This window comes from Streptomyces sp. NPDC104226 (genome assembly GCF_055584085.1).
On the sequence record NZ_JBVJMS010000005.1, the window covers coordinates 275,773 to 501,048 of the forward strand.

Here is a 225,276-nt window from a genome sequence, read left to right on the forward strand (position 1 = left end):
GGCGGTTCGCGGCGGGCGGCGAGATCACCGGTTCCCCGGCGGTCGCGGACGGCCGTGTCCACTTCGGATCGGCCGACCACTGCCTGTACACCCTCGACGCGGCGGGCGGCCAGCTCCGCTGGAAGCTGGCCACCGGCGGGGAGATCACCGGCGCCCCGGTGGCCGAGGCGGGCGTGGTGTACGCGTGCAGCAAGGACCGCTGCGTCTACGCCCTGGACGCCGCCAAGGGCACGGGAACCCGTACGGGCGGGTAGCCCGGCGCGGCCGCCGTCTGAGCTGGGGCTTGAGCCCGGGCCGAGCCGTCCCGGGGCCGTCCGCGGGGCGTGTCGCGGCCCCGTCGCGGCCCCCTCGGGGTCGCGCACCGCACGAGGAGTGACAGGATGGACCCCATGAGCAACGTATTCTTCGACATCAAGATCGACGGCACGGACGCCGGTCGCATCGTCTTCAACCTCTTCGACGAGGTCGTCCCGAAGACCGCCCAGAACTTCCGCGAGCTGTGCACGGGCCAGAACGGCTACGGCTACGCCGGCTCCGGCTTCCACCGCGTCATCCCGCAGTTCATGCTGCAGGGCGGTGACTTCACCAACCACAACGGCACGGGCGGCAAGAGCATCTACGGCGAGAAGTTCGCCGACGAGAACTTCGACCTGAAGCACGACCGCAAGTACCTGCTGTCGATGGCGAACGCCGGCCGCAACACCAACGGCTCGCAGTTCTTCATCACCACCGTCCTCACCCCGTGGCTCGACGGCAAGCACGTCGTCTTCGGCGAGGTCGTCTCGGGCCAGGAGCTCGTCGACCAGATCGAGAAGCTCGGCACCCCCTCGGGCGCCACGCGCGGCAAGATCGAGATCGCGGCGTCCGGCACCGTCGAGGCCTGATCCCCACCCCGCCCGCAACGGCTGGCCGGCCCCGCCCCCCTCACGGGGACGGGGCCGCCGTCATGTCCGGGGTCCTCGGCCCCTCGGCACTCGGCCCAGCCGCTACGAGTGGTCCTGCGGCGGGGGCGGCCACGCCGTCGGGGCCGGGGGATGGGCGGGGTCCGGCTCCGGGTAAGGCTCCGGCTCCCGGTAAGGCTCCGGGACCGCCTCCCGGGCGACCCGGTCACGGCGGCGGGGCCGCCCGCTCATCACGGCCGCCGCGAGGATGAGCAGGGCCCCGGCACCGAAGGCACTCGCGAGCCCGTCACCGAGCCCGGTGCCCTCACCGCCGACCGAGAGGCTCCCCGCGGCCTGCCCCTGCCGCACCATCCAGAGCACGGCGAAACCGAGGACGACGACCCCGGCCAAGCCCATGAGCAGCCGTGAGCGCAGCACGATCGCGACCAGCACGAGCAGGGCGGCGAAGAGGGACGGCAGCAGCAGCGAGCCCATCAGGGCGGCCTTGTCGTCGGTGATCCCGGCGGAGGCGAACAGTTCCTCGATGCGGTAGTCGCGTCCGCGACGGCCGTCGTACCAAGCGCGGAAGGGGCTCCAGACGGCGGCCGTCGCTCCGATCAGACCCAGGAGCGAGCCGAGTACGTTGCGGATCATGCCCGGCCCTCCGGGGGAGTGGGTCTGGATCTCGATCCCGACGCTACGCCCGCCTCCGGAGTCCCGCACGCGGGGGCGCGGGGCCGGTCCGCCCGCCGGGAATCGAATCGCGATCAGCGGGGTTGGTGGGGGATGAGCCGTTGACGGAGGGGTAATGCGAGCGATACAGGTGTACGAGGTGGGCGGTCCCGAGGTGCTGCGGGAGGCCGAGGTGGACCAGCCGCGGCCGGGCCCGGGCGAGGCGGTCGTGGAGGTGGCCGCATCCGGGGTCAACTTCCTCGACGTCTACTACCGCGAGGGCCGGTACAGCCACCCGCTGCCCTTCACCCCGGGCTCCGAGGGCGCCGGTACGGTCGTCGAAGTGGGACCCGGCGTCGCCGACGTCGCCGTCGGGGACCGGGTCGGCTGGGTGGAGATCCCCGGCACGTATGCCGAGCGGGCCGTCGTGGACGCGTCCCGGCTGGTGCCGCTGCCCGACGACATCGACTTCGAGACGGCCGCCGCCGTGCTCCTCCAGGGCATGACCGCGCACTACCTCATCAAGGACGCCTACCCGGTCCAGGAGGGCGACACGGTGCTCGTGCACGCCGCTGCCGGCGGCATGGGGCTGCTTCTGACCCAGCTCGTCACCCACCTCGGCGGCCGGGTGATCGGCACGACGTCGACCCCCGCCAAGGCCGAGCTGGCGAAGCGCGCCGGAGCCGCCGAGGTGATCCTTTCCTCCGCGGTCGACGATCTCGCGGCCGAGGTGAGGCGGCTGGGCGGCGGTCAGGGACTGCCGGTCGTCTTCGACGGCGTCGGCGCGCACACCTTCGACGCGAGCCTCGCCAGCCTGCGGACCCGCGGCCATCTCGTGCTCTTCGGCGCGGCGAGTGGCGCCGTGCCGGCGTTCGATCCGATGCGGCTCGCCCAGGGCGGTTCGTTGACCTTGATCCGGCCCAGCCTCGGGGACTACATCGCCGAGCGGTCCGAACTGCTCCGACGGGCCGCCGACGTGTTCGAGTGGGTCCGCTCCAAGGCCCTCGACGTCACGGTGACGGGCCGCTACGCCTTGTCCGAGGCGGCTCAGGCCCACAGCGACCTGGAGGCCCGGCGCACCACCGGCAAGCTGCTCCTCGTACCCGGGATCAGGAACGCCGGCTAAGAGGGGAGCACCGGGGGGAACACCCGCAGCACCGGCGCCTCGGCCAGCAGGGCCGCCGTGCGGGACAGGGCCTGTGCCAGGTGCGGGGAGGCCAGGTGGGCTTCCCAGGACGCGCCGTCCGCCCACTCCTCCAGGATGACCCAGGCGCCCGGAGCGCTCGGGTCCTCGTACGCGCGGTAGGAGACGTTGCCCGCCTCGGCCCGGGTCGGCGCGACCAGGGACAGGGCCTGGGCGCGGACCTCCGCCTCCAGCCCCGGCCGGGCCTGGAGGCGGGCGATCGCGGTGATGACGCCGGTGTCCGTGGTCTCGTCGGTCATGGTGCGTCTCCCGGGAGCGGTCGTGACGGATGGTCGTGACGGATGCCCGTCACCGTACCCCTGTGCCCTTGGGGCCTCCTGGTAGCGTGCCGCCCGTTGTTCGACGGGGAGGGGACAGGGGCCATGGTGGTCACGGGGCGGCGGGTCAGGCTCACGGCGGTGCTGGTGGGCGTGGTGCTCGCGTTGACGGGGTTCTCGTCGGCGAGCAGCAGCAGCGGCAAGGGCAAGAGCAAGAGCAGCGGGGGCGGGTGCTCCAGCTCCAAGAGCAAGTCGAAGAAGAAGAGCTACAGCGGCAGCACGGGCGGGAGCGGCGGCGGCTCCGCGTCCACGGCCACCGCCACGCCCACCAGCACCCGGCCGCTCGCCCACGCCGTGGTCATCAACTGCGTCGGGCCAGCCGGGGTGAAGGCCGTCGTCGAGGTGACCTCCTCCTCGGCGTCCGGGCACACCTTCCGGGTCCCGCTGGTCTTCGAGGGTGCGTCGGGCCCGGTCGACTCCGGCTCCGGGGACCTCACGCTCAAGGCGGGCGAGACACGGAGGGTCGACGTGCCGATGACCAACCCCGCCAGGGCGGGCGACGTGCAGCGCTGCACCCTGGGGGAGGTCCGGACCCTCTCGACCGCGTTGCCCACCCCGACGTCCGGCTCCGGGAGCAGCGGCTCGGTGACCACCGGCGGCAGCACGGGCGGCAAGACCCCGGGGACCACGGGCAAGCCGAAGCCCAAGTCGACCCGGAAGACCCGCTGACCCTCCGGGCCGCACCCGCTACGGGGTGACGATGACCTCGTCCACGCGGCTGAGGGCGTTGAGGTGCCGGTTGTCCGAGGTCTCGTAGCGGGCCTGCCAGGAGCCGGTCCGGGTCGCGGTGAAGCTCTTCCTGAAGGTGCCGTCGGCTGCCGTCGTGGACGAGCCCATCCAGGTCCAGGCGGTGCTTCCGGCGGGCCGGAAGTAGTAGGCGACGCCCTGGCCGGCGAGGGGCTTCCAGGTGGGGTCGGCGTGGTTGAGCTTGCCGGTGACCGTGATCGGCGTGCCCTTCTTGGCGGGCTCGGGCGCGGCGTTGAACTCCGGGATCGCCGTGTTGGTGCGCTCGACGCGGACGGCGGGCGTCACGGATCCGGGGATGGTGGCCGTGCCGGCGTACCGGAGGCGTACGTAGCCGGGGCCGGTGTAGGGCACCTGCTGCTTGATCGCGAATCCGCCGGCGTTCCACCCGGGCTTGGTGGGTACGGCGATGCTCTTGCGGCTGGTCCAGCCGGTCTTGCCGTCCGCCGAGTACTCCACGTCGACCTTGAGCGAGGTGGTCCCCGCGGGGAACTCGCCGCGCCAGAACGTGCTCGACACGTGGACGTACCTGTCCGCCCCGGCCCCGGCCGTGAAGCCCTGGAAGAACGTCCCGGGCGTGGTGTCCACCTTCAGGGTCGCCTTGGAGTCGAACCAGACCGACTGGGGCTTGACGTTCAGGACGCCGTCCTCGGTGAGTCGCCTGACGAGGGTGAACCGGCCCGCCGCGTCCGTGCTGCCGGTCTTCCAGAAGCCGGCGGTGATCGGCATCGCGGTCGGCAGGGGCTTCCACATGCCGTCGGCGGACTTCCAGGTGGCGGTTCCGGTGACCTTCGCGCCCGTGCCGTAGGCGCCGGTCACGGTGGGGGAGTTCAGCTTGAGGACGGCCTCGACGGGCGCCACGGGGACCGTCACGGACGCGCTGTCCCGGCCGCCGTTCAGCTCGGTGGCGAGGTCGAACTCCATCTGGGCCCTGTCCGGGGCCTTGAGGAAGTCGGTGTGGGTGATCCCGAACTTCGCTTCGAAGTGCCCCTTGGCGTCGGCGGTCCGCACGGTGCTCTCGGAGCCCCTCTTCGCGGTGAACGTGCCCCCTGCGTACGGCTTGGACGAGCCGTCGACGGGGTTGTAGAGCGTGAGGTCGCCGGAGACCACCGTGTCGAGGCGCTCCACCGATACCGGGCTCGACTTCAGGTTCGCGAAGGCAGGCCGCACCAGGTACCTGAGCGTCCCGCTGTCGTTGCGGACGACCCTCTCGCCCTGGCTGCCCGTGTATTCGAGGTCGATGGCGTACTCACCGAGCTCGGGGAGCTTCACCGGCTCGCTCCGGAACGACGACAGCGGGGGCTCGCTCCCGCAGTCCCGCTGCGAGCAGTCGTCCGCCTGGCGGGTGAACAGCGTGAGGGTGGTGATGGGTGTGGTCGACCCCTTCTTGCGCAGGTGCGCCTTGAGACCCTTGGGCACCGCCAGTTCCCAGTCCATGGTGGATACGATGACGCGCTCCTGCGACGAGTACGCGTAGATCTCCGGATACGGGTCCGCGGCCCGGGCGACCGTGGGTACCGCCCAGACGGTACCCACGGCCATCGCCGTGCTGAGGACTGCACTGACACGCTTCTTCATCGTTCCCCCGGTGGTGCGGCTGCTCCGATCACCTCAGAGACCGCCCACCGGGCCCGATGGTTGTACGGAAGGCCGTACGGAAGCCGTCACCGCACCCGCGGCTCCGCCCCCGAGCCCCCGCGCCGCCCCGCGAACAGCTCCGCCTGCCGTTCCGGTGTCAGGTTGCCCAGCGTCAGCAGGGCCGGGGCCTGGGCCAGGGCCTGCTGGAGTGCGGTCTGCTTCGCCGCCCACAGGGACCGTACGGTGCCCTGCACGGCCTCCGTCGGGAAGCCGGCCAGGGTCTCGGCCGCCCGCAGGGCCGCCGGGAGCAGCTCGTCGGGCTCGGCAAGCTCCGAGACCAGGCCGATCTCGTACGCCCTGCGCGCGGAGAGCCGTTCGGCGGTGCCCATCAGGGACATCCGGGCGGCCTCGCCGAAGGGCATGCGCTGCGCCATGTAGATGGCCTCGTAGGCGCTGACCATGCCGTAGCTGGTGTGCGGGTCGAAGTACGTCGCCGCCGAGGAGGAGACGATGAACTCCGACTCGCCCAGCAGGTAGAACGCCCCGCCGCAGGCCATGCCGTTGACGGCGGCGACCACCGGTTTCCACAGGTCGTTCGCCTTCGGGCCGATGGAGACGAGCGGGTCGTCCACCGAGTACGGGGAGGAGGGCTGCGGCACCTGCGCGCCCCGGTCGATGCCGGTGCAGAAGGCGGCCTGCCCGGCGCCGGTCAGGACGATCGCCCGCACCTCGTCCTCGAAGCGGAACTCCCGCCACACCGCCGCCAGTTCGGCGGCGGTGTCGAGGTCGATCGCGTTGTGCTTGCGCTCCCGGTCCAGGGTGACGACCGCGACTCCGGTCGCCTTGTCCCGGTCCACCCGCAGGGTCATGACTTCTCCAGCATCCAGCGCGGCACGGCCACCCCGCCGGTCTCGGTGAAGACCACGTGGACCCGTGCCCCGATGCGCAGCCGCGCCGGGTCCATGGAGTCGAGGGGGGCGTCGGGTGAGGTGACGAGGTTCCCGGCGAGGCGGATGTGCGGGGCGTCGGCGAGTTCCACGAGGATCACGTTGTACGGGGCCTGCGCGGCGTACGCGGGCAGCAGCGGCGGGTGCGGCTGGACGTACGACCAGATCCGGCCCCGGCCGCTCATCCGGCGCCACTCGGAGTCGAAGGACCGGCAGTGCGGGCAGCAGGGCCGGGGCGGGAAGCGGAGCTTTCCGCAGTCGGGTGCGGCGCAGGCCTGGACGCGGAGTTCGCCCTGGGCCGCGTACTCCCAGAAGGGGGCGCCGTCCTCGTCGGGGACGGGGAGGAGCAGTTCTTCGCTGGACGTGGAGGTGGACGCTGTCATGGTCTGTGGCTCCTCGGCTCTCAGGCTCGCAGCAGGATGGCGGACGTCGGGACACCCTCGCCCGCGGTCACCAGGCAGGTCGCTGCGTCGGGGACCTGGGCGGTGGAGATGCCGCGGAGCTGCTTGACGCCCTCGTTGATCAGGTTGAAGCCGTGGACGTAGGCCTCGCTGAGGCCGCCGCCGCCGGTGTTGATGGGGAGCCGGCCGCCCATCTCCAGGGCGCCGCCCTCGGTGAAGGCGGCGCCTTCGCCGCGGCCGCAGAAGCCGTAGCCCTCCAGGGAGAGCGGGATCAGGGGGGTGAAGGCGTCGTAGATCTGGGCGACGTCCACGTCCTGGGGGCCGAAGTCGGCCTGCTTCCACAGGTGTCGGGCGGCGGTCCAGGCGGGGCCGGACAGCGGGTCGTCGTTCCAGTAGTTGACCATGCCGTGGTGCTGGGAGGGCAGGCCCTGGGCGACGGAGTGGACGTAGACGGGCTTCTGGCGGCAGTCGCGGGCGCGCTCGGCGCTCACGATGACGCAGGCGAGCGCGCCGTCGGTCTCCAGGCAGTTGTCGAAGAGGCAGAGCGGGTCGCTGATCATGCGGGAGGTCATGTACATCTCGCGGGTCAGCGGGCGTTCGTACATCATCGCGGCCGGGTTCTCGTTGGCGCGGTTGCGGCAGGCCATCGCGACGTTGAAGAGGTGCTCGCGGGTGGCGCCGTACTCGTGCATGTAGCGGCGGGCCAGCATGCCGATCTCGTCGGCGGGGCGCAGCAGCCCGAAGGGGCGGGTCCACTGGCCGGGGGTGGGGAGCTGGACGGCGGTGTTCTTCCACGGCCGCGGTCCCGAGCCGCGCTTGCGCGAGCGCCAGGCCACGCCGACGCTCGCCTGGCCGGTGGCGACGGCGGCGGCCAGGTGGCCGACGGTGGCGCAGGAGCCGCCGCCGCCGTAGCCGATCTTGGAGAAGAAGGTGACGTCGCCGGCGCCGATGGCCTTGGCGACCTCGACCTCGTCGGTCTCCTCCATCGTGTAGGAGGAGAAGGCGTCGACCTCGGACGGGTCTATGCCCGCGTCGTCGAGCGCCGCGAGAATGGCCCGGCAGGCCAACTCCTTCTCGGTCTGCGGCAGTCGTTTGGCAAAGGCGGTCTGCCCGATGCCGACTATCGCCGTAGCGTCCTTGAGCGTTGCCGCCATCGCCACCTCCGGGGTGTGCACCAGTACTGACAGCCGCGAAGGCTACAGCTAATCTGACGGATAGTCAGCTACTGGTGTTGCAGGGAAGGGCGGACGATGACCGAGGACGAGCGCGCACGGGTGGCCGTGGACCCGGCGGAAGACGGACGGGCCGATCTCTCCTGGACCAGCATCGGCGGACTCGTCCGGCACGCCGCCACCCGCTACGCCGACCGCGAGGCCGTCGTCGACGGCCGGGTCCGGATCGACTACGCGCAGCTCGGCGAGCGCGTCGAGCGCGCGGCCGCCGCCTGCATGGCCGCAGGAGTGGAACCGGGGGACCGGGTCGCCGTCTGGGCGCCCAACACCCTCGAATGGATCGTCTCCGCCCTCGGAGCCGTCTCCGCCGGAGCCGTACTCGTCCCCCTCAACACCCGTTTCAAGGGCTCCGAGGCCGCCTACGTCCTCCAGCGCAGCCGCGCCCGGCTCCTCTTCGTCACCGGCACCTTCCTCGGCACCTCCTACGTCGCCTCGCTGCGCCGCGCCGCCGCCGAGGGCGAGGGCTCCGGGCCGCTGCCCGGGCTGCCGCACCTGGAGCAGGTCGTCGTCCTGTCCGAGGACGCCCCGGACTCCTTCCGCACCTGGAAGGAGTTCCTGACCGGCGGGGACTCCGTGTCCGCCGAGGCCGTGCGGGCCCGTACGGACGCGATCCCCGCCTCCGCCCCCTCGGACATCATCTTCACCTCCGGCACCACCGGCAGCCCCAAGGGCGCCGTCATCTCGCACGCCCAGTCCCTGCGCTGCTACGAGGTCTGGAGCGAGCTCGCGGGCCTGCGCGAGGGCGACCGCTACCTGATCGTGAACCCCTTCTTCCACACCTTCGGCTACAAGGCCGGGGTCATCGCCTGCCTGATGCGCGGCGCCACGATGGTCCCCCAGCCCGTCTTCAACGTGGACACCGTCCTCGCCAACATCGCCGCCGAGCGGATCTCCGTACTCCCCGGCCCGCCCACCCTGCACCAGTCCCTCCTGGACCACCCCCAGCGCGACCACCACGACCTGTCCGCCCTGCGGCTGGTCGTCACCGGCGCCGCGGTCGTCCCCCTCCAGCTCGTCGAGCGGCTCCGGGGCGAGCTGCACATCGGCACCGTCCTCACCGCGTACGGGCTCTCCGAGGCGAGCGGCATCGTCACCATGTGCCGCCGCGGCGACCCGGCGGAGACCATCGCGTCGACCTCGGGCAGGGCCATCCCCGGCACGGAGGTCAGGATCGTGGACGCGGACGGCGGACCGCAGCCGGCCGGCCGGGCCGGGGAGGTGTGGGTGCGCGGCCACAACGTCATGCGCGGCTACTTCGAGGACCCGGCCGAAACCGCCGAGGCCATCACCCCCGAGGGCTGGCTCCGCACCGGCGACGTCGGCGTCCTCGACCCCGCCGGGAACCTGCGCATCACCGACCGGATCAAGGACATGTTCATCGTCGGCGGCTTCAACGCCTACCCCGCCGAGATCGAGCAACTCCTCGGCCTGCACCCGGACATCGCCGACGTGGCCGTGGTCGGCATCCCGGACCCGCGCCTCGGCGAGGTCGGCAAGGCGTACGCGGTCCGCCGCCCGGGCGCGGTCCTGACGGCCGACGACCTGATCGCCTGGTCCCGCCGGGAGATGGCCAACTACAAGGTCCCGCGCGAGGTGGAGTTCGTCTCCGAACTCCCGCGCAACGCGAGCGGCAAGGTCCTCAAACGCGAGCTCCGCACCCGCTGACGCCACCCCCGTACCCCCGGTCCGACCGGCCGGGGGTGCGGGCTGGTCCGATCGGTCGGATCTGACGGTGGGTCGCGCCGGGACACTCCGGGCACCGCCGGGGCCGGGGCTATGCATGGGTCGTCCATCCACCCCTGCCCCCACCCCCAGGAGCCTCCCCATGCGCCCGATGCGCCCCACGCCTCCCATGCGCCCGATGCGTTCCGTCCGCGCTGCCCGTCTCGGCACGGCCACCGCCCTGCTGGCCCTCCTGGCCTGCGCCGCCCCCCTCGCCTCCGCCTCCACGGTCACGGCGGACACCGACTCCGGCCGCGACAAGGGCAAGGGCGGTCAGGTCATCACCCTCACCGGCCGGCTGGCGGAGCAGTCCCGCTTCCCCGTCAACCCGGGCGGCGCCGCCGCCCAGGGCGACCGGACCGTCTTCCGGTCGGACCTCTTCGACAAGGACGGCAACCAGGTCGGCGAGACCGGCGGCACCTGCACCACCACCCGGGTCGCCAACGGCGGAGCGGAGGAGTGCGTGGTGACGTACAGCCTCCCGGGCGGCCAGATCACCGCGCAGGGGATGGTCGTCGGCCACCTCGTCCCGGGCCCGCCCCCGGCGTTCGACAACGCGATCACCGGCGGCACCGGCAAGTACGACCGGGCCCGCGGCTCGATCCACGCCGAGACCATCGCTCCGGGCGAGAGGCGCTTCACGCTCGACATCGAGCGCTGACGCCCGCACGCCCGCACGCACGCCGACGGCCCGGTTCGCCCGCGAGGACGGGGCGGACCGGGCCTACGTCCCGTCGGGGGACGCCGGGCTCGGCTCCGGCGGGCGCACCATGAAGACGTCGACCGGGTCCTGGGCTTCCACGAGGAACCCGTGGCGCTCGTAGAGCCGACGGGCGGCACTGCCCTGCAGGACGTTCAGTGCCACGGTCTGGCCCCGTGCGTCCGTCCGCTCCAGCACCGAGCGCAGCACGGCGGAGCCGAGCCCCCGGCCCTGGCAGTGCGGAGCCAGGTAGAAGTGCTCCAGCCACTGCCTGCCATCGGCGGGCCGGACCGTGATGCACCCTGCCGTGACGCCGTCGATCTCGATGACCGAGGTGTACTGCGGGGAGAAGGAATCCCGCAGCCGCTGACGCACCCGGTGCTCGTCGTAGCGCCCGAGGCGTTCCAGATCCTCCCGCATGACGACGGCCCGCAACTCGGCGATCACCTCGATGTCCGCGGTCACCGCCGCCCGCAGCACCCAGCCCGCCGTGTCCACCCGCGTACCGCTCGTCCCCCTGGCATCCATGGCCGGAGTATCTCAACCCACCCCCTCCGACCAGGCAATCGGCCCCCCGGCCCCCTGCCCTCAGCCGCTCTCGGGGCCGGAACTACACCCCTTGCACTTCCCGGGCGTAGGGCTGCGGAAGGCCAGCTCGCACACCGTGCAGTTCACGAAGGGATCCGGAGCCACGAAGGCGGGCGCGCGGGGCAGCGGCGCCAGTGCCGGCGGCAGCTGGGCCGTGAGCCGGTGGGCGATCAGCCCGGCCGGATTGCGCAGCCCGTCCGGGAGCCGGGCGGACAACGCGGTGACCAGCGCCTCCACCCCCGCCCCGCGCTCCAGCCAGGCCTCGACCCCGCCCGCGAGGTACCGGACGTCCCGCTCCCCGAGCAACAGCCGCGCATCGACCCGCCGCAACTCCGCAAGCACCTCACAGGCGACCCGCCGCCGCCCGGGATCACCGGGCCCCCGGGGCGCGGGCAGCCCACTGGCGGCCGCGGCGGGCGCGTCCCCCGGCTCCGGTTGCGGTTGCGGTTCCGGCTCAACGGTCGCCGACTCGACCGGATCACCGGCCGGAGGCACCTCGTGTGCGGGGGCCGCCGGTACCACGGGCGGAGCAGCAGGGGCGCCGAGCTCGGCCCGGCACCGCGCGATGGCTGCGGCCCGGGGGTGGTTGAAGGACACCGTACGGGTGGCGATCCGCCCATCTGGCAGGCTCTCCAGGGACCGTTCCAGGTACCCGAACCGCACCAGTTCCCGGAGCGCCTTTGCGGTCGACGTCTCGCCGATGGAGAGCCGTTTGGCCAGGTCCTTGATGCCGATGGGAGTCCCGGAGGGCATCGACTGGATGAAGATCCCCAACATCCGCGCCATCACGGACATTTCGGGGTGCTGGATGAGGTCGTTGCTCACGACGGTGAACCGCCCGGTGAGCCGGACGTTGGCGTGCCGAACCCCGTATGTCGCGCGCGAGGGCGCGGTAAAGTGCACCGAAGCCATCAGGAAGGGTCTACTTCCTCGTTGGTCAGGCCCTCGATCGGGATTCGCAGTCCCGGCGGGGGCCGTCTCATGTCAGGTGAGTTGTCGGGGCGAGCATATGCCAGACAACCAGCTTGAAATCCACCCCAGTTGGATGATTCACCCGTGCGAGTGAGAGCTCGCCGAGCGGGAGGCTGGAGGGGTCTGGACAGAGGTCTTTCCCTAGGTACTCAACCAAAAGAAGCATCGCGCCCCACCGGGACGCGCCCGTCCACGACGCGGTGGGTCCGCCCACCCGAACCGGAGTTCGCATCTTCGGGGTACTGCTGCTCCTTCGGCGTCGCGGTGCTTGCTACTGTCCGCGCGTGATGGCTTGCGCGGAATGCGGATTCGAGTACAAGCTCCACCTGGCTCCGACGATGCCGACCCTCATCAGGGGCTTCGCGGACTCGTATGCCGAGGTGCTCGGCGGCGATGCGGCGGCCCTTCGGCAGCGCCCGGCGGACGATGTGTGGGCGCCGATCGAGTACGCCTGCCACGTGCGCGACGTACTGCTCGTCCAGCGGGAACGCCTTCTGGCCGCCCGACGCTGCGACACCCCGGTTGCCGAGCCCATGGGGCGCGACGAACGAGTCGATCACGACGGCTACGCCGATCAGCACCCCGACGACGTCGCCCGCCAACTCAAGGACGCAGCACTGCTGTTCGCCCATGCGCTCGACAGGCTGTCGTCTTCCGACTGGGATCGCGTGCTGATCTACACGTATCCCGAACGCTCGGAGCGCTCCCTGCGCTGGCTCGCGGTGCACACCCAGCACGAGCTGTTCCACCATCTGGACGACATCCTCGGCCAGATGGAGAAGCCCACCGGGTCACGTGGGGTCAGCCCGTGAAGGATTCCGGGCCGAAGCGGCCCCAGGCCACGAAGGTGGCCAGGAGGACGTAGGCCAGGTCGACGGCCAGGTACTTCGGCTCGTGGCGGCGGTAGCGGGTGTAGGTGGCGCCCAGCATGAGGAGGACCAGGCCGGTTGCGGCAAGCGGGACCAGGACCGGGGCGGTGTCCAGGACGGCCGGGAGGACCAGGCCTGCCGCGGCCAGCATCTCCACGGCGCCTATCGCCTTCACCGCTCCGGGGGTGAAGTCCTCGACCCACCGCGCGCTGGCGCCGCTGGCGGCGATCTTCTCCCTCGGCGTGAACACCTTGAAGGCGCCGCCGAGGAGGTAGGCGACGGCGAGCAGTCCGGTGACGATCCACAGCGCGATGTTCATGGGGGCGTACTCCTCGGTCCTCGGGAGGGGGAAGGTGCCGGGCGCCGGCTCCGGCCCGTGGGCCGGAGCCGTGCTGCGCGGGGGGTCAGTGCTGGAGCTGGCCGGGCTGGTAGTCGCCCGCCGGGGTCTGGACCATGACGTTGCCGCGGTTGAAGGCGTTGATCAGCGCGATCTGGGTGACCAGGGCGGCGAGCTGCTCGTCGTCGAAGTGCTTGGCGGCGTTCGCCCAGACCTCGTCGCTGACCCCGCCGGCCGCGTCCGCGATGCGGGTGGCCTCCTCGGTCAGGAGCAGGGCCGCGCGCTCGGCGTCGGTGTACACGGTGGCCTCGCGCCAGGCCGCGACCAGGTTGAGGCGTACCGCGGTCTCCCCGGCCGCCGCCGCGTCCTTGGTGTGCATGTCGATGCATCCGGCGCAGCCGTTGATCTGGCTGGCGCGCAGCATCACCAGTTCGCGGGTCGAGGCCGGCAGGGTCGAGTCCCCGAGCGCCTTGCTCGCGGCGATGATGTGCTTCCACGCCTTGACGGCGACCGGGTCGGCGAAGAGGTTCAGGCGAGCGGTCATGGCGGATTCCTTTGCCGTTGTGGTGCGTTCGGTGTGTGTGGTGTTCGTGTTCTTCGGTGTGCTCCCTCTAAGACACGGCGCCCCCGGGTCCTGTGACAGGTGGAGGGTGTGACCTGGGTCACGGGCGCTTTTCATGATCGGGATGGTGGATGCACTTCGATAACCTGCCGGACGGCGCGCGGCGGATCGGGGGAGGGTTTCGTGCAGGGATCAGTGGATGTGGCGGACGCGGCGGGATACCGGCCGCTGCTGTTCTCGATCGCCTACGGGATGACCGGGTCGGTGGGTGACGCGGAGGACATCGTCCAGGACGCGTTCCTCGGGCTCACCAAGGCCCAGCGGGCCGGGACCGAGATAGCGGCGCCGAAGGCGTACCTGACCACGTCGGTGACGCGGCTCGGGATCAACCATCTGAGTTCGGCGCGCGTGCGACGGGAGACCTACGTGGGGGAGTGGCTGCCCGAGCCCGTGGTCGTCTCCGACGGGCATGCGGGGCCGGCCGAGCACGCCGAGCTGTCCGACTCGCTCTCGATGGCGTTCCTGGTCCTGCTGGAGGCCCTGTCCCCGGTGGAGCGCGCGGTGTTCATGCTCCGCGAGGTGTTCGGGTACGAGTACCCGGAGGTGGCCCGCGCCACCGGCAAGTCCGAGGCGAACTGCCGCCAGATCTTCGCCCGCGCCCGGAAGCACATCGCCGCCGGCCGGCAGGCGGGTCAGGGCCAGGGCCAGGGTCAGGGCCAGGGCCAGGTCAGGAAGGCGGAGGGTGAGGAGCTGGCCCGTACGTTCTTCGAGGCCGCGGCGGGCGGCGAGATGGACGCGCTGCTCGACATGCTCGCGCCCGACGTCGTCTACCACAGGGACGGCGGCGGCAAGGCGCGGGCGGTCGCGAAGTCGGTGACCGAGCCGCACCGCGTCGGACAGCTCCTCATCGGGGGACTGCGCCGGCTCCGCTCGCTCGGCGCCTCGCTGCGCCCGGCCCTGGTCAACGGCCGGCCGGGTGCCCTGATCGTCGACGCCGAGGGGCGGGTGGCCAGCGTGGTCGAGCTCGACATCGCCGACGGTGTGGTCCGTGCGGTCCACACCGTGTCCAACCCCGACAAGCTCGGCCACCTCGGCCCGGTCTCCGACATCGGCCGCCTGCCGGAGAAGTAGCGCCTGAGGAGTAGCGCCTGAGAAGTAGCCCCGGAGAAGTGGCTCAGTCCGCCCTGCGCGCCAGCACCAGCCGCCACCTCGGCGTCCCGTCCGGCCTGCGGCCGAAGTGGTCCAGGGGGAGGGTCTCCACCGTGAAGCCGGCCGCGCGCAGGTCCGTACGGACTCCGCCCAGCGGGAAGGTGCGGTAGTACATGACGAACGGCGGCCGCCAGACGGCGTTGCGGACCCGCATCGCCGCGTCGAAGCCGGTCGCCGCCCACCACGCCGGGTGGCTCGGCGGGATCGGGGCGCCGATCGGGAAGGCGAAGACCCCGCCGGGGCGCAGGGCCGCGTGGACACCGGAGAAGACCGCGGGCCGCTCCTCCGGGAGGAAGTGGCCGAAGGCTCCGAAGCTGACGGCCAGGTCGTACGAGTCCCCGAGCGCGGCGGGCAGCTGCCGGACGTCGGCGCGCAGCAGGTCCGCCTCGGGGTGGGCGAGCCCGGCCTCGGCGAGCATGCCGGAGCTCAGGTCGACCCCGGTCACCCGCCCCCGGCACAGCCGCCGCAGCATGCCGAGGCCCGCGCCCGTACCGCAGCAGACGTCGAGCCCGGCGTCGAAGGGGGCCTCGTGCCGGGCGAGCGTCTCCTCGACCGCGTCGAGCATCCGGTCGGGGGTGCGGAAGGGGGTCTGGTCGAACTTCGGGGCCAGCAGGTCGTAGCCCCGCTCGACGGAGGACATGGCCTGGACGGCCAGTTCGCGGAGGGTCGGGCCCTGGGAGGTGAACACTCGGTCAGCCTAGTCAGCGCGGGCGCGCCCGCCCGGCATTTCGGGCCCTTCGGCCCCGGGCAAAACGGGCATCGCGTGAGTAGGGTGAATCGATACGTTTTGCCAACCTTTGGGGATTCCGTGGTCAATGCCATACGAAGCGGGGTGCCGGGTCAGAGCGTGGGCCGGAGCTCCACGAGCGGCAGCGCCCTGGAGAAGACCCTGCGGATCACCGAGGCGCTGACCGCGTTCGGCGGCCCGCACCGGCTCGCGGAGCTGTCGGCCGCCGCCGGGGTCCCCAAGTCCAGTACGTACCGGATCCTGGTCTCCCTCGTCGAGCAGGGCTACGCCGTCACCGACGGGGAGGGCAGCTACGGCGTCGGCCTGCGGCTGCGCACCCTGGCCGCCGAGATCGCCGCCGACCGGCCCGAGGGCATCGTCGAGCTGCTCGAATTCCTCCAGAAGTGCACCGGCCAGGCCGTCCACCTGGCCCTGCGCACCGGCAACGCGCTCACCTGCATCCGCACGATCGAGAGCCCCGTCCGCTCCCACCCGACCTCCTCGCGCGTGGGCATGCGCATCCCCCTGCACGCCACCGCGATCGGCAAGGCCGTCCTCGCGCACCTGCCGCCCGAGGAGGCCGAGGGCATCCTGCGCGCCACCGGGATGCCGGCCCTGACCCGGTGGACCGTCACCGACCCGGAGGAGCTCGCGGACGAACTGCGCACCGTCCGGGAGCGCGGCTACGCCGTCGACGACGAGGAGCACGAGTCCTCGGTCCGCTGCCTGGGCGTGCCCGTCTTCGACCGGGCGGGCGCGGCGGTGGGCGGGCTCGGCCTGACCGCCTCCGCCTCCCTGAGCACGCGGGCGGAGCTGGAGCGGTTCGCGCCGGCGCTGCGGGAAGCCGCGCGGGGCGTACAGCAGCGGCTCCAGCTCGGCGGCTGAGCCACACCCCCCCGCCGTGCCCTGCCGCGGACGCACGCATGCGGCGGCCGCGGTGGTCCCCCTCCTGGCCACCGCGGCCGCCGTTCCCCCGTGCACCTCCGGTGGTCCCCCCGTGACCCCCGGTCCCCCGTGGTACGTACTGCGGTACGGGCCGGATCCCCCGTTTCCCCCGTGTCTCCGGCCCGTACAGGTTTGCGGGGCGGCCTAGGCCCGCGCCCCCACCCCCACCTACAGGCCGCCGCCGGCAGCGTGGTTGTCCATCGTCACGATGTCCTCGCCCGCTGCGTGGTTGTCGAGCGGTTTCAGCGGCTTGATCGGCTCGCCCGCCGCGTGGTTGTCCATCGGTGTGATGTCGACATCCGAAGGGTGGGTGTCGATCGGCGTGATCTCGCCGTCGGTCGGCAGGACGTTCTCGTTCGTCGTCATCGGATCTCCTGATGGTGGGTAGGACCCGTTCGGCAATTCCCCCGCGGATCGCCGAACGGGTGGTCTTGCAGTCGACCCTGGTGCCCCCCGACACGTCGAGTCGATGAACACCATCCTGGTGGATGGCGATAAACGAACGATGAACGCCTCGTTCAGCGCCACCGCCCCCCGCCGCTCCCCGCCCCTCAGGCGGCGATCTCCGCCGCCAACAGGGCCTGCACCTCGGCCAGTTCCGGTGAACCCAGCTGTGTGAACACCACCTCGGCGTCGCGCCAGCACACCCGCGCCCGGTCCCGCTGCCCCAGCTGCCGCAGCGCCCGGCCCAGTACGGTCAGCACCCTGGCGCGGCTCCACTCGCCGCCGATCCCCCGCAGGGCGATGGCCTGTTCGGCGTGCGAGGCGGCCAGCGTGGGCCGGCGTGCGGCCAGGTGCACCTTGGCGAGCCGGAAGTGCGTGACGCCCTCCCACAGCGGCTGGCGGTTCTCGTGGAACAGCGTGAGCGCCTTGTTGAGCTGGGCGTGCGCCTCGGTGAGCCGGTCGGCCTGGGTGAGGGCGATGCCCAGCGCGTACCGGCCGTTGGCCAGGCGCAGGGTGAGTCCCATGCGGTCGTAGATGGCGATGCCCTGCTGCGCGAGCTCTATGGCACTGCCCAGCCGGCCCTGCTCCACGTGGATGCGGGACAGGTTGCACAGGGCGCTCGCCTCGCCCACGTGGTTGGAGTCGGCCCGGAAGTTCGCGATGGCCTCCAGCAGGTACTGCTCGCCGTCTTCGTAGCGGCCCTCGTAGAGGGCGATGATGCCCCGGTCGTTGGGCGCCCAGCAGCTGGGCAGCGGATCCCCGGCCGCGCGGGCCAGGAGGGTGGCCCGGCGGGCCTCGTCATCGGCCTCGGCGAACCGGCCGGCGACCAGGTGGGTGTTGGTGAGCGTGGTACGGGCGCGCCCTTCGGCGTACGGGTCCTGCGCGGCCTCCGCGGCGTCGCGCAGCGCGGTCGCCGCCGACTCGTACTGCTTGGAGTTGGCCCCCGACTCGGCGAGGTCCTTGGCCGCCCACAGCAGGTCCACGGCCCGGCGCAGCAGGTCGGGCCGCCCGCTGGTGCGTACGGAGGCCTGCCGGACGCAGGCGAGCAGCGGGTCGGCCTCCGCGTAGAGCCAGTCCTGCGCGGTGCGCGACTCGGTGAAGACCAGCCCCGGGTGGCGGGTGGCCGACAGGTGGGCCACGAGCCGGTCGCCCGGCCGCTCCAGGCCGTACACCCCGGCGGCGGTGGCCAGGTAGAAGTCCAGCACCCGGTCGAGGGCGGCGTCGCGCGCGCTCGGCGGCTGCTCGTCGCGCTCGGCGCAGGCACGCGCGTAGAGCCGTACGAGATCGTGGAAGCGGTAGCGGCCGGGCGCGGCCGATTCGAGGAGCGAGCAGTCCACTAAGGCTTCGAGCAGGTCCTCGGTGTCGTGCTCCGCCCGGTCGAGTACGGCGGCTGCCGCCGCGAGCGAGATGTCCGGCCCGTCGGCGAGCCCCAGGAGCCGGAACGCCCGCTGCTGCACGGGCTCCAGCTGCCCGTACCCCAGCTCGAAGGTGGCCTTGACCGCGAGGTCGCCGGCCTGGAGCTCGTCCAGGCGGCGGCGCTCGTCGGCGAGCTTCGCGGCGAGCACGGAGACGGTCCAGGTGCGGCGGGCGGCGAGCCGGGAGGCGGCGATGCGGATGGCCAGCGGCAGGAACCCGCAGGCGCCGACCACGTCGAGGGCGGCCTGGCGCTCGGCGCCGACCCGCTCGGCCCCCACGATCCGGGTGAAGAGCTGGAGCGCCTCGTCGGGGCTCATCACGTCGAGGTCGACGAGGTGCGCGCCGGCCAGGCCGGCCATCCGGACCCGGCTGGTGACCAGGGCGGCGCAGCCCGCGGTGCCCGGCAGCAGCGGGCGGACCTGGGCCGCGTCGCGGGCGTTGTCGAGGAGGACCAGGACGCGGCGGCCGTCGAGCGTGGAGCGGTAGAGCGCGGCCCGTTCGGCGGGGGAGTCGGGGATCGAGGCGTCGGGGGTCCCGAGGGCGCGCAGGAAGGAGCCGAGGACGGCCTCGGGCTCGGCGGGGCGTGCCTCGGTCCCCTGGAGGTCCACGTAGAGCTGCCCGTCGGGGAAGTGCGGGCGGGCGGCGTGCGCGACGTGCACGGCGAGCGTGGTCTTGCCGACGCCGCCGATGCCGGCGAGGGCGGAGACCGCCATCACCTGGCCCTCGGCGCCGGAGAGGATGTCGCCGAGGTCCCGGACGAAGCTGGAGCGGCCGGTGAAGTCGGAGACGGTGGCGGGCAGTTGGGCGGGCCTCACGTGGACGGGCGCGGTGGCCGGTGCCGGGTCTTCGGCGCGGGCGAGCTCGGAGTCGGCCCGCAGGATGCGCTGTTGCAGCTCGGAGAGTTCGGGGCGCGGGTCGACGCCGAGCTCGTCGGCGAGGAGCCGGCGGGTGTCGGCGTACACGGCGAGGGCCTCGGCCTGGCGGCCGCTGCGGTAGAGGGCGAGCATCAGCAGCTCGCGCAGCCGCTCCCGCAGCGGGTGGGCGGCGGTGAGGGCGGTGAGCTCGGAGACGGCCTCGGCGTGGTGGCCCAGCTCCAGGTCCAGGTCCAGGCGGGTCTCCAGAAGCTGGAGGCGCCATTCGGCGAGCCGGGTGCGTTCGGTGTCGGCGTGCGGCCCGGGCACGCCGGCCAGTGGTTCGCCGTCCCAGACGTCCAGGGCGCGGGTGAGGAGGGTACGGGCGAGTTCGCGGTCGCCCTTGTCGGCGGGGGCGCCGGGGGCGCCCTGCCCGGTGGCGTCGGCGTGCGCGTGCGCGTGCGGCTGCGCGTGCGTCGGCGGCTTGGGCTTCGTGTTCGGCTTCCCGGCGCGCGCGGCCTCGGCGTCGGCGGCGAGGGCCCGGGCGATGCCGAGGTCGAGGGCCTCGGGGTGGGGCAGGCGGATCGCGTAGCCGCCGGACTCGCTGACGAGCAGCCCGGGTTCGAGGATCTTGCGCAGGCGGGAGGCGTACGTACGGATGGTCGCGAGGGCCTGCTGCGGCGGGTCCTCGCCCCAGATGGCGTCGATGAGCTCGGGCGCGGTGGCGGTGCGGCCCTCGCGGAGCAGGAGCACGGCGAGCAGCGCCCGCTGCTGCGGGGTCCCGGAGCTCAGGGCCTCGCCGCCGCGCCAGGCCCGGATGGGGCCGAGCACGGCGAACCGGTTGCCCCCGTCGGCGGAGGGGGTCGGGGTCCCGTTGACGGCTTCGTCGGCTCTGGCTTCCGCGGCGGGCGCTGCTTCGACTCCGACTCCGGGTCCGGCGGCTGCGGCACTGGCGGTGGCACCGGACTCGGGGTGGTTCCGCTGGTGCGGGATGGCCGGTGTGCCGTCCATCTGGTCTCCCCCCTGCCTTCCCTAGGTGTAAGGGCCAGTCTGCCCTGTGTTGCGCGTACACGTCAGTCCGTAACGGACCCAGTCCTTACGGATCCGACGCCCTGTGCGTACGGATCCGGCATCCGATCCCCGTGGATCCGCCATCCGGCAGCGCCCAACTAGCTGACGGTTCGTCAGATTGGCGCTACCGTGAGGGCATGGAGACCTTCCCGAAGATCATCTCGGTGGACGACCACACGGTTGAGCCCCCCAACGTCTGGCGGGACCGGCTCCCGTCCAAGTACCACGACATCGGCCCCCGCGTCGTCCGCGCCCCCTTGAAGGAAATGACCTTCCTCGGCGGCAAGTTCGCCCCCGTGATGGGGGCCAAGGGCGACGACGGGCCGATAGGCGACTGGTGGGTGTACGAGGACCTGCACCGACCCCTCACCCGCCTCGACACGGCCGTCGGCTACGACCGCGACGAGATCAAGCTCGAAGTCATCACGTACGAGCAGATGCGCCCGGGCTCCTTCTCGGTTCCCGACCGGCTCGCCGACATGGACGTCAACCACGTCCAGTCGGCCCTCTGCTTCCCGACCTTCCCCCGCTTCTGCGGCCAGACCTTCACCGAGGCCAAGGACCGCGAGCTCGGCCTGCTCGGCGTGCGCGCGTACAACGACTGGATGGTGGAGGAGTGGTGCGGCCCCGAGGCCGCCGGCCGCCTCATCCCGCTCACCCTCATCCCGCTCTGGGACGCCCGGCTGGCCGCCGCCGAGGTCCGCCGCAACGCCGCCCGCGGGGTCCGCGCGGTCGCCTTCTCGGAGATCCCGCCCCACCTCGGGCTCCCCTCCATCCACACGGACGAGTGGGACCCCTTCCTGGAGGCGTGCAACGAGACCGGCACGGTCATCGCCATGCACATCGGCTCCTCCTCGCGCATGCCCTCCACCTCGGCGGACGCCCCGCCGGCCGTCGGCTCCACCATCACCTTCGCCAACTGCTGCTTCTCGATGGTGGACTGGCTGATGAGCGGCAAGTTCGAGCGCTTCCCGAACCTCAAGATCATGTACGCGGAGGGTCAGATCGGCTGGATCCCGTACATCCTGGAGCGCGCGAACGTGGTCTGGGAGGAGAACCGCGGCTGGGGCGGCGTCGCCGACAAGGTGCTGCGGCCGCCGTCGGAGCTCTTCGCGGAGCACGTCTTCGGCTGCTTCTTCGACGACGCCTTCGGCCTGAAGAACCTGGACTCCATCGGCGTCGCCAACGTCCTCTACGAGACGGACTACCCCCACTCCGACTCCACGTGGCCCAAGTCGCGGGAGGTCGGAGAGGCCCAGATGGGCCACCTGGCCCCGGACGTCGTGGACCGCATCGTCCGCGGCAACGCGATCGACCTCCTCGGCCTGACCCCGGAAGGCCTCTGGCCGGGGGCGTAGCACGGGGTGGCCAGGGGCCACACGGTGACGGCACGGCGGCCCCGGGGGGATTTTCCCCCCGGGGCCGCCGCGCGGACGGGCCTGCGGTGCCTGCGTGCGGGGTTTCCCCCTTGCGGGGGTTGCCGTGATCGAGGCATGCTTCGCCGGAGCAAATGGGGGAGGGGTGCCGGAGATGGACAAGCGGGGCGTGGTGACCGCGGTGCTGTGCGTGATGGCGGCGCTGGGTGCGTCTGCCGCCATGACGAAGGTGGTTCCGGCCGACGACGGCAAGGCCCCCGGGCGGGTGAAGGCGGCACCCGGAGGGGCGTCGCCCACGGCAACCCCGTCGCGATCGCAATCCCCGGGGCAAGCCCAGTCGGAAGAGCCGGAGGAGCCGGCAGGGTCGCGGTCGTCCGCCGCGCGCACCCCCGGCGCATCGGCTCAGCCCTCCCCGCAGGGCGGGGCCGCCGCCTATGCCGGGGCCCTGTTCGAGGGTGAGGTGACGGGTGACCACTTCTGTACGGCGACCGTCGTGCACAGCCCCGGGCGGAACCTGATCGTCACCGCCGGCCACTGCCTGAGCGCCGGCCGGACCGGAGAGGGCGGAGCCTCCTTCGCACCCGCGTACGCGGACGGGCGCGCTCCGCACGGCACCTGGAAGCTCGCCGAGGTCTTCGAGGATCCGCGGTGGTCCGACGGGACGGACGACGACTACGACCTGGCCTTCGCCCGCCTCGCCCCCGACGCCTCGGGCCGCAACATCGAGGACGTCACCGGCGCCGCCGTCCTGGACACCACGGGCCGCACGGACGAGCAGGTCACGGTGACGGGCTACCCGTCGGACCGCAAGGTCCCGCGCACCTGCCTGTCCCGCGCGGTGCGGCTCAGCGCCACGGAACAGCGCTTCGACTGTGCGGACTTCCCCGGCGGCACGAGCGGCAGCTCGTGGATCGCCGCCGACGGGAAGATCATCGGCGTCCTGACCGGCGGGGACACCGACGACGTCTCGACCAGCACGATCCTGACCGGCTACGCGGCGGAGCTGTACGCGCGCGCGACGGCGGGGGGAACGGGCGGCGCCCGGTGAGCCAGTACTACGACCTCGGTGACGAGACCCTCTGGAACCCCTCGAACGGCGCCTCCCGGCTCTTCCAATGCCAAGTGGCACTCTTCGAGGCGGAACTCGGCCTCCCGTCGGGCATCGGCCCGATGGGGATGGACGAGTGCCAGATCGACCCGGCCGCGCTCGGCGTCTTCGCCGAAGCCCTCCTCACCCGCTACGGCCACACCGGCCACGCCGTCATCCGCGCCCTCTCCGAGGGCTTCGTGGCCACCGTGCTGGTGCTGGCGGAGCGGGCGGGTGCGCGGGTGCACTGGCCGGAGCCGACCGGTTCGCTGGAGGGAGCACGGGACGTCCAGGTCCCGCTCCAGGGCTCCTACGAGGCCTTGGCGGAAGCCTCGCTGCGCGCGGCCGCCCGGGAGCTGTCCGGGCGGATGCCGCGCTGAGGTCGGGCTGAGGTCGGGCCGAGTCGGGCCGAGGCCGGGCGATCAGGCCAGCAGCCCCAAGTGCACCGGCTCGGCCGGGGCCTCGCCGAGCAGCTCGGCGAGGCGCGGCGGCCACAGCGGCTCGCCGAGGGTGGCGAGGTTCTGCGGCGACAGCCACCGCCAGTGGGCCTCGGGGTACTCCGGGACCGGATCGCGGTGCGGGCCGGTGGTCACGTAGATGTGCTCGTGCTGGCGGACCGGGATGCCCTGGTGGGTGAAGTCGTGCTCCCAGGTGCAGAGCAGCCGCTCCGGCTCCAGGTCGGTCCACCCCGTCTCCTCCCGCAACTCCCGCCGTACGCACTCTTCGGGTGTCTCCCCGGGATCGATGCCACCGCCCGGCGGCAGCCAGTGGACGCCGACTTCGACGTTGTTCTCGCGGAAGAGGAACACGGATCCGGCGGGGTTGAGGACGACGATTCTGGCTGCCTGCCGAGGAGTTCGAGGTGAAGTGTGCATCAGACCAGCGTACGACGGGGGGTGCGGGGACGGGAGGGGTCGGAGGTGAACCCCGTACGGCTCAGCCCCAGTCCTGCAGCTGCTGGAGCAGGCCGGCGTCGCCCTCGATCCGCAGCGAGGCGGCCGGGATCCGCATGTACATGAGCAGGGCCATCTCGCTCGCCGTGCCGTGGACGGCGGCGGTGGGCTTGTTCTCGGCGGCCTCCGCCGGGGTGAGGCGGGTGAAGCGGGAACCGGCGGCGTCCACCGTCTGGCGCCAGGAGCCGGTCCCGGCCGCGTGGTAGTCCATGGTGGCGGGCTCGCCCGGCCACGGGAGCGTGCCGGTGCAGACGGTGGCGAGGAACTCCTCGATGGCATCGGCCGCTTCGGTCGCCGGCAGCTCCTGCGGGGTGCCGGAGGCCAGCTGGGCGTCGTAGGTGTGGATCAGCGATTCCGCGACGCGGCGGCGGGCCGCGGCGGCCACCGTGTGCGCCGAGGCCAGCGGCTCCCACCAGGCCCAGCAGCCCCGGTCCGGGCCGGCCGCGCGCAGGGCGGTGAGCAGCTGCTCCGTCGAGTCGGCCAGCCAGGCTATGAGCTCCTCGCGCTCCCCGGGCGCCGCCAGCCCGTCCTTGCTCGGCCGTTCGCCGCCCGGCGCGGTGTTCAGCACGATGGAGGCCCAGAAGCGGTCCCCCTCGCTGAGGTGGTTCGCCAGGTCGTACAGCGTCCAGCCCGGGCAGGACGGGACGTCGGCGTCGAGGCCGGGGGCCGCGGCGACGGCGGCGCGGAACGCGGCGGAACGCTCGTCGATCATCCGGAGCAGGGTGGGGAAGGGGAGTTGATCAGTCACGCGGACCTTGTACCACCGGGGCCGGGACGGTCGCACTCGATTAAGAGGGCGGCGACCGTCCCGGCACACGGAGCGTCCGCCCCTACCGCGGCGAAGGCCGGCCCACCCCTACCCCGCCTGCAGCGCCAGGGTCGGCGACAGCTTCGCCGCGCGGACCGCCGGGTAGAGGCCCGCCACCGTGCCGATGGCCAGGGTGGCGGCGAAGCCGCCGGTGACGGCCCAGAGGGGGACCACCCAGGGGAGGTCGCCGGCTTTGGCGTACACCGCGGTGGCCGCGCCGCCCAGGACGATGCCGGCCAGGCCGCCCAGGCCCGACAGGAGCAGGGACTCCGTGACGAACTGGATGCGGATCTGGCCCTTGGTGGCGCCCAGGGAGCGGCGCAGGCCGATCTCGTGGCGGCGTTCGAGGACTGAAATGATCATGGTGTTCGCGACTCCGACCCCGCCCACCAGCAGGGCGATGCCGCCCAGGCCGAGGAGGAGGGTGCTGAAGGCTCCTTCGGTGGCGGCCTTCGCCTGGAGGGCCGCCGACGGGTCGGTGACCGAGACCGTGCTCGGGCTCTCGGGGTTGGCCGTCTTGGCGATGAGGTTCCTGACCTCCTGGACCCGGTCGTCGGCGGAGCGCTCGTAGACGGACGTGGGGTGGCCGTCGAAGCCCAGCAGGCTCTGCGCGGCGTCCCAGCCGATGAGGGCCGAGCGTTCGATCTCCGGCGCGAGGGGGATCGGGTCGAGGATGCCGATGACGGTGAAGTACTGCCCGCCGATGAAGACCTGCCCGCCCGGCCCCGTGAGGCCCAGGCGCTCGGCGGTGACGTGTCCGAGGACCACGGACGGGTAGCGGCCCGTCGCGTCGTTGAGCCAGGTACCGCTCCGCATCCGGGCCCGCAGCGTCTTCAGGAGGTCGTCCTTCGCCGCCTTGAGGGCGATGCCGCTCGTCTCCCCCTCGGGGATGTTCTCGCTGCGGCGGACGGACTCCTTCACATCGCCCGTCGTACCGACCGACTCGACCCCGTCGATCCGGCCGATCATGCCGGGGGAGTCCTTGGGCAGTTTGGTGTCCTGCCCCGAGAACATCGACGGGCCGGGCGTCGCGACCAGCATGTTCGTGCCGAGCTTGTCGAGTTCCTGGAGCAGCTTGGCCTGGCTCGACGAGGAGATGCCGACGACCGCGATCATCGTCGCGATGCCGATCGCGATGCCGAGCGCGGACAGGAAGACGCGCATGGGCCGCGAGCGCAGCCCGGCCGATCCGACGTGGAACACGTCGCGTGGGCCGAGGCGCGGCGGAGACAGCTTGCGGGCCTTCTTCCCGCCTCCGCGGGCTTGCTTCTCGCTCCCGCGGGCCTTCCTCTCGCTTCCGCGGGACTTCGTACGGGCACCCATTACGCGCCCACCCCCAGCGCGTCCGCGTTCCACACGTCGGCCACGATCTCGCCGTCGCGGATGCGGACCTGCCGGGGCAGGCTCGCCGCGATCTCGTTGTCGTGGGTGATCACGGCGATGGTGGCCCCGTCCTGGTTGAGCTCGTGCAGCAGTTCCATCACCGACTCGCCGGACGCCGTGTCGAGGGCGCCCGTCGGCTCGTCGGCGAGCAGCAGGTCCGGTTCGCCCGCCACCGCGCGGGCGATCGCCACGCGCTGCTTCTGCCCGCCGGACAGCTCGTGCGGCCGGTGGTCCATGCGGTCGCCGAGGCCGACGCGCTCCAGGGCGCGCTCCGCCCGGCGTCCGCGCTCGGCGCGGGACAGGCCGGAGTACAGCAGTCCCTCGGCGACGTTGGCGCGGGCGCTGAGGCCCGGTACGAGGTGGAAGGACTGGAACACGAAGCCGACGTGGCGCGAGCGCAGGGCGGAGAGGGAGCGGTCGGAGAGGCTCGCGATGTCGTACCCGGCGATGGCGACGCGGCCGGCGGTCGGCCGGTCCAGTGTTCCCACGATGTGCAGGAGCGTGGACTTGCCCGAGCCCGACGGCCCCACGATGGCGAGGAGCTCGCCGCTGAGGACCGTGAGGTCGACCCCGCGCAGGGCCGCGACACCGCCGGGGTACTCCTTGGTGACACCGGTCAGTTCGACGACCGCGTGGGCGTGCTTGTTCATGACGAAGGAACTCCTACGAGCATGCCCTCTTTGAGGGCGTCCCCCTTCACTTCCACCCGGCCCTTGCCGAACATGCCGAGCTCGACCTTGACCTCGCGGACCTTGCCGTCCTCGACGACCTGCACCCCGAAGCCGCCTTCGGCGAGGGCGAGGAGCGAGTTGACCGGGACGGAGAGCACGCCCTTGCGGACCTCGCCGGTCAGGTTCACCGAGACCGGGGACTGGTCGGGGCCCTTGGCCTCGGCGGCGTTGTCGAGGCTGACCTCGACCTGGACCTTGGGCTTTGCGTCTCCGCCGCCCCCGCCGCCGCCTCCGGCGCCCTGCTCGTCGGGGTTGGCCGTACTGCCCACCGAGGAGATCTTGCCGTTCGCGGTGCCGGCGCCGCCCGGCAGGGTCACGGTCACCGGGTCGCCGGTCTTGAGCGCGCCTGCCTTCGCCACGTCGAGTTGGATGCGGACGACGCGCTCGGTGCCGGTCAGGGTCAGCACGGGCTTGCCCGCACTCGCCTCCTCGCCCACGGCCATGTCGTTCTTCTGGACCCGCTGCGGTCCGGAGGCGAAGGCGATGTCGTCCTTGCCGACCTGGCCGGTCTCCTTCATCTTGTGGGACTTCTGCCAGCGCTTGACGGCGGTGGCGGTCCCCTCCGTGAAGGTGCCGTCGGAGGTGTCCAGGCCGGTGCCGAAGCCGAGGGCCTGGAGGTTGGTCTTGAGCTGCTTGACGTCCTCGCCCTTGTCCCCGGCCTTCATGGTCCGGTACATGGGCGTGGTGCCGTACATCAGGCGGACCGGCTTGCCGTTGACCTCGTAGAGCTTGCCGTCGCGCTCGATCGCCGAACCGGCGGGGGCGGTCCAGGTCAGGGTGCCGGTGCCGGCAGCCCCGCCCGTACCCCCGCCGCCCGTACCCGCACCCGCGCCGCCCTTGGCGTCCGCTCCCGCGCCGCCCTTGCCGTCCGCGCCCGGGGCTCCCGTGCCGCCGCCGCTTCCGTCGGTGCCGCCCGCGCCGGCCGCGGAGATCTTGTGCTCCTTGGCGTACCCGAGGGTCCCGTTCACCTGCTGCCCCGAGCTCAGGTCACCGCGGGTGACCGGCGCCGTGGCGCCCGGCAGGCCGTCCGCCCGCTGCTGCTTCCCGGAGTCCTTGTCCGTGTCGGCCTGGGCGAGCACCGTGTACCCGCCGCCGGTCGCGGCGAGCACGACGGCCAGGGACCCGAGCAGCCACTTGCCGCGCTTCCTCATTCGCCGCTGCACTTGTTCATCTGCGCCATGAACTTGTCCTTGTCGACACCGTCGGGAATCGTGGTGCCGGTCATCGCGTTGCCGCTGAACTCGGGGTCCTTCACGTCGAAGCCCGCGTCGCGCATGCACTTGGCCGACTTCAGCGCCTTGTCCTTGATCTCCTGGGACACCTCTCCGCCGGAGCCGGGGCCCTGTACGCCGCACTTCTCGAAGGCCTGCTTCAGCTTCTCCGGGTCGACGTTGTCGCCGCCGCCCAGCGTCATGCCGCGCGCGTCCTCGCCGGGCTTGGGGTCGGGGGCGTCTATGCCGTTGTCGCGCAGGCACTTGCGGGTCTTCAGGGCCTTGTCGGCGTCCGCGCCGCCCCCGCCGCTGTTGCCTCCGCTCGCCGAGTTCGACGAACCGTCCTTCTTCTCGTCCTTCGCGTCGCCCGCCCCGCCGGTGCACGCGGTGACGAAGAGGGTCAGCCCGGTCAGTACCGCGGCCGTGGACATGGTCATGGATCGCTTCATGCGGCAGATCCTGGGCGAACGGCGGCTTTCGCTTCCCTAACCGCCCGCGCTTATGACGAGGAAATGTCCCTCTCCGGTAAAGAGGAAGGCATGCGAGTTCTGGTGGTGGAGGACGAGGAGTTCCTGCGGGAGATGATCGCCGACGGCCTGCGCCGCGACGCGCTGGCCGTGGACGAGGCGAGTGACGGCCTGGAGGCCCTGCAGCGCCTGCGCCTGGGCGCGTACGACGTCCTCGTCCTGGACCGCGACCTGCCGGGCCTGCACGGCGACGAGGTCTGCCGCCAGGTGGTGCGCGAGCGGCTGCTGACCCGCGTCCTGATGCTGACGGCCTCCGGGACCGTACGGGACCGGGTGGAGGGCCTCGGCCTCGGCGCCGACGACTACCTCACCAAGCCCTTCGCCTACGACGAGCTCCTCGCCCGGGTCCTGGCGCTCGGCCGGCGCGCCCAGCCCGCCCTGCCGCCCGTGCTGGAGGAGGCCGGGGTGGCCGTGGACAGCGCGCGGCGCACCGCGACGCGCGACGGGCGGCGGCTCGCGCTCTCGCGCAAGGAGTTCGCGGTGCTGGAAGCGCTGCTGCGGGCCGAGGGCGCGGTGCTGAGCAACGACGACCTGATCGAGCAGGTGTGGGAGGAGGACACCTCGTACAGCACCAACGCGGTACGGGTGACCCTGAGCAAGCTGCGCGCCAAGCTGGGCGAGCCGCCGCTGATCGAGACGGTGTCCGGCGCCGGGTACCGGATCGGTGATCCGCGATGAGAGCGGTGCTCCGCTCCGAGCGCGCCCGTCTCACCGCCCTCTACGGCTCGCTGCTCCTGCTCGCCGGGGGCGGCCTGATCGCACTGATCAACATCCTGGTCCGCAACAGCAGCCTCAACGGCCGGATCAGGGGAGCCGTGATGACCACGGTGGTCCTCCCGAACGACACCCCCTTCGTCCCGGGTCAGAAGGTCAAGGCGATCCCCGCCAGCCCCGCCCCCTCAGCCTTCCCTCCGGGCACCAATCCGACCGCCGAGCAGCTCCGGCAGTGGCAGGCCACCCGGAACCTCTCCGCCGCCGTCGAGCAGGCCACCTTCGACGAACTGCTCCTCGTCTCCCTCGTCGCCCTCGCCGTCTTCGCCGTCCTGTCCATCTGGCTGGCCTGGTGGATGGCCGGCCGCGTGCTGCGGCCCGTCGCGGTGATCACCGAGACGGCCCGGCGGCTGTCCGGCGCCAACCTCCACGAGCGGATCGGCCTCCAGGCCCCGCCCGGCGAACTCAAGCGCCTCGCGGACACCTTCGACGGAATGCTCGACCGGATGGAGGAGCTGGTCGGGGCGCAGCGCCGGTTCGCCGCGAACGCCGCCCACGAGCTGCGCACCCCCCTCGCCGTCCAGCGGGCGGCCGCCGAGATCGGGCTGGCGGGCGACCCGCCGCCGGAGAAGGTCGCCCGGATCCGCTCCAAGCTGATCGAGGTCGCCGATTCCAGTCAGCACCTCGTCGAGTCCCTGCTCCTGCTCGCCGTCTCGGAGGAGGGCCTGGAGGCGACGGAGCCGGTGGACCTGGCGGAGCTCGCGGAAGCGGAGCTGACGGCCGTCGAGGGGACGGCCCCCCGGGACCTGAAGGTCGTACGGGACCTCGCGCCGCTGACCGTCGTGGGCGACCGGACCCTCCTGGGGCACCTCGTACGGAACCTGCTGGCCAATGCCGTACGTCACAACCGCGCGGGCGGCCGGCTGGAGGTGGTGACCTCCCGGGAGGGGGTGCTGACGGTCTCCAACACCGGTCCGGTGATAGAGCCCGAGGACGTGCCGCGGCTGCTGGAGCCCTTCCGGCGGCGGGCGGAGCGGCAGCATACGGCGGGCGAGGGCGCCGGGTTGGGGCTTTCGATCGTCGCGTCGATCGCGCGGGCGCACGGCGCCGAACTGACCGCGCGGGCCAACCCGGCGCCGGGCGGCGGGCTGATGGTCCGGGTCTGGTTCCCGGCCGGGTCACCGGCCGCGCCACCCGCCGGGGAAACGCCCGGCGCTTGACCGGTCAACCAAAATGAAGATCGGCTGTGTACGGTCGGGTCAATGAGCAAGCACGCCCGAGCCGGCTCCCGCGCGCCCCGTCCGTCCCACACGCCCGGTACGCCGGGTACACCGGGTACACCGGGTACCCCTGGTACGACCCGCCCGTCCCGGCGCTCCCGCGCCGGCGGTACGCGGCGCGCCGGCAGGGGCTCCCGAGGATCCCGCGGCTCGCGCCCGGTCGCCTTCGCGGCCGCGCTGGGGCTGCTCGGTTTCGGCGCGGGCTGGATGTACCTGGCCCAGGACCCGCCGGCCAACGCCGCGGCCCGCGCGGCGGCCGACGCCCGGCCGCCCGCGCAGGAGCGGGCCGCGCGGGCGGCCGAGCGCGACCCCCTCCAGGGCCTGCCCGAGGTCAGCGAGCAGACCCGGGCGAAGATCCCCGCGGACGCCCGCCAGCTGATCCTGGTCACCGGCAAGGCGAAGGACTCCTCGGAGTCCACCGCGGCCCTGTACACCCGTCCGGCGGCCGGCGCCGACTGGGCGAAGAGCGACAGCTGGCCCGCGCGCAACGGAGCCAAGGGCTGGTCCACGGAGCGCACGTACGGGGACCTGACCTCCCCCGAGGGCGTGTTCGCGCTCACCGACGCGGGCGGGCTGCTGGCGAAGCCGCCGGGCACGAAGTTCCCGTACGACCAGGACCGCTCCTTCGTGGCGACGGGCCGCGGGGTCAACGGGGAGTCGCTGCGCGGCTCCTTCGACTATGTCGTCGCCATCGACTTCAACCGCAAGACGGGGGTCAGCCCGCTCGACCCGACGAAGCCCGAGGGCGAGGAGAAGGGCGGCAACATCTGGCTCCACGTGGACCACGACGGCCCCTCGCAGGGCTGCGTGGGCATCCCGAAGGCCGCGATGCAGAAGGTCCTGGAGACCCTCGACCCGGCGGCGAAGCCGGTCATCGTGATGGGCCCGAAGGGCTTCTGAGCGCGGCCGGGCCGCAGGGCCGCCCGGCCGCCCGGCCCGCGGCTCAGGCCGCGGCAGTCGCAGCGGCGCCGTTCCCGGCCCCCACGCCGACCCCGGACGCCGTCTTCCCGCCGGCTGCCGGGTTCCGGGCCAGCAGTGCGATGTACGCGAGGTCGAACACGGCGCACAGCACCCCCAGGCCGAGGATGAACGGGTTGTCCTCGATGGCCCCGAAGAGGATGGTCGGCGCGAGCGTGCCGAGCCACTTGGCGACGGCGATCACCAGGGACTGTCCGAGGCGCCCGCGCCGGCTGACGTAGAAGGCGATGAACAGCCCGGACATCAGCAGGTTCTGCAGGAAGGCCGAGTAGCGGCTGGAATCGTGGTGCCCGAAGTGCGCGAGGAAGAGCCACTGCACGGCGAAGGCGCTCGCGAAGAGCAGAGCGGTCCAGACGGCGAACATCGGCCGGGTCACGAAGCCGGGCAACTCGGCCCGCCCGTACCGCAGATACGTGTACACGATGACGACGTCGGCGAGGGCCCACACCACGTTGACGACGCCCTGGGCGGAGACCCCGACGCTGAACTCGCGTACGGCGTAGGTGGTTTCCCAGGCGAAGTTCAGTGCGAGGGCGGCGACGGGCATGGCGTAGGTCCGGTCCCGCAGCCCGACCCGGATCGCCTCGGCGTACACGAGGGTCCAGGACAGGCCGCTGACCAGCGTCAGGAAGAGATCCACGCGCGGCACCCTAGCGGGCAGGTGGTGTCAGCACACCCCCTGGGAGCACGTGGACGTCGGCCCCGTTGCCTCAGATCTTGACGATGCGGACGCGTTTCCCGCACAGGACCGTCAGATCCTCGGGGTCCGAGGTCAGGAGCGTGACGGGTCCGGGCTGGTCGAGGGCCGTCGCCGCCACGATGGCGTCCAGTGCGTACTTGTGGCCGTGCAGGCCGGCGGAGGCGAGCAGTCTGCTCGCGTGCCGCACGAGGGTCTCGCCGGGCGGGACGATGTTCACGCGTGAGACCGCGTGGTCGAATCGGGCCTGGTGCACGCGGGGGTCGCGCGCCTCGACGAGGGTGACCGAGCTGACGACGACCCGGATGTCCTCCGCTTCCGCTGCCGTGAGCCACTCCAGCATGGCGGACTCCCGGCGTACGAGCTGGGAGAGGCCTTCGCAGTCCAGGACCAGTGTCCCGTTCACGCGGCGTCCGACGAGGCTTCCACCGTGCCGCGCAAGATCGCTCGCTTCGCTTCGACCGCCTCCGGGTCAGCAGGCCCATTCACGGATTCGGAGTCCTCGATCAGCTCCCGGAGCCGCTCGCGCTCCAGCTGCCGCTGAACGAGGGCTTCGATGTACGCGGACATGCCGCGCTTGCCGGTGCGCGCCTTGAGCGCTGCGATCGTCCCTTCGTGGAGCGAGACGGACACGGGCCTGGTCGGGCCCTCGCCGGGCGCGGGCTGGTCACTCATGAGGCCATCGTAACAAAGCTCATGTTATTCGGCGCGGGTTCCCCGTCCGGATCCGTCGGCCGGGCCGGGGTCGACCCACCCCTTGCCTGACGACCCGTCAGCTACGACGATGGCCCCCGCACCGGTATTTCGAATCGGCAGTCGAGGACGAGGCGGGTACGGCCCATGGCGCGCGTGTTTCCTGAAGGTCGGCTGGTCTACGGGATGCAGCTCCCGATCCAGTCACAGAGCACCATCTACGCCGAGCCCTGGGAGGCGACGGCCGGCGCGGCCGATCTCGCCGCCGTGGCCCGCGCGGCCGACCGGGCCGGCTTCGGCTACGTCGCCACCTGCGACCACGTGGCCATCCCGCGGCACATGGCCGGTCCCATGAGCACCATCTGGTACGACCCGATCGCCACCCTCTCCTTCCTGGCCGGGATCACCGAGAACGTGCGGCTGCTCAGCCACGTCGCGATCCTCGGCCTGCGCCACCCGCTGCTCAGCGCCAAGCAGTACGCCACCGTCGACCACCTCTCCGGCGGCCGGCTGATCCTCGGCGTCGGCGCCGGGCACGTGAAGGAGGAGTTCGAGGTGCTCGGCGTGGACTTCGCGCGCCGCGGCGCCGTCCTCGACGAGACCCTCGACGCGCTGCGCGCCGCCCTCGGGCCCGAGGAGTACCCGGAGTTCGAGGGCGAGCTGTTCTCCTTCAAGGACCTCGGGCAGCTTCCGCGCCCCGTCCAGACCCGGATCCCCGTCTGGGTGGGCGGCTCCTCGCCCGCCGCCGTCCGCCGGGCCGCCGTGCGCGGCGACGGCTGGCTGCCGCAGGGCGACCCGCTCGACAAGCTTCCGGCGCAGATCGCCCGGATCAGGGAACTGCGCGCCGAGGCCGGGGTCACCGGGCCCGTGGAGTTCGGCGCGATCACCGCCCCGCTGTACGTCGGCGAGCCCGGCTGGGACACCGGCCGGCGGACCCTCACCGGCAAGGCGGAGGCGCTCGCCGAGTCGCTGCGCGCGTACAAGGCCATCGGCATCGACCAGATCCAGGTCCGCTTCCGCAACCGCGACCGGGCCGAACTCATCGACCAGATCACCGCTTTCGGGTCCGAAGTGGGCCCACTCCTCAACGACTAGGAGCCACGGGTATGGGCAAGCTGGACGGACGCGTCGTCATCATCACGGGTGCCGCGCGCGGCCAGGGCGAGCAGGAGGCGCGCCTCTTCGCCGCCGAGGGCGCCAAGGTGCTCCTGGGGGACGTGCTGGACGAGCAGGGCGCGGCGGTCGCCAAGGAGATCGGCGAGGACCGGGCCCGGTACGTACGGATGGACGTGAGCCGGGAGGAGGACTGGGCGGCCGCCGTCGCGGCGGCCAAGGAGGCCTTCGGCGAGGTCAACGGCCTGGTCAACAACGCGGGCATCCTGCGCTTCAACGAGCTGACCGCGACCCCGCTGGAGGAGTTCCAGCACGTGGTCCAGGTCAACCAGGTCGGCGCCTTCCTCGGCATCAAGTCGGTGGCCCCGGAGATCGAGGCGGCCGGCGGCGGCACGATCGTCAACACCTCCTCGTACACGGGCCTGACGGGCATGGCGTACGTGGGCACGTACGCGGCGACCAAGGCGGCGATCCTGGGCCTGACCCGGGTGGCCGCGCTGGAGCTCGCCGCGAAGAACATCCGGGTCAACGCGATGTGCCCGGGGGCCGTGGACACCGCGATGGCCACCCCCGGGAACACGAATCCGGCGGACCTGCCCCAGGAAGCCCGGGACGCCATGGCGGAGCTCTACCAGCGTGTGGTGCCGATGGGCCGGGTGGGCCAGCCGGAGGAGATAGCGAAGCTGGCGCTGTTCCTGACCAGCGAGGACTCCTCCTACATCACCGGTCAGCCGTTCGTGATCGACGGCGGCTGGATGGCGGGCGTCAGCGTCCTCTAGCCCCGCCCGACCGCATCTGATGGAGCGTCAGGTATTGCGCTCCCGCCCCCGCGATGGAACAGTCGTGACATCGAATCTGACGCAACGTCAGAAACAGAAGGACGGTGAATCCCCTTGGAATTCGGGCTCTTTGTGCAGGGATACGTGCCTGAGGCACGGTCCAAGGTCGACCCCGAGGCAGAGCACAAGGCGCTGATCGAGGAGACCGAGTACGTCATCCAGGCGGACAAGTCCGGGTTCAAGTACGCCTGGGCCTCCGAGCACCACTTCCTGGAGGAGTACTCGCACCTTTCGGCGAACGAGGTCTTCCTCGGGTACCTCGCTCACGCCACCGAGCGCATCCACCTCGGCTCCGGCATCTTCAACCCGCTCGCCCCGGTCAACCACCCGGCCAAGGTGGCCGAGAAGGTCACCATGCTCGACCACCTCTCCAAGGGGCGCTTCGAGTTCGGCACCGGCCGCGGCGCCGGCAGCCACGAGATCCTCGGCTTCCTTCCCGGCATCGAGGACATGAACGGCACCAAGGAGATCTGGGAAGAGACCATCGCCGAGTTCCCCAAGATGTTCCTCCAGGAGGAGTACGAGGGGTTCCAGGGCAAGCACTGGTCGCTCCCGCCGCGCAAGATCTTCCCCAAGCCGTACGGCAAGGCCCACCCGGCCATGTGGTACGCCGCCGGCTCCCCGGCCTCGTACGCCATGGCGGCCAAGAAGGGCCTCGGGGTCCTCGGCTTCAGCGTCCAGAAGGTCTCCGACATGGCCTGGGTCCTGGACCAGTACAAGACCGCGATCCAGGAGGCGAAGGCCATCGGCGCCTTCGTCAACGACAACGTCATGGTCACCTCGACCGCGATCTGCGCCGAGACCCACGACAAGGCCGTCGAGATCGCCGTCAACGCCAACATGAACCGCTTCCAGTCGCTGGTCTTCCGCTACCACGACACCTTCCCGCGCCCCGAGATCATCCCCGAGTGGCCCGAGATCCTCCCCGAGTACAACGCGGAGATCGTCGAGCTGCTGATCGAGGAGGAGCTGCTCATCTGCGGCGACCCCTCCGAGGTCCGCGCCCAGTGCAAGCGCTGGGAGGAGGCCGGCGCCGACCAGCTGTCCTTCGGCCTGCCGACCGGCGTCTCGCCCGAGGACACGATGACCACCATCAAGCTCATCGGCGAGCACGTCATCCCGCACATCGACACCGACCCGGTGCACCGCACCACGCGCTTCCGCGAAGGCGCGTAGCCCGCGGGTGAACGGGGGCGGCGTCTTCCCGGACCGCCGCCCCGCAACCGGCCCCGGCCGGAGGTCGTACGGAGGCCGCGGCCGGCCGAAGACCCCCGACCGGGGCCCCGGCCGGTCCGGGCGCAGCGAATCCAGCCGTCCGGCGTTTGAGGACCGGGGTCCGGGGCGGAGCCCCAGGGGGTCCGGGCGCAGCCCGGGACCCCTCCCAGCCCCGCCGGCGTTTGAGGCGCGGGTCCGGGCGGAGCCCGGGGAACGGTGGAAGGGCGGGTAGGGGACGGCCCCGCAGGGCCCCGTCCACGGCGCCGCCGGCCCCGGCCGCCGGCCCCGCCCCCACCGGCGGAGCCGAACCACACCGGCGAGGCAGCAGTTGTCACCCCGTCAGGGAAGAAGGGACGTCATGCTCGACCACCTGATCAAGGGCGCCACCGTCGTGGACGGCACCGGCACCCCCGCCCGCGTCGCAGACGTCGGCATACGCGACGGCCGCATAGCCGTCATCGCCCCGCCGGGAACCGTCACGGAAGACGCCCGGACCACCGAGGACGCCACCGGCCTCGTCCTCACCCCCGGGTTCATCGACCCCCACACGCACTACGACGCCCAGCTCTTCTGGGACCCGTACGCGACCCCCTCCATGAACCACGGAGTGACCACCGTCGCGGGCGGCAACTGCGGTTTCACCCTGGCCCCCCTCAACCCCGCCCGCCCCGAGGACGCCGACTACACCCGCCGCATGATGAGCAAGGTCGAGGGCATGGCCCTGGCCGCCCTCGAAGAGGGCGTCGACTGGACCTGGTCCACCTTCGGCGAGTACCTCGACGCGCTCGACGGCCGCATAGCGGTCAACGCCGGCTTCATGGTCGGCCACTGCGCCCTGCGCCGGCACGTCATGGGCGAGGACGCGGTCGGCGGCCAGCCCACCGAAGAGCAGATGCAGGCGATGCTCGACCTGTTCCACGACGCCATGAACGCCGGCGCCTGGGGCCTGTCGACCACCCAGTCCTCCACCCACTCCGACGGCTCCGGCGCCCCCGTCGCCTCCCGGCACGCCAAGCCCGAGGAGCTCCTCGCGCTGTCCCGGGCGGTCTCCGAGCACGAGGGCACCCAGCTGGAGGCGATCGTCGCGGGCTGCCTGGACCAGTTCGCCGACGAGGAGATCGACCTCTTCGTCGAGATGAGCGCCGCCGCCGGACGCCCCCTGAACTGGAACGTCCTCACCATCGACGCCTCCGTCCCCGAGCGCGTGCCGCGCCAGCTGATCCCCAGCGAGCGTGCCCGCAAGGCCGGCGGCCGCATCGTGGCGCTGACGATGCCGATCCTGACCCCCATGAACATGTCCCTCGGGACCTTCTGCGCCCTCAACCTCATCCCCGGCTGGGGCGAGGTCCTGGGCCTGCCCGTCCCCGAGCGCATCGTGAAGCTGCGCGACGCCGAGGTGCGCGCCGAGATGCTGACCCGCGCGAACAGCAAGGAGGCGGGCGTCTTCCGCCGCCTGGCCGACTTCGGCCGCTACGTCATCGGCGACACCTACAGCGAGGCCAACGAGGGCCTGTCCGGCCGCATCGTGCGCGACATCGCGGCCGAGCGCGGCCAGGACGCCTTCCAGTGCCTGGTGGAGATCTGCGCCAACGACGACCTGCGTACGGTGCTCTGGCCCATGCCCACCGACAACGACCCGGCGAGCTGGGCGCTGCGCGCCGAGACCTGGCAGCACGAGGACGTCATGCTCGGCGGCTCCGACGCCGGCGCGCACCTGGACCGCATGTGCGGAGCCCCGTACACGACCCGGTTCCTCGGGGACTGCCTGCGCGGCCGCAAGCTGGTGCCGCTGGAGCAGGCGGTGCGGATGCTCACCGACGACCCGGCCCAGCTGTTCGGGCTGCGCGAGCGCGGCCGGATCGAGGAGGGGTTCCACGCGGACCTGGTGCTCTTCGACCCGGAGCGGATCGAGGCGGGACCGGCCACGCTGGTGCACGACCTGCCGGGGGACAGCCCGCGGCTGGACGCGCGGGCGATCGGCATGGTGTCCGTACGCGTCAACGGCGTGGAGACCATCCGCGACGACGAGGTCACGGGGGCGATCCCCGGGATCGTGCTCCGTTCGGGCCGTGACACGAGGACGGTGAGCACCAGGTGAGCAGCGGGCAGAAGCTGTACATCGGCGGCGAGTGGGTCGAGCCGGCCGGTGGCCACTACGAGGTGGTCAACCCGGCCGACGAATCCGTCGTCGGCCTGGCCCCCGAGGCCTCGCGCGGGCAGGTCGAGGACGCGGCGCGCGCCGCGGCCGCGGCCTTCGAGGGCTGGTCCCGGACGAAGCCGGAGGAGCGGGCCGCGATCCTGGACCGGGCCGCGGACATCATCCAGCGCGAGTACGAGCCCTGGGCGGCGCTCGCCCAGGCCGAGACGGGCGCCCCCACCGGGATCGCGCGCGGCATGCAGCTCGGGGTGGGCGTGTCCCGCTTCCGCCGGTACGCGAAGGGCGCGCTGGAGCCGGTCGAGCGCGGGCTGCCGCCGCAGGTCACCGACGCGGGCCCGATGGGCGCGGCGAGCGTCCTCGGGGCGCTGGAGGTGCGCCAGCCGGTCGGGGTCGTCACCTGCATCACCTCGTACAACAACCCGTGGGCCAACCCGGCGGGCAAGGTGGCCCCGGCGCTGGCCATGGGCAACACGGTGGTCGTCAAGCCGGCCCCGCAGGACCCGCTGTCGGTGTTCCGGATGGCGGAGGCGCTGCACGAGGCCGGGGTCCCGGCGGGCGTGGTGAACGTGGTCTCCGGCACCTCGGTGGAGGTCGGCGAGGCGGCCGTGGACTCCCCGGACGTGGACATGGTGTCCTTCACCGGCTCCACGGGCGTCGGGCAGCGCATCGCCGAGGTCTGCGGCCGCACGATGAAGCGGCAGCTGATGGAGCTGGGCGGCAAGGGCGCGGCGATCGTCCTGGCGGACGCCGACCTGGACGCGGCGGTCATGGGCATCGGCACCACCTTCTCCTTCTACTCCGGGCAGATCTGCACGGCTCCGACCCGGGTGATCGTCCACCGGTCGGTGTACGAGCAGCTGGTGGAGAAGCTCCAGGGCTACCTGGCCTTCATGAAGGTCGGCGACCCGGCGGTGCGCGGCACGGTCGTGGGCCCCGTCATCTCGGCGGCGCACCGGGACCGCGTGGAGTCGTACGTCGAGCTGGGCAGGAAGGAGGGGGCCAGGGTCGCCTTCGGCGGCGAGCGCCCGGTGGTCGGCGAAGGCGCGGCTGCGGGCAAGGGCTTCTACGTGGCTCCGACCCTGCTGGTCGACTGCACCAACGACATGCGGGTGGTCCGCGAGGAGATCTTCGGTCCCGTCGTCGTGGTCGTCCCCTTCGACGGCGACGAGGACGAGGCGGTGGCGCTGGCCAACGACAGCGACTTCGGCCTGATCAGCTACGTGTGGTCCGCGGACGCGGCGCGCGCCTTCCGGGTGGCGCGGCGGCTGCGGGCGGGCGGGGTCGGCGTGAACACCATCGGGCGGAACATGGAGGCGCCCTTCGGCGGCTTCAAGCGCTCGGGGGTCGGCCGGGACGTGGGCTCGTACGCACTGCACGCATACAGCGAGATGCAGTCCATCGTCTGGTCTTGACCGAAAAAGCATGGGCTTGACCAAAAATTGACCCGGAAAGTTTGAAACCGGTCAAAATGGACAGTGCTGCGGTTTCCGCATGGTGAAACTAAAGGTCCAGGCCTGCCGAAACGATGATCGGCAGGCCTGTGAACCTTGTATTACGTCAGCGTGAAGAGTCTCGCCCTCGAGATTCCAAGGGCTTTGGGCGTGTGGGCGACCGGACTTAAGTCCTCCGCATGTGGAAAACGCAGCATCTAACGTCCTGACGTATGACACAGCTGGACGTTCGGCCCCAGGCCGGAGACACGGTAAGCGGAGCCACCTCCCCGGGTGGCTCCGATGGTGACGTGCGCGGCAAGGGCCTCGGCAAGGGCTCCGTCGGCCTCCTGGGAAGCGCCGTCATCGGCATCTCCACCGTCGCCCCCGTCTACTGCCTGACCTCCACCCTCGGCTCCACCGCCGGTGAAGTCGGCATGCAGATGCCGGCGATCTTCCTGGCGGGCTTCCTGCCGATGCTCCTGGTCGCCTTCGCGTACCGCGAGCTCAACAAGGCCATGCCGGACTGCGGCACCTCGTTCACCTGGACCGTGAAGGCCTTCGGCCCGCGGATCGGCTGGATGTGCGGCTGGGGCCTGGTGATCGCCACGATCATCGTGCTCTCCAACCTGGCCGGCGTCGCCACCTCCTACTTCTGGCTGCTGGCCGGAGAGGTCACGGGCAGCGACTCGATCGCCGCCCTGGACGACAACAAGCTCGTCCACATCGTCACCTGCCTCACCCTCATCGCCGCCGCGACCGCCATCAGCTACCGCGGCATGACGGCCACCAAGGGCGTCCAGTACGCGCTCGTCGGCCTCCAGCTCCTCGTCCTCGGCATCTTCGTGGCGATGGCCTTCCAGAAGGCCTCGGCGGGCACCTTCGACACCGGCCTGAGCTTCTCCTGGTCCTGGATGAACCCCTTCGCGGTCGAGTCCATGGCGGCCTTCACCGCCGGACTCTCGCTCTCGATCTTCATGTACTGGGGCTGGGACGCCTGCCTGGCCACCAACGAGGAGACCACCGGCTCCGCGAAGACCCCCGGCCGCGCCTCGCTCATCGCGATGGTCGTCCTGGTCGGTTCCTACCTGGCCACCGGCGTCGCCGCCCAGATGGCCGTCGGCTCCGGCACCGAAGGCCTCGGCCTCGCCAACGAGGAGACCTCCGGCAACGTCTTCGCCGCCCTCGCCGGCCCGGTCATGGGCCCGGTGCTCGGCGTCCTGCTCTTCGTCGCCGTCCTGGCCTCCGCGGCCGCCTCCCTGCAGACCACCTTCATCCCGGTGGCCCGTACGGTCCTGGCCATGTCCACGTACGAGGCGCTGCCGCCCTCCTACGCCAAGGTCCACCCGAGGTTCAAGACCCCCGGCCGGGCCACGATCATGGCGGGTGTCGCCACCGGCGCCTTCTACACGGTGATGACCCTGGTCAGCGAGAACGTCCTGACCGACACGATCTTCGCGCTCGGCCTGATGATCTGCTTCTACTACTCGCTGACGGCCTTCGCCTGCGTCTGGTACTTCCGCGGCGACCTGCGCAAGTCCGCCCGCGACCTGTTCTTCAAGGGCGTCTTCCCGATCCTCGGCGGCGTGCTGCTGGCCTCGGTCTTCTTCAAGACCCTGTACGACGCCTGGGACCCGTCCTACGGCTCCGGCTCCACGCTCCCCGGCCTCGACGTCGGCAACGTCTTCGTCATCGGCGTCGGCCTGCTGGCCCTCGGCCTGGTCGTCATGTTCGTCACCGAACGCCGCAGCCCCGCCTTCTTCCGCGGCGAGGTCCTCACGAAGTCCACCCCGTCCCTGGTGGTCCAGGACTGACCCCGGGGCCCTTGGGCCCCTCCCCCCGCTGTGTCATGCACGCCCGCGGCCCCGGATCGCTCCTCCGATCCGGGGCCGCGGGCGTTGTCAGCCGAGGGTGTACTGCTCGTCACCGAACTCGGCGACGATCTTGAGCTTGCCGCCGAGGGCGCGCACGTAGGCGGCGAGGGTCTCGACCTCGCTGCGCTCCAGCTCGCCGTTCTCGATCCGGGAAACGCGCGCCTGGGTCACCCCCATGGCTTCCGCGACCTGGACCTGAGTGGTGTGCTGCCGCTTGCGGACTTCCGCCAGGCGGTGGGCGCGCACGACGGAGATCATCTCCGCCGCCCCTCGGTCGATCTCCGCCTGCTCGGCGGGCGAGAAGGCGAACTCCTCGACGAGGTCGTCCCAGCGGGCGGCCTTGGCGCTGCGGTCGGGTGTCGGGCTCACGGAGTGTCCTCCTCCTGCTGTGTCACGTAATCCTGGTACGCCGCCTCGGCCCGCGGGATGGAGGAGCGGTACCAACCTTGCCAGTCGCCGGCCTTGTCCCCGCCGACGAGGAAGACTGCCCGCCGCAGCGGGTCGAAGATGAAGAGCAAGCGCACCTCGGTGGCTCCGGTGGACCCGGGCCTGAGCTCTTTGAGGTTGGGCAGCCGGGATCCTTTCACGGTGTCCACGAGGGGGCGCCCCGTGGCGGGACCCTCCAGTCGGAGAGCCGTGATGGCCTTGCTGATCTGGATGAGCGTAGGTCGATCGCTCTCGCGCAGCGCGTGCAGCCACGAGAGAGCGGGTTCTACGACGATCACTTCCCAGTCCACGGACCTTCCCTCCGATTATGACGCTTGCAGCATATGGTGCAAGGGTTATATCGCGGAACGGGAGGCGCAGACGGCTGCTCTTCGACTCGTGGGGGCAGGTGCGGCCGGGCGGTGACTCGGGGTCGGGCGAGTCGTTGGGTCGGGCATGAACGTCATCAAGCGCAGCCTTGCCGCTCTCGTCCTGTCCGGAGGGGCGGCCCTCGCCCTCACTCCCGCCGTCGCGCACGCCGCCGACGAGCCCGCCATCCAGGGGCCCCCGATCACCCAGCGCGTCGGCGAGATCGTCGACCACCCCGGGGGTGCCGTCAAGGACGCGAAGACGGCCGTGGAGATCACGGCCTCGGCCGCCGGTTCCGCGTCGAAGGCCACCGACGCCTCCCTCGGCGGAGCCGGGACGGCCCTGTCGTCCGGCCTGCCGAAGCCGCCGAAGGTGCGCGGCTGAGGATCGGCCCGGTGCGGGGCGGCCGCGTCGGCCGCCCCCGCCCGACATCGCCTAGGGCTGCAGGAGCCGGGCGAGCAGTGAGCCTGAAGCGAGGCAGGCGACGCCGATGATGCCGAGCGCCTTCATGAGGGAACGCGATTCGGCGAGTTCGGCGCCGCGGTTCCCGATCACCTGGTCCCGCGTCGAGCCGGTGAAGACGGTGACGTCGGAGAGCAGCGCATCGCCCCGGCTCACCCGGGTGGCCCGGACGCCGTGGCGGTCGCCGACCGGGCGGGCGATGAGGAAGGCCGGCTCCTGGGCGCTCAGCCTGATCTCCACGAGGTGCAGGCGTTCGTACGGCCTGGTGCCGGAACACAGGTCCGGCGGGACGAAGGCCGGCGGTGAGGTGACGGCGACCGTCATGGTGTGATGGGGCGGCGCGTCCTCCGGGGACATCGCTTCGTACAGCAGGGACGGGTCCAGGCTCAGTCCGCCGCTCGCGTCGCGCAGGACGGGCATGCCCGGTGCCGTGCAGTCCCACAGCACGTCGTGGTCCGGGTTGGCCTGGCCCTCCGACTGGTGGGGCCGTCGGCGGCCCGGAGAGCGGCGCAGTTCGACGTGGAACCACACGCAGGGTTCTTCGGACAGGGGCGCCACGACCATGCCGTACGGGCCCGGGGCGCTGACGCCGACGGCGGCGAGACGGCGCGGGCCGGGCCTCCATGCCGCGCACGGTACGACCCGTACCCGCTCGATCAGCCGCCGTTGCCGGATGTCGCCCAGTGCGAGCAGCGTGGCGGTACCGCTGCAGATCACGGACATGGCGCCGAGGAGGATCAGTGCGCTCGCGAACCACATGGGCCCTCCGGGACGCCGGCAGCGGCAGACGGTTTTCACGGTCCAGCGCCAGCGTACTGACGAGTCGTCACTTCCCCTATCCCTGCGGGTACTTCGCCTTACGGATCGGGCCGTTCCGGGCCTACGGGGCACCAGTACCGGCGGGATCTGCCGCCCGGCCGCGGTTTCGGCGGAGTCCCGGTGGGCCGCCTACGGGGACGAGCTGCTCGACGCCCAGGAGGCGGGGGGCTCGTTGGGCAGGACATGATCCTCTGGTTGCTCAATCACCTCAGCACATTCGTCCTCGGCGTCCTGCTCGTCGGCGGCTTCGTCGCCCTCGCCATCGGCGGCAGCCTGGCCGCCCGCCGCCGCTTCCCGCACCTCGCGGACGGCGACCACAACGAGATGGTGGGGGTGGCCCTCGGGATGTTCGGCGCGATCTACGGCATCATCCTCGCCTTCGTCGTCGTCACCCTGTGGACGCAACTGGAGAACACCCAGACCATCGTCGCGACCGAGGCCACCGACCTGGCCCTGGTCGTCCGCAGCGCCGAGGTCTTCCCGCAGGCCGAACGCGCGCGCCTGGAACGGGCGGTGGGGGAGTACGTCCACGCCGTGGTCGAGGTCCAGTGGCCCCTCATGCGCGAGGGCCGGCCCAGCTACGAGGCCACCGCCGAGCAGACGCACGGCCTGTACACCGCCCTCCAGGCCTACGAGCCCGCAGGCGCCCGGAACGAGACCTTCTACGGGGAGGCCGCCGGGCTCCTCAACGACGTGGCCGCGCAGCGCCGGGCACGCGTGACCATGGCCGAGACCTCGCTGCCGCCGCTGCTCCAAGTTCTCGTGTACGGGGGAGCTTTCGTGATCCTCCCGCTCACCTTCCTCTTCGGGCTGCGGAGCCTGAAGATGCAGCTGCTGTTCGTCTCGGCGGTGGCGGGGCTCATCGGCTTCAGCCTGCTGCTGGTGATGGCCCTGGACCGGCCCTTCGCCGGGGAACTGAGCATCAGCCCGGCCCCGTACAAGGAAGCGGCGCTGGCGCAGTTCTGGCAGTAGGGGCGGGGGACCCGTGCGGCCCCGCCGCCCGCCGTCCGCCGCCGCCGCTCAGCCCCAGGTGCGCGAGGACAGGACGAGCTGGTAGCCGTCGGGGTCGGTGACGGTGACCCCGTAGGTGTCCCAGTACGGGTTGTGGGCGGGCGTACGGGTCCCCCCGTGCTCCACGAGCCGGGCCACGAGCGCCTCGTCGGGGGCCTCGCCGAGATAGATGACGAAGAGGTCCTCGGGCGTGGGGGTGGGGGCCACCGGGTTCTCCGGGTCCCGGGTCAGCTCGAAGTGCCAGCCGCCCCCGAGGGGCCCCACCATCAGCAGGTCGTGGTGCCCGGAGACCCGCTCGGTGGTGCGCCACTGGACGTCGAGCCCGAGCCCTCCCACGTAGAACCGCTCGGCGGCGGCCAGGTCGAGCGAGGGGCGGGCGATCCGGACGTGTGCGCGTGAGTCGATCATGGAGGCGAGGGTACGGGCCCGTCAGAGGAGGGGGCCGAGGTCGACGAGGTCCAGCCGGTCGGGATCGGTCAGCACGTCGATGGCGGTGATCCGGCCCTCGCTGACCGTGAAGGCCATCACCGACATCAGCCGGTCCTCGACCACGCACAGCACACCGGCCGCACCGTTGACGAGCACGGGGCGGACGAACGGCGCGAGGGCGCTGTAGAGGGCCGCCTGCGACCCCACGATCCGGGCGCCGGTCAGCACCACCGACTGGCCGGCCCGCGCCGTGCCGCCGTCGGAACGCAGGACGACGTCCGGGTGGAGCAGGGAGAGCAGGGCGTCGAAGTCCCCGTCGCGGGTGGCCGCGAAGAACGCGCTGACCGCCTCGCGCTGCCGGGCCAGGTCCGGATCCGGCGCGGGAGCCTGCCCCTGGACGCGGCGCCGCGCCCGGCTGGCGAGCTGCCGGGTGGCCGCCGGCGTCTTGTCGATCATCAGGGCGATCTCGTCGAAGGGCACGGAGAACATGTCGTGCAGCACGAACGCCAGCCGCTCCGCCGGAGCGAGGGATTCGAGCACCACGAGCAGCGCCAGCCCGACGGAATCGGCGAGCAGCACCTCCTGCTCGGGGTCGACCACGCCGCCCTCCCGGGCGAGAACGGGATCGGGCATCCGCGGAGCGCCGCCGGCCCCGTCCAGCCGGACGTCGAGGGAGTCCTCCCGGCGGGTCGTGCGGGCCCGCAGCCCGTTCAAACAGAGCCGGGCCACGACCGTCGTCAGCCAGCCCCCCAGGTTCTCCACGTCACCGACGTCAGTGCGGCTCAACCGCAGCCAGGCCTCCTGGACCGCGTCCTCGGCCTCCCCGAGGGAACCGAGCATCCGGTAGGCGACGGCCCGGAGATGGGAACGGTGCTCCTCGAAGCGGAGGGCGAGGAGGCGCTGCGCGTCGGGGTCGGCGTGCGCATCGGCGTGCCCGTGGCTGCCCGTTTCCACGTCCGCGCTCACGTCCGCGTCTCCGTCCACGCCCACACCCATGGCCACATACCCCCGTACTGAGTTCCCCGACCGGCCGTCGGCTCAGTAGAACATCAGTCCTTGCGCCCGGTCACGGCTACGGTCACACCCAGGCCGATCATCGCCAGCCCGCCGGCCCCGCCGACGGCGGAGAGGCGCTGCGGCGAGCGCGAGAACCAGCTCCGGGCGGTGGCGGCGACCATGCCCCAGGCGCTGTCGCAGACCACGGCGATGAGGTTGAAGACCAGGCCGAGCGTGAGCATTTGGGCCGTCACGTGCCCTTGGTCGCGGTCCACGAACTGCGGGAGGACGGCCGCGAAGAACACGATCGTCTTCGGATTGGCCACCCCGACGGCGAACCCTTCCCACAGCGACCGCCAGTTCCCGTACGAGGCTGCGGTCGCCCCGAACTCCGCACGCAGCGCATGCCGCTGCCGGAAGGCCTTGATCCCCAGGTAGACGAGGTACGCGGCCCCCGCGAGCTTGAGCGTCGTGAACACGAGCACGGACCGCTCCACGACGGACCCCACCCCGAAGGCCACGGCGACGACGAGCACGTACGCCCCGAGGGTGTTCCCGGCCACCGTGATCAGCGCGGCCCGCCACCCCTGGGACAGCGCCCGGCCGATGACGAAGAGCACGCTCGGCCCGGGGATGAGGATCAGGAGCAAGGACATGGCGGCGAACGCCAGCAGCCGGTCAGTGGACACCATGGACGTCATCGTTCCGGACGGGTGGGGGGGAGGGGAAGGGAATTTCGGCGGGACGGACGGCCGGGCGGACGGGGTCGCTCCGGAAACAAACGGGTTGCCGCCGACCGGACGCTCGGATAGGAAGCTCGCATGCTCAAAGGCAACACGGTGGGGCTCAGGGCCCGGCACGAGGACGACATCCCCCTCCTCCACGCAGGTCTGCACGACGACGTGGTCACCGCTTCGCGGGCCACCGCGAACCCGTGGCGGCCGCTCATGGCCGGCTCGCAGGCCCTGTCGTTCCAGGTGGACGACAAGGAGCCGGGCCACGTGCCGTTCTCCGTGGTGGACCTGGAGACGGGAGCCCTGGTCGGCACCGCGACGCTGTGGGGCATCGACAACCACAACCGCACCGCGCACGTCGGCCTCGGGCTGCTGCCGTCCGCGCGCGGCAAGGGCTACGCCACCGACGTGGTCGCGGTCCTGTGCCACTACGGCTTCGTCGTCCGCGGCCTGCACCGGCTGCAGATCGAGACGCTGGCGGACAACATCCCGATGATCCGCGCCTCCGAGCGCAACGGCTTCGTCCGCGAGGGCGTGCTGCGCTCCTCGGCCTGGGTGATGGGCGAGTTCCTGGACGAGGTCCTGTACGGCCTCCTGGCCCGCGACTGGAAGCCTGCCGTCACCGCCTGAGGCGGTCCAGGCCGGGCAGGTCGGCCAAGGCCTCCCGGATACGGCTGCCGAGGTCGGCTTCGCCCAGCTCGTGATGGGCGACGGGGAACGACAGCGCGGGCGGCTTCTCGTTCCAGCCGAACCTGTCCCGGTCCCCGCGGCGGACGAAGACCAGCGCACCGACCTGGCTGTTGAGGAGGGTGGCCTCGATCTGGGCGAGCTCGTCGGCCTTCCGCCCGGAGTCCTCCAGGTAGTACGTCTGGAGGTAGGCGCGGCGCTGCGCGACGTACGGGACGGAGTCGGCGGTCAGCTCCGCCTCCACGCGGTGGTACCCCTCGGCGAAGAAGGCGTCCATCACGGCCTCGTGCAGCGGCGGCGCCGCCACGTGCAGGAAGTCGACGTCCCGCACCACGTCGGCCCCGCCGGATTCGACCGTGGTCACCACCGAGAGGTCGACGCCCGTGGACCGGCCGCCCAGTTCGGTGATCGGGCACTCCCAGGGCAGCCGTCCGCGGAAGCCGATCCGGTGCTCCGCGCCGGGGGAGACCTCGGCGGAGGTCTCGTAGGCGACGGGCGTGAGCCGGGCCACCTCGTCCTCGCGGGAGATGCCCTCCCAGGTCATGGACTTCGCCATGACCCGTACGTCGAACCGGTCGACCTTCAGCCCCGTACCGCCGCCGCGGAACGCCACCTCGCCCCTCAGCCACTGACCGGGCTGCGCGGCCACCGTGGTGATGACGGCGTCGATCTCGGGCGGTTCGCCGGCACCGGCAATCCCGCCACCGCCGCCCTCGCGCCCGAAGCCGAAGAGCCTGCGCAGACCCATCTGTTCCTCCCCCGAGACAGTCGGCCACAGCCTATCCCCGGGCGCCCGTCCCACCTCCGGCTAGGCTCGTGCCAGGTGGTGTGGGGAGGAGGCCGGCGGTGGCGTTCCGCAAACTGTTCGGGGCGGTTCAGGACGAGGGCGACGGGCACGCGGAGCACGTCGAGCCGCCCGAGATCGACACCCGGATCAGCACCCTCGCCCTGCGGCCCGGCGCGGAGGTCAGCGGCCGGCTGGTGATCCGCGCCGGCGGAGCGGACCTGCGGATCACGAACATCGTCCTCCAGCCGGTCGCCACGATGTACCGGTCCGACGGCGAGGTCATCACCGACCACCTGTCGTACTTCCACGCAGGGGTGTCCCGCTTCGACGTGCCGGCCGGCACCGAGCGCCAGGTGCCGGTCACCGGACGGCTGCCCTGGAGCGTCCCGTTCACCGACTTCGCCGGCCGGGCCCTCGGCATCGACCTCTCGCTGCGGACCAGGATCGTCCTGGGCGACGTCGCGAAGACCGTGCTCACCGACACCGACTTCCTGCACGTGGACCCGCTGCCCGCCGTTCACGGTGTGCTCGACGCCTTCGGCGAACTCGGCTACCTGGAGCGGTACTCCCACCTGGTCAAGGACCAGATCAAGGACTCGGAGCAGATCGCGGAGGAGTTCCAGCCCGTCTTCCTCACCGACCCCAGCGGCAGCCGGACGGACTTCCCGGAGCTCGAACTCGCCTTCGACACGAACCCGGTGGGCACCGTCTGCCACCTTCGCGCACCCGCGCCGTCCGTCTTCACCTGGGACGGCAAGCCCGGCACGGTCTGGTTCCCGGCCGCCCACCACGAGGTCCCCTACGCCGACCTCACCGCCCGAGCGGCCCGGGCCCTGGAAGACCTCGCGGAGTTCTACCGCCGCCGACCGAAGAAGGCCCGCGCCCGGAGGTAGGCCGGTCCGGCTCAGTGGCGGTAGGCGGCTGCCGCCATCTCGATGAAGGAGCGGATCAGCGGGTTGGCGTCGCCCTCGTTGCACGCCACCACCACGCGGCTCGGCGCCATGTCGGTCAGCGGCACCACGGCCAACTCCGCGGGCAGGTCGTGTCCGAGGGGGGCCAGGCCGACCGTGCCGTTCCACAGCACGGCGTGCAGGCATTCCTGGACGGCGCGCACCACGGGGCCCTCGCGCGGCGTGCCGCCGTTCCAGTACGAGGCCCAGGCGGGGTCGGTGCCCCGGGGGAACCGGAACCAGCGGCGGTCGCTCAGATCGGCCAGTCGCAGCCGGTCGCAGCCGGCCAGCGGATCGTCGGCGCGCAGGACCACGCCCACCGGATCGGTCCGGAGCGTACGGACCGTCAGGGCGGTCTCGTCGAAGGGAGCCCGGGTCAGGGCGACGTCGACCAGTCCGGTGCGCAGCCCGCACGTCGGGTCGGTCAGGTCGGTCTCGCGGATGCGGATGTCGATGCCGGGGTGGGTCCGGTGGTAGGCGGCGGCCAGCCTCGCAACTCCCGGGTCGGTGCCGTCGCCCAGGATGCCGACGGTGAGGGTCGCGCCGCCGGCTGCCGCGCGCACGCGCGTACGGACGCGGTCGGCGTGGTCGAGCAGGGCCCGTGCCTCGTCGAGCAGTACCGCGCCCACCGGGGTGAGGGTGACGCCGGCGGCCGAGCGGGCGAACAGCAGGGCCCCGACCTCGGCCTCCAGCCGCTTGATCGCACGGCTCAGCGGCGGCTGGCTCATGTGCAGCCGGGTGGCCGCCCGGCCGAAGTGGAGTTCCTCGGCGACGGCCACGAAGTAGCGCAGGGTCCGTAGCTCCACGCTGCAACGATACCCACCGGGTATCGGTGCCGCCCGATGGGTCTTGGACGCGGCCGCGCCCCCGGCAGTGCACTGGTGGCATGAACATCGCCTACTGGATCCTCGCGGGTCCGCTCGCCCTCTTCTACCTCTACGCGGGCACCCTCAAGGTGATCCGAAGCCCCGACCAGCTCCGGCCCATGATGTCCTGGGTCGACCGCATGCCCCTGCCCGCCCTGAGGGCCCTGGGGGCGGTCGAAGTGCTCGGCGCGGCCGGCCTGGTCCTGCCGCCGCTGACGGGCATCGCGCTCCCGCTGGCAGCGGCGGCGGCCGGCGGCTTCGTCCTCCTCCAGGCGGGGGCGATAGCCGTCCACCTGACGGGCGAAGACCGCCGGATCGCCCTCAACGTCGGGCTCCTCGCCGTAGCGGCCGTGACCCTCTGGCCGGCCACCGGGCTGTGAGGGTGCGGGGCCCGCGTCCGGCCGTCAGGACCGTCAGCCGGCCTTCTTGATCAGCTCGACCTGGAGCTTCGCCATGCCGTTCCTGTTCTCGGCGTCGTAGATGCTCGCCTGGACGTACGCCACGACATTGCCGACGCGCATGACGGTACGGGTGCTGGACTTGCCGGTGGTGAAGGACTGGGTCTCGTCCGCGCCGGTGGTGAACTGGGTCGGCTCGGGCGCGGGCTCACGGCTCGCCGTCTTGGCCGCGATGCCCTTCATCGCGGCACTCGCGGCCTGCTTCGAATCGAACGAGAGGAGGGTGAACTCGACCTCGTCGTCATCCGAGTTGCCCCTCACGGCAGCCTCCTTGTGGCCCGCGGCCACGAAGCCGTCGCACGCGGTGCCGGTTTCCTCGGCGCAGTGCCGGCGTGCCTGTTCTCCGTCGAACGCGGCCAGGTCGTCGCCGACCCAGACGGCGCCCAGCGCCTCGTTGGTCGGCAGCGCCGCCCGCACCTGGTCCACCGACAGGGTGCCGGTCTTCTTTCCCTTGCCGTCGCCGCTTCCTATCGGGGCAACGCCCACGGCCGAATTCGCGGCGTCCCCGTCACCCCCACAGCCGGCCAGCGCCGCCACCAGCACCACGGCACACACGGTCCCCCGCACAACGGACTTCACTCTGAACTGCCCCTCGTTTTTCGCACGTTGAAGATCCCTACTTAATCACCCGTTGACTAATCAGCCTGCGCCGGGTGGCGGGATCGTGCGGAGGGAGTCCTACGGAGTACCCGCAGCTCAGGGCCGGTGAACCCGGCCACGAACGCCGCCCAGGTCCGGGGCGCTGCGGATCGAGGTGTCGGACGCCCGCCGGGACCGCCGTCCGGCCGTCGCCCCGCACGCGTACGGGGCCGAGGCGGGCTACGGCCTGCGCATCGTCGAGGCCGTCGCCGCCGACTGGGGGTCAGGGACCGGCTGGTCGGGAAGACGGTCTGGGCGGAGCCGGCGGTGCGGGCGACCGCGTCAGCGGCCGCCGGGGAGCGGGCGCTGGTGCTCGGAGGCGAGTACCCAGATGAGGAGCCGGCTGTCCTCGATCGTGTAGACGGCCTGGTGGTCGCCGACGTGGAGGCGGAGCCGCCGGCGTGCGGGGTGGCCGCGCAGGGCCCTGGTGTCGAAGGCCCTCGTGTCCCCCGCCGTGAGGGCCTTCTGGAACTCGGTCAGCCGCTGCAGGATGCGCAGGGCGTCGGGGCGGGGGACACCGAGCAGGTCACGCTGGGCGTGCGGGGTGAGGCGGGTGGTGTAGGCGATCGGTCCCATCGGTCAGCAGTCCTCGTGGCGGAGGGCGGCGGCCATGTCGTCGAGCGTGACGGACCCGGCGGTCCCCGCGCGCTCGGCTTCGTCGGCCAGCCTGTTCAGCCACGCGTCCTCGGCCTCGTCCACGAGCCGGCGCAGCTGCCGGTACTCCTCGATGCCGACCACGACGGCCACCTGTGTGCCGTCGCGGGTGATGACCGTGGGGACGCCGTCGCGGTACGCGCGGTCCACGGCGCCCGCCAGATGGCTGCCCACTTCGATCATGGACTCGATCACAGGCTCACTCATGCAGCGAATGTACCGAATGTGCCGCAATGCGCCCGTGTGGCTCTCAGAGGTACGGGGCGAACTCGTCCAGGACGCGCAGGATCGCGGACTCGTCCTCCGAGGGGAGCTGGAGGACGACCTCCTCGAAGCCCAGGTCGGCGTAGTGGGACATCTTGCCGGGGGTCGGCTGGACGGCGTACGGGACCACCTGGAGGGACTTGGGGTCCCGGCCCGCGGCCTCCCAGACCTGGCGCAGCACGGGGAGGGACTCCGTCAGGCCGCCGCCGCCGATCGGCATCCAGCCGTCGCTGTGGTCGGCGATGGCGGCGAAGAGCTTCGGGCCGGCCTGGCCGCCGATCAGGGTGCGGGGGCCGTACAGGGGGACGCCCGGGGCGAGTTCGCGCGGGGGCTGGACCGGCTTGGGGTACGCCGAGCTGGCCTGGACGGAGGAGAACCGGCCGACGTACGCCGTGGGCTGCGGGGACCACAGGGCCCGCATCAGGGCCATGCGGTCGCGGACCAGTTCGCGGCGATTGCGCCACTCGACCCCGTGGTCGGAGGCTTCCTCCACGTTCCAGCCGTAGCCGATGCCGAGGGTGACGCGGCCGCCGGACAGGTGGTCCAGCGTGGCGACCTGCTTCGCGAGGCCGATCGGGTCGTGCTGGGCGACGAGGGTGATGCCGGTGCCGAGGTGGAGCCGCTCGGTCACGGCGGAGGCCTGCCCCAGGGCGACGAAGGGGTCCAGGGTGCGGCCGTAGCGGTCGGGGAGCTCGCCGCCCATGGGGGCGGGGGTGACGCGGCTGACCGGGATGTGGGTGTGCTCGGGGAGGTAGAGGCCGGAGAAGCCGCGTTCCTCCAGTGCGCGGGCGAGCGGGACGGGAGCGATGGTGCGGTCGGTCAGGAAGACGGTCGTGGCGATCCGCATGTGCGCTGACACCTCCGTGGCTGGGGAGGGCCAAAGTACGGCTTCGCGCCTGCGGAGGGCAGGGGCGTGCGTCGGCCACGGGGGTGGCGGTGGTCACCCCCGGGGGTAGCGGGCCAGCCAGCTGGTGGACGTTGCGGCCGGGCCGTGGAGGGCGGGGCCCTGGGTCATCTCCAGGGCGAAGTCGTCGGCGAGTTCCAGGACCGTGGCGCGGCCTTCGAGATCGGCGAGCCAGGCCGCCGGAAGGGCCGTCTCACCGTGCTGGGCGCCGAGCAGGGAGCCGCACAGGGCGCCGGTGGCCGCGGAGTCGCCGCCGTGGTTCACGGCGAGGCGCAGGCCGTGGGCCACGTTCTCGGCGACGAGGGCGCAGTACACGGCGATGGCGAGGACCTCCTCGGCCTGGCGGCCGGGGCCGGGGGACAGGGCCTCGACCGTCTGCGGCGACGGGACGCCCGTGGTGACGGCGCCGAGCGCGCGCTGCAGGGCGTCCGTGACGGGCTGGTGGCCGGGGCGGACGCCGAGCAGGCCCAGTGCGCGCTGGACGGCGGAGTCGAGGGACTCGCCACGGGTCAGGCCGTGGACGATGACGGAGTGGGCGCCCGCCGACAGGTACGCGGTGGGGTGTCCGTGGCTCTGCGCGGCGCATTCGACGGCGAGTTGGAGGACGAGGGCCGACTCCCAGCCGACCAGCAGCCCGAAGGGGGCGGAACGGGTGGCGGCGGCCGGGTCCAGGGCGGTCGGGTTCTTCGGCTGTGCGAGCGTACCGAGGACTCCGTCGGCGAAACCGGTCAGGCAGGAGCGGTCGGGGGAGCGGCGGGCGTAGAGCCATTCCTCCTGCGCGAGCCAGCCGTTGTCCTCGCGGCGCTCGTCCGGGCCCCAGTCGCTCTGGGTGAGGGCCCAGCGGAGGTACGCGCGGTGCACGTCGGTCGGCGGGTGCCAGGCGCCGGTGTCCCGGCGTACGTGGGCCCGTATCAGGCCGTCCACGGTGAAGAGCCCGAGCTGCGTGGCCGCGGTGACCGTGGCGCGGGGGGCCGGATCGGTCAGGCCCGCCGGGCCGTGGGCGTCGAGGAGCTCGGGGAGGGAGAGGGCGGCGACGGGTGCGCCGAGGGCGTCGCCGATGGCGGAGCCGAGGAGGGTCCCCCTGACCCGGCTGCGGAAGTCCTGCTGCTCGGTGCGGCCCCACAGGCCGGTGGTGACGGCGGCCCGGCCGCCGAGGGTGGCGCCGGCGGCGGGGCCGGTGGCGGGGCCGAGGCTGGTGGCTCCGGGGGTGGCTCCGCCGGCCGGGTCGGGGGCGGGGGGTGGTGGCGTCGGCTGGAGGGGCTGGGCCGCCCCGAGCCGGCCCTGCTGCTCCCCGGACGTTTCCGTCGCCGTGTCCATGTCGATCCCCCCGGACTGCCCGCGCGTGCTCTGGCGGGCACTGTAGTGGACAGTACCGATCGAGTCCGGAACCAGTCGGTCACGGGGGCGGTATGGAGACGGGGAACGGCTGGATTCCGCCGTTCCCCGCAGGGGTTCCCGGGACCAGGGAAATCCTGGAACCCCGGGAACGCCTCCCGTCCTAACGGATGGTCGCGAAGGCCTTCCAGTTCTCGTTGGATATCTTCGCCGCGGCGCCGAACGTGCCCTGGCCCGTACCCGCGTAGCGGAAGAGCTCGCCGGCGGCGTTGCGGGCGACGAGGTCGTTCTTGCCGTCCCCGGTCAGGTCGCCGATGCCGACGACGTTCACCAGGCCGCCCCAGCCGGAGGCGATCTTCACGGGCGCGCCGAGGGTGCCCTTGCCCGTGCCGTCGTAGCGGTACAGGGAGCCGGTGGTCGTACGGGTGAGGAGGTCGGCGTTGCCGTCGCCGTTGAGGTCACCCGCACCGACGATGAGCATCGACTTCCGGCCGGTGGCGATCTTGCCGGCGTTGGCCAGGGTGCCCGCGGCCGTGCCCTTGTACAGGTACAGGTCACCGGTCGAGGCCTGACGGGCGACCAGGTCCGGGAGGCCGTCCCGGTTGAAGTCGCCGGAGTACGTCAGCTCGTCGAACTGCCCCCAGCCGCTGCTGCCGATCTTGGTGGCGGGGGACTGCGGGGTGACGGTCGTCCCGCAGGCCGGGGTGTAGCGGATCAGCTCGCCCGCGGCCGTACGCACCAGGGTGTCGTTGCAGCCGTCCCGGTTCAGGTCGCCGAAGGGGAGCACGAACGAGGTGGTCGGCCAGCTGCCCGCGTAGGTCCGGTCCGACACCGTCTGGTTCGTGCCGTGGTAGACCCACAGGTCGCCCTTGGCGTTCTGGGCGAACAGGTCGGGGTTGCCGCTCCAGCCCGCGTGGTCCCGGAACTTGGGTGCCACGGCGGAGATCCCGGTGCCGGACGCCCACAGCTGGTTGCCCTGCGGCCAGACCGCCGTCGCCCGGCCGTCGGACCCGCCCACGGCGACGGCGCCCTTCACCTCCGTCGGGACGGTGCTGAGCCGCGTGGGCGTCGTTGCCCAGACGCCGCCGCGGCGGGTGGAGGTGACGAAGTGCGTCACGTTGCGGCTTTTGCTCGCCCAGCCGACCACGACCGTGCCGTCGGCGCCGATGGAGGCATCCACCTGGGTGTGGCGCACGTCCAGGTCGAGTTCCTTGATGGCGCTCCAGCTCCCGGCGGTCGTCCGGCTGGCGGTGCGCAGCCACGACCCCTCGGAGGAGTGGTTCGTCCAGAGGAGGGTGATCTCCCCCTTCGGCCCGATCAGCGACGCCTGCAGGACGGCCGAGGCGCCCCACCCCGTGAGTTCCTCCGGGGCGCCCCAGGTGCTGGAGCCGGCCTTGCGCACGGAGGTGAGGATGCGGTTGTTCCCCTCGTCCCCGGTCTCCTCGTTCCTGCCCGTCGCGTAGCTCCAGGAGACGGCCGCCGTGCCGTCGGGGCCGACGCTCAGCAGGGGCGGCGTGCTCACCTTCGCCTTGCCGGACACGGCCACGGGGCCGCTCCACTGGGTGGCACCGGCCGCCTTGGTCAGCGTGAAGACGCCGGAGGCGTTCTGGGCGGCGACGGTGAAGGTCCCGTCCGGTCCCACCGCCACCTGCGGCGCGACCTTGGTGGAGCCGAGGGAGGCGGGGGTGGACCAGCCCTGGCCGGGTGAACTCTGCGAGGCGTAGAGCTTGTCGTCCGATCCCGTCGCGCGCCACACGGCCGTCCGCGTGCCCGAGTCCGGGTCGTAGGCGTAGCTGAAGTCCTTGACCGTGGTGCCCGCCTTGAAGGGCAAGCTGGAGTGGTCGGTCCACTGACTCAAGCCCTCCGGGAGCCGCGCCGTCTTGATCTCGGCCGCGGACTCCGACAGGCCGCTGATCCACGCCAGGGAGGTCGATCCGTCCGGGTCCGCCGTCAGCTTCACGCTGTCCAGCGAGGCCCGGACCAGGTCCAGCTGGATCGGCTTGCCCCAGACGGTGCTGTTGGCGGGCCGGATCGCCGTCATGAGTGCGGCGTCCGTCCGGTTGGGGGCCTGGTAGTACCAGACGGCCACCGACCTCCCGTCCCACATCGTCACCACATCCTTGATGTGCATGCCGTCGGGCAGGCCCGGCATCGGAGTGGGCGTGCTCCAGGACGACGCCGCGGCCGTCTCGGCCGACGGAGCCACCTCGGCCGCCGCGGCCACCCCGGCCGTCGCGAGGACGGTCGTGGCGGCGGTTCCGAGGCCGATGCCCCCCAGGGCCAGCGTCGGCACGAGTGCCGCGGTCACGAGGTTCCTGTTTCTGCGCATGGTTGATTACCTCTGTCTAGTAAGCCGATTGGTGCCTCAGCGGCACGTTTTGCCAGTTGTCTTTCCGATGGCCGCGTCCAGCCATTCCGTGTTCACGCGGCGTTGGCCGCGGGCCCGGAGCCTCGGGGCATGAAGAAGGCACTGCTCGCCGCGACCGTCGTCGCCTCCACGTTCACCCTCGCCCTCGTCGCGGCCCCCGCCGCCTCGGCGTCCTCCTCCGGGTGGGACCTCCCCTGGGGCGGCCGGCACCACGGCCACTCCGCCATCCCCTTCACCGAGGCCACCGTCACCGCCGGTGCCGACGGGGCGTACACGCTGAAGTGGAACGCCAAGGGCACCAAGCGCGTGGAGATCAAGGCGAACGGCAAGGTCGTCGCCAAGGGCGGCGCCCGGGGCGAGGCCGTGGTCAGCGGGCTGCCCGCCGCCGACCGCCAGTGGTTCGACTTCGACCCCGACCGTGGTCAGGGGCTGCGCCTGGCCGACCGGCTGATCAAGCTCGAAGGCACCGTCAACTTCCGTGACGCGGGCGGCTACCGCACCACCGGCGGCCAGTGGGTCAAGATGGGCGAGATCTACCGCTCCGACGCCCTGAACAAGCTCACGGACAACGACCTCGCCAAGCTCCAGCGCCTGCGCGTCAAGACGGTCTTCGACCTCCGCATGGAGAGCGAGCGCACCACGGACGCCGACCGCGTCCCGGCCGGCGCGCGCCACGTCGTCGCCGACGTCTTCGCGGGCTCGGGCTCCTTCCAGGCCATGCCCAAGACCCCCGACGAGGCCGTCAAGGCCATGGTCGACGCCGAAAAGGCGATGGTCAGCGGGGAGGGCGGCAAGAAGGCCTACACCCAGGTCTTCGAAGGCGTCGAGCGCGACCGCGACCGCGGAGTCCTGTTCCACTGCACCGCGGGCAAGGACCGTACGGGCTGGGCGAACGCCTCCCTGCTGACCGCCCTCGGCGTGCCCAGCGAGACGGTGATGGCCGACTACCTGGCCAGCAACGACTACCGCAAGGCCGCCAACGACGCGATCCTCTCCCACCTGCCGGCCGCCCAGGCCGCCGTCTACAAGCCGATGCTCGACGTGCGCCCGGAGTACCTCAACGCCGGGTACGAAGAGGTCCGGGCGAAGTTCGGCAGCTTCGAGAACTACCTCCAGAGCGGCCTCGGCATCGACGGCCGTGAGCTGAAGCAGCTGAAGAAGGACCTCCTGGTCGACTAGGCAGGCCTTCGCGGACGGGCGTGGGCGGACGGGGGCGCGCCCGTCCTGAGTCGGTTCCTGCGTCACGGGTTCACGACGACCTCGTCGTAGCGGCTCAGCGAGAAGAAGTGGGGCGAGGTGACGTACAGGAAGCGGGCGTTCCACGTGCCGGTCATGTTGGCGGGGAACTTCCTGGAGAAGCTGCCGTCCGCCAGGGTCCTGGTGGATCCCATGCCCTGCCACGTCGTGCTTCCCGCGGGCCTGAAGTAGTAGTGGACGGTCGCGCCGACCAGCGGCGTGCGGGCGGCGTCGGTCTCGGTCAGCCTGCCCGTGACCGTGATCGGCTGCCCCTTCCTGACCGGCTCGGGCGCGGCGTTGAACTCCGAGATGGCCGTCGCCTTCCGCTCGTTCAGCCGGACGGCGGGTGACACCGAACCCCGGAAGTTCGGGGCGCCGGCGTACTGCAGTCGCACGAAGCCCGGGCCGGAGTGGGGGGCGTCCCCGCTGACGTACTCCGTACGGCTGTGGCCGGGATCGGTGTGGACCAACGTCCCGCCGATCGTGGTCCAGCCGGTCCTGCCGTCCGCCGAGTACTGGATGTCCACCTTCGACGAGTACGGGGTGCCCGCCGGGATCTGGACGAGGTCGAGCTTGGCCCGCACCGTCACGACCTTGTGCGAACCCAGCACGGCCGTGAAGTCGTGGAAGGCGGTGCCGCCCGTGGTGTCCACCGCCACGTTCCGGGAGGTCTCGGCCACCCAGGGCGAGGCCGTGCGGACCTGCCACGGGGCGTCATCGGTGAAGGGCAGGGCGAAGGACCCCTCGAACCGGCCCGCACCGTCCGTCGTCAGGTACTTCGGCGCCTCGGGGGCGGTGTTGACGGCGATCCTCAGGCCGGCGGGAGCCGGCTTCCACGTGCCGTCGGGGGCCTTCCAGGTGACGGTGCCGCCGACCTTGCCGCTGGTTCCGAAGGGGCCGGTCAGCGTCGGGGAGTCCAGGGTGATGCGCGCGGCGGCGCCCGGCGTCGCCACCGCCACCGGCAGGGACTCCTGCTCCTTGACGCCGTTCGCCTCGCCCGCGAGGTGGACGTACGTGGATCCGGCGTCGGCCGCCTTCGCACCGGACTCGGCGCCGTCGACCGTGATCTTCGAGGTGAAGTGTCCCTGGGCGTCGGGGGTCACCGGTGTGGTGACGGTGCCGGTCCGGGCCGTGAACGTGCCCGGGTAGGGCTTCAGCGCGCCGTTGCGCGGGTCGTAGAGCTTGACGTCACCCGAGACCACCGTCCGCGGGTCCGCGAGGGACACCGCCTTCGAGGACTTCAGGTTCGTGAAGGAGGGCCGCACCTGGTAGTTCAGGCTCGTCTTGTCCCAGTGGGTGACGGGTGCGCCCTGGGGATCGTCGTACTCCACGTCGACGGCGTACTCGCCGAGCGCGGCGAGCTTCAGCGGGGCGGTCCGGACCCCCTGGGGGGCGGGGGTGAAGCTCGTGACGGTGGCGACCCGGGCGGTCGTGCCCTTCTTGCGCAGGTGCACCTTGAGGTCCTTGGGCAGCGCCGCGGTGCCGAAGTCCAGGACGACCTGCTCGTGCAGCACGTGTGCGCTGAACTGCCTGACCGGGGACTCGGCGGCCTGCGCGGCCGTGGTCGGCACGGCCAGCGCGGCGCCCAGCCCCAGGACGGTCGCCGTGCAGAGCACGGCGTTGGTGCGCTTGTTCATGAATCCCCCGGAAAAGCGTTCGGCTGTCGCCGGTGAGACCGCCGAACGCCTCCGAGGGTTGTACGGGACTTAGTCCAGGACCGGCAGCAGCTCCGGCAGGTGCCCGTCCGAGGCGCGGGCCGCGGCCTGGCGTTCCTCCGGGACCTCCCCGTAGAGCGTCGTACGGGCCTTCGCGGGACGGCCGGCCGCCTCGGCGACGGCGATCAGGTCCTGGACGGACTTGTACGAGCCGTAGCTCGACCCGGCCATCCGGGAGATGGTCTCCTCCATCAGGGTTCCGCCCAGGTCGTTGGCGCCCGAGCGGAGCATCTCGGCCGCCCCGTCCGAGCCCAGCTTCACCCAGCTGGTCTGGATGTTGGTGATGTGCGGGTGGAGCAGGATGCGGGCCATCGCCGTCACCGCGCGGTTGTCGCGCACCGTCGGGCCGGGACGGGCGATGCCCGCCAGGTAGACGGGGGCGTTGGTGTGGATGAAGGGCAGCGTCACGAACTCGGTGAAGCCCTCCACCCCCTTCGCCCGCGCCTCCTGCTGCATGCGGGCCAGGGTGCGGAAGTGGCCCAGCCAGTGGCGGGGCTGGTCCACGTGGCCGTACATCATCGTGGAGGAGGAGCGGATGCCCAGCTCGTGGGCGGTGGACACCACGTCGATCCAGTCGGCCGCCGGCAGTTTGCCCTTGGTCAGGACCCAGCGGACCTCGTCGTCGAGGATCTCGGCCGCCGTACCGGGGATGGAGTCGAGACCGGCCTCCTTGGCCGCCGTCAGCCAGTCCCGTACCGACAGGCCCGTGCGCGTCGCGCCGTTGACGACCTCCATCGGGGAGAAGGCGTGCACGTGCATGCCGGGGACGCGTTCCTTCACCGCCCGCGCGATGTCGAAGTAGGCCGTCCCGGGCAGGTCCGGGTGGATGCCGCCCTGCATGCACACCTCGACCGCGCCCACGTCCCACGCCTGCGCGGCCCGGTCGGCGACCTGGTCGAGCGAGAGGGTGTACGCGTCCGCGTCCGTACGGCGCTGCGCGAAGGCGCAGAAGCGGCAGCCGGTGTAACAGACGTTGGTGAAGTTGATGTTGCGCGTGACGATGTAGGTGACCTCGTCGCCCACGACCGACTTGCGCAGGTCGTCCGCGATCCGGCAGAGGGCGTCCAGCGCCGGGCCGTCCGCGTGCAGCAGGGCGAGCGCCTGCCCGTCGGTGAGCCTCGTCGGGTCGTCGGCGGCCTGCGCGAGCGCCCCCCGTACGTCGGTGTCGATGCGCTCGGGGACCATCCCGGGGGCCGCCGCCTCGCGCAGGGCCTCCCAGTCGCCGTAGACCTCGTCGAAGTCCTCGCGGCGGTCGGCGGTACGGCCCTGCGTGTCGATGGTGGTGTGCAGGTCGGTCCGGCCGTAGGCGGCGAACCCCTCGTCCGGCTCCTGCCAGGGCCGGCCCTCGACGGCCGCGGACTCGTCCGCGAGCCCGGTCCGCGGGTCGGCGAGCGCGCGGACGTGGGGGAGCAGGCGCGGGTCCAGCCACGGCTCGCCGCGCTGCAGGAACTCCGGGTAGATCGTGAGGCGTTCGCGGAGCTCGAAGCCCGCGTCGGCGGTGCGGCGGGCGAGCTCCTCGATGTGCGGCCAGGGGCGCTCGGGGTTCACGTGGTCGGGGGTCAGCGGGGAGACCCCGCCCCAGTCGTCGATGCCGGCGCCGATGAGTAGCGCGTACTCGGAGTCCACCAGGTTCGGCGGGGCCTGGATGCGGGCGCTCGGGCCGAGGATGTGGCGGGCCACGGCGATGGCCGCCGCGAGCTCCTCCAGCTCCGCGTCGGGCATGCCGCGCATCGCCGTGTCGGGCTTGGCCCGGAAGTTCTGGACGATGACTTCCTGGATGCCGTGGTAGCTGCGCTGGATCCGGCGCAGCTCGAAGAAGGCGTCCGCGCGCTCCTCGCAGGACTCGCCGATGCCGATCAGCACCCCGGTGGTGAAGGGCACGTTGGAGCGGCCCGCGTCCTCCAGGACGCGCAGCCGGACGGCCGGGTCCTTGTCGGGGGAGCCGTGGTGCGGGCCGCCGGGCTCGGACCACAGCCGGGTGGCGGTGGTCTCCAGCATCATGCCCATCGAGGGGGCCACCGGCTTGAGGCGCTGGAGGTCGGACCAGGACAGCACGCCGGGGTTGAGGTGGGGGAGGAGGCCGGTCTCCTCCAGGACGCGGACGGCCATGGCGCGCACGTAGGCGAGCGTGTCGTCGTAGCCGTGCGCGTCGAGCCACTCGCGGGCCTCGGGCCAGCGGTCCTCGGGCCGGTCGCCCAGCGTGAACAGGGCCTCCTTGCAGCCCATGGCCGCGCCCTTGCGGGCAATGTCGAGGACCTCGTCGGGGGACAGGTACATGCCGTGCCCCTCGCGGCGGAGCTTGCCCGGCACCGTGACGAAGGTGCAGTAGTGGCACTTGTCCCGGCACAGTCGGGTGAGCGGGATGAACACCTTGCGCGAGTAAGTGATGACGCCGGGCCGGCCCGCGGCTTCGAGGCCGGAGTCCCGGACCCGGGCGGCGGAGGCGGCGAGGTCCTTCAGGGCCTCGCCGCGCGCCTGCAGGAGCACGGCCGCCTCGGTCGCGTCGAGCGCGACGCCGTCGCGGGCGCGACGGAGCGCGCGGCGCATCGAGTTCTCGGTCGGAGCGTCACTCGGAGTGGTCATGGGCCGAGCATACGATCCGCTCGCGCGGGCACGGAGGGGCTCATCGCATCAGTTCCCCGGCGTTGACCAGCAGGGACTGGCCTGTTATCGCCCGTGCGCGGTCCGAGGCGAGGAAGGCGGCGGCGTCGGCGACGTCCCCGTCGGTGGCCAGGTCGGGCAGCGCCATGCGGTCGGTGAGACGGGCGTGCACCTCGGCCTCCGGGACACCTTCGGTGTGCGCGGTGAAGGTGACGAAGGCCTGGACCGGGGGACCCCACATCCAGCCCGGGAGCACGGTGTTCACGCGGATGCGGTGCGGGCCGAGCTCGCGGGCCATGGAGTACATGGCGGAGGTCAGCGCGCCCTTGGAAGCGGCGTAGGCGGCCTGCTGCACCTCGTTGGGGGAGGCGACGGCGGACTGGGTGCCGATGATGACGACGGAGCCGCCGGTGCGCTTCAGCGCGGGCAGGCAGGCGCGGGTCATGCGGAGGGTGCCGAGCAGGTTGACGTCGAGGATCTGCTGCCAGGTGCCGAAGTCGGCGTCCTCGAGGCCGCCGAAGTACGAGTCCCAGGCGGCGACGTGGACGACGGCGTCGACCCCGCCGAAGCGCTCCTGGGCGAGGGCGGCGAGGGCCTCGCACTGGCGCTCGTCGGAGATGTCGGTGGGGAGGTAGGCGGTGTGCGTGCCGTCGGGGTCGATCTCGGCGGCGGACTTGGCGAGGTTGGCCTCGGTCCGTGCCCCGAGCACGGCGTTGCCGCCGTCGCGGACGACGGTGGCGGCGACCTGGTGACCGAGGCCGGCCCCTACGCCGGAGACGATGACGGTCTTGCCTTGCAGCAGCAGCGACATGGTGCGGGCCTCCTGGGCGACGCCGGGCTGAATCTGACGGGGCGTCAGGCTACGGCGCGGGGCGCGGGGAGGGAAGGGGGTGGGGGATGGGTGCTGGGGCTGAGGGCTGCGGCTGAGGGCTGGGGCTGAGGGCTGCGGGTGGTCCGCCGGGCGAGGGGACTGCGGGCGGTTCGCCGGGTGAGGGGGCTGCGGGCGGTTCGCCGGGTGAGGGGGCTGCGGGTGGGGGTCGGTGCCGGGGGCGGGGTGGGGTGTTGTCCGGGACTGCATGATTTAGGCGCCCTGACCCGGGCGTTCGGCAGCCGGGCTCTACCTCGCGCCACAAATCACGCTCTACGTCCCGGACAACACCCCACCCCACCCCCGTCCCCGCCCCGGCAGGCCACCATTGCCCCCGGCACGCAACCGCCCGCCCCGGCACCATCACTGACCCCGGTACGCAACCGCCTGCCCCGGCACGCCATTACTGACCCCGGCACGCCATTACTGCCCCCGGCCGGGGTGTGTCCTTTCAGCCGTCCGGCGTTTGAGGACCGGGGTCTGGGGCGGAGCCCCAGGGGTCCGGGCGCAGCCCGGGGCCTCTTCCCGGCCCCGGCCGGGGGTACCCACCCAGCCTCGCCGGCGTTTGAGGCGCGGGTCCGGGCGGCGCCCGGGGAACGGTGGAAGGGCGGGTAGGGGACTTCGCCCCGCGCAGCGGCACACTCGCAGCCGGGGCCGGGCCGCCCGCGGGGAGGCGGACTCGCAGGCGGGCCCGGGCCGCCCAGCGCGGCGCCGTACGCGCAGCGGGGGTCAGGGGGTCAGGCGGGTCAGGCCTGCCTGGATCTCCTCCGGGGTGTGCGTCGTGAAGGACAGCCGCAGGGTCCGGGGGTCCGGGTCCCGGGCGAAGAAGGGGGCCCCGGGGACGAAGGCGACCCCCCGGGCGGCGGCCTGGTGGAAGAGGGCCGTCGCGTCGTGGCCTTCGGGGAGGCGCGCCCAGACGAACATGCCGCCCTCGGGGCGGTTCCAGGTGGAGCCCGCCGGAAGCGCGGAGCCCAGCCCCGCCAGCAGGGCGTCCCGCCGGATCCGGTACGCCTCGCGGACGCGGGCGACGTGCACGTCGAGATCCACCGCCCCCAGGTACTCCGCCACCGCGAGCTGATCCACCGTCGAGGTGTGCAGATCCGCCGCCTGCTTCGCGAGCGCCGCCCCCCGCAGCAGCGCCGCAGGCGCCCGCAGCCAGCCGAGCCGCAGCCCGGGGGCCATGACCTTCGAGAAGCTGCCGAGGAGCGCGGTGCGGTCTTCGGCCCCGGGGTGGGAGGCGAGCCGGGGCAGCGCGCAGCCCTCGTAGCGGAGGTCCCCGTACGGGTCGTCCTCCAGCAGCCACAGTCCGAGCCGGGCCGCGACCGCCGCGATCTCGGCGCGGCGGCCGGCGGGCAGGGTGCGGCCGGTCGGGTTCTGGAAGGTGGGGATCGTGTAGAGCAGCTTGGGGCGTTCGCGGGCGACGAGTTCCGCGAGGGCGTCCGGGAGGATGCCCTCGTCGTCGCAGGGCACGGGGACCACCCGGGCTCCGGCGAGCCGGAATCCCTGGAGCGCTGCCAGGTAGGTGGGGTTCTCGACGAGCACCGTGTCGCCCGGCTCGATGAGCGCGGTGGTGATCAGGCCGAGCCCCTGCTGCGATCCGGTGGTGATCAGCAGGTCGTCCGCGGTGGTCGCCAGCCCCTGCCCGTGGAGGCGGGCCGCCACCGCCGTGCGCAGTTCGGGGGATCCCTCGGTGGTCGAGTACTGGAGGGCGCGGCGGGCGGACCGCGCGAAGGCGGAGTCGTAGGCGGCGCGCAGGCCTTCGGCGTCGAAGAGCTCGGGTGCGGGCAGGCCGCCGGCGAAGGAGATCATGCCGGGCCGGGCGGTGACGGCCAGGATCTCGCGTACGGCGGAGGGTGCGGTCGTACGGATCCGGGCGGCGAAGGCCGGCGGGGGAGCGAGGGCGGAGGCGGGCACGGGAGCTCCTTCGGGAGGCGGGTGCGCGCATCGTAGCCGCGAGAAGGTGTAGACGGCATCTATGTATCGGATGCTGAACGGCCCCCGGGGGCTCCCCATCTGACGTCTCATCAGCTACACCGTCTCCATGACAGCAGACGAGCGGAACACCCGGGCCGACGACTACGCCGAGCTCGCCTCGGTCGGCCCCTACGGAGTCCACCCCGGCCACGCGCTGATCACCATGGTCGAACCGAACCCGGGCCACGAGTTCGCGTACAACCGCTGGTACGAGGACGACCACTACTACGCCGGCGCCATGGCCATGCCCTGGATGTACGCCGGCCGGCGCTGGGTCGCCACCCGCGAGCTCCAGGAGCTGCGCTACCCGGAGAAGTCGGCGGTGGCCCAGCCCGTGACCGCCGGGTGCTACATCTCCACCTACTGGGTCACCGAGGGCCGCTACGACGAGCACATGAAGTGGACCGTCGGCATCAACAAGCGCCTCAACCGCGACGGCCGGGTCTACCAGGACCGGACGCACGTCTTCACGGCCTTCCAGGACCACGAGGCGACCGTCTACCGGGACGGGGCCGCCGGACCCCGCGACTTCCACGCCCTCGACCATCCGTACGGCGGGCTCGTGGTCCAGGTCGTCGACGCGGAGGGCCCGGAGCAGCGGGCCGAGCTGCTGGAGTGGCTGCGCTCGCGCGCCCTGCCCAAGCGGCTGGCCGGATCGCCCGCCGCGATGGTGACCGTCTTCCGGCCGACGCCGCTGCCCGGGGACCGGATGACCTACGTGAAGCAGGTGGAGGGGGTCGACACCCGGCTGACCCTGCTGTGGTTCCTGGAGGCCGACCCGCGCAGCTGCTGGGACCGGTTCCAGGGGCTGGACGCGGAGGTCGCGGAGTCGGGGCTGGGGCGGGTGGAGCTGGTGGCGCCGTTCATCCCGACGGTGCCGGGGACGAACCGGTACGTCGATCAGCTGAGGTAGTCCGGGGTCCGGCGTCCGGGGCCCCGGCCGCGGGTCCGGGGCCCCGGACGTGGCCGAGCCCCCTCGGCAGGCGACGGCGGGCCGGTCGAGAGGGCTCCAGTCAGTGGTGCAGGTGGTGCTGGTGATGCAGTCGTGCAGGTGGTGCGGGTCGCGCCGGTGCTTCTGGCCGTAGGGGTCGCCTCGATGTTCAGCCGAGGCGTCCCATCCGGCCCTCGGTCACATCGGCGACGAAGGAGGTCCAGGAGCCGGGCGCGAAGGTGAGGGACGGGCCGTCCTGCACCTTCGAGTCGCGGACCGCGATGGATTCGACGACGGGGGACTTGACCTCGACGCAGGCACCGTTTGCGGAGTACGAGGACTTGGTCCAGTTTTCCGTTGCGCCTTGACGAATAGCCATGTTTCTCTCCGGTTCAGCGAGTGGTTCCGGTGTCGTGTCGGCCATTGCTCCGGCTGACGTGATCGACGCTACCGGCAGCTCCCGTTGCGCGAAGACGGCGTTCACCCGACCGAGTGGCATATTCCATTCAGGTCTTCTGCGCCCGGGGAGTGACGGTGTACCGTACCGGCCTTTTCGCCGGGGCTCATTTCACCTTGCTCCTGAGCCCGCCGAACTCGCCGAACTCGCCGAGCCCGCCGAGTTCGCCGGGTTCTCGAAGTCCGCGATGATCTGCGCGATGAACTGCCGGGTCTGGTCCACGTTGTGGGCCTGTGCGCGCAGATGTTCGTACATCACGCTGTATTTCTGGACGTCATTGGCCTTCTCCAGGTACAGGTCGCTCGTCACGCCCTCGATGTAGACGACCGTCGAGTCCGAAGCGTCCGGGAATTCCAGAATGGCGTACTGGCCGTTGACGCCCGGGTGGGCGCCCACCGAGAACGGCATCACCTGAACGGTGACGTGCGGCTTCTCCGACTGCTCTATCAGGAACTCCAGCTGCCGGATCATGAGCTCCGGATCGCCCACGTGCCGCCGCAGGGCGGCCTCGTCGATGACCGCCCACAGGCGCAGGGGACCGATCTCGGGGTTGCTGTTCTCGGTCTCGTGGAGCCGCTTCTGGCGGTGCATCCGGACCTGGACGCGCTTCTCCACGTCGACCGGAGCCGTCTCCGGCCACGCGCCGCGGACGAGCGACTGGGCGTACTCCGGGGTCTGGAGCAGCCCCGGGATCACCAGGGGTTCGTAGGTGCGCAGGCTGGCGGCGTCCGTCTCCAGGCCGATGTAGACGCTGTACGGGATGTCGCCGAAGGCGTGCCACCAGCCCTGCTGGCGGGAATCCTTGGCCATCTGCATGAGGGAGTCGACGAGCCGCCGGTCCTCGACCTCGTACACGTCGCACAGATCGCGGACGTCGCGCTGGCTGATGGAACGGCGGCCGTTCTCCAGCCGGCTGATCTTCGACTGGGAGACGAGCAGGCGTTCCGCGACCTGCTCGGCCGTCATGCCTTTGTCCTCGCGCAGCTTGCGCAACTCCATGCCCAGCCGGCGGCGTCGGACGGTGGGATTGACATTGGACGCCACGTGAACGGCACCTCCGCCTTCTTCTGTTGCTGTCTCTTTGCTGTCTCTCTGCGTGTCTGCTGGTGAGCAGACTGCCACCGAAGCACGCGACCCCGCTGGGGAACGGGCGGGAAAAGCAAACGCGCGGGCCGACGGCGCCGGCGTACCGGCCCCGTCGCCCCGCGCGTAGGCGCTTGCGACTGATGCTGCTGCGCTGCTGTCTTGCTCGCCTTGCGTGTGCTGCCTGTCCTGCGTGTGCTGCTTGCCCTACGTGTCCTGCCGGTGGATCAGTGCGCGGCCGCGCGGGCCATCGCACCGGTCCGGCGCGGCTGCAGCGGAACGGCTGCCGCCGTTGCCCTGGCGGGCTGGGCCGGTGCCCGGTCGCGGCGCGGCTGTGCGGCCACGCCGTTCTGGACGTCCATGACGGCGTGCGCCACCAGTCCGCCCATCGGGTCGTGCCGGATCAGGTCCCGGAGCCGGGACCTGGACGACCGCCCCTCGTTGCCGGGGTACAGGTGCTTGCCGAGTCCGACCGCGTGGGCCAGTGCGGCAAGCGCCGCGGTCCGCGGGTCCGGCGGTACGCCGGTGCGGATCGCACTGTCCAGCCGGCCACGGATCTCCCGGCTGATCGCTGTGTCGGTCGCTTGGTAGCGAGTCGTCGGCAGCACCCCGCACATCTGGCCCGCGACGGCATGCACCATGCCGCAGCGCTCCAGGTGCGCCAGGTAAACCTGACGGAGCCCCAGGCGGGGTCCGCCGATCCAGTGGACCGCCCGAACCGGGCTGCCGCGCCTGCGCAGCAGTTCCAGTGCGGAGTCCAGAGTCGGATCTCCTGTCGGCCGTGGCATCACCACGGCGATACGATCCCCATCAGGGGCTATCCGTCCTGCCAGAGCCAGCTCCACTAGCTGTGCCCCGGCCAGGCCGAGGTCGAGCGACTGCGGCTGCGCCGTGGTACCCGTGGCCGGGTCCAAAGCGAGCAGCAGAAGCTCCTCCGGAATTGTTCTGCGGCTCTTGCCCATCCATGCCTCCCCGCGTGGATGAGTGACAGGGTGACGCCTCTCACATTCATCTGTCGAGAGCGCCTGGCCGCTTTGTGGGGGAACCATCAGCTATGTCGTTCTCGTCTAGCACGGGGGCGATGCTCCCTAGACGGGACACTGTTAGACATTCGGACAGCCGGACGTGAAGGCGAACGAGGAGGAACTGGTGGCGGGCGAGTCCCCCGACAAGTCGGTTGATGAAGGAACGTCGGGGACGGCGGAGTCGTCCGAGGGGCGTGACCCGAGGGCATCGCTCTTCCGCCCTAGGGACTCGGAAGAGGGGGCGGACGGTTCCACGGAGCGCGATCCGCTGCGCGAAGCGGTGGCCGCGTGGGTGGCCACGGCGGAGGACGAGCCGGCCGACGCGCCGGCCGCGGAGACTGCGCCGGGTGCGCGGACCGAGGTCTTCGAGGCGCTGCCGCCGGAGGCGGCTTCGGGCTCCGGGGGCGGCGAAGCCGCTGCCGTGCCGGCCGAGGGCGAGCGCAAGGCGGTGTCCCGCACGGCGACGCCCCCGGCTGCCGACTCCGCCGGTTCTGCGGATTCCGCCGCATCCGGTGATTCCGCTTCCGCGCGTGCGGGTGGCGCGGACGCCGCCCGGCCCGCGACCGCTCCCGCCGACGGCGTGGACACGACCGGCCCCGCCGCCCCTTCCGCTCCCGCGGCCGGCGACCGTACGACCGCCTTCGGCGCCAGGGATTCCGAATCTGCCGATTCCTCGGCTGCCGCTGCGCAGGTCGAGAGCAGTCGTACGAGTTCCCCTTCGGGTTCCGCTTCCGGCGCCTCGGGCGACCGCACGGCGTCGTTCCGTACGGCTCCGCCCGCGGGCTCCGGTTCCGTCCCCGTCCCGGCGGCCGGCGCTGCGCCGGACGAGAGCGACCGCACCGCAGTGTTCCGCACGGTCGCGCCGCCGACGGCCACCGGCCGCTCCGAGGATTCCGCTTCGGCCCCGGCCGACAGCGAGCGCACGGCCGTGTTCCGCACCCCGGTCACCCCGCCCCCGTCGGCCACTCCGACGGCCCCGGCTGCCCGGACGACTCCCGACGCCCCGGCTGCGCCGGGCGCTCGGCCGGCTTCCGACGCCCCGGCTCCGTCGGCCATCCGACCGCCCGCGGACGCCTCGGGCACTCCGGCGGCCCCGGGCACCGAGGCAGCTTCGGGCAGCCGACCGACTTCCGACGCCCCGGCTGCGCCGGGCACCCGGCCGTCCGGGGGCACCTCGGGCGCTCCGGCAGGGTCGGGCGCTCCGACGGCGGCCGGTGGCCCGGCTGAGGTCGGTACTCGGCCGTCCACGGGCACCGCCGGCGCTCCGGCTGCCTCGGGCGGCCAGAAGGCTTCTGGCGCCCCGGCTGCTTCGGGCGGCGAGGCGGCTTCCGATGCTCCGGCTGCGCCGGGTACTCGGCCGTCCGGGGGTTCCGTAGGCGCTCCGGCGGGGTCGGGCGCTTCGGCGGCCTCCGGCGGTCCGGCCGCGGCCGGTACTCGCCCGTCCGGGGGTGCCTCGGGCATTCCGGCCGCCTCGGGCAGCCAGGCGGCTTCCGACGCCCCGGCTTCGTCGGGCACTCGGCCGTCCGGCGGTTCCGCAGGAGCTCCCGCAGGGTCCGGCGGTCCGGCTGCGGCCGGGACTCGGCCGTCCGGGGGTGCCGCTGGCGCTCCGGCTTCGTCGGGTGTGCGGCCGTCCACGGGCGCTCCGGCGGCCTCCGGCGGCTCGGCTGCCTCGCGTACTCAGACTCCGCCCCCCGCCTCCGGTGGGGGCTCCGACAGTGAGCGCACCGCGGTGTTCCGGGCGGTCAAGCCCGCAGCAGGCGACGGCGGCCCGGCGGAGGACAGCGAGCGGACCGCGGTGTTCCGGGCGGTGAAGCCCCCGGCTCCGGCCGCTCCGGCCGACGACGAGCCCGCCGACAGCGAGCGGACGGCTGTGTTCCGGGCCATCAAGCCCGGCGCCGCAGGCCAGGGCACCGCCACCCCGGGCACCGCCAACCCGGCCACCCCCGCCGCCGGAGGCCAGGGCGCCGCGGGCAGCCGCCCCGCCCCGCCGGTCGGCGCGGAGCGTGCGAGCACCTTCGTACCGCTGCGGAGCGACGACACCCCGCCCGTGCGGCCGTCGACGGGCGTGGCCGCCACGCCCCCCGTCCGGCCGTCCACGGGCGTGCCCGGCACGCCCCCCGCCACGCCCCCCGTGCGGACTCCGATCGATCCCGGCGTGCGGACCCCCGTGACGCGGGAGTCCCCGGAGCGCACCACGCAGCAGCCGCTGCCGCCCAAGCCGCCGCTCGACATGCTGGCGGACCTCACCAACAACCCGCCCCCGCCGCCGAGCGCCGCCCGGACCGCCGTACGCCGGTTCAAGATCTACGCGCCCATCCTGGTGCTCCTCGCCGTGGTGCTCGCCGTCGTCCAGCTGGTGCGACCGCTCCCCAACCCCACGCTGAAGGTGACCGCGAACACCTCGTACACCTTCGAGGGCGGGGCCCCGTCCCTGCCGTGGCCGAAGGAGGGCCAGGCCTACATGGCCGCGGCCGGCCTCGGCCCCGTAGGGACCTTCGGGGAGCAGAAGCCCGTGGCGATCGGCAGTGTCGCCAAGGCCATGACCGCCTACGTCATCCTCAAGGACTTCCCCATGAAGAAGGGGGAGAAGGGCCAGATGATCCCCGTCGACAAGACGGCGGTCGAGGACGGCAAGAAGGAGACCGAGGGCGAGTCCACGGTCAACAACCTGAAGGAGGGCGACAAGATCTCCCAGGAGGACGCCCTCAACGCGATCATGATCCCGTCCGCCAACAACGTCGCGCGACTGCTCGCGCGCTGGGACGGCGGGCAGGAGGCGTTCGTCAAGAAGATGAACGACACCGCCAAGGAACTCGGCATGACCAACACCACGTACACGGACCCCTCGGGTCTGGACGCGACCACGGTCAGCACCGCCGAGGACCAGGTCAAGCTCGGCCTCAAGATCGTCGAGATGCCGGAGCTGATCGCGATCACCAAGAAGCCGGAGTGGATCGACCCCACGGGCAAGAAGTGGCGGAACTACAACGACCTGGTTCCGTTCAACGGCTCGCTCGGCATCAAGACCGGCTCCACGAGCAAGGCCGGCGGCAACCTGCTCTTCGCCGCCGAGAAGAAGGTCGGCAAGACCAACCAGCTGATCGTCGGAGCGGTCCTCGGCCAGCACGGCGTGCCGATCCTCGGCACCGCGATCGCGGCGAGCAAGAACGTCATGCTGGCCACGCAGAAGATGCTCACGGCAGCGCCCGTCCTCAAGAAGGGTTCCGTCGTCGGCTACGTGGACGACGGCCTCGGCACCCGGGTCCCGGTCGTGGCCACGGCCGACGTGGAGGCGGTCGGCTGGCCGACCCTCACCATTGCCATCAAGCTGGCGGACGGGGCCACCCAGCTCCCGCAGACCGCCAAGGCGGGCTCGGAGATCGGCATGCTGACCGTCGGCGAGGGCGCCAGCCAGGTGAAGGTGCCGGTGGCGCTGCAGAGCGACCTCACCGCACCCGGCATCAGCAAGAAGCTGACGCGCGTCGGCTGACGCGCACGGAGCGGGTCCGGCACCCCGGGGCAACCCCGGGGTGCCGGACCGCGTCTACGAACCGAGGGACGCACCCGAGGGACGCACCCGAGGGGATGCACCCTGGGGACGCACCCGAGGGACCGGAGTGGGGAGTACGTCGGCGTGACCACCGCTGAGCGGCAGGAACAGGGCCGGGAGCAGGCCCGTGGCCGGGGCGAGGTTCCGCCCCGGGATCCGGCTGCCCCGGGCGCCCCGAGCCCACAGGCCGGCCCCGGGCCGGCCGGCGGCGCCCCCGCCCGTGCGCTCGCCTGGGCCCGCCGGCACCCCGTCGCCGTGGCCACCGCGCTGGCCGGGCTGCTGCACGTGATCTGGTTCTTCGCCGTCGCCAACAGCGGCGGCGACCTCGCCGCACAGGACGCCTGGGCCGAGTTCGTGGGCCGCCATCCCGACTCGGCGTACAACCTCGCCTGGTACGGCGGCATGCACCCGGTCTCGTACAGCGTGGTCTCGCCGTACGTGATGCACGTGCTCGGCGTCCGCACCACGATGATGATCGCCGGCACGGTCTCGGCCGGGCTCCTCGCGATGATCCTGACCCGCTGCCGGGGAGCCGTCCGCGAACCCCTGTGGCCCGCCCTGGCCGGGGTGTACGGGCTGCTGTGCAACGCCGTGTCGGGCCGCGTCACCTTCGGACTCGGCGCGATGTTCGCGCTCGGGGCCGTCGCCGCCGTCTTCTGCTGGCCCCGCAAATGGGCCGAGCGGCGCTGGGCGAAGGCCGCCGCGGCGGCTCCGCTCGCGGCGATCGCCACCGCCTGCAGCCCGGTCGCCGGACTCTTCCTCGGGGTGATCGCGGCCGCGCTGTTCCTGAACGGCCGGCGCCCGGGCGCGTACGCCATCGGCCTGGCCCCGGCGGCGGTCGTCGGGCTGTCCTCCTGGCTGTTCCCCTTCTCGGGGACCCAGCCGATGAAGCTGATCTCGGCAGCGCTGCCGCTCGCGTGCGCGCTGGCCGCGCTCTTCCTCGTGCCGAAGAGCTGGAAAACGGTCCGGACCGCGTCCGCGATCTACGCCTTCGGGGTGGCGCTGACCTGGGCGATCGATTCCCAGGTCGGCTCGAACGTGACCCGGCTGGCGATGCTCTTCGGCGCGGTCGTGCTGCTCGCCGCCCTTCCGTACGAGGCCCCGCGCACGCGCCGCTGGTACGGGCTGCTGCTCGCGCTGACCGGGGTCACCGCCTGGATCACGATCAACAGCGTCACCGACATCGTCCGCACCACCCCGCTGGCCTCCTGGAGCCGGGAGCTGGCCCCGCTGGTGGACCAGCTCCAGAAGGCGGGCGCCGACCGGGGTCGCGTCGAGGTGGTCCCGGCCAGCAGCCACCGCGAGTCCTCCGCCTTCCCGGCGTACGTGAACCTCGCGCGCGGCTGGAACCGGCAGGCCGACCTGGAGCGCAACCCGGTCTTCTACGACGACACCCTGACGGCCGACAGCTACCGCGAGTGGCTGGAGCGCTGGGCCGTGCACTACGTGGTGCTGCCCGCCGACAAACCCGATGTGGGCGGGCGGGACGAGGCGAAGCTGGTGCGCGAGGGGCTCCCGTACCTCCAGCAGGTGTGGGGCGACGCGAACTGGCAGCTCTTCAAGGTGCTGGACCCGACGAACCTGGTCGCCGGCCCCGCCACGGTGGTGCGGGCCAGTGCCGACCAGCTGGTCATCGACGTGAAGCAGCCCGGGCGGGTGCTGGTGCGCATCCCGCACTCCCCGTGGCTGGGCCTGGTGGACGGCGCCGGCAAGCCGGTGGAGCCGCCGCAGGAGACGGAGGCCTCGAAGGCCGCCGGGAAGGCGGTGCAGAAGGGCGAGGCGACCCCGCCCAAGGTCTACGCGAACACCGCCGGATGCCTGTTCAAGGCGCCCTCGGACGGGACCGCGGACGAGTGGACGGAGCTGCTGGCCCCGGCGCCGGGGGAGTACCGGATCGCGGCGAAGTACCAGCTTCCGCGGGGCACGCCCTGTCCGGACGAGCTGCTCTACGAGGTGCTGGGGCCGCCGCAGCGGCCGGCTCCGCCGCGGCCGTGACCGTCCTCGACCGGCCTTGATCGACCATTCTTTACGTCCGGTCCGGGTGCATGGGGGGCTATATATGCATACGATCCGAGTAGTCCGATTGGGTGCCCCGAGTCTTTAGGGAGTGACGACGGGATGAGCAAAGAGCAGAAGCAGGACTTCCAGGCGGCTGTCGCGAAGGCCGCGGAAGCGACCAACCTGCCCCGCACCGTGCAGCACACGCACGGCTTCTCCGGCCCGATCCGGAGCAAGGTCAAGGGCGGAGCGCACACGAAGGCGGAACTCAAGCGGGCCGGGACCCCGCAGGGCGACCGCATCGGTGAGCGCAGCAGAGGCCTCAGCTGAGGACGTCGTGACGTCGTGACGTCGTGACCTCGTGATGCAGCCCTTCCGGCTCAGGCCGGAAGGGCTTTCGTCTGCCCTCGTCCCTCGCCCTGCCCGGCCCTTAACGGCTTCGCGGGGTGGTGTCCGGTCGGCTGTTACGTTCCCGACGGAGGACCCTGACCTGGCCCTCGTAACGTCGTGGTCGTCGCCACCGCAGGCGACGCCGACCCGAGGGACACACTCATGCGCGCCACCGCCCGTACCGCCGTCGTCGCGGCGCTCGCCACCCTGACCGCGTGCGGGGCCCTCACGGCGTGCGGCACCGCCGGTGGCGGTGGGGCCGAGCTGCCGCCGGACCCCCGGGTGGGCAGCACGGCGGCCCCCGCCCGCACGGGCGAGGCGGCGCCCGCCCTCCCGGGGTCGAAGCCGACCGGCATGAAGATCGACGCGGCGGGCGTGGACGCGAAGAAGATGGTCGGCCTCACGGTCGACCCGGCGACGGGCGAGCTCGGTGTGCCGAACGCGGACACCGACGCGGACAACCCGGGCTGGTGGACCCAGGGCGTGACTCCGGGCGAGAAGGGGGCGGCCGTCCTGGTGGCGCACTTCGACACGAAGTACGGGCCCGCGGTGATGAAGAACGTCAAGAAGATCAAGCTCGGTGACCTGATCGAGGTGCCGCGCGAGGACGGGAAGACGGCCAGGTTCGCGATCCGCGAGATCGAGGACGTCGCGAAGAAGGACTTCCCCACCGACAAGGTCTACGGCGAGACCAACCGCCCCGAGCTGCGCCTGCTGACCTGCGGCGGCGAGATCGAGAACGGCCACCGCACCAACAACGTGATCCTCTACGCCGACCTGGTGGCCTGATCCTGCGTGGCCCCTGGCCCCTGGCCGCTGGCCCCCGCCGGTTTCGCGCCGACCACCCGAGACAGTTCCTTGACCCGTGGGCGGGTCGGGGGTCTATCGTCGGCGGCCGGCAGTGACCAGGACGAGGAGGGGGTGCCGTCGTGTCAGTGGGAGGAGTGCGACAGGTATCCGTACTGGACCGCGCGCATTCCGGCCTGGAACCGGCTGCGGACGCCCAGGTGCGTCAGCAGCCCGGTGATCACCCGGCCCACGGTGCGCGTGGAGACGCCCAGGCTGTGCGCGATGGCTTCGTCCGTCCGGCCCTCGGCCATCAGCTGGAGCACCGCGGCCTGTTGGCGCGTGAGCAGCTCCGGATCGCACGGCGCCGCCGTCGGCCCGAGCGGGGTCGAGGCTTCCCAGATGTGCTCGAAGAGCGTGACCAGCAGGGAGATGAGGCCCGGGCTGGTCACCAGCGCCGCCGCGGCCGCGGTGTTCTTCTCGTCCACGGCCACCAGGGCGCTGCGGCGGTCCACGATGGTGAGGCGGTTGGGCAGGACCGGGCTGGTGCGGATGTGGGCGCCGACGCTCTCCAACCAGGTCGCGTACTCACGGGCTTGGTTGTCGTGGCGGATGCTGTCGAGGTAGATGGTCCGCATCACGATGCCCTGCTCGACGTTGCGCAGGTTCAGCGGCCGGGCCGCCTCGATGCTCGCCTGCGACATCTGCGAGTCGGGGGCAAACGACAGCACCTCGGAGCGGGTCCCGGCGGACAGCAGCTCGATCTGGTCCCGGATCGCGTCGATGCCCTCCAGGTACCGGATCCCGGATCGGGAGGATTCCTGCGACGAGGAGTCGGCGATCTCGGCCATCAGGCCGACCACCGCGGCCCGCGTGGCCTCCATGCGCTGCTGCTGGGCGGCGAGTTCGGCCTGCTGGCGGGCCTGGAGGAGCTGGAGGGCGAGCTGCGGATCGATGGCGCGGCCCTGTTCGGGATCGCCCCCGCCGCCGCGCAGCAGCGCCATCTCGCTGAGCAGGGCCAGTGAGCGGCGTACGTCCTCCGGGGCCAGCCCGAGGCGCGCTGCCAGCTCCAGGACACCGTCCTGGGGATTGGCCAGTTTGTTTCGATAGACCGTTGCGGTCACGTCATCGAGTTCTAGTCGACCGAACATTGCCGCCCACCCCCTGGAAGACCATGCATGGCATATCAGTGCAGCTCACGTGCCCTGTTTACGGTCGTCAGGCTAGCTTGATCGGCCGCCCGATCGAAGGGCGCTCGGCACGGAATCCAGCGGAGAAATCCGGCCGATCTGACGAATGCGGCCATGCCGGTTGTCCGGTTCTCCCCCTGCTCGGCCAGGGGCGGTCGGCTTCCCGCCGACGACGCGCGGTTGATGTGGAAACAACAGCGAATCTGGAGGTTTCATGTATCTCGTCCACTTGTACCTGAGTGCCCCTCCAGGGGCGGGCGACCTGCCGCCCGGCGTGGAGGCCGCCCTCTCCGAGGTCGAGCCGGCGGTCGAAATGGCCGTACGGCACGTGCGCGCGGACGGGGAGCCGGTGCTCGGCGTCTACCTCAAGGCCCCTGACCTGCACGCCGCCGAGCACGGGGCTGCGGTGGCCTGGCACCTCGCCGCGCGCCGTACGGCCGGGGCCGGGGCGTGGACCCTGCTGAAGGCCGAGGTGCCGCTGCTGGTCCTCGACGAGCCGGTCTGACCGTCGGCCTGTCGACCGCCTGGCAGCCGGCCTGGCGACCGCTCCGACAGGCGTTTCCGAGGCCGCCCTGTCCTGTGTAAGACATGTCGGGTCCAGGACACCCAAGACCCCTGGATCGCCCCCTCCGGCTGCGGCAACCTTGATCACGTCAGCAGGAAACGCCGCTCAACTCGGGGGAATCCAGTCATGCTTAGCCGTCTCAAGGCCGCCACGCTCGTCGCCGTCAGCGCCACCGCACTCCTCACCGGAGCCGTCACCGGAGTGGCCGCGCAGATCACCGCTACGGACGGTGCGACGCACCAGGCGGACTGGCGCTGGGACTCCCCCGCCCCGGTCATCCCCAACGGAGCGGACAGCTGAGCACCGGCCTCCGGTCCGGGGGGAACAAGGTCCGCGAGGCACCGACGGTGACCGCAGCGGCCCGGCGGGGAGCACCGTCCCGCACCACCGGCCGATTCGCCTGGCTGTCCCCGACGGCCCTCTGGCCGCTCGCACGACACCTGCTCGCCACCGGCACGGTCCGCCCCCAAGGAGGCGGCACCCGCAGGACGGACGAGGAAGCCGTGTTCGCAGCGGTCCTGTACATCCTGGTGAGCGGCGAATCCTGGCGCGCACTACCGAAGTCCTTCCCCGTCTCCTGGCAGAACGCCCACCGGCGCTTCGGCCAGTGGTGCGAGGAGGACCTGTGGAACCGGATGGCGGCCACCGCCCGGGCCACGCCCCAGATCTCCGCACCGGTACGCGACTGGGCCGAACACGTCGCCGAAGCGGCCCGGTCCCGCAGGCCGGACCTCACGAACCTCACCGAGCTCACGATCCGTACGACCCCCACGGACATCCAGGCTCAGCCCGGCACGCAGGCCCGTACCCAGGCGGGCACGCAGGCCCGTACGCAGCCCGGCACGCAGGCCCGTACCCCGGTCGGCATGCAGGCCCGTACCCAGGCCGATGCCCGGTCCCAGGCCCGGGTCGCCTGACCGAGCCGCTCACCCCGGCCCCCTCCGGCCAGGGCCCGCAGGCCCGCGCCGCACCCGAACCCCTCACCTGAACCCCTCCACGCCACCCCCGTGGCACAGCCATGCCTCCGGGCAGAGCCCTGCCCACGAACAGCGGCAGCGTCACGGGACAGGCCTCGGCAACACACAGACTTCCGCACCCCACCCGAACACCATCGAAAGGTCTACCGTGCGCAGATCAGCGCTCCCCGTCGTGGCGGCCATGTCCATGGCCCTGCTGCTCCCCCAGAACTTCTCGGCCTCCGCCGCCGAAGAGGCACCCAGCGCCCCCCTCTCCGCGGGCGAGGTCACGAGCATCGGCCCCGGCCTCTACACGTCCACGAACGACAGCTACCAGATCTTCGAGGGCGACGTCGCGGCCGGCCTCATGGGCCGCAAGCACACCATCACCGGCCAGGCGGTCGGCGTCTCGCAGGCCCAGGACGCCCCCCAGACCCGCTCCGACCTCGGAGTCTTCGGTCCCAGCTGGCAGGCCGAGTTCGTCGGTGGCCAGCTGAACCGCAAGCTGGTCCAGGAGTCGGGTGCGATCGTCACCACCGACCTCGACAACAGCGCGTCCGTGCGCTACGAGATGACCGACTCGCTGGAAGCTCCGGGCGGCGGCAGCATCAACACCTACACCTCGTCCGACGGTTCGACCATCGTCGAGAACGTGACGTGGGACGACCTCGCCGGTGAGATGAAGTCGAGCATCACCGAGACGCTGAAGATCGGCATGGGCGCCGCGTCCGAGGGTGACAGCGGCCCCGTCGACGCGAACGGCGCCGCCATCCCGGAGGCCGACCTCCGCCCCACGTACACCTGGAAGCAGGTGTCCGGCACCGGTGACACCTGGCGCGTCACGAGCGTCGGCACCAAGGCGCTCAACTCCACCCAGGTCTCCTACGACGCCCAGGGCCGCGTGGCCACCGTCAATGAGCCCGCCGGCGCCGAGCACCCGGCGCGGTCCCTCGCCCTGAACTACGCCACCGCGACCACCGCGGCGGGCACGACCCTCGGTGACGTGGCCGGCCAGGTCAAGGACATCACGGTCACCACCGGCCAGACCGTCGAGACGCTGGCCCGCTACACCTACGAGGCCTCCGGTCTGCTCCGCGAGGTCACCAACCCGGCCGCGGGCAGCGAGCTCAGCTCCTACACCTACGACGGCGCCGACCGCCTCTCGACCCTGACGAGCGGCGACGGCGGCGACTGGCAGCTGACGTTCGCCGGCGACGCCGCGGCCCCGCAGGCCCAGGAGACCAGCGGCGGCATCCCCGACGCCGGCTCCATTGCTCCCGGCGGCCAGGAGCACCCCAACGGGGTGAGCCCGCCCTCCGAGAACTTCGTCGACGGGGAGATCACCGACCCGCAGGCCTACCCGCGCGCCTGCTCCTCCCCGGAGTCGTGGATCCGGTACTGGGGCAACTGCTCGACCGTGGTCGCCCACTACGGCTGGAAGTGGCCGTCCTGGAAGAAGACGCCCACCGGCTCCTGGGTCCGCGGCATCGACGGTGACCACTGCACCAGCTCGGTCGACCGTCCGTACGGCTTCGACTTCCGCGCCGCGTGTGACGCGCACGACTACGCCTACGGCACCATCGGCAACAGCTACAAGGGTTACGGCTGGTACCTGGACCGCAACCAGGGCTACAACGCCGACGCCGCGTTCTACAACCTGCTGCGCTACAACACCTGCCCGGCCTACGCCTCGTGGACGCAGAGCACCTGCAGGAACCTGGCCGCCACCTACTACGCCTTCGTCTACAAGTACGGCCACCCGAAGAACGGTGCCAACGCCACCTGATCGGCCCGCCGATCCATCTGACGGAACCGTCCGACTGCACCGTCCGACTGCACCGTCCGACTGAACCCGTTCGACCGCACCACCTGATGGAACCGTCCGACTGAAGAGCCCGGACGGAACCGTTCGAAGGACTACGCAGGGGCCGGGCGCCCGACCCGTCCGGCGCCCGGGCCCCTGCGTCCCCCGGAGCCCCTGGCCCCAGGCCCCGGAAGCCCCGGAGCCCCTGGCCCCGGGCCCGGCCCCGGCCCCCGGAGCCCGCCGGAGTCACCGGAGCCCGCGTTTCCCCCTGAGCCCTCGCCTTCCAGGCCCCCGCTCATGCGCCCGCTCCCACCTCGGCTCCCGCTCCCGCTCCACCCCATGAACTTCCGCTCCACCTCGCGCCCTTGGCCTCCGACCCGGCCGCGCCCCGTAGTCCCGTCCCCGTCCCCACCCCTCCCATGGAGTCACGAGTGAAGAGATCCATGCGGGTCGTGCTCGCCGCCTCGGCAGTAGCCGCCGTTCTCACCGCCGTACCGGTCGGCTTCAACCCCGTGTCGGGCACCGGCCCGGCGTTCGCCGCGGACAACGGAGCCATCGACCCGCCGCTGTTCGACGAGACCCAGGACGGCGGCACCGTCCGCGTCAACGTGGTCCTCGACGGCCGGTCGGAACTCTCCTCCGCCTCCGAAGCGGGCGAGGTCCTCGTCTCCTACGAGACCCTGCCGATGGTCACCCTCCGGGTGAACCGCTCCGGCCTGGACTCGCTGAGCGCCATGGCGGGCGTCGTCAGCGTCACCGAGGACATCCCCGTCGAGGCGACGCTGAACGAGTCCACCGCCAAGATCGGCAGCGACGCGGCCGTCGCCGCCGGGAAGAACGGCGCGGGCAGCACGATCGCGATCCTCGACACCGGTGTCGCCACCAACCACCCCTTCCTGGCCGGCCGGGTCAAGGCCGAGGCCTGCTTCTCCGTCACCGACGAGGCCTACGGCGCCACCAGCCTGTGCCCCGACGGCACCGCCGAGCAGCACGGCACCGGCAGCGCCGACGCCGACAGCGGCCCCTGCACCACCGTCGGAGCCGGCTGCTCCCACGGCACCCACGTCGCCGGCATAGCCGCGGGCAACGGAGCCGGCGTGGCCGGAGCCCCCGCACGCGGTGTCGCGCCCGGCGCGGACATCATCGCCATGCAGGTCTTCTCCAAGTTCACCTCCGACACCTACTGCGGACCGGGCGCCAGCCCCTGCGTCCTCAGCTTCACCAGTTCGCAGATCAAGGCATTGGAGAAGGTCTCGGCCCTCAAGAGCGCCGGCACCAACGTCATCGCGGCCAACCTCTCGCTGGGCGGCGGTCGTTGGACGGCCGCCTGCAACACGGATGCCCGTAAGCCGATCATCGACACCCTCTTCGCCCAGGGCGTCGCCACGGTCGTCGCGGCCGGCAACAACGGCTACCCGAACGCCGTCAACGCCCCCGGCTGCGTGCCCTCGGCACTGACCGTGGGCTCGACGACGGACGACGACCAGCTCTCCAGCTTCAGCAACCGCGGCCCGCTCCTGGACCTCCTCGCCCCGGGCACCGCCATCACCTCCTCCGTCCCCGGCGGCGGTTTCGCCTCGAAGAACGGCACTTCGATGGCCGCGCCCCACGTGGCCGGCGCCCTCGCGATCCTGCGGCAGACCCACCCCGGCAAGACCCTCGCCGAGCTGGAGACCCTGCTGAAGGAGAGCGGGACGCCCATCACGTACTCCGGCGCGGTCACCCCCCGCCTCAAGGTCGAGGTCCCGGCGGCACCCCTGCGCCCCCGCTTCACCGACTTCAACTGCGACGCCATCGAGGACACCGTCGTCGGTGACCCCAAGGCGACCGTCGGCGGAGACGCCGGCGCCGGTCTGGTCCGTGTGGTCTACGGCGGCGGCAAGGGCACGGCCGAGTTCCACCAGGACCTCGCCACCGTCCCGGACGACGCCGAAGCCGGCGACTCCTTCGGCGAGAACCTGGCCACCGTCGACCAGGACGAGGACGGCTGCTCCGACCTCGTCGTGGGCATCCCGAGCGAGGACGTCGGCAGCGAGGCCGACGCCGGCGCCGTCACCGTCCTCTACGGCGCCGCAGGCGGCCTGACCACCGGCAAGGCCGCCCTCAACCTGGTCCAGGGCACGGGCGAAGGCGCCGTCAAGGCCGCGGCCTCCGTCGCCGAGGACCGCTTCGGCCACGCCGTCGCCGCGGGGTACACCGCCCAGGGCCAGCCGTACCTGCTGATCGGTACGCCCGGCAAGGACATCGGCGCCGTCAAGGACGCCGGCAGCGTCTACTACCTGCGCGGGACCACCAACGTGGCGACCGACCAGAACAAGCCCGCCATGGACGGCGACAACGAGGCCGGCGACCGGTTCGGCTCGACCATCGCCGCCTCCGCGAACCACATCGTCATCGGCACCCCGAACGAGGCCATCGGCACCGCGGCCGACGCGGGCAACATCCAGCTGCTCACCCACGAGCTGAACGCGAGCGGCCTGCCGACCCCCCTCATCGGCCTCAACCAGAACGACCCGATCCTCGCCAGCCTCGCCGAGGCGGGCGACCTGTTCGGCGGCTCCCTCGCCGCCGTCGCCTACACCCCGGCCGGCGCGAGCTCCGCGACCGACACCGTCCTCGCGGTGGGCGTGCCCGGCGAGGGCCTGACGGTCGCCTCGGCCCCCGTCGACCACGCGGGCCAGGCCTACACCCTCCGCGTCACCGGTGCGGGCGTCGTCACCAAGGTCGCCTCCATCACCGCCGAGGTCGCCGGAGTGATCGGCACGGCCGCCGCCAACGACCAGCTCGGCCAGAGCGTGGCCCTGGTCAACCTCGCCCCCGACGCACCCGCCACCCCCGCGAGCCTCGTCCTCGCGGTCGGCATCCCGGGCAAGGACGTCGGCGGCGCCGCCGACGCGGGCGCGGTGCAGACCTTCGACCCGCTCGCCACTGCCCCCGGTGACGCCGACGCGTGGATCCAGGCGGGCGACGCCTCCGGCCTCCCCGGCACCCCGACGGCCGGCCACGCCATCGGCTCGCACCTGGGAGCCACGGCCTCCGCCCTGCGCATCGGCGTCCCCAACGCCACCGCCTTCGGCGCCGTCCACGCCCTCCCGTGGGGCAACACGACGGCCGGCCGCACCGGCGCCGCGGGCACCGTCACCACGCACCAGCCCGGCCAGAACGGCCTCCCGGCCGCCGGCACCGCCTTCGGCTGGTCCACCGCCTGACCAGCCCCGGGAGGGAGGCCAAAGCCCTCCCTCCCGGCCCTGAACTGGGCCTTTACCAACCAACGGCGCATGGTGCAAGATCACTCCACCCCGCGCCACACCACCCCGCCCCGCCGCACCCCACCGGTCCGGCCCCACCACGCAGCCGGCGCCACCGCGCCCCCGGGAGGACCCCCGTGTCTCAGCTCATCGGCTACGCGTCAGGCGTCTTCGACCTCTTCCACATCGGCCACCTCAACCTGCTCAAGCAGGCCCGGTCCCAGTGCGACTACCTGGTGGCCGGCGTACTGACCGACGAGGCCTCCTGCCACAAGGGCTTCCCCCCGGTGATCCCCCTCCACGAGCGGATCGAGGTCGTCCGCTCGATGAGCTGCGTGGACGAGGCCATCGTGGACCCCACCCTGGAAAACCTGGACGCCTGGCAGCAGATCGGCTTCCACCGCCTCTTCAAGGGCGACGACTGGCAGGGCACCCCCCGAGCGGCCCGCTGGGAAAGCGACTTCACCACCCTGGGCGTAGAGGTCATCTACCTCCCGACCACCCCCCACACCCCCAGCACCACCCTCCACCACCTGATCAACCACCTCTGACCCCCAGACACCAAAGGCCCCCAGCCAAGATCGGCTGGGGGCCTTTGCCATGTGCCCTCGGCAGGATTCGAACCTGCGACACCCGCTTTAGGAGTTCGATCCACACCGTGTGGGCGCTCCCGAGCCGCCCCGCGCTCAGGCCATCACCAACCGTAGAACGCCGTGCCTGTCCGGGCCCGTTGATGTCAGGTCTGGATGTCAGCGGAGGGGTGCTCAGGGCGACCTGGCGGGGTCCCACTCGCCTCGGTACTCAGGGTGGTCGGCGTAGGGCAGCGCCAAGTCCAGCAGGTCCGGGCACGGCCACTCCTCCCCGTCGTACTGGCAATCGTTCCGGTCTTCCCAGGGGAGCTCAGGATCCCCGCCTGCGGGACTCAGAACGTGCCGCCCCAACACTCGCCGCTTGGCCTCCACCTCGCGAAGAACGCGCGCGGGGCCATGACGGTCCATGTACGCGGCGACGGTCGGGTTTAGCTCTGAAAGGTTCGTTTTCCCAGGGCCTGTGGCGCCGGCATCCCCCAGGACTTGGTGAGCGGTCGCGCCATCCTCCTGGATTCGTGCGCGCAAGAACTCCCAAAGACGGTCTGTCATGCCGCCATGATGCGCCGCGCCCGCTCCTTCAGCTCCACGTTTTCGCGGCGCCCCGCGTAGACGGCACCAGCTAGCGACTGATCGGGACCTCGTACACGATCTCGCAGAGCGCGACGGGAACGACGATGTCGGCCGTTTCCACGGGCTGCCCCTGATCGCTGTAGTACGTCCGTCGGATGTGGGTCACCAGGGCCGCCTTCTGGATACCCAGGAGCGACGCCTCCTCGGCCGTCGCCTGCCGCGGCTCCGGCTGCTCCACAGCATGGCTGACGGTGATCCCGATCTCGGCCATCCGGTTCACGACGCCCGCCCCGGCATGCGGCCCACCCTCAGGCAGCACGACGAGCGTCCCCGCGGTGAGCTCGTACGGCTCCCAACTCGTCGACAGCTGTACCGGCCGTCCATCGGCAAGGAACTCGTACACGGTCCGCACGCACAGCGCCCCAGCGTCGATACCGAGCCGCGCCGCGATCTCGGCTGGCGCGGGCACCTTCGCCTCGGTCCGACTCTCCCAGTTCCCCTGCCGCCCCAGAGCCTGCATGTCCGCGCGGAACGGGGACGCGCCAGGCTGCTCGCGCGCTGACGACCGAACGACCCGCACCCGCTGACGGGCCTCGGCGACGTACGTACCCGACCCGGTCCGACCTTCCAACACACCCTGGGCGATCAGCAGCTCCTGCGCCCGACGCACCACGTTCTCGCCGACCCCGCACTCCCCGGCGATCTGCGCCCGCGACGGAAGCCGATCGCCAACGGTCCACACACGCTCCGCGATCCGCTGTCGCAGGACGTCGGCGATACGGAGATAAGGCGGCTGCTCAGGCATGTAGAAAATCTAGTCCACTAGCTCTAATCTAGTTAACTAGCTTCACTCAACGTGTCCATCCGGCAACGGAGGCAACTCGGTGCCCGCTTCGGAATCTGCAAGGGCGGAGGGCATCGCTTCCCGCCTATCCGCCCTGGGCCTGACCACACGACTGGAGGCCCACGCCCACTACACGGCGATCGAAGCGGAAGTCCCTGAAGCGCTGCCCGCCTGCACATGGCGGGAGGTCCTGGAAGTGGTAGCGGAGGCCGACCAATTCGGGCTCCAAGCCAGCAGCTTGACCGGCCGCACCCTCTGGGCCGCCGTACGCAAAGCGGTCCCCGCGACGGGCGACGTCCGGGGACCTGGCCGACAGCAGTAGGAGCTGATCAGCATGTCGAACCGTATGGTCCCTACCCCCGCCCGCACCAGCGGCCGCCCCCTCCGGTCGGCCCCACCACCCGGCAGGGAGGCCTCCCCTTACCGCTCGACGTCGTGCGCGATCGGCACCCACCCCGAGTGCGCGCAGTCGGCCCCGGCCACGGCGCCGGTCGGCGTACCCGTAATCTACGAAGCCTGCGCCTGCCCCTGCCACACCCCAGACGACCACTCCGAACAGCGGCGGGTGACCCAGTGAGTGACTGGACCCCAAGCAGCGCCCTCGCGACGAACGTCGAGATCACCTCGACCACCGTCCAACGCGGCGACGTAATCCAGGTAGGCGGCCAGCCATGCCGCGTCATCGACCTGATCCAACTCCCCGCCAATGCAAAGCGACTCTGCTTCGAGTCGGGCGAACTCCTGACCATGCACGCCCGCACCCGCTTGGTCGCCCTCCGCATGCGGAGGCCTTGGTGACCCAGCCCGCACCTTCCCGCCGCCACTCAATCGCCGAAGACCTCCGCAACCAGATCGCGACGGGCCACCTGAAGCCCGGTGAGCGGCTCCCCTCAGAGGCTCAACTCGCCGCCCGCTACAAGGTCAGCACCCCCACACTCCGGAACGCCCTCGCACTCCTCCAGGGCGAAGGCCTCGTGGAGAAAATCCACGGCACCGGCAACTTCGTCCGCCACCGGCTCCGCAGAATCACGTACGTCGGCGGCGGATCCATGCTGAGCGCCCAGAGCGACAAACCCCTCCGCACCACAGTCCGCACGACCCACCTCCGAGCACATGGCCACCTGACCGCCCTCCTCAAGGTCACGACCCACAGCCCTCTGACGGAGTTCCTCTGCATCAGCCACGAGGGGAAGTCACCGCACAGCCTTGCCCGCATCTACATGCCCCGTGAGCTGGCGCCGGCAGGCATCCCCGAAGGGCTTTTAGCCGCACGGCTGGAGCAGCTGCGCCCGCCACTGGCCGAAGTCCGGGAAACGGTCAGCACTCGCCTCCCGACCCCGGACGAAGTGACGGCCCTCCGCATCAGCTCGACCTTGGCCGTCCTCTCGATTAAGCGCGTGGGGACCGACACCGCCGGCCGCGTGGTCGAGGCAGCCCTCTTGGTGCTCCCTGGCGACCGTGCCGATGCAGTCTTCACCACCCACCACGCGACCAAAGCCAGGAGGTCGGAATGATGACACCCCACAGCGAACTGCGACTCCTGCCCTGGTCGGGCCCGGACGGCAAGCCCTGCTTCCTGAGCGCCGACGACAACGCCGGCTACCTGACCCGCCTCGCCGACAACACCGAAGCGGTGCAGCTGGGATTGGGCTCCGAACTCTTGGACCACGCCCTCGAAGTCCTCGCGGACGAGGAGGTGGATCCTGACGAACTCCGCCTCCTGACGACGGACCTGGCTGGAGCCCTGAGGAACGCGATCCGCGTAGCCACCAGCCGCGGCCACCGCCTTGCGATACCCACCACTTAAGCCCGCGTAGAACGGACCGAAGCTTGTCGCCAGGCAGCAGCCTTGGCCTAGCCACCCCAATGATGCTGGAGCCCCCAGAGATCTCTGGGGGCTCCAGCGTGTACGTCTGCCTGCTACTGACAAATGGCTCTGGACGCCCCATCGTTCCTGGCGTTTGCGCAGGTCAGATATTCAGGAGTGGCCTAATCGGTGGCGGTGGCGGTGGCGGTGTCGGAGGTTATTTCTTTCAGCTTTTCTTCCAGCCGGAACGCCTCCCCGTCGAGATTTAGTGAGTGAAAATTTCTGGCCAGTTGCCGAGCTGCGGACGGGCGCACTTGCACTATTTCATTCAGGATTTTATCAACTGACTCTAGTTGCTCGGATTCCGTAAGTCGAATTACGAGTCCCGCGATCTTGCTGGGGTCTCGATGGGCCCCAGCCGCCCCAGCCAGTTTAATTCGATCATCGGGGGATATCTCGGCCAGGATCGCGGCGAATCCTGCGCTGCTCTGATTTGCTGCCGCAGAAGAGAATGCGACCTCCTCTAGTTCCTCAGAGTTGGCCGCGTGCGAGTCCCTGATTGCTTCAATGATTTGAGTGAAGCAGGACGGAGGTCGATCCCATACATGCCAAGAGATCACACTGTGGCCGTGCTGTAGCAGGCCATCGGATGAATATTCCGAGCCCCATCCAAGGGATATCGAAAGGACGTCCTCCGTGCCGCGCTCCGCGCTGGATACCAGTACTTTCCTGGCTGCGTCATTCTGGTCACTCTTCTCTAGTTCCCTTGTGAGCTCGACAATGGAATCCGCGGGGTAGTGCAAGCCGATTTCGCGAAGAAGGGAGCGGTATCCCATTTCTTCTCGAGTTGCGGATAGTTGCAAGATTTGACTTGCCAGGTCTTTGGGTGGGGTGGAAATTAGTGCGCTGACCTCTTCTAGCCTTTTTTCTTTGCGTCGCTGCGCTTGAGCTGCTGATTCGTTTTGTCGATCCCGCAACTCCTCGACAAGTCGCCGGAGTCGTTCCGATTCGGCTCGGGCTTCTGTGACCTGTTGCAATGCGCTGTCGAGTTCTTCGTTAATTCGTGATTCGGATCCGGACTCCGCCCTAGCTTCGGCTTCCTCCAGTCTCTGTTCCAGATTCAAGCATTTTGCCTCTGATTCGGCAGCGCCTTCTTTGGCTAGATCTAGTTGCAGCTGGAGATCGGCGATCTCCCGCCGTAGACGAATTATTTCCTGGGTATTGCTCTCTGAGTTCGTTTCAAGTCTGGCCAGGGTCGCAGAGCTCTGCAAGCTTTCCCGCTCCCGGGACGCCTCGATCTCCTGCTGGCGCATCTCCAGTTCTGCGATGCGCCGTTGACGGCTCTGCAACGCTTCAAGCAAGGCTTGCTCTCGAAGGTTGGCTTGGCGGTGTACGCGGTCTGCCTGTTCGAGCTGGTCCTGAAGGTTTTGCACTTCATAGCGGCCTCTGTTGCTCGCGTGCAACGCTGCCCTGTGTAGTTGTCGAACGTGGTCGTGGACCTCGGCCCGTACGGGGTTCTGTCGCACCTCTCCAAGTTCGACTAGGAGCTGACGAACGAACGGCCAGGGAGCGATTCGGCTGCCGTTGAGGTACCGCGAGATCGTGCCCGGATCTGTGTGGCACCGCGCTGCGTATCGCCTCACGGAGATCTGAAGCGGTATGAACAAGTCGCGCAGGCTTTCTGCCAGCGCGCGAGCCTCCGCTGACAGATCGTCGTCCAGCGTCTGTAGGTTGCTTCCTGTCACGACCCCTCCAGTGGCGAATCTGGTGTTGCAGGTATTGGCAACGCGTGACACTAGCGGCAACACCCTCAACGCGGGCGAACATCAAGCAAGTTCCAGATCGGCTGGAACGAACGCCGAGGAGGGTGTAGTGCAGCTGTACTCAGGGGGTGCTGACCCGCAAGGGCCTCAGGGGCGAACCGATCTTGTGGCGCTTCTCGGTCTGCTAACTGACCTCGCTGCAAATGGCAGTGAAAGCCACGTGGCCTACATACTCGTGATCGCCTTGATTTGGCTCACTGCTGTGCATGGCAAGTGATCTAGAAACGGAAGGAGGGGGCAGGGCTCACGGCCTGTGCACAACGAACGCGGACAGCGGTCACCCTGCCGCGGGTGGCGTGGGGCCTCTTGAGCTAGGGTGCTGCGGGCATTGTGCGTGGGTAGCGTGTGGACCGGGAGCTGCGGGGTGGGTTCGCCGTCGGCCAGGGGCATGGGTGGATGTGCGGCAGAACTGATCTTGAAAACCGTCGTGGCGCGAGTCACCGTGGGTTCAAATCCCACACCCACCGCAGGTGAACGACCCCTGACCAGCCAAAACGGTCAGGGGTCGTTCTATGCGTGCTCTCCGCTGGCGACCACGAGTCCCCGCTGTTTCCCCACCTGACGGGCACGGAAAGGGCACGGACACGCCCTGATCCGTCTGCCGCTCCACGGACGCAACGGCAAGGCGCGGGGTGCGTCTAAATTCGCCGGTAAAATCGCTTAGCTACCGGCCGGTCCACGCCTACGCTCATCGGCATGAATCAGCACCCGATCACCGTTGACCAGAGCAACCCCCTGGTTGCCCACATGGACATACCGACTGGCGCGCCCGCGTCTGGGCCCCTTGCCTACGCTGCTTCGCAAGGTTGGGCGCCCAATCCCCTGACGCCCGAGATGGCCTTCTCCGCCGATGGAACCCCGGTACTGAGGTACCGACTGCAGAAGTAGAGGAACGCCGGGCATTAGCCACAGAGCGCCCTGCTGTCATCCCGTCTGCCGTCGTCCCACACGTAGTGGTAGCGGGGCAGTCGTCAGGGGCCCAGGTGGAGCGCCCTGCTGGACGAACGACCTGGGCCCCTGGCGGCTGGTCTGCTACGGCTTGCCCTGGGACGACGGCAGGCGGGATGACAGCCCCCACCCCGAACCCCGACGCACCGGGGGCCGCATGACTGGCCCCCGCATCCCGGAGTCGGAGCGCCCCCGCCGGAGGCATGTCCTTGAGTGATGACACCGCCGGCCCGTAGGGCTCGACTCATGCCCTTGGGCCTACCCGCCTACAGGGGCGGGCGTCGGCGCAGCGCGCGCGGAGCGGGCCGAAGGCAGGAGCGTCGCGCGGAGCGGAGCCGGGAAGCCCGCCCGGCGGAGCGGAGCGCAGCCGGGTGCTTGATGAAGTAGGGAAACTCTTACCGCATGGCCTCGGGATCAGAGGGCGATCGGGCGGTAGGCCAAGGCTCGTTCGACGGCCTGCTCGGCGGAAGGGTGTTGTCCCGGGCCTGGGTAGAAGATGTAGTCACTGACGTGCGGGCACCGTAGGCCCAGTTCCAGGGCTTCGATGATCGCGCTGCCCTCATCCGCGGTTGCTATGTCGCCGTCCATGAGTTGCTGGACCAGGCGCACGGCCTCCACGCGGGTCATGAAGTGACGAGCTGGCGGCCGTCGTGGCTGCGGACATGGGGGCCTGCGTCGTCTAGGGCGTCCAAGAGGCGGATCGCGTAGACCTCGGACATTTGAGCAGTGACCTCTTCTGGGGTGAGCCATGCGACCGCGGTCGATTCCGCAGAGGTGCGCTCGGTGCCGCCTGACGGCTTGCAGCGGAAGACCAGGGCGACGATGCCTCGGGTGGTGTTCTTGTAGACCCCGGTGAGCTCGTCTACCTCGACCTCGATGCCCGTCTCCTCCAGGACCTCGCGGCGGACGCCAGCCTCCGGTGACTCGGTGAGTTCGAGGACTCCGCCCGGCAGTTCCCAATTCCCGTTGTCCGCGCGACGGATCGCCAGGAGTCGGCCGTCCTCGCGCAGCACTGCCCCGGCTACGGACACGGAGTGCAGTGGCGTTGACTTGGCCTGCGGGGAACCCGTACTCATGTACAGGAGCATAGGAGGAAGAGAAGGACTATGGGAACCGCAGCAGGAGGTGGCAGGGCCGCCGTGCCTCGGTACGTGCAGATCGCCGAAGACATCGTTCAGCAGATCCGGGCCGGGGTACTGAGTGCCGGCGACATGGTGCCGAGCGAGTCGGAGCTCGTGGAGCGCTACGGCGTCGCGGGCGGGACGATCCGTAAGGCCATGGTGGAGGTTCGGGCGAGCGGGCTCGTGGAGACCCGGCACGGCAAGGGCTCGCTGGTGAAGGCTCGCCCACCCGTGCGGCACCGGTCCTCCGATCGCTTCAGGCGTACGCATCGGCAGGAGGGCCGGGCGGCGTACCTCGCCGAGTCCGCCCAGTCCGGAGCCGAAGCCAAGGTGAGCGTGCTCTTCATCGGGCCCATGGAGGCGCCGGAGGAGATCGCGTCGCGGCTCGGTGTCACCGCGGGGACTCAGGTGTTGGCCCGGCGTCGGCTGTACTTCCGGAACGGGACGCCCGTTGAGACGGCTACCTCGTACCTGCCCTGGGACGTCGTGAAGGACGTCCCGGAGCTGTTCGCCGAGAATCCGGGGCCTGGCGGCATCTACGCCCGGCTGGAGGATCACGGCCACGTCTTCGCCGAGTACGTGGAGACGCTCCAGGCCCGGCCGGCCGCCAAGGCCGAGGCCACCGAGCTGTCGCTGACCCCCGGCGCACCCGTGGTGCATCTGCTCCGCGATGCGGTCACGGCGGAAGGCCGTGTGGTCGAGGTCTGCGACACCCTCATGGCCGCTGACCAGTTCGTCTTCGAGTACCGGATCCCCGCGCGCGACTGACGCTCGCTCAACTCCCCACAGCCCGCTACGAGTTTCTCTTCGTAGCGGGTTGACTCATGTATAGGAGTCGGGCACTCTTCTTCATGTCACTCATGTACATGAGTGACAGAGTTCAGCATCTATAGAGGAGTGATCCGCTGTGCGTCAGATTCCCGTCGACACCTCGGCCGCCATGGTGATGGTCGCCCAGCCCCCGGCCGTGAAGATCAAGGACCGTCGGACCGGCGAGATCGCCACCGACCCCGAGACCGGCTCCCAGATGATGACCGTGGACGTGCTGTTCGCCTCGTACGGGGAAGCGGAAGTCCTGTCGGTGGTCGTGCCGGCGCCCGGGATCTCGGGCGAGCTGGTCATGGGAACCCCCGTCGCGCTGACCGGCCTCGTCGCCCGCCCGTGGGAGAACGAGTTCAACGGCCAGAAGCGCCACGGCATCAGCTTCCGCGCCGTCGCCGTCACCTCGCTCACCGCCAAGGCAGGCTGAGCATGAACGCCTTATGGGTCACGCTGCTGGTGGTCCTCGCTCTGGCGCTCGTACTGCGCTGGCAGCGGCCCACCTGGTACTGGATGACCTTCGGGGTTATCTTCGCGGCCATCCGCGTCCTGATCCGCTATCGCTCGGTGATGGACGCCTGCGGGCTCACCGTCCCGCCCTCCCGCTGGCGACTGGCCCTCGCTCGCGTGGCTAACAGGCCCGCACCTGAGGCTCGTTCTCCGCGCATCCTTCGGTTGCGGCCAACCTCGACCGGCCTGGTCCTGAGGCTGAAACTCCGGCCCGGACAAGACGCATTCGACTTCTCCGCCTCGTCGGACCGGCTCCGGCACTCCTTCGCCCTCCACAACGTCGTCTCGCGCGAGATCCGCTCCAGCGTCGTCGAGCTGAGGATGACCGGGTACGACGTACTCAAGCGGGTCCGCATGCCGGCCGCGGCCGTGCCCGATCAACCGCTCCGGGTGCCCGTGGCCCTGAGGGAAGACGGGCAGGTTCATCACCGGGACTACCGGCAGGTGCCGCACGCCTTGAACGTCGGCGCCACCAAGTCCGGGAAGTCCGTCTACCAACGCACGCTCGTCTCCGGCCTGGCCTCGCAGAACGTTGCCCTCGTCGGCATCGACTGCAAGAACGGCGTGGAACTCTCGCCGATGGCGCGGCGGTTCACCGCCCTCGCCGACAACCCTGACGATGCTGCGGAACTGCTCGCCGCGCTCGTCCAGTACATGGGCCGCGTCTACGAGCTCATCCGGGCCGAGCAGCGGATCAGCATCGACCTCCCGGATGCGGAGATCACCGCCGACATCTGGGACCTGCCCCCGCACCTTCGCCCCGTACCCGTCGTGCTGCTGGTGGATGAGGTCGCGGAGCTCGCCCTCGCTGCGGGCAAGGCAGAGGAGGCTCGACGGGACCAGATCGTCACCGACCTGGTCCGCCTCGCCCAGCTCGGCCGGGCCGCCGGCATCCACCTGGAGATCTGCGGCCAGCGCTTCGGCTCCGAACTCGGCAAGGGCATCACCATGCTCCGCGCCCAGCTCACCGGCCGTACCGCCCACCGCGTCAACGACGAGACCTCGGCGAACATGGCCTTCGGGGACATCTCCCCGGACGCCGTGCTCGCCGCCGTCCAGATCGACAAGGACCGCCCCGGCACCGCCGTGGCTGGCGACTCCTCCGGCGGCTGGTCGCGCATCCGGGCCCCGCACACCACGCTCCGCCAAGCCGTGAACACCTGCAACGCCCAGGCCCACCGGACCCCGAGCATCCCGGAGCTGGAGCCCTTGCGGCCCGCGCTTCCGGTACGCGTTCTCGTCGGCAAGGTCCAGCCGAAGACCGCCTCGGCGCCCGCCTTCTGATCACTCGCCCCACCCGGTCGGCGCGGCCTCATCGCGCCAAGTCCCTACCCCACCCATGCCTGAAACGAGGTGAACACCATGACCCGCCTGGTCCGCCCGGACGCCGTCCTCGTCCAGGCCGTCATCGCCGGAGCCCTCTCCTTCGCCCACCTCCACGACCTCGCCGAAGCCGCCGGCCAGAACGGCTGGAAGGCCTGGGCCTACCCGGTCAGCGTGGACCTGCTCCTCGTCGCCGCCTGGCACCGCCTCCGGTCCCTCCGGGATGCGGGGGAGCCCTCTCGGTCGGCCTGGTCCTGGTTCGCCGTAGCCCTCGCGGCCTCGCTCGGCGCGAATGTCGCGACCGCCGGCCTCCTCGACCTGCGCGACGTCCCGGACTGGCTCCGCATCCTCGTCGCCGGATGGCCAGCGCTCGCCTTCCTCGGCGGCACGCTCTTGGTCCACCGGCCTACGCCTCCCAGCGCGCCGGAACCCGACCCTGAACCGGAGCCCCTGCCCGTAGTCGATCGGGTGACAGAACCCGGCGTACAGGCAGACGAGCTCCCCGCCCTGCCCGCTCCACCCCCGGCGCCCGTAGCGACGATCGCCGCTCCGCCCGCGCTGGTCGCGCACGCCCAGAAGATCGCCGACGACCACCGCACCCGCACCGGCTCGGACATCGACACCGAGACCCTGCGCGCCCGGCTCGGCGTCCCGTCTCCGATGGCCGAAGCCATCGCCGCCCAGCTCGCCTGACCTCAGGAGATCCCATGCCCGCCCGGATCAACTTCCGCTCGCTCATGAAGATCGGCCCCGTCCAGATCGGCACCTACCGCGACAACCGCGGCCGCACCAAGGACACCGCCGTCTGCACCACCGACGGCTGCGGCTGGTCCGCGGACTACAACGCCTCGACCGCCGCCCAGCTCGCCGCCCGCTCCCACCGCTGCCGCGTCAGCTGACCCGAAAGGCCACCGCCATGGACGTCCCGCTCTGGTTCGCCCTGCTGGTCGTCGGTGTCCTCGGCTACAAGCTCGTCCGCCCGCCGCTCTGGCTCGTCGCCGTGATCCTCGTCGGCGGCTTCCTCCTCGCGGACAGCTTCCTCGCCCCGGCCATCGACACCGCGATCAACAAGTAGCCCACCCTGGAAGGAGATCGACCATGTTCAAGCCCAAGTACCCCAGCCCCGACACCTACACCCCGGCGACCATCCGCCCGACCCCCGCGCCCGTCGCGCACTCGGAGTCCGGCCCGGCGCCCGTCCCGGCGAAGACCCCGAGCGCCTTCGGCGGCCTGGTCCAGAGCTCGCCCGGCACCGCGCTCGCCCTCGCCGCCAGCGGAGTCGCAGGAGTCCTCGCGCTGGCCTCCGTCGCCGTCTCGCTGCTCCTGGCCGTCGCGGTCACCGCCGTCGCCCTGTCCGTCAGCGCCGTCGTGATGCTCTTCCTCGTCCGCGCCCTACGCCAGGAGTTCAAGAGCCGCTGACCGGCCCCGGGACGGCTCAACCGCCAAGTCTCCGCCGTCCCGGCGCCGCATTCCTGCCCGATCCAACGAACCGGACGGAACCACCATCATGAAGCAGAACGCCCCAGGAGAGCTCTGCCCGAACTGCGACGGCCACGCCTCCGTCGCCATCACCCTTGGCGGCCGCGACCACAACGGCCACCTCCGCACGATCACCGCCCACTGCTTCACCTGCCACGGCACGGGGGTCCGCCGTTCCACACGCCGTCCCCACCGGACGGTGACCGCGTGACCCACACCGCGACCCTCGCGGGCCTGGACCCGACAACCCTCGACGACATGCTGAAGGTGGCCGGGAGCCCCGGATACGCCCGCTGGCAAGACCAGATCCACCGCACCGGCGGCTGTACCGACCCGATCCACATCACCGGATGGACCGTCGCCAGGGACAAGGCATCGGGCGAGATCCTGCACCGCTACTCCACCGAGGACGAGCCCGGAGCTCGCCTCCGCATCGCCTGCGGCAACCGCCGAGCCTCCCGCTGCCCGGCCTGCGCCTGGACCTACGCCGGAGACACCTACCACCTGATCCGCGCAGGCCTGGCGGGCGACGACCGCCGCGACATCCCCGCCACCGTCCGCGAACACCCCCGCGTCTTTGCCACCCTCACCGCCCCCTCCTTCGGCCCCGTCCACAACCGCCCAACCGGCCGCCCCTGCCGCTGCGGCCAGCACCACCAGGACGACGCGCCCGAACTCGGCACCGCCCTCGACCCGACCACCTACGACTACGCCGCCGCCGTCCTCTTCAACAACCACGCCGGACAGCTCTGGCAGCGCTTCACGACCCGCCTGCGCCGCGAGATCGCCGCCTCAGCCGGCCTCACCCAACGCGAGCTGAAGGAGGCGGCCCGGATCTCCTACGGCAAGGTCGCCGAGTTCCAGAAGCGCGGCGCCATCCACTTCCACGCCGTGATCCGGATCGACGGACCGGCCGGCCCCCTCAGCCCGCCGCCCTCTTGGGCCAGCACAGCCCTCCTCGACCGCTCAATCCGGGCTGCCGCCGCCCACGCGTACACCTCGGTCACCGTCTCGGCCGCCGCCGACCAGCCCGCCCGCACCTTCCGCTGGGGAACCCAGCTCGACGTACGCCCCATCAAGGCCTTCGGAGACGGCTCAGACATCACCGAGCAGGCGGTCGCCTCGTACGTCGCCAAGTACGCCACCAAGGCCGCCGAGAACACCGGCACCCTCGACCGCCGCATCGGCAACCGCGAAGCCCTCGTACTCCTCGACGTCCCCGACCACACCGCCCGCCTGATCGGCGCTTGCCTCGACCTCGACCCGCTCTACCCGGACCGCCGCCTCGCCGCCTGGTCCCACATGCTCGGCTTCCGCGGCCACTTCTCCACCAAGTCCCGCCAGTACTCCACCACCCTCGGCGCCCTCCGCCAGACCCGCGCCGACTACCGCGCTGCCCAAGAACGCGAAGCCCGCGGCCTCACCGACGCCGAACCGGACACCGTGCTCGTCCTCGCCTCCTGGCAGTACGCCGGCCACGGCCACAGCCCGGGGGAGTCCCTGCTCGCGGCCACCATCGCCCGCAACATCCAGCTCAACCGCCAGACCGCCCGCGAAGCCCTGCGCGACCAACTCGCCTTGGAGGGAGCCACCCCATGACCACCGCCACCCCGGAGCTCCTGACCGTCCCCGACGTCATGGAACGGCTCAAGCTCGGCCGCTCGACCGTCTACGACCTCATCCGGTCCCGGCGCCTCGTCTCCATCACCATCGGCCGGTCACGCCGCATCCCCGCCGACGCCGTCCGCGAGTTCATCGACCACGAGATCGGAGAGGCCGCCTGATGGCCACCCAGCGCAAGCGCAACCCGAACGGCGCGGGCACCATCACCCAGCGCAAGGACGGCCGCTTCCAAGCCGCCGTCTACGTCCTCCAGCCCGACGGGACCCGGGCCCGCAAGTTCGCCTACGGCAAGACCTGGGCCGAGTGCGACGTGAAACGCCGCGACCTCCTCGCCAAGGTCGACCAGGGCGTGCCCGTACCGACGAAGTCCGCCAAGCTCGCCGAATGGCTGCCGTACTGGCTCGACAACATCGTCAAGCCGCGACGCAAGCTCAGCACCCACGAGAAGTACGAGGCGCACGTCCGCCTCTACCTGGAGCCCATGATCGGGAACCGGCGGCTCGAATCCCTGGGTGTGGCCGACGTCCGGCGCTTCCTCGCCCAGCTGGAGAAGAAGACCACCGCGGCCACGGCCAAGGAGTCGCACCGCGTGCTCCGAACCGCGCTCACCGCTGCCTGCCGTGAGGAGCTGATCGTGCGCAACGTGGCGTCCCTCGTGGAGCCTCCCCGGCCGGACTCGCGGGAGCTGAGCCCCTGGTCCCTGGAGGAGACGCTCGACTTCCTCGCCGCCGCCCGGACCGATCCGCTCTACGCCGCCTTCGTGCTCGCCATCACCATGGGGCTCCGGCGCGGCGAACTGGTTGGCCTCCGGTGGACGGACCTCGACCTCGACAAGCGAGTCCTCTACGTCCGGCAGCAGACCCAGCGCCGCCGCGGGGTCCTCTACGACGATGATCCCAAGGGGCGACGCCGGCGGACGGTGCCGCTCCCCGCGATGTGCATCGCCCCGCTGCGCTGGCACCGGATGCGGCAGGCTGGCCAGCGAGCCAGAGCGGCGGAGAAGTGGACGGAGAGTGGTCACGTCTTCACCACCCGGACTGGCCGCCCTGTCGAGCCGCGGAACGTCTACCGGTCCTTCACCCGTGTCGCTCAGGGCGCGGGCCTTCGGGTGATCCGGCTGCACGACGCTCGACACGGCACCGCGACGCTGCTGACCGCCGCCGGGGTGGCGCCCCGCGTCGTGATGGAGATCCTCGGGCACAGCCAGATCAGCATCACCATGGACGTCTACACGCACGTCGTCCAGGACACCCAGCGCGAAGCGATCAGCCACATGGACCGCCTGCTCAAGAGGCGTCCTGGTCGCCCCTGACCGCTGCCGTTGATGTCAGCCGTGGATGTCAAAGGGCACCTACCAGAACTGGTAGGTGCCCTTTTCCCTTGTGCCCTCGGCAGGATTCGAACCTGCGACACCCGCTTTAGGAGAGCGGTGCTCTATCCCCTGAGCTACGAAGGCGGGCCTTGCGTGCAAGGTCCGGGGTCGCCGCGTGGGCAGCCCAGGGACAGGGTAGCGGATCAGGGCGGGGCTCTGCGGGTCAGTTCTCGGGGGGAGGGGCCGGGGCGCGTCGCTCCGGGTCAGGGGGTCAGGAAGCGGGCGCGCAGGCGGGCCGTCGTGGTCGGGGTGATGCCGACCTCCGATGTCAGGTACGCGTTGACCGAGCCGTGGCGGGTGGCCAGATCGGTCAGGGTCAGGCGGAGGATCTCGGCGGGTGCGCGGCCGTACGAGGGCCAGCGCATGGTGCGGCCCGGGTGGGCGGTGTGCCAGTCGGCCGTCAGGCGGGCGGTGGCCAGCTCGGTCAGGGCGAAGTCCGCGAGGATCTGCTCCTCGTCCACGCCGAGGAGGGTCAGGACGAGCGCGGCGATCAGGCCGGTGCGGTCCTTGCCCGAGGTGCAGTGGAAGACCGCGGGTCCCGGGCCTTCGGCGAGGAGCTCGATCGTGGCGCGGATCTCCGCGACCCCGTCCTCGGCGACCTCGGCGAACCGGTCCGCGAGGAACCGCCACGGGTCGGTGTCGGGGTCGATCTCGGCCTGGTCGTACGGCCGGTGCTCGATGCTGTGGTTGGCGTACGTGAACCGCTCGGGCTCCGGTATCCGTCCCTTCGCCTCGATCTCCCAGGGGTAGCGCAGGTCGATGACCGTGCGCACGCCGAGGTCCAGGAAGCGGTCCCAGTCGGTGCCCGCGAGCTTGCCGAGGGAGTCCGCCCGGTAGAGGGCGCCCCATGCGACGGTGGAGCCGTCCTGCGTGCGATAGCCGCCCATGTCACGGAAGTTGTGCAGTCGCTCGAACTCGATGTGGCGGCGGGTCGTCGTCATGCGGGGATCCCCTCGTCGGGCCGGCTCAGCCCATGTGGAGGGCCGCGGCGAAGTCCATCTTGTCCTCCAGCCGGCTCAGGTTGCGCCCCGTCAGCGCCTCGATGCGGCTGATGCGGTAGCGCAGCGAGTTCACGTGCAGGTGCAGTGCCTCCCCGCAGCGCGCCCAGGAGCCGTCGTGTTCCAGGAAGGACCGCAGCGTGGGCACCAGGTCGGAGCGGTAGCGCCGGTCGTATTCCGTCAGCGGGGCCAGCAGCCGGCGGCTGAACTCCCGCCGGACCTCGGCCGGGATCAGCGGTAGCAGCGCCATGACGTGCGCGGCGAGATCGTCCGCTCCGCGGGCGGCGACCTGTTCCGAAGGGGCCGCGACCTGGCGGGCGTTACGGGCCTGCGCGAGCGCGTGCCGCAGTTCCGCGGCCCCGCCCACCGGGTCGCTGACGCCGAAGGCCAGCCGTTCCCCGGCCCGCAGCCCGCGCGGCAGCGAACCGCCGGCGACGTGGGCGACCGCCTCGGGGGTCAGCCGTGCGTCCGCCCGGACGAGCACGAAGGCGACGGCCTCGGCTCCGTCCCCGGCCGCGGTGACGGCCATCCGCGGACCGGCGTCCGGCCCCAGGCAGCGCGGGTGCAGCAGGACCTCCTCCAGCAGGTCGCGTACGGACGCCGCTACGGGGAACCCGTGCGCCCCCTTCGAGTCCAGCCGGGCCGATACGGCCTGCCAGAGCAGCCGGCCTTCCGAGTCGGCGTCCCCGGAGTCCCCGGAGTCCCCGGCGACCCCGGAATCCCCCGTGTCCCCCGCCGTGAGCCGGGCCGCCGCCTCCTCTTCCTCCAGGAGCGCCTGCCCGTCCTCCCCGACGGCCGCGGCCGAGCCGACCAGCGCCAGCAGCCGTTCGGCTGCGCGCCGCCGCATCGTGCGGTCGGTGTCGCGGCCGCCGCGCTCCACCGAGACCAGCCGCGCGAGCCGGTCCAGCAGGTCGAGGCGTTCGTCGTTCCAGTCGGCGCTGTCGGCCTCGACGGCGATCAGCCAGTCCGTCAGCGCCGCACCCGGAGCGGAGTCCCCGTCCCCGGTCCCGGAGCGGACCGGGAACAGGGAGAAGGCCGTCCCGCGGGCGACCGTACGGTGCGGGGGTCGCTCGGCGGTCCGTTCGGCGGCGAGGAACCGCCCGGCCAGCACCGAGGCCGTCTTCTCCGGCAGCGGCGGCTGCGCGCCCGCGATCTGCCGGCCGGTCGGGGACAGGATGTGCGCGCGCAGGTCCAATTCGGCCAGCAGCAGTTCGAGGAGGGCTTCGGCCCCCGCCCCGGTCTGCCGTGGGGTGCTGAAGCGCCGGTGCCGGTCGACGAGCGCGGCGAGGCCGCCGATCCGCTCCTCGGTGCGGCCGCGCGCCACGTACTCGGTGACCGAGGTGAACGGCACTTCCACGCCCACCGCGAGCAGCGGCAGCCCGTACCGGGCGCAGGCCTCCACCAGATCGTCGGGGACGTGGCCGAACTGCGCCTCGCCCGCGCCCAGCGCGACGGCGCCCGCCTCCACGAGCACCCGGACGAAGGCGTCGGACCGGCCGGCCTCCGTGTCCTGGCCGACTCCCGCATCGCCGCCGCGCCGGCCGCCCTCCACCTCCTGCCGGTGCCAGGCCAGTCCGGACAGCACCAGGTCCCCCGGGGAGACGAAGCGTCCGGGGTCGGGCAGGTCGATGGTGACCGTTCCGAGGACGGGCCGGTCGAGGTCCCGCTCGCCGCCGGGCAGCCGCAGCAGGCGTACCAGACACGGGTCCGAAGGCGCCTGGGCCTCTTCGGACGACAGCAGATCACGCAGCCTCATGACCCCACTTTGCCATGCGGCGCCAGGTTCCCGATTGCGACGGGTTCCCGCTGAACCCCAGGTCAGGCCTTTACGTTGGGGTAATTCCACGGAAATCGGGGTGAGTTCGCACGCCCCGGTTCGTGGGATCGGTGAGTGCGGGCGGACCGCCCGGCCTAGAGGCCCATCGGGACGTGCAGTTCGACGAGGAGTTCCACCTCGACGGGTGCGTCCAGCGGCAGCACGCTCACGCCGACCGCGCTGCGGGCGTGGATGCCCGCGTCGCCGAAGGCGGTGCCCAGCAGCTCGCTCGCGCCGTTGACCACGCCGGGCTGTCCCGTGAAGTGCGGGTCGCTGGCGACGAAGCCGACCACCTTGACGACGCGCTTCACCGCCGAGAGGTCCCCGGAGACGGAGGCGACGGCGGCCAGCGCGTTCAGCGCGCACTGCTGCGCCAGTTCCTTGGCCTGCTCCGGGGTGACCTCGGCGCCGACCTTCCCGGTGAGGGGGAGCGCGCCGTCGACCATCGGGAGCTGGCCCGAGGTGTACACGTAGTGCCCGCTCTGTACGGCGGGCACGTAGACGGCGACCGGCGAGGGCGTCGGCGGGAGCTTCAGGCCGGCGGCGGCGAGGCGCTCTTCGGGGGTGCTGGTCATGCGGGGATCTCCTTGGGGTCGCCGGCGGGGGAGGGGCTCGGGCGCGGGAAGACGATGACCGGCTTGATCATGCCCGGCTCCTTCGCGGCGAGCCGCCCGAAGGCCTCCCCGACCCGGTCGAACGGGAATTCGTGCGTGGTGATCACCGTCGGGTCCACCAGCCCGTCGGCGATCAGGTGCAGTGCGTGCGCGAGCCGTGCCCCGCTGCTCTGCGGCGGCCGGCAGCGGGCGTACGTGATCTTCCCGTTCTCCGATAGCCCGTCGCGGGCGGCCTTCGCGGCGGCGGGCTCGGCCGTCGCCATGATCGCGCGGTCGGCGCCGGCGCCGCCGGTCAGCTCCATGATCCGCTCGGCGGTGTCCTCGTAGGCCGGGTCGATCACCACGTCGGCCCCGAACCGCAGGGCGAGGCGCTGGCGCTTCATCTCCGGCTCCACGGCGATCACGCGGGCCCCGCGCAGCCGGCCGGCCGCGACGGTCGCGCTGAGCCCGACCGCGCCCTGGCCGAAGACGACGACGCTGCCGCCCGGCGGAGGCCCGGACTCCTCGGCGGCGGCGAAGCCGGTGGGGAGAGCTCCCGCCGCGTAGAGGGCCTGGTGGTCGGAGATGGTGTCGGGGAGCGCTATGAGCCCGGCCCCGGCCGCCGGGGCGCGGAAGAACTCGGCGAGCCGCCCGTGGCCCTCGACGCCGACGCGCCGGCCGACGTAGGACGGGCAGACCCCGGGGCCGATGTCCTCCACGACGCCGACCGCCTCGTGGCCGAGCCCGGTGGGCGCGCCGGCGGCGGTGTGCCCGTCCCAGGCGCAGATGAGCGCTGCCGTGGTGCGTACGAGGACCTCGCCCGGCCCGGGGTGGGGGACGGGCCGTTCCAGTACGGCGGGCGGCTCGCCGGAACGGCGCAGCGCGAAGGCCTTCACGAGTCTCCCTCCTGGGTCTTGCTACGTCTTGGTACGTCTTGCTACGTCTGGGCTGGTCTGGGTTTGTCTTGCCATGTCCTGCTACGTCTTACTCCGTCGTTACACGGCTAGATCCCAACCATGCGGGTACGGACCCGGCCCGGCGGGGGGTCATAGGTCGGGACCTGCCGGGCCGACCGGCCGCACTTGCGGCCGCTGCTCGTCCCGTCCGGTCCGCCGGAGCGCAGGGGGGAGCGTCCGCCGAGCCGGCCCCGCTCCGCCCGCGGAGCGGCCCTCACGGCCGGGTGACCCGGACCTGGTAGCTGCCGTTGCGCAGCTCGCCGACGACCGAGACGCTGATGCCCGACTTCTCGTCGGTGAAGGTCTCGCCCGGGCGGAACGGCGCGTCCGAGAGCTCCGCGTGCACGTTGGAGCGCCGGGTGCAGCCCCCGCTCGCGCCGGAGCTGTCGGAGACGGTGACGGGCCCGCGGCCGGTGTCCACCTCGGAGTCCACCTTGTAGATGAGCACGCCGGGCTTGCAGACGGCCTCGTCGTTCCCGGCGCGGGTGCGCACCTCCACGGCGTACCCGGCGCTCTCCGAGATGGGGATGAAGGCCAGCTTGGTGCCGCCCTCCACGGCCAGCGGGCTCAGCACGTGGTCGCTGACCCCGGACTTCCCGGCGCAGCTGATCTGGTTGCTGTCGAGCCAGCCCAGCTTCCACTTGTGCCAGCCCAGCAGGTCGTTGTTGGCGCCCCAGTCCTCGCTCATGATGTCCCAGTGCCCCACCGTGCCGCCGCCGTCGGCGGTGTAGAGGTCGGGCAGGCCGAAGACGTGCCCGTTCTCGTGGGGGAGCACGCGGTAGCCGGTCTCGCGGTAGGTGCCGGAGCCGTCGTCCTGGCGGCTGTAGACGAAGGACGTGTTGGCGAGGGGCACGCCGTCCGCCATCGGGGCCTCGCCGTTGCCGGAGAAGGTGACGGAGAGGACGGTGTCCAGGGCGGAGGGGCCGGCGTTCGGGGTGACGAGGATGTTTATCAGGTCGTACCGGGAGAAATCAACCTCGGCGTCGGAGGTCTTGATGATGTGCTCGACGAGCTGGCGGTAGCCGGGCTCGTACGCGGAACCGCGCTCGATCCCGTACGCCGCGAACGGCATCGGCATCCGCAGCCAGTTCTTTATCGGCGCCTCGGCCCGGTAGGTCAGCCGCCCGTAGGAGCTGGTGCGGAACCAGTCGGACGTCTGCGGGAAGAACTCCGCCAGCCGGTCGGCCGCCGTGCCCTCGCCCTTGGCGTCGGGGAAGTCGATCATCAGGTTCAGTGCGCGGACCTCGCCGGTCGAGCGCGAGTACCCCGGCGCGGTCGGCAGTCCCTCGGACATCTGCACGCCCATGGCGCCGGAGATCCGGCAGGGGGCGAGCAGTGCCTCGGCGCTGGTGGCGCCCACCGGCCCGGCCGCCGAATGGCTGCGGCCGGATATGCCCGCGCTCGCCGTCGCCGTGATGCCGAGTGCCAGCGCGGTGATGCCGATGAAGGCGCTGGTGCGGCTTGGCTTGCGTATCCGGTGGCGCGTCTGCGGCATGGAGATCGGCCTTCGGGTCCGCGGCAGCCGGCCGGGTCCGGACTGCGCTCTGTGGGCCCACCCTCCGACGGCTGGGGCGGGCTCGCGCGCCGGGAGAGGCCAAACGGGATCAAAGGGTCTGCTGTGGTGTGACCCAGGTCACACGGGAGGGTGAAATAAGCGGGGACCCTCTCCCCGTTTGCACCAGAGTCCCCGCGAACCGGGGAGCTGCTCCCCGTTTCGAGGAGCGAGCAACCCGCCCGGAAATACGCGTGCCCCGGAAGTGCGCGTGACCCTGCCAGGGAGTCGTCCATGAAGAGCACCGCCACCACCGACCCGGCGGGCCTGCCCGTGCCGGACCCGGAGGCCGTCCTCGACCTCGCGGCTCCGGCCGCGGGCCAGGGTGCGTGCGCGGCGGGCGCGGCGGTGGGAGCGGCTGCGGACAAGGTCAAGGCGGCGGCCAAGGCGGTCGGCAAGACCGCGGGCAACGCGGCGGGGAAGGTCGCGGGCCGGGTCGCCGACAAGGCCCCGGGCAAGCGCGTCCGCACCGCCGCGGACGCGGTCCCGCGCCCGCGCGCCGACGCCGTCCGCAACCGGGAACGCATCCTGGCCGCGGCCCGCGACGTGCTCGTGGAGTTCGGCCCCGCCGCTCCCCTCGACGAGATCGCCCGCCGGGCCGGCGTCGGAAACGCCACGCTCTACCGGCACTTCCCGGACCGTCCGGCCCTGATCCACCACGTGGTGCTCTTCGGGCTGGACCGGGTGACCGCCCTGGCCGTGGACTCGCTCGCGGAGGAACCGGACGCGTATGCCGCCCTGTGCCGGTTCACGCACGCGGCGGCGGACGAGCGGATCGGCGCCCTGTGCCCCGTGCTCGCCAGGGACTTCGACCACGACCACCCCGAACTGGTCGCATCCCGCGAGGCCTTGGAGGAGACGATCGAGGCCCTGCTGGACGCCGGCCGCACCTCCGGGCTGGTGCGCGCGGACATCGGCGTCGGCGACCTGATGATCGCGCTGTCCCAGCTCAGCCGCCCCCTCCCGGGCACCGGCTGCTTCGACGCGGACATGTTCGTCCACCGCCATCTCCAGCTGTTCCTGGACGGGTTGAAGGCGCCTGCGCGCTCCGAACTGCCCGGTACCGCGACCACGCTGGCGGACCTGAGGCGGAAAACCATGTGACGCCCCCGGGTCGCGCCCTTTAGCGTCATAAGGCCGCCCTAATCATCACTTTTCAGTCATCTCGCATCACGAAGTGGGTACCCCCATGTCAAAAACAGCCGCGAACCCGCAGCTGGCCGGCGCCGACCCCAGTCGCTGGAAGGCCTTGGTCTTCATCGCGCTGGCGCAGCTGATGGTCGTCCTCGACGCCACCATCGTGAACATCGCCCTTCCGTCCGCCCAGACCGACCTCGGCATCTCGGACGGAAACCGCCAGTGGGTCATCACCGCGTACGCGCTGGCCTTTGGCGGACTGCTCCTCTTCGGCGGCCGCATAGCCGACAAGTGGGGCCGCAAGAACGCCTTCATCGTCGGCCTCTCCGGCTTCGCCCTGGCCTCCGCGCTGGGCGGCGCCGCACAGGGTGAGGCCATGATGCTGGGCGCCCGCGCCCTCCAGGGAGCCTTCGGTGCGCTGCTCGCGCCCGCCGCGCTCTCGCTGCTGGCCGTCATGTTCACCGACGCCAAGGAGCGCGCCAAGGCCTTCGGCATCTACGGTGCGATCGCCGGTGGCGGTGGCGCCGTGGGCCTGATCCTCGGCGGCGTCCTCACCGAGTACCTGAACTGGCGCTGGACCTTCTTCGTCAACATCCCGTTCGCGATCGTCGCCGCCGTCGGCGCCTGGATGATCATCCGCGAGCCGGCCGGCGGCCGTAACCGCGCGCCGCTCGACATCCCCGGCGTCGTGCTGTCCACGACCGGTCTCGTCGCGCTCGTCTACGGATTCACCCGCGCCGAGTCGGCCGGCTGGTCGGACGGCCTCACCGTGGGCATGTTCGTCGCCTCCGCCGTGCTGCTCGCCGCGTTCGTCTACGTCGAGTCCCGTACGGCCCACCCGCTGCTCCCGCTGCGCGTCCTGCTGGAGCGCAACCGCGGCGGCGTCTACCTCTCGCTGGGTCTCGCCGTCATCGCGATGTTCGGCCTGTTCCTCTTCCTCACCTACTACCTGCAGGTCGTCAAGGGCTTCTCGCCCGTCACGACCGGCTTCGCCTTCCTCCCGATGATCGTGGGCATGATCACCGGTTCCACGCAGATCGGCGCCCGCCTCATGACGCGGGTCCCGCCGCGCCTGCTGATGGGCCCCGGCTTCATGGTCGCCGCCAGCGGCATGCTGCTGCTGACGCAGCTCGAGGTCGGCTCCTCCTATCCGGCGCTGATCCTGCCGGCGCAGCTGCTGCTGGGCCTCGGCATGGGTACGGCGTTCATGCCCGCCATGTCCCTGGCCACGTACGGGGTGAACCCGGCCGACGCCGGTGTCGCCTCCGCGATGGTCAACACCTCGCAGCAGGTGGGCGGCGCGATCGGCACCGCCCTGCTGAACACGATCGCCGCCTCCGCGACGACCGCGTACCTGACCGACCACGCGGCCGAGGCCGCGGCGGGCGGCCCGGCGGCGAAGCTGGTCCAGGCCCAGGCCATGGTGGAGGGCTACTCCTCCGCGATCTGGTGGGCGGTCGGCATCCTGGTCGCCAGCTCGCTCATCGCCCTGACCCTCATCACCACCGGCAAGCCGGGCGCGGGCGACCCGGTCGCCGAGGGCGAGGACGCCGGGATGAAGGTCCCGGTGATCGCCCACTGACCGCGCCGGGCCCCACACCGGGGCGGGTACGGGAATGACTGATGACCCCGCGTCGTTCAAATTTGAACGACGCGGGGTTAGTCTGTGTATGGCGGCCCGCCGCAACGATTCCTGGAGCCCCTGATGCCGACGCCCGAAGCCCTGCCCCCCCACCGGACCCGGATGCCGGCGCTCTACCTGAGCCACGGCGCCCCGCCGCTCGCCGACGACCCCGTCTGGCCCGGCGAACTGGCCGCCTGGTCCGCGGACCTGCCCCGCCCCCGCGCGATCCTGATGGTCTCCGCCCACTGGGAAGAGGCCCCGCTCGCCCTCGGCGCCACCGAGCGCGTCCCGCTCGTCTACGACTTCTGGGGCTTCCCCGAGCACTACTACACGGTCCGCTACGACGCCCCCGGTGCCCCCGAGCTGGCCGCGTCGGTCCGCAAACTCCTCAAGGCCCCCGGCACCCCCGTCCAGGACATCCCCGACCGGGGCCTGGACCACGGCGCGTACGTCCCGCTGGTGGAGATGTTCCCCGGGGCCGACATACCGGTGCTCCAGATATCCATGCCGACCCTCGACCCGCGCCGCCTGATGGAGATCGGCCGCAAGCTGGCCCCCCTGCGCGACGAGGGCGTCCTCATCGTCGGCAGCGGCTTCTTCACCCACAACCTGGCCGCCCTGCGCCACACCGGCCCCGGCGTCCCGTCGTGGTCCGCCGAGTTCGACGCCTGGGGCCACGAGGCACTGGCCGCCTCCGACGTCGACGCCCTGCTCGACTTCGAAGCCAAGTCCCCGGCCGGCCGCCTGGCCCATCCCCGTACGGAACACTTCGCCCCGCTCTTCGTCACCCTGGGCGCCGCGGAGTCCGACCTCGCCACCGCCACCACCCCGGTCTCGGGGTTCTGGATGGGCCTCTCGAAGCGCTCCCTGCAATTTGGCTGACCGCGAGCAGCTCTGGTGCCCCAGCGGCTCCGCGTACGCGCCGGAGTCGCTGGTCCTCGCGGTCCGCGACGGCCTCGACGGGCCCCCGACCCACCTCCCCGCACCCCGCCCGGCGGCCGAAGCGCTCGCCGAACTCCCCGAAGGCGTGGAACCGCGCCGCCTGCTGCGCCTGGCCTCCCACTGCGTCCCGCACTGCCTCAACCGCGAGGCCGACACCTGCACCCTGGCCACCCGCCTGACCGCGTCCCCGACCCCCACGGCCCCGCTCCCGCCCTGCCACCTCCGCCCGCGCTGCATGTGGTGGACCCAGTCGGGCCCGCAGGCCTGCAGGGCCTGCCCGGGTGTCTCGACCCGTCCGCGCTGACCTCAGGAGGTTCTGAGCGGCCCGGTGATCTCCTCACCGATGGCGAATCCCTTGGCGGGTCCCTCGGGGACGACCACCTCGGTGCCGTACGGCATCCGCACCTCCGACGAGTACCGCGCCTCCTCGGGCACGGGGCCGGTCAGCAGGCTGACAGTGCCGTGGCCGTCGTAGTCGTCGACGATCACGTACACCGGGATGCCGGCCCGGGCGTACGCACGCCGCTTGCGGCTGCGGTCACGCTCGATGCTGTCCTTGCCCGGGGAGACCACTTCGACGATCAGCTGCACCGCGGACGCGGTGATCCCCAGGTCGTCCACTGTGACCTGTTCCTCGGCGTCTTCCGCGGCCACGAACACGTCGGGGATCCAGATCTTGTGCTTGTGGATGACATTCATGTCCTGGAGCGCCGCGAAGGTGCTGTCGTCCAGGAACCGGTCCAGGGCTCGGCGCAGGCGATTGGCGGTCCGGCCATGGGAGTAGCGACCCGTGGGTGACACCTCGATGAACCCCTCGACGATCTCGGCGCGGTAGCCCTCGGGGAGTTCCATGGCTTTCCATGCCTGCCATAGGACGTCGTCAAGGTCCGACGGTGGGGTCGTGACCTTCGGCATTACGGCCTCCAGCGTCTCGTGGGCGAGAGCGGTCATGTGCAGCACCTCCTCTGAGTGTGGGCGTCGCGGACCGGACGGCACAAGCGACTCTCCGATGCTCCAGGGGCAGCAACCCATGCCGCAGGAATATGCCGAGCCTTCACTCGGACGGGGAGTCGTCGCCGGACGAGGCAACCAGAAGCCGCCGGGGCTCGTCTCCTGGGGTGGGAGTGCAGCCCGGGACGACGCTGTTCCGGAGGCGAAAGCCGACCCTGTCAAGTGTGACGGTGGTCTCACCGCCACCTCTCCCGGGTGGCCCGCCAGGCCTCCGGGGCTGGTCGCAATCCCCGCCCTGACCTGCGGATCTACAGGCCCGGCGGCATCGCCGATCCGCTCGGATCGGGGGGCGGCGGGGCAGGATACTGCAAGATCTCGAAAAACAGGGGGCAACGTGGGAATTCTGTCCCGATTCCAGTCGTTGTTTCCTTCGGAAGCGGGCACTCGGGAGAGTGTCCGGGCAGCCGCACCAGTGCAGCCGAACCACCGCACCACCGCGACCGAACTCATCGCAAGGGAGCACGCATGGCAACCCGCGCCGTCGCCCGTCGTCAGTCCACGAGCAGCGCTCGCGCTGTGGGCGGGGAGATCGCAGACCGCGACCTGGTCGGCATGTACCTGGACGAGATCGCACGCACCCCGCTGCTCGACGCGGCCAAGGAAGTCGAGCTCTCGCAGATCATCGAGGCGGGCGTGTACGCCCAGCAGATCCTCGACGGCGCGATAGAGCGCAAGGGCAAGAAGCCCTCCCAGGAGGATCTGGAACTCCTTGCCGCCGAGGGCGAGCGGGCCAAGGAAGTCTTCATCCGCTCCAACCTCCGCCTGGTCGTCGCCGTGGCCCGCCGCTACCCGCGCAGCGGACTGCCGCTCCTCGACCTCATCCAGGAGGGCAACGCCGGCCTGGTCCGCGCCGTGGAGAAGTTCGACTACGCCAAGGGCTTCAAGTTCTCCACGTACGCCACGTGGTGGATCCGCCAGGCGATCACCCGTTCCATCGCCGACCAGTCCCGCACCATCCGCCTGCCCGTCCACCTGGTGGAGGAGCTCGGCCGGATCCGCCGGGTCCAGCGCGAGTTCAACCGCGAGAACGGCCGCGACCCGGAGCACGCGGAGATCGCCGCCGAGCTGGACACGACGGAGAAGCGCGTCGGAGACGTCCTGGACTGGGCGCGCGACCCGGTCAGCCTCAACATGGGCGTGGACGAGGACGGCGACACGCAGTTCGGCGACCTGCTGGAAGACACCTCGGCCATCTCCCCGGAGCAGTCCGTCCTCTCCCTTCTCCGCACGGAGGAGCTGGAGGACCTGCTGGGCAAGCTGGACCAGCGAACCGCCTCGATCATCAAGATGCGTTACGGCATCGACGACGGCCGAGAGCGTACGCTGACGGAGGTGGGCAAGCAGCACGGCCTGACCCGCGAGCGGATCCGCCAGATCGAGAAGCACGCGCTGCTCGAACTGAAGAAGATGGCCCGCGACACCGGCTTCGACGCGGTGGCCTGACCGGCCCGAGCAGAAGCCCCCAGACGAGCCCCCGGCGCCTATCCCCCCCAGGCGCCGGGGGCTCCCCCTTTCCCCCAGCCCCTCAACGGCACAACCCAGCGCCTCCGGGCACAACCCAGCCCCTCCGGCGTTTGAGGAGCGGGGTCTGGGGCGGAGCCCCAGGGTCTTTCCGGGTCCGGGCGACGCCCGGGGAACGGTGGAAGGGCGGGTAGGGGACAGCCCCGCAGGGCCCGACCCGGCCTGACCACGGCTACGGCTGAGCCCCCGCCGCCCCGGCCAGCCGCGCCCCCAGCACCCGAGCCGCCTCCACCAGCGCCTCCGGCCCGTGCACGGTGAACGGCACCCCCACCAGCCCCAACCGCGCCACCAGCCACTCAGGCGAGTCCGCAGACTCGAACCGCACCCGAACCCCACCCGCCTCCAGGCCCCCGGCACCACCGCCGGCCCCGGCACCACCGCCGGCCCCGGCACCGCCGCCGGCCCCGGCACCCCCCACCGCCCCGGCCCCCGGCTCCGCCACCACCCGCTCCCGCAGCCACCCCGGCAGGGCATCCGCACCGGCGAAGGTGACGTCCACCAGGTAGGTCCCCCCACCCCGCAGCCCCCGCCGCACGAACTCCACCGCATCCATCGGCAGCTCCCGCTTCGCGAAGCGGACCCCCGTGGCGCCCGGCTCGCTCACCCGGTCCACCCGGAAGGTCCGCCAGTCCCCGCGCTCCATGTCGTACGCCACGAGGTACCACCGGCTCCCGGTGCTGACCAGCCGGTACGGCTCCACCAGCCGCCGCGAGGCCGCCCCGTCCCCGGCCAGGTACGCGAACCGCAGCCGCTCCGGGCCCGCCACTGCCGAGGCGATGGCCGTCAGGGTCCGCGGATCCACCCGCGCCCCGTCGCCCCGCGCCACCGCGACCGTCGCCGACTGCAGCGCGCCCACCCGCCGCCGCAGCCGTCCCGGCAGGACCTGTTCCAGCTTCGCGAGGGCTCGTACGGAGGCCTCCTCCACGCCCTCGATCGCGTGCCCGGCCCCCGCCCGCAGCCCCACCGCGATCGCGACGGCCTCCTCGTCGTCCAGGACGAGCGGCGGCATCGCCGCGCCCGCCACCAGCCGGTAGCCGCCTTCCGCGCCGAGCGTGGCCTCCACGGGGTATCCCAGCTCCCGCAACCGGTCGATGTCCCGCCGGATCGTGCGGGAGCTCACCCGCAGGCGCTCGGCCAGCTCGCTGCCGGGCCACTCGCGCGGGGTCTGGAGGAGGGAGAGCAGGGAGAGGAGGCGGGCCGGGGTATCGGTCATGGTTCAAAGGTGCCAGCCAAATAGGACACCAACTGACCTACATGCCGTCTAGGTTTCTCCTCATGAGCACCGAGACGACCCTGTCATCGCCCGAAGGAAAGAACGGGCCCGTACAAGAAGAGCGGACCGACCTGCCCGCACAGACCACCTCGATCGGCAAGGCCGACGCCGGATCCGACGGCGCCGCAGACGCGAGCGCGACGACCGGCGGCGAGCCCGAGGCCCCCGCCGACCGCCTCCGCTGGATCGCGCTCGCCATCGTGATGACCGCGTCCTTCATGGACCTGGTCGACGTCACGATCGTCAACATCGCGATACCCAGCATGCGCCAGAACTTCGGCGCCTCCACCAGCGCGATCCAGTGGATCACCGCCGGTTACGCCCTCGCCTTCGCGGCCGGTCTGATCACCGGCGGCCGTCTCGGTGACATCTACGGCCGCAAGCGCCTCTTCCTCGTCGGCGTCTCCGGATTCACCGTCGCCTCGCTGCTGTGCGGCATCGCGGCCAATCCGTCGATGCTCGTCGCCTCCCGGCTGCTCCAGGGCGGCATGGCGGCCATGATGGTCCCGCAGGTCCTGGCCATCATCCACGTCACCTTCCCGCCGCACGAGCGCGGCAAGGTCTTCGGCATGTTCGGCGCGATCGTCGGCCTCGGCGCGGTCTCGGGCCCCCTGCTCGGGGCGCTGCTCACCGAGTGGAACCTCTTCGGTCTGGAATGGCGCACGATCTTCCTGATCAACCTGCCCGTCGGCATCGCCGGCGTGATCCTGGGCCGCAAGTTCATCTTCGAGTCCAAGGCACCCAAGGCCCTGCGCCTCGACCTGGTCGGCGTCGTGCTGGCCACCACCGCCCTGGTGATGCTGATCTTCCCGCTCACCAACGGGCGCGAGAACGACTGGCCGCTGTGGGGCTTCGTCTGCATGATCGCCTCGCCCGCGGTCTTCGCCGTGTTCATCGCGTACGAGAAGCACAAGATCAAGAAGGACGGTTCCCCGCTCGTCGAGCTGTCCCTCTTCAGGATCAAGAGCTTTGCCGGCGGCATCACGGTCCAGCTGACCTTCGGCCTGGCCACCGGCATCTTCTTCCTGGTCTGGACGCTCTACATGCAGATGGGCCTCGGCTGGAGCCCGCTGCGCGCCGGCTGCACCGGCATCCCGTTCTCCATCGCCGTCTCCGTCGCCGCCGGCCTCTCGGTCGAGAAGCTCGTACCGCGCTTCGGCCGCAAGGTGCTCCAGGCCGGTGCGCTCGTCATGGCCGCGGGCCTGCTCCTCTACATCTGGGAGTCCGCCCGCTACGGCATGGAGATCACCTCCTGGCAGATGGCCGCCCCGCTGATCGTCATGGGCATCGGCATGGGCCTGATCGTCGCCCCGCTGAACGACACCGTGCTCTCCCAGGTGCCGGCCGAGCACGCCGGCTCGGCCTCCGGCCTGATCAACACCACGGGCCAGATGGGCAACGCGCTCGGCCTGGCCCTGACCTCGGTCGTCTTCTTCGGCTCGATCGAGGACGACCGGATGTTCGGCGCCCCTTACGTCGAGGCCTTCCGTGGTGCGCTGTGGTGGGTCACGGGGGTGCTCGTCGTGATCTTCGCGGTGATGTTCGTGCTGCCGCGCAGGTCGGTGCCGATGGACCAGCGCGAGGGCGGCCCGGTCCAGGCCGGCTAGCACTCGCTCTTCTTTCTGACGGGCATGTGCGCTTCTGTTGGCGGGCATGCCCGTTTGTTTTGTTTTCAGCCGCAAACGGGCGTACGATCCAAGAGAACCCACAGAGTCGGGCATCGAACGGATCTGAAACCACATGTACGCACCGGAGCGCCAGCAGGAGATCCTCCGCCTCGCCCGCGAGGCGGGCCGGGTCGACGTCCTGTCCCTGGCCGAGCAGTTCCAGGTCACGGCCGAGACCGTGCGCCGCGACCTCAAGGCCCTGGACCGGGCCGGGCTCGTGCGCCGGGTGCACGGCGGTGCCATACCGGCCGGCCGCCTCGACTTCGAGCCGGACCTCACCGAGCGCGAGGCCACCGCCGCCGACGAGAAGGACCGCATCGCGGCCGCCGCCCTCGCCGAACTCCCCGACGCGGGCAGCATCGTGCTCGACGCGGGCAGTACGGTGGCCCGCCTCGCGGCGGCCGTCCCGGTCGACACCGCGCTCACCGTGGTCACCCACGCGCTGCCCGTCGCCGCCCGGCTCGCCGACCACACCGGCATCGACCTCCACCTCGTCGGAGGCCGGGTCCGCCACCGCACCCGCGCCGCGGTCGACGCGTGGGCCCTGCGGGCGTACGCCGAGATCCGCGCGGACGTCCTCTTCCTCGCGACGAACGGCTTCTCGGCCGAAGGCGGCCTGACCACCCCCGATCTCGCCGAGGCAGCCGTCAAGCGGGCCGCCATGGCGGCAGCCCGCCGCGTCGTCCTCCTCGCCGACTCCGTGAAGGCGGGCCAGGAGCACTTCGCGCGCTTCGGCACCTTCGCCGACGTCGACCTCCTCATCACGGACCAGGGGCTCAGCCCCGCCCACAAGGCGGCGATCGAGTCCGCCGGTACGGAAGTTGTGCTCGTATGATCCTCACCGTCACCCCCAACCCCTCCCTCGACCGGACCTACGAAGTCCCCTCGCTGGACCGCGGTGAGGTACTGCGCGCCACCACCGACCGGGTGGACCCCGGGGGCAAGGGCGTGAACGTCTCCCGGGCGGTGGCCGCCGCGGGCGTCCGTACGACGGCGGTCCTGCCGCTCGGCGGCGCACCGGGCACGATGATCGCCGAACTCCTCGGCGCGCAGGGCGTGGACGTCACGGCCGTCTCCATCGCCGGACAGACCCGCTCCAACATCTCCCTCGCCGAACCGGACGGCACGCTCACCAAGATCAACGCCGCCGGCCCGGCGCTGACCGCCGAGGAGTCGGCGCTCCTCCTGGAGACGGTCCGCACCTGCTCGGGCGGCGCCGCCTGGATCGCCTGCTGCGGCAGCCTCCCGCGCGGCCTGAGCCCCGAGTGGTACGCCGACATCGTGACCCAGGCCCACGCTGCCGGCGCCCGCATCGCGCTGGACACCTCCGGCCCGGCGCTGCTCGCGGCGCTGCCGGCCCGCCCGGACGTGATCAAGCCGAACGCCTCGGAGCTCGCCGCTGCGGTCGGCCGGCCCCTGGCCACCCTCGGCGACGTGCTCAAGGCCGCGGAGGAGCTGCGCTCGCTGGGCGCGGGCGCGGTCCTGGCCTCCCTGGGCGCGGACGGCCAGCTCCTGGTCTCCGAGGAGGGCATCCACTACGGCACGGCGGCCGTCTCCTCGGTCCGCAGCAACGTCGGCGCGGGCGACGCGTCCCTGGCCGGCTTCCTGATCGCGGGAGGTACGGGCCCCGAGGCCCTGGCCTCCGCCCTGGCCCACGGCGCAGCCGCGGTCCAGCTTCCGGGCAGCGCGATGCCCGCCCCTTCCGACCTGCGCCCCGACGCGGTCCACATCACCCAGGACCTGCCCCTGGACCTCCCTCTGTCCGAAATGAGCGACGAGCGATGAGCGAGATGATCACCCACGAACTGGTCGACCTCGACCTGTCCGCCGAGTCCAAGGAGGGGGCGGCACGTGCCCTCGCCGAACGGATGGTGGCGCTGGGCCGGGTCACCGACCTGGACGGCTTCCTGGCCGACGTGGAGGCGCGCGAGGCCCAGATGCCGACCGGCCTGGAAGGCGGCATAGGCATCCCCCACTGCCGGTCCGCCCACGTCACCGCGCCCACCCTGGCCTTCGGCCGCTCCACCTCCGGCGTCGACTTCGGCGCCCCGGACGGCCCGGCGGACCTGATCTTCCTGATAGCCGCCCCCGCCGGCGCCGACGACGCCCACCTCTCCATCCTCTCCACCCTGGCCCGCCGCCTGATGCGCCCCGACTTCGTGACGGCCCTCCGCACGGCGCGGACCCCGGCGGAAGCGGCGGCCCTGGTCGCGGGCGAGCCGGTATCAGCCCCTCCGGCGTTCGAGGAGCGGGGGTCCGGGGGCGGAGCCCCCGAAGGGGTCCGGGGCGAAGCCCCGGTTCCGGGAAGGGGCGGGGTGGGGGAGAGCCCCGCAGGGCAGCCCCCGTTCCGCATCGTTGCGGTCACCTCCTGCCCCACGGGCATCGCCCACACCTACATGGCGGCAGAGGCCCTCACCCAGGCCGCACGAGCGGCGGGCATCGACATCACGGTCGAAACCCAAGGCTCCGCCGGCTTCACCAAGCTCACCCCCGAAAGCATCACCGCCGCCGACGCGGTCGTCTTCGCCCACGACGTCCCGGTCAGGGAAAGGGCCCGCTTCGCCGGCAAGCCCACCGTCGACGTGGGCGTCAAGGCCGGCATCAACCGCCCGGCGGAACTCCTCCGGGAGGCCCGCGACAAGGCCGCCCGGGGCGAGACCACGGACCACGCCCCGACCCCGGTCGAAGAGGCCGGGGAAGAACAGGACGGCTACGGCGCGAAGCTCCGCACCTGGCTGATGTCCGGCGTCAGCTACATGGTCCCCTTCGTCGCCGCGGGCGGCCTCCTCATCGCCCTCGCCTTCGCCATCGGCGGGTACGAGATCAACAACGCCCCCTCGGTGGCCGAGCACTTCGTCTGGACCGAGGCCGCCAGCTGGGCCGCGCTCCTCTTCCAGACCGGCGGCCTCGCCTTCGGCTTCCTCGTCCCGGTCCTCGCCGGCTACATCGCCTACGGCATGGCCGACCGCCCGGGTCTCGTCCCCGGTTTCGTCGGCGGCGCCGTGGCCCTGACCATCAACGCCGGCTTCCTCGGCGGCCTGATCGCCGGCCTCATCGCGGGCGGCACCGTCCTCGCCGTCCAGCGGCTGAAGATCCCCACCGCCCTGCGCGGGATCATGCCGGTGGTGGTCCTGCCGCTCATCGGCTCCGCCGTCACCGCGTTCCTGATGTTCCTGGTCGTCGGCAAGCCCGTGGCCTCGCTCCAGCAGGCCCTCACCGACTGGCTGTCGGGCCTCTCCGGCGCCAACGCGATCATCCTCGGCGTCATCCTCGGCCTGATGATGTGCTTCGACCTCGGCGGCCCGCTCAACAAGGTGGCCTACGCCTTCGCCATCGGCGGCCTCGCCACCCCCAACGAGGGCAGCCTCAAGGTCATGGCCGCCGTGATGGCCGCCGGCATGGTGCCGCCGCTGGCGATGGCGCTGGCCACCACCGTCCGCGGCCGGCTCTTCTCCAAGACCGAGCGCGAGAACGGCAAGGCCGCCTGGTTCCTCGGCGCCTCCTTCATCAGCGAGGGCGCCATCCCGTTCGCCGCGGCCGACCCGCTGCGCGTGATCCCGGCCTCCATGGTGGGCGGCGCGGTCACCGGAGCACTCTCGATGGCCTTCGAGTGCACCCTGCGGGCCCCGCACGGCGGCATCTTCGTGATCCCGCTGATCGGCAACCCGCTGCTCTACCTGATCGCCATCGCCGCAGGTACGGCCACCAGCGCCGGCCTGGTCATCCTCCTCAAGGGGATGCGCAAGCAGGATGAGCCCCCGCAGCAGGCGGGGGCCGCCGAAGCGGCGCCCCTGCCGGAGCCGGCGAAGGTCACCGTCGCGGCCTGACCCGACCCGACCCGAACCGCCCCCGTCACCTCACCCGCGCGCGGAGCTCCATGGCTCCGCGCGCGGCCGTTTCGGTCTCGTAGACCTCGCACATGTGCCGCCCGTCCGGCGTCACCGTGTGCTCGACCTCCCACAGGCTGAACTCGCTGCCGTCGAGCAGGACGAAGGAGTGCTCGTACAGGCTGAAGCCGGCGTCCCGCCCGTCCGCCAGGCACTGCCGGGTGCTGCCGAACACCTGGGTGATCTGGTGCGCGTACGCCGACCGCAGGAGCAGGGCCACCTGCTCGCCCGGCCGGTCCGGGTTCTCCGCACGGCGCAGCACCCGGCGGGCGTGGTCCGCGGACTCCTCCACCGCGTACTCGCGGTGCCGCCGGGCCGGGGTCGGAGGGGTGAACAGCGCGCTCAGCACGGCGATGTCGCTCTCCGGCTCCTGCTCGACCGTCACCTCCACGAGCTCCCGCGCCACCTGCGAGGGGACCTCGCCGAAGAGCCGGGCCGCCGCGAGGCAGGTCTCCGCCTTGCTCGCGAAGACCTCGTACCGTATCGACAGGTCGGAGTCCTGACGGTGCGCCAGCTCCCACAGGACCACGGAGTCGCCGTCGGACAGCAGGTAGGCGTGCCGGTGTATCTCCCGCCAGGGTCCCGCCGCAGGGCTGCGCCGGGTGGTGTGGAGGGTGGACCTGTGGGCGAGCGCGGTGCCCAGGCGCTCGACCAATGCGTCAGGCAGGTCGAAGGAGTTGAGGGCGCGGCCCAGGAGTCGCTCGAGGTGCGCCTCGGTTGTCTCGTGCGGATCGCTCAAGGTGGGTCTCCAGGCCGTCGCAGCTCGTCACTTCGCGGAAGCTCAACGTAACCCCTGGGTCTGACATCACGTCCGGGGTTCGGTAAAACGTCCGGGAAGCGTCAGGGGTTCCAGCCACCCCTTCAGGTCAACCTCCATGTCGATGAGCATGGTTGGGCCGGATAGCGGGCACAAGGGCGGGAGCATGACCGTATGGCAACAAATACCGTGGGCGTCCCCCGCCAGCAGGGCCGCCCCCAGAACCGCAAGGACGCAGAACCGATCGCAGCTCCCCGCGCGCTGGCCTGGGTACTGCTGATCACCGGGGCCGCCGGAGTGCTGGCCGCCTGGGTCATCACTCTGGACAAGTTCCTGCTGCTGGAGAACCCGAACTTCAAGCCCGCCTGCAGTCTCAATCCGGTGGTCTCCTGCGGCAGCGTGATGAAGAGCGAGCAGGCGGCGGCCTTCGGCTTCCCCAACCCGATGCTGGGACTGGTCGCCTACGGGGCGGTCGTGTGCGTCGGCGCCTGCCTGCTGGCCGGGGCCCGCCACCGCGGCTGGTTCTGGCTCGGCCTGAACGCCGGAATGCTCTTCGGCGTCGGATTCTGCTCCTGGCTCATGGTCCAGTCGCTCTACGAGATCAACGCCCTCTGCCTGTGGTGCTGCCTGACCTGGGTGGCAACCCTGGTGATGTTCTGGGCGGTCACCGCGCACACCGTCCGGACGGGGATCCTCCCCGCGCCCGCGCCCGTACGGACCTTTTTCGCCGACTTCGGCTGGGCCCCGCCCGTGCTGCACACCGGCGTGATCGGGATGCTGATCCTGACCCGGTGGTGGGACTTCTGGACCGGCTGAGGCCGCCGCACGACATGCGAGGGCCCCGGCAGCTGGACGCTGCCGGGGCCCTCGTCACTTCACGACTTCACACCGCAACTTCGAACGCGTCGCTCCACGCGGGAGCGGAGATCAGCTGTTGGCGGAGAGGTTGCCCGAGAGGACCGGGATGTTGTCCAGGATGTGCGAGAGCGGCTCGTCGCCCTTGGCCTGGGTGGAGTTCTCGGTGCACTGCTGGTTCTGCGGGTTGGACAGGACGTTGATGTCCTGGACACCGATGTTGAGCAGCGCGACCAGCGACTGGGCGTTGACCTTGGCCGGCAGACCGATGCAGGGCTTGTTCAGGGTGCCCTGGACGACTCCGAGCTGCGGGCTCATGTCACCGTGGGTCTTCTGGTTGCCGTACGCCTGCACGGCGCCGTTCCCGTTGACGGTGTTGATCCCGTTGTCGTTGCCGATCGCCATGGCGGGGGCGGCAGCAGCAGCGCCCGCGCCGACGGCGGCGGCGGTGACCGCGGCAGCAGTCATGATCTTCTTGAGCATCTTGATCCTTATGTCGCACGAGTGCCCGCTAGTGGAGCGCTCTGATCAACTGCCCCGCCAGAGGGTTGGTTCTGCTGCTTCACTCAAACGGCCTGTCTGCGTGCAGGTTTTCCCCGCGTGGGGTGAGCCGCCCCCGGACGCGTGCGCGAAGCCCGTACGCACCCCGCAGCGGCATACGGGTGGCCGCGCTCCTGTTGCGCTCCGTGGAACCCCTTCGCACGGTGGGTAAGGAAGCGGATCGCTCGGGTCCGCTTCTGAGCGACCACCAGAAGGAACTTCCATGCACCGCACCAAGGCCTCCCGCATCCGCGTCCTCGTCCCGTCGGCCCTGGCGGTCGTCATACTCACCGGCGCGGCAGCTCCCGCGGGCGCCGCGGAAGGTGCCGGTGCCGCCGCGAACCGGGTGGCGGCAGCCCAGGAGGAGATCAACGAGAGGGTGGCGGCGGCGGGTCCTGTCGAAGACGCCCTCGCCGCGGTCTCCAAGATCCTGGCGGACCTGACCAAGAGCCTCGGCACCCTGCTCCCGGGGATCAAGATCCCCGAGATCAAACTGCCGACGCTCCCGGCGCTGCCGTCGGTCCCCGCGCTCCCGGCCCTGCCGGAGATCCCTGCGATCCCGGAGATCCCCGACGTCCCGATCCCGGACGTCCCGATCCCCGACGTCCCGATCCCCGATGTCCCGGCGCTCCCGGTCTCCGATCCCGCGGCCCCGCCCGCGAGTTCGCTGCCCGCCGCGCCGGCGGTGCCGGGGACACCGACGGGCCTCGTCCCGAAGCTCCCGTCGTTCGCCCAGTTCCTTCCCTAGGAACGGGAACGGATCCGCACGCGGTTACGACTATTGGGCTGAACAGGTCTGATCGCGTGCGGAACCGTGTCGTCTGGGATGGTGGACCGTTTCGCTCGATGTGAGCCCCGGAATCGGGGCAGAACATCGAAGAGAAGGTGCACTTCCCATGAACACTGCCAAGAAGGCCGCCCTGGTCCTGGCCACCGCTGGTCTCGCTGCGGCCGGTGCCGCCGGCTCCGCAATGGCCGACTCCCAGGCCGAGGGTGCGGCCGTGGGTTCCCCCGGTGTCCTCTCGGGCAACCTGGGCCAGGTCCCGGTCCACGTTCCGGTCAACGTCTGCGGCAACTCCGTGAACGTCATCGGCGCGCTGAACCCGGCGTTCGGCAACGTCTGCGTCAACGACTGACGTTCGACGCACCACGTGACTGTGGGCGCCACCGGCGAGGCCGGGGGCGCCCACAGTCATGTCGGCGGGAGAACGGGCCGGGTCCGTCAGTGCTTGGGTCCGCCGCCGTTGAGCTTCACCCCGCCGAGCAGCGGGGAGGCCTGCGTGGCCCCGTTGGCGAGGTGCATCACCTCGGCCGGAGCGTCGTTCTTGACCTCGTTGACCTTCTGGACGGTGGTCACGACCTTCCCGACGCTCTCGCCCTGCTCGGCCAGTCCGTTGCCCACGGTCTGCGGCAGCGCCGCCGATACCGGGTTCACCGAGTCGGTGACGGCCGTCAGCCCGCTCGTCAGGCTCATGGGGACGGCCGGCGCCTCGGTGGCGGCGAAGGCGGGGGAGGCGGCGCCGAGGGCGGCGACGGAGCCGGCGACGACTGCGGCGACCTTCGAGAGCTTCATTGTCGGAATCCTTTTCTAGGGGTGCCCAGTGGCGACCGTCGCGCCACTTTCGACCTGGTTAACGATTCCCCGGCGCCACGGAAACGCAGAACCGAACACGGCAACGGCCGGAGAATCCGACAAGGGACTCTCCGGCCGATATTTTTTCCTATTACCGTTATTGCCGTCAGGCGGCGTTACGGGACCTGCGGTACAGAATCGCGCCACCCAGGATCAGGGCCGAGGCGAGCGCCGCCGCGGCGCCGGGCTGGCCGGCACCGGTCGCGGCCAGTTCCTGCCGAGTGGGTCCCGTGGGGACCGCCGCGACGGGAACGGCCTCGGGGGCGGGCGCGGGTGCCGGGGCCGGGGCCGGAGCCGGTGCGGGAACCGGTGCCGGGGCGGGCAGCGGTGCCGGGGGGAGCGGGACGGGCAGGTCACCGGCGGGGGCCGCCGGCGGCTGGTCGGCCGGGGGCACTACCGGCGCCGGGTGCTCCACGACCTGGCTGCCGTGCGGGGGCATCGGCGCGGGAGCCTCCTGCACGACGGGCGCCGGAGCGGGGAGCGTGTGCGGAGCCTCCTCCACTACGGGAGCGGGCGCGGGCGCCGGCGCCGGAAGCGGCTGAGGGGCCTCCTCGACCGGTGCGGGTTGCGGCGCCGGGGCGGGAGCAGGCGCCGGTACGGGCTCGGGCTGCGGTGCGGGTGCCTGCTCTACGGGCGCGGGCGCCGGTGCGGGAGCCGGGTGCTCCGCCTCGGGCGCGGGCAGCGGCTTCGGCGCGGGGGGCGCGTGCTGCGGAGCCGGGGGGTGCTCGACGTGCTGCTCCGGCGGGTGCTGCGGCCGCGGCTCGGGCTTCTCCGGGGCGGGGTGGTCGTCGCACTCCTCCTCGCCGGAGCCGCCGGAGTCCCCGTAGCCGCCCTGCGGGCCGGGGCCGTGGTCCTCGTGGCCGCCCTGCGGGCCGGGGCCGTCTTCGCCGTAGCCGCCCTGGTGGCCGGATCCGCGCTCCTCGTATCCGCCCTGGTGCTCGGGGCCGCGGTCGCCGTAGCCGCCCTGCTCGTGCCGGTCCTCGCGCCGGTCGTCCCGGTCGTGCTGGTCGACGTACCGGCGGACCTGCTCCGCCTGCTGCGGGCTGAGATAGCGCTCGTAGTCGTGTCCGGCGTCGGAGCCGGTCGTGGTGGCGCAGTTGTTGCCCATGGCGGGGTTGAGGCCCGCTCCGGCGTCCACGGTGTTGCCGCACACGTTCGGCGAGAAGGTGATCGGTACCGAGACGCTGTTGCCGGCCAGCACGCCCGGTGAATGGGAGGCCTCGGCCATCGCCCCGGGTTGTGCGTAGGCCGCGCCGGTCGCGATCGACAGCAGACTGGACGCGGCGGCCGCGGTGAGCACCCCCTTGCCCAGTACCTGTCGGCTCAGTACCTGTCGCATGGGTCCTTCCCTGTCTACCGGCCCTGCGGCCGGTGCTGAATCGAAGGTGGCCTCGGAGTGCACCGCCGTGCACTCCGAGGCCACCCCGAGGAGGTCTGCCCTTGCGGGCACAGGCGCTTCGTCAGGCGTTGACGCAGGTGTTGCCGAACGAGGGGTTCAGCAGGGCGATCACGTTGACGGTGTTGCCGCAGACGTTGACCGGGACGTGCACCGGGACCTGGAGCACGTTGCCGGAGAGGACGCCGGGGGAGCCGACGGCCTTGCCGTCCGCCGCCGCGTCGGCCATGGCGGGGGAGGCGGCACCGGCAGCCATGAGAACGCCGGCGGCCAGCACCACTGCCTTCTTGTACGTCATTTGTTTTCGTTTCCTTCCCGCAGAGGTCTATCCGCTGCAGAATTAACAACGAGTGGGTCCGGGAAAAGAAACCGAATATTTCGGCGCGCCTCCGGCCAATTCACTCAGATGCCTGTGCGCCCTGAATTCCGGCCGGATTGTTCGGATCACTTCGAGATCACTTCGGGATACCCTCGGGTTCCCAATTCGGGGGCCCGACATGCGGCGGGGCCGCCGCGACCCGAAGGTGCGACGGCCCCACTGGTGCGGTGCTGTGTCAGCTGGCGCGGTGCGGTCAGCTGCCGGCGGAGGCGTTGCCGGACAGGACCGGGATGTTGCTGAGGATGTGCGAGAGAGCCTCGTCGCCCTTGGCCTGGGTGGAGTTCTCGGTGCACTGCTGGTTCTGCGGGCTGGACAGGACCGGGATGTCCTGGACGCCGACGTTGACCAGAGCCAGGACGGACTGCACGTTGGCCTTGGCGGGCAGGGCGATGCAGGGCTTGTTGAACGAGCCCTGGATGAGCGCCATCTGCGGGCTCATGTTGCCGTAGGTGGCCTGGTTGCCGTAGATCTGCGAGGCCCCGTTGCCGTTCACGGTGTTGATGCCGTGGTCGTTGCCGATGGCCATGGCCTGCGGAGCCATGGCGGCACCCAGGCCGACGAACGAGGCGGCAACCGCTGCGCCGGCCGCAAACTTCTTGATCATGATGGTCCCTTTTTTGCAGGATTGCCCGGTACTCAAGCACTCGGATCAACGGCGCTACCGCGGTTTGGGTTGCGTCTCTTCACTCGGATGCCGAAGTTTCGGGCCGCACGGTTGACGTCAGGCGTTGACGCAGGTGGTGCCGAACGCGGGGTTCAGCAGGGCGATCACGTTCACGGTGTTGCCGCACACGTTCACCGGGACGTCGACCGGGACCTGGAGCAGGTTGCCGCTCAGCACGCCGGGGGACTCGCCGGTGAAGCCGTTCGCCGTCGCGCCGTCGCCGCCGTGCGCGGAGGCGAGGCCCGCGCCGCCCATCAGCAGCGCAGCGCTCGCGACCGCCAGGGTGGTGCCGCGCACCAGCCTCTTCTTCATCTCCGTTTTTCCTTTCGTTTCGAACAATGGTGCAACCCATAACGACGCGCCCGTCTCGAGGGTGCGTGTCATCGCCCAAAAGGCCGTATGAGCGAGTCCGGCGTGATTTCCCTCCTGATTTCTGACAAAGTTCACTCCTGTTTTGTCCCCTTGATCGAAAATGGAGACGGGGTCATGGGTTCCTCCCGCAGAATCCTCGGCACGCTCGGCCTGCTGTCCTGCCTCACACTTTCGGTGAACGTGCCCATTGCCGGTGCGGCTGCCGGCGCCGTCGCCCCGCCGGGTGTGCGGAGTCCGCTGGTCAAGGAAGCACCCCGGGTCCCCTTCACCCAGCGTTACCAGGCCGTGCAGCACGGCGGTCTGGTCCGGGCCTCGAACTCGTCCATCGGATGCCGCAAGGCGGAGTCCGAGGAGGCCGAGCCGTGCGCCGCGGTCAACAAGGGTGCGGCCGGGACCAACGGCGACTACGAGATGTTCTACGACGAGGTCGACAAGGACCCGGACACCTACAACTCCACCCGGGCCGAGCTCAAGGTCCCGGCGGGCGCGAAGGTCTCGTACGCCCGGCTGTACTGGGGCGGGAACCTGCGGGTCGGCGAGCAGAAGCCGCCGGAGGACAACGGCCGGGTGCTCGTCGCCGAGCCGGGCGGCGCGTACAAGGAGGTGCTGGCCGACACGGTGATCGGGCACCGCACCGACGCGGCCGGCGATGCCTACCAGGCCTCCGCCGACGTGACCCCGCTGGTCCGCAAGGGCGGCGCCGGCATGTGGACGGTGGCCCAGCTGAACATCGCCATGGGGCACTCGGACGCGGGTGCCTGGGGCGGCTGGACGCTGGTGGTGGCCTACGAGCACCCGCAGGAGCCGGTGCGCAGGGTCTCGATCTGGGACGGCTTCGAGGGGCTGGCCGCGGGGGCCGGCGAGGCGGCGGGCGAGACGGTGGAGCTCACCGGTCTGGATGCCGCGCCCGGTGCGCAGGGGCGGGCCGGGGTGGTCGCGTACGACGGGGACCGCGGAACGCTCGGGGATTCACTCACGGTGACGGCCGACAGCGGGCGCCGGATCAGTCTCAGTGATGCAGAAAATCCTTTTAATGATGTTATGAATTCCACGATCACGGAATTCGGCGATCACTCGTTCGTGCGACAGCCCGAACATATGAATAACCTCGGATATGACGCGGACGTGTTCGATCTGAGCCCCGCCCTGTCCGGTGGCGCCCGCAGCCTGACCTTCGGGTTCACGGGCGAAAAGCAGGGTCATTTCCTCGGTGTGCTCTTCGTTCAGACAGACGCGCGCCGCTGAACGCAGGAGACCACTCCACGTGCCGACGCAACCTTCCTCCCCCTCTCCTTCTCCTTCACCCTCCTCCTCCCCTGACCGGCCTCCCGCCGTCCTCCACCTCGTCCAGCCGGTCGAGGGCGGGGTCGCCCGCGTGGTCGTCGACCTCGTACGCGCCCAGTCCGCGGCGGGCCTGCGGACCTACGTCGGCTGCCCGCGCGGCGGTCAGCTCGCGGACGCCGCCCGCGAGGCCGGGGCCGAGGTGCTCACCTGGCGCGCCGGGCGGGCTCCCGGACCGGGCCTGGCCGCCGAAGTGCTCGGCGCGCGCCGCCTGATCGGACGCGTCCGGCCCGACCTCCTGCACGCCCACAGCGCCAAGGCCGGGCTCGCCGGGCGGCTCGCCGTGCGCGGGGCCGTCCCGACCGTCTTCCAGCCGCACGCCTGGTCCTTCGACGCCGTGGGCGGGGCCACCGCCGCGCTCGCACTGCGCTGGGAGCGCTTCGGGGCCCGTTGGGCCGACCGGGTGCTCTGCGTCAGTGAGGCCGAACGCCGCACCGGCGAGTCCGAGGGGATCGCCGCCCGCTGGTCGGTGATCCGCAACGGCGTCGACCTCGCCCACTTCCGCCCCGGCGGCCCGGACCCCCTCCAGGACAAGGCCCGGGCGCGGGCCGAACTTCCGCTGCCCGCCGCCTTCCTGGGCGACGGGCCGCTCGCCGTCTGCGTCGGCCGGCTCTGCCAGCAGAAGGGGCAGGACGTCCTGCTCCGTGCCTGGCCGGAGCTGCTCGGAGCCGTTCCCGGGGCCCGTCTCGTGCTCGTCGGGGACGGCCCCGACATGGAACGGCTGCGCCGGGGGGCGCCGCCCTCCGTCCACTTCGCCGGGGCCGCCTTCGACATCCGGCCGTGGCTTCGGGCCGCCGATCTCGTTGTACTGCCGTCGCGGTGGGAAGGCATGGCGCTCGCCCCGCTCGAAGCCATGGCCTGTGGCCGCCCGGTCCTGGTCTCCGACGTCAGCGGTGCCAGGGAGAGCCTCCCGCCCGGCCAGGGACGGCTGTGCCTGGTGGAACCGGAGGACCCGACGGCGCTGGCCAAGGCACTGGGCGGGCTGCTCGCCGAGCCGCGGCTGCTCGCCGCACTCGGGGAGCAGGCGGAGCGGCACGCGCGAATGGAGTTCGACGTGCGGCGCACCACGGACGCGGTCACCGGTCTGTATCACGAACTGCTGGGCAGGCCCCGGCCCTTGAACCAGGAGCGCATCAGCCGATGACGATGGACAGCGCACCCGCCCGGCACACCGGGCAGGACGGTACGGGGCCCGCCGGAGGCATCACCGGCATCACCGGCATCACCGGTACGAGCAGGACCACGAGCACCGGCACCACCACGGGCACCGGCACGAGCACCGCCGGCGCCGCCGTGCGCCGTTCCGTGACCGCGATCCATCCCCCGCGCGGGCCCAAGGCCGACCGCGCCCGGGCCGCCGTACGGCCCGAACGGGTGCGCCGCCGGGACGGGATCGCCCCGCTGCTGGCCGCCGACGCGTTCGCCGCGGCGGCGACGGTGGCGGCCCTGCCCGGAGCGGAGCTGCCCCTCGCGGCGGCCGCTCCCCTCGCCCTGGCCCTGGCCGCGCTGCACGCGCAGGCCGGGCTGTACCGGCCGCGGCTCGCCCCCTCCGCGCTCCTCGAACTGCCCGCGCTCGCCGGGCGGGCCGCCGCGCTGTGGTGCGGGGCCGCCGCCGTACTGGCCGCCACCGCCCCGGGCGACGCCCTGGGCTGGAGCGCGCTGCTCGGCGCCGTCTGCGTCCAGGTCGTCCTGGCGTGCGCGGGGCGCGGGGCCGTCAACCAGCTCCGCCGGCGCGCCCGCGCCCGCCGCCCCGCCTCCGCCCTGGTCGTCGGGCCCGGCGCCGGGGCGAGCGCGGTGGCCGCCGCCCTGCACGGACGCCCCGAGTACGGACTGCGTCCCGTCGGGCTCGCGGACACCGGGTCCGAGGGGGAGGGGGCCGCGGGAGTGCCCGTACTCGCCACCCACGAGGACATCCGGCGGGCCGTCATCCAGAACTCCGTCCGGCACGCCGTCTTCACCCGCCCGCCCGAGGCCGACGAACGCACCGCCTCCCTGGTCCGGCTCTTCCACGACCACGGCTGCCGGCTCTGGCTCGCCGACCCCGCGGGCACCGCCAAGGTCACCGGGATGCGTGTGGCGCAGCCCGCCGACCAGCTGTGGGGGTACGCCGTCCAGCCGCTGCTGCCGCGTCCGGCCCGGCCGGTCGAGCGGTACGCGAAGCGGGTCATCGACTCCTCGCTCGCCGCGATCGCCCTGCTCGCCGCCGCCCCCGTGATGGGCGCCTGCGCGCTGGCCGTACGGGTCTCCGACGGGCCGGGGGTGATCTTCCGGCAGGAGCGGGTCGGCCTCTACGGACGGCCCTTCACCCTGCTGAAGTTCCGCACCCTGCGCGCCGACGCCCACGAGTCCGCCACCCGCTGGACGGTGGCCGGCGACTGCCGGATGAGCCCGATCGGCTCCTTCCTGCGCAAGTCCTCGCTGGACGAGCTGCCGCAGCTGTGGAACGTGGTCCGGGGCGACATGAGCCTGGTGGGTCCGCGCCCCGAACGGCCCTTCTTCGTCGCCAAGTTCAGCAGCGTGCACCCCGGGTACGAGGCCCGGCACCGGATGCCCGTCGGCATCACCGGCCTCGCCCAGATCAACGGGCTGCGCGGGGACACCTCCATCGAGGACCGGGCCCGCTTCGACAACCACTACATCGACACCTGGTCGCTGTGGCAGGACCTGTGGATCCTGGCCCGCACCGCGGCCTCCTTCTTCCGCTTCCGGCTGGGGGGCAGCTAAAGCATGAGCCTTGCCGCACCGACGTCACCGACAGCACCGACATCGCCGACAGCATCGACATCGCCGACGGCACCGACGTCATGGTCCCGCCCGGACACCGCCGACCTGCTGCGCCGGCACTGGCCGCTGCTGCCGCTCGCCGCGACCGTACTGGCCCTCCTGATCCCCGTCCCGGCCGGTGACGCGACCGCCTCGGGGAAGGTCGGTCCGGCCGACGCCGCCTCGCTGCTGCTCGTGTTCGTCTGCGGGATCCAGGCCCTGCGGGGCCGGGTCCGGCCGCTGAGCCCGCTGGGGGTGCTCGTCCTCGGTCTGCCGGCGGTCGGGCTCGCCGTCTCGACGGTGACCGCGGGGGACCCGTACGCGGCCCTGCCCGGCTTCGTGCGCTACCTCCAGGTGTTCGTGCTGGTCCCGGCGGCGATCGTGCTGCTGGTGCGGAACGCCTCGGAGTTCCGGCTGGCCGCGGGGTGCTTCGTGCTGCTGGCGCTGGTCCAGGGAGCGGTGGGCGTGGTGCAGTTCGCCACCCACACCGGGGCCTCGTACCAGGGCGAGGACATCCGCGCCGTGGGCACCTTCGGACCCGGGGACGTCATGGGCATGGCCACGGTCGTGGCCTACGGCCTGGTGGTCGCCACGGCCGCCGCGCTCGCGCCGGGGCTGCCGGCGAAGGTCCGGCGGGCCTCGGGTGCGGCGGCGCTGCTCCTGGTGATCCCGCTGGTGCTGTCCTTCAGCCGGGGCGCGTGGATCGCGACCTTCGCCGCGGCCGGGCTGGTGATGGCCCTGGCCGGGATCGGGCGGGCCCTGAAGGTGCTGCTCGCGCTGACCGCGGCCGGGGTGGTGCTCGTCGGCGGGTTCGGCGTCGGCTCCGCGATGGTCGCGGAGCGGCTGACCTCGATCACGCAGGTGTCCGACGCCCCCGACCAGTCGGTCACCGACCGCTACACGATGTGGGACGCGGCCGGGTCGATGTGGCGCGAGCGGCCCGCCGTGGGCGTGGGGCTCAAGGGCTTCCCGGCCAACCGGGACTCGCACTCCGGGCTGGCGCTGTCCTCCGGCAGCGACACCGCCGGCGCGGGCCAGGGCTACATCCGCCAGCCGCTGCTGTCCCCGCACAACATGTACCTGCTGGTGCTGAGCGAGCAGGGGCTGATCGGCCTCGTCGCCCTGGCGGGCGGCTGGCTGGCCCTGCTCGTGGCGGGCCTGCGGCGGTGCCTGGCGGGGCCGTCCGCGGTGCGGGACTGCGGACTGGTCGCGATCGGCCTCCTCGTGTGGCAGCTCACCGACTTCCTCTACGCGGACATCGGGGGCCCGTCCACCGTCCTGACCGGAGTGGTCATCGGCCTGGCGGCCTGGTGGGCGCTTCCCTCCGGAGGCGGGACGGGTGACCTCGCCCCCGGCCGCGGGCCGGGTGCGACGGCCCGGGCCGCGACCCCTGAGGGTGCGGCCGGCCGGTGACGGACACGACGCCCTGGCGGCGGCCCGCAGCCGCGGCGACCGAGGTCGCCGCGGCTGCGGGCCGTCCGCCGCACCCGCCCGTACCTCCGGTGGCCACCGCTGCCCCGTCCATGGGGCCGGCCGAGACCGCGAGCCGCGTGGCCGCCTCGGGCGGCCCCCTGCCCGCCGGATCCCTGCGGGCCGGGAAGGGCCGGGACCCGCGTGCCGAGGCTCCGCGCGACGGCGGGCCGCACCCGATGGCGGAGGGCGGGCACCAGGGCGATGGCCCCGAAACGCCGGCCGACGGGGCCCGGTCGGGGAGTGGCGGGGCACTCGCCAAGGCGGCCGCCGTGACCGCCGGACTGACCGCCGCCGGGGCGGTGTTCGGGCTGCTCCGCGACCAGACCATCGCGCACCTCTTCGGAGCCGGGCACGACAGCGACGCCTTCCTCATCGCGTGGACCGTCCCCGAGATGGCCTCGACGCTGCTCATCGAGGACGCCATGGCCCTGCTGATGGTGCCCGCCTTCAGCCACGCCCTGGCCCGCCGGGCCGCCAGCAGGGCCGGGCTCACCCGGCAGGAGGCCCGCGCGCAGGATCCCGTACGGCTGCTCGTGGGGGCCACGATGCCCCGGCTGCTGGTGCTCCTGGCCGCCGTGGCCTCCGTGCTCATCGTCGCCGCGCCGCTCGTCGTGGGCGTGCTCGCGCCGGGGCTGCCCGACCCCGGGCTCGCCGTCGAATGCACCCGGATGACCGCCCTGACCGTGCTGTCCTTCGGGATCGCCGGCTACTTCAGCGCCGCCCTGCGGGCGCACCGCTCCTTCGTGCCGCCCGCCGCCATCTACGTCTCCTACAACGTCGGCATCATCGGGACCATGGTCGCCCTGCACGCCCTGTGGGGGGTGCGCGCCGCCGCCGCCGGGGTCGCCGTCGGCGGGGTCCTGATGGTCCTGGTCCAACTGCCCGCCTTCATCCGCAACGTGGGCTTCGGGCCGCCCCGCAGCAAGGGGGCCCCGCGCAGCCAGCGCGACCGGGACCGGCCGACCCTGATCGCCTTCGGGGTGATCGCACCGGTGATCTTCTTCGCCGTGTTCCGGCAGTCCCAGGTGCTCGTCGAGCGGTTCCTCGCCGCCTCGCTGCCGCCCGGCGCCATCTCGCACCTCAACTACGCCCAGAAAGTGGCGCAGATGCCGATGGTGCTCTCCCTCATGATCTGCACCGTCACCTTCCCCGTGGTCGCCCAGGCCATGGCCGGCGGGGAGCGGGAGAAGGCCCGCCGTCGGGTCGAGCAGGACCTCGCGCTCGCCTCGCTCGCCGTCCTCATGGGCACCGCGCTCGTCATCGGCTACGCCCCCCAGATCATCCAAGTCCTCTTCGAACGCGGGGCGTTCACCCACGCCGACACCGAGGCCACCGCCTCCGTGATGCGGGTCTACGGCCTCGGCCTGCTCGGCCACTGCCTCGTCGGGGCGCTCTCGCGGCCCTTCTTCTCCACCGCCCGGCCCACCTGGTTCCCGGCCCTCGCCATGGGCGCCGGACTCCTCGTCAACATCGTCGCCGGAGCCTTCGCCGTCAGCTGGTGGGGGATCTACGGCATCGCCGCCGCCAACGCCGCCGGCATCTCCACCACCGCCCTGCTGCTGCTCACCGGACTCGGCTCGCGGATCATCGCCATCCAGGTCCGCCGGGTCGCCATCAGCATCGGCCGGCTCTCCGTCGCCGCCCTCGCCGCCTGCGCCACCGGCTGGATCGCCGGGCCGATGATCCCCGACCCGCTCGTCAGCGCGGCCCTCGGCTGCCTGCTGGTCCCGGCCATGTTCGGGGCCACCGGCATGGCCATACGGGCCCTGGAGGTCACCGCCCTGCCGGGCCAGCTCGCCCAGCTCTCCGCCCATCTCACCGACCGGCTCACCCAGCTCACCCAGAGGTTCCGCAATGTCCGCTGACACCGAAACGGCGCGCCCCGCCACGGCGGCTCCAGCCCGCCGCACCGGCTGGCCGTGGGTCCTGATGTACCACTCCGTCGCCGAGTTCACCGATCCCGCCGAGGACCCGTACGGCATCACCGTCACCCCGTACGCGCTGGAGGCCCAGCTGCTGTGGCTGCGCTCCCGGGGGCTGCGCGGAGTCTCCGTCGGCGAACTGCTGCGCGCCCGCGCCGCCGGGCACGGCGCCGGGCTGGTCGGGCTGACCTTCGACGACGGCTACACCGACTTCCTGACCCGCGCCCTGCCGCTGCTGCGCCGCTACGACTGCACCGCCACCCTCTTCGTGCTGCCCGGACGGCTCGGCGTGGACAACGTCTGGGACCCGCTGGGCCCCCGCAAGCCCCTCCTCACCGCGGAGGGCGTCCGCGAAGTCGCCGCCGCCGGCCAGGAGATCGGCTCGCACGGGCTGCTCCACCAGGACCTCACCGCGGCCCCCGACGACGTACTGGCACAGGAGCTGCGCGGCAGCCGCGAGCTGATCCGGGAGCTGACCGGGACCCTGCCCGCCGGATTCTGCTACCCGTACGGGCACCTCGACGCCCGGGTCGTCGCCGCGACCCGGGCCGCCGGGTACGGCTACGCCTGCGGCATCGGCCCCGGCCGCCTCGCCGGACCCCACGCGATGCCCCGTACGCACATCAGCCAGGCCGACGGAGGCCCCCGGCTGCGGATCAAGCAGGTGCGCCACCAGGTCCGGGAGCTGCGCAGGGCGGTGCACCTGTGAGCCCCGGGAAGGTGCTGCACGTCATCACCGGACTCGGCGTCGGCGGCGCCGAACAGCAACTGCGGCTGCTGCTGCGGCACATGCCGATGCACTGCGACGTCCTGACCCTGACCAACCCCGGCCCGGTCGCGGAGGGGCTGCGCGCCGACGGGGTCCGGGTCGTCCACCTCGGGATGAGCGGCAACCGCGACCTGGGGGCGCTGCCCAAGCTGGTCAGGTTCATCCGGCGGGGCCGCTACGACCTGGTCCACACGCACCTGTACCGGGCCTGCGTGTACGGGCGCCTCGCGGCCCGGCTCGCGGGCGTACGGGTGAGCGTGGCGACCGAACACTCCCTGGGGGCCGGCGAGATCGAGGGCCGGCCGCTCTCGGGTGGGGTACGGGGCCTCTACCTGGCGAGCGAACGGCTGGGCGCGGCCACCGTGGCCGTATCGGACACGGTCGCGGCCCGCCTGGAGGCCTGGGGGGTGCCGGCCGGGCGGGTGCACGTGGTCCCGAACGGGATCGAAGCCGTCCGCTTCCGCTTCGACGAGGGCGTACGGCGGGCCACCCGGACCCGGACCGGACTGCCCGAGCGGGCCTTCGTGGTCGGCGGCGTCGGCCGGCTCGTGCCGGGCAAGCGCTTCGACGTCCTGGTCCGGGCGGTGGCGGCGCTGCCCGGCGCGCACCTGCTGCTCGCCGGGGACGGGCCGGAGCGGGCGGCGCTGCGCCGGCTCGCCGCCGAGCTGGGGGCGCAGAGCCGGATCCACCTGCTCGGGGAGCGGGACCCGCTGGGCGACAGCACGGACGGGCGGACCCCCGGGATCCCGGCGCTGCTCGCCGCGATGGACGTGTTCGTGTCCCCTTCGCGCGAGGAGGCCTTCGGGCTGGCGGTGATCGAGGCGCTGGCGGCGGGCCTGCCGGTGCTGCACGTCACCTGCCCGGCGATCGACGACCTGCCCGCGGCGCAGGCGCCGGGGGCGCGGCGGATCGGCACCGGCACGGAGGAACTCGTCGCGGCCCTGCGGGGGCACATGGAAGCCGGCGCGAAGCGGCTGCCGCCGCCCGGGGTGGTGCGGCGCTACGACATCGCCCGGAGCGCGGCGCAGCTGCTGCACGTGTACGACCACGCGATGGCCGGCTCGCCGGCCGGGTCCCGCGGGGTGGTGGCGCTGCCCGGTCCCGGCCGGGGGGCGCGGGGTGCCGACCCGGCGGGTGCGGACCGTGCGGCGCCGCTGCCGGGGACCAGTCCCCGGACCCCTGCTCCCCAAACGCCGGAGGGGCTGGATGTGGCCCCGGAGGGGCGGAGTTCGGCCCGGGAAGGGCTGGGTTCGGCCCCGGAGGGGCTGGATGGCCGCCCGGCCGGGCTGGGTTCGCCCGTTGCCGGTGGCGACGCCGGCTGATTCGACACCTCAGGGGTCCGCTCCGGGCCCCGAAGCAAGCACTCGTCCACCAGGAAAGAGGCACGCACATGGCGGACAACGCCGACCAGAAGAAGTCCACCCACCGGCGCCGGGTACGGCTGCTGCCGCCCCCCGCGTGGTGGCCGCTGCCCGCCGCCGCGCTGCTGGGGCTCGGCGCGGGCGGGGCGTACGGGGTGCTCAAGGCACCGGAGTACGCCGCCACCAGCTACGTCGTCGCCGTCCCGGACGACACCACCGAGCCGGCCACCGCCCTCGGCTTCGCCCAGGCCTACGCCCGCATCGCCACCAGCAGTTCGACCCTCGCCTACGCCCAGCCCCGCGCGGGCATCGCGGTGCAGAAGCTGCGGACCCAGGTCCGCGCCGAGACCTCTCCCGAGTCCCCGATGATCGCCATCACCGGGACCGCGAAGAGCGCGGCCGAAGCCGCCGACATCGCCAACGCGGTCGCCGACGCCCTGTCGCTGAGCAGCAACCAGGCCGCCAAGAACACCGGCGTGCAGCTGCTCCTCTTCAACCAGGCCGTCGCGCCCAGCGAGCCCGCCTCCGCGTCCCCCACCCTCAGCGGGGCCGTCGGCCTGTGCGCCGGCGGGCTGCTGGGCGGGCTGTGGCTGCTCGCCCGGCCCGGCGCCGCCCGGCGGCGCGGCGAGGGTCCCGCCGCGCAGAGCATCACGCAGACCACCGCGCAGAGCACCGCGGAGACCGTCGAGGAGTACGCCTCGCTGCCCGCGCAGGGCGAGCCCGCCGCGGCCAAGAAGAAGGAGTCGGTGCGATGACCACCGGCTCCGCCGGGGCCCTGTCGGTGACGCTGTGCCGCGATCCCCGGCAGTTCGCCGCGCTGGAGGAGCCGTGGAACCGGCTCGTCCGCGGCTGTCCCACCGCCACTCCGTTCCAGAGCCACGCCTGGCTGCACTCCTGGTGGCTGTCCTACGGCAAGGACGGCCGGCTCCGCATCGTCCTGGTGCGGCGCGGGGAGGAGCTGGTCGGTGCGGCCGCGCTGATGCTCGTACACCGGCCGATGCCGCTGCTCGTGCCCCTCGGCGGGGGCATCACCGACTACTTCGACGTGCTCGTGGCCGCGGACCACGCCGACCAGGTCGTCCCGGCCCTGGCCCACGGCCTGCACCGGGCTGCCCGGGGCGCCGTCGTCGACCTGCGCGAGGTGCGGCCCGGGGCCGCCGCCGAGGCGGTGTTCGCGGCCTGGCCCGGGATCGCCAGCAAGCTCACCGACTCCACCTGCATGGAGCTGCCGTCCATGCCCTTCGACGAGCTGGTCAAGCGGATGCCGGCCTCCGGCGCCCAGCGGGTGCGGGCCAAGCTCCGCAAGACCGACGCGGCGGGCATCGAGGAGCACGAGGTCACCGAGCAGGAAGTGCCGCGCGCGGTACGCACCTTGCTGCGGCTGCACGAGAAGCAGTGGCGCGGCCGCGGGGTGACCCCCGAACACCTCAAGCCCCGCTTCGCCGAGCACCTGACCCGGGCCACCCGGCGGATGGTGCGCGCCGGGGAGGGGCGGCTGGCGGAGTTCCGGCTCGACGGGAAGGTGGTGGCCGCCAACCTCACCCTGCTCTCGGGCTCGCTCAGCGGCGGCTACCTCTACGGCGCCGACCCCGGCCTGCGCGACCGGAAGGTGGACGTGGCCACGCTGCTGCTGCGCTACGAGACCACCCGGGCGCTCGCCGAAGGCCGCCCGGTGGTCAGCTTCCTGCGCGGCAACGAACCGTACAAGAACCACTGGCGGCCGCGGACGGTGGTCAACCAGCGCTTCCTGCTGGCCACGACCGCGCTCGCGCCCCTGCTGCGACTGCACGAGTCGCAGGTGACGGGGCGCGAGCGGGTGGTGGACGTACTGCGGGAGGCGTTGCCGGCCGCCAGGGACTGGCGGGCGCGGCTCAACGAACTGCGGGTCCGATGACCCGAACGCTCCGCCTAGAAGGGCCAGAAGCCGGTCTCCCTGCCCCAGTCGACCTTGATGCAGACCGACTGCTTGCCGACCAGCTTGGAGAGCCACTCGCCGAAGTTGATCGGCACGCACCACTCCGTGCTGTTGACGGGCGGTGTCGTCGGCTTGGGCGGCTGGGTCGGCTCGGGCTCCGGCTTCGGTACGACCGGCGAGGGCGACGGGGAGGGGACCTCGGGGCTCGGCTTGGGCACGACCGGGCTCGGGCTGACCTCGGGGGACGGGACCGGCGGGCTGGGCTCGACGGGGCTGGGCTCGACCGGGCTCGGCTCGACGGGACTCGGCTCGATGGGGCTGGGGACGACCGGGCTCGGGACGACCGGGCTGGGGACGGCCGGGCTGGGCTCGACGGGGATCTCCGGGCTCGGGGCCACGGGCGAGGGCGTCGGCACCACGGGGCTCGGGGCGACCGGGCTGGGTTCGACCGGGCTCGGGACCAGCGGGCTGGGCTCTGCCGGGCTGGGCTCGACGGGGCTCGGGGCGACCGGGCTCGGGGCGACCGGGCTCGGGACCTCCGGGCTGGGGAGCACGACCGGCGGGGTGACCACCGGCGTCGGGATCTCCGGAGTGGGGACCTGCGGGGTCGGGATGACCGGCGTGGGCACCACGGGGGTCGGGACGACCGGGGTCGGGATGACCGGGTCGGGCCGCTGCGGGGTCAGCGCCTCGCGGAAGACCTTCGTCGAGGCCGGATTCTGCTTGCACTGCCAGACGCCGTGCGGGCAGTAGTCGGTGATGGTGTGGTAGAGCGGCTTCTGCTTGTCGATCCACTGCAGCATGCGCCGCACGTACTCCGGGTTGTCCCCGTTGCGGAACAGCCCCCACTCCGGGTACGAGATCTCCTTGCCGTGTGCTCGTGCGAAGTCGACGTGCTGCTGGAGCCCGTAGGGCTGGCTGATCTGCTCGTCGAAGTTCCGGCCGGGACCCTGGTCGTACGAATCCATCCCGATGATGTCGACCACGTCGTCGCCCGGGTAGCACTTGGTCCAGCCGATCGCGTCCGTGCCGCGGTTCGGGGCGAAATCGAACTTGAACTTCTGGCCGGGCACGGAGCGCATCGTGTTGACGATGCGCTTCCAGTACGCCTTCCAGTTCTCCGGGTCGGGTCCGCAGCGGTGGGTGTAGGTGACCCCGCTCATCTCCCAGCCGAGCACGATCACCGTGTCCGGGACGCCCAGCGCCACCAGTCGTTCGGCGAGCTTCTTGAAGTGCCGGTCGTACTGGCCCTCCGCGCCCGCCCGGATCAGCTGGGCCACCTGGCGGTCGGGGACCCGGGCCTCGTTCCGCTCCTGCATCGGCACGTTGAGGACGAACAGACGGTCGCTCCGCTGCCGCCGCCACTGCGCCCAGTCGTCCAGGAAGCCGACGTTGCCCTCGATGCCGGCCCACTGGTCACCGGGCAGATAGGTGTGCCCGACCCGGATCTCCTTGCCGCCCAGCCAGTTCGACAGGAACGGGATGCGGGCCACGCCGGGCGGCCCGTAGTCGAGGTAGGCGCCCATGGCGATGTCCGCGTGAGGACCCTGCTCCTCGGGGGCCGCGAGGGCGGCTCCGGTGGCGAGCAGTCCGGCCGTCACCGTTCCGATGCAGGTGCTCGCCAGTCGGCGGCGTGGTGTGGGCATGGCGTCTCCCGAGCTTTCCTGAATCGGTGTGCTTACCAAAGACGTTAGGCATCACATCTGACGAATGGCCTGTCCGGTGACCTCCGCATAGGCCATTCGCACCTGTGCACTCCCCCCGCTTGGTCCGACTAGGTGAAAGACACCGTTTCCATGCACGCGCATCCCAGCCAAGTGCCCGCAGTTCTGCTCAGACTCGATCGGAATCCGTTCCACCACGGAACCCTCGGCGCCGTCAGATCCCTTGGGCGCACGGGTGTGGAGGTCCATGCCGTCGTCGAGGCCGGGGGAGGTCCCATGGGGCGTTCGCGCTACCTGCGTGCCGTGCATCCCGGACCGTCCGGCGGACTCGACCCCGAGACGCCCGAAGCGCTGCTGGAGTGCCTGACCGGGGTCTCCGAACAGATCGGCCGCCCGGCGGTGCTCATCGCCATGGACGACCTCAGCGCGATCGCGGTGTCCCGCGTCGCACCGATGCTGACGGACCGTTTCCGGATCCCCCATCAGCCCGACGACCTGCCGGCGCGGGTGGCCGACAAGGCCGAGCTGTCGCGGCTCTGCGCCCGGTGGGACGTACCGCACCCGGAGACCGTGATCCCGGCGAGCGGGGCCGAGGCGACGGAGGCCGCGTGGCGGCTCGGGCTCCCGGTGATCGCCAAGTGGAGCCGGCCGTGGCTGCTGCCCTCCGGCACGGGCCTGCGCAGCACCACCCTGCTCCACACGGCCGCCGAGGCGCGGCGGCTGTACGAGCGCTCGGAGGAGGCGGGCAGCCGGCTGCTGCTCCAGCGGTTCCTGCCGGCCGGGCCCGACACCGACTGGTTCTTCCACGGCGCGTTCGCCCGGGGCGGGCGTCCGCTGATCACCGGGTCGGGGCGCAAGGAGATGTCCTGGCCGGTCCGGACGGGGCTGACGGCGGTCGGGCGCTGGCTGCCGGACCCGGCGGTGGAGGAGGCGGGGCTGCGGCTCGCCGAGCGGCTCGGCTACCAGGGGATCCTCGACCTGGACTTCCGCCGGGACGAGCAGGGCGTCTTCCGCCTGGTCGACTTCAACCCGCGTCCGGGGGCGCAGTTCAGGCTCTTCACGGACGCGGGCGGGCTGGACGTGGTCCAGGCGATGTACCTGGACCTGACGGGCCAACGGGTCCCGGAGCCGTCCGGCGGGCCGGGCCGGGTCTTCGTTGCGGAGAACTACGCCCTGCTCGCGGCGGTACGCGGCCGATCGCTCCCGCGCCGTCCCCCGGCTCCGCCCCCCGGAGCGGGCGCCGCGGCCGCTCCGGTGCGCCGGGGCCGGGAGCGGGGGCAGGTGGAGGCGGCCTGGTTCGCGGCCGACGACCCGAGGCCGTTCCTGGCGATGCTCGGCGCCTTCCTGGGGCGGGGTGCGTTCAAGGGCCTGCGGGTGCTGCGCGGGGTCCCCGAGCAGGGCCGCCGGACGGCCAGGGCGGTGGTCCGGGCCCCGCACCAGCGGGGCCGGCAGCTGCCGCCGCCCGCCGCGGGGGCCTCCGGCGGCGCGGCCGGATCCGGCACCCGGTCCGCCCCGCCGGAGGCCCCGGCGGAGCCGGACGAGCTCGTGACGCGGTGACGCGGTGACGCGGTGACGCCGGGACGCCGGGACGCCGGGACGCCGGGAGGCCGGGACGCGAGTACGCGGTGACGCCGTGAGGCGGTGAAGCCGCAGGGGTGCAGGGCGTCGTGGGACGCAGGTGACAGGGGATGAACCATGATGCTGGAGGGACTGCAGTGACACGGATGGACGACCTCGTGGTGGTCGGAGCGGGGCCCTACGGGCTCTCGATCGCGGCCCACGCGGCCGGTGCGGGGCTCGACGTACGGATCCTCGGACGGCCCATGGCCTCCTGGCGGGACCACATGCCCGAGGGCATGTACCTCAAGTCGGAGCCGTGGTCCTCCAACCTGTCGGCGCCCGGCGGGCGTTACACGCTGGCCGAGTACTGCGCGGGCCGCGGGATCGCCGCCGAACACGGAACTCCGCTGCCCATCGGGACGTTCAGCGCGTACGGGCTCTGGTTCGCCCGGCAGGCCACACCCCCGGTGGAGGAGGCGACCGTCACCGAAATCACCCCGCAGGGCGGGGGTTTCCTGATCCGCACCGCCGAAGGGCCGCCGCTGCTCGCGCGGACGGTCGCGCTGGCCGTGGGCGTGATGCCGTTCGTCCGGTACCCCGACGCGCTGCGGGAGCTGCCCGCGGCGCATTATTCGCACAGCAGCGGCCACCGCGACCTCACCCGCTTCGCCGGCCACGAGGTGGCCGTGCTCGGCGCCGGGCAGGCAGCCCTGGAGACCGCGGCCCTGCTCGCGGAGAACGGCGCCCGCCCGTGCCTCGTGGCCCGGCGCTCCCGGCTCAACTGGAACACCGTCCCGCAACCGCTGCGGCGGCCCCCGCTGCGCGCCCTGCGCAATCCGCACAGCGGCCTCGGCACCGGCTGGCGCAGCTGGGCCTGGTCGGAGCTGCCCTGGGCGGTGCGCCGGCTGCCCGCGCCCACCCGGGAGCGGATCGCGGCGACCGCCCTCGGCCCGGCCGGAGCCTGGTGGCTGCGGGAACGCTTCGAGCAGCGGGTCCCGGTCCTGCTCGGGCACCGGCTGCAGCGGGCGGTCCCGGTGGGCGGGCGGACCCGCCTCGGGCTGGCCACCGCCGCCGGGGAGTCCGTCGTCCTGGACGCCGCGCACGTGATCGCGGCGACCGGCTTCACCCCGGACCTGGCCCGGCTGGAGCTGCTCGACGCGGGGCTGCGGGCCGCGCTGGTCACCGTAGGGGAGAGCGGGACGCCGGAGCTGACGTCCGGCTTCGAGTCCTCGTGGCCGGGGCTGTTCTTCGCGGGGCTGGTGACCGCTCCCTCATTCGGCCCTTCCATGCGATTCGTGCACGGTGCCGGCTTCACGGCGGGGAGACTGGTGTCAGGAGTCCGCAAGCGTCTGGGGGCCCGGGGCCCGCTGACGGGTTCCACCGGTGCGCCCCGGGCCGACCGGGCTCCCACTGCCGGGCACAGAGCGTGAGAGCCAGTCACCACATGTGAGAGGTGTCGCGATGAGCGATGAGCGCGCACAGGGCCGGGGCTGGGTGAGGATCCCGGCCAGCCGTGCGGAGCAGCCCGGCACGACGAGGGCGGCGCCCCCGCAGCCGTACGGTCAGTCCCCGTACCCGCAGTCTCCGTACCCGCACGCCCCGCACGCGCACGGCCGGCCCGCGCAGGCCCCGTATCCGCAGGCCTCGTACGACCCCTCGATGATCTACCTCTCCCTCGTCAAACGCTGGCAGGAGGCCGGCCGCACCCTTCCGGGGCATCCTGACGAGGAGTGGGAGCGGCTCATTTCCCAGCCGTGCTGGCCCGGCCGTTAGGTGGTGTGAGTCTCGTGGCAGCGGCGGAGCGACGCGACAAGAGACCGGAGGCCCCCGGGAGCCCGGGGAGCACCGGGAACGGCGGGATCGGCGAGCACCCCCACGTCGGCCCCGGCGAGCGGCTCGCGCTCAACGGCATGGGCAGCTTCGAGTGGGACCTCGACGCGGGGACCGTGGACATGGACGAGGCGGGGATGGCCGTCTTCGACCTGGAGGGCGAGGAGTACGACGGCACCCCCGACAGCCTGGGGCTGCGGATCCCGGTCGACGACGCCGCGCGGCTCCGGGACACCGTCCAGGGCGTCCTGGACGGCGGGGAGGAGACGTACGGCCAGTACTTCACGGTGCAGCGGCGCGACGGCCGGGACCAGTGGACGCACACCCAGGGCCGGGTCCTGCGGGACGCGGAAGGGCGTCCGGTGCGCATCGTCGGCATCGTCCGGGACGCGACGGCCGAGCTCGCCCACCTCACGGTGCTGCGCAAGCTGGAGTCGGCGCGCGCCCAGCAGGCCACCATCGTGCAGCGGACCACCGAGGCCCTGTCTCGGGCGGTGACCGTCGACGACGTGACGGCCACGCTGACGGGCGCGGGGGCGCTGGAACGGCTCGGCGTCGACGGAATGGCGCTGGGACTGGTCGAGGGCGGCCACATCAAGATCATCGCGCTCAGCGGGGAATCCCTGGAGATCCTCAGCGAGCGCAAGTTCACGCGGCTGGACGGCTCGCTGCCGCTCTCGCAGGCGGTGCTCAGCCGGACGGCGCGCTTCGTCACCTCGCTCACGGAGCTGGCGGAGGAGTTCCCGCTGCTCTCCGACTACCTGAACCGCATCCAGTACGACGCGGCCGCCTACCTCCCGCTCATCGCGCAGGCCGAGTCCATCGGCGGACTCGTGCTCTTCTACCGGCGCCGCACCGACTTCAGCCCCGAGGAGCGCAACCTCTGCCTGGGCCTGGCGGGCATCGTCGCCCAGTCGCTCCAGCGGGCGCTCCTCTTCGACCAGGAGCGCGAGTTCGCCACCATGCTCCAGGCCGCCATGCTGCCGCGCCGGATCCCCGAGATCACCGGCGGGGAGATCGCGGTGCGCTACCACTCGGCCTGGAGCGGGCGCGAGGTCGGCGGGGACTGGTACGACGTCATCTCCCTGCCCCGCGACCGCGTCGGCATCGTCGTGGGCGACGTACAGGGCCACGACACCCACGCCGCCGCCATCATGGGCCAGCTCCGCATCGCCCTGCGGGCCTACGCAGGCGAGGGCCATCCGCCCTCCACCGTGCTGGCGCGCGCCTCCCGCTTCCTGGCCGAGCTGGACACCGAACGGTTCGCGACCTGCATGTACGCCCAGGTCGACCTGGAGACCGGAGGCGTACGAGCGGTCCGCGCGGGCCACCTCGGACCCCTGATCCGGCACACGGACGGGCGAACGGGCTGGCCCAACGTGCGCGGCGGCCTGCCGCTCGGGCTGGCCACCGTCTTCGAGCAGGAGGAGTTCCCCGAGACCCGGCTCGACCTGGTCCCCGGCGAGACCCTCGTGCTGTGCACCGACGGGCTCGTGGAGGAGCCCGGCACCGCCATCACCCAGGGCATGGAGGCCCTCGCCCACGCCGTCCGCAGCGGCCCGCAGGAGGCCGGGGCGCTCGCCGACCACCTCTCGGACCGGCTGTGGGAGCGCTGGGGCTCCGGCGACGACGTGGCCCTGCTGGTGCTGCGCCGGGCCCCCGACCCGGGCACGCACCGGGCACCGCGCATCCACCAGTACGTCCACCAGGCGGACCCGGAGGGGCTCTCCGAGGCCCGCTACGCCCTGCGGCAGGCGCTGCGCGACTGGGGCATGCCGGAGCTCGCCGACGACGTGGAGCTGGCGGCGGGAGAGCTGCTGGTCAACGCCCTGCTGCACACCGACGGCGGTGCGGTGCTGACGATGGAGGTGCTGCCGGAGCCGGTGCGGCGGATCCGGCTGTGGGTCAAGGACCGCTCCAGCGTGTGGCCGCGGCGGCGGACCCCGGGGGAGGCCGCGACCACCGGGCGCGGGCTGCTGCTGGTGGACGCGCTGGCCACGCACTGGGGGGTGGAGTCCCGGGGCGACGGCAAGGCGGTGTGGTGCGAGTTCTCCGCGGCGGGCAGCGCGGCGCGGAGCGCCCCGTGAGGGGCCGGGCGGCGGCGGGGCCGGACCGTGACCGTGCGGTCACGCCGAGTTGTGGGGCGGTGGGGGCGGGGCGATGATGCCGCCATGGAACGGTTTCTGTGGAACCTCCCGTGCGCCGGCTGAGCAAGCGCGCGGTGACGGGCGTCCTGGCCCTGCTGCTGTGCGCGGCCGGGGCGGCGACGGCGGTGGACTGGTCGACCGGGCGCCCGGACTCGGACCCGGGGTGTCAGACGGTGGCCTTCATGTCGATGACGGGCGAGGCGCCCGCGTGCCGGTGAGGCGAGGCGCCCGCGTGCGGTGACGGGCCGGTCCCGCTGCGGGCCGGTCCCGTCGAGAGGTCCGGCCGCGGGGTCCGGCCGCGGTCGGTACGTGGCCGCGGCCGACGCCCGGCTCCCGGTAGCGGCGGCTACCGGAGGGGCGTACGCGCGCACCGCGGGACGGTGGCTACCGGTGGTCGATCACCCGGACCGGGCGGGCGTCCTGGGCGACCGTGTCGATCGACCGGGGCAGCAGTCCGCCGCCGAAGCGGATCTCCTGCAGCTCGGCCTTGGCCATTGCCTCGCCGGCGTGCACGGTCGGGGTGAGCCGGAGGGTGCCGTGCGCGGACCAGTCGTGCACCTCGCCGTCGCACTGCGCGTCGCCGCCGCCGATGCTGAGGCGGACGTCCTCCTGCTCGACGGTCGCCTTGATCTGGACCGTTCCCGAGGGTGACGGCGCGGAGCAGTGGTACTCACCGGAAAGGTGGATCGTGCCGTCGGGGGCGATGTGGGCTTCCGAAGATACGTAAATGTCATTTCCGTAAGGCGCGCTGCCGTGGGGGGCGGCATTCGCCGGGGCGGTGAATACCGCCGTGGCGCCCAGTGCGGCGAGTGCGGCCAAGGCCATGCGGGGGCCGGTCGTGGCCATCGTTCCTCCTGTTGGACGAGGGTGCGGGGGTTTGCGGAATTCCGCCGGAACGCATTGTGCTGGCATATGGAGGTCAATGCGTTCCGCGTGCTCGTGTCGGTGTGTGCAATTGCCCGCTCGGGCGCGTGAGACTGACCGGAATACGTCCCCGAAGATCCCCGAAGGGATCCCGCATGCGTCAGCCCGCTCTTGTCACGGCCGCCCTCCTCCCGATCCTGCTGTTCGGTGCCACGGCCTGCTCCGGCGCCCCCGAAGGGGCCGCGCTCGCCCCGGCCGCGGTGCCCGCCGTACCGGTCGACGACGGTGCGCCGGGTGTCGGGGACGACCCCGCGGCCGAGCGGGACGGGGTGGCGCGGGCCGCCTCGAAGGACGCCCGTGTGGGTGACTCCGTACGGGTCAGGGGGCGGGAGGTGGGCCGCCACCTCCAGGTGGTGCTGGGTGCCTACGTCGATCCGGCGGTCAGCGTCGAGAAGAACTTCGCCCCGGCGGCGGGCAAGCGCTGGGTGGCGGCCTCGATGTCGTTCGTCAACGTCGGCGGGGCCTCGTACGGGGCTCTCGGGCGCATGTGGGCGCTCGACGGCGCGGGGCAGCGCCACCCGGTGGTGCCCACGGGGGAGCTCACGACCGGCAAACCACTCGTCTTCGATTCGCTCTCGGTCGGTGAGCGGGCCGAAGGATGGGTGGTGTTCGAAATTCCGGAAAACGCGCGCATCGTTCGGCTCCAGTACCAGGACGCGAACATGGTGGCGAATTCCGGAGGTGGATTCTGGGCCGTCTAGCCCGCCCGGGTGAAACGGCGTCAAAGGGCCGGGTCGGTGACCACTAAGGTGCGGCGCATGACTTCTACCCAGGCCGAACTCGACCGCTCCAAGCTCGGCACCCTTTCGGTGCTCGCGTGGATCGGCGACCCCAACGAGGCCCACGACATCCCGTATCTCCTCGCCTACATCCTCGGGGACGGCCCCGACGGCCGTGAGGCGAGCGAGGCGGCCGCCCGCGGGCTGCTGGAGGAGATCGGCCTGCCGATCGGCGACGTGGTGATGGACGGGGTGCGCAACCCGGCCTCCTTCCCGGTGCAGATCCTCCTGGAGGGCAACCAGATCGCGCTCACCCTGCCGGGCATGAACGCGAAGTGCATCGCCCCGCCGGAGTGGGTCAAGGCGGCCTCGGACAGCGAGCAGGCCTACTTCCTCTTCGCCACCCGCGCCTGGCCGGAGGCGGTTCCCGGACAGCCGGTCGACGCAGAGACGCTCCAGGCGTTCGCCGGAGACATCGAGGTGCTCAACCACAGCGCCCACGCCGTCCTCGCCGTGCGGCGCCTGCAGCGCTAGGCGTCTGCGGCACCAGGCGTCCGCGGCACCAGGTGTCTGCGGCGCCGGGCACCTGTAGCGCCAGGCACCTGGCGCGCGCCCGGTGTGCGTCGCCCCCGCTCCGGCCGCCGGGCCCCCAGCCTGCCCGGTGGCCGGTCCGCCTACGGCTGTTCGAAGGCGAAGCGCAGCGAGCGGACCCGGTTGTCGAAGCTCGACCCGGCCAGGTCCGGCAGTCCGACCGCGCGCAGTCCGACCGGGCGGGTCAGCAGTTCGCGGAAGAGCGCCTTCATCTCCACCCGGGCCAGGTGCGCGCCCAGGCAGAAGTGCGGTCCGCCGCCGCCGAACCCCAGGTGGGGGTTGGGGGAGCGGGTGATGTCGAAGGCGTCCGGATCGGGGAAGACGTCCTCGTCGCGGTTGGCGGAGGCGTAGTACAGCACCACCTTGTCGCCGGGGACGAACGCGTGGCCGCGCAGGGTGTGTTCGGCGGCGACCGTCCTGCGGAACTGGATGATCGGCGTGGAGTGGCGGATCATCTCGTCCACCGCGCCGTCCGCGTGCCCCTCGAAGTCCTCGACCAGCAGGTCGCGTTGATCGGGGTGGTCGGTCAGCAAGGTCAGCCCGTGGGTGATGGCGTTCCGGGTGGTCTCCACCCCGGCCACCATCAACAGGGAGAAGAACGCACCGAGTTGGCGGGCGCCGAGCGCCTCCCCGTCCACGTTCGCGCAGACCAGGGCCGAGATCAGGTCGTCGGTCGGGTTCTCGCGCCGCTCCCGCCCGATCCCCGCCACCATCCGCTGCATCCGGGCCAGGGCCCGCAGCCCGCGCCCGGGCATCCGCAGCCGGGCCGCCAGACCCCGTTCGACGCCGATGTGCTCGGAGGCGTGGTTGACGCGGTCGGCGATCTCGGCGCGGTGGCGCTCCGGGATGCCCATCATGTTGCAGATGACCTCCAGGGGCAGCTTCGAGGCCACCGCCTCGACGAACTCGTCCGGCTGCCGGTCCAGTACGTCGTCCACGATGCGCGCCGCCACCGCGTGGATGTCCTCCTCCGCGGCCGCCAGCAGCCGGGGGGTGAAGGCCCGCTGCACGATCTTGCGCAGCTGCGCGTGCTCGGCGCCGTCCAGGTTGACCATGGAGTCCCCGAACAGCGCCCGCACCCAGCGGGCCGGCTCGGGCGTGGTCACCCCGGGCGCGCTGGCGAACACCTTGGGCAGCCGGCTCGCCTCCTGCACGTCCGCGTGCCGTACGAGGGCCCAGTGCCCGGTGCGCCCGGGGCCTTCGGGGACGAACACGGGGGAGTCCAGGGCCCGCAGGCGGGCGAAGGCGGCCAGCCGGTGGGCGGGGGGAGCCTGCCAGAAGGCCGGGTCGGCGAGTTCTTTGCCGGGGTCTTGGCCGGGGCGTTGTGCGGGGAGCGTCATGACCTGGAAACGGCGCCGGGGGCGCGGGGGTGACGGGTCCGGCGCGGCGCCGTCGGTCCGGAGGCTCCGCCCCCGGACCCCCTCGCCTCAAACGCCGGCGGGGCTGAAGGGCGCCTCAGACGCCGGCGGGGCCGGCCTCGGAGGCCGGTCGGTCGTCGTGGTCGGCCAGGGCCATCCCGACGACCACCGTGGCCGCCGCGACGAGGCCCGCGTACAGGACGGCATAGGTGCCCGCCCACGAGCAGGCCAGCACCGCGAGGGCGGAGACCGGCAGGGTCAGCTGCTGCGCGAGGCCCCGCTTGAAGTGGCGGGAGTGCAGCAGCCAGACCATCAGCAGGAAGAGCGCGGTCGGGACGGTGACGGCCGCGTTCGCCGCGAGCTGCGAGATGTGTGCCTTGCCGACCGCGTGCTCGACCGCGACCTCGATGCCCGCGCCGATCGCCGCACCCGAGGCGAAGATCAACAGGTGGCCGTACCCCCACGGGATCGCCTCCCGGTTGGAGGTCAGGTGCTCGTGCATCGGCACCGCGAAGTAGATCCACCAGGCGGCGAAGACGATGAGCAGCCCGCCGGCCGCGATCGGCAGCAGCTCGCCCAGGGCCTCGTGCTCGTCGAGCGCCGACTTCACGGCCACGGTGCTCGCCGCGATCGTCTCGCCGAGCACGATGATCGTGAACAGTCCGTAGCGCTCCACGATGTGGTGGGCGTGCCACGGCGTCTGGTGGCCGCGCTCGGCCACCACCGGTACCAGGAGTTCCGCGGCGACCAGGACCAGGAACAGCCAGTGCTTGGAGCCGTCCGGGACGAACAGCAGCGCCACCCAGCCGGCCTGGCACAGGACCAGCCCGGCCGCGTACTTCAGGGCCGCCGTACGGGCCGTGCCGCTTTCGCCGGAGGCGGCGCGCAGCCATTGGGCGGTGAGTGCCACGCGCATGATCAGGTAGCCGATGACCGCCACCGACCAGTCGTTCTGGTCGAAGGCCCGGCTCACGCCGGCCGCGTAGACGAGCACGCCGGCGATCTGCACGAGCGTCGCGATCCGGTACGGGACGTCGTCGCAGTCGTAGGCGGAGGCGAACCACGTGAAGTTCATCCACGCCCACCACACGCCGAAGAAGACGAAGAAGTAGTTGATCACCCCGCTGCCGGGGTGGCCCTCGGCCAGCGCGTGCACGAGCTGGGCGCCCGCCTGCGCGATGGCGACGACGAAGCACAGGTCGAAGAACAGCTCCAGCGGGGTAGAGGCGCGGTGGCCCTCGTCCCGGCTGCGGGCGGTCATGGGTACGTAAGCCAGAGCCATACCGCCAGGACAGCAGTCCTACGGGTCTCAGCAGGCGAGGCGCGCGGCTCTCAGGGCCCGTGTGCCCCGGGCGGACTCGTACCGGCCCAGGACGAGCCGGGCCAGCCGGGGGTGGTCGGCCAGCGGCTCCGAGACCGTCCAGGCGGCCGAGGCGTTCAGGGTGCGCGTGAAGCGGCCCGGGGCCAGCAGGTGCGTCGCCACCGCGATCCGGCGGTACCCGGCGGCCTGGAAGGAGGCCAGGGCCTCGGCGACGGTCGGCGCGGCGGAGGTGAGGTAGGCGGCGACCACGGGAACGGGGGCGGCGCCGTCGTCGTACTCGAGCAGGGCGGACAGCTGGGCCGCGCAGACCTCCGTACCGGCATTGCCGCCGGGGCGGGAGGAGCCGGCGCCCGCCACCACCACCGCGTCGGCCCGGGTGTACGGGCCGCGGCGGCGCTCGGCCTCGCGCAGGCGGCCGTGCAGGGCGCGGGCGATGTCGCGCTCCCCGCTGAGGCCCTCGGTGAGCACGCAGCCGGTGCCCTCCAGGACGGCGGGTATGTCGACGCGGCGGTGGAAGCCGTCGCCGAGCAGCAGGGGGACGACCACGGCGTACGGATGCTCCCGTACGACCTCGGCGAGCGAGGGGCGCTGCACGTCGAGGTGCCCGACCAGTGCGTGCACCCCGCTGATGGCCTCGACGGCGGCGACGAGCCGGTCGATGGTCGCGGCGGCCTCCGGAACCGCGCTGCCGTGGACGGCGATGACGAGCATGAGGTCTGCCTCCCTGATCCGGCCCCGGGTCCCCCCTTCCACGCTAGGCGCGGTGCGGGTTCGGGGCAGCCCGGCCAAGGGCCCGCGCGAGGGGCCGGAGGTCCTGTGCGGAAAGGGTCGTTTCCCTGTCCCCAGGGGTCCTTTTCGGGCGTTCGGGGCCGCGGTGCGGACCTACCGTCGAAGGGTCGGAACGCTTGCAGGCGCGACGTCCCCGCCCGGCCGCCTTGGCCTCCCGGGGCCCGCGCGGCACAGGGACACACGGAGTGAGATCCATGGGGCAGACGCTGGTTGTCATCGGCCACGGCATGGTGGGTCACCGCCTGCTGGAGGCGCTCGCCGAGCGTGACGCGCTCGCCGATCCGACCCGCCCCGAGCGCGGCGGCTGGCAGGTGACCGTCCTCGCGGAGGAGGAGCGCCCGGCCTACGACCGCGTGCACCTGTCCGCGGCCTTCACCGGCTCCACCGGCGAGGAGCTGTCCCTGGTGGCACCCGGCTTCCTGGAGAAGCACGGCATCGACCTGCGCCTGGGCGACCCGGCGGAGCTGATCGACACCGCCGCCCGTACGGTCACCGCCCGCTCCGGCGACGTGCTCGGCTACGACGCGCTCGTGCTGGCGACCGGCTCCTACCCCTTCGTGCCGCCGATCGACGGCGCCGACGCGGAGGGCTGCTTCACCTACCGCACCCTCGACGACGTCGAGGCCCTGACCGCGTACGCCGCGGGCCCCGAGGTCCGCACCGGTGTGGTCATCGGCGGCGGGCTCCTCGGCCTGGAGGCGGCGGGCGCGCTGCGCACGCTCGGACTGGCCACGCACGTCGTGGAGTTCGCGCCCCGGCTGATGCCGCTGCAGGTGGACGACGGCGGAGCGGCCGCCCTGCGGGCCACCATCGAGTCGATGGGCGTCGCCGTGCACACGGGCGTCGGCGCGGCCGGCGTGCAGATCCACCCCGACGGGCGGGCGCAGGCGCTCCGGCTGACCAGCGGCGAGGAGATCGGGTCCGACATCGTGGTCTTCTCGGCCGGCGTGCGGCCGCGCGACCGCCTGGCCCGTGAGTGCGGGCTGGCCGTGGGCGACCGCGGCGGCGTCGTCGTGGACGGCCACTGCCGCACCAGCGACCCGTACGTCTATGCGATCGGCGAGTGCGCGCAGACCGTCGACGGCAAGGTCTACGGTCTGGTCGCCCCCGGCTACCAGATGGCCGAGACCGTCGCCGAGGCCCTCGCGGGCGCCGGCGAGCTGACCTTCACCGGGGCCGACACCTCCACCAAGCTCAAGCTGATGGGCGCCGACGTGGCCTCCTTCGGTGACCCCTTCGCCCCCGAGGGTCGCGACGGGGCCGTCTCGGTCGTCTTCTCCGACGCCCGCGAGGGCGTGTACAAGAAGCTGCTGCTGGGCCCCGACGGAGCGCTGCTCGGCGGCATCCTGGTCGGCGACGCCGAGGCGTACGGCTCGCTGAAGCCGCACGCGGGCCGGCAGCTGCCGGCCCCGCCGGAGGCCTTCATCCTGCCGTCGAGCGAGGGCGTGGAGCTGCCCGGCGCGGACGCGCTGCCCGACGACGCCGTGGTGTGCAGCTGCCACAACGTCACCAAGGGCCACGTGCGCGAGGCGGTGGTCGCCGAGTCCCTCACCGACATCGGCGGCATCAAGAAGTGCACCAAGGCCGGCACGGGCTGCGGCGGCTGCATCGGCACCCTGCAGGCGGTCCTGGACGCCGAGCTGGCCGCGGCGGGCATCGAGAAGCCGCGCGGACTGTGCGAGCACTTCGCCCTGACCCGGGCGGAGATCTACGAGAAGATCCGCACCGAGCGCATCCGCAGCTTCAGCGAACTGCTGGAGTCCTACGGCGAGGGCGGCGAGGGCTGCGCCGTCTGCAAGCCGGTCGTCGCGAACGTCCTGGGCACCCTCGCCCCCGACCTCGGCATCGGCCACATCCTGGCGGGCGAGCAGGCGGCCCTGCAGGACTCCAACGACCTCTTCCTCGCCAACCTCCAGAAGGACGGCACCTACTCGGTCATCCCGCGCGTGGCCGGCGGCGAGATCACGGCCGAGCAGGTCATCGCCCTCGGCGAGGTCGCCAGGGACTACGGCCTCTACACGAAGATCACCGGCGCCCAGCGCATCGGCCTCTTCGGGGTCCGCAAGGAGCAGCTGCCCGACATCTGGCGGCGGCTCGGCGGCGCCGGGTTCGAGTCCGGGCAGGCGTACGGGAAGTCCCTGCGCGCGGTGAAGTCGTGCGTGGGAGCCCGCTTCTGCCGCTTCGGGCAGGGCGACTCCATCCAGCTCGCGATCGACCTGGAGCTGCGCTACCGGGGTCTGCGCACCCCGCACAAGTTCAAGGGCGGTGTCTCGGGCTGCCTGCGCGAGTGCGCGGAGGCGCGGGGCAAGGACATCGGCGTCATCGCCACCGCCAACGGCTGGAACCTGTACGTCAGCGGCAACGGCGGTGCGACCCCGCGCCACGCCGACCTGCTGGCCTCGGACCTGAACACCGCCGAACTCTTCGCGCTGCTCGACCGGTTCCTCATGTACTACATCCGCACCGGCGAGCGCCTGGAGCGGACGTCGGCCTGGCTGGAGCGGCTCGGCGGCAGCACCGCGGGCCTGGACCACCTGAAGGCCGTCCTGATCGAGGACTCGCTCGGCATCTGCGCGGAACTGGAGGCGCAGATGGAGCGCCACGTGTCGGCGTACGAGGACGAGTGGTCGGCGGTCCTGGAGGACCCGGCGGCGCTGGAGCGCTTCGGGACCGTGGACTTCGGCGCGGCGGAAGGCGCCGAGGACGCCGTGCAGGCGCTGGAGCCGGGCCGCGGGCGGACCGCGGTGCTGCCGGACGGCACCGAGGCCGCGGTCTTCAAGGACCGCGCCGGCGAGGTCTACGCGGTCGGAAACCGGGACCCCTTCTCGGGAGCCGACGTCATCGCCAACGGCATCATGGGCTCGCGCGACGGGGTGCCCGTCGTGGCCTCGCCGATGCACAAGCAGGTCTTCGACCTGCGGACCGGCGTCTGTCTGGACGACCCCGAGGTGTCCCTGCCGCTGGTCGACCTCCAGCCGTAGGGCTCTGCGGGCGCCGTACCAACGCACTGTGGGCGATGGGACCTTGTCCTGTCGCCCACACGACGTTCTCCCCTGATGCCGGGCGCCCCTGTAGGCGGACCCTAAGAAGGTCAGGACTCTCAGCTTCATTCTTCTCAACTCCTCCGAACATTCAGGACATGTCATGAGTTCCGCCAAGCAGGATGTGCGCGCGGCGACCGGCCGAGTGCAGGCGCCCGACCCGGCGCAGTACCGCCCCGGCCGCACGATCACGGAGTGGACGCCGGAGGATCCGTCCTTCTGGCAGACCACGGGCAAGAAGGTCGCCACCCGCAACCTGTGGATCGCGGTGCCGGCCCTGCTGGTGGCCTTCGTGGTCTGGCAGGTCTGGAGCATCACGGCGACCAACCTCAAGGACGTGGGCTTCGGCTTCTCCCAGTCCCAGCTGTTCTGGCTGACCGCCGTCCCCGGCATCACGGGCGGTACCGCCCGCATCTTCTACACCTTCATCGGCCCGATGGTCGGCCAGCGCCGCTTCACGGCGATCTCCACCGTCGTGCTGATCGTGCCCCTGCTGTGGCTGGGCTTCGCGGTGCAGGACCCGAACACCTCGTACACCACGATGGTCGCCATCGCCGCGCTCTGCGGCATCGGCGGTGCCAACTTCTCCTCGTCCCTGGCCAACATCGGCTTCTTCTACCCGAAGCAGGAGAAGGGCAACGCGACCGGCATCAACGGCGGCCTGGGCAACCTGGGCGTCTCCGTGGTCCAGCTGCTCACCCCGATCCTGATCACCACTTCGGTGCTGGCGATCGGCTCGGGCCAGAAGAAGGCGAACGGTTCGGAGATCTACCTCCAGAACGCCGCGTTCGTCTGGGTGCCGGTCCTGATCGTCCTCGCGGCCGTCGCCTGGTTCGGCCAGAACGACCTGAAGGTGGCCTCCACCCCCTTCAGCCAGCAGAAGATCATCTTCAAGCGCAAGCACAACTGGCTGATGACCTGGCTCTACGTCGGCACCTTCGGCTCCTTCATCGGTTTCGCGGCGGCGCTCCCGCTGCTCATCAAGACCACCTTCCCGGCGTACTCCGTGGCCACCTACGCCTGGATGGGCCCGGCGCTCGGCGCGCTGGCCCGCTGGGCCGGCGGCTGGATCGCCGACAAGCTGGGCGGCGCCCGCGTGACGATCCTGTCCTTCGTGGGCATGGGCGCATCAATCATCGGTGTGATCACCTTCCTCCCGTCCGGTTCCGACACCGGCTCCTTCTACGGCTTCTTCTTCTGCTTCCTGTCGGCGTTCTTCTTCTCCGGCATCGGCAACGGCTCGACCTTCCGCCAGATCCCGGTCATCTTCCGCGGCCAGCACCTGGCCGGTCTGACCGAGGGCACCCCCGAGTACGCCAAGGGCCTCAAGCAGGCCGAGATCGAGTCGGGCGCGGTGACCGGTTTCACCGCGGCCATCGCCGCCTACGGCTTCTTCTTCATCCCCGCGATGTTCGCCAACTTCGCCGTGACCAGCGCGATGTGGGGCTTCGTCGGCTTCTACGCCAGCTGCGTCGTCGTGGCCTGGTGGTTCTACGCCCGCAAGGGCGCGGAAGCCCCCAGCTAGGCCGTATGGCCGACAGCCCCCTGCGGGGCGGCTCAGGTGCGGTGGGCGTCGCCGGTCGGCGGCCCCACCGCACCGCGCGTTCCGGGGCCCCGTGCGGCCCCCTTCCGCGGCCGCGTGCCGCGCCGTTGCCGTGTCCGGCCCCCGGACCCCCCGCGCCTCAAACGCAGGCGGGGCTGCATCCCCCCCAGGGCGCGGACTGCCCGCTCAGACCGAAAGGCCACGCCAGTGCTCGGCATGTTCCTGCAGTTGGCCGTCATGGTGGCGGCCATCGCTCTCGGGTCCCGCAAGGGCGGGGTGGCCATGGGACTCTGGGGCGCCGTCGGGGTCTTCGTGCTCGCGACGTTCTTCGGGGTCACCCCCGCCGACACCTCCGGCATCGTCGACGTCATGCTGATCATCCTCGCGGTGATCATGGCCGCCGCCGCGATGGAGGCGGCCGGTGGCATCGACTACCTCGTCGGACTGGCCGAGAAGGCGATCCGCCGCAAGCCCAGCCGGGTGGTCTACGTGGCCCCCCTCGTCTCCTGGGCCTTCACCCTGGGCGCCGGCACCGCCCACGTCTTCTACCCCCTGCTCCCCGTGATCCACGACGTGGCCCGCGAAGGCGGCGTCCGGCCCGAGCGGCCCATCGCGGTCTCCTCCATCGCGGCCACCTTCGGTATCACCGCCTCGCCCGTCTCCGCGGCCATGGCCGCCATGATCGTGATGTTCGACGGGGACGGCTGGAACCTGCCCCGGATCATGGCCGTCGCCGTGCCGTCCACGCTGCTCGGCGTGCTCGTCGCGGCCATCGTGCAGTCCCGGATCGGCAAGGAGCTCGGACAGGACGCCGAGTACCTGCGCCGGCTGGCCGCGGGCGAGATCGAGGCCCCGGCCCCCGCCGAAGCCGCCCCGTCGCTGCGGCCGCGGGCGCGCTGGTCCGCGTACCTCTTCCTCGGCGGGACCGTCGCCGTCGTCCTCAGCGGACTCTTCCCGGCCCTGCGCCCCGAGACGGCCAAGGGGCCGCTCTCGATGCCCGCCACCATCGAGATCCTGATGATGGCCGTGGCCGCGCTGATCCTGCTGCTGTGCAAGGTCGACGCCAAGCGGATACCCGGCACGGACGTGGCCAAGTCCGGTCTCGTCGCCGTCATCGGGGTCTTCGGACTGTCGTGGCTGGGGCTCTCCTTCATCGGCGCCAACGAGGCCCGGATCACCGGTGCGCTCGGCGGGGTCGCACAGGACCACCCGTGGTTCTTCGCGATCATGCTGCTGCTCCTGTCCGCGCTGCTGTTCAGCCAGGCCACGACCACCAAGGCGCTGATGCCCCTCGGGCTCGCCCTCGGTATCCCGGCCCCCCTCCTCATCGCGATGTGGCCCGCCGTGAACGGCTACTTCCTCCTCCCCACCTACGGCACCTTCATCGCGGCGATCAACTTCGACAGGACCGGCACCACCCGCGTCGGCCGCTTCGTCGTCAACCACTCCTTCATGCTGCCCGGCCTGATCACCACGTGCGTCGCGGTATCCACAGGCTTCGCTCTGGTTCAGATTGTCTGACCGGTTCGGCCCCGTATCGCCTGCTCAGGGGCCCCTCCCCAGAATCTTGTGAAAGTTTTCACAAGCGCACGATGGACCTTTGACCTGCTCAAAGTGCCAGGTCAGGAGTGATGGGAGATCCTTGGGGCTGGGGATCAGGGGACTTTCGGGCCCCAGCTCGGGACCAACGCGGCGCCAAATGATCGATCAAAAGGCGTGCAATGGATACAAGCAATGAGGCGACTCGGAAGGTGCGGGCGATGACTGCCACCCCTGCGGAAACCACGAAGAACGGCGAGGCCTGGAACGGCTTCAAGGGCGGCCTGTGGCGCGACGCCATCGACGTCCGCGACTTCATCCAGCAGAACTACACGCCGTACGAGGGTGACGACACCTTCCTCGCCGGCCCCACCGAGCGCACCACCGCCGTGTGGAAGGCGATCACGGACAAGTTCCCGGAGGAGCGCGAGAAGGGTGTCTACGACGTCTCGTACGACATCCCGTCGTCGATCACCGCGCACGCCCCGGGTTACATCGACCGTGACAAGGACCTGATCGTCGGCCTCCAGACGGACGCCCCGCTCAAGCGCGCGATCATGCCCTACGGCGGCTGGCGCATGGTCGCCGGCGCCCTGGAGACCTACGGCTACCCGGTCTCCGACGACCTGGAGAAGGTCTTCACGGAGTACCGCAAGACCCACAACGCCGGTGTCTTCGACGCGTACACCCCCGACATCCGCGCCGCCCGCAAGGCCGGCATCGTGACCGGCCTGCCGGACGCGTACGGCCGCGGCCGCATCATCGGCGACTACCGCCGCGTGTCGCTCTACGGTGTCGACCGCCTCATCGCCGTCAAGAAGGAGGAGAAGGAGGAGATCAACTCCCTCCCCGCGGGCAACCGCTCGCTGGAGGAGACGATCCGCCTGCGCGAGGAGCTCTCCGAGCAGATCCGCGCCCTCGCCGAGCTCAAGGCGATGGCCGCCTCCTACGGCTGCGACATCTCCGGCCCGGCCACCACCGGCCGCGAGGCCATCCAGTGGCTGTACTTCGCGTACCTGGCCGCCGTGAAGGAGCAGAACGGCGCGGCCATGTCGCTCGGCCGCACCTCCACCTTCATCGACGTCTACCTCCAGCGCGACATCGAGGCCGGCATCCTCACCGAGGAGCAGGCCCAGGAGCTGGTCGACGACTTCATCATCAAGCTCCGCATCGTCCGCTTCCTGCGCACCCCGGAGTACGACGAGCTCTTCTCCGGCGACCCCACCTGGGTCACCGAGTCGATCGCCGGCATGGGCGAGGACGGCCGTCCGCTGGTCACCAAGACCTCGTTCCGCTACCTCCACACCCTCTACAACCTCGGTCCGGCCCCCGAGCCGAACATGACCGTCTTCTGGTCGCCCCAGCTCCCGCAGGGCTTCAAGGAGTTCTGCGCCAAGGTCTCGATCGACACCTCCTCGGTGCAGTACGAGTCCGACGAGCTGATGCGCCCGCGCTTCGGCGACGACACCGCCATCGCCTGCTGCGTATCGGCCATGCCGGTCGGCAAGCAGATGCAGTTCTTCGGCGCCCGCGTGAACCTCGCCAAGACCCTGCTCTACGCGATCAACGGCGGCCGCGACGAGAAGTCCGGAGCCCAGGTCGGCCCCTCCACCGGCGCCCTCACCTCCGAGGTGCTGGACTACGACCAGGTCATGGTCAAGTTCGACGAGCAGATGGAATGGCTCGCCGACACCTACGTCCACGCCCTGAACGTCATCCACTACATGCACGACAAGTACGCCTACGAGCGCATCGAGATGGCGCTCCACGACCGCGACGTGCGCCGCACCATGGCCTGCGGCATCGCCGGCCTCTCGGTCGCCGCCGACTCGCTGGCCGCCATCAAGTACGCCAAGGTCACCGCCGTCCGCGACGAGACCGGCCTCGCCACCGACTACACCATCGAGGGCGACTACCCGGCCTACGGCAACAACGACGACCGCGTCGACTCGATCGCCGTCTGGCTGGTCGAGGAGTTCATGAAGAAGGTGCGCAAGCACCCGACCTACCGCGACGCCGAGCACACCCAGTCGGTGCTGACCATCACCTCGAACGTGGTCTACGGCAAGAAGACCGGCAACACGCCGGACGGACGCCGCGCCGGCGAGCCGTTCTCCCCGGGCGCCAACCCGATGAACGGCCGCGACACCCACGGCTACGTCACCTCGGCGCTGTCGGTCGCGAAGCTCCCCTACGAGGACGCCGAGGACGGCATCTCGCTGACCAACACCGTCACCCCCGACGGCCTGGGCCGCACCCCCGAGGAGCGGATCAAGAACCTGGCGGGCGTCCTCGACGGCTACATGGCGGTCGACGGCTTCCACATGAACGTGAACGTGCTCAACCGCGACACGCTCATGGACGCCATGGAGCACCCGGAGAACTACCCGCAGCTCACCATCCGCGTCAGCGGATACGCGGTGAACTTCGTCCGCCTCACGCGCGCTCAGCAGCTCGACGTGCTGAACCGCACCTTCCACGGTTCTCTCTGACCCTCCGAGAGACCCACGAGCACGCGCGGCCCGGGGCCGGCCCTCACCCGGCCCCGGGACCGCGCGTCACCAGATCAGCCCACAGAATCTGGAAGCTGGAGCACCTGCCATGACCGTCCTCTTCGGTACGAGCCTCCCCGTCGGCCACGCCAACGCGATCAGCGTGGGCCCCGGCCAGCTCAGCGCCGGCCAGACGCCCGCCGCCGCCGCGACCCAGCGGCCGAGCGAGGGCACGGTGCACTCCTGGGACCTGTCCACCGGGGTCGACGGCCCCGGCACCCGGTTCGTGACCTTCCTGTCGGGCTGCCCGCTGACCTGCCTGTACTGCCACAACCCCGACACCATGCGGATGCGCAACGGCAAGCGCACCTCGGCCGACGACGTCATCGCCGAGGCCCGCAAGTACACCAAGTTCATCTCCGCCTCCGGGGGCGGCGCCACGATCTCCGGCGGCGAACCGCTGCTCCAGCCCGTCTTCGCGGGTGAACTGCTGCACCGGATGAAGAACGACCTCGGGCTGCACACCGCACTGGACACCTCCGGTTTCCTCGGCGCCCGCGCCACCGACGCGCTGCTGCGCGACGTGGACCTGGTCCTGCTCGACATCAAGTCCTGGGACCGCGAGACGTACAAGAAGGTGACCGGCCGCCCGCTGGAGCCCACCCTCGACTTCGCCCGCCGCCTCGCCGACCTCGGCAAGGAGGTGCACCTGAGGTTCGTGCTGGTGCCGGGGCTGACCGACGCCCGGGAGAACGTCGAGGGCGTCGCCGCCTTCGCCGGGACCCTCGGCAACGTCTCGCGGGTCGACGTACTGCCCTTCCACAAGCTCGGCGAGAGCAAGTGGGAGGCGCTCGACATGAAGTTCACCCTCCACGACACGCCGTCGCCGACCGCCGGACAGGTCGCCGAGGCGAAGGCGATATTCGCCGCGCAGGGACTGAACGCGGTCTGAGGGCGGGGGACCGTACGCGGGCCTCCCCGACTCTTCACTCGAACGGCGCACCCGTAAGGCCCGTATAACGGGCCAAAACGGTACAGACCACCTAGCGTGGTGCTGTGTCCGAGCCCTCAGATGTCATCGACGCCGCGCCGCCCCCAGCGGCGCCCGAGACCCCGCCGCAGGCCGGGCGGTCCGTCACCGCACGGGCCACCCTGGCCGGCAGCGTCGTCTCGCTCCTGCTCATCGCCGCGATCGTGCTCGGCAGCAGGCTGCTGCGGGACTTCGACTCGGCCCTGCTGCCCTACGCCGTCGCCAGCGTCTTCCTGGCCTTCGGCGTGGCCTACCGGTACACCGTGTGGGTCTCGGCCCCCGGTGCGCGCCGCCTGTTCAAGAAGGGCTTCGGCAGCTTCTTCTCGGCGGACAACTTCCGCAAGGCGCCGACCGCCGTGCCGAAGATGATCGCCACGTACCTCGGCTTCCAGAAGTTCCTCGGCGCCCGCTCGCGCTCCCGCTGGATCGCCCACCAGCTGATCTTCTGGGGCTGCCTGCTCGCCGCGGCGATCACCTTCCCGCTGACCTGGGGCTGGTTCACCTTCACCGGCGACAGCGCGACAGGCCCCGGGTACGAGATGCGGATCTGGGGCATCAAGGTCCTCGGTTTCAACTCCCTGAACATCATCGGCTGGCTGATGTTCCACGGCCTGGACATCGCCGCCGTCCTCGTCATCCCCGGAGCCTCGTACTTCCTGTACCGGCGGATGAAGGACCGCGGGGCCATGACCGGCCAGCGCTTCGCCTACGACCTGCTGCCGCTGATCTGCCTCATCGTCATCTCCGTCACCGGTCTGCTGCTGACCTTCTCCTCGATCTTCCTGCACGGCGGCGGATACGAGTTCCTCGCGATCCTGCACATGGTGTCGGTGGTGTTCACCCTCATCTACATCCCGTTCGGGAAGTTCTTCCACATCGTCCAGCGCCCGGCCGCCGTAGGCATGCAGCTCTTCAAGTACACGGCCCGCCAGGACGAGAAGGTCTTCCTCTGCAAGCGCTGCGAGGAGCCCATCGACACCGCGCCCTACGTGGAGAACCTGCGCGGCACGATGAAGGACCTGAAGCTCGACTTCGACGCCTGGGCCGAGTACTGCCCGCGCTGCAAGCGGGTCCTGCGCGGCAACGCCTACCTGACCCACGTCAAGAAGGGCTTCAAGTGACCGCGACCGACCCCGCAAAGGCCGGGTCCCGGCCCGTACCCGTCTCCATCGACCCCTCCATCGCGCCACCCGGCACCCGCAACTTCCGCGACGCCGGAGGCATCCCCGCCGACCAGTGGCACGCCGACCAGAACGGCGAGACCCTGGTCCCCACCCACTGCTGCTTCTGCGGGGTGCAGTGCGGGATGTACCTGCGCGTGGACAAGGGCGGCAAGGTCTTCGGCGTGGAGCCCCGCAACCACGACATCAACCGGATGCGGCTGTGCCCCAAGGGGATCAACGCCTACCAGCAGGTCAACCACCCCGACCGGCTGACCGCCCCGCTGATGCGGCGCACCCGGGACGAGGAGTTCAAGGAGTGCTCCTGGGACGAGGCCCTGGACTTCACCGTCTCCGAGATCCGGCGCATCCAGGAGGCCCACGGCAACGACGCCTTCGGGCTGCTCGGCGGAGCCAGCCTGTTCTCCGAGAAGACCTACCTGGTCGGCAAGTTCGCCCGCGTCGCGCTGAAGACCAAGCACGTCGACTACAACGGCCGCCTGTGCATGGTCAGCGCCGCCGGAGCCAACAAGCTCGCCTTCGGCATCGACCGGGCCGGCAACCCCTTCTCCGACATCCTCCTCACGGACTGCCTGCTCATCGCCGGGTCCAACGTGGGGGAGTGCTTCCCCGTGATGACCCAGTACCTGTGGGGCGCGCGGGACCGCGGCGCCTCGCTGATCGTGATCGACCCGCGCGAAACCGCCATCGCCCGCACCGCCGACATCCACGTCGCGCTCAAGCCCGGCACCGACGCGGCCTTCTTCAACGCCGTGCTGAACGTGGTCATCGCCGAGGGCCTCACCGACGAGGCCTACATCGCCGCGCACACCACGGGCTGGGAAGAGGTCAAGAAGACCGTCGCCGAGTACCCGCCGTCCCGGTCCGCGGAGATCTGCGGGGTACCGGCCTCGCAGATCGTCCAGGTCGCACGCGTCTTCGCCGGTGCGGACAAGGCCATGGCCTGGCACGCCCGCGGCATCGAGCACCACTCCCAGGGCGTCGAGAACTGCCTGACCGTGATCAACCTGTGCGTGGCCACCGGCCACATCGGCAAGCCCGGATCCGGCTACGGCACCATCACCGGGCAGGGCAACGGCCAGGGCGGCCGCGAGCACGGCCAGAAGTCCGACCTGCTGCCCGGCGGCCGCTCCATCACCAACCCGGAGCACCGCAAGCAGATCTGCCAGATCTGGGGCATCGAGGAATCCGAACTCCCCGGCGCCGGCACCTCCATGATGGAGATGGTCTGGCAGATGCAGCGCAAGGAGATCCGCGGCCTCATCGGCATCTGCAACAACCCCTTCGTCTCCCTCCCCAACTACGCGGTGGTCAAGGACGGCTACGACACCGCCGAGTTCCACGCCCAGTTCGACTTCTTCCTCTCCGAGACCGCAGCCAACGCCCACGTGGTCTTCCCCGTCACCACCTGGGCCGAGGACGAGGGCGTGATGGCCAACGCCGAGGCCCGCGTGGTCAAGCACAACAAGGCCCAGGAGCCCCCCGCCGGAGTGCGCACCGACACCTGGGTCATCTGCGAGCTCGCCCGGCGGCTCGGCGCAGGCAAGCACTTCGAGTTCCCCGGCTCCCGCGAGGTGTTCGAAGAGCTGCGCGTCGCCTCCGCCGGGACGGTCAACGACTACTACGGCATCACCTACGACCGCCTCGACGAGACCGGCGGGATCGCCTGGCCCTGCCCCTCCACCGAGCACCCGGGCACCCCCCGGCTGTTCGAGGACGGCCGGACCTACCACCCCGACGGCAAGATCCACATGCAGGTCGTGGAATGGCATCCGCCCATGGACGCCTACACCGAGGAGTACCCCCTCTCCCTCACCACCGGCCGCACCGTCGCGCACTTCCTCTCCGGCAACCAGACCCGCCGTCTGGGCGCCCTCGTCGAGCAGACCCCGCGCCCGTGGGTGGAGGTCCACCCCTCGCACGGGTTCAAGAACGGGGACCCGGTGCGCGTGGTCACCCGGCGCGGCAGCGAGGTGTTCCCGGCCCTGGTCACCGAGGCGATCCGCCCCGACACCGTCTTCGTCCCGTACCACTGGCCCGTCCCGACGGCCGCGAACGCCCTGACCATCGACGCCCTCGACCCCCGCTCGAAGATCCCCGAGTACAAGGTCTGCGCCGCCCGGATCGAGGCCGCCGAGCGGGTCGACGAGGTGCCCGCGCCACCCACACCGCCGGGCCGTGAGGCCTATCCGGAAGCCCAGGCCTCCCGCACCGACCCGCTGCCCCCCACGTCCACGCAGGGCCGTGGCACGGCAGAGAGGAGCTGACCCGCCATGATGGGCCGCACGATCTTCATCGACCCGGGTCGCTGCATCGGCTGCCAGGCGTGCGTCTCGGCTTGCCGCGAGTGCGATTCACACCGCGGCAAATCGATGATCCACCTGGACTACACCGAACCCGGCATGTCCGTCGCCTCCCTCCCCAGTGTCTGCATGCACTGCGAGGACCCGGTCGCGCCCTGCGCCGAGGTCTGTCCCGCCGACGCGATCCTGGTGACCGCCGACGGGGTGGTCCAGCAGGCCGACACCACCCGCTGCATCGGCTGCTCCAACTGCGTCAACGCCTGCCCCTTCGGCATCCCGAAGATCGACCTCCAGGCGAAGCTGCAGATGAAGTGCAACCTCTGCTACGACCGCACCGCCTACGGCCTCGCCCCGATGTGCGCGACCGTCTGCCCGACCGGGGCCCTCTTCTACGGAACCCTCGAAGAGCTCCAGGCGGAGCGCCCCGGCGTCCAGGTCGCCGACTCCTTCGCCTTCGGCGACGTCGTCGTCCAGACCGGCGTGGCCATGGTCGTCCCCGCCGACAAGGTCCAGTGGCCCGTCCCCGGCGGCCTGCCCGTCGTCGAGATCAACGGAAGGGACGTCCGATGAGCGTCACCGAGCAGCCCCCTCCGCACCCAGGCCACCAGGGTGACGGCCACGCCGACGGCGGAGCGGCCGCCGACGCCGCGATCGCGCAGCTGCGCGACCGGATCAGCGCCGACTCCCTCACCACCCGCCGGGACTACCTGCGGATCGTCGCCACCGTCTCCGGAGGCCTTGCCATCGGCGGTATCGGGGTCGCCGCCGGCATCCTGCACCGGCACGGCGACAGCGAGGGCCTGCCCGACCCGAAGAAGGTCGCCGACGAGCTGGCACCCGGCCAGGCCGTGGCCTTCCGCTTCCCCGGCGAGGACGACCGGGCCCTGGCGGTGCGCCTCGGGGACGGCTCCCTCGTGGGCTACTCCGCCGTCTGCACGCACCTGGCCTGCGGCGTGCTGTGGCGCAAGGAACGCGGCCCGGACGGGGAGCTGTACTGCCCCTGCCACGAGGGTGTCTTCGACGCCCGCACCGGCGAGGTGACGGCCGGTCCGCCGCCGCGCCCGCTGCCGAGGATCTACCTGACCGAGCAGGCCGACGGCAGCGTCTGGGCCGTCGCCACGGCCCGGTCGGGCGAGCCGGCCAAGGACGCGCTCTGCCGGCAGTTCGGCGACTCCCACCCCGTGGAGTCCGCCCGCCTGGGCTGCCCCGGCTCGGCCAGGGCCGGTACCGCCGAGAGGAGGCCGACATGAGCGAGACACCGCTGCCGCCCCGCCCGGAGTACCACCCGGGCAGTGCCCAGCCGCGGCTCAACCGTCCGGTGCACGAGAGGTACCCGCAGATCCGCTCCACCAGCGGGTACGGGGACCCCCGGATCCGGAGCACGGGCCCGGGCCCGGGAGCCGGCACCGAGCACGAGCCGGAGCGCTCCTCACGGCTCAACGCCCGCCTCGCCCTGGCCCTCACGGTCGTGATCGGCCAGCTCTGGGCGCTCACCGTGACCGTCAACGAGTGGATGAAGGGAAACACCGGCACGGCCTGGTGGGGAGCGGGATTCCTGATCCTGTCCTTCCTCGTCGTGATCGGACTGTGGCTCCTCGACCCGAAGGACCGATGACCATGTCGATACCCACGCCGACTTCGCCGGCGCCGCGCAGCCATCGCGCAGAGAGCTACAAGCCCGGGGCCACCATCGCCGACTGGCGGCCGGAGGACGAGGGCTTCTGGCAGTCCACAGGCCACCGGGTCGCCCAGCGCAACCTCTGGGTCTCGATCCCGGCCCTGATGCTCGGCTTCGTGGTCTGGCAGGTCTGGTCGGTGACCGTGGTCAGGCTGAACGACGTCGGCTTCGGCTTCTCGAAGTCGCAGCTGTTCTGGCTGACCGCGATCCCCGGCATCACCGGCGGCACCTTCCGGATCCTGTACACCTTCATCGGGCCGATGTTCGGCGAGCGGAAGTTCACCGCCTTCAGCACGATCATCCTGGTCGGGCCGATGCTGTGGCTGGGCTTCGCGCTCCAGGACACCGGTACGCCGTACTGGGAGCTGGCCCTGATCGCGGCCGTGTGCGGCATCGGCGGCGCGAACTTCGCCTCCTCGATGGCGAACATCGGCTTCTTCTTCCCGAAGCGGGAGAAGGGCAGCGCCAACGGGCTCAACGGCGGCCTCGGCAACCTCGGCGTGAGCGTGGTCCAGCTGGTCGCCCCGCTGGTCGTCACCGCGGCCGTCCTGGGCGCCCCGGCGGGCGGACCCCAGCGCGACGCGAAGAAGAACACCGACGTCTGGCTGCAGAACGGCGCCTTCCTGTGGGTGCCGCTGCTGGTCATCATGGCGCTGGCCGCCTGGTTCCTGATGAACGACCTGAAGGTGGCCGCGGCCCCCTTCAGCCAGCAGAAGATCATCTTCAAGCGCAAGCACAATTGGCTGATGACCTGGCTGTACGTCGGCACCTTCGGGTCCTTCATCGGCTTCGCGGCCGCCCTGCCGCTGCTGATCAAGAACAACTTCGAGGCGCAGGGCTACCAGGCCACCACCTACGCCTGGATCGGCCCGTTCATCGGGGCTCTCACGCGCTGGGGCGGCGGCTGGCTCTCCGACAAGATCGGCGGAGCCAGGGTCACCATCCTGTCCTTCGTCGGCATGGCGGCGGCCCTCGTCGTGGTGATCTTCGCGCTTCCGTCCGGAGGTCAGGAGGGCGACTTCTGGCCCTTCTACATCGGCTTCCTGGTCGCCTTCGCCTTCTCCGGCCTGGGCAACGGCTCGACCTTCCGGCAGATCCCGGTGATCTTCCGGGACCAGCACATGAAGCAGGCCGAGGGCAAGGGCCCGGAGGCGCAGGCGGCGGCGCTGAAGCAGTCGGAGATGGAGTCGGGAGCCGTCACCGGCTTCTCCTCGGCCATCGCGGCCTACGGCTTCTTCTTCATCCCCGCGATGTTCGCGGCGATGGCGGTGACCAACGCACTGTGGATCTTCATCGGCTTCTACGCCACGTGCCTGGTGGTCTGCTACTGGTTCTACGCCCGCAAGGGCGCCGAGGCTCCCAGCTGAGCGGGGCCGGTGGCGGGGGCGGCCGTACCCTGGAGGCATGAGCGACGCCCCCGCCACCGACCCGCACGCACCGAAGACCGATCCGGAATCCCAGCCGAAGTCCCAGCCGAAGTCCCGGCCGAAGCCGCGCCTGGACTTCGGCGACCCGCTGGACCAGCAGTCCTCGGACGACACCGACCGGGGCTGGGGCGAGCGGCCGCCCGCCGGCGGAAGCGCGGCCGACCTGGCCCGCTTCCTCGACGAGAAGCCCCCGCACCACGTCTGAGCGCGGGACCCGCTTAGAGCCGGGGCCCCGGGTCGCCGTACTGGCCGGGCTGGGACCCGCCGTTCCCACCGTGTCCGCCGTTCGCACCGCGCTGGGCGACCAGCTCGTCGCGGATCTCCTTGAGGACCTCCAGCTCGGTGATCTCCATGGTCTCCTTGACCCCTTCCTTCGCCTTGCGGCGCTGCTCCACCTTGGCGAGGTACTTCGCCATCGGCAGGACCATCAGGAAGTAGACGACCGCCGCGGTGATCAGGAAGCTGAGCGCCGCGTTCAGCACCGAGCCCCACATGATGTTCACGCCGACCGGCTCGCCCTTGGCGTCGACACTGCAAGGGCCCTTCAGGCACGAGGTGTAGGCGTCCAGGTTCTTCGTCCCGATGGCGCCGACCAGCGGGCCGATGATCCCCTTCACCACGGAGTTCACGATGTTCGTGAACGCGGCACCGATGACCACGGCGACCGCCAGGTCCACCACGTTGCCGCGCATCAGGAAGGCCTTGAAGCCCGCCAGGACGCTCTCCTTCTTCTTCTCGCTCACCACTGAGCCTTTCTTCGCATCTGCCGAACATGGAGCCAACGGTTCCGAAAGCTACGGCAGTTTGGGCCCGTGGTGTCCAATCGACCCCCACCTCACGGTGACTTGACCGCACCTTCGTACGATTCAACACAACGTCACCGCCAGTCGGGACACGGTCCCCGCCCCCACCAACGCCCGCGCGGTGTCCCGGGGAACGGACAGCACCACCAGTGCCCCGCCGTCCCCGACGCCCTGCTCCTGCGCGGGCACTTCGGCGACCCGGGCCCCCGCGGCCACCACCCGGGGCGGCCCGCCGCGCTCGGCGGCGACCACGTCCACCCGGTCCCCGGGCCGCAGCAGCCGCACCGTCGCCGCGTCCGCGATGCGCACCGGCGCCGACACCAGCCGTACCGCCGCGGGCGGGGGCTGCGCCGGGGGAGGTCCGGAACCCCGCGAGGCCCGCGCCTCGGTGCCGCCCGCGACGAGCACGGCCGCCACGACGGCCAGCCCGGCCGCGGCCCCGCGCCGCCGGCGCCGCACCGCCCTGCGCAGCCGGTCCCCGGCCCGCCCCACGCGCAGCGGGGCGAAGAGGGGAACGGGGCGCACCGGGGGACTCGTGGCGGTGGAGGGGGTCCGGGGGGCGGGTGAGGGCGGCGCGGGCGTGTGGAGGTGGGACGGGGAGGAGAACGAAGAGGGCGAGGGGGAGGAAGGGAGCGCGGAGGGGGACGTGGGGAGGGGCGTGGAGAGGGACGGTACGCGGGGGTTCGCGGTCATGAGGGCCACCACCTGACGGGATGCGCCCGGAGCCCGAGTCGGGACTCCGGCGCCCGGACCCAGCGCCCGGACACCCCACACGATCCGCCGCCCCGGCCGATCCCGCCCGGACCTGTGGACCGTCCCCAGCTTGTGGACATCCCCCTCACCCGCAGGGGTTACCGGGAACCGCCCGCCCTGAGCGACGGGCCGCGTACGAGCTCCGGCCCGGAGGGCGCCCGGGCATGCGGCCCGGATCGGCCCGCACGCCCGTCGGGCCCGTGGGGCCCCTAAGCGGGAGCAGATGGCGGGCCGGCGCGCGGCCCGCCATCCTCCGGCCCGCGGGGCCGGACGTTCCGCCGGGTGCTACTCGGCGTCCTCGGGTGCTACCAGGTGAAGTTGGACGCCTGTGCGCTGGTCGCCGTGCAGTAGATGCTCGGGACGCCCGGCGGGGTGATGGAGACGGTGAAGTTGGCCGCGCCGGGAGCCCCGGCCAGCGGTGCGAGGTTGGTGGTGTTGCCCGCCACGAGGGTGCCCGTGGTGAGCGGGAGCGGGCCGACCGTGACCGAACCGCCCGCGACCATGGGCGGGTTGATGGTGCCGGAGAACTGCGTGGTGCCGGCGACGCCGTTCTTCGTGACCTTGATGACGGTCGCGATGGTGTTGGCCCCGATCGGGGCCGTGCCCGCGGGGACCTTGATCGCGGTGGACGCGAGCTTGAGCTTCTTGACGCCGCCCGAGTCGGTGGCCGTGAGGGTCACGCTGCCGCTTCCCCAGGTGGCGCAGTTGAAGGTGGCGGTCGTGGTGGCCGGGGCGACGGCGTAGGCGCTGGTCGACAGGGCGACCGAGGCGGTCAGCGCGGCCGCGCCGACGGCCGCGATGGTGGCGATCTTGAGGCGGGACATGGTGGTGCTCCCTTCGAGTGCCTGACGGACATGAGGGTGTCGCAGGTACGCGGGCGCGCCGGAGCGGAAGCGTGCGCCGCTTGGTGACGGGAAGTCCCGGGGAGTGGCGACGGCCGGGGGCTCGCTGACGCCCGGCTCGGCGGAGCTCCGGTGTGGCTGGATCCGGTATCCCGAATTGCAGTGAAGCGGCGCCTTCGGGTGGGCGTCAAGCCTCATCCGTGAATTGTTTTCGATTACAGAGGCGAGTCGGCGGTGTAAAGCGCAGGTGACGCGGCGGCTCCGGTTGACTTTGTGAGCGGTCTCGTAAAGTCCATCTGACGTTCCGTCAACTTGGCTATTCACTTCTCTACTTCGCTGCGCAACGCTGTCGCTCCGAGTGGCTCGCGCGCCGATCGTCCGCTTCGGGTCGTATGCGTTTGATCAGGTAGGACAGTCGGCCGGGTGGGCTGTATCAAAGAGGGGGCGGACGTTACAGAGCCGCGTTTCCAGGCGTGTGCATTCCCGTGCCTATTTCGGCGCACCCGGGGTGTTCTGTGAGATGGATGCGGAAATTGACTGAAATCCATACCGATCGCAGTCGCCCGCTCGGGCCACCGGCCGGCTCATCCACGAGCGGGCCGGAACTCCTACTCGCGAATGAGGAGATCAGGTGCTCTTGCAGCGAAGTCCGGCGGCCCGGAGATCGATCTGGTTAGGGGGCGCGGTGACCACCGTCCTCGCCCTGGCGGGCGGGGTGCTGGCCCCCGCCGCGCAAGCGGGAACGATCCGCCCCACCGTGCACTGCGTCCTTCCCGCGGGTCAGGGCGATCCTTCCGGCCCGCAGGACATCACCGTCGAACTGTCCCCCGCCACCGTGGCGCCGGGAGGCAAGGTGCACGCCAAGGTCACCCTCGGCCCCGGCCCGGCGACCAGCCCGTTCAAGCTGGACGACGTACCCTCCACGCCCTCTATCGACCTCGTGATGTCGGGCGGCGCCACCGGCAAGGTGACGGTGCAGGGCCCGACGGTCCTGGTGGACGTTCCCGCGCAGCCGGACCCGATCGTGATCCCGCCCTACGAGGGGGACTTCTTCGTCCCGGCGAACGCCTCCGGGCCGATCCAGTTCACTCCGGTCAAGATGAACACGGCCACCGTGGTCTTCGGCGGCAACTACAACACCCCCTGTGAGGTCGTCAGCGGCGGCGGCGTGGTCGCCACGGTCACCGCCCAGGGCGGCGGGGGCGCGGAGGCGACGGTGTCGGCGCCGGGCGGTCCGGTCAAGCCGAGCACCTCCGTACCGCTGTCGGGTGGTGGGTGGACTCCGGGCGCCACGGCCACGGCGACCCTGTGCGATGCGGGCGGCGGAGGCTGCGACGCGACGAAGGTGGCCGACAGCGTGCTGGCCATCGACGGTGCGGGCGCCCTGAGCGGCACCATCACCCTGGCCAACTCCTGGACCATCCCCGATGGTTCGTACGCCGTTCAGGTGAGCGACGGCACGAAGCAGGCGAAGGCTCCGCTCCAGGTGAAGGCGTACGTCCCGGCGGGCCCGTACGAGCTGAAGGCCTATCCGGACAGGGCCGCGGTGGGCTCGGTCATCACGGTGTCGGGGAAGAACTACCACCAGGACCAGCAGCTCAACGTGGTCGCGCTGGACGCCGACGGGAACACCCTCGACGACACGGCGGTCTATCCCAGCACCACCACCGACGGCACCTTCAGCACCGAGTTCACGATCAGTGACCCGGCCATCGCCTTCATCCACACCGACGAGGGCGGTGTGGAAGGCACCGACACCAAGGTGCCCTTCACCGTCATCACCGGCGGCGGACCGGGCGAGGGCGGCACCGGCACCCAGAGGTTCACGTTCTCCGTCACCCCCGGCCCGCTCTCGATGAGCCAGAGCGGGGCGGAAGTGAACTTCGGGACCATCCAGCTGGACGGATCGAGCCACGACGTCCCCGGCAGCCTCAACCCGGTCCAGATCTCGGACGCCCGGGGCGGCACGGCCGGCTGGTCGCTGACCGGCACGCTCAGCGACTTCACCGCCGCCGGAGGCGGCACGGCCGTGATCCCGGCCGGCGCCGTGAGCTGGACCCCGTCCTGCGCGGCGCACGCCGACGCGATCGGTACGCCGACCGCGGGAGCACCCGGAGCGCTCGGCGCCACCCCGGCATCCCTGTGCGAGGTTCCGACGGGCGGCGGCCAGGTGGTCGGCGGCGTCTTCGACGCCTCCGCAGGGCTGAACCTCCGCGTTCCGGCGGTCGTCCCCGGCGGGAACTACGCGGCGACGCTCACGCTCTCGCTGTCCTGATCAGGGCACGGCCCGCCCGGGCACCGCCCACCGGGCCGAGCACCACGGGCCGTGCCGAGCACCAAGTACCGAGCACCAGGCACGAAGCACGACCGGGCCGGGATCCCGCGCACCGTGCGCGGGATCCCGGCCCGCACCATCCCGCCCATGCGCGTTCCTACGTGCCCACCCCCCCCGCATACACAAAGGGAGACCGGATGCTCTCGCACCGAAGACTGCTACGGCGCACACCCCTGGTCACGGGCGGTACCGCCCTGATGCTGGCCGCGGGCGGCCTGGCCCTGGCCCCCGTGGCCCAGGCCGGCACCGTCACCCCCACCGTGCACTGCTCCCTGCCCGCCGGGCAGGGAGAGGCCACCGGTCCGCAGGCCATGACCGTCGACCTGACCACCACGAGCGTCCCGCCCGGCGGCAAGGTCCACGCCAAGATCACCCTCGGTGTGAGCCCCGCGAAGAGCACCACGACCCTCAGCAACATCCCCACCACCCCGGCGATCGACCTCGCGCTCTCCGGCGGGGCCACGGGCACGGTCACCATCCAGGGACCGACGGTCAACCTGAACTACACCAACGGCCAGGCCGTCGTCCTGCCCCCCTTCGAGGGCGACTTCTTCCTCCCGGCCACGGCGTCCGGCGCGGTCAACCTGACCCCCTTGCGGACCAGGACCACGACCGTGGTCTTCGGCGGCACCTACCAGACCCCCTGCGACGTGACCGCCGGCGGCGGGACCGTGGCGACGGTGACGGCCCAGGGCGGCGGGAGCGCGGAGGCGACGGTGACGGCACCGACCGGTTCGGTGAAGCCCAGTACGTCGGTGCCGCTGGCCGGCGGCGGCTGGACCCCGGGCGCCACGGCGACCCCGACCCTGTGCGACGCGACGGGCGGCAACTGCGACGCGGCCAAGATCGCGTCGAGCACGTTGGCCATCGACGCGGGGGGCGGCCTGAGCGGCAGCATCGCCCTCGCCAGTTCCTGGACGCTTCCCGATGGTTCGTACTCCGTCCAGGTGAGCGACGGCACGAAGCAGGCGAAGGCTCCGCTCCAGGTGAAGGCGTACGTCCCGGCGGGCCCGTACGAACTGACCGCGAGCCCCGACCACGGTCCGGTCGGCTCCGTGATCACGGTGTCGGGGAAGAACTACCACCAGGACCAGCAGCTCAACGTGGTCGCGCTGGACGCCGACGGGAACACCCTCGACGACACGGCGGTCTATCCCAGCACCACCACCGACGGCACCTTCAGCACCGAGTTCACGATCAGTGACCCGGCCATCGCCTTCATCCACACCGACGAAGGCGCCGTGGAGGGCACCGAGACCGACATCCCCTTCACCGTCACCACCAACCCGGTCAGTCTCGCCACCGGCGCGGCCACGGTGAAGCCGGGCGCCACGGTGTCCCTCACGGGTACGGGCTGGCCCGCGGGCGCCGCCGCCTCGGCGGCCCTGTGCGCGGCCGACGGTTCGGGCTGCGACCCTGCGAAGATCGGTTCGGCGAACCTCGGCGTCGACGCCTCCGGGAACCTGTCCGGCACGGTCACCCTCGCCTCCTCGGCCGGCGAAGGGGCCTACCAGGTCCGGATCACCGCCGGAGGTCTGAACGTCACCGCCCCGCTCACGGTGGCGAAGACGTTCCTCACGCTGTCCCCGTCCACCGGTCCGGTCGGCACGAAGGTCACGGTCGTGGGTCAGGGCTTCGCCCCGGTCAGCACCGTCCAGATCGACGGGCTGAAGGCGGACGGCTCCAAGAGCGGGGACGCCTACCGGACCAAGGTGGTCGGCCTCGACGGCAGCTTCTCCCAGACCTTCACCGTCGGCGACGCCGCCACCGTCGCCCTCCAGGCGCGCGAGTGGCTGGTGAACGGGAAGAAGGCCGTGGCCCGGTTCACCGTCGGCGGCGCCCCGCAGCCGCCGGCGCCTTCCTACGCGCTGTCTCCGGACAGCGGTCCCGTGGGAACCGTCGTCCAGGTCACCGGCCGCGGCTTCGCACCGGTGGCGACGGTGGCGGTCACCGGGCGGAAGGCGGACGGGTCGAAGACCTCCGATGCCTGTGTCACCCGTGTGATCGGACTGGACGGCACGTTCGCGCTGAACTTCACCGTGAAGGACCCGGCCACCACCTCGATCATGGCCTCCGAGGTACTGGCCAACGGCAAGGTGATCCAGACCCGGTTCACCGTCCGCTAGCGGACGGCCCACCCGCCACGGCCGCTCCGCGCGGCGCCGCGAAGGCGCCGGGCGGAGCGGCCGCGGTGCGGGTGTGGTCCGGGCGTGGCACGGGGCGGCCGTGGTTCCCGCGGGCGTGCCTTCGGGCATGCCTACGGGGTGTGTCTACGGCAGTTCGATGCCCAGGTCCCAGCCGTCGTGCGCGTGGGTGCACAGGCAGTCGCGGGACTCCGTCGGGGGCAGGGCGGCCACCGCGTCGAAGAGGACCTCGCGCAGTCGCCCGACGTTCTCGCCGAACACCTTGAGGACCTCCGTGTGGGAGACCCCCTCGCCCGTCTCCGCGCCCGCGTCCAGGTCCGTGACCAGCGCCATCGAGGTGTAGCAGAGCCCCAGCTCGCGCGCGAGGACCGCCTCGGGGTGGCCCGTCATGCCGACCACCGACCAGCCGGCCGCGGCGTGCCACTGCGATTCGGCGCGGGTCGAGAAGCGGGGCCCCTCGATGACGACCATGGTGCCGCCGTCCACCGGCTCCCAGTCCCGCCCACGCGCCGCGGCCAGTGCCACCGAGCGGCCGACCGGGCAGTAGGGGTCGGCGAAGGTGGTGTGCACGACGTTGGGGACCGAGCCGTCCGGGAGCGGCTCCCCGTCGAAGAAGGTCTGGGCGCGGGACTTCGTACGGTCGACCAGCTGGTCGGGAACGAGCAGCGTCCCCGGGCCGTACTCGGAGCGCAGGCCGCCGACCGCGCAGGGGCCCAGCACCTGGCGGACGCCCACGGAGCGCAGGGCCCACAGGTTGGCCCGGTAGTTGATCTTGTGCGGGGGCACGGTGTGGCTGCGGCCGTGCCGGGGCAGGAAGGCCACGGTCCGGCCGGCGAGCTCGCCGAGGTAGAGGGAGTCGCTGGGGGGCCCGTAGGGCGTCTCCACCTGGATCTCGGAGACGTCCTCCAGGAAGGAGTAGAAGCCCGATCCGCCGATGACACCGATCTCTGCATTCGCCATGCTGCCACCCTAACGGGGCATGCCGAAGGCCCCGCTGTCCCGTGGGGACGGCAGGGCCTCGGATGAAGCTGTGAAGCCGGTGGGCCTTGGAGTGCGTCAGGCGGCGGACGAGCTCGACGACGACGAGGAGGTCGAGGTCGAGGACGACGAAGCCGTCGAGGACGACGTGGACGCAGCCGGGGTGGCGGCGGGCGTCGACGCGGGCTTCGAGGCAGGGGTGCTGCTCGACGAAGCGCCGCGGCTGTCGTTCCGGTAGAAACCGGAGCCCTTGAAGACGATGCCGACCGCGGAGAACACCTTCTTCAGGCGTCCGTCGCAGCTCGGGCACACGGTCAGTGCGTCATCGGTGAACTTCTGCACGGCCTCAAGGCCCTCACCGCACTCGGTGCACTGGTACTGGTAGGTCGGCACGAATTTCCTCCTGGCACTCTGACTCAATGAGTGCTAACGACGCTCCATGGTGACGTATTCCGGCGGATCAGTCCACCGTCACCGGCACGCGGTGACCCAGACCACGCTCGTTCACACCCGCGGCGGGTGCCGCGGAGGTGGTCCGAGCGGGTGCCGGGGCGGCCGGCTTGGACGAGCTGACGATCCGGCTCGGGGCCTTCGGGGCCAGCTTCGCACGCAGCGCCAGCAGGATGGCCAGAGCCAGGGCGGTGGCCACCATCGGCACGAGGAACCCGTACGAGGACCCGTGCGCGTCCGTCAGGCGGCCGGCCAGGGTCACGGCGCCGGCCTGTCCGAAGGCGACGCCGCCGGTGAGCCAGGTGAAGGCCTCGGTCCGCGAGGCGGCCGGGACCAGCTGCTCGATCATGGTGTAGCCGGTGATCAGCGCGGGGGCGATGCACAGACCGACGACCAGGCCGAGCGCGCCGAGCAGGATCATCGAGTTCGCGGCCCACAGGACCGAGGCGGCGGCGGTGAGGCCGATGTAGCCGAGGAGCAGGCGGCGGCGCGGGCCGATCTTCCAGGCGATGGCGCCCATGGCGATGCCCGCGATCATGTTGCCCGCGGCGAAGATGCCGTAGAGCAGACCGTTGGCGCCGGGGTTGCCGATCTCCTCGGAGAAGGCGGCGAGCGACACCTGCATGCCGCCGAAGACGGCGCCGATGCCGATGAAGGCGACGATCAGGACGCGCAGGCCGTGGAACGACAGGGCCGGGGCGTGCTTCTCACCGTGCGCCGGACGGGCGACGAGCCCGGGCTGCGACGACCGCTGGGCGGCGAAGAGCAGGCCGCCGATCAGGGTCAGCGCCGCCTCGGTGACCAGACCGGCCGCCGGGTTGATGCCGGTGCACAGCGCGGTGGCGAGCACCGGGCCGACGACGAAGGTGAACTCGTCGGTGACGGACTCGAACGCGGCGGCGGTGGGCAGCAGCGGGGAGCCTTCGAGCTTGGCCGCCCAGCGGGACCGGACCATGGGTCCGACCTGCGGGACGGAGGCACCGGCGGGGACGGCCGCCAGTGCGAGCGCCCAGACGGGCGCACCCAGCAGCGCGAGCGCCACCAGGGAGCTGACGGCGGTGGCGTGTACGAGGGCCACCGGGACCAGGACGGCGCTCTGGCCGCGGCGGTCGATGAGCTTGCCCATGACCGGGGCGAACACGGCCATGGAGATGCCGGTGACGGCGGCGACGATGCCGGCGCTGCCGTAGGAACCGGTGGTGTGCTGGACGAGCAGCAGGATGCTGATCGTCAGCATGCCGAAGGGGAGTCGAGCGGCGAATCCCGGGAGAACGAAGCCGAGGGCGCCGGGCGTGCGCAGCAGCTGCCCGTAGCCGGGTCGGGTGGACGTGGCGGACTTGTCGGTCGTGACCGCGGATGTCACGGCCTGGCCTTTCCGCTGCCTGGTAGAACTCCCCGTCTGCGGACGATGCGGCGCCTTGTGGGCGAGCGCACCCGTACATGTGGGAGCCCCGAGAGCTGTCCTCTTGCGCAAAACCGAGTGATACCTGGGCGCCCACTGCGGGAGGGTGCCACGGCCGCTTTGCGGTCGCGCCAGCTCTGCGTCAGGCAGAGTTGGTTCGATGTGTTGTTCCTTAATCGTACAGGCAGATCGGCCGATATGCCCTGTGATTCTGGCTACAAGGCATGTCTTCACCTGCGATTAACTGGAACTTCGCATTCAAGCCTCGTCTAAACAGGGGTGAAACTGGACAGAAACCATCGAAAATGATGAATTAGAGCGGCGCTCTAACCCTTCTTCGAGCGCTTCTTGGGGCTCTCTTCCCCGCCCGTTCCCAGCCAGCCCGCCAGCTTGCCGCCCCGGGCCACCGCCCGCAGCCGCGCCTCCGCCGCGTCCCGTACCGGATCCGTGGCCACCACCAGCAGTTCGTCCCCGCGCCGCAGCACGGTCGACGGCGCCGGTACGAAGCTGCGCGCGTCCCGTACGACCAGCGTGACGGAAGCCCCCGGCGGCAGCCGCAGCTCGCTCACCTCGACGCCGTGCATCCGCGAGGCGGGCGGGATCGCGAAGGACAGCAGGTGCCCGCGCAGCTTCTCCAGCGGCGCCGACTCGATCCCGAGGTCGGAGGCGGCCTCTTCGCTGTTGCCCAGCTTCAGCTTGCGCGCGAGCCACGGCAGGGTCGGTCCCTGGACCAGGGTGTACACGACGACCAGGACGAAGACGATGTTGAAGACCCGCTCGCTGCCCTCGATCCCGGACACCATGGGGATGGTCGCCAGGATGATGGGCACGGCCCCGCGCAGGCCCGCCCAGGACATGAGCGCCTGCTCCTGCCAGGGCAGCCGGAAGGGCAGCAGGGAGACGAAGACCTCCAGCGGCCGGGCCACCATCGTCAGCACCAGCCCGATGATCACCGCCGGCCAGAAGTCGTTGACCAGCTCGTGCGGGGTGACCAGCAGGCCGAGCAGGACGAACATGCCGATCTGGGCGATCCAGCCGAGCCCGTCCGCGAACCCCCGGGTGGCGGGCCAGTGGGGGAGCTTCGCGTTCCCGAGCACCATCGCCGCCAGGTACACCGCGAGGAAGCCGGAGCCGTGCGCGATCGCACCGGCCGCGTAGGCGCTGATCGCGATCGCCATCACCGCGATCGGGTAGAGGCCCGAGGCGGGCAGTGCCACGTGCCGCAGCCCGTACGAGCCCAGGAAGCCCACCGTCAGGCCGATGGCGACGCCGATCGCGAGCTCCAGCGCGATCTTGCCTATGAGGACGTACCAGTCGTCGACCGGCCCGACGGTCGCGAAGGCCACGACCAGGATGACGACGGGGGCGTCGTTGAAGCCGGACTCGGCCTCCAGCACACCCGTGACCCGGGAGGGGAGCGGGACCTTGCGCAGGACCGAGAAGACGGCCGCCGCGTCGGTCGAGGAGACGACCGCGCCGATCAGCAGGGCTTGGCGCCATTCGAGTCCGACGAGGTAGTGCGCGCCCGCCGCGGTCACGCCCACGCTGACGGCGACGCCGACCAGCGACAGCACGATCGCGGCCGGCAGGGCCGGCTTGATCTCTTTCCACTTCGTGCCCAGGCCGCCCTCGGCGAGGATCACCACGAGCGCGGCATAGCCGATCACCTGGGTCAGCTCGGCGTTGTCGAACACGACGTTGCCGATGCCGTCCTGGCCTATCGCGATGCCTATGCCGAGGTAAATGAGCAGGCTGGGAAGGCCGCTGCGCGAAGAGACGCGTACCGCCGCCACGGCGACGAGCAGCACGAGCGAGCAGACCAGCAGGAGCTCATTGAGCGTGTGGACAGTCAGCGGGCGGCCCTTTCCTCGACGTGCCTGGCGATGACGGAACGAGACGCGCCGGACTGACGCATCGTTCCGGCACGGGCACGGATGGCAAGTACTTCGTTACCTTACCTAATCTTTGACGCGCCCTTTACTCGTTAGCCACATTGTGAAACGCCCGAGGGGCTCTGTCCTCATGACCTGTCGTCATGAGCTCGACCCCTGACGGATCAACGCACCCGGTCCTGCGCCTATGGTTGCTCCCAGCACTCCCAGGACCACCCTGCCCCTCTAAGGACAGCGATGCCCGCCAACGAAACCGCCCCTTCCGTCAAGAAGAAGGGACGACGCGCCCGTCTGATCGTGCTCGTCCTGGTGCTGGCGCTCTTCGCTGGCCTCGGGTACGGGGCGTACTGGAGCGTGGACAGCGTGCGGGCGTCGTTCCCGCAGACCACCGGCTCCCTCAAGGTGCCCGGCCTGACCGGGACCGTCGACGTCAAGCGCGACGCCAACGGAATCCCCCAGCTGTACGCCGACTCCGACGAGGACCTCTTCCGCGCGCAGGGCTTCGTGCACGCGCAGGACCGGTTCTGGGAGATGGACGTACGCCGCCACATGACCTCCGGGCGCCTCTCCGAGATGTTCGGCGCCGGCCAGGTCGAGACGGACGCCTTCCTGCGCACGCTCGGCTGGCGCCAGGTCGCGCAGCAGGAGTACGACACCAAGCTTTCGGCCGAGACCAAGAAGTACCTGCAGGCCTACGCCGACGGGGTCAACGCGTACCTGAAGGGGAAGTCCGGCAAGGACCTCTCCGTCGAGCACGCCGCCCTCAAGCTCAGCGACTCCTACCAGCCCGAGCAGTGGACCCCGGTCGACTCGGTGGCCTGGCTCAAGGCGATGGCCTGGGACCTGCGCGGCAACATGCAGGACGAGATCGACCGTGCGCTGATGACGGGCAAGCTCTCGCAGACCCAGATCGACGACCTCTACCCGCCGTACCCCTTCGACCGGAACCGTCCGATCGTCGAGGGCGGCACCGTCAAGGGCGGGAAGTACACCCCCGCGGCCGGTCCCGGCTCCGGCAGCCCCGTGAGCTCCGGCGGCCAGGGCGCCGCCAACGGCTCCCAGGTCTCCACGCAGACCGGCGGCCAGACCGGGCTGGCCGGCAACGCCACCGCCCAGGGCGCCACCGTGGGGCTGCGCACGCAGCTCGGCGCGCTGGCCGACACCCTCGACGAGATCCCCGCGATCCTCGGCCCGGCCGGCAGCGGCATCGGATCGAACTCCTGGGTCGTCTCGGGCCAGTACACGACCACCGGCAAGCCGCTGCTCGCGAACGACCCGCACCTCTCCCCGCAGCTGCCCTCGGTCTGGTACCAGATGGGCCTGCACTGCCGGACGGCCTCGGCCGGCTGCCAGTACGACGTGGCCGGCTACACCTTCTCCGGCATGCCGGGCGTGATCATCGGCCACAACGCCGACATCGCCTGGGGCATGACCAACCTCGGCGCCGACGTCACCGACCTCTACCTGGAGCAGGTCAAGCCCGAGGGCTACGTCTACGACAACAAGGTGCTCCCCTTCACCACCCGCGAAGAGGTCATCAAGATCGCCGGCGGCAGTGAGAAGAAGATCACCGTCCGGTCCACCAACAACGGCCCGCTGGTCTCCGACCGCAGCGACCAGATCGCCACGGTCGGCGCCCGCGCCCCCGTGAACAGCGCCGCCCCCGACCGCGGCAACGGCTACGGGGTCTCCCTGCGCTGGACCGCGCTGGACCCGGGCAAGTCGATGGACGCCGTGTTCAAGATCAACCGGGCCAAGAACTTCCAGGACTTCCGCGCCGCGGCCCGCGACTTCGAGGTCCCCTCGCAGAACCTGATCTACGCGGACAACAAGGGCCCCAACGGCAACATCGGCTACCAGGCCCCCGGCCGCATCCCGATCCGCAACAACGGCGACGGCAAGATGCCCGCCCCCGGCTGGGACTCCAAGTACGCCTGGAAGGGCGGCAAGGACGGCAACGCCGGCTACATCCCGCAGGACGAGATGCCGTGGGCGTACAACCCGGCCCGCGGGTTCATCGTGACGGCGAACCAGGCCGTCACCGAGAGCGGCCAGGGCAAGTACCCGTACGTGCTGACGACCGACTGGGGCTACGGCGCCCGCAGTCAGCGGATCAACGACCTCATCGAGGCGAAGATCAAGGACAGCGGGAAGATCTCCACCGACGACATGCGCACCATGCAGATGGACAACAGCAGCGAGATCGCCGCGCTGCTGACCCCGATGCTGGCCAAGATCGACGTCTCGGACCCGGACGTCCGCTCCGCGCAGAAGCTGCTGGACGGCTGGAACTACACCCAGGAGCCCGACTCGGCGGCCGCCGCCTACTTCAACGCTGTCTGGCGCAACATCCTCAAGCTGGCCTTCGGCGACAAGATGCCCAAGGAGCTGCGGGTCGAGGGCAGCTGCTTCAACGTCCGGGAGCAGACGACCGGACCGGCGGACGACCTCGCCAAGACGGTCCGCGAATGCGGTGAGCGCGGCTCCGACTCGGCGCAGCCCGACGGCGGGGACCGCTGGTTCGAGGTGGTCCGCCGCCTGGTCAAGGACGAGAACTCGGCCTGGTGGCAGTCGCCCGCCGTCGGCCGCACCGCGGCCACCACCACCCGCGACCAGCTGTTCGCGCGGGCCATGAAGGACGCCCGCTGGGAGCTGACCGCCAAGCTCGGCAAGGACCAGTCGACCTGGAGCTGGGGCCGCATGCACCAGCTGATGCTGAAGAACCAGACGATCGGCACCGAGGGCCCCGGCTTCCTCCAGTGGGTCCTCAACCGCGGCCCCTGGAACCTGGGCGGCGGCGAGGCCACCGTCAACGCGACCGGCTGGAACGCCTCCAGCGGGTACGGGGTCACCTGGGTGCCCTCGATGCGGATGGTCGTGAACCTCGCCGACTTCGACAAGTCCCGCTGGATCAACCTCACGGGCGCCTCGGGTCACGCGTACCACGACCACTACACGGACCAGACGACCCTGTGGGCCAAGGGCGAGCTGCTGGACTGGGCCTTCGGGAAGGAAGCCGTGGACAAGGCCACGGTCGACACCCTGACCCTCCAGCCCGAAGGTTCGTGACCGCGGGGTCTAAGCGCTGAAGCGGACCACCCCCGACGGGGTGGCCACCGCCCGGACGGGGTGGTCGTGCGGTTCCTCGGGGACCCGCGCGACCACCTCGTCGTCGTAGAGGAGCACGATCAGCGCGGGATGCGCCCCGGCGCGCTCCAGCCGCGCCAGCACCCGGTCGTACGAGCCCCCGCCCCGCCCGAGCCGCATGCCCCGCCGGTCCACGGCCAGTCCGGGCAGCAGGACGGCGTCGGCGCCGGTCACCGCGTCCGGGCCGAGGCGGGGACCGGCGGGCTCCAGGAGCCGCATCTTCCCCGGGTGCGCGGCCTCGGCCAGGCTGCCGGGGCCTTCGTACGCCGCCCAGTCGAGGTCGTTGTCGGGCAGCAGGACGGGCAGCAGCACCCGGGTGCCGGCCGCCCGCAGGGCGTCGAGCAGTTCGCGGGTGCCCGGTTCGGAGCCGATGGAGACGTAGGCGGCCACGGTGTGGGCGGAGCCGAGTTCGGGTAGTTCCAGTGCGGAGCGGGAGAGGGCGTCGGCCGTCGCGCGGAGGGTGTCGGCGGACAAGGCGCGGCGGGCCGCGAGGAGTTCGCGGCGCAGGTCCGTCTTGGCCTTCGAAGGCTGGTTCTCGGTCACGGCTGGCTCGTATCACTTTCTATGGCGGTATACCGGATCATGTTCATCTGAAGCACACGTGGCCCACAGCACGAGCGACTATCGTTCCGCTCATGACTCAGTTGCACCCCGTGATCAAAAAGGCCGTCATCCCGGCCGCGGGCCTCGGCACTCGGTTCCTTCCCGCAACCAAGGCCACCCCCAAGGAAATGCTTCCTGTGGTGGACAAGCCGGCCATTCAGTACGTCGTCGAGGAGGCCGTGTCGGCCGGTCTCGACGACATTCTCATGATCACGGGCCGTAACAAGCGTGCTCTGGAAGACCACTTCGACCGGAACTACGAGCTGGAGTCCGCGCTCATCGCCAAGGGCGACGACGACCGGCTCAAGAAGGTCCAGGAGTCCAGCGACCTGGCCACCATGCACTACGTCCGCCAGGGCGACCCCCGGGGCCTGGGCCACGCCGTGCTGTGCGCGGAGCCGCACGTCGGCGACGAACCCTTCGCCGTCCTCCTCGGCGACGACCTCATCGACCCCCGCGATCCGCTCCTGCGCCGGATGACGGAGATCCAGCAGAGCGCCGGCGGCACCGTCGTCGCGCTGATGGAGGTCGACCCCTCCCAGGTGCACCTCTACGGCTGCGCCGCCGTCGAGCCCACCGGCGAGGCGGACGTGGTCCGCATCACCGGTCTCGTGGAGAAGCCGGACGCCGCGGACGCACCCAGCAATTACGCGGTCATCGGACGATACGTACTCGATCCGGCGATCTTCGGCATACTGCGGGAGACCGAGCCGGGCCGCGGCGGTGAGATCCAGCTGACCGACGCCCTGCAGAAGCTGGCCGCCGACGAGACCGTCGGCGGTCCGGTGCACGGCGTGGTCTTCCGGGGCCGCCGCTACGACACCGGGGACCGCGGGGACTACCTGCGGGCCATCGTCCGACTCGCGTGCGAGCGTGAGGACCTGGGCCCGGAGTTCCGCACCTGGCTTCACCATTACGTCACGGAGGAGATGTAGGACCTTGAGCAAGCCCGACGCACCGCAGGACGGTCACTCCCAGCGCCTCTGGTCGGTGGACGAGCACTTGGCGGACGTCCTCGGTACGGTCCGGCCGCTGGAGCCCATCGAGCTCCAGCTGCTGGACGCCCAGGGCTGTGTCCTGGTCGAGGACGTCACCGTGCCCGTCGCCCTGCCGCCCTTCGACAACAGCTCGATGGACGGGTACGCCGTCCGGACCGCCGATGTCCAGGGAGCCAGCGAGGAGTTCCCCGCGGTGCTGACGGTCATCGGGGACGTGGCGGCCGGCAGCGGAGAGCTGCCGACCGTCGGCCCCGGCCAGGCCGCCCGCATCATGACCGGCGCCCCGCTGCCCCCCGGCGCGGAAGCCGTCGTACCGGTCGAGTGGACCGACGGGGGCACCGGCGGCGGCGCCGCCTCCGGAATGACCCCCGCCAGCGAGGCGCCCGAGGGCGCCGCGGGCGAGGTGCGCGTCCACCGTGCCGCCGAGGCGCGGGCGCACGTCCGCGCGCGCGGCAGCGACGTACAGGCCGGGGACCTGGCGCTCGCCGCGGGCACGGTCCTCGGGCCGCCGCAGATCGCCCTGCTGGCCGCCATCGGGCGGGGCACCGTACGGGTGCGTCCGCGCCCGCGCGTGGTCGTCCTGTCCACCGGCAGCGAACTGGTCCAGCCCGGCGAGGCCCTGGCAGCCGGCACGATCTACGACTCCAACAGCTTCGCCCTGGCCGCCGCCGCGCGGGACGCCGGAGCCATCGCCTACCGGGTCGGCGCCGTCGCCGACGACGCCGACACCCTGCGCTCCACCATCGAGGACCAGCTCATCCGGGCCGACCTGCTCGTCACCACGGGCGGGGTCAGCGTCGGCGCGTACGACGTGGTCAAGGAGGCCCTCACGGCCGTCTCCACCGGGGGCGCCGAGGGCGGGTCCGCCGAGGACGTCGACGGCGCCGGCATCGACTTCCGCAAGCTCGCCATGCAGCCCGGCAAGCCCCAGGGCTTCGGCACCATCGGCCCCGACCACACCCCGCTGCTGGCCCTGCCCGGCAACCCGGTCTCCTCCTACGTCTCCTTCGAGCTGTTCGTGCGCCCCGCGATCCGCGCCCTCATGGGCCTGCCCGCCTCCGAGGTCAGCCGGCCGAGCGTGCGCGCGGTCCTGGAGTCGGACAAGGCCATCGGATCCCCGGCGGGCCGCCGCCAGTTCCTGCGCGGCAAGTACGACGCCGAGAGCGGCACCGTGAGCACGGTCGGCGGAGCGGGCTCGCACCTGATCGCCGCGCTGGCGCACGCCGACTCGCTGATCGTCGTACCGGAGGACGTGACCTCGGTGGAGCCCGGGGCCGAGCTGGAAGTGGTCCTGCTCGGCTGAGGTCCGCCGGATGCGGGTAGCGTGTTGCACCACACAGGCCCTTGCGGGGCCCGGACGGGAGCGGCACGCAGATATGAGTACGCAGAGCAGCGCCGGCGGCGCCGCCGGCACCAGGCTGACGCACATCGACGAGGCCGGCGCGGCCCGGATGGTCGACGTCTCGGCGAAGGACGTCACCACCCGGACGGCGCGGGCCAGCGGGCGCGTGCTCGTCTCTCCCCGGGTGATCGAACTGCTGCGGGGCGAGGGCGTGCCCAAGGGCGATGCCCTCGCCACCGCGCGGATCGCCGGGATCATGGGGGCGAAGAAGACCCCCGACCTGATCCCGCTGTGCCACCCGCTGGCCGTCTCCGGGGTCAAGGTGGACCTGAAGGTCGCCGACGACGCCGTCGAGATCCTCGCCACCGTCAAGACCACCGACCGCACGGGCGTCGAGATGGAGGCGCTGACCGCCGTCGCGGTCGCCGGGCTCACCGTCATCGACATGGTCAAGGCCGTCGACAAGGGCGCGGTCATCACCGACGTGCGGGTCGAGGAGAAGACGGGCGGCAAGTCCGGCGACTGGGCGCGCTCGTGAACGCCCCGCGCGGCGGCGAGGTCCACAGCCACGCCCACGCCCCTGCGCCGGAGGAGGCCCCCGCGGCGCCCGCGCTGCGCGCGCTGGTCGTCACGGCCTCCAACCGGGCCTCGCAGGGCGTGTACGCGGACAAGGGCGGCCCGGTGCTCGCCGAGGGCCTGAGCGCGCTCGGCTTCGCGGTGGACGGCCCGCGCGTGGTCCCCGACGGGGACCCCGTGGAGGCGGCCCTGCGCGAGGGCGTGGCCGCCGGGTACGACGTCATCCTGACCACCGGCGGCACCGGCATCTCGCCGACCGACCGGACCCCCGACGCCACCGCCCGGATCCTGGACTACGAGATCCCGGGGATCCCGCAGGCGATCCGCGCCGAGTCCCTGGCGAAGGTGCCCACCGCGGCCCTCTCCCGGGGCCTGGCGGGCGTGGCCGGCCGCACCCTGATCGTGAACCTGCCCGGTTCCACGGGCGGGGTCCGCGACGGGATCGCGGTCCTGTCCCGGGTGCTGCTGCACGCCGTCGACCAGATCCGCGGCGGCGACCACCCCCGTCCCGAGGGCAGACCGCCGGGGAGCGCGAGCTGAACGGCCCCTCCTGGCCGGTGGTGCTGACGGACGGCGACGTGTCGCTCCGGCCGATAAAGCTCCGGGACCAGGCCGCCTGGCGCGAGGTCAACCGCCGCAACCGCGACTGGCTCCGGCCGTGGGAGGCGACGATCCCGCCGCCCGCGCCCTGGGGGCCGGTGATCCAGCGGCCGACGTACCGCCAGATGGTGCGCCATCTGCGGGCGGAGGCGAACGCGGGGCGCATGCTGCCGTTCGTCGTCGAGTACCAGGGGCGGCTGGTCGGCCAGTTGACGGTCGCCGGGATCACCTGGGGCTCCATGTGCGCGGGGCACGTCGGCTACTGGGTGGACCGGGACGTGGCGGGCCGCGGAGTGATGCCGACGGCGGTCGCGCTCGCGGTGGACCACTGCTTCGGCAAGGTCGGGCTGCACCGGATCGAGGTGTGCATCCGCCCGGAGAACGGTCCGAGCCGGCGGGTGGCGGAGAAGCTCGGCTTCCGCGAGGAGGGTCTGCGCCCGCGGTACCTGCACATCGACGGGGCCTGGCGCGATCACCTCGTGTACGCGCTGACGGCGGAGGAGGCGCGGGAGGGGCTGCTGCGCCGCTGGCACCGGGAACGCCATCCGCACGGCCCCGCCGAGCCGGGGCAGCTGCCGGAACAATAGAAATCCGATATCTGTTCGAATTTCTTCGCCAGATGACCGATTCGCCCATAACCTGATCCGAAGAATCACAAAAAAAGTCCGTGATATCAGCGAGATCGTGCGACACGCCGTCCCAATTGGCGGATTCCCCCGGCCGCGCCCCTCTACGGTGTGGGGTGTGAGCAGCAGCGGCCTCATCTACGCAGTCATCGTGGGGGCCTGGGCCGCCTACTTGGTGCCCATGTGGCTCCGGAGGCAGGACGAGCTGAACGAAGCCCGTCCGACGGAACGCTTCTCCACCGCCATCCGGCTGCTTTCCGGCCGGGCGGGAATGGAGCGCCGTTACGCCAAGGGGCTGCGTGAGCGCGGTGACGAGGAGGCGCAGCACCAGCCCCCCGCGGACCCGGACGCCACGACGGAAACGGTGAAATCCGTGGACGCCGCCGACGCCCGGGCCGTCGTCGTGCCCCCGCCCACCCGGTCCGAGCCGAGATCGGCCGCCTCCGAGCGGGCCGACCGCGCGGAGCGGGCCCGCCGCGAGCAGCGCCTCGTCGTCCTGGCCCGCCGCCGGCGCACCACCGCGCTGCTCTTCCTGATCTTCACCCTCGGTGCGGTCGCCGCCGCCGTCGGCGGACTCCAGTACCTGTGGGCCCCGGCCGTCCCCGCCCTGCTGCTGAGCGCGTACATCGTGCACCTGCGGGTCCAGGAGCGGCGCCGCTACGAGTTCACCATGGACCGGCGCCGCGCCGAGGCGGCCGCCCGCCACCTGCGCGAGAACCGCCCGCGCCGCCGGGAGTCCGAGCCGGCGGCCGGCTCCGACCCGGACCCTGCGCCACCGGTCTCCCCGCAGGAGGCCGGCCGGCGCGCCCTGGTCGAGCAGACCGACCACGCCGAGTGGGTGGACCAGCAGCGCGAACGCGAGCGCGGCCCCGCCCGCGGTGACAGCTGGGAGCCCGTCCCGGTGCCGCTGCCGACGTACGTGACGGCCCCGGTCGCCCCGCGCGCCACCGGCCCGGCCACCCCGGACCCCTGGAGCGCGACCCGCTCCAGCACGGCCGAGCCGACGGAACCCCGTCTGCGCGCCCAGCCGTCCACCCCGACGCCCCGTCCCCGCCCGCGCGACGCGGCCCGTACGCCCCTCTTCGACCAGTACGAGGGCGACGAGCGCCCGCGCGCCGCGAACGAGTGATCGATGACCTGCGCGGACGCTCCCCGATACCGGTTTTGGAGCACCCGCGAGGGGATGCTAATGTTTCACACGTCGCAAGGGCCTGTGGCGCAGTCTGGTAGCGCACCTCGTTCGCATCGAGGGGGTCTGGGGTTCAAATCCCCACAGGTCCACAAACGACAGTTCACGGGTTGCTACCGAGAACGTCATGAGATCCCGTCCCGCCGAAAGGCGGGGCGGGATCTCGGCGTTTGCGGGGTGTCTTCGCATGCCGGGGCCGGGAGGGCCCGCACCGCGCGCCGTCCGGCGGCGGGCACCGGGGGAGTGCCGGTGCCCGCCCGGGGGGTCAGGAGGCCGGGGCCGGGACCGTGTCGACGTGGCGCATGCCGCCGGCGTCGAAGGCCTTCGCGGCGGCTTCGACCTCCTGCGTGGACTGGCCGGGCTTGGCGTTGTAGTAGACCCAGTCGACCTGCATGTCCCATGCGCGGTCCCCCTTGAACGGCAGGTCCACGAACCAGGTGTTGAACTGCACCGACATGTCGGCGCGCGGGGCGTACTTCTTGCTGTTGGTGAACAGCTTGCGGCCGTCGACCTGATAGGTGACCGAGTCCTCCGTCACCGTGAGCACGACCGTGTGCCACCCTTCCAGGCTCTTCTCCGACTTGCTGGTCACGCGGTCGTTCCTGTCGGCGTCGTGCCAGCTCGTGGTGTCCAGCTTGGGGCCGCGGGCGCCCCAGCCGCCGTTGGGCATGTACTCGTAGTCCAGTTCGCTGTAGTTCGAGCCGCTGCCGCCGATGGTGAAGAAGGTCTGGTTGACGTGGTCGCCGTTCCGGCCGCTCGTGGGCTTGTCGCTGAAGTGGATCCGTGCGGCGAAGGTGCCGGTGCGGAACTTCTGCTTGAGGGTCCCCAGGGCCGCCTGACGGGTGCCGGACGGGGTGCCGTCGGTCCGGGCGCGCAGCTGGAGCACCTGGGCGCCCAGGGCGTCCTGTGCGGGCGGGAAACTGATCCCCTCCGCGGACCAGGTGTTCGCGATGCCGGGACCGCCCTTGCTGGTCCGCACCAGCCAGCCGTGCTTGAAGAGCGCGGGGTCCTCGGGGCCGCGGTAGTTGAAGGTGTCGAACATGATCCCGGACGGGACGGCGGGCGCCGGCGGGGAGCCGGCTGCGCCGCTCGCGGCCGCCGCGGCACTGCCCGCGGGTTCCTCGCCCCACGCGAGAGCGCCGCGCTTGTAGGCGGTGACGGTCCTCGACTCCTTGTACGTGGTCTTGTCCCCGTCGAAGGAGCGGTCGTTCGACTGCTTCAGCTTCCCGTGGTCCGCGCGGTAGAGCTGAAGGTCGATGCCGTTGCTGTTCGCGCCCGGTTCGAGGGTGCCCGCGTCCGCGGTGAAGCCGACCTCCAGGTAGTGGTCGGCCGTGCCGCTGGGCTTGTCCAGGGCGACGACGGTTCCGGTGACCTTGGAGCAGCCCGCCGCGGCCTGTACGCAGTTGAAGGCGTACGGGGTGTCCGTGTCGGCGGTGAAGTAGTACCGAAGCCGTACGTCGCCCAAAGGCAACGGCTCCTTGGACGTGTTGAAAACTTCAAGTGAAGGCTTCGCCACATCGTCTGAAACGGAATCCGTGCGATATCGGACGGTCACCTCGGAAGGGTCCGACTTTGCCGTCGGATTACCCGTCGAGTAGAAGGCGATGCCGCCGCCTACGACAGTGCCCGCGACGAGCAGTGTGGCGATCGGCTGCCAGATGCGTCGGCGCTGCATATGCGGAGAGGTGCGGCGGTCTGTGGGCACGGGAAAGGAACTCCTCGGCAGGGTGTGAGGCGCGTTGAATGGGTCGTTCCTCTTCCGGATCGCCCGGATGAACACAACGCGTGACTGAATTTCCGTGATCCTAACCCCAAGGCTTCACTCTGCGTGCGGTGCAAGGTCCGCAAGGGTCTGCGGGCTCCATGGGCCGAGCCTCGCAGGCCAGTTGGGGCTTGGGCTTTCACTGTCGGGGGCGGAGGGTGTGCTGCACCCTGGACAGTCGAACCGGGCCGAGGGTTGTACGCGAGATCGGGTGACATAAAACACCGATCCCGTCGATAATCCGGCCGCACATCTGTTGTTAGCATGCGAACCCTATTTGACCGATTCAGGTTTATGTCTGCGCCCGGGGGGGCCATGGCATCCGCGGCGCGGGTGGGGTGGGGAATGAGTTCTGTGAACACAACTGTGCAGGTCGATCTCGTGGTGGTCGGGCTCGGATATGTAGGGCTTCCGCTCGCCCGATCAGCCGCCGCGGCCGGCCTCAGCGTGGTCGGCCTCGACCGCAGCCGACGTGTCGTCGACGGTTTGAACGCCGGCCGTTCACACGTCGACGACATCACCGATTCCGAGGTCGGGGCGATGCTCGGCCAGGGATTCCGGGCCGTCGACGAGGCCGGGGTCATCGCCGGTGCCGGCGCGGTCGTCATCTGCGTACCGACCCCGCTGACCGAGCACGGTGCCCCCGACCTCGGAGCGGTGGACGCCGCGGTGGACGCCATCGCGGCCCACCTCGCTCCGGGCACCCTCGTCGTCCTGGAGTCCACGACATATCCGGGCACCACCGACGAGGTCGTGCGGCCCCGGCTCGAAGCCGGCGGCCTGCGTGCGGGCCGGGACTTCCACCTCGCCTTCTCGCCCGAGCGCATCGACCCGGGCAACCCCACGTACGGCCTGGAGAACACGCCCAAGGTGGTCGGCGGCGTCACGCCCGACTGCACCAAGGCGGCGCGCGGGCTCTACGAGCGCTTCGTGGGGCGGGTCGTGGAGGCCAAGGGCACCCGCGAGGCCGAGATGGCCAAGCTGCTCGAGAACACCTACCGGCACGTGAACATCGCCCTCGTCAACGAGATGTCGATGTTCTGCCGGGAGATCGGCGTGGACCTCTGGGACGCGATCCACTGCGCCTCCACCAAGCCGTTCGGGTTCGCCCCGTTCTTCCCCGGCCCCGGCGTCGGCGGCCACTGCATCCCGATCGACCCCAACTACCTCTCGTACAAGGTGCGGTCGCTCGGCATCCCGTTCCGCTTCGTGGAACTGGCCCAGGAGATCAACCAGCGGATGCCCGTACACGTGGTCGCCCGCGCCACCGACCTCCTCAACGACCAGGGCAAGGCCGTGCGCGGCTCGCGCGTCCTCCTGCTCGGCGTCACCTACAAGCCGGACATCTCCGACCAGCGGGAGAGTCCCGCGCAGGCCGTCGCGCAGAACCTGCTCGCGAAGGGTGCCGAACTCGTCTACTTCGACCCGCGCGTCGCGGAATGGACCGTCGACGGGCTCCCCGTCGAGCGGGTCGAGGACTACCTCGCCGGCGCCGCGGAAGCGGACCTCACCATCCTGCTGCAGCCCCACCGGGAGATCGACTTCGGCGCGCTCGCCGACCGCGCGCAGGCACTGTTCGACACCAGCGGCAAGTCCGCGGCGCATCCCCGCGTGGTCAAGCTGTGACGGCGCAGGACACCTACATAGCGGGCGCCGTCGATTCCGTCGGCCACCAGAAGCACCGCAAGCGCCGGCACCTGAAGGTCTCCTACGTCGTCTTCGCGGGCCTCGCCGCGCTGATCGCGACCCGGCTCGACACCGGTTCGCTGCACCTCTACTCGCTCGGCGCCCTGGGCCTGCTGTCGCTGAAGATGTTCGGGGCGCTGTTCTACCGGCCGGCCAAGGCCGACCAGGCGCAGCTGGAGTACCTGGAGAGCCGCTGGGTCACCGCGGTCATCCCGATCTACAACGAGGACCCGGTCATGTTCGAGCAGGGGATGCGCAGCCTGCTCGCGCAGAGCCGGCTCCCCAACGAGGTCCACATCATCGACGACTGCAGTGCCGACCCCGGCGGCATCCGGGCGGCCGCCAAGCTGCGCCGCGATTTCGAGGCGCGCGGCGTGAAGTACACCGTCAGCGTGCAGCCCGAGAACAAGGGCAAGCGCGAGGCGCTCGCCCGCGGGTTCCAGGCGGCCCCGTACACCGACCTCTTCCTGTGCGTGGACTCGGACACGATCCTGTCCCGTGACACCGTCCGCGAACTGCTGCTGCCCATGGCCGACGAGAAGATCATGGCCTCGACCGGCATGGTCCTCGCCCTCAACCACGACAGCAACATCTTCACGCGCCTGCAGGACCTGCGGTACGGCAACTCGTTCCTCTTCGAGCGGGCCGCCTACTCGCGGCTGAAGTCCGTGCTCTGCTGCTGCGGAGCGCTGTCCGTCTACCGCGGCACGCTGGTCCGCAAGTACCTGGACGACTTCCTCAACCAGCAGTTCCTGGGCAAGCCCGCGGTGTTCGGCGACGACCGCCGCATGACCAACTACTGCCTCATCGAGGGCCAGGTCGTCTTCCAGGAGACGGCGGTCGGCTACACGGCGGTGCCGGAGAAGCTGCCGCACTTCCTGCGCCAGCAGGTCCGCTGGAACAAGTCGTTCTTCCGCGAGTCGCTGTGGGCGTTCCGCAAGCAGAAGAAGTGGCGACCCGCGTTCTGGCTGACGACCATGGAACTGATGCTGTGGCTGGTCTTCGGCTCGGCCATGTTCTACTCCATGGTCATCCTGCCGATCATGCACCCGGCGAGGTTCGTCAACCACATCGGTGACTACCTCATGTTCATGGTGCTCATGGGGTACCTGCGCAACGTCCGCTACCTCGACTTCCCGCGCCGCGGCATGGGACTGGTCAAGCGGTTCGGCATGTTCCTGCTGGCCCCGCTCTACGGCGTCATCCAGCTGACGCTGCTCACACCCCTGCGCTTCTACGCCCTGTTCACCCTGCACAAGGGCAGCTGGGGCACCCGGCAGGCGGGTGTCGAGGTCTCGGTGGCGGGCCACGAGGGGGAGGTCGCCTCCGTGTGGGAGGAGGAGGACCCGTACTCCAGCCCGAAGGTCACCGAGACGCTGCAGATGATGCGCCTGGAGAACAAGGCGCTGAACCGCCTCACCCAGTCCCCGCAGGCCTTCGCACCGCAGGCAGTGGCACCGCAGACCGTGACACCGCAGACCGTGGCACCGCAGTACGCGGCGCAGCCGGGCCAGTACGGGGCCGAGGGGCCGCAGCAGGCCGGCTGGGCTGCGCCCGTCCCGCAGCAGTGGGTCTCCTGGGGCACCCCGGAAGCGGTCCAGCCGCAGCCGCAGCCGCAGGGCTACGGGCAGGACGAGTACTTCGGCGACTGGCCCGCGCAGTGGAGCCACGCCCAGGAGCCCTACGCCGATCCGTACGGGATCCCCGACCAGGGCGGCCGCTAGCCGTACGGGCGAACAGGGGCGGACCGCCCCTGTTCGCGCCTCCGGCGCGGCCGGCTCAGGTGTAGTACTGCATCGCCTCCGCGACGGTCACCACGGGGATCCCGCGGGCATCGATCTCCTTCATCATCGCGGCGAACCCGTTCCGGCTGATCTCCGTACTGGACGCGGGGGCGCCCGCGACGATCTTGTGCATGCAGAGGATGAGCCAGTCGCCGTTCTTCGCGCAGCGGTCCAGCTTGCCGCCGAGGCCCGTCACCTTCGACAGCTGCGTACCGCCGATCCCCGTACCGTCGTTGATGCCGGTGACGGCCTTGAGGCGGTAGGGCATGGCCGGGGCGTACGACTCGACGGTCTCGGAGATGATCGACCGGGCCGAGCTGAAGTGCCGGCTCGCGAGCAGGTCGACCGGGACGCCGTCGGACGTCTTCTGGAACGCCCCGTGCGGGTACGCGAAGTGCTCGCTGGTGAAGCCGTTGGACACCAGCCACTCGCGCAGACGGCGGAAGTCGTCGTCCGCCTGCTGCGCCGTGAGCTTCGGGTAGCTCGCCGTGTGCGTGGCGGTCGCGTACGAGTGGCCGGCCATCTCCCAGCCGGACGTGTCCTGCATCGACCGCATCTGGTCGATCGTGAGGAAGTCCTTGGTGCCGATCGCGTCGGCGATGTTGTAGACCGTCCCGGAGTAGCCGTAGGCGTCCATCGCGGGCCGCGCCAGGTCGTGGACCGACCTGTGGGAGTCGTCGAAGGTGATCGACACCGCGCCCTTCGGGAAGACCGTGCTGGTGTCCGGGACCAGCTCGACGGCCTGGAGGTGGTAGGTCACCGGGCCGGCCGCGTCGTCGTACAGCGCGAAGGAGAGGTCGGTGATGCCGGTCCGCGTGGACGGCACGCCGGAGGACGACACCGCGTACGCGCCCGCGGCGCCCGTGATGTCGGCCCACTGGAGGTGGACGGTCACCCACTCCCCGGACTGGACGTAGTTGGCCGAGGTCGTGGAGTGGGCGTGGAACTGCCAGACGAAGTGGTTCGCCAGGGAGCCGCTGCCCGCGTAGAAATCCAGTTTGGCCAGGTGGGACACGTCCGTCACGCGGAAGACGAGCCTGATCATCTTTCCGGTCAGGTCCATCGCGGGCAGCCCGACCTTGCGCACGTACGACTGCTTGCCCGTGCCGTTCGTCGTCACCCGCACCGACTGCGTCCCCCGGACGAAGGCCGCCGTGTCGTTCGCCTCCGACGACGCCGTGCCGGCACCGGCCGCGGTCCAGCCGTGCTGCGCCTGGAACTGCTGGGACCACGTCGCCCGCCGGAACTTGGGGCGGCGGCCCGTCGGCGCGAACGGGGGAGGCGTCAGACCCTCGGCGAGCTGCCCGCCCGTGACGCTCATCCCGCCGGCCCCCGCGCGGGCCGCCGCGGGCTGCGCCGGCACGGTGAGCAGGGCGCCGCCGGCGGTGAGGAGCGCCCCCTTGCCGGCCAGGCGCAGCGCGGAACGCCGGCCCATCGCAGAGGCTCCGGATATGGATGGATCACGGCGCACGGGACTCCCCCAAAGTCGTCGGACGTACCAGACCGCTCCATGCGCCACAGTCCGCGGGGGATCGTCGATTCACGAATGCGATCAAGACTCGCACCATATCCCCCGCCGCGGCCGTCTCGTACGACCGCTCACCGGTTGCTGCCGGGAAGAAAGCGGACCCCGTCCGTCCGGAAGATCGGGCGGGATCCTCGGGTCACACCGGGGTACGCCGGGTCACGCCGGGTTCAGCGGCTTCGTCATGCAGCGGCTGGAGTCGTGGAAGCGGTAGTGGCCGAACTTGTCGTCCGTCAGGGTGTAGGCCTCGGAGAGGTAGAGGGCGATGGCCTCCGGCTGCTGGTCGCCGGTTTCCAGGACCATGCGCAGGCGGCCGGCCGCGCGGGCGTCCGCTTCGAGGGCGGCGAGCATGCGGCGGGCCAGGCCCAGGCCGCGGGCCTCGGGGATCACGTACATGCGCTTGAGCTCGGCGTCGCCGTCGGCGTAGCCCTCGTCGTTCGCCTCGTGGCTGCGCCAGCCGCCGCTGGCGACCGGGGCGCCCGAAGCGTCGTAGGCGAGGAGGTAGAGGCCGCTGGGCGGGACGAACATCGCCGGGTCGAGGAACGTTTCATCGCCCTCGCCCTCGTAGCGCTCCTGGTATTCGATCTGCACTTGGTCGTTGAGCTTGACCGCGTCCGGGTGGTCGTAGGCCACGGCGCGGAGCTGGATCTCCTGAGACATCGGAACAGCCTACGGAACGCTCCGGCTATCGTGCAGGGATGTTCTCTGTGACCTCCGTAAACGTGAATGGAATCCGCGCCGCCGCCAAGAAGGGGTTCTCCCCGTGGCTGGCCGGGTCGGACGCCGACGTCGTCTGCCTGCAGGAAGTGCGGGCCGAGGAGGGGCAGATTCCGGAGGAGGTGCGGTCGCCCGAGGGGTGGCACACCGTGTTCGCGCCGGCCGCCGCCAAGGGGCGGGCCGGGGTCGCGCTCTACACGCGGCGGGAGCCGGAGCGGGTGCAGGTCGGCTTCGGGAGCGACGAGTTCGACAGCAGTGGCCGGTACCTGGAGATCGACCTGCCCGGTGTGACGGTCGCGAGCCTCTACCTGCCCTCCGGGGAGGCCGGGACGGAGAAGCAGGACGAGAAGTACCGGTTCATGGAGGAGTTCCTCGGCTATCTGCAGGAGCTCCGGGCACGGGCCGCCGCGGACGGGCGCGAGGTCGTGGTCTGCGGTGACTGGAACATCTGCCACCAGGAAGCCGACCTGAAGAACTGGAAGACCAACCGGAAGAACGCCGGCTTCCTGCCCGAGGAGCGCGAGTGGCTCGGGAAGGTGTACGACACCGCCGGGTACGTGGACGTGGTGCGCAGCCTGCACCCGGACACCGAGGGGCCGTACTCCTGGTGGTCCTACCGCGGGCGGGCCTTCGACAACGACGCCGGCTGGCGGATCGATCTCCAGGTGGCGACGCCGGGGCTGGCGGCCAAGGCCGTCAAGGCGTTCGTGGAGCGGGCCGAGACGCACCCCGAGCGGTGGTCCGACCACGCTCCCGTGACCGTGGTCTACGAGCTCGGCGTCTGAGGGGGCGAGGCCGGCGAGGGCTCGGGCTCCGGCGCCGGCGGGCGCAGGCGCTCCATGGCCATCGTGAGTTCGGCCTCGACCACGCTCTTGGCCAGGGGGCGCAGCCGCGGGACGGCTTCCTCCGAGATGTGGGTGGAGATGAGCTCCGCGAACAGGGCCGCCATCGCGTCCGCGTGCTCGCGCACCCGGCGGCCCGCCTCCAGGACGGCCGAGAGCGGTACGCCCTCGCGGACCAGGGCGGAGGAGACGTCCAGGAGCCGGCGGCTGACGTGGACGATCTCCTCGCCGTCGGTGGCGAGGTAGCCGAGGTCGAGCGAGGCCGCCAGGTTCTCCGGGGTGACCTCGCCCTCGAAGTAGTCGGCGAGCGCCTCGGGCGTCAGGCGGACCGGGGTCTCCTCGGACCGGTCGATGCCGAGCAGCTCGCCCAGCTGGCCGACGTCGCGGCCGTTCTCGAAGGCGACGGTCAGCTCTGCTATCCCGCCGAGGGTGTGGCCGCGCTCCAGCAGGGCGGCGATGGTGCGCAGCCGGGCCAGGTGCTGGTCGTCGTACCAGGCGATGCGGCCCTCGCGGCGCGGTGGCGGCAGGAGTTTGCGCTCGCGGTAGAAGCGCAGGGTGCGTACGGGAATGCCGGCGGCCTCGGCCAGCTCTTCCGTGCGGTATTCGCGCACTGTGGTCCCTGCTCCCGCGGTATGGGCTGCGTCCTGCGTCACGTCGTGCACGTGCGCAGCCTAGGGCGTACTCCGGGTAACTTTCCCGGCGCAACCCCTACCCATGAGTACGGGGCTGCTCTACTCTCCCGATTGTGCCAGTGATTGCTGGCAGCATCTGGATCTGCATCCTTAGGCGGCGGGCATGGGTGACGGTATGAACGGTGAACGCGAACACGTGCGCGTGGCGGTGATCGGGTCCGGGTTCGGCGGGCTGGGCGCCGCGGTGCGGCTGCGGCGCGAGGGGATCACGGACTTCGTCATCCTGGAGCGCGCCGATTCCGTCGGCGGCACCTGGCGGGACAACAACTATCCCGGGTGCGCCTGCGACGTGCCCTCCCACCTGTACTCCTTCTCCTTCGCTCCCAATCCCGACTGGCCCCGCACGTTCTCCGGGCAGCCCGCGATCAGGGAGTACCTGGAGCACGTGGCCGACACCTTCGGGCTGCGCCGCCACATCCGGCTGAACCACGAAGTCCTGATGATGCGGTGGGACGCGGACGCCATGCGCTGGGAGATCGAGACCTCGGCCGGGGAGTTCACCGCCGACGTGGTCGTCTCCGCCACCGGGCCGCTGTCGGACCCGAAGATGCCGGACGTGCCCGGACTCGCCGGCTTCCCCGGCAAGGTCTTCCACTCGGCCCGCTGGGACCACGACTACGACCTGCGCGGCAAGCGCGTCGCGATGATCGGTACGGGCGCCTCCGCCATCCAGATCGTGCCCGCCATCGCGCCCGAGGTGGACCGGCTCACCCTCTTCCAGCGCACCCCGCCGTGGGTGATGCCGCGCACCGACCGGGCGATCACCTCGGTGGAGCGCTGGCTGCACCGCCAGCTGCCCTTCACCCGGGCGGCCCGCCGCGGACTGCTGTGGGGGATCCGGGAGCTCCAGGTCAGCGCCTTCACCAAGCGGCCCAACCAGCTCGGGCTGATCGAGTCCCTGGCCAAGGCGAACATGGCGCGCTCGATCAAGGACCCGGAGCTGCGGGCCAAGCTGACGCCCTCGTACCGCATCGGCTGCAAGCGGATCCTGCTGTCGAGCGAGTACTACCCGGCGCTCGCCCGGCCCAACGTGGACCTCGTGGCCTCCGGGCTGAAGGAGATCCGGGGATCGGTGCTGGTCGCGGCCGACGGGACCGAGACCGAGGTCGACGCGATCGTCTTCGGCACCGGCTTCCACGTCACGGACATGCCGATCGCCGACCGGGTGGTGGGCGTGGACGGCAAGACCCTCGCGGAGGTGTGGAAGGACGGGATGCAGTCCCTGCGCGGGGCCACCGCGGCGGGCTTCCCGAACTGGATGACGATCATCGGGCCGAACACCGGGCTCGGGAACAGCTCGATGATCCTGATGATCGAATCGCAGCTGAACTACATGGCGGACTACATGCGCCAGCTGGGCGTGCTGGGGGGTAAGGTCGCCCTCGCCGCGCGGCCGTCCGCGGTCAACGCCTGGAACCGGCAGGTCCAGACCCGCATGGAGCGGACCGTGTGGAACACCGGCGGCTGCACCAGCTGGTACCTGGACGCGCAGGGCCGCAACACCACGGTCTGGCCGGGCACCACCGGGGAGTTCCGCAAGGAGACCCTGGGCGTGGACCTGAGCGAGTACGAGGTCGTACGGGGCGCTCCGCGCGAGCGGGTGCCGGTGGCTGCGGCTGGTGGGCCCGGCGCGAAGCGCGGCCGGGGCCGGGCGGATGCGGCGCCGTCGCCGGACGCCCCGGCCGGCGGGGCCGGATCCGCGGAGCAGGAGGGGGCCGCGTGAGCCGGCTGACGCACGTGACCGCCGGGCCGTACGCACCGCCCGCCGCCCGGCGGGAGCTGGTCGCCACCTCCGCCGACGGTGCGCGTCTGCACGTCGAGGTGCACGGCGAGGACGGGGCGCCGACCGTCGTGCTCGCGCACGGCTGGACCTGCTCCACCGCCTTCTGGGCCGCGCAGATCCGGGCCCTGTCCACCACCGGGCACCGGGTCGTCGCCTACGACCAGCGGGGCCACGGGCGCAGCCCCGCCGGCCTCGTGTCCGGCTACGGCACCGAAGCCCTCGCCGACGACCTGGTCGCGGTCCTCGGGGCGACCCTCGACCCCGGCGAGAAGGCCGTCGTCGCGGGCCACTCCATGGGCGGGATGACCGTCATGGCGGCCGCCGCCCGGCCGGAGTTCGCCCGGTACGTCGCCGCCGCGCTGCTGTGCAGCACCGGCAGCGGCCGGCTGGTCGAGGAGGCGCAGGTCCTGCCGTGGCGCCCCGGCCGCGCGAGGACCCGTATCACCGGGGCGGTCCTGGGATCCCGGGCCCCGCTCGGGCCCGTCACCCCCGTCGCCCGCAGGGTGCTGAAGTACGCCACGATGGGCCCCGGCTCTGCGCCCGACAAGGTCGAGGCCTGCGCGCGGATCGTGCACGCCTGCCCCACCCCGGTGCGGCACGCCTGGTCCGGGGTGCTGGCCTCCCTGGACCTCGATGCGCAGCTGGCCGCGCTCACCGTGCCCACCGCCGTCATCGGCGGCAAGAACGACCGGCTGACGCCGATCGTGCACGCCCGGGGGCTGGCTGCCGCGCTGCCGAACTGCGTGGGGCTCACCGAACTGACCGGGGTGGGGCACATGAGCCCGATCGAGGCCCCGGAGGCCGTCACCACCGCCGTGCGCGAGCTCGCCGCGGTGTACGTCAGCCGGTCCGAGGAACGTGTCGACGCTGCCGAACCCGCAAAGGAGAAGACCTCGTGAGTGCTCACAGGAGTCTGGAAGGACAGGTCGCCGTCGTCACGGGCGCCGCGCGCGGGGTCGGCGAGCTGCTCGCCCGCAAGCTGTCCGCCCGCGGCGCGAAGGTGGCCCTCGTGGGCCTGGAGCCCGAGGCCCTCAAGGAGGTCTCCGCGCGGCTGCACACCGACAGCGACCACTGGTACGCCGACGTCACCGACCACGAGGCCATGGCCCGGGTCGCGCAGGAGGTCAAGCAGCGCTTCGGCAAGGTGGACATTGTCGTCGCCAACGCCGGCGTCGCCTCCGGCGGGCCGTTCGCCGACTCCGACCCCGAGGCCTGGCGCCGGGTCATCGAGGTCAACCTGATCGGCGGCGCGGTCACCGCCCGCGCCTTCCTGCCCGTGCTGATGGAGAGCCGCGGCTACTTCCTGCAGATCGCCTCCCTCGCGGCGATCACCCCGGCGCCGATGATGACCGCCTACTGCGCCTCCAAGTCCGGGGTCGAGGCCTTCGCGCACTGCCTGCGCGCCGAGGTCGGCTACAAGGGGGTCAAGGTGGGCGTCGGCTACCTGTCCTGGACCGACACCGACATGGTGCGCGGCGCCGACCAGGACGAGGTCATGCGCGAACTGCGGCAGCGGCTGCCGTGGCCGTCGAACCAGACGTACCCCCTGGGGCCGGCCGTCGACCGGATCGTGGCGGGCATCGAGCGGCGTTCCGCGCACGTCTACGCGCAGTGGTGGCTGCGCGGCATGCAGGGGATCCGCGGGTACCTGCCCGGGATCATCGCGACCGTCGGACAGCGCGAGATGAAGCGGTTCGAACCGCGACTCGCGAGTGTTTCCAAGGGGCTTGTGGGGGCCGGCGGGGCTGCGGACGAGCAGGAGCGCAGCCAGAGCCACTGACCGGAATGCGCGGAATGTCCACCTGGGCGAGACTGGTCGGGTTCCCCTTACCGAACACCGTTGCAGGAGTGAGGACACATGGGTCTCAGGGACCAGTTCCAGGACAAGGCCAGGGAACTCGCTGAGCGGGCCAAGGCCTCCGGTGCGCAGGACGAGGTGTCCGAGCGCACCGCGCAGGCTGCCGACCAGGCCCAGGACAAGGCGCGCGACGCCTTCGGCGGGACCGCGGAGAAGTAGCCGTACGCGGCAACACGCAGGGGGTGCGACCCGACGTTCCGGGTCGCACCCCCTCTCGCATGCCCTGCGCTCACTCCCGCGGCGGCAGCTTCGGCCGGCGCCGGTCCGGTACGTCCGTGTAGCCGGGCGGTACGGCGGCCGGGTCCTGTTCCAGCAGCTCCAGCGCCAGGTGCACGGCGTCGTCGAGCTGCGCGTGCCGCCCTTCCGCCCAGTCGAGGGGGGTGCGCAGGATCGGCAGGTCGGGTTCCACGCCGTGGTTCTCCACGGACCAGCCGTACTCGGGGAACCAGGCCGCGTTCATCGGCACCGTGATCACCGTGCCGTCGCCGAGGGTGTGCCGGCCGGTCATGCCGACCACCCCGCCCCAGGTGCGCTGGCCGACGACCGGGCCGAGCCCCAGCAGCTTGAAGGCGGCCGTGATCATGTCCCCGTCGGAGGAGGTCGCCTCGTCGGCCAGGGCCACGATCGGGCCCCGGGGTGCGTTGGAGGCGTAGGAGACGGGCTGCGCGTTGCGGGTCAGGTCCCAGCCGAGGATCGAGCGGGTCAGCTTCTCCACCACCAGCTCGCTGATGTGCCCGCCGGCGTTGCCGCGTACGTCCACGAGCAGGGCCGGCTTGGACATCTCGGCGCGCAGGTCGCGGTTGAACTGCGCCCAGCCCGAGCCGCCCATGTCGGGGATGTGCAGGTAGCCGCACTTCCCGCCGCTGACCTCCCGGACCACCTCGCGGCGTTTGGCCACCCAGTCCTGGTAGCGCAGCGGCCGGTCGTCGATGAGGGGGACGACCGCGACCCGGCGCGCTCGGCCCTGTCCCTCGGCGGGTTCGAAGGTGAGCTCCACCGTGGTGCCGCCGGCCGCCGACAGCAGCGGGTAGGGCCCGGTGACCGGGTCCACGGGGCGGCCGTCCACGTGGGTGAGGACCGCGCCCTCGCGGATGCCGGTGCCCGCGAGCGGGGAGCGGGCCTTGGAGTCGGAGGACTCGCCGGGCAGGATCCGGCCGACGACCCAGGCCCCGTCGCGGGGGAAGAGGTTGGCGCCGAGCAGGCCGATGGCCCGCTGGTAGTGCGGAGGCCCTTCGTTGCGGCGGGCCGGGGACACGTACGCGTGCGAGGTGCCGAGCTCGCCGAGCACCTCGCGCATCAGATCGGCGAACTCGTCGGGGGAGGCGACCCGTTCGACGAGGAAGCGGTACTGGCGCAGCACCCCGTCCCAGTCGATGCCGCACATCTTCGGCTCCCAGAAGTAGGCGCGGATCAGCCGCCCCGCCTCCTCGTAGGCCTGGCGCCACTCCGCCGCCGGGTCCACCTCGTGCAGGATGCGCCGCAGGTCCAGGTAGACGGTGGAGTCGCCGTCGCCCGACTCGGTCGCCGGGACCGCCCGCAGGTCGCCGTCCTCGTTGACCACGAGCCGGGTGCCGTCGCCGCTGACCGCGAACCAGTCCAGCCCGGAGGCCAGTTCCGTCTTGCGGGCCTTGGTGAGGTCGAAGTACTCCAGCGTCGGCTTCCCGCTCACGTCGGCCGGATTGGCGAAGGTCTCGCCGAGCGCGCCCGAGATCGGCCAGCGCAGCCACACCAGCCCGCCGCCGCTCACCGGGTAGAGGGCCGAGTACTTGGAGGCCGACACCGGGAAGGGCGTCACCCGGCTCTCCAGTCCCTCCACCTCCACGGTGACCGCGCCGTCGCCCGACTCCGAATCCCCCTCGACGGGGTCGAGTCCGCCCGCCGCCGGGCGGCCGTCGGGGGAGAAGGCGAAGGGGGAGGGGGTGGCCGAGGACAGCGGCACCAGGTACGGGCGGCAGCCCAGCGGGAAGGACAGGTCGCCGGTGTGCACGTCGTAGACGGGGTCGAAACCGCGCCAGGACAGGAAGGCGAGGTAGCGCCCGTCCCGGGTGAAGACGGGGTTCTCGTCCTCGAAGCGGCCGTTGGTGACGTCCACGATCACGGGGGAGCCGGGTCCGGCGATCTTGGCCATCTTGATCTGGCGCAGCGAGCGGCCGATGCCCGGGTGCGACCAGGTCAGCCAGCAGCCGTCGGGGGAGAAGGCGAGGTCGGTGACGGGCCCGTTCTCGGACCGGATCAGCTCGCTGGCCTCCCCGTTGGACTCCTCGGTGGCGTCGATCAGCAGCAGCCGGCCGTCGTTGGAGGCGATCGCGAGCCGCTCCCCGTCCGGATCGGAGAGCAGCTCCAGTACGCGGCCCAGCGCGCCCGAGGCGAGCCGGCGCGGCTCGCGGTCGCCCGAGGCGCGGGGCAGGTAGGCGATCTCGATCGCGTCCTCGCCCTCGGCGTCGGTCACGTACGCCACCTGCCCGCCGCTGCCGAGCATCTCGGGCAGCCGGACCCGTACGCCCGGGGTGTCGGCGATGGTGCGGGCGGGCCCGTCGCGGTGCGTGAGCCAGTACAGGCTGCCGCGCACGACGACGGCGCTGGCCCGCCCGGTGGTGTCCACGGAGAGGGAGTCGACGTGGCTGGCGGCCGGGACCTGGTAGGTGCGGCGGCCGGCGCGGGGTCCGCCGAGGCGGACCTCCAGCTTGCGGGGGGAGGCGCCGGGCGCCAGCGACTCCACGATCCACAGGTCGCCGGCGCACTGGTAGACGATCCGGGTGCCGTCGCTGGAGGCGTGCCGGGCGTAGAACTCCTCGTGGTCGGTGTGCCGGCGCAGGTCGGTGCCGTCGGGCAGGCAGGAGTAGACGTTGCCGATGCCCTCGTGGTCGGAGAGGAAGGCGATCCGGCCGTCCACGAACATCGGCGAGTCGAGGTGCCCCTCGATGCCCTCCAGCAGCCGCTCGCCGTGCAGCCACAGCCGGCCGGTGGCGCCGCCGCGGTAGCGCTTCCACGCGGCGGGCTCGTGCGGGGGCTTGCCGGTCAGCAGCAGGGTGCGGCGCTCGCCCGGCTCCTCCCCGTTCCCGTCGGGACGCGCAGCGTCCTCGTGCACGGCGATGTCGGACACGGGCCCCCAGGGGAGTCGGCCGCCGGGGCTGCCGTCGGTGGGGAGGGCGTACGCCCAGGCGAAGTAGGAGAAGGGCTGGCCGTGCGAGGAGACGGCCAGGATGTCGCTGCGGCCGTCCTTGTCGGGCGGGGTCCAGCCGCAGACCCGGGTGTCGGTGGCTCCCCAGTGGCTGAGGCGGCGCGCCGGGCCGCCCGAGACGGGGGCGAGGTGGATCTCGGGGTCGAGGCTGCGCCAGGTGGTGAAGGCGATGTGCTTGCCGTCGGGGGAGAACCGGGGGTGGCCCACCCGGGTCCGGTCGACGGTGATCCGCCAGGCCCGGCCCGCGGGCTCTCCGGGGGGAACCAGGGGCGCCACCCAGAGGTCGTCCTCGGTGGCGAAGCACAGGAGATCGTCGTGGAGATGGGGGAACCGGAGGTACGCCGCGTCGTGACTCACCCCCCAATGCTTTCCGCGCGGAGGGGGGCTGGCAACTCGTACAGGTGATCCATGCGGCTCCCCGCGGGGGGACGGGGGAGGCCCCGGGTGCGTGACCGACGCCACGCCCCTAGCGAAACGGAACGGTTTCGTTTCGCTTGGTCCCGGGGTATGGTCGATCCGTACGAAACGGTTTCGTTCGCTTGGGCACGGTCGGGAGGAGACGCCGAGATGGTCGAAGAGGTCATGTCGCGCCGCAGCCGGATCACCCCCGAACGCGAAGCCGAACTGCACGGTGCGGTCCTCGACCTCCTCCGCGAGGTCGGCTACGAGGCGCTGACCATGGACGCGGTCGCCGCCCGTACGAAGTCCAGCAAGGCCACCCTCTACCGCCAGTGGGGGAGCAAGCCCGAGCTGGTCGCGAAGGCCCTGCGCTGCACCCAGCCGGTCTCCCTCCGGGAGATCGACACGGGCAGCATCCGCGGGGACTTCGGGGTCATGATCAAGAACTCCGACGACGCCCAGATGGCGAAGGACACCGCGCTGATGCGGGGCCTGACCCATGCGGTGCACGAGAGCCCCGAGCTCCACAAGGCGCTGCGGGACCTGCTGGTCGATCCGGAGATCAACGGTCTGCAGGTGATGCTGCAGAGAGCGGTCGACCGGGGCGAGATCGCCCCGGACTGTCCGGCCCTGGCCTTCGTTCCGCACATGCTCATCGGGGCGTTCATCGCCCTTCCGCTCATCGAGGACCGGCCCGTCGACCGGACCTTCCTCGCCGACTTCATCGACGCCGTGGTCTTCCCCGCCCTCGGCGTCTGATCCCGCCCGGCAGCCCCCTGCCCGGCTGATCACCTGCCCGGCTGCTCACCCGGCAGCCGCCCGCCCGCGCTGTCCCCGCGCTCGATTCCTGCCTGCTCCTGACACGCCGCTCTCGTCGTCGGAACGGCATTCCATGCCCTGACCCATCCCACGACCCGAACGGGAGAACCACCGACGTGGCCACCTTCCTCTACCGACTCGGCAGGGGCGCCTTCCGGCGCCGCCGATTCGTCGCCCTCGTCTGGGTGGCGCTGCTGTTCGTCGCCGGCTTCGGCGCCGCATCGGCGTCCGCACCCACCTCAGGCTCGTTCTCCATACCCGGCACGGAGGCCCAGAGGGCCTTCGACCTGCTGGACCAGCGCTTCCCGGCCATGGCGGCCGACGGCGCCACCGCACGCATCGTGATCAAGGCCCCGGCCGGCGAGAAGGTCGACTCCGCGGCCGTCAAGCCCCAGGTCGAGAAGATCGTCAGCGAGCTGAAGGACGGTCCGGGCAAGGACCAGATCTCCTCGGTCACCAGCCCGTACGAGGCCCAGGCCGTCAGCCAGGACGGTTCCACCGCCTACATCAGCGTCAAGTACAAGGTCAGCGGCATGGAGCTGACGGACGCCACCCGCGAGGCCCTCACCGAGTCCGCCACGGCCGCCAAGGCCGACGGCCTGAACGTCCAGATCGGCGGCGACGCCCTGCAGGCCGTCCCCGAGACGGGCTCCGGCGAGATCATCGGCATCGTGATCGCCGGGATCGTCCTCGTCATCACCTTCGGCTCGCTCGTCGCCGCGGGCCTGCCGCTGCTGACCGCGCTGATCGGCGTGGGCATCGGCATCTCCTCCATCACCGCGCTGGCCAACGTGCTGGACCTCGGCTCCACCACCTCCACCCTCGCGATGATGATCGGCCTCGCCGTCGGCATCGACTACGCCCTCTTCATCGTCTCCCGCTACCGCGCGGAGCTCGCCGAGGGCCGCGAGCGCGACGAAGCCGCGGGCCGGGCCGTCGGAACCGCCGGTTCCGCCGTCGTCTTCGCAGGACTGACCGTGGTCATCGCCCTCGTGGGCCTGGCCGTCGTCAACATCCCGATGCTCAGCAAGATGGGCTTCGCCGCCGCCGGCACCGTGGTCATCGCCGTCCTCGTCGCCCTGACGCTGGTCCCGGCCATGCTCGGTTTCGCCGGCAAGAAGGTGCTGCCCGCCGGCACCAAGTCCCGCCTCTTCGGCAAGGGCAAGCCCGCCGCCGAAGGCGCCGACGCCAAGCCCAACGGCGGCACCCGCTGGGCCCGCTTCGTCCTGCGCCGCCCCGTCATGGTGCTGCTCGCGGGCGTGATCGGCCTCGGCATCATCGCCGTCCCGGCCGGCAAGCTGGAGATGGGCCTGCCGGACGACGGCGCCCAGCCGGTCTCCACCACCCAGCGCCAGGCGTACGACCTGCTCTCCGAGGGCTTCGGCCCCGGCTTCAACGGCCCGCTGATGGTCGTCGTGGACGGGGACAAGGCGCTCGCCGACGCGACGGCCGAGCGGATCAAGGGCCTGGACGGCGTGGCCGCCGTCATGCCGGCCATGCAGAACGAGGCCAAGGACGCCGCCGTCATCACGGTCGTCCCCAAGGACCGCCCGTCCTCCGTGGAGACCGAGGACCTGGTCCACGAGATCCGCGACGGCAGCGACAGCGGCAAGGTGTTCGTCACCGGTGCGACCGCGATGAACATCGACTTCTCGCAGAAGATGAACGACGCGCTGCTGCCCTACCTGGCGCTCGTCGTCGGCCTCGCCTTCCTGCTGCTGATGCTCGTCTTCCGCTCGATCCTGGTCCCGCTCAAGGCGGCGCTCGGCTTCCTGCTCTCGGTGGTCGCCGCCCTCGGCGCCGTCGTGGCGGTCTTCCAGTGGGGCTGGCTCGGCTCGCTCTTCGGGGTGGAGCAGACCGGTCCGATCATGTCGATGATGCCGATCTTCATGGTCGGCGTGGTCTTCGGTCTGGCCATGGACTACGAGGTCTTCCTGGTCACCCGCATGCGTGAGGCGTACGTCCACGGGGAGCGGCCGGGCCAGGCCGTCGTCACCGGGTTCCAGTACAGCGCCCGGGTGGTCGTGGCCGCGGCCGTCATCATGATCGCGGTGTTCTCCGGCTTCATGGGCGCCAGCGACCAGATGGTCAAGATGATCGGCTTCGCCCTGGCGATCGCCGTCTTCTTCGACGCCTTCGTCGTCCGCATGACCATCGTCCCGGCCGTCCTCGCACTGCTCGGCCACAAGGCCTGGTGGCTGCCGAAGTGGCTCGACCGCATCCTGCCGAACGTGGACGTGGAGGGCGAGAGCCTGCGCAAGCACCTCGACGACTCCGCGGACGGCGGCGCCGGTCCCGACAAGGACCGCGAGCTCGCGGGCGTCTGATCCTGCAGAACGCGAGAGAACGGCCCCGCACCGGGTGGTGCGGGGCCGTTCTCGTGGGACCGGGCGGGTCCGGCTGGGCCTAACGGGTGGCCGCGGGCGCGGGCGCGTACGTACGGCGCAGGAAGCGGCGCAGGGCGGCGATGTCGAACTGGACCACCGCGACGCCCTCCGGGGAGTGGAACTCGACGACCGCCTGGACGCGCCCGCAGGGCCAGACGCGTACGTCACCGGTCCCGGTCGGGGCCTGGAGCCCGGCTTCCAGGAGGGCGCGGGGGAAGACCCACTCGTTGTCGGTGCCCTCGGGGGAGAGGTCGGCGGGGAAGACGATCCGTACGGCCAGCGGCTCGGCGGGGACGAAGCGCAGGGCGACCGGGATGGCCCGGTAGAGGGGGTCGTCGGTGATCACTCGGGCGCGCACGCGTTCCTCGACGAAAGCGGCCTCGGCGGAAGGCGCCCCGGCGAGCGGGGCCGTGGCGAACACGGCCCGGGTCGCGGTGGCACCTGCGGATGGATTCTCGGCGGCTGACATCGACAAGACTCCTCGAATCGGAACATTTGCGTCCGTATTTCCCCCAGCCTCGCACATTCCCACGAATCCGCACGGAGCTATTTGTGGCGCCACCGCTCTTGCCAAGCATTCGCAAGAAGGCCCTATTCTTGAACGGTTAAAGACTTTGTCAGGTCAACGGACCGCTCGCCGGACCGCAGGAAGCGGAGCAGAACCATGCATGTGCCCGACGGCTTCATCGATGCCCCCGTCTCCATTGCCGCAGGTGTCGCCGCCGCCGGAGCCGTGGCGGTCAGCCTCCGAGGCGCCCGCCGGGAGCTCGACGAGCGCACCGCGCCGCTCGCCGGCCTCGTCGCCGCCTTCATCTTCGCCGTACAGATGCTCAACTTCCCCGTCGCGGCCGGAACAAGCGGCCACCTCCTGGGAGGCGCGCTCGCCGCGATACTCGTCGGCCCCTATACGGGTGTGCTGTGCGTGTCCGTGGTCCTGCTCATGCAGGGCCTCCTCTTCGCCGACGGCGGCCTGACCGCGCTGGGCGTCAACATCGTCACCATGGGCGTCGTCACCGTGGTCGTCGCCTACGCCGTCTTCCGCGGGCTGGTCCGCCTGCTGCCCGACACCCGCCGCTCGGTCACCGTCGCCGCCTTCGCCGGAGCCCTGCTCTCGGTGCCCGCCGCGGCCGCCTTCTTCACCCTCCTGTACGCCCTCGGCGGCACCACCGACGTCCCGCTGGGCAAGGTCCTCACCGCGATGGTCGGCGTCCACGTCCTCATCGGCATCGGCGAGGCCCTCATCACCGCCGCCACCGTCGGCGCGGTCATCGCCGTCCGCCCCGACCTCGTCTTCGGCGCCCGCGGCCTGTCCGCCCCGCTGAAGCTGCGCGTCGACGGCGCACTGGTCGACGCCCCCGCCGCCGCCCCGGCCGCCGTGCCCGCCGCGGCCCGCTCCACCAAGCCCGTGCTGATCACCGGCCTGGTCGCCGCGCTGGCCCTGGCCGGCATCGTCTCCTTCTACGCCTCCTCCAGCCCGGACGGACTGGAGAAGGTCGCCGCCGACAAGGGCATCGACCAGAAGGTCACCGAGCACGCCGCCGCCGAGTCCCCGCTCGCCGACTACGGCGTCAAGGACGTCTCGAACGCCCGCCTCTCCGGAGGCCTCGCCGGAGTCATCGGCGTCGGCGCGACCGTCCTCGTCGGCACCGGCGTGTTCTGGACCGTGCGCCGCCGCCGCGCCGCCGACCTGACGGCGGCCTCCACGGCCGTACCGACCGCCTGACATGGGAGCCGGGCACGCCCACAAGCTCTACCGTGCCGGGAGCTCGCCGGTCCACGGCCTGCCCCCGCACTGCAAGCTCGCCGCGACCTTCGCCTTCGTGGTCGTCGTCGTGTCCACACCGCGCGAGGCGGTGTGGGCCTTCGGCGCCTACGCCGTCCTCCTCGCCGCCGCCGCGGCCGCGGCCCGGATCCCGGCCGGCTTCCTGCTGCGCCGGCTCCTGATCGAGGTGCCCTTCGTCGCCTTCGCGGTCCTGATGCCCTTCGTGGCCCAGGGCGAGCGGGTGGAGGTCCTCGGCATGTCGCTCAGCGTCTCCGGCCTCTGGGGAGCCTGGAACGTCCTGGCCAAGGGCACCCTCGGCGTGGCCGCGTCCGTGCTCCTGGCCTCCACCACCGAGCTGCGCGCCCTGCTGCTGGGCCTCCAGCGGCTCAAGCTGCCGCCGCTGCTCGTCCAGATCGCCTCCTTCATGATCCGGTACGGGGACGTCATCGGCGACGAGCTGCGCCGGATGTCGATCGCCCGGCGCTCCCGCGGCTTCGAGGCACGCGGGATCCGGCACTGGGGGGTCCTCGCGAAGACCGCCGGAGCCCTGTTCATCCGTTCCTACGAGCGCGGCGAGCGGGTCTACCTCGCGATGGTCAGCCGCGGCTACGCCGGATCGATGCCGGTGATCGACGAGGTGGCGGCCACCCGCACGCAGTGGGCGTACGCGGCCGCCCTCCCGGTGACGGCGCTCGCCGTCTGTCTGATGGGATGGTCCCTGTGAACGAAGCCCCGGCCCCGATCCCGCCCTCGCTGGAAGTCTCCGGCCTCGCCTACGCCTACCCCGACGGCCACCAGGCCCTCTTCGGGGTCGACCTCGCCGTCGGGCGCGGGGAGCGGGTGGCGCTGCTCGGTCCCAACGGCGCAGGCAAGACCACCCTGGTGCTCCACCTCAACGGCATCCTGACCGGCGGCGTCGGCACGGTGAGCGTGGCCGGGCTGCCCGTGGAGAAGCGGAACCTCGCCGAGATCCGCCGCCGGGTCGGCATCGTCTTCCAGGACCCCGACGACCAGCTGTTCATGCCGACCGTCCGGGAGGACGTGGCCTTCGGCCCGGCCGCCGCCGGAATGCGCGGCGCGGAGCTGGAGGAGCGGGTGCGCGAAGCCCTGGAGCAGGTCGGGATGGCCGCCTTCGCGGACCGGCCCCCGCACCACCTGTCCTTCGGGCAGCGCCGCCGGGTCGCTGTGGCGACCGTCCTGGCCATGCGCCCCGAGATCCTCGTCCTGGACGAGCCGTCCTCCAACCTGGACCCGGCCTCGCGCCGCGAGCTCGCGGACATCCTGCGCTCGCTGGACGTCACCGTGCTGATGGTGACGCACGACCTGCCCTACGCACTGGAGCTCTGCCCGCGCTCGGTGATCCTCAGCGAGGGGACCATCGTGGCCGACGGCAAGACCCAGGAAGTGCTCTGCGACGAGGCACTGATGCGGGCGCACCGGCTGGAACTGCCCTTCGGTTTCGACCCGCGCTCCGTCGTGACCGGCTGACCCGGGGACTCCCGGCGACGGCATAACCGCCGGTCGGAGCTTGTTGCACAGGCCGTGGACATCCAAGGTGTGGTGGCGGAGGGCTTCGAGCCCGTCAGGGACGCGTTCGTACGCAACTTCCAGGTGCTCGGGGACCGGGGCGCGGCGGTGTCCGTGTACCGGGACGGGCGCAAGGTCGTCGACCTCTGGGGCGGGACCAAGGACGCCGAAGGCACCGAACCCTGGGCCGAGGACACCGCCCAGATCGTCCGCTCCGCGACCAAGGGCGTGGCCGCGGCCGTACCGCTGCTGCTCCAGCAGCGCGGACTGCTGGACCTGGACGCGCCGGTGAGCTCGTACTGGCCGGAGTTCAAGGCGGGCGGCAAGGAGCGGACCCGGGTCCGCGACCTGCTCGCGCACCGTGCCGGCGTCCCGGCCCTGGACCGCGGGCTGACGGTGGCCGAGGCCGCGGACGGGGTCTCCGGAGCGCGTGCGGTCGCTGCCCAGCGGGCCTTCTGGGAGCCCGGCACCGAGCACGGCTACCACGCGCAGACCTTCAGCTGGCTGCTGTCCGAGCTGGTGCTGCGGGCGACCGGCCGTTCGCTGGGGGGCATCCTGGCCGAGGACATCGCGGAGCCGCTGGGACTGGACTTCTGGATCGGCCTGCCGGAGTCCGAGGAGCACCGGGTGGGGCGGGTGGCGCCGGTCGATCCGCCGGAGAGCGCGGGCACGCTCCGGACCCGGCCGAAGCGGAACGTTTCCGCGGCCTACGCCGATCCGGAATCCCTCACCCGCCGCGCCTTCGCGGCCATCGACCCCCTGCCCGACGAGAACGACCCCGCCTACCGGGCGGCCGAGCTGCCGGCCTCCGCGGGCATCGGCACCGCCCGCGCCCTGGCCCGCTTCTACGCGGCCACCATCGGCGTGGTGGAGGACGGCGCGCGGATCTTCACCCCGGCCACCACCGCGCTGGCCGGCAAGGAGCTCTCCTCGGGACCCGACCGGGTGCTCGTGGTCAACACGCGCTTCGGCCCCGGCTACATGCTGCACGGCCCCGCGTCCCCGCTGCTGTCCCCGGCCTCCTTCGGGCACCCGGGCCGCGGCGGCTCGCTGGCCTTCGCGGACCCGGAGGCGGGCATCGGCTTCGGCTACGTCACCAACGCCCACGCCAAGTCGGTCACCGCGGACCCGCGCGCCCAGGCCCTGGTCCGGGCCCTCCGCTCGGCGCTGTAGCGCGCCGCCGACACGGCCCCGGGGCGGCCCGGCCCGCGAAAGGGGCGCGCACCGGCGGCCCGCGGAGCGCTAGCGTGCCGTCATGACGAGCACTGCGCACCCCCTCTTCGCCGAAGCCCTCGCCACCCTGGGGCTGGAGCCGGACGTACGGAGCTTCCCCGACGGGACCCGCACGGCCGCCGACGCCGCCGCCGCGATCGGCTGCGAGCTCAGCCAGATCGTGAAGTCGCTGATCTTCGCGGCCGACGGGGTTCCCGTACTGGTCCTGATGGACGGGGCCTCCCGCGTGGACGTGGAGGCGGTCCGCCGCGAGCTGGGGGCGGGTGCCGTGACCCGGGCGGACGCGGCCCTGGTCCGGGAGACCACGGGCTACGCCATCGGAGGGGTGCCGCCCTTCGGGCACCGCACCCGCACCCGGGTCCTCGCGGACCGCTCCCTGCTGGCCCACGAGGTGGTGTGGGCGGCCGCGGGCACCCCGCACACCGTGTTCCCCATGGATCCGCACGAGCTGATCCGGCACGCGGGGGCCGCGCTGGTCGCCGTACGGGAGAGCTGAGGGGCCGGGAGAGCTGAGGGGCTGGGAGAACTGAGGGGCCGGGAGGGCAGCCTCGCGGTCAGCCCGCGTTCAGGACGGCCGCCACGATCGGGCCCGCCGCGTCGCCGCCGTGGCCGCCGCCCTCGACCATCGCCGCGGCCGCCACGTCGCCGCTGAAACCGGTGAACCAACTGTCCGGGTTCTGCGCCCCGTCGACCTCCGCCGAGCCGGTCTTCGCGCCCTTGTCGGAGCCGTGGACCGCGGACATCGCACCCTGGGCGGTCCCCGAAGCGGCCGTCAGCTTCATCATCCGCACGAGCTGCGCCGCCACCGAGGGCTTCATCTTCCGGGTTGCCTTCGCGATCTCGCGGCCGTCCAGCGAGGCCTTGACGACGACCGGCTGACGGAACACCCCGGTCCGGGCGGTCGCCGTGACCGAGGCCATCGTCAGCGGGTTCATCTGGATCTGGCCCTGGCCGATGTACGCGGCGGCCGCCGCCGGACCGGTGGCGGCCGGGACCCTGCCGTCGACGGTGGGCACGCCGACCTTCCACTCGACGCCCTCGCCGATGCCGAAGACCTCACGGGCCTCCTTCGGGAGCGCGTCGTCGTCGTCCACCGGCAGGATCTGCTTGATGAAGGCGGTGTTGCAGGACTGGGCGAAGCTCGTCGCGAAGGTCTCGCCGTCGAGCTTGAAGCCCTTCAGGTTCTTGAAGGTCTTGCCGCCCCACTGCACCTGCGCCGGGCACTCGGCCACCTTGTCCGCCGCCACCAGGCCCCGGTCCAGCAGCATCGCGCCGGTCACGATCTTCATCGTCGAGCCGGGCGCGCGGGCTCCGCTGAGGGAGGCGGGGAAGCCGTCCCCGCGGTGGTCGGCGACGGCCAGCACGTTGCCGGTGCTCGGCTGGACGGCGACCACCGAGGCCTGCGGGAACTTCAGGACCGCCTGCTCGGCCGCCGCCTGGACGTCCGCGTCCAGGACGGTCTCTATCTCCCCGGGCTCTCCCTCGACCAGCGTCAGCAGGGTCCGCCGGGGCGCCTCCTGCGCGACCGGCTCGATCCACAGCTCGGCGCCGCTCGTGCCGCCCAGCCGCTCCCCGTACGTCTTGCGCAGGCTGTCGAGGACCGGGCGCAGCGACGGGTACTTCTCCGCCGTCAGCTCCCGGCCCTTGCGGTCGACGGCCTTGACCGGAGGGCTGGCCGGGGCGCCGCCGCGCAGCTTCTCGCCCTTCTGGAGCTGCGGGTGGAGCACCGAGGGCTGCCAGTCGACGAGCGGGAGCCCCGTGGTGTTGCCGCGGACCACGGTCAGCTTGGACTCGTAGGCGAGGGGCTTGGTGACCCCCTCGTAGGTGACCTCAGCCGCGACGGAGTACGCCACCGTGGTCCCGGTCTGCGCGCCGGGGGTGATCGCGACCTTGGACACGTAGGCCTTGGTCGTGAAATCGCCGAGGGCGCCCTGCGCCTCCGCGGGGTTGTTCGTCAGATCGGCCCCCGCCCGGGCGTCCCCGGCCGTCCACGCGGCGAAGAAGGCCTGCGCGGTCGCCGCGGCGTCCTTGTCGCTGACCGGCCCGGTGCCCTTGGCGGGCACGGCCGGGCCGGTCGCGCTCGTGCTCTTCGCGTCGCCGTCCCCGGAGTCCCCCACCAGCGCGTACACCCCGTACACGGCCCCGCCCAGCATCGCCAGGAAGACCCCGCCGACGACGGCCCCCTTTGCAGCCCCGTTCATTCCCTCTCCCCGTTCCCGTGTGTCCCGCCCCCGGACCTCGAACGCTGAACGCGTTCAAGCAGCCCGTGGCGTAGACCCTACGTCGAACAGACAGACGGCTCAGGGCTTTGGTTGCCCCCGTCCCGGGGCCGCTACACCCAGGTGTCCAGCCACATGCGGTTCTGCCAGGAGTCCATCGGGATGGTCTGGCCCGTGTAGATGGGCCAGAAGTAGATGAAGTTCCACACGATCAGGAGCACCAGGACGCCCGCCGCCACCGCGCCCAGGGCGCGGCGGCGTTCCGAGGAGCCGGCCGGGCCCAGGAGGGCGCCGATCATCATGGCCACCGCGAGGCACAGGTACGGGACGAAGACCACCGCGTAGAAGAAGAAGATGGTCCGCTCCTGGTAGTTGAACCAGGGCAGCAGGCCCGCGCCCAGCGCGCACGCGATCGCGCCCGCCCGCCAGTCGCGGCGGAAGATCCACCGCCACAGTACGTAGAGGAGCGCGAAGCAGGCCGTCCACCACAGCAGCGGCGTGCCGAGCGCCAGCACCTCGCGGGCGCACTTGGCGGTCTCCGTCGCCGGGCAGCCGTCGGTGCCGGGTGCGGGGGACTCGTAGAAGTAGGAGACGGGACGGCCCAGGACCAGCCAGCTCCACGGGTTCGACTCGTAGGTGTGGCCCGAGGTCAGGCCCACGTGGAACTTGTAGACCTCCGTCTCGTAGTGCCACAGGCTGCGCAGCCACTCCGGCAGGAAGGACAACGAGCTGTGCTGGTCGTTCTTGGCGGCCCAGTCGCGGAAGTAGCCGCCCTTGCCGTTGTCGGGGGAGAGGATCCAGCCGAGCCAGGACGCCACGTAGACGGAGATCGCCACGGGGACGAGCGAGAGGAAGCCGGTCCAGCTGTCGCGGCGCAGCATCGCCGCGTACGGGGCCCCCGCGCCCGCGGTGCGGCGCGCGGCCGCGTCCCACAGGACCGTCAGCACGCCGAAGAAGGCCAGCACGATCAGGCCGTTCCACTTCGTGCCGAAGGCCAGGCCCAGGCAGACCCCGGCCAGGAGCCGGTACGGGCGCCAGCCCAGCTTCAGCGTCTCCGCGATCCGGGCGTCCGGCCGGGTCCGGCCCTCCTCGTCCACCGGGAGCGCCGCCGCGAGCCGGGCCCGCACCTTGTCCCGGTCGATCACCAGCGCTCCGAAGGCCGCGAGCACGAAGAACATCAGCACCAGGTCGAGCAGGGCGGTCCGGCTCATCACCAGGTGCAGGCCGTCCACGGCCAACAGGAGGCCGGCCAGGCAGCCCAGGAAGGTGGAACGGAACAGCCGCCGGCCGATGCGGCACAGCATCAGCACGGACAGGGTGCCGAGCAGCGCGGTCATGAACCGCCAGCCGAACGGGTCGAAGCCGAACATCCACTCGCCCAGCCCGATCACCCACTTGCCGACCGGCGGGTGCACGACGTAGCCCGGGTCCAGCGGGAGCGGGACCCCGTCGGGGTTGGCGAGGATCGACTTGTCGATGTCCTTGGGCCAGCTGGCCTCGTAGCCCTGCTGGACCGTGGCCCAGGCGTCCTTGGCGTAGTACGTCTCGTCGAATATCACCGCCTTCGGGGTGCCCAGGTGCACGAACCGCAGCACCCCTGCGACCAGCGCCACCAGCAGCGGCCCGGCCCACGCCAGCACCCGCTCCCAGCGCACCGCCGCGGCCGGCCCGATCCCGATCTGCGCCCACAGCTGCGCGGACGGCCGCGCGTACGGGGGCACCAGGCGGGTGCGCACGTCCGACTGCCGCTTCGACCCGGCGGGCGGCACGTAGCCGAAGCCGCGCAGGCGGCGCAGCCAGGCGGACGGCTGGTCGGCGGGGTCCGGGCCGGGCCCGGCCTCGGTGGCGGGCGGGGCCCCCGCAGGGCTGGGCGGCGGCGTCGCGGTACTGGTCACCGGCACATCGTAGGGAACGAGGCTGTGCCAAACCCAGGGGGACGGGAGCGTCGGGGTGTACCGGTGGGGGCGGCTGAGAGGATGGGGCGGTGACCACTGACCAGTCCGGCTCCGCCGAAGCTCCCTCCCCGGCCCCTTCCGACTCCCTCGCGGGAGGCGTTCTCGTGCTCGCCGGGACGCCCATCGGCGACCTCGCCGACGCCCCGCCGCGGCTCGCAGCCGAGCTGGAGCGGGCCGACGTGATCGCCGCCGAGGACACCCGGCGGCTGCGCAGGCTGACGCAGGGCCTCGGCGTGTACACCACCGGGCGCGTCCTGTCGTACTTCGAGGGCAACGAGTCCGCGCGCACCCCCGAACTGGTCGAGGCCCTGGAGGCCGGCAAGCGCGTCCTGCTGGTCACCGACGCCGGCATGCCCTCCGTCTCCGACCCCGGCTACCGGCTCGTCGCCGCAGCCGTGGAGAAGGACCTCAAGGTCACGGCCGTCCCCGGGCCCTCCGCCGTCCTCACCGCGCTCGCCCTCTCCGGCCTGCCGGTCGACCGCTTCTGCTTCGAGGGCTTCCTGCCGCGCAAGGCCGGCGAGCGCCTCGGCAAGCTCCGCGAGGTCGCCGCCGAACGCCGCACCCTCGTCTACTTCGAGGCCCCGCACCGGCTCGACGACACCCTGGCCGCCATGGCCGAGGTCTTCGGAGCCGACCGGCGCGCCGCCGTCTGCCGCGAGCTGACCAAGACCTACGAGGAGGTCAAGCGCGGCGGGCTCGGCGAGCTGGCCGCCTGGGCGGCCGAAGGCGTGCGCGGGGAGATCACCGTGGTCGTCGAGGGCGCCCCGGCCGCGGTCCCGGGCGATGTGGACGCCGAGGAGCTGGTGCAGCGGGTACGGGTGCGCGAGGAGGCGGGGGAGCGGCGCAAGGAGGCCATCGCGGCGGTCGCCGCCGAGGTCGGGGTACCCAAGCGCGAGGTGTTCGACGCGGTGGTGGCGGCAAAGAACGCGGCACAAAAGTCGCCGTGAGTCGGTAAAGAGCTAACCTGAAAAGCAAAGCTCAGACCGCGCACCGGGCGCTTTGGGCATGACTCGCCCAAGGACCGTCCAACATCGGACAGGGCCTGATGCGCTCCCGCCCGAAGAGGCGTCCACTGGCTATGGAAGCAGTGGAACAAGAGGAGCTGGCATGAGTGAGATCGCCGAACCCCGACCCCTCCCCGAAACCGCAGGACCCGTCGCCTCGACCGTCGCCGCGCCGGCCGCCCCGGCCGCTTCCGCGACGGGGTCCGCTCCCGCCGGCGTCCCGACGGTGCACGAGGCGTACTCCTTCGCCTGCATGAAGTGCGGCTACGGCTGGGAGCAGGGGTACGAGATAGAGCACCACACCGACGCCAGGGGTCTGCCGTTCATCGTCTACACGGCCGACGGCGAGCGGGTCCCCTCCCCCCTGTCCAACCCGACCTGCATGAACTGCGGCGGTCACGTGGTGCGGATCATGCGGGAGGGCCAGGTCAAGTCGGTCATCGGCATGCTCGACCAGCTCTACCACCACCGCGCGGCCCCGGGGATCGCCGGACCGGTGCCCGCCGGGTACACCGCGAGGTCCCCCAAGCCCCCGAAGCCCCGCAAGGCCGCCCTGCACGACGCCCCCGGGCCGGTCCCGGTGGATCGGCCCGGCCTGATGGCACGGCTGCTCGGGTTCTTCCGCCGGTCATAAGATCGGCCGTATGAGCCGTAGCACGCCGAACGACGCGCCGCCCCCGCTGCCCGAACCGCTCCGGGTGGCGGTCGCCGACTCCCACACCCACCTGGACATGCAGTCCGGCACCGTCGAGGAGGGCCTCGCGAAGGCCGCCTCCGTCGGCGTGACCACCGTCGTCCAGGTGGGCTGCGACGTGAAGGGCTCCCGCTGGGCCGCCGAGACCGCCGCCGCGTACGAGAACGTCCACGCGGCCGTGGCCCTGCACCCGAACGAAGCCCCTCGGATCGTCCACGGGGACCCCGACGGCTGGTCGCGGCAGGGCGCCCGCACGGGCGGCGGCGAGGCCGCCCTCGACGACGCGCTCGCCGAGATCGAGGCCCTGGCGGCCCTCGCGCACGTGAAGGCCGTCGGCGAGACCGGACTCGACTACTTCCGGACCGGCCCGGAGGGCATGGCCGCGCAGGAGCGTTCCTTCCGCGCGCACATCGAGATCGCCAAACGGCAGGGCAAGGCCCTGGTCATCCACGACCGCGAGGCCCACGCCGACGTGCTGCGCGTCCTGCGCGAGGAGGGCGCCCCCGAGCGGACCGTCTTCCACTGCTACTCCGGAGACGCGGAGATGGCCCGGGAGTGCGCGGCCGCCGGCTACTACATGTCCTTCGCCGGGACCGTCACCTTCAAGAACGCGGCGCCGCTGCGCGAAGCGCTGGCGGTGGCCCCGCTGGAGCTGGTGCTCGTGGAGACGGACGCCCCCTACCTCACCCCGGCCCCCTACCGCGGACGGCCCAACGCGCCGTACCTCATTCCGCTGACCGTACGGGCCATGGCCGCGGTCCGCGGCATCGACGAGGACGCCATGGCGACGGCACTGGCGGCCAACACGGCCCGCGCCTTCGCCTACTGACCGCCCGGTGAGGCCGTCGGGTGCCGCCGCGAGAACCCCTCACCCGTTCGCCACGTTCCGTAGCCGTCCCGCTTTGTAGCGTCACCACCGCTCCGCTAGGGTGCCGTGCCCGAAGCAGCCGGACGGACCAGTGGAGCGAGCGCGATGAGCGATGTGGCCTGGCCGGCCGGTGGACGCGACCCCTGGGCCGCCGCCCCGGACCCGACCGCGGAACCGGGCACCCGCCCGGACCCGTTCCTCGCCCCGGGCGCGGATCTGATGACCACGGAGCTGATGGATCCGTACGCGAGCCCGGCGGCGGGTGCGTACGCGGGCCTGGGGGCCGGCCCGGCGGCGGGCGCGTACGCGAGCCCGGCGGGCGGCCCGGGGGTGGCTGCGTTCGCGGGTCCGGGGACCGGCCCGGGGGCCGGACCGGACGCGGACGCGCGTATGTACGCGACCCCGGCGACAGGCCCGGACGGGGACCCCTTCCCGGGCCCGGCGGCGGATGCGGGCCCGGACCTGCTTGCGCGCCCGGCGGAGGAACGGCAGCCGGACCCGGGAGCACACCCGGAGCCCGCGGTGCCGGCGCCCCGCGGCGGCGGGCGGCGGCGGACGGCCGCCGAGCCGGGGGCGGGCCGCCGGGCCCGCGGCCGGGCCCCCGCCCCGGCCGGCCCCGCGCCGGGACCCGCCCCCGAACCGCCGGCCACCGGCCGCCGGCGCCGCACCGCGCCGGCAGCGCCCCCGGACACCGTCCCCGCCCCGGCCGGACCGGTCCCCGCGGGGACCGGGCGGCGCCGCGGCGGCGGACCCGGCACGGTGCCCGCCCCGGCCGGCCCCGGCCCCGCCCCCGGTCCGGGGCGGCGCAGGAACGCCGCCCCCGCTCCCCGCGACACCTGGCGGCGCATCGTGCCGCAGGCCCTGGTCGTCGCGTTCCTGGCGGGCGGCACCACCGCCTTCGTCGCCGCCGACAAGGCCGTACGCCTCACCGTCGACGGAGTCCCGCGGACCCTGCACACCTTCGCCGACGACGTCGACGAGCTGCTCGCCGCCGAAGGACTCGGCGTCGGACCCCACGACCTCGTCGCCCCGGCCGGGGCGGAGGTCCTCGACGACGGCGACGAGATCGTCGTGCACTACGGCCGCCCGCTGAGCCTCACCCTCGACGGGCAGCGCCGCGAGGTGTGGACCACCGCCCGCACCGTGGACGGCGCACTGCGCCAGCTCGGCATCCGCGCCGAGGGCGCCTACCTCTCCACACCCCGCACCGCCACCGTCCCCCGCAGCGGCCTGACCCTCGCCGTCCGCACCGAACGCAGCATCACCTTCATGGCCGACGGCCGCGAGCGCACCATCCGCACCAACGCCGCCACCGTCCAGGAGGCCCTCGACGAAGCCGGGATCACCCTCCACGGCCAGGACGCCACCTCCGTGCCCGCCGACTCCTTCCCGCGCGACGGCCAGACCGTCACCGTGCTCCGCATCACCGGCACCCGCGAGATCCGCGAGGAACGCATCCCGTACGCGACCGAGCGGGTCAAGGACCCCGCCCTCTTCGCCGGAACCGAAGTCGTCGAGCGCTCCGGCCGGCCCGGGGCGCGCAGGGTCACGTACAGCCTGCGCACCGTCAACGGCGTCCGGCAGAAGCCCCGCCGGGTCGCCGAGGAGACCGTCCGCGAGCCCGTCAGCCAGCTCGTCAAGGTCGGCACCAAGCCGCTGCCGACCTCCGTGCAGGGCGCGGACGGCCTCGACTGGGGCGCGCTGGCCCGCTGCGAGTCGGGCGGCCGGCCCGGCGCCACGGACCCCTCGGGCACGTACGGGGGGCTGTACCAGTTCGACGTACAGACCTGGCAGGCCCTCGGCGGCAGCGGCCGCCCGCAGGACGCTCCGGGCCCGGAACAGACGTACCGGGCGAAGAAGCTGTACGTCCAGCGGGGGGCGAGTCCCTGGCCGCACTGCGGCCGTACCCTTTATCGGTGAGCACAGCAGAGCAGCAGCCCGAAAGCACCGCGCCGGAGGCCTCCGCGCCGGAGACGTCCGCGTCCGAGACGTCCGCGCCCGAGACCTCCGCCCTCCTCGGCGCGGCCGACATCCGGGAGCTGGCCGCCGTACTCGGCGTACGGCCGACGAAGCAGAAGGGCCAGAACTTCGTCATCGACGCCAACACCGTGCGCCGCATCGTGCGCACGGCCGAGGTCCGGCCGGACGACGTGGTCGTCGAGGTCGGGCCCGGACTCGGCTCGCTGACGCTCGCACTGCTGGAGGCCGCCGACCGGGTCGTCGCCGTCGAGATCGACGACATCCTGGCCGCCGCGCTGCCCGCCACCATCGAGGCGCGGATGCCGGAGCGCAAGGACCGCTTCTCGCTCGTCCACTCCGACGCGATGCTCGTCAAGGAGCTGCCCGGCCCGCCGCCGACCGCGCTCGTCGCGAACCTGCCCTACAACGTGGCCGTGCCCGTCCTGCTCACCATGCTCGACCGCTTCCCGAGCATCGAGCGGACCCTCGTCATGGTGCAGGCCGAGGTCGCCGACCGCCTCGCCGCCGAACCCGGCAACAAGGTGTACGGGGTCCCCTCCGTCAAGGCCAACTGGTACGCGGACGTCAAGCGGGCCGGCGCCATCGGCCGCAAGGTGTTCTGGCCCGCCCCGAACGTCGACTCCGGACTCGTCTCCCTGGTCCGCCGGGCGGAGCCGGTCAAGACCACCGCCTCGAAGACCGAGGTCTTCGCGGTCGTCGACGCGGCCTTCGCACAGCGCCGCAAGACGCTGCGCGCGGCGCTGTCCGGCTGGGCCGGGTCCGCCGCCGGAGCCGAAGCGGCACTCGTCGCCGCCGGTGTCTCCCCCCAGGCCCGCGGCGAATCCCTCACCGTCGAGGAGTTCGCGGCGATCGCCGAGCACAAGCCCGCCGCGGAGAGGCCCGCGCTGTGAGCGGGGCGATCACCGTACGGGTCCCCGCCAAGGTCAACGTCCAGCTGGCGGTGGGCGCGGCCCGGCCGGACGGCTTCCACGACCTGGCCAACGTCTTCCTCGCGGTCTCCCTCTACGACGAGGTCACCGCGACCGCCGCCGGCCCCGGCGAACTCACCGTGACCTGCGCCGGCCCGGACGCCGACAAGGTGCCGCTCGACCGCACCAACCTCGCGGCCCGGGCGGCGCAGATCCTGGCGGAGCGGGCCGGGCTGAGCCCCGACGTCCACCTCCACATCGAGAAGCGGATCCCGGTCGCGGGCGGCATGGCCGGCGGCAGCGCCGACGGGGCGGCCGCCCTCCTCGCCTGCGACGCGCTCTGGGGTCTGAAGACCCCGGTCGAGGACCTCCTCGCGCTCTGCGCGGAGCTCGGCAGCGACGTGCCGTTCAGCCTGGTCGGCGGGGCGGCGCTGGGCACCGGGCGCGGGGAGATCCTGACCCCGGTCGAGGCCGGCACCTTCCACTGGGTGTTCGCGGTCGCCGACGGCGGCCTCTCCACCCCGGCGGTGTTCCGCGAGTTCGACCGGCTCACCGCCGGCACGGAGGTCCCCGTACCCGAGGCGTCCCCGGCGCTGCTGGCGGCGCTGGCCTCCGGTGACCCGGACGCGCTGGCCGCCACCCTCGCCAACGGGCTCCAGGCCGCGGCCCTCTCGCTGCGGCCGTCCCTCGCGGACACCCTTGCGGTGGGTACCGAGGCCGGGGCGCTGGCCGCACTGGTCTCCGGCTCCGGCCCCACGACGGCCTTCCTCGTCCGCGACGCGGAGTCCGCGGCGAAGGTCGCGGCCGCCCTGACCGCCTCCGGCACCTGCCGCAGCACCCACCGGGCCACCGCCCCGGCCCCGGGCGCCACCCTCCTCTGACCCCGGCGGCGGTTGTGCCGCTGCGCGGGCCGAGGTCCCCTACCCGCCCTTCCACCGTTCCCCGGGCTCTGCCCGGACCCCGTTGCCGCGTGCGGCGCCGTTGCCGGGGGCCAGCCCCCGGACCCCCGCTCCTCAAACGCCGGAGGGGCTGGATTTCGCCCGGCGGGGCCGGATGGTGCCGGAGGGGGCTGGATTGCCCGCAGGGCAATGTCAGCCTCGCCGGCGTTTGAGGCGCGGGGTCTGGGGCGGAGCCCCAGGAGGGGTCCGGGCGCAGCCCGGGGAACGGGCTAAGGGCGGGTAGGGGAACTCCGCCCCGCGCAGCGGTGACGGTCGCAGCGGGGGCTTCGGTTCCGGGCGGGGTGCGCGGGCCCCGGGTACCTAGGCGGGAGGTGAGTATCCGCGCCCTGTTGCCGCCGGGGCCCGCGCGGGAGCGTAAGGGCATGGGAGCCAGCGCACGCGACATCGCCGCCGTCACCCCCGCCTCACGGGACCGCTACGTCGACCTGCTCCGGGTCGCCTCGCTCGGCACCGTCATCGCCGGGCACTGGCTGATGGCCGCCGTCAGCACCGACGGCATAGGGAACCTCCTCGCCGTCGTCCCCCCGCTGCAGCTCCTCACCTGGGCCCTGCAGGTGATGCCGGTGTTCTTCTTCGTCGGAGGGTTCTCGCACGCCCTCTCCTACCGCTCCCTCGCCCGCCGCACCGACGGCCCCGTCTACGCCGCCTTCCTGCGGGCCCGGCTCCGCCGCCTGCTGCGGCCCACCCTGGTGTTCGTCGCCGTCTGGACCGCCGCCGCGCTCGCCGTGCAGCTCCTCGGCGCCGGCGGCGGGCGGCTGTCGGGGGCCGCGCTGAGGCTGGTCACGCAGCCGCTGTGGTTCATCGGGATCTACCTCGCGATGGTCGCCCTCACCCCGCCCCTGCTGAAGCTGCACGAGCGCCACGGCTGGGCCGCTTTCGGGGCGCTGGCCGGCGCCGCGGCCGCCGTGGACCTGCTGCGCTTCGCGGGCGGTGTCCCGTACGCCGAGTTCCTGAACTTCGCCTTCGTCTGGCTCGCCGTCCACCAGCTCGGCTTCCTGCGCGCCGACGGGCGCATCCGCCGCCCCGGCGCCCTCGCCGCCGCCGGGCTCGCCGGGGCCGTGGCGCTGGTGGCGTACGGGCCGTATCCGCTGTCCATGGTCGGGATGCCGGGGGAGAAGGTCTCCAACATGGCCCCGCCCACCCTCGCCCTGCTCGCGCACGGGATCTGGCTGGTCGGCGCCGTGGAGCTGCTCAGGGCCCCGGCCGGCGCGTGGCTGGCCCGGCCCCGGGTCTGGCGCGGTGTGGTCGCCGCCAACGGGGTCGCCATGACGGCCTTCCTCTGGCACCTCACCGCGATGCTCGCCGTGTACGCCGCCCAGCTCGGCCTCGGCATCGCCCTGCCCGAGCCCGCCGGGGCGGCCTGGTGGGCCCAGGTCCCGGTCCGGTTCCTCGCCGCGGCCGCGCTGACCTGCGTACTCGTCGCGCTCTTCCGGCGCTTCGAGGCGCCGCGCGGGACCGCGGAGGGCCCCGGCTCCGGCCCCCGCGCCGCCCTCGGCACCGCGCTCTGCCTCCTCGGCGTCCTCGGGCTCTCCACGACCGGCCTCGGCGGGCTCCTGGAGGGCCACAGCGCCACCCTGATCGCGCTCCCGGTCACGGCGCCCGCCGCGATCGGCATGGCGTTGGGCGGCTGGCTGCTGGTGGAACGGTCCGGCACTTCGCGGAGGGTTAGGCTGAGGGGCTGATCCACACCCCTTCCCTGGAGCGCTCCTGATGGCCGTCAACCTGGTCAATGTCGAGGCAGTCAGCAAGGTGTACGGCACCCGTACCCTGCTCGACGGCATCTCCCTCGGCGTATCCGAGGGGGACCGGATCGGTGTCGTAGGCCGCAACGGCGACGGCAAGACCACCCTCATCCGCATGCTCGCCAAGCTGGAGGAACCCGACACGGGCCGGGTCACCCAGTCGGGCGGACTGCGCATGGGCGTGCTCACGCAGCACGACTCCCTGGACCCCTCCGCCACCATCCGGCACGAGATCATCCGGGACATGGCCGACCACGAGTGGGCCGGCAACGCCAAGATCCGCGACGTCCTGACCGGCCTCTTCGGCGGGCTGGACCTGCCCGGCTTCGGCCAGGGACTGGACACGGTCATCGGCCCGCTGTCCGGTGGCGAGCGCCGCCGCATCGCGCTGGCCAAGCTCCTCATCGCCGACCAGGACCTCCTCGTACTCGACGAGCCCACCAACCACCTCGACGTCGAGGGCATCTCCTGGCTGGCCAAGCACCTCCAGGAACGCCGCTCCGCGCTCGTCTGCGTCACCCACGACCGGTGGTTCCTCGACCAGGTCTGCACCCGCATGTGGGACGTGCAGCGCGGTGACGTCCACGAGTACGAGGGCGGCTACAGCGACTACGTCTTCGCCCGCGCCGAGCGCGACCGCATCGCCGCCACGGAGGAGTCCAAGCGGCAGAACCTGATGCGCAAGGAGCTGGCCTGGCTGCGCCGCGGCGCCCCGGCCCGTACCTCCAAGCCGCGCTACCGCATCGAGGCCGCCAACGAGCTGATCGCCGACGTGCCGCCGCCGCGCGACAAGTCCGAGCTGATGAAGTTCGCCAACGCCCGCCTCGGCAAGACCGTGTTCGACCTGGAAGACGTGACCGTCCAGGCCGGACCCAAGACCCTGCTCAAGCACCTCACCTGGCACCTGGGCCCCGGCGACCGCGTCGGCCTCGTCGGCGTCAACGGCGCCGGCAAGACCTCCCTGCTGCGCGCGCTCGGCGAGGCCGCCCGCACCCAGGGCGAGGTCCAGCCGGCCGCCGGCACGGTGACCGTGGGCAAGACCGTCAAGCTGGCGTACCTCTCCCAGGAGGTCGGCGAACTCGACCCGTCCCTGCGGGTCCTGGAGGCCGTGCAGCGCGTCCGCGACCGGGTGGACCTCGGCAAGGGCCGCGAGATGACGGCGGGCCAGCTGTGCGAGCAGTTCGGCTTCACCAAGGAGAAGCAGTGGACGCCCGTCGGAGACCTCTCCGGTGGTGAGCGGCGGCGGCTGCAGATCCTGCGCCTGCTCATGGACGAGCCCAACGTCCTCTTCCTCGACGAGCCGACCAACGACCTCGACATCGAGACCCTGACCCAGCTGGAGGACCTCCTCGACGGCTGGCCCGGGTCGATGATCGTGATCTCGCACGACCGGTTCTTCATCGAGCGCACCACGGACACGGTCATGGCCCTGCTGGGCGACGCGAGCCTGCGGATGCTGCCGCGCGGCCTCGACGAGTACCTGGAGCGCCGCCAGAAGATGATCGACGCGGCCGCCCCGGCGCCCGCCCCGGCCGCCGCGAAGTCCTCGTCCTCCGGTGACGCGCGCGCCGCGAAGAAGGAGCTGCAGAAGATCGAGCGGCAGCTCAACAAGATGACGGACCGCGAGAGCAGCCTGCACGCGCAGATCGCCGAGAACTCCACCGACTTCGACAAGGTCGCCAAGCTCGACGCCGAACTGCGGGAACTCATCTCGGACCGCGACGAGTTGGAGATGCGCTGGCTGGAGCTCGCCGAAGAGGCGTAGCGCGGCCCCGACCGGCCGATAACGGCGGCATCACGGGCCGGTCCTCCCTTGGGAACAGGGGTCGGACCGGCCCGGCCCGCGTCGGCGGTCAGTGATAGAAAGGGCTTCCTCCCACACCCGAAGCCGAAGGTATGCGCTGATGACCGAGCCGCCCCAGCCGCCGAACCAGCCGCCGAACCCTTCCGGTTACGGACACCTGCCGGGCCCCCCGCAGCCCGGTTACGGATTCCCGCCGCAGGGCGAGAACCCGTACGCACAGCAGCCCCAGCCGCAGGGCCCGTACGGCGGGCCGCCGCAGGGCCCGTACGGTCAGCAGCCGCCCGGGGGCTACGGCTTCCCGCCCCAGCCCCCGCACATGCCCCCCGGCGCTCCGGGCATGCCGCCGGCGCCGCCCGGTGGACCGAAGAAGAAGCTCACCGTGCTGATCGCGGCCGCCGTCGCCGGCGTGCTCGTCCTGGGCACCGGCGGCTACTTCGTGTTCTTCGCCGGCAAGGACAAGGGCTCCGACAAGGTGATCGGGCAGGACACCACGCCGCCGCCCGCCGACGACAAGGCCTCGCCCTCCGCCTCCGTGGACAAGGGTGACGGCAGCGGCAACGGCGGCGAGGAGAACGAGGACCTCAACGCCGGCCGCAAGCAGGGCGAGGACAAGGTCCTCTGGTTCAAGAGCAGCAAGATCGACGGCCCCGGCTCCGGCGTCGACTCCAGGGGGCAGTGGATCGTCGGCGACACCGTCGTCAAGACCGTCTGGAAGTCGGTCACCGCCTACGGGGTCAAGGACGGCAAGGAGAAGTGGACCCTCACCCTCCCCGCCAAGATCTGCGGGGTCACCGACAAGACCGCGGACGGCAAGACCGTGGTCATGTACGAGAACGGCGAGTCCAGCAGCCCCGACTGCAACCAGATGCGGTTGATCGACCTCAAGGCCGGCAAGGAGGGATGGTCGAAGGAGGTCCCGAAGGAGGGCCTCTTCGACATCATGACCTCCCCCGACCTCGCCCTCACCGGTGACGCCCTCGTCGTCAACCGGATGGGCACGAGCAGCGCCTTCAAGGTCAGCACCGGGGACAAGCTCTTCACCAACAAGCGCGAAGAGGGCTGCACGCCCACCGACTTCATCGCCATGAACGGCAAGATGATCTCCGTCGCGACCTGCCAGGACGTCGACAAGACCGTCCAGGTCATGGACGCCGACCCGGCGACCGGCAAGAACACCTGGATCCACAAGCTCCCCAAGGGCTTCCAGGTCAAGAACGTCTACTCGCTGGACCCGATCGTCCTCGACCTCGGCAACGAGGCCAAGGAGCGCTCGATCGTGGTCCTCGGACCCGACGGCAAGCAGCGCGCCACCGTCTCCGGCGAGGGCAGCTTCCCGGTCGGCTGCGGCGGCCTCTTCAACCGCTCGCTCCAGAGCTGCGGTTCCTCCTACGTGGACGCGAACACCCTCTACCTGCCCACCAAGGCCGACATCGGCAAGCCCAACGAGATCGTCGCCTTCGACCTCGGCACCGGCAAGGTGAAGTGGCGCACCCCGGCCGGCGAGGGGCGCACCCTCACCCCGCTGAAGGCGGCGGGCGGCCAGGTCGTCGTCTACCGCGAGGCGGAGAACGACAAGGGCGGCGAGGTCCTCACGATCCCGGCCGGCGGGGGCACGCCCACCGCGGTGCTGCGCAACCCGTCCGGCTCCGCGGCCCCGGTGGAGAGCTCCTTCCTCTCCCCGAACGTGGACTACGTGGACGGCCGGCTGTTCGTCTCCGCCTCCCATCTGCAGGCCCAGAACAAGAGCGAGAAGTTCCTGATGGTCTTCGGCAAGTGAGCGACCGCCCCGAGAACGAGCAGTCCAGCGCGCACTCCACCGCGCAGTCCGCCGAGCCGCCCACCGAGAGGCAGTAGCACCGATGAGTACCCCGCCGCCCCCCAGCCAGCCGCCGTCCGGCGGCTTCGGAGCGCCGCAGGACCCGCCGCCGGGCGGTTTCGGCAAGCCCGAGGAGCAGCCGTCGGGCGGCTTCGGCGGCCCCGCGCCGGTGCCCCCGGCCATGCCGGCCGGCCCCCCGCCGCCGCCCCCGGCCCAGCCTCCGACGGTCCCGTCCGCGCCGCCCGCGGCCCCGCCCGCCGGGCCGCCGTCGGAGCAGGCCGCGTACGGCTACCCGCAGCAGCAGCAGCCGTACGGCTATCCGCAGCAGCCGCAGCCCGTCACCACGCCCATGTACGCGGCCCAGAGCCCGGCGGTCCCCGCCGGTGGCGGTGGCGGCGGCAACGAGGTCCGTACCCAGCTGATGATCGTCGGCGCGGCCCTGCTGGCCATCGTCCTCATCGTCGGCGGCGGCTTCTGGTACGTCTCCGGCGACGACGAGGGCTCCGGCAAGCAGCCCGTGGCCGAGGGCAGCCCGAGCCCCGGCACCGGCGGGGACAAGGCCCCGGGCGGCGGCGGCACCGAGAAGGTGCCCGCCAAGACCAAGTCGAAGACGCTGGTC

At 71.8% G+C, this 225,276-nt stretch carries 210 protein-coding genes, 2 tRNA genes and 1 pseudogene (2 of these 213 cut by a window edge); 128 read left to right on the top strand and 85 right to left on the bottom strand.

What is annotated here, in order from left to right; translation table 11 throughout:
* On the top strand, nt 1–254 hold the end of the coding sequence (gene afsK, locus ACZ60J_RS17660) for a protein serine/threonine kinase AfsK (protein ID WP_469682812.1). It extends 2,197 nt beyond the left edge of the window; 254 of the gene's 2,451 nt are visible here — the last part of the coding sequence; its start codon lies off the left edge, out of view; the stop codon is at nt 252–254.
* A 135-nt stretch (nt 255–389) separates the two neighbouring features.
* On the top strand, nt 390–884 hold the full coding sequence (locus ACZ60J_RS17665) for a peptidylprolyl isomerase (protein ID WP_469682813.1): 495 nt from the start codon (nt 390–392) through the stop codon (nt 882–884).
* A gap of 102 nt (nt 885–986) precedes the next feature.
* Here ACZ60J_RS17665 and ACZ60J_RS17670 read toward each other — a convergent pair whose 3' ends face one another.
* Nucleotides 987–1,535 carry a hypothetical protein gene (locus tag ACZ60J_RS17670; RefSeq protein ID WP_469682815.1) on the bottom strand — a complete coding sequence of 183 codons (549 nt, stop codon included), beginning with the start codon at nt 1,533–1,535 and terminating at the stop codon, nt 987–989.
* Nucleotides 1,536–1,689: 154 nt separating this feature from the next.
* Between ACZ60J_RS17670 and ACZ60J_RS17675 the strand changes: the two genes are divergently transcribed.
* Entirely contained in the window at nt 1,690–2,679 is a 990-nt protein-coding gene (locus ACZ60J_RS17675) for a quinone oxidoreductase family protein (RefSeq protein ID WP_469682817.1), read from the top strand.
* Here the strand turns inward: ACZ60J_RS17675 and ACZ60J_RS17680 are convergent.
* Nucleotides 2,676–2,996: a putative quinol monooxygenase gene (locus ACZ60J_RS17680; RefSeq protein WP_469682819.1), complete on the bottom strand. Its 321-nt coding sequence runs from the start codon at nt 2,994–2,996 to the stop codon at nt 2,676–2,678. The two genes, ACZ60J_RS17675 and ACZ60J_RS17680, sit on opposite strands and share 4 nt — an antisense overlap.
* Nucleotides 2,997–3,119: 123 nt before the next feature.
* Between ACZ60J_RS17680 and ACZ60J_RS17685 the strand changes: the two genes are divergently transcribed.
* Nucleotides 3,120–3,743 carry a hypothetical protein gene (locus ACZ60J_RS17685; RefSeq protein WP_469682821.1) on the top strand — a complete coding sequence of 208 codons (624 nt, stop codon included), beginning with the start codon at nt 3,120–3,122 and terminating at the stop codon, nt 3,741–3,743.
* An 18-nt stretch (nt 3,744–3,761) separates the two neighbouring features.
* Here ACZ60J_RS17685 and ACZ60J_RS17690 read toward each other — a convergent pair whose 3' ends face one another.
* The 4 genes from ACZ60J_RS17690 to ACZ60J_RS17705 form a co-directional block, all read right to left on the bottom strand.
* Nucleotides 3,762–5,396 carry a hypothetical protein gene (locus tag ACZ60J_RS17690; protein WP_469682822.1) on the bottom strand — a complete coding sequence of 545 codons (1,635 nt, stop codon included), beginning with the start codon at nt 5,394–5,396 and terminating at the stop codon, nt 3,762–3,764.
* 86 nt (nt 5,397–5,482) lie between these two features.
* Nucleotides 5,483–6,265 carry an enoyl-CoA hydratase/isomerase family protein gene (locus ACZ60J_RS17695; RefSeq protein WP_469682823.1) on the bottom strand — a complete coding sequence of 261 codons (783 nt, stop codon included), beginning with the start codon at nt 6,263–6,265 and terminating at the stop codon, nt 5,483–5,485.
* The gene (locus ACZ60J_RS17700) at nt 6,262–6,726 is read right to left on the bottom strand and encodes a Zn-ribbon domain-containing OB-fold protein (RefSeq protein WP_469682825.1); all 465 of its coding nucleotides are present in this window, start codon (nt 6,724–6,726) and stop codon (nt 6,262–6,264) included. The genes ACZ60J_RS17695 and ACZ60J_RS17700 overlap by 4 nt, the downstream gene beginning before the upstream one ends.
* 20 nt (nt 6,727–6,746) lie before the next feature.
* Nucleotides 6,747–7,898 (bottom strand): lipid-transfer protein, encoded by a 1,152-nt coding sequence (locus tag ACZ60J_RS17705; RefSeq protein WP_469682827.1) that lies wholly within the window; start codon nt 7,896–7,898, stop codon nt 6,747–6,749.
* A gap of 96 nt (nt 7,899–7,994) precedes the next feature.
* Here ACZ60J_RS17705 and ACZ60J_RS17710 point away from each other — a divergent pair, with 96 nt between their 5' ends.
* Both ACZ60J_RS17710 and ACZ60J_RS17715 read left to right on the top strand, forming a co-directional pair.
* Entirely contained in the window at nt 7,995–9,641 is a 1,647-nt protein-coding gene (locus ACZ60J_RS17710; protein ID WP_469682828.1) for a FadD3 family acyl-CoA ligase, read from the top strand.
* A gap of 196 nt (nt 9,642–9,837) precedes the next feature.
* Nucleotides 9,838–10,359, top strand: coding sequence for an allene oxide cyclase barrel-like domain-containing protein (locus tag ACZ60J_RS17715; protein WP_469682829.1), 522 nt, complete (start codon nt 9,838–9,840; stop codon nt 10,357–10,359).
* A 63-nt stretch (nt 10,360–10,422) separates the two neighbouring features.
* Here the strand turns inward: ACZ60J_RS17715 and ACZ60J_RS17720 are convergent, their stop codons facing one another.
* Together ACZ60J_RS17720 and ACZ60J_RS17725 are read right to left on the bottom strand one after the other, a co-directional pair.
* Entirely contained in the window at nt 10,423–10,926 is a 504-nt protein-coding gene (locus tag ACZ60J_RS17720) for a GNAT family N-acetyltransferase (protein WP_469682830.1), read from the bottom strand.
* Nucleotides 10,927–10,986: 60 nt separating this feature from the next.
* Nucleotides 10,987–11,898 carry a helix-turn-helix domain-containing protein gene (locus ACZ60J_RS17725; RefSeq protein WP_469682832.1) on the bottom strand — a complete coding sequence of 304 codons (912 nt, stop codon included), beginning with the start codon at nt 11,896–11,898 and terminating at the stop codon, nt 10,987–10,989.
* A gap of 398 nt (nt 11,899–12,296) precedes the next feature.
* Between ACZ60J_RS17725 and ACZ60J_RS17730 the strand changes: the two genes are divergently transcribed.
* A complete protein-coding gene (locus tag ACZ60J_RS17730; protein ID WP_469682834.1) occupies nt 12,297–12,770 on the top strand; it encodes a DinB family protein in 474 nt (157 codons plus the stop codon).
* On the opposite strand, the gene ACZ60J_RS17735 is transcribed toward ACZ60J_RS17730, so the two are convergent.
* Together ACZ60J_RS17735 and ACZ60J_RS17740 are read right to left on the bottom strand one after the other, a co-directional pair.
* A complete protein-coding gene (locus tag ACZ60J_RS17735; protein ID WP_469682835.1) occupies nt 12,760–13,146 on the bottom strand; it encodes a DoxX family protein in 387 nt (128 codons plus the stop codon). The two genes, ACZ60J_RS17730 and ACZ60J_RS17735, sit on opposite strands and share 11 nt — an antisense overlap.
* 85 nt (nt 13,147–13,231) lie before the next feature.
* A complete protein-coding gene (locus ACZ60J_RS17740; protein ID WP_250742663.1) occupies nt 13,232–13,708 on the bottom strand; it encodes a carboxymuconolactone decarboxylase family protein in 477 nt (158 codons plus the stop codon).
* A gap of 201 nt (nt 13,709–13,909) precedes the next feature.
* Here ACZ60J_RS17740 and sigJ point away from each other — a divergent pair, with 201 nt between their 5' ends.
* Complete coding sequence (gene sigJ / locus ACZ60J_RS17745; protein ID WP_469682837.1) at nt 13,910–14,857, top strand: RNA polymerase sigma factor SigJ; 948 nt, start codon at nt 13,910–13,912, stop codon at nt 14,855–14,857.
* Between the two features lie 43 nt (nt 14,858–14,900).
* Here sigJ and ACZ60J_RS17750 read toward each other — a convergent pair whose 3' ends face one another.
* Nucleotides 14,901–15,623 carry a class I SAM-dependent methyltransferase gene (locus tag ACZ60J_RS17750; RefSeq protein WP_469682839.1) on the bottom strand — a complete coding sequence of 241 codons (723 nt, stop codon included), beginning with the start codon at nt 15,621–15,623 and terminating at the stop codon, nt 14,901–14,903.
* Between the two features lie 159 nt (nt 15,624–15,782).
* Between ACZ60J_RS17750 and ACZ60J_RS17755 the strand changes: the two are divergent.
* Both ACZ60J_RS17755 and ACZ60J_RS17760 read left to right on the top strand, forming a co-directional pair.
* A pseudogene (locus tag ACZ60J_RS17755) lies at nt 15,783–15,950 on the top strand (helix-turn-helix domain-containing protein); the annotation flags it as partial.
* A 96-nt stretch (nt 15,951–16,046) separates the two neighbouring features.
* Complete coding sequence (locus ACZ60J_RS17760; RefSeq protein ID WP_469683271.1) at nt 16,047–16,547, top strand: IclR family transcriptional regulator; 501 nt, start codon at nt 16,047–16,049, stop codon at nt 16,545–16,547.
* Nucleotides 16,548–16,775: 228 nt separating this feature from the next.
* Here the strand turns inward: ACZ60J_RS17760 and ACZ60J_RS17765 are convergent, their stop codons facing one another.
* Together ACZ60J_RS17765 and afsR are read right to left on the bottom strand one after the other, a co-directional pair.
* The gene (locus ACZ60J_RS17765) at nt 16,776–16,973 is read right to left on the bottom strand and encodes a hypothetical protein (protein WP_469682840.1); all 198 of its coding nucleotides are present in this window, start codon (nt 16,971–16,973) and stop codon (nt 16,776–16,778) included.
* Nucleotides 16,974–17,158: 185 nt separating this feature from the next.
* The gene (afsR, locus tag ACZ60J_RS17770) at nt 17,159–20,329 is read right to left on the bottom strand and encodes an SARP-family global regulator AfsR (RefSeq protein WP_469682841.1); all 3,171 of its coding nucleotides are present in this window, start codon (nt 20,327–20,329) and stop codon (nt 17,159–17,161) included.
* 197 nt (nt 20,330–20,526) lie between these two features.
* Between afsR and ACZ60J_RS17775 the strand changes: the two genes are divergently transcribed.
* The 3 genes from ACZ60J_RS17775 (at nt 20,527) to ACZ60J_RS17785 (ending at nt 23,232) form a co-directional block, all read left to right on the top strand.
* Nucleotides 20,527–21,747, top strand: a complete 1,221-nt coding sequence (locus ACZ60J_RS17775) for an amidohydrolase family protein (protein ID WP_469682842.1) — start codon at nt 20,527–20,529, stop codon at nt 21,745–21,747.
* Nucleotides 21,748–21,919: 172 nt separating this feature from the next.
* On the top strand, nt 21,920–22,813 hold the full coding sequence (locus tag ACZ60J_RS17780) for a trypsin-like serine peptidase (protein ID WP_469682844.1): 894 nt from the start codon (nt 21,920–21,922) through the stop codon (nt 22,811–22,813).
* Nucleotides 22,810–23,232 carry a DUF6086 family protein gene (locus tag ACZ60J_RS17785; protein ID WP_469682845.1) on the top strand — a complete coding sequence of 141 codons (423 nt, stop codon included), beginning with the start codon at nt 22,810–22,812 and terminating at the stop codon, nt 23,230–23,232. The genes ACZ60J_RS17780 and ACZ60J_RS17785 overlap by 4 nt, the downstream gene beginning before the upstream one ends.
* Before the next feature lie 42 nt (nt 23,233–23,274).
* On the opposite strand, the gene ACZ60J_RS17790 is transcribed toward ACZ60J_RS17785, so the two are convergent.
* The 6 genes from ACZ60J_RS17790 to ACZ60J_RS17815 form a co-directional block, all read right to left on the bottom strand.
* Nucleotides 23,275–23,727 carry an NUDIX hydrolase gene (locus ACZ60J_RS17790; RefSeq protein ID WP_469682847.1) on the bottom strand — a complete coding sequence of 151 codons (453 nt, stop codon included), beginning with the start codon at nt 23,725–23,727 and terminating at the stop codon, nt 23,275–23,277.
* A 61-nt stretch (nt 23,728–23,788) separates the two neighbouring features.
* Nucleotides 23,789–24,553 (bottom strand): maleylpyruvate isomerase family mycothiol-dependent enzyme, encoded by a 765-nt coding sequence (locus ACZ60J_RS17795; protein ID WP_469682849.1) that lies wholly within the window; start codon nt 24,551–24,553, stop codon nt 23,789–23,791.
* A 108-nt stretch (nt 24,554–24,661) separates the two neighbouring features.
* Nucleotides 24,662–25,936, bottom strand: a complete 1,275-nt coding sequence (locus ACZ60J_RS17800) for an ABC transporter permease (RefSeq protein ID WP_469682851.1) — start codon at nt 25,934–25,936, stop codon at nt 24,662–24,664.
* Complete coding sequence (locus ACZ60J_RS17805) at nt 25,936–26,646, bottom strand: ABC transporter ATP-binding protein (RefSeq protein ID WP_469682853.1); 711 nt, start codon at nt 26,644–26,646, stop codon at nt 25,936–25,938. The genes ACZ60J_RS17800 and ACZ60J_RS17805 overlap by 1 nt, the downstream gene beginning before the upstream one ends.
* A complete protein-coding gene (locus ACZ60J_RS17810) occupies nt 26,643–27,878 on the bottom strand; it encodes a peptidoglycan-binding protein (protein ID WP_469682854.1) in 1,236 nt (411 codons plus the stop codon). Before ACZ60J_RS17810 ends, ACZ60J_RS17805 begins: the two co-directional genes overlap by 4 nt.
* Entirely contained in the window at nt 27,875–28,387 is a 513-nt protein-coding gene (locus tag ACZ60J_RS17815; protein ID WP_469682855.1) for a hypothetical protein, read from the bottom strand. Before ACZ60J_RS17815 ends, ACZ60J_RS17810 begins: the two co-directional genes overlap by 4 nt.
* Before the next feature lie 90 nt (nt 28,388–28,477).
* Between ACZ60J_RS17815 and ACZ60J_RS17820 the strand changes: the two genes are divergently transcribed.
* The 3 genes from ACZ60J_RS17820 to ACZ60J_RS17830 are packed head-to-tail and all read left to right on the top strand — an operon-like array spanning nt 28,478 to nt 31,356.
* Complete coding sequence (locus tag ACZ60J_RS17820; RefSeq protein WP_469682857.1) at nt 28,478–29,143, top strand: response regulator transcription factor; 666 nt, start codon at nt 28,478–28,480, stop codon at nt 29,141–29,143.
* The gene (locus ACZ60J_RS17825; RefSeq protein WP_469682859.1) at nt 29,140–30,396 is read left to right on the top strand and encodes a sensor histidine kinase; all 1,257 of its coding nucleotides are present in this window, start codon (nt 29,140–29,142) and stop codon (nt 30,394–30,396) included. Before ACZ60J_RS17820 ends, ACZ60J_RS17825 begins: the two co-directional genes overlap by 4 nt.
* A 42-nt stretch (nt 30,397–30,438) precedes the next feature.
* Nucleotides 30,439–31,356 (top strand): L,D-transpeptidase family protein, encoded by a 918-nt coding sequence (locus ACZ60J_RS17830; RefSeq protein ID WP_469682861.1) that lies wholly within the window; start codon nt 30,439–30,441, stop codon nt 31,354–31,356.
* Between the two features lie 43 nt (nt 31,357–31,399).
* On the opposite strand, the gene ACZ60J_RS17835 is transcribed toward ACZ60J_RS17830, so the two are convergent.
* The 3 genes from ACZ60J_RS17835 to ACZ60J_RS17845 form a co-directional block, all read right to left on the bottom strand.
* On the bottom strand, nt 31,400–32,074 hold the full coding sequence (locus ACZ60J_RS17835; RefSeq protein WP_469682862.1) for a transmembrane-type terpene cyclase: 675 nt from the start codon (nt 32,072–32,074) through the stop codon (nt 31,400–31,402).
* Nucleotides 32,075–32,144: 70 nt separating this feature from the next.
* On the bottom strand, nt 32,145–32,537 hold the full coding sequence (locus ACZ60J_RS17840) for a DNA-binding protein (protein WP_469682864.1): 393 nt from the start codon (nt 32,535–32,537) through the stop codon (nt 32,145–32,147).
* Nucleotides 32,534–32,806 carry a hypothetical protein gene (locus tag ACZ60J_RS17845; protein WP_469682866.1) on the bottom strand — a complete coding sequence of 91 codons (273 nt, stop codon included), beginning with the start codon at nt 32,804–32,806 and terminating at the stop codon, nt 32,534–32,536. Before ACZ60J_RS17845 ends, ACZ60J_RS17840 begins: the two co-directional genes overlap by 4 nt.
* Nucleotides 32,807–32,971: 165 nt before the next feature.
* On the opposite strand from ACZ60J_RS17845, the gene ACZ60J_RS17850 reads away from it, so the two are divergent.
* The 6 genes from ACZ60J_RS17850 to ACZ60J_RS17875 all read left to right on the top strand — a co-directional run bounded on the left by ACZ60J_RS17850 (nt 32,972) and on the right by ACZ60J_RS17875 (nt 41,393).
* Nucleotides 32,972–33,919 (top strand): LLM class F420-dependent oxidoreductase, encoded by a 948-nt coding sequence (locus ACZ60J_RS17850; RefSeq protein ID WP_469682868.1) that lies wholly within the window; start codon nt 32,972–32,974, stop codon nt 33,917–33,919.
* 11 nt (nt 33,920–33,930) lie between these two features.
* Nucleotides 33,931–34,716 carry an SDR family NAD(P)-dependent oxidoreductase gene (locus ACZ60J_RS17855; RefSeq protein WP_469682870.1) on the top strand — a complete coding sequence of 262 codons (786 nt, stop codon included), beginning with the start codon at nt 33,931–33,933 and terminating at the stop codon, nt 34,714–34,716.
* A gap of 114 nt (nt 34,717–34,830) precedes the next feature.
* A complete protein-coding gene (locus ACZ60J_RS17860) occupies nt 34,831–35,952 on the top strand; it encodes an LLM class flavin-dependent oxidoreductase (RefSeq protein WP_469682872.1) in 1,122 nt (373 codons plus the stop codon).
* 397 nt (nt 35,953–36,349) lie between these two features.
* A complete protein-coding gene (locus ACZ60J_RS17865; protein WP_469682874.1) occupies nt 36,350–38,089 on the top strand; it encodes an N-acyl-D-amino-acid deacylase family protein in 1,740 nt (579 codons plus the stop codon).
* Nucleotides 38,086–39,561 (top strand): aldehyde dehydrogenase family protein, encoded by a 1,476-nt coding sequence (locus tag ACZ60J_RS17870; protein ID WP_469682875.1) that lies wholly within the window; start codon nt 38,086–38,088, stop codon nt 39,559–39,561. The genes ACZ60J_RS17865 and ACZ60J_RS17870 overlap by 4 nt, the downstream gene beginning before the upstream one ends.
* A 251-nt stretch (nt 39,562–39,812) precedes the next feature.
* On the top strand, nt 39,813–41,393 hold the full coding sequence (locus ACZ60J_RS17875; RefSeq protein ID WP_469682876.1) for an APC family permease: 1,581 nt from the start codon (nt 39,813–39,815) through the stop codon (nt 41,391–41,393).
* 87 nt (nt 41,394–41,480) lie between these two features.
* Here ACZ60J_RS17875 and ACZ60J_RS17880 read toward each other — a convergent pair whose 3' ends face one another.
* On the bottom strand, nt 41,481–41,822 hold the full coding sequence (locus tag ACZ60J_RS17880; protein WP_382756828.1) for a helix-turn-helix domain-containing protein: 342 nt from the start codon (nt 41,820–41,822) through the stop codon (nt 41,481–41,483).
* Entirely contained in the window at nt 41,819–42,190 is a 372-nt protein-coding gene (locus ACZ60J_RS17885; protein ID WP_469682878.1) for a type II toxin-antitoxin system RelE/ParE family toxin, read from the bottom strand. The genes ACZ60J_RS17880 and ACZ60J_RS17885 overlap by 4 nt, the downstream gene beginning before the upstream one ends.
* 145 nt (nt 42,191–42,335) lie before the next feature.
* Between ACZ60J_RS17885 and ACZ60J_RS17890 the strand changes: the two genes are divergently transcribed.
* Nucleotides 42,336–42,632 carry a hypothetical protein gene (locus ACZ60J_RS17890; protein ID WP_469682880.1) on the top strand — a complete coding sequence of 99 codons (297 nt, stop codon included), beginning with the start codon at nt 42,336–42,338 and terminating at the stop codon, nt 42,630–42,632.
* A gap of 51 nt (nt 42,633–42,683) precedes the next feature.
* Here ACZ60J_RS17890 and ACZ60J_RS17895 read toward each other — a convergent pair whose 3' ends face one another.
* The gene (locus tag ACZ60J_RS17895; protein ID WP_469682881.1) at nt 42,684–43,469 is read right to left on the bottom strand and encodes a hypothetical protein; all 786 of its coding nucleotides are present in this window, start codon (nt 43,467–43,469) and stop codon (nt 42,684–42,686) included.
* Nucleotides 43,470–43,712: 243 nt separating this feature from the next.
* Here ACZ60J_RS17895 and ACZ60J_RS17900 point away from each other — a divergent pair, with 243 nt between their 5' ends.
* Nucleotides 43,713–44,501 carry a bestrophin-like domain gene (locus ACZ60J_RS17900; protein ID WP_469682883.1) on the top strand — a complete coding sequence of 263 codons (789 nt, stop codon included), beginning with the start codon at nt 43,713–43,715 and terminating at the stop codon, nt 44,499–44,501.
* Between the two features lie 48 nt (nt 44,502–44,549).
* Here the strand turns inward: ACZ60J_RS17900 and ACZ60J_RS17905 are convergent, their stop codons facing one another.
* The 3 genes from ACZ60J_RS17905 to ACZ60J_RS17915 form a co-directional block, all read right to left on the bottom strand.
* A complete protein-coding gene (locus ACZ60J_RS17905) occupies nt 44,550–44,948 on the bottom strand; it encodes a VOC family protein (RefSeq protein ID WP_469682884.1) in 399 nt (132 codons plus the stop codon).
* A 21-nt stretch (nt 44,949–44,969) separates the two neighbouring features.
* Nucleotides 44,970–45,953: a sigma-70 family RNA polymerase sigma factor gene (locus tag ACZ60J_RS17910; RefSeq protein WP_469682885.1), complete on the bottom strand. Its 984-nt coding sequence runs from the start codon at nt 45,951–45,953 to the stop codon at nt 44,970–44,972.
* Between the two features lie 65 nt (nt 45,954–46,018).
* Nucleotides 46,019–46,657, bottom strand: a complete 639-nt coding sequence (locus ACZ60J_RS17915) for a LysE family translocator (RefSeq protein WP_469682886.1) — start codon at nt 46,655–46,657, stop codon at nt 46,019–46,021.
* 129 nt (nt 46,658–46,786) lie between these two features.
* Here ACZ60J_RS17915 and ACZ60J_RS17920 point away from each other — a divergent pair, with 129 nt between their 5' ends.
* Entirely contained in the window at nt 46,787–47,329 is a 543-nt protein-coding gene (locus tag ACZ60J_RS17920; RefSeq protein WP_469682888.1) for a GNAT family N-acetyltransferase, read from the top strand.
* Here the strand turns inward: ACZ60J_RS17920 and ACZ60J_RS17925 are convergent.
* Nucleotides 47,319–48,134, bottom strand: a complete 816-nt coding sequence (locus tag ACZ60J_RS17925; protein WP_469682889.1) for a sporulation protein — start codon at nt 48,132–48,134, stop codon at nt 47,319–47,321. The two genes, ACZ60J_RS17920 and ACZ60J_RS17925, sit on opposite strands and share 11 nt — an antisense overlap.
* 98 nt (nt 48,135–48,232) lie before the next feature.
* Between ACZ60J_RS17925 and ACZ60J_RS17930 the strand changes: the two genes are divergently transcribed.
* Nucleotides 48,233–49,066 carry a sporulation protein gene (locus ACZ60J_RS17930; RefSeq protein ID WP_469682891.1) on the top strand — a complete coding sequence of 278 codons (834 nt, stop codon included), beginning with the start codon at nt 48,233–48,235 and terminating at the stop codon, nt 49,064–49,066.
* Between the two features lie 11 nt (nt 49,067–49,077).
* Here the strand turns inward: ACZ60J_RS17930 and ACZ60J_RS17935 are convergent, their stop codons facing one another.
* Nucleotides 49,078–49,929: a LysR family transcriptional regulator gene (locus tag ACZ60J_RS17935; protein ID WP_469682893.1), complete on the bottom strand. Its 852-nt coding sequence runs from the start codon at nt 49,927–49,929 to the stop codon at nt 49,078–49,080.
* 80 nt (nt 49,930–50,009) lie between these two features.
* On the opposite strand from ACZ60J_RS17935, the gene ACZ60J_RS17940 reads away from it, so the two are divergent.
* Nucleotides 50,010–50,369 carry a DoxX family protein gene (locus tag ACZ60J_RS17940; protein WP_469682895.1) on the top strand — a complete coding sequence of 120 codons (360 nt, stop codon included), beginning with the start codon at nt 50,010–50,012 and terminating at the stop codon, nt 50,367–50,369.
* 33 nt (nt 50,370–50,402) lie between these two features.
* On the opposite strand, the gene ACZ60J_RS17945 is transcribed toward ACZ60J_RS17940, so the two are convergent.
* From ACZ60J_RS17945 to ACZ60J_RS17970, 6 genes are all read right to left on the bottom strand, one after another.
* Complete coding sequence (locus ACZ60J_RS17945; protein ID WP_469682897.1) at nt 50,403–51,026, bottom strand: DUF7373 family lipoprotein; 624 nt, start codon at nt 51,024–51,026, stop codon at nt 50,403–50,405.
* A 342-nt stretch (nt 51,027–51,368) separates the two neighbouring features.
* The gene (locus ACZ60J_RS17950; protein ID WP_469682898.1) at nt 51,369–51,662 is read right to left on the bottom strand and encodes a type II toxin-antitoxin system RelE family toxin; all 294 of its coding nucleotides are present in this window, start codon (nt 51,660–51,662) and stop codon (nt 51,369–51,371) included.
* A 3-nt stretch (nt 51,663–51,665) separates the two neighbouring features.
* The gene (locus ACZ60J_RS17955; protein ID WP_469682900.1) at nt 51,666–51,947 is read right to left on the bottom strand and encodes a type II toxin-antitoxin system Phd/YefM family antitoxin; all 282 of its coding nucleotides are present in this window, start codon (nt 51,945–51,947) and stop codon (nt 51,666–51,668) included.
* A 43-nt stretch (nt 51,948–51,990) separates the two neighbouring features.
* Nucleotides 51,991–52,851: an LLM class F420-dependent oxidoreductase gene (locus ACZ60J_RS17960; RefSeq protein WP_469682902.1), complete on the bottom strand. Its 861-nt coding sequence runs from the start codon at nt 52,849–52,851 to the stop codon at nt 51,991–51,993.
* Nucleotides 52,852–52,944: 93 nt separating this feature from the next.
* Nucleotides 52,945–54,033, bottom strand: coding sequence for an ADP-ribosylglycohydrolase family protein (locus ACZ60J_RS17965; RefSeq protein ID WP_469683273.1), 1,089 nt, complete (start codon nt 54,031–54,033; stop codon nt 52,945–52,947).
* Between the two features lie 373 nt (nt 54,034–54,406).
* Nucleotides 54,407–56,572 carry an FG-GAP repeat domain-containing protein gene (locus ACZ60J_RS17970; RefSeq protein ID WP_469682904.1) on the bottom strand — a complete coding sequence of 722 codons (2,166 nt, stop codon included), beginning with the start codon at nt 56,570–56,572 and terminating at the stop codon, nt 54,407–54,409.
* A 129-nt stretch (nt 56,573–56,701) separates the two neighbouring features.
* On the opposite strand from ACZ60J_RS17970, the gene ACZ60J_RS17975 reads away from it, so the two are divergent.
* The gene (locus ACZ60J_RS17975) at nt 56,702–57,790 is read left to right on the top strand and encodes a tyrosine-protein phosphatase (RefSeq protein WP_469682906.1); all 1,089 of its coding nucleotides are present in this window, start codon (nt 56,702–56,704) and stop codon (nt 57,788–57,790) included.
* Nucleotides 57,791–57,852: 62 nt separating this feature from the next.
* On the opposite strand, the gene ACZ60J_RS17980 is transcribed toward ACZ60J_RS17975, so the two are convergent.
* From ACZ60J_RS17980 to ACZ60J_RS17995, 4 genes are all read right to left on the bottom strand, one after another.
* A complete protein-coding gene (locus ACZ60J_RS17980) occupies nt 57,853–59,484 on the bottom strand; it encodes a hypothetical protein (protein ID WP_469682908.1) in 1,632 nt (543 codons plus the stop codon).
* 69 nt (nt 59,485–59,553) lie between these two features.
* Entirely contained in the window at nt 59,554–62,145 is a 2,592-nt protein-coding gene (locus tag ACZ60J_RS17985) for a bifunctional FO biosynthesis protein CofGH (RefSeq protein ID WP_469682910.1), read from the bottom strand.
* 40 nt (nt 62,146–62,185) lie between these two features.
* The gene (locus ACZ60J_RS17990) at nt 62,186–62,974 is read right to left on the bottom strand and encodes an SDR family oxidoreductase (protein WP_469682911.1); all 789 of its coding nucleotides are present in this window, start codon (nt 62,972–62,974) and stop codon (nt 62,186–62,188) included.
* A gap of 786 nt (nt 62,975–63,760) precedes the next feature.
* Nucleotides 63,761–64,945, bottom strand: coding sequence for an aminotransferase-like domain-containing protein (locus ACZ60J_RS17995; RefSeq protein WP_469682913.1), 1,185 nt, complete (start codon nt 64,943–64,945; stop codon nt 63,761–63,763).
* A 127-nt stretch (nt 64,946–65,072) separates the two neighbouring features.
* Here ACZ60J_RS17995 and ACZ60J_RS18000 point away from each other — a divergent pair, with 127 nt between their 5' ends.
* Nucleotides 65,073–65,918: a hypothetical protein gene (locus ACZ60J_RS18000; protein WP_469682914.1), complete on the top strand. Its 846-nt coding sequence runs from the start codon at nt 65,073–65,075 to the stop codon at nt 65,916–65,918.
* A gap of 187 nt (nt 65,919–66,105) precedes the next feature.
* Here ACZ60J_RS18000 and ACZ60J_RS18005 read toward each other — a convergent pair whose 3' ends face one another.
* From ACZ60J_RS18005 to ACZ60J_RS18015, 3 genes are all read right to left on the bottom strand, one after another.
* Nucleotides 66,106–66,315, bottom strand: a complete 210-nt coding sequence (locus tag ACZ60J_RS18005) for a DUF397 domain-containing protein (RefSeq protein WP_469682915.1) — start codon at nt 66,313–66,315, stop codon at nt 66,106–66,108.
* Between the two features lie 189 nt (nt 66,316–66,504).
* Nucleotides 66,505–67,437 carry a helix-turn-helix domain-containing protein gene (locus ACZ60J_RS18010; RefSeq protein WP_469682916.1) on the bottom strand — a complete coding sequence of 311 codons (933 nt, stop codon included), beginning with the start codon at nt 67,435–67,437 and terminating at the stop codon, nt 66,505–66,507.
* Between the two features lie 266 nt (nt 67,438–67,703).
* Complete coding sequence (locus ACZ60J_RS18015; protein WP_469682918.1) at nt 67,704–68,438, bottom strand: GOLPH3/VPS74 family protein; 735 nt, start codon at nt 68,436–68,438, stop codon at nt 67,704–67,706.
* Nucleotides 68,439–70,230: 1,792 nt separating this feature from the next.
* On the opposite strand from ACZ60J_RS18015, the gene ACZ60J_RS18020 reads away from it, so the two are divergent.
* From ACZ60J_RS18020 to ACZ60J_RS18035, 4 genes are all read left to right on the top strand, one after another.
* Nucleotides 70,231–71,991: a D-alanyl-D-alanine carboxypeptidase family protein gene (locus tag ACZ60J_RS18020; protein ID WP_469682920.1), complete on the top strand. Its 1,761-nt coding sequence runs from the start codon at nt 70,231–70,233 to the stop codon at nt 71,989–71,991.
* A gap of 144 nt (nt 71,992–72,135) precedes the next feature.
* The gene (locus tag ACZ60J_RS18025; protein WP_469682922.1) at nt 72,136–74,046 is read left to right on the top strand and encodes an MFS transporter; all 1,911 of its coding nucleotides are present in this window, start codon (nt 72,136–72,138) and stop codon (nt 74,044–74,046) included.
* A gap of 123 nt (nt 74,047–74,169) precedes the next feature.
* Nucleotides 74,170–74,379: a hypothetical protein gene (locus tag ACZ60J_RS18030; protein ID WP_469682923.1), complete on the top strand. Its 210-nt coding sequence runs from the start codon at nt 74,170–74,172 to the stop codon at nt 74,377–74,379.
* Nucleotides 74,380–74,601: 222 nt separating this feature from the next.
* Nucleotides 74,602–75,228 (top strand): sortase domain-containing protein, encoded by a 627-nt coding sequence (locus tag ACZ60J_RS18035; RefSeq protein ID WP_469682925.1) that lies wholly within the window; start codon nt 74,602–74,604, stop codon nt 75,226–75,228.
* 143 nt (nt 75,229–75,371) lie between these two features.
* Here the strand turns inward: ACZ60J_RS18035 and ACZ60J_RS18040 are convergent, their stop codons facing one another.
* Nucleotides 75,372–76,349, bottom strand: a complete 978-nt coding sequence (locus ACZ60J_RS18040) for a helix-turn-helix transcriptional regulator (protein WP_469682926.1) — start codon at nt 76,347–76,349, stop codon at nt 75,372–75,374.
* 280 nt (nt 76,350–76,629) lie between these two features.
* On the opposite strand from ACZ60J_RS18040, the gene ACZ60J_RS18045 reads away from it, so the two are divergent.
* The 6 genes from ACZ60J_RS18045 (at nt 76,630) to ACZ60J_RS18070 (ending at nt 83,539) form a co-directional block, all read left to right on the top strand.
* Nucleotides 76,630–76,920, top strand: a complete 291-nt coding sequence (locus ACZ60J_RS18045; protein ID WP_469682928.1) for a hypothetical protein — start codon at nt 76,630–76,632, stop codon at nt 76,918–76,920.
* 186 nt (nt 76,921–77,106) lie between these two features.
* Nucleotides 77,107–77,280, top strand: a complete 174-nt coding sequence (locus ACZ60J_RS18050; protein WP_469682930.1) for a hypothetical protein — start codon at nt 77,107–77,109, stop codon at nt 77,278–77,280.
* 47 nt (nt 77,281–77,327) lie between these two features.
* Nucleotides 77,328–77,897, top strand: coding sequence for a transposase (locus tag ACZ60J_RS18055; protein WP_469682931.1), 570 nt, complete (start codon nt 77,328–77,330; stop codon nt 77,895–77,897).
* Between the two features lie 208 nt (nt 77,898–78,105).
* A complete protein-coding gene (locus ACZ60J_RS18060; protein WP_469682932.1) occupies nt 78,106–79,722 on the top strand; it encodes a phospholipase A2 in 1,617 nt (538 codons plus the stop codon).
* 449 nt (nt 79,723–80,171) lie between these two features.
* Nucleotides 80,172–82,949: a S8 family peptidase gene (locus ACZ60J_RS18065; protein WP_469682934.1), complete on the top strand. Its 2,778-nt coding sequence runs from the start codon at nt 80,172–80,174 to the stop codon at nt 82,947–82,949.
* A 176-nt stretch (nt 82,950–83,125) separates the two neighbouring features.
* Complete coding sequence (locus tag ACZ60J_RS18070) at nt 83,126–83,539, top strand: FAD synthase family protein (RefSeq protein ID WP_469682936.1); 414 nt, start codon at nt 83,126–83,128, stop codon at nt 83,537–83,539.
* A gap of 213 nt (nt 83,540–83,752) precedes the next feature.
* Here ACZ60J_RS18070 and ACZ60J_RS18075 read toward each other — a convergent pair whose 3' ends face one another.
* Nucleotides 83,753–84,127 (bottom strand): DUF6221 family protein, encoded by a 375-nt coding sequence (locus ACZ60J_RS18075; RefSeq protein WP_469682937.1) that lies wholly within the window; start codon nt 84,125–84,127, stop codon nt 83,753–83,755.
* Between the two features lie 70 nt (nt 84,128–84,197).
* Nucleotides 84,198–84,953 carry a GntR family transcriptional regulator gene (locus ACZ60J_RS18080; protein ID WP_469682939.1) on the bottom strand — a complete coding sequence of 252 codons (756 nt, stop codon included), beginning with the start codon at nt 84,951–84,953 and terminating at the stop codon, nt 84,198–84,200.
* Between the two features lie 79 nt (nt 84,954–85,032).
* On the opposite strand from ACZ60J_RS18080, the gene ACZ60J_RS18085 reads away from it, so the two are divergent.
* From ACZ60J_RS18085 to ACZ60J_RS18100, 4 genes are all read left to right on the top strand, one after another.
* A complete protein-coding gene (locus ACZ60J_RS18085; protein WP_469682941.1) occupies nt 85,033–85,314 on the top strand; it encodes a hypothetical protein in 282 nt (93 codons plus the stop codon).
* Nucleotides 85,315–85,565: 251 nt separating this feature from the next.
* Nucleotides 85,566–85,790, top strand: a complete 225-nt coding sequence (locus tag ACZ60J_RS18090) for a hypothetical protein (protein WP_469682942.1) — start codon at nt 85,566–85,568, stop codon at nt 85,788–85,790.
* Complete coding sequence (locus ACZ60J_RS18095; RefSeq protein ID WP_469682944.1) at nt 85,787–86,506, top strand: GntR family transcriptional regulator; 720 nt, start codon at nt 85,787–85,789, stop codon at nt 86,504–86,506. The genes ACZ60J_RS18090 and ACZ60J_RS18095 overlap by 4 nt, the downstream gene beginning before the upstream one ends.
* A complete protein-coding gene (locus ACZ60J_RS18100) occupies nt 86,506–86,799 on the top strand; it encodes a hypothetical protein (RefSeq protein ID WP_469683275.1) in 294 nt (97 codons plus the stop codon). The genes ACZ60J_RS18095 and ACZ60J_RS18100 overlap by 1 nt, the downstream gene beginning before the upstream one ends.
* A gap of 182 nt (nt 86,800–86,981) precedes the next feature.
* Here the strand turns inward: ACZ60J_RS18100 and ACZ60J_RS18105 are convergent, their stop codons facing one another.
* The 3 genes from ACZ60J_RS18105 to ACZ60J_RS18115 all read right to left on the bottom strand — a co-directional run bounded on the left by ACZ60J_RS18105 (nt 86,982) and on the right by ACZ60J_RS18115 (nt 90,658).
* The gene (locus ACZ60J_RS18105) at nt 86,982–88,544 is read right to left on the bottom strand and encodes a hypothetical protein (RefSeq protein WP_469682946.1); all 1,563 of its coding nucleotides are present in this window, start codon (nt 88,542–88,544) and stop codon (nt 86,982–86,984) included.
* Nucleotides 88,545–89,984: 1,440 nt separating this feature from the next.
* A complete protein-coding gene (locus ACZ60J_RS18110; protein ID WP_469682948.1) occupies nt 89,985–90,197 on the bottom strand; it encodes an e9imm peptide in 213 nt (70 codons plus the stop codon).
* Nucleotides 90,194–90,658 carry an NUDIX hydrolase gene (locus tag ACZ60J_RS18115; RefSeq protein ID WP_469682950.1) on the bottom strand — a complete coding sequence of 155 codons (465 nt, stop codon included), beginning with the start codon at nt 90,656–90,658 and terminating at the stop codon, nt 90,194–90,196. Before ACZ60J_RS18115 ends, ACZ60J_RS18110 begins: the two co-directional genes overlap by 4 nt.
* 18 nt (nt 90,659–90,676) lie before the next feature.
* On the opposite strand from ACZ60J_RS18115, the gene ACZ60J_RS18120 reads away from it, so the two are divergent.
* The 11 genes from ACZ60J_RS18120 (at nt 90,677) to ACZ60J_RS18170 (ending at nt 97,757) form a co-directional block, all read left to right on the top strand.
* On the top strand, nt 90,677–91,459 hold the full coding sequence (locus tag ACZ60J_RS18120) for a GntR family transcriptional regulator (RefSeq protein WP_469682952.1): 783 nt from the start codon (nt 90,677–90,679) through the stop codon (nt 91,457–91,459).
* A gap of 139 nt (nt 91,460–91,598) precedes the next feature.
* Nucleotides 91,599–91,940 carry an SCO3933 family regulatory protein gene (locus tag ACZ60J_RS18125; RefSeq protein WP_052871649.1) on the top strand — a complete coding sequence of 114 codons (342 nt, stop codon included), beginning with the start codon at nt 91,599–91,601 and terminating at the stop codon, nt 91,938–91,940.
* Between the two features lie 2 nt (nt 91,941–91,942).
* The gene (locus ACZ60J_RS18130) at nt 91,943–93,304 is read left to right on the top strand and encodes an FtsK/SpoIIIE domain-containing protein (RefSeq protein WP_469682954.1); all 1,362 of its coding nucleotides are present in this window, start codon (nt 91,943–91,945) and stop codon (nt 93,302–93,304) included.
* A gap of 78 nt (nt 93,305–93,382) precedes the next feature.
* On the top strand, nt 93,383–94,036 hold the full coding sequence (locus ACZ60J_RS18135) for a DUF2637 domain-containing protein (RefSeq protein ID WP_469682955.1): 654 nt from the start codon (nt 93,383–93,385) through the stop codon (nt 94,034–94,036).
* A gap of 14 nt (nt 94,037–94,050) precedes the next feature.
* Nucleotides 94,051–94,242 carry a mobile element transfer protein gene (locus tag ACZ60J_RS18140; RefSeq protein ID WP_469682957.1) on the top strand — a complete coding sequence of 64 codons (192 nt, stop codon included), beginning with the start codon at nt 94,051–94,053 and terminating at the stop codon, nt 94,240–94,242.
* A gap of 17 nt (nt 94,243–94,259) precedes the next feature.
* Complete coding sequence (locus tag ACZ60J_RS18145) at nt 94,260–94,418, top strand: hypothetical protein (RefSeq protein WP_266908904.1); 159 nt, start codon at nt 94,260–94,262, stop codon at nt 94,416–94,418.
* Nucleotides 94,419–94,441: 23 nt separating this feature from the next.
* On the top strand, nt 94,442–94,762 hold the full coding sequence (locus ACZ60J_RS18150; RefSeq protein ID WP_469682959.1) for a SpdD protein: 321 nt from the start codon (nt 94,442–94,444) through the stop codon (nt 94,760–94,762).
* A gap of 88 nt (nt 94,763–94,850) precedes the next feature.
* A complete protein-coding gene (locus ACZ60J_RS18155; protein ID WP_469682961.1) occupies nt 94,851–95,033 on the top strand; it encodes a hypothetical protein in 183 nt (60 codons plus the stop codon).
* A complete protein-coding gene (gene repSA, locus ACZ60J_RS18160; protein WP_469682963.1) occupies nt 95,030–96,421 on the top strand; it encodes a replication initiator protein RepSA in 1,392 nt (463 codons plus the stop codon). Before ACZ60J_RS18155 ends, repSA begins: the two co-directional genes overlap by 4 nt.
* Complete coding sequence (locus ACZ60J_RS18165) at nt 96,418–96,606, top strand: helix-turn-helix domain-containing protein (RefSeq protein ID WP_469682964.1); 189 nt, start codon at nt 96,418–96,420, stop codon at nt 96,604–96,606. Before repSA ends, ACZ60J_RS18165 begins: the two co-directional genes overlap by 4 nt.
* Nucleotides 96,606–97,757 carry a tyrosine-type recombinase/integrase gene (locus tag ACZ60J_RS18170; protein WP_469682966.1) on the top strand — a complete coding sequence of 384 codons (1,152 nt, stop codon included), beginning with the start codon at nt 96,606–96,608 and terminating at the stop codon, nt 97,755–97,757. Before ACZ60J_RS18165 ends, ACZ60J_RS18170 begins: the two co-directional genes overlap by 1 nt.
* A 71-nt stretch (nt 97,758–97,828) precedes the next feature.
* On the opposite strand, the gene ACZ60J_RS18175 is transcribed toward ACZ60J_RS18170, so the two are convergent.
* The 6 genes from ACZ60J_RS18175 to ACZ60J_RS18200 form a co-directional block, all read right to left on the bottom strand.
* Nucleotides 97,829–97,901, bottom strand: a tRNA-Arg gene (locus tag ACZ60J_RS18175).
* Between the two features lie 119 nt (nt 97,902–98,020).
* Nucleotides 98,021–98,758: a tyrosine-protein phosphatase gene (locus tag ACZ60J_RS18180; protein WP_469682968.1), complete on the bottom strand. Its 738-nt coding sequence runs from the start codon at nt 98,756–98,758 to the stop codon at nt 98,021–98,023.
* A 25-nt stretch (nt 98,759–98,783) separates the two neighbouring features.
* Nucleotides 98,784–100,571 carry a PucR family transcriptional regulator gene (locus ACZ60J_RS18185; RefSeq protein ID WP_469682970.1) on the bottom strand — a complete coding sequence of 596 codons (1,788 nt, stop codon included), beginning with the start codon at nt 100,569–100,571 and terminating at the stop codon, nt 98,784–98,786.
* A 155-nt stretch (nt 100,572–100,726) separates the two neighbouring features.
* Nucleotides 100,727–101,206, bottom strand: a complete 480-nt coding sequence (locus ACZ60J_RS18190; protein WP_469682972.1) for a RidA family protein — start codon at nt 101,204–101,206, stop codon at nt 100,727–100,729.
* On the bottom strand, nt 101,203–102,120 hold the full coding sequence (locus ACZ60J_RS18195) for a zinc-binding dehydrogenase (RefSeq protein WP_469682974.1): 918 nt from the start codon (nt 102,118–102,120) through the stop codon (nt 101,203–101,205). Before ACZ60J_RS18195 ends, ACZ60J_RS18190 begins: the two co-directional genes overlap by 4 nt.
* 274 nt (nt 102,121–102,394) lie before the next feature.
* Nucleotides 102,395–103,675: a M6 family metalloprotease domain-containing protein gene (locus ACZ60J_RS18200; protein WP_469682976.1), complete on the bottom strand. Its 1,281-nt coding sequence runs from the start codon at nt 103,673–103,675 to the stop codon at nt 102,395–102,397.
* A gap of 405 nt (nt 103,676–104,080) precedes the next feature.
* On the opposite strand from ACZ60J_RS18200, the gene ACZ60J_RS18205 reads away from it, so the two are divergent.
* The 4 genes from ACZ60J_RS18205 to ACZ60J_RS18220 all read left to right on the top strand — a co-directional run bounded on the left by ACZ60J_RS18205 (nt 104,081) and on the right by ACZ60J_RS18220 (nt 107,739).
* Nucleotides 104,081–104,836, top strand: coding sequence for a TetR/AcrR family transcriptional regulator (locus ACZ60J_RS18205; protein ID WP_469683277.1), 756 nt, complete (start codon nt 104,081–104,083; stop codon nt 104,834–104,836).
* Between the two features lie 85 nt (nt 104,837–104,921).
* Nucleotides 104,922–106,451, top strand: a complete 1,530-nt coding sequence (locus ACZ60J_RS18210) for an MFS transporter (protein WP_469682978.1) — start codon at nt 104,922–104,924, stop codon at nt 106,449–106,451.
* Nucleotides 106,452–106,613: 162 nt separating this feature from the next.
* Complete coding sequence (locus ACZ60J_RS18215) at nt 106,614–107,375, top strand: dioxygenase family protein (protein ID WP_469683279.1); 762 nt, start codon at nt 106,614–106,616, stop codon at nt 107,373–107,375.
* Entirely contained in the window at nt 107,368–107,739 is a 372-nt protein-coding gene (locus tag ACZ60J_RS18220) for a hypothetical protein (RefSeq protein WP_469682980.1), read from the top strand. Before ACZ60J_RS18215 ends, ACZ60J_RS18220 begins: the two co-directional genes overlap by 8 nt.
* Before the next feature lie 2 nt (nt 107,740–107,741).
* On the opposite strand, the gene ACZ60J_RS18225 is transcribed toward ACZ60J_RS18220, so the two are convergent.
* The gene (locus ACZ60J_RS18225) at nt 107,742–108,386 is read right to left on the bottom strand and encodes a Uma2 family endonuclease (protein ID WP_469682981.1); all 645 of its coding nucleotides are present in this window, start codon (nt 108,384–108,386) and stop codon (nt 107,742–107,744) included.
* Between the two features lie 525 nt (nt 108,387–108,911).
* Here ACZ60J_RS18225 and ACZ60J_RS18230 point away from each other — a divergent pair.
* A complete protein-coding gene (locus ACZ60J_RS18230) occupies nt 108,912–109,889 on the top strand; it encodes a sigma-70 family RNA polymerase sigma factor (RefSeq protein WP_469682983.1) in 978 nt (325 codons plus the stop codon).
* Nucleotides 109,890–110,139: 250 nt separating this feature from the next.
* Here ACZ60J_RS18230 and ACZ60J_RS18235 read toward each other — a convergent pair whose 3' ends face one another.
* Entirely contained in the window at nt 110,140–111,180 is a 1,041-nt protein-coding gene (locus tag ACZ60J_RS18235) for a helix-turn-helix transcriptional regulator (protein WP_469682985.1), read from the bottom strand.
* Nucleotides 111,181–111,443: 263 nt separating this feature from the next.
* Between ACZ60J_RS18235 and ACZ60J_RS18240 the strand changes: the two genes are divergently transcribed.
* From ACZ60J_RS18240 to ACZ60J_RS18255, 4 genes are all read left to right on the top strand, one after another.
* Nucleotides 111,444–112,847, top strand: a complete 1,404-nt coding sequence (locus ACZ60J_RS18240) for an MFS transporter (protein ID WP_469683280.1) — start codon at nt 111,444–111,446, stop codon at nt 112,845–112,847.
* A gap of 133 nt (nt 112,848–112,980) precedes the next feature.
* Nucleotides 112,981–113,742, top strand: coding sequence for a DeoR/GlpR family DNA-binding transcription regulator (locus tag ACZ60J_RS18245; protein WP_469682986.1), 762 nt, complete (start codon nt 112,981–112,983; stop codon nt 113,740–113,742).
* Nucleotides 113,739–114,692, top strand: coding sequence for a 1-phosphofructokinase (gene pfkB / locus ACZ60J_RS18250; protein WP_469682988.1), 954 nt, complete (start codon nt 113,739–113,741; stop codon nt 114,690–114,692). Before ACZ60J_RS18245 ends, pfkB begins: the two co-directional genes overlap by 4 nt.
* Nucleotides 114,689–116,734, top strand: coding sequence for a PTS fructose transporter subunit IIABC (locus tag ACZ60J_RS18255; protein WP_469682989.1), 2,046 nt, complete (start codon nt 114,689–114,691; stop codon nt 116,732–116,734). Before pfkB ends, ACZ60J_RS18255 begins: the two co-directional genes overlap by 4 nt.
* A 25-nt stretch (nt 116,735–116,759) precedes the next feature.
* Here the strand turns inward: ACZ60J_RS18255 and ACZ60J_RS18260 are convergent, their stop codons facing one another.
* Nucleotides 116,760–117,533 (bottom strand): DUF6227 family protein, encoded by a 774-nt coding sequence (locus ACZ60J_RS18260; RefSeq protein WP_469682991.1) that lies wholly within the window; start codon nt 117,531–117,533, stop codon nt 116,760–116,762.
* Between the two features lie 192 nt (nt 117,534–117,725).
* On the opposite strand from ACZ60J_RS18260, the gene ACZ60J_RS18265 reads away from it, so the two are divergent.
* Nucleotides 117,726–118,367 carry a vitamin K epoxide reductase family protein gene (locus tag ACZ60J_RS18265; RefSeq protein ID WP_469682993.1) on the top strand — a complete coding sequence of 214 codons (642 nt, stop codon included), beginning with the start codon at nt 117,726–117,728 and terminating at the stop codon, nt 118,365–118,367.
* A gap of 111 nt (nt 118,368–118,478) precedes the next feature.
* Here ACZ60J_RS18265 and ACZ60J_RS18270 read toward each other — a convergent pair whose 3' ends face one another.
* Entirely contained in the window at nt 118,479–118,889 is a 411-nt protein-coding gene (locus ACZ60J_RS18270) for a rodlin (protein ID WP_250737635.1), read from the bottom strand.
* 280 nt (nt 118,890–119,169) lie between these two features.
* Here ACZ60J_RS18270 and ACZ60J_RS18275 point away from each other — a divergent pair, with 280 nt between their 5' ends.
* A complete protein-coding gene (locus ACZ60J_RS18275; protein WP_469682995.1) occupies nt 119,170–119,694 on the top strand; it encodes a hypothetical protein in 525 nt (174 codons plus the stop codon).
* A gap of 148 nt (nt 119,695–119,842) precedes the next feature.
* Nucleotides 119,843–120,082 carry a chaplin gene (locus ACZ60J_RS18280; protein WP_469682996.1) on the top strand — a complete coding sequence of 80 codons (240 nt, stop codon included), beginning with the start codon at nt 119,843–119,845 and terminating at the stop codon, nt 120,080–120,082.
* 86 nt (nt 120,083–120,168) lie between these two features.
* Here ACZ60J_RS18280 and ACZ60J_RS18285 read toward each other — a convergent pair whose 3' ends face one another.
* The 5 genes from ACZ60J_RS18285 to ACZ60J_RS18305 form a co-directional block, all read right to left on the bottom strand.
* Entirely contained in the window at nt 120,169–120,519 is a 351-nt protein-coding gene (locus ACZ60J_RS18285) for a hypothetical protein (protein ID WP_469682997.1), read from the bottom strand.
* A 166-nt stretch (nt 120,520–120,685) separates the two neighbouring features.
* Nucleotides 120,686–121,918 carry a chaplin gene (locus ACZ60J_RS18290; RefSeq protein WP_469682999.1) on the bottom strand — a complete coding sequence of 411 codons (1,233 nt, stop codon included), beginning with the start codon at nt 121,916–121,918 and terminating at the stop codon, nt 120,686–120,688.
* A gap of 121 nt (nt 121,919–122,039) precedes the next feature.
* A complete protein-coding gene (locus tag ACZ60J_RS18295) occupies nt 122,040–122,273 on the bottom strand; it encodes a chaplin (protein WP_382976740.1) in 234 nt (77 codons plus the stop codon).
* A gap of 274 nt (nt 122,274–122,547) precedes the next feature.
* A complete protein-coding gene (locus tag ACZ60J_RS18300; RefSeq protein WP_112451357.1) occupies nt 122,548–122,958 on the bottom strand; it encodes a rodlin in 411 nt (136 codons plus the stop codon).
* Nucleotides 122,959–123,075: 117 nt separating this feature from the next.
* A complete protein-coding gene (locus ACZ60J_RS18305) occupies nt 123,076–123,330 on the bottom strand; it encodes a chaplin (RefSeq protein ID WP_351380786.1) in 255 nt (84 codons plus the stop codon).
* 102 nt (nt 123,331–123,432) lie between these two features.
* Between ACZ60J_RS18305 and ACZ60J_RS18310 the strand changes: the two genes are divergently transcribed.
* The 9 genes from ACZ60J_RS18310 to ACZ60J_RS18350 all read left to right on the top strand — a co-directional run bounded on the left by ACZ60J_RS18310 (nt 123,433) and on the right by ACZ60J_RS18350 (nt 134,913).
* Complete coding sequence (locus ACZ60J_RS18310; RefSeq protein ID WP_469683282.1) at nt 123,433–124,635, top strand: DUF3344 domain-containing protein; 1,203 nt, start codon at nt 123,433–123,435, stop codon at nt 124,633–124,635.
* 19 nt (nt 124,636–124,654) lie between these two features.
* On the top strand, nt 124,655–125,875 hold the full coding sequence (locus ACZ60J_RS18315) for a glycosyltransferase (protein ID WP_469683000.1): 1,221 nt from the start codon (nt 124,655–124,657) through the stop codon (nt 125,873–125,875).
* Nucleotides 125,872–127,455 (top strand): exopolysaccharide biosynthesis polyprenyl glycosylphosphotransferase, encoded by a 1,584-nt coding sequence (locus tag ACZ60J_RS18320; protein ID WP_469683002.1) that lies wholly within the window; start codon nt 125,872–125,874, stop codon nt 127,453–127,455. Before ACZ60J_RS18315 ends, ACZ60J_RS18320 begins: the two co-directional genes overlap by 4 nt.
* Before the next feature lie 3 nt (nt 127,456–127,458).
* Entirely contained in the window at nt 127,459–128,907 is a 1,449-nt protein-coding gene (locus ACZ60J_RS18325) for an O-antigen ligase family protein (RefSeq protein ID WP_469683004.1), read from the top strand.
* On the top strand, nt 128,904–130,832 hold the full coding sequence (murJ, locus tag ACZ60J_RS18330; protein ID WP_469683006.1) for a murein biosynthesis integral membrane protein MurJ: 1,929 nt from the start codon (nt 128,904–128,906) through the stop codon (nt 130,830–130,832). Before ACZ60J_RS18325 ends, murJ begins: the two co-directional genes overlap by 4 nt.
* Entirely contained in the window at nt 130,822–131,598 is a 777-nt protein-coding gene (locus ACZ60J_RS18335) for a polysaccharide deacetylase family protein (protein WP_469683008.1), read from the top strand. The genes murJ and ACZ60J_RS18335 overlap by 11 nt, the downstream gene beginning before the upstream one ends.
* Nucleotides 131,595–132,980, top strand: coding sequence for a glycosyltransferase (locus tag ACZ60J_RS18340; RefSeq protein ID WP_469683010.1), 1,386 nt, complete (start codon nt 131,595–131,597; stop codon nt 132,978–132,980). Before ACZ60J_RS18335 ends, ACZ60J_RS18340 begins: the two co-directional genes overlap by 4 nt.
* 68 nt (nt 132,981–133,048) lie before the next feature.
* Nucleotides 133,049–133,774 carry a YveK family protein gene (locus ACZ60J_RS18345; protein WP_469683011.1) on the top strand — a complete coding sequence of 242 codons (726 nt, stop codon included), beginning with the start codon at nt 133,049–133,051 and terminating at the stop codon, nt 133,772–133,774.
* Nucleotides 133,771–134,913, top strand: a complete 1,143-nt coding sequence (locus tag ACZ60J_RS18350) for a GNAT family N-acetyltransferase (protein ID WP_469683013.1) — start codon at nt 133,771–133,773, stop codon at nt 134,911–134,913. The genes ACZ60J_RS18345 and ACZ60J_RS18350 overlap by 4 nt, the downstream gene beginning before the upstream one ends.
* A gap of 14 nt (nt 134,914–134,927) precedes the next feature.
* Here ACZ60J_RS18350 and ACZ60J_RS18355 read toward each other — a convergent pair whose 3' ends face one another.
* The gene (locus ACZ60J_RS18355) at nt 134,928–136,580 is read right to left on the bottom strand and encodes a glycoside hydrolase family 26 protein (protein WP_469683014.1); all 1,653 of its coding nucleotides are present in this window, start codon (nt 136,578–136,580) and stop codon (nt 134,928–134,930) included.
* Nucleotides 136,581–136,874: 294 nt separating this feature from the next.
* On the opposite strand from ACZ60J_RS18355, the gene ACZ60J_RS18360 reads away from it, so the two are divergent.
* The 5 genes from ACZ60J_RS18360 to ACZ60J_RS18380 all read left to right on the top strand — a co-directional run bounded on the left by ACZ60J_RS18360 (nt 136,875) and on the right by ACZ60J_RS18380 (nt 142,353).
* Complete coding sequence (locus ACZ60J_RS18360; protein WP_469683016.1) at nt 136,875–138,155, top strand: carboxylate--amine ligase; 1,281 nt, start codon at nt 136,875–136,877, stop codon at nt 138,153–138,155.
* 167 nt (nt 138,156–138,322) lie between these two features.
* Nucleotides 138,323–139,588 (top strand): NAD(P)-binding domain-containing protein, encoded by a 1,266-nt coding sequence (locus tag ACZ60J_RS18365; RefSeq protein ID WP_469683018.1) that lies wholly within the window; start codon nt 138,323–138,325, stop codon nt 139,586–139,588.
* Between the two features lie 31 nt (nt 139,589–139,619).
* On the top strand, nt 139,620–139,931 hold the full coding sequence (locus ACZ60J_RS18370) for a hypothetical protein (protein ID WP_469683020.1): 312 nt from the start codon (nt 139,620–139,622) through the stop codon (nt 139,929–139,931).
* An 86-nt stretch (nt 139,932–140,017) separates the two neighbouring features.
* Nucleotides 140,018–142,075, top strand: a complete 2,058-nt coding sequence (locus ACZ60J_RS18375; protein WP_469683283.1) for a SpoIIE family protein phosphatase — start codon at nt 140,018–140,020, stop codon at nt 142,073–142,075.
* 98 nt (nt 142,076–142,173) lie between these two features.
* Entirely contained in the window at nt 142,174–142,353 is a 180-nt protein-coding gene (locus ACZ60J_RS18380; protein WP_469683021.1) for a hypothetical protein, read from the top strand.
* Nucleotides 142,354–142,519: 166 nt separating this feature from the next.
* Here ACZ60J_RS18380 and ACZ60J_RS18385 read toward each other — a convergent pair whose 3' ends face one another.
* Nucleotides 142,520–142,981 (bottom strand): DUF6299 family protein, encoded by a 462-nt coding sequence (locus tag ACZ60J_RS18385; protein WP_469683023.1) that lies wholly within the window; start codon nt 142,979–142,981, stop codon nt 142,520–142,522.
* A 173-nt stretch (nt 142,982–143,154) separates the two neighbouring features.
* On the opposite strand from ACZ60J_RS18385, the gene ACZ60J_RS18390 reads away from it, so the two are divergent.
* Nucleotides 143,155–143,760 (top strand): DUF4352 domain-containing protein, encoded by a 606-nt coding sequence (locus tag ACZ60J_RS18390; protein ID WP_469683025.1) that lies wholly within the window; start codon nt 143,155–143,157, stop codon nt 143,758–143,760.
* 57 nt (nt 143,761–143,817) lie between these two features.
* The gene (locus ACZ60J_RS18395) at nt 143,818–144,312 is read left to right on the top strand and encodes a DUF5949 family protein (protein ID WP_469683027.1); all 495 of its coding nucleotides are present in this window, start codon (nt 143,818–143,820) and stop codon (nt 144,310–144,312) included.
* Between the two features lie 140 nt (nt 144,313–144,452).
* On the opposite strand, the gene ACZ60J_RS18400 is transcribed toward ACZ60J_RS18395, so the two are convergent.
* The 3 genes from ACZ60J_RS18400 to ACZ60J_RS18410 form a co-directional block, all read right to left on the bottom strand.
* Nucleotides 144,453–145,709 (bottom strand): cytochrome P450, encoded by a 1,257-nt coding sequence (locus tag ACZ60J_RS18400; RefSeq protein ID WP_469683029.1) that lies wholly within the window; start codon nt 145,707–145,709, stop codon nt 144,453–144,455.
* Between the two features lie 115 nt (nt 145,710–145,824).
* Nucleotides 145,825–147,009 carry a low temperature requirement protein A gene (locus ACZ60J_RS18405; RefSeq protein WP_469683031.1) on the bottom strand — a complete coding sequence of 395 codons (1,185 nt, stop codon included), beginning with the start codon at nt 147,007–147,009 and terminating at the stop codon, nt 145,825–145,827.
* A gap of 27 nt (nt 147,010–147,036) precedes the next feature.
* Nucleotides 147,037–147,759: a sirohydrochlorin chelatase gene (locus ACZ60J_RS18410; RefSeq protein ID WP_469683033.1), complete on the bottom strand. Its 723-nt coding sequence runs from the start codon at nt 147,757–147,759 to the stop codon at nt 147,037–147,039.
* A gap of 272 nt (nt 147,760–148,031) precedes the next feature.
* Between ACZ60J_RS18410 and nirB the strand changes: the two genes are divergently transcribed.
* The 12 genes from nirB (at nt 148,032) to ACZ60J_RS18470 (ending at nt 164,276) form a co-directional block, all read left to right on the top strand.
* On the top strand, nt 148,032–150,818 hold the full coding sequence (gene nirB, locus ACZ60J_RS18415; RefSeq protein ID WP_469683034.1) for a nitrite reductase large subunit NirB: 2,787 nt from the start codon (nt 148,032–148,034) through the stop codon (nt 150,816–150,818).
* Nucleotides 150,819–150,981: 163 nt separating this feature from the next.
* Nucleotides 150,982–152,403 (top strand): MFS transporter, encoded by a 1,422-nt coding sequence (locus ACZ60J_RS18420; protein WP_469683036.1) that lies wholly within the window; start codon nt 150,982–150,984, stop codon nt 152,401–152,403.
* Between the two features lie 234 nt (nt 152,404–152,637).
* Complete coding sequence (locus ACZ60J_RS18425; protein WP_469683037.1) at nt 152,638–153,942, top strand: anaerobic C4-dicarboxylate transporter family protein; 1,305 nt, start codon at nt 152,638–152,640, stop codon at nt 153,940–153,942.
* Between the two features lie 239 nt (nt 153,943–154,181).
* Nucleotides 154,182–156,452 (top strand): formate C-acetyltransferase, encoded by a 2,271-nt coding sequence (pflB, locus tag ACZ60J_RS18430; protein WP_469683039.1) that lies wholly within the window; start codon nt 154,182–154,184, stop codon nt 156,450–156,452.
* A gap of 109 nt (nt 156,453–156,561) precedes the next feature.
* Entirely contained in the window at nt 156,562–157,404 is an 843-nt protein-coding gene (gene pflA / locus ACZ60J_RS18435) for a pyruvate formate-lyase-activating protein (RefSeq protein WP_469683041.1), read from the top strand.
* A 104-nt stretch (nt 157,405–157,508) separates the two neighbouring features.
* A complete protein-coding gene (locus ACZ60J_RS18440) occupies nt 157,509–158,603 on the top strand; it encodes an MFS transporter (RefSeq protein WP_469683042.1) in 1,095 nt (364 codons plus the stop codon).
* On the top strand, nt 158,600–160,930 hold the full coding sequence (locus tag ACZ60J_RS18445) for a molybdopterin oxidoreductase family protein (protein WP_469683044.1): 2,331 nt from the start codon (nt 158,600–158,602) through the stop codon (nt 160,928–160,930). Before ACZ60J_RS18440 ends, ACZ60J_RS18445 begins: the two co-directional genes overlap by 4 nt.
* Before the next feature lie 6 nt (nt 160,931–160,936).
* Nucleotides 160,937–161,536, top strand: coding sequence for a 4Fe-4S dicluster domain-containing protein (locus ACZ60J_RS18450; protein WP_469683046.1), 600 nt, complete (start codon nt 160,937–160,939; stop codon nt 161,534–161,536).
* Nucleotides 161,533–162,216 carry a QcrA and Rieske domain-containing protein gene (locus ACZ60J_RS18455; RefSeq protein ID WP_469683048.1) on the top strand — a complete coding sequence of 228 codons (684 nt, stop codon included), beginning with the start codon at nt 161,533–161,535 and terminating at the stop codon, nt 162,214–162,216. The genes ACZ60J_RS18450 and ACZ60J_RS18455 overlap by 4 nt, the downstream gene beginning before the upstream one ends.
* Nucleotides 162,213–162,581: a hypothetical protein gene (locus ACZ60J_RS18460; protein ID WP_469683049.1), complete on the top strand. Its 369-nt coding sequence runs from the start codon at nt 162,213–162,215 to the stop codon at nt 162,579–162,581. Before ACZ60J_RS18455 ends, ACZ60J_RS18460 begins: the two co-directional genes overlap by 4 nt.
* 2 nt (nt 162,582–162,583) lie before the next feature.
* A complete protein-coding gene (locus ACZ60J_RS18465) occupies nt 162,584–164,011 on the top strand; it encodes a NarK family nitrate/nitrite MFS transporter (protein WP_469683050.1) in 1,428 nt (475 codons plus the stop codon).
* Between the two features lie 37 nt (nt 164,012–164,048).
* The gene (locus ACZ60J_RS18470; RefSeq protein WP_469683051.1) at nt 164,049–164,276 is read left to right on the top strand and encodes a hypothetical protein; all 228 of its coding nucleotides are present in this window, start codon (nt 164,049–164,051) and stop codon (nt 164,274–164,276) included.
* A gap of 13 nt (nt 164,277–164,289) precedes the next feature.
* Here ACZ60J_RS18470 and mscL read toward each other — a convergent pair whose 3' ends face one another.
* From mscL to ACZ60J_RS18485, 3 genes are all read right to left on the bottom strand, one after another.
* Nucleotides 164,290–164,814 carry a large conductance mechanosensitive channel protein MscL gene (gene mscL, locus ACZ60J_RS18475; protein ID WP_469683052.1) on the bottom strand — a complete coding sequence of 175 codons (525 nt, stop codon included), beginning with the start codon at nt 164,812–164,814 and terminating at the stop codon, nt 164,290–164,292.
* A 123-nt stretch (nt 164,815–164,937) separates the two neighbouring features.
* Entirely contained in the window at nt 164,938–165,399 is a 462-nt protein-coding gene (locus tag ACZ60J_RS18480) for a hypothetical protein (RefSeq protein ID WP_469683053.1), read from the bottom strand.
* Between the two features lie 533 nt (nt 165,400–165,932).
* Nucleotides 165,933–166,451, bottom strand: coding sequence for a hypothetical protein (locus tag ACZ60J_RS18485; protein ID WP_469683054.1), 519 nt, complete (start codon nt 166,449–166,451; stop codon nt 165,933–165,935).
* A gap of 703 nt (nt 166,452–167,154) precedes the next feature.
* On the opposite strand from ACZ60J_RS18485, the gene ACZ60J_RS18490 reads away from it, so the two are divergent.
* Nucleotides 167,155–168,744, top strand: coding sequence for a WxL domain-containing protein (locus ACZ60J_RS18490; protein WP_469683055.1), 1,590 nt, complete (start codon nt 167,155–167,157; stop codon nt 168,742–168,744).
* Nucleotides 168,745–168,941: 197 nt separating this feature from the next.
* Nucleotides 168,942–170,930, top strand: coding sequence for a hypothetical protein (locus ACZ60J_RS18495; RefSeq protein ID WP_469683056.1), 1,989 nt, complete (start codon nt 168,942–168,944; stop codon nt 170,928–170,930).
* Between the two features lie 144 nt (nt 170,931–171,074).
* On the opposite strand, the gene ACZ60J_RS18500 is transcribed toward ACZ60J_RS18495, so the two are convergent.
* From ACZ60J_RS18500 to ACZ60J_RS18515, 4 genes are all read right to left on the bottom strand, one after another.
* Complete coding sequence (locus ACZ60J_RS18500; protein ID WP_469683057.1) at nt 171,075–171,908, bottom strand: S-methyl-5'-thioadenosine phosphorylase; 834 nt, start codon at nt 171,906–171,908, stop codon at nt 171,075–171,077.
* A gap of 96 nt (nt 171,909–172,004) precedes the next feature.
* The gene (locus ACZ60J_RS18505; protein WP_469683058.1) at nt 172,005–172,319 is read right to left on the bottom strand and encodes an FmdB family zinc ribbon protein; all 315 of its coding nucleotides are present in this window, start codon (nt 172,317–172,319) and stop codon (nt 172,005–172,007) included.
* A 67-nt stretch (nt 172,320–172,386) separates the two neighbouring features.
* Nucleotides 172,387–173,739, bottom strand: coding sequence for an MFS transporter (locus ACZ60J_RS18510; RefSeq protein WP_469683059.1), 1,353 nt, complete (start codon nt 173,737–173,739; stop codon nt 172,387–172,389).
* Nucleotides 173,740–174,104: 365 nt separating this feature from the next.
* Nucleotides 174,105–175,586: a potassium/proton antiporter gene (locus tag ACZ60J_RS18515; protein WP_469683060.1), complete on the bottom strand. Its 1,482-nt coding sequence runs from the start codon at nt 175,584–175,586 to the stop codon at nt 174,105–174,107.
* Nucleotides 175,587–175,907: 321 nt separating this feature from the next.
* On the opposite strand from ACZ60J_RS18515, the gene ACZ60J_RS18520 reads away from it, so the two are divergent.
* Nucleotides 175,908–178,739: a penicillin acylase family protein gene (locus tag ACZ60J_RS18520; RefSeq protein ID WP_469683061.1), complete on the top strand. Its 2,832-nt coding sequence runs from the start codon at nt 175,908–175,910 to the stop codon at nt 178,737–178,739.
* A 9-nt stretch (nt 178,740–178,748) separates the two neighbouring features.
* Here ACZ60J_RS18520 and ACZ60J_RS18525 read toward each other — a convergent pair whose 3' ends face one another.
* Nucleotides 178,749–179,360, bottom strand: coding sequence for a 5-formyltetrahydrofolate cyclo-ligase (locus tag ACZ60J_RS18525; protein WP_469683062.1), 612 nt, complete (start codon nt 179,358–179,360; stop codon nt 178,749–178,751).
* A gap of 92 nt (nt 179,361–179,452) precedes the next feature.
* Between ACZ60J_RS18525 and galU the strand changes: the two genes are divergently transcribed.
* The 7 genes from galU to ACZ60J_RS18560 all read left to right on the top strand — a co-directional run bounded on the left by galU (nt 179,453) and on the right by ACZ60J_RS18560 (nt 184,843).
* A complete protein-coding gene (galU, locus tag ACZ60J_RS18530; protein WP_250737539.1) occupies nt 179,453–180,355 on the top strand; it encodes a UTP--glucose-1-phosphate uridylyltransferase GalU in 903 nt (300 codons plus the stop codon).
* A 4-nt stretch (nt 180,356–180,359) separates the two neighbouring features.
* On the top strand, nt 180,360–181,721 hold the full coding sequence (gene glp, locus ACZ60J_RS18535; RefSeq protein ID WP_469683063.1) for a molybdotransferase-like divisome protein Glp: 1,362 nt from the start codon (nt 180,360–180,362) through the stop codon (nt 181,719–181,721).
* A 73-nt stretch (nt 181,722–181,794) separates the two neighbouring features.
* A complete protein-coding gene (gene moaC, locus ACZ60J_RS18540) occupies nt 181,795–182,298 on the top strand; it encodes a cyclic pyranopterin monophosphate synthase MoaC (RefSeq protein ID WP_250737535.1) in 504 nt (167 codons plus the stop codon).
* Nucleotides 182,295–182,876, top strand: a complete 582-nt coding sequence (locus tag ACZ60J_RS18545; RefSeq protein WP_469683064.1) for a MogA/MoaB family molybdenum cofactor biosynthesis protein — start codon at nt 182,295–182,297, stop codon at nt 182,874–182,876. The genes moaC and ACZ60J_RS18545 overlap by 4 nt, the downstream gene beginning before the upstream one ends.
* A 17-nt stretch (nt 182,877–182,893) precedes the next feature.
* Nucleotides 182,894–183,523: a GNAT family N-acetyltransferase gene (locus ACZ60J_RS18550; protein WP_469683065.1), complete on the top strand. Its 630-nt coding sequence runs from the start codon at nt 182,894–182,896 to the stop codon at nt 183,521–183,523.
* Between the two features lie 157 nt (nt 183,524–183,680).
* On the top strand, nt 183,681–184,691 hold the full coding sequence (gene sepX, locus ACZ60J_RS18555; RefSeq protein ID WP_469683066.1) for a divisome protein SepX/GlpR: 1,011 nt from the start codon (nt 183,681–183,683) through the stop codon (nt 184,689–184,691).
* Between the two features lie 78 nt (nt 184,692–184,769).
* Nucleotides 184,770–184,843 (top strand) — tRNA-Ala (locus tag ACZ60J_RS18560).
* A gap of 173 nt (nt 184,844–185,016) precedes the next feature.
* Here ACZ60J_RS18560 and ACZ60J_RS18565 read toward each other — a convergent pair.
* The gene (locus ACZ60J_RS18565; protein ID WP_469683285.1) at nt 185,017–186,426 is read right to left on the bottom strand and encodes a cellulose binding domain-containing protein; all 1,410 of its coding nucleotides are present in this window, start codon (nt 186,424–186,426) and stop codon (nt 185,017–185,019) included.
* A 453-nt stretch (nt 186,427–186,879) separates the two neighbouring features.
* On the opposite strand from ACZ60J_RS18565, the gene ACZ60J_RS18570 reads away from it, so the two are divergent.
* Complete coding sequence (locus ACZ60J_RS18570) at nt 186,880–188,139, top strand: nucleotide sugar dehydrogenase (RefSeq protein WP_469683287.1); 1,260 nt, start codon at nt 186,880–186,882, stop codon at nt 188,137–188,139.
* Nucleotides 188,136–189,923, top strand: coding sequence for a glycosyltransferase (locus ACZ60J_RS18575; protein ID WP_469683067.1), 1,788 nt, complete (start codon nt 188,136–188,138; stop codon nt 189,921–189,923). The genes ACZ60J_RS18570 and ACZ60J_RS18575 overlap by 4 nt, the downstream gene beginning before the upstream one ends.
* Before the next feature lie 55 nt (nt 189,924–189,978).
* Here ACZ60J_RS18575 and ACZ60J_RS18580 read toward each other — a convergent pair whose 3' ends face one another.
* Both ACZ60J_RS18580 and ACZ60J_RS18585 read right to left on the bottom strand, forming a co-directional pair.
* Nucleotides 189,979–191,418: a polysaccharide deacetylase family protein gene (locus ACZ60J_RS18580; protein ID WP_469683068.1), complete on the bottom strand. Its 1,440-nt coding sequence runs from the start codon at nt 191,416–191,418 to the stop codon at nt 189,979–189,981.
* 249 nt (nt 191,419–191,667) lie between these two features.
* Nucleotides 191,668–192,168, bottom strand: a complete 501-nt coding sequence (locus ACZ60J_RS18585) for a GNAT family N-acetyltransferase (protein WP_469683069.1) — start codon at nt 192,166–192,168, stop codon at nt 191,668–191,670.
* 38 nt (nt 192,169–192,206) lie between these two features.
* Here ACZ60J_RS18585 and ACZ60J_RS18590 point away from each other — a divergent pair, with 38 nt between their 5' ends.
* Nucleotides 192,207–193,010: an exodeoxyribonuclease III gene (locus tag ACZ60J_RS18590; protein ID WP_469683070.1), complete on the top strand. Its 804-nt coding sequence runs from the start codon at nt 192,207–192,209 to the stop codon at nt 193,008–193,010.
* On the opposite strand, the gene ACZ60J_RS18595 is transcribed toward ACZ60J_RS18590, so the two are convergent.
* On the bottom strand, nt 192,992–193,720 hold the full coding sequence (locus ACZ60J_RS18595; RefSeq protein ID WP_469683289.1) for a MerR family transcriptional regulator: 729 nt from the start codon (nt 193,718–193,720) through the stop codon (nt 192,992–192,994). The two genes, ACZ60J_RS18590 and ACZ60J_RS18595, sit on opposite strands and share 19 nt — an antisense overlap.
* 154 nt (nt 193,721–193,874) lie before the next feature.
* Between ACZ60J_RS18595 and ACZ60J_RS18600 the strand changes: the two genes are divergently transcribed.
* The 4 genes from ACZ60J_RS18600 (at nt 193,875) to ACZ60J_RS18615 (ending at nt 197,559) form a co-directional block, all read left to right on the top strand.
* Nucleotides 193,875–195,482, top strand: coding sequence for a flavin-containing monooxygenase (locus tag ACZ60J_RS18600; protein ID WP_469683071.1), 1,608 nt, complete (start codon nt 193,875–193,877; stop codon nt 195,480–195,482).
* The gene (locus ACZ60J_RS18605) at nt 195,479–196,441 is read left to right on the top strand and encodes an alpha/beta fold hydrolase (protein WP_469683072.1); all 963 of its coding nucleotides are present in this window, start codon (nt 195,479–195,481) and stop codon (nt 196,439–196,441) included. The genes ACZ60J_RS18600 and ACZ60J_RS18605 overlap by 4 nt, the downstream gene beginning before the upstream one ends.
* Entirely contained in the window at nt 196,438–197,322 is an 885-nt protein-coding gene (locus ACZ60J_RS18610) for an SDR family oxidoreductase (RefSeq protein WP_469683073.1), read from the top strand. The genes ACZ60J_RS18605 and ACZ60J_RS18610 overlap by 4 nt, the downstream gene beginning before the upstream one ends.
* 78 nt (nt 197,323–197,400) lie before the next feature.
* Nucleotides 197,401–197,559 (top strand): hypothetical protein, encoded by a 159-nt coding sequence (locus tag ACZ60J_RS18615; RefSeq protein ID WP_469683074.1) that lies wholly within the window; start codon nt 197,401–197,403, stop codon nt 197,557–197,559.
* 70 nt (nt 197,560–197,629) lie between these two features.
* Here the strand turns inward: ACZ60J_RS18615 and ACZ60J_RS18620 are convergent, their stop codons facing one another.
* The gene (locus tag ACZ60J_RS18620) at nt 197,630–200,938 is read right to left on the bottom strand and encodes a S41 family peptidase (protein ID WP_469683076.1); all 3,309 of its coding nucleotides are present in this window, start codon (nt 200,936–200,938) and stop codon (nt 197,630–197,632) included.
* Between the two features lie 210 nt (nt 200,939–201,148).
* Between ACZ60J_RS18620 and ACZ60J_RS18625 the strand changes: the two genes are divergently transcribed.
* Together ACZ60J_RS18625 and ACZ60J_RS18630 are read left to right on the top strand one after the other, a co-directional pair.
* A complete protein-coding gene (locus ACZ60J_RS18625; protein WP_469683078.1) occupies nt 201,149–201,739 on the top strand; it encodes a TetR/AcrR family transcriptional regulator in 591 nt (196 codons plus the stop codon).
* 176 nt (nt 201,740–201,915) lie between these two features.
* Nucleotides 201,916–204,126 (top strand): MMPL family transporter, encoded by a 2,211-nt coding sequence (locus tag ACZ60J_RS18630; RefSeq protein ID WP_469683080.1) that lies wholly within the window; start codon nt 201,916–201,918, stop codon nt 204,124–204,126.
* Nucleotides 204,127–204,205: 79 nt separating this feature from the next.
* Here the strand turns inward: ACZ60J_RS18630 and ACZ60J_RS18635 are convergent, their stop codons facing one another.
* On the bottom strand, nt 204,206–204,655 hold the full coding sequence (locus ACZ60J_RS18635) for an SsgA family sporulation/cell division regulator (RefSeq protein ID WP_469683081.1): 450 nt from the start codon (nt 204,653–204,655) through the stop codon (nt 204,206–204,208).
* A gap of 195 nt (nt 204,656–204,850) precedes the next feature.
* On the opposite strand from ACZ60J_RS18635, the gene ACZ60J_RS18640 reads away from it, so the two are divergent.
* The 5 genes from ACZ60J_RS18640 (at nt 204,851) to ACZ60J_RS18660 (ending at nt 209,204) form a co-directional block, all read left to right on the top strand.
* On the top strand, nt 204,851–205,909 hold the full coding sequence (locus ACZ60J_RS18640; RefSeq protein WP_469683082.1) for an energy-coupling factor ABC transporter permease: 1,059 nt from the start codon (nt 204,851–204,853) through the stop codon (nt 205,907–205,909).
* A 1-nt stretch (nt 205,910) separates the two neighbouring features.
* Nucleotides 205,911–206,672, top strand: coding sequence for a cobalt ECF transporter T component CbiQ (cbiQ, locus tag ACZ60J_RS18645; RefSeq protein WP_469683084.1), 762 nt, complete (start codon nt 205,911–205,913; stop codon nt 206,670–206,672).
* Nucleotides 206,660–207,436, top strand: coding sequence for an energy-coupling factor ABC transporter ATP-binding protein (locus ACZ60J_RS18650; protein ID WP_469683085.1), 777 nt, complete (start codon nt 206,660–206,662; stop codon nt 207,434–207,436). The genes cbiQ and ACZ60J_RS18650 overlap by 13 nt, the downstream gene beginning before the upstream one ends.
* Before the next feature lie 54 nt (nt 207,437–207,490).
* Nucleotides 207,491–208,648 carry a serine hydrolase domain-containing protein gene (locus tag ACZ60J_RS18655; RefSeq protein ID WP_469683086.1) on the top strand — a complete coding sequence of 386 codons (1,158 nt, stop codon included), beginning with the start codon at nt 207,491–207,493 and terminating at the stop codon, nt 208,646–208,648.
* Between the two features lie 82 nt (nt 208,649–208,730).
* Nucleotides 208,731–209,204 carry a YbaK/EbsC family protein gene (locus ACZ60J_RS18660; protein WP_469683087.1) on the top strand — a complete coding sequence of 158 codons (474 nt, stop codon included), beginning with the start codon at nt 208,731–208,733 and terminating at the stop codon, nt 209,202–209,204.
* Between the two features lie 58 nt (nt 209,205–209,262).
* Here the strand turns inward: ACZ60J_RS18660 and ACZ60J_RS18665 are convergent, their stop codons facing one another.
* Nucleotides 209,263–210,909, bottom strand: coding sequence for a penicillin-binding transpeptidase domain-containing protein (locus ACZ60J_RS18665; protein ID WP_469683089.1), 1,647 nt, complete (start codon nt 210,907–210,909; stop codon nt 209,263–209,265).
* Between the two features lie 131 nt (nt 210,910–211,040).
* Nucleotides 211,041–212,822 (bottom strand): dolichyl-phosphate-mannose--protein mannosyltransferase, encoded by a 1,782-nt coding sequence (locus ACZ60J_RS18670; RefSeq protein WP_469683090.1) that lies wholly within the window; start codon nt 212,820–212,822, stop codon nt 211,041–211,043.
* A gap of 164 nt (nt 212,823–212,986) precedes the next feature.
* Between ACZ60J_RS18670 and rsmI the strand changes: the two genes are divergently transcribed.
* The 10 genes from rsmI to ACZ60J_RS18720 all read left to right on the top strand — a co-directional run.
* The gene (gene rsmI / locus ACZ60J_RS18675) at nt 212,987–213,829 is read left to right on the top strand and encodes a 16S rRNA (cytidine(1402)-2'-O)-methyltransferase (RefSeq protein WP_469683291.1); all 843 of its coding nucleotides are present in this window, start codon (nt 212,987–212,989) and stop codon (nt 213,827–213,829) included.
* A gap of 310 nt (nt 213,830–214,139) precedes the next feature.
* Complete coding sequence (locus tag ACZ60J_RS18680; RefSeq protein ID WP_469683293.1) at nt 214,140–214,520, top strand: hypothetical protein; 381 nt, start codon at nt 214,140–214,142, stop codon at nt 214,518–214,520.
* A 10-nt stretch (nt 214,521–214,530) separates the two neighbouring features.
* Nucleotides 214,531–215,409, top strand: coding sequence for a TatD family hydrolase (locus ACZ60J_RS18685; protein ID WP_383956350.1), 879 nt, complete (start codon nt 214,531–214,533; stop codon nt 215,407–215,409).
* Nucleotides 215,410–216,207: 798 nt separating this feature from the next.
* Nucleotides 216,208–217,368 (top strand): ubiquitin-like domain-containing protein, encoded by a 1,161-nt coding sequence (locus ACZ60J_RS18690; RefSeq protein ID WP_469683295.1) that lies wholly within the window; start codon nt 216,208–216,210, stop codon nt 217,366–217,368.
* Between the two features lie 110 nt (nt 217,369–217,478).
* Nucleotides 217,479–218,318 (top strand): 16S rRNA (adenine(1518)-N(6)/adenine(1519)-N(6))-dimethyltransferase RsmA, encoded by an 840-nt coding sequence (gene rsmA, locus ACZ60J_RS18695; RefSeq protein ID WP_469683297.1) that lies wholly within the window; start codon nt 217,479–217,481, stop codon nt 218,316–218,318.
* Entirely contained in the window at nt 218,315–219,217 is a 903-nt protein-coding gene (locus ACZ60J_RS18700) for a 4-(cytidine 5'-diphospho)-2-C-methyl-D-erythritol kinase (RefSeq protein ID WP_469683092.1), read from the top strand. The genes rsmA and ACZ60J_RS18700 overlap by 4 nt, the downstream gene beginning before the upstream one ends.
* 440 nt (nt 219,218–219,657) lie before the next feature.
* Nucleotides 219,658–220,977, top strand: a complete 1,320-nt coding sequence (locus ACZ60J_RS18705; protein ID WP_469683094.1) for an acyltransferase family protein — start codon at nt 219,658–219,660, stop codon at nt 220,975–220,977.
* A 28-nt stretch (nt 220,978–221,005) separates the two neighbouring features.
* Nucleotides 221,006–222,802: an ABC-F family ATP-binding cassette domain-containing protein gene (locus tag ACZ60J_RS18710; RefSeq protein WP_469683096.1), complete on the top strand. Its 1,797-nt coding sequence runs from the start codon at nt 221,006–221,008 to the stop codon at nt 222,800–222,802.
* Nucleotides 222,803–222,941: 139 nt separating this feature from the next.
* On the top strand, nt 222,942–224,618 hold the full coding sequence (locus tag ACZ60J_RS18715) for an outer membrane protein assembly factor BamB family protein (protein WP_469683098.1): 1,677 nt from the start codon (nt 222,942–222,944) through the stop codon (nt 224,616–224,618).
* Nucleotides 224,619–224,700: 82 nt separating this feature from the next.
* Nucleotides 224,701–225,276, top strand: the start of a protein-coding gene (locus ACZ60J_RS18720; protein WP_469683100.1) for an outer membrane protein assembly factor BamB family protein. The gene runs 1,221 nt beyond the window's last position; only the first 576 of its 1,797 coding nucleotides appear in the window; it begins with the start codon at nt 224,701–224,703; its stop codon lies beyond the right edge, outside the window.

Coding starts and splice junctions, on each gene's coding strand:
- ACZ60J_RS17665 (WP_469682813.1), top strand. CDS start 390: ATGAGCAACGTATTCTTCGACATCAAGATCGACGGCACGGACGCCGGT.
- ACZ60J_RS17670 (WP_469682815.1), bottom strand. CDS start 1,535: ATGATCCGCAACGTACTCGGCTCGCTCCTGGGTCTGATCGGAGCGACG.
- ACZ60J_RS17675 (WP_469682817.1), top strand. CDS start 1,690: ATGCGAGCGATACAGGTGTACGAGGTGGGCGGTCCCGAGGTGCTGCGG.
- ACZ60J_RS17680 (WP_469682819.1), bottom strand. CDS start 2,996: ATGACCGACGAGACCACGGACACCGGCGTCATCACCGCGATCGCCCGC.
- ACZ60J_RS17685 (WP_469682821.1), top strand. CDS start 3,120: ATGGTGGTCACGGGGCGGCGGGTCAGGCTCACGGCGGTGCTGGTGGGC.
- ACZ60J_RS17690 (WP_469682822.1), bottom strand. CDS start 5,396: ATGAAGAAGCGTGTCAGTGCAGTCCTCAGCACGGCGATGGCCGTGGGT.
- ACZ60J_RS17695 (WP_469682823.1), bottom strand. CDS start 6,265: ATGACCCTGCGGGTGGACCGGGACAAGGCGACCGGAGTCGCGGTCGTC.
- ACZ60J_RS17700 (WP_469682825.1), bottom strand. CDS start 6,726: ATGACAGCGTCCACCTCCACGTCCAGCGAAGAACTGCTCCTCCCCGTC.
- ACZ60J_RS17705 (WP_469682827.1), bottom strand. CDS start 7,898: ATGGCGGCAACGCTCAAGGACGCTACGGCGATAGTCGGCATCGGGCAG.
- ACZ60J_RS17710 (WP_469682828.1), top strand. CDS start 7,995: ATGACCGAGGACGAGCGCGCACGGGTGGCCGTGGACCCGGCGGAAGAC.
- ACZ60J_RS17715 (WP_469682829.1), top strand. CDS start 9,838: ATGCGTTCCGTCCGCGCTGCCCGTCTCGGCACGGCCACCGCCCTGCTG.
- ACZ60J_RS17720 (WP_469682830.1), bottom strand. CDS start 10,926: ATGGATGCCAGGGGGACGAGCGGTACGCGGGTGGACACGGCGGGCTGG.
- ACZ60J_RS17725 (WP_469682832.1), bottom strand. CDS start 11,898: ATGGCTTCGGTGCACTTTACCGCGCCCTCGCGCGCGACATACGGGGTT.
- ACZ60J_RS17730 (WP_469682834.1), top strand. CDS start 12,297: ATGCCGACCCTCATCAGGGGCTTCGCGGACTCGTATGCCGAGGTGCTC.
- ACZ60J_RS17735 (WP_469682835.1), bottom strand. CDS start 13,146: ATGAACATCGCGCTGTGGATCGTCACCGGACTGCTCGCCGTCGCCTAC.
- ACZ60J_RS17740 (WP_250742663.1), bottom strand. CDS start 13,708: ATGACCGCTCGCCTGAACCTCTTCGCCGACCCGGTCGCCGTCAAGGCG.
- ACZ60J_RS17765 (WP_469682840.1), bottom strand. CDS start 16,973: ATGACGACGAACGAGAACGTCCTGCCGACCGACGGCGAGATCACGCCG.
- afsR (WP_469682841.1), bottom strand. CDS start 20,329: ATGGACGGCACACCGGCCATCCCGCACCAGCGGAACCACCCCGAGTCC.
- ACZ60J_RS17775 (WP_469682842.1), top strand. CDS start 20,527: ATGGAGACCTTCCCGAAGATCATCTCGGTGGACGACCACACGGTTGAG.
- ACZ60J_RS17780 (WP_469682844.1), top strand. CDS start 21,920: ATGGACAAGCGGGGCGTGGTGACCGCGGTGCTGTGCGTGATGGCGGCG.
- ACZ60J_RS17790 (WP_469682847.1), bottom strand. CDS start 23,727: ATGCACACTTCACCTCGAACTCCTCGGCAGGCAGCCAGAATCGTCGTC.
- ACZ60J_RS17800 (WP_469682851.1), bottom strand. CDS start 25,936: ATGGGTGCCCGTACGAAGTCCCGCGGAAGCGAGAGGAAGGCCCGCGGG.
- ACZ60J_RS17805 (WP_469682853.1), bottom strand. CDS start 26,646: ATGAACAAGCACGCCCACGCGGTCGTCGAACTGACCGGTGTCACCAAG.
- ACZ60J_RS17810 (WP_469682854.1), bottom strand. CDS start 27,878: ATGAGGAAGCGCGGCAAGTGGCTGCTCGGGTCCCTGGCCGTCGTGCTC.
- ACZ60J_RS17815 (WP_469682855.1), bottom strand. CDS start 28,387: ATGAAGCGATCCATGACCATGTCCACGGCCGCGGTACTGACCGGGCTG.
- ACZ60J_RS17820 (WP_469682857.1), top strand. CDS start 28,478: ATGCGAGTTCTGGTGGTGGAGGACGAGGAGTTCCTGCGGGAGATGATC.
- ACZ60J_RS17825 (WP_469682859.1), top strand. CDS start 29,140: ATGAGAGCGGTGCTCCGCTCCGAGCGCGCCCGTCTCACCGCCCTCTAC.
- ACZ60J_RS17830 (WP_469682861.1), top strand. CDS start 30,439: ATGAGCAAGCACGCCCGAGCCGGCTCCCGCGCGCCCCGTCCGTCCCAC.
- ACZ60J_RS17845 (WP_469682866.1), bottom strand. CDS start 32,806: ATGAGTGACCAGCCCGCGCCCGGCGAGGGCCCGACCAGGCCCGTGTCC.
- ACZ60J_RS17850 (WP_469682868.1), top strand. CDS start 32,972: ATGGCGCGCGTGTTTCCTGAAGGTCGGCTGGTCTACGGGATGCAGCTC.
- ACZ60J_RS17855 (WP_469682870.1), top strand. CDS start 33,931: ATGGGCAAGCTGGACGGACGCGTCGTCATCATCACGGGTGCCGCGCGC.
- ACZ60J_RS17865 (WP_469682874.1), top strand. CDS start 36,350: ATGCTCGACCACCTGATCAAGGGCGCCACCGTCGTGGACGGCACCGGC.
- ACZ60J_RS17875 (WP_469682876.1), top strand. CDS start 39,813: ATGACACAGCTGGACGTTCGGCCCCAGGCCGGAGACACGGTAAGCGGA.
- ACZ60J_RS17890 (WP_469682880.1), top strand. CDS start 42,336: ATGAACGTCATCAAGCGCAGCCTTGCCGCTCTCGTCCTGTCCGGAGGG.
- ACZ60J_RS17895 (WP_469682881.1), bottom strand. CDS start 43,469: ATGTGGTTCGCGAGCGCACTGATCCTCCTCGGCGCCATGTCCGTGATC.
- ACZ60J_RS17900 (WP_469682883.1), top strand. CDS start 43,713: ATGATCCTCTGGTTGCTCAATCACCTCAGCACATTCGTCCTCGGCGTC.
- ACZ60J_RS17905 (WP_469682884.1), bottom strand. CDS start 44,948: ATGATCGACTCACGCGCACACGTCCGGATCGCCCGCCCCTCGCTCGAC.
- ACZ60J_RS17915 (WP_469682886.1), bottom strand. CDS start 46,657: ATGGTGTCCACTGACCGGCTGCTGGCGTTCGCCGCCATGTCCTTGCTC.
- ACZ60J_RS17920 (WP_469682888.1), top strand. CDS start 46,787: ATGCTCAAAGGCAACACGGTGGGGCTCAGGGCCCGGCACGAGGACGAC.
- ACZ60J_RS17925 (WP_469682889.1), bottom strand. CDS start 48,134: ATGGGTCTGCGCAGGCTCTTCGGCTTCGGGCGCGAGGGCGGCGGTGGC.
- ACZ60J_RS17940 (WP_469682895.1), top strand. CDS start 50,010: ATGAACATCGCCTACTGGATCCTCGCGGGTCCGCTCGCCCTCTTCTAC.
- ACZ60J_RS17950 (WP_469682898.1), bottom strand. CDS start 51,662: ATGGGACCGATCGCCTACACCACCCGCCTCACCCCGCACGCCCAGCGT.
- ACZ60J_RS17955 (WP_469682900.1), bottom strand. CDS start 51,947: ATGAGTGAGCCTGTGATCGAGTCCATGATCGAAGTGGGCAGCCATCTG.
- ACZ60J_RS17960 (WP_469682902.1), bottom strand. CDS start 52,851: ATGCGGATCGCCACGACCGTCTTCCTGACCGACCGCACCATCGCTCCC.
- ACZ60J_RS17970 (WP_469682904.1), bottom strand. CDS start 56,572: ATGCGCAGAAACAGGAACCTCGTGACCGCGGCACTCGTGCCGACGCTG.
- ACZ60J_RS17975 (WP_469682906.1), top strand. CDS start 56,702: ATGAAGAAGGCACTGCTCGCCGCGACCGTCGTCGCCTCCACGTTCACC.
- ACZ60J_RS17980 (WP_469682908.1), bottom strand. CDS start 59,484: ATGAACAAGCGCACCAACGCCGTGCTCTGCACGGCGACCGTCCTGGGG.
- ACZ60J_RS17985 (WP_469682910.1), bottom strand. CDS start 62,145: ATGACCACTCCGAGTGACGCTCCGACCGAGAACTCGATGCGCCGCGCG.
- ACZ60J_RS17990 (WP_469682911.1), bottom strand. CDS start 62,974: ATGTCGCTGCTGCTGCAAGGCAAGACCGTCATCGTCTCCGGCGTAGGG.
- ACZ60J_RS18000 (WP_469682914.1), top strand. CDS start 65,073: ATGACAGCAGACGAGCGGAACACCCGGGCCGACGACTACGCCGAGCTC.
- ACZ60J_RS18005 (WP_469682915.1), bottom strand. CDS start 66,315: ATGGCTATTCGTCAAGGCGCAACGGAAAACTGGACCAAGTCCTCGTAC.
- ACZ60J_RS18015 (WP_469682918.1), bottom strand. CDS start 68,438: ATGGGCAAGAGCCGCAGAACAATTCCGGAGGAGCTTCTGCTGCTCGCT.
- ACZ60J_RS18030 (WP_469682923.1), top strand. CDS start 74,170: ATGAGCAAAGAGCAGAAGCAGGACTTCCAGGCGGCTGTCGCGAAGGCC.
- ACZ60J_RS18035 (WP_469682925.1), top strand. CDS start 74,602: ATGCGCGCCACCGCCCGTACCGCCGTCGTCGCGGCGCTCGCCACCCTG.
- ACZ60J_RS18045 (WP_469682928.1), top strand. CDS start 76,630: ATGTATCTCGTCCACTTGTACCTGAGTGCCCCTCCAGGGGCGGGCGAC.
- ACZ60J_RS18050 (WP_469682930.1), top strand. CDS start 77,107: ATGCTTAGCCGTCTCAAGGCCGCCACGCTCGTCGCCGTCAGCGCCACC.
- ACZ60J_RS18075 (WP_469682937.1), bottom strand. CDS start 84,127: ATGACAGACCGTCTTTGGGAGTTCTTGCGCGCACGAATCCAGGAGGAT.
- ACZ60J_RS18080 (WP_469682939.1), bottom strand. CDS start 84,953: ATGCCTGAGCAGCCGCCTTATCTCCGTATCGCCGACGTCCTGCGACAG.
- ACZ60J_RS18100 (WP_469683275.1), top strand. CDS start 86,506: ATGACACCCCACAGCGAACTGCGACTCCTGCCCTGGTCGGGCCCGGAC.
- ACZ60J_RS18110 (WP_469682948.1), bottom strand. CDS start 90,197: ATGACCCGCGTGGAGGCCGTGCGCCTGGTCCAGCAACTCATGGACGGC.
- ACZ60J_RS18115 (WP_469682950.1), bottom strand. CDS start 90,658: ATGCTCCTGTACATGAGTACGGGTTCCCCGCAGGCCAAGTCAACGCCA.
- ACZ60J_RS18120 (WP_469682952.1), top strand. CDS start 90,677: ATGGGAACCGCAGCAGGAGGTGGCAGGGCCGCCGTGCCTCGGTACGTG.
- ACZ60J_RS18130 (WP_469682954.1), top strand. CDS start 91,943: ATGAACGCCTTATGGGTCACGCTGCTGGTGGTCCTCGCTCTGGCGCTC.
- ACZ60J_RS18135 (WP_469682955.1), top strand. CDS start 93,383: ATGACCCGCCTGGTCCGCCCGGACGCCGTCCTCGTCCAGGCCGTCATC.
- ACZ60J_RS18140 (WP_469682957.1), top strand. CDS start 94,051: ATGCCCGCCCGGATCAACTTCCGCTCGCTCATGAAGATCGGCCCCGTC.
- ACZ60J_RS18145 (WP_266908904.1), top strand. CDS start 94,260: ATGGACGTCCCGCTCTGGTTCGCCCTGCTGGTCGTCGGTGTCCTCGGC.
- ACZ60J_RS18150 (WP_469682959.1), top strand. CDS start 94,442: ATGTTCAAGCCCAAGTACCCCAGCCCCGACACCTACACCCCGGCGACC.
- ACZ60J_RS18155 (WP_469682961.1), top strand. CDS start 94,851: ATGAAGCAGAACGCCCCAGGAGAGCTCTGCCCGAACTGCGACGGCCAC.
- ACZ60J_RS18165 (WP_469682964.1), top strand. CDS start 96,418: ATGACCACCGCCACCCCGGAGCTCCTGACCGTCCCCGACGTCATGGAA.
- ACZ60J_RS18170 (WP_469682966.1), top strand. CDS start 96,606: ATGGCCACCCAGCGCAAGCGCAACCCGAACGGCGCGGGCACCATCACC.
- ACZ60J_RS18180 (WP_469682968.1), bottom strand. CDS start 98,758: ATGACGACGACCCGCCGCCACATCGAGTTCGAGCGACTGCACAACTTC.
- ACZ60J_RS18185 (WP_469682970.1), bottom strand. CDS start 100,571: ATGAGGCTGCGTGATCTGCTGTCGTCCGAAGAGGCCCAGGCGCCTTCG.
- ACZ60J_RS18190 (WP_469682972.1), bottom strand. CDS start 101,206: ATGACCAGCACCCCCGAAGAGCGCCTCGCCGCCGCCGGCCTGAAGCTC.
- ACZ60J_RS18200 (WP_469682976.1), bottom strand. CDS start 103,675: ATGCCGCAGACGCGCCACCGGATACGCAAGCCAAGCCGCACCAGCGCC.
- ACZ60J_RS18210 (WP_469682978.1), top strand. CDS start 104,922: ATGTCAAAAACAGCCGCGAACCCGCAGCTGGCCGGCGCCGACCCCAGT.
- ACZ60J_RS18215 (WP_469683279.1), top strand. CDS start 106,614: ATGCCGGCGCTCTACCTGAGCCACGGCGCCCCGCCGCTCGCCGACGAC.
- ACZ60J_RS18225 (WP_469682981.1), bottom strand. CDS start 108,386: ATGACCGCTCTCGCCCACGAGACGCTGGAGGCCGTAATGCCGAAGGTC.
- ACZ60J_RS18230 (WP_469682983.1), top strand. CDS start 108,912: ATGGCAACCCGCGCCGTCGCCCGTCGTCAGTCCACGAGCAGCGCTCGC.
- ACZ60J_RS18235 (WP_469682985.1), bottom strand. CDS start 111,180: ATGACCGATACCCCGGCCCGCCTCCTCTCCCTGCTCTCCCTCCTCCAG.
- ACZ60J_RS18240 (WP_469683280.1), top strand. CDS start 111,444: ATGACCGCGTCCTTCATGGACCTGGTCGACGTCACGATCGTCAACATC.
- ACZ60J_RS18245 (WP_469682986.1), top strand. CDS start 112,981: ATGTACGCACCGGAGCGCCAGCAGGAGATCCTCCGCCTCGCCCGCGAG.
- pfkB (WP_469682988.1), top strand. CDS start 113,739: ATGATCCTCACCGTCACCCCCAACCCCTCCCTCGACCGGACCTACGAA.
- ACZ60J_RS18255 (WP_469682989.1), top strand. CDS start 114,689: ATGAGCGAGATGATCACCCACGAACTGGTCGACCTCGACCTGTCCGCC.
- ACZ60J_RS18265 (WP_469682993.1), top strand. CDS start 117,726: ATGGCAACAAATACCGTGGGCGTCCCCCGCCAGCAGGGCCGCCCCCAG.
- ACZ60J_RS18270 (WP_250737635.1), bottom strand. CDS start 118,889: ATGCTCAAGAAGATCATGACTGCTGCCGCGGTCACCGCCGCCGCCGTC.
- ACZ60J_RS18275 (WP_469682995.1), top strand. CDS start 119,170: ATGCACCGCACCAAGGCCTCCCGCATCCGCGTCCTCGTCCCGTCGGCC.
- ACZ60J_RS18280 (WP_469682996.1), top strand. CDS start 119,843: ATGAACACTGCCAAGAAGGCCGCCCTGGTCCTGGCCACCGCTGGTCTC.
- ACZ60J_RS18285 (WP_469682997.1), bottom strand. CDS start 120,519: ATGAAGCTCTCGAAGGTCGCCGCAGTCGTCGCCGGCTCCGTCGCCGCC.
- ACZ60J_RS18290 (WP_469682999.1), bottom strand. CDS start 121,918: ATGCGACAGGTACTGAGCCGACAGGTACTGGGCAAGGGGGTGCTCACC.
- ACZ60J_RS18295 (WP_382976740.1), bottom strand. CDS start 122,273: ATGACGTACAAGAAGGCAGTGGTGCTGGCCGCCGGCGTTCTCATGGCT.
- ACZ60J_RS18300 (WP_112451357.1), bottom strand. CDS start 122,958: ATGATCAAGAAGTTTGCGGCCGGCGCAGCGGTTGCCGCCTCGTTCGTC.
- ACZ60J_RS18305 (WP_351380786.1), bottom strand. CDS start 123,330: ATGAAGAAGAGGCTGGTGCGCGGCACCACCCTGGCGGTCGCGAGCGCT.
- ACZ60J_RS18320 (WP_469683002.1), top strand. CDS start 125,872: ATGACGATGGACAGCGCACCCGCCCGGCACACCGGGCAGGACGGTACG.
- ACZ60J_RS18325 (WP_469683004.1), top strand. CDS start 127,459: ATGAGCCTTGCCGCACCGACGTCACCGACAGCACCGACATCGCCGACA.
- ACZ60J_RS18335 (WP_469683008.1), top strand. CDS start 130,822: ATGTCCGCTGACACCGAAACGGCGCGCCCCGCCACGGCGGCTCCAGCC.
- ACZ60J_RS18345 (WP_469683011.1), top strand. CDS start 133,049: ATGGCGGACAACGCCGACCAGAAGAAGTCCACCCACCGGCGCCGGGTA.
- ACZ60J_RS18350 (WP_469683013.1), top strand. CDS start 133,771: ATGACCACCGGCTCCGCCGGGGCCCTGTCGGTGACGCTGTGCCGCGAT.
- ACZ60J_RS18355 (WP_469683014.1), bottom strand. CDS start 136,580: ATGCCCACACCACGCCGCCGACTGGCGAGCACCTGCATCGGAACGGTG.
- ACZ60J_RS18360 (WP_469683016.1), top strand. CDS start 136,875: ATGGGGCGTTCGCGCTACCTGCGTGCCGTGCATCCCGGACCGTCCGGC.
- ACZ60J_RS18365 (WP_469683018.1), top strand. CDS start 138,323: ATGGACGACCTCGTGGTGGTCGGAGCGGGGCCCTACGGGCTCTCGATC.
- ACZ60J_RS18370 (WP_469683020.1), top strand. CDS start 139,620: ATGAGCGATGAGCGCGCACAGGGCCGGGGCTGGGTGAGGATCCCGGCC.
- ACZ60J_RS18385 (WP_469683023.1), bottom strand. CDS start 142,981: ATGGCCACGACCGGCCCCCGCATGGCCTTGGCCGCACTCGCCGCACTG.
- ACZ60J_RS18390 (WP_469683025.1), top strand. CDS start 143,155: ATGCGTCAGCCCGCTCTTGTCACGGCCGCCCTCCTCCCGATCCTGCTG.
- ACZ60J_RS18395 (WP_469683027.1), top strand. CDS start 143,818: ATGACTTCTACCCAGGCCGAACTCGACCGCTCCAAGCTCGGCACCCTT.
- ACZ60J_RS18400 (WP_469683029.1), bottom strand. CDS start 145,709: ATGACGCTCCCCGCACAACGCCCCGGCCAAGACCCCGGCAAAGAACTC.
- ACZ60J_RS18405 (WP_469683031.1), bottom strand. CDS start 147,009: ATGGCTCTGGCTTACGTACCCATGACCGCCCGCAGCCGGGACGAGGGC.
- ACZ60J_RS18410 (WP_469683033.1), bottom strand. CDS start 147,759: ATGCTCGTCATCGCCGTCCACGGCAGCGCGGTTCCGGAGGCCGCCGCG.
- nirB (WP_469683034.1), top strand. CDS start 148,032: ATGGGGCAGACGCTGGTTGTCATCGGCCACGGCATGGTGGGTCACCGC.
- ACZ60J_RS18420 (WP_469683036.1), top strand. CDS start 150,982: ATGAGTTCCGCCAAGCAGGATGTGCGCGCGGCGACCGGCCGAGTGCAG.
- ACZ60J_RS18425 (WP_469683037.1), top strand. CDS start 152,638: ATGTTCCTGCAGTTGGCCGTCATGGTGGCGGCCATCGCTCTCGGGTCC.
- pflB (WP_469683039.1), top strand. CDS start 154,182: ATGACTGCCACCCCTGCGGAAACCACGAAGAACGGCGAGGCCTGGAAC.
- pflA (WP_469683041.1), top strand. CDS start 156,562: ATGACCGTCCTCTTCGGTACGAGCCTCCCCGTCGGCCACGCCAACGCG.
- ACZ60J_RS18450 (WP_469683046.1), top strand. CDS start 160,937: ATGATGGGCCGCACGATCTTCATCGACCCGGGTCGCTGCATCGGCTGC.
- ACZ60J_RS18455 (WP_469683048.1), top strand. CDS start 161,533: ATGAGCGTCACCGAGCAGCCCCCTCCGCACCCAGGCCACCAGGGTGAC.
- ACZ60J_RS18460 (WP_469683049.1), top strand. CDS start 162,213: ATGAGCGAGACACCGCTGCCGCCCCGCCCGGAGTACCACCCGGGCAGT.
- ACZ60J_RS18465 (WP_469683050.1), top strand. CDS start 162,584: ATGTCGATACCCACGCCGACTTCGCCGGCGCCGCGCAGCCATCGCGCA.
- ACZ60J_RS18470 (WP_469683051.1), top strand. CDS start 164,049: ATGAGCGACGCCCCCGCCACCGACCCGCACGCACCGAAGACCGATCCG.
- ACZ60J_RS18485 (WP_469683054.1), bottom strand. CDS start 166,451: ATGTCCCGCCTCAAGATCGCCACCATCGCGGCCGTCGGCGCGGCCGCG.
- ACZ60J_RS18495 (WP_469683056.1), top strand. CDS start 168,942: ATGCTCTCGCACCGAAGACTGCTACGGCGCACACCCCTGGTCACGGGC.
- ACZ60J_RS18500 (WP_469683057.1), bottom strand. CDS start 171,908: ATGGCGAATGCAGAGATCGGTGTCATCGGCGGATCGGGCTTCTACTCC.
- ACZ60J_RS18520 (WP_469683061.1), top strand. CDS start 175,908: ATGCCCGCCAACGAAACCGCCCCTTCCGTCAAGAAGAAGGGACGACGC.
- galU (WP_250737539.1), top strand. CDS start 179,453: ATGACTCAGTTGCACCCCGTGATCAAAAAGGCCGTCATCCCGGCCGCG.
- moaC (WP_250737535.1), top strand. CDS start 181,795: ATGAGTACGCAGAGCAGCGCCGGCGGCGCCGCCGGCACCAGGCTGACG.
- ACZ60J_RS18565 (WP_469683285.1), bottom strand. CDS start 186,426: ATGCAGCGCCGACGCATCTGGCAGCCGATCGCCACACTGCTCGTCGCG.
- ACZ60J_RS18580 (WP_469683068.1), bottom strand. CDS start 191,418: ATGGGCCGGCGTTCCGCGCTGCGCCTGGCCGGCAAGGGGGCGCTCCTC.
- ACZ60J_RS18585 (WP_469683069.1), bottom strand. CDS start 192,168: ATGTCTCAGGAGATCCAGCTCCGCGCCGTGGCCTACGACCACCCGGAC.
- ACZ60J_RS18590 (WP_469683070.1), top strand. CDS start 192,207: ATGTTCTCTGTGACCTCCGTAAACGTGAATGGAATCCGCGCCGCCGCC.
- ACZ60J_RS18600 (WP_469683071.1), top strand. CDS start 193,875: ATGAACGGTGAACGCGAACACGTGCGCGTGGCGGTGATCGGGTCCGGG.
- ACZ60J_RS18615 (WP_469683074.1), top strand. CDS start 197,401: ATGGGTCTCAGGGACCAGTTCCAGGACAAGGCCAGGGAACTCGCTGAG.
- ACZ60J_RS18625 (WP_469683078.1), top strand. CDS start 201,149: ATGGTCGAAGAGGTCATGTCGCGCCGCAGCCGGATCACCCCCGAACGC.
- ACZ60J_RS18635 (WP_469683081.1), bottom strand. CDS start 204,655: ATGTCAGCCGCCGAGAATCCATCCGCAGGTGCCACCGCGACCCGGGCC.
- ACZ60J_RS18640 (WP_469683082.1), top strand. CDS start 204,851: ATGCATGTGCCCGACGGCTTCATCGATGCCCCCGTCTCCATTGCCGCA.
- cbiQ (WP_469683084.1), top strand. CDS start 205,911: ATGGGAGCCGGGCACGCCCACAAGCTCTACCGTGCCGGGAGCTCGCCG.
- ACZ60J_RS18650 (WP_469683085.1), top strand. CDS start 206,660: ATGGTCCCTGTGAACGAAGCCCCGGCCCCGATCCCGCCCTCGCTGGAA.
- ACZ60J_RS18660 (WP_469683087.1), top strand. CDS start 208,731: ATGACGAGCACTGCGCACCCCCTCTTCGCCGAAGCCCTCGCCACCCTG.
- ACZ60J_RS18665 (WP_469683089.1), bottom strand. CDS start 210,909: ATGAACGGGGCTGCAAAGGGGGCCGTCGTCGGCGGGGTCTTCCTGGCG.
- ACZ60J_RS18680 (WP_469683293.1), top strand. CDS start 214,140: ATGAAGTGCGGCTACGGCTGGGAGCAGGGGTACGAGATAGAGCACCAC.
- ACZ60J_RS18685 (WP_383956350.1), top strand. CDS start 214,531: ATGAGCCGTAGCACGCCGAACGACGCGCCGCCCCCGCTGCCCGAACCG.
- ACZ60J_RS18705 (WP_469683094.1), top strand. CDS start 219,658: ATGGGAGCCAGCGCACGCGACATCGCCGCCGTCACCCCCGCCTCACGG.
- ACZ60J_RS18710 (WP_469683096.1), top strand. CDS start 221,006: ATGGCCGTCAACCTGGTCAATGTCGAGGCAGTCAGCAAGGTGTACGGC.
- ACZ60J_RS18715 (WP_469683098.1), top strand. CDS start 222,942: ATGACCGAGCCGCCCCAGCCGCCGAACCAGCCGCCGAACCCTTCCGGT.